At 68.2% G+C, this 229,902-nt stretch carries 208 protein-coding genes, 2 tRNA genes, 4 pseudogenes and 2 riboswitches (2 of these 216 only partly in view); of the genes and pseudogenes, 103 read left to right on the top strand and 111 right to left on the bottom strand.

Annotation, left to right across the window (positions count from 1 at the left end):
• The 6 genes from ACNUDN_RS04900 to ACNUDN_RS04875 form a co-directional block, all read right to left on the bottom strand.
• A protein-coding gene (locus ACNUDN_RS04900; protein WP_419120907.1) for an aminobutyraldehyde dehydrogenase crosses the window boundary here: on the bottom strand, window positions 1-660 show its beginning. It extends 777 nt beyond the left edge of the window; 660 of the gene's 1,437 nt are visible here — the first part of the coding sequence; the start codon lies at window positions 658-660; the stop codon falls past the left edge of the window.
• Between the two features lie 11 nt (window positions 661-671).
• Window positions 672-1,184 (bottom strand): TetR/AcrR family transcriptional regulator, encoded by a 513-nt coding sequence (locus tag ACNUDN_RS04895; RefSeq protein WP_419120906.1) that lies wholly within the window; start codon window positions 1,182-1,184, stop codon window positions 672-674.
• Window positions 1,185-1,332: 148 nt separating this feature from the next.
• Window positions 1,333-2,880 (bottom strand): APC family permease, encoded by a 1,548-nt coding sequence (locus tag ACNUDN_RS04890; RefSeq protein WP_419120905.1) that lies wholly within the window; start codon window positions 2,878-2,880, stop codon window positions 1,333-1,335.
• A gap of 62 nt (window positions 2,881-2,942) precedes the next feature.
• Window positions 2,943-3,947: a 4-hydroxy-2-oxovalerate aldolase gene (dmpG, locus tag ACNUDN_RS04885; protein WP_419120904.1), complete on the bottom strand. Its 1,005-nt coding sequence runs from the start codon at window positions 3,945-3,947 to the stop codon at window positions 2,943-2,945.
• Window positions 3,944-4,888 carry an acetaldehyde dehydrogenase (acetylating) gene (locus ACNUDN_RS04880; RefSeq protein ID WP_419120903.1) on the bottom strand — a complete coding sequence of 315 codons (945 nt, stop codon included), beginning with the start codon at window positions 4,886-4,888 and terminating at the stop codon, window positions 3,944-3,946. Before ACNUDN_RS04880 ends, dmpG begins: the two co-directional genes overlap by 4 nt.
• 14 nt (window positions 4,889-4,902) lie before the next feature.
• The gene (locus ACNUDN_RS04875; RefSeq protein WP_419120902.1) at window positions 4,903-5,865 is read right to left on the bottom strand and encodes a hypothetical protein; all 963 of its coding nucleotides are present in this window, start codon (window positions 5,863-5,865) and stop codon (window positions 4,903-4,905) included.
• Window positions 5,866-5,982: 117 nt separating this feature from the next.
• Here ACNUDN_RS04875 and ACNUDN_RS04870 point away from each other — a divergent pair, with 117 nt between their 5' ends.
• Both ACNUDN_RS04870 and ACNUDN_RS04865 read left to right on the top strand, forming a co-directional pair.
• Entirely contained in the window at window positions 5,983-6,756 is a 774-nt protein-coding gene (locus ACNUDN_RS04870) for an IclR family transcriptional regulator (protein ID WP_419120901.1), read from the top strand.
• A 122-nt stretch (window positions 6,757-6,878) separates the two neighbouring features.
• Window positions 6,879-7,976, top strand: coding sequence for an esterase family protein (locus ACNUDN_RS04865; RefSeq protein WP_419120900.1), 1,098 nt, complete (start codon window positions 6,879-6,881; stop codon window positions 7,974-7,976).
• 4 nt (window positions 7,977-7,980) lie between these two features.
• Here the strand turns inward: ACNUDN_RS04865 and ACNUDN_RS04860 are convergent, their stop codons facing one another.
• Window positions 7,981-8,397 (bottom strand): pyridoxamine 5'-phosphate oxidase family protein, encoded by a 417-nt coding sequence (locus ACNUDN_RS04860; protein ID WP_419120899.1) that lies wholly within the window; start codon window positions 8,395-8,397, stop codon window positions 7,981-7,983.
• A gap of 191 nt (window positions 8,398-8,588) precedes the next feature.
• Between ACNUDN_RS04860 and ACNUDN_RS04855 the strand changes: the two genes are divergently transcribed.
• Window positions 8,589-9,602: an acetamidase/formamidase family protein gene (locus ACNUDN_RS04855; protein WP_419120898.1), complete on the top strand. Its 1,014-nt coding sequence runs from the start codon at window positions 8,589-8,591 to the stop codon at window positions 9,600-9,602.
• A gap of 11 nt (window positions 9,603-9,613) precedes the next feature.
• Window positions 9,614-10,375, top strand: coding sequence for an SDR family NAD(P)-dependent oxidoreductase (locus ACNUDN_RS04850; protein WP_419120897.1), 762 nt, complete (start codon window positions 9,614-9,616; stop codon window positions 10,373-10,375).
• A gap of 5 nt (window positions 10,376-10,380) precedes the next feature.
• On the opposite strand, the gene ACNUDN_RS04845 is transcribed toward ACNUDN_RS04850, so the two are convergent.
• Window positions 10,381-11,451 carry a ketopantoate reductase family protein gene (locus ACNUDN_RS04845; RefSeq protein ID WP_419120896.1) on the bottom strand — a complete coding sequence of 357 codons (1,071 nt, stop codon included), beginning with the start codon at window positions 11,449-11,451 and terminating at the stop codon, window positions 10,381-10,383.
• Between the two features lie 85 nt (window positions 11,452-11,536).
• Window positions 11,537-12,136, bottom strand: coding sequence for a TetR/AcrR family transcriptional regulator C-terminal domain-containing protein (locus tag ACNUDN_RS04840; protein WP_419120895.1), 600 nt, complete (start codon window positions 12,134-12,136; stop codon window positions 11,537-11,539).
• 76 nt (window positions 12,137-12,212) lie between these two features.
• Here ACNUDN_RS04840 and ACNUDN_RS04835 point away from each other — a divergent pair, with 76 nt between their 5' ends.
• The 3 genes from ACNUDN_RS04835 to ACNUDN_RS04825 are packed head-to-tail and all read left to right on the top strand — an operon-like array spanning window position 12,213 to window position 16,187.
• Window positions 12,213-13,202, top strand: coding sequence for a nitrilase-related carbon-nitrogen hydrolase (locus ACNUDN_RS04835; RefSeq protein ID WP_419120894.1), 990 nt, complete (start codon window positions 12,213-12,215; stop codon window positions 13,200-13,202).
• Entirely contained in the window at window positions 13,199-14,827 is a 1,629-nt protein-coding gene (locus ACNUDN_RS04830; protein ID WP_419120893.1) for an amidohydrolase, read from the top strand. Before ACNUDN_RS04835 ends, ACNUDN_RS04830 begins: the two co-directional genes overlap by 4 nt.
• 10 nt (window positions 14,828-14,837) lie before the next feature.
• On the top strand, window positions 14,838-16,187 hold the full coding sequence (locus tag ACNUDN_RS04825) for an APC family permease (RefSeq protein WP_419120892.1): 1,350 nt from the start codon (window positions 14,838-14,840) through the stop codon (window positions 16,185-16,187).
• Window positions 16,188-16,210: 23 nt separating this feature from the next.
• Here ACNUDN_RS04825 and ACNUDN_RS04820 read toward each other — a convergent pair whose 3' ends face one another.
• Window positions 16,211-19,366: a helicase HerA domain-containing protein gene (locus ACNUDN_RS04820; protein ID WP_419120891.1), complete on the bottom strand. Its 3,156-nt coding sequence runs from the start codon at window positions 19,364-19,366 to the stop codon at window positions 16,211-16,213.
• On the bottom strand, window positions 19,366-20,025 hold the full coding sequence (locus tag ACNUDN_RS04815; RefSeq protein WP_419120890.1) for a hypothetical protein: 660 nt from the start codon (window positions 20,023-20,025) through the stop codon (window positions 19,366-19,368). The genes ACNUDN_RS04820 and ACNUDN_RS04815 overlap by 1 nt, the downstream gene beginning before the upstream one ends.
• Window positions 20,026-20,064: 39 nt before the next feature.
• Here ACNUDN_RS04815 and ACNUDN_RS04810 point away from each other — a divergent pair, with 39 nt between their 5' ends.
• Entirely contained in the window at window positions 20,065-20,778 is a 714-nt protein-coding gene (locus ACNUDN_RS04810) for a TVP38/TMEM64 family protein (protein ID WP_419120889.1), read from the top strand.
• A 1-nt stretch (window position 20,779) separates the two neighbouring features.
• Here ACNUDN_RS04810 and ACNUDN_RS04805 read toward each other — a convergent pair whose 3' ends face one another.
• Window positions 20,780-21,100 carry a DUF732 domain-containing protein gene (locus ACNUDN_RS04805; RefSeq protein WP_419120888.1) on the bottom strand — a complete coding sequence of 107 codons (321 nt, stop codon included), beginning with the start codon at window positions 21,098-21,100 and terminating at the stop codon, window positions 20,780-20,782.
• A gap of 32 nt (window positions 21,101-21,132) precedes the next feature.
• Here ACNUDN_RS04805 and ACNUDN_RS04800 point away from each other — a divergent pair, with 32 nt between their 5' ends.
• The 15 genes from ACNUDN_RS04800 to ACNUDN_RS04730 all read left to right on the top strand — a co-directional run bounded on the left by ACNUDN_RS04800 (window position 21,133) and on the right by ACNUDN_RS04730 (window position 38,258).
• Window positions 21,133-23,472 (top strand): AAA family ATPase, encoded by a 2,340-nt coding sequence (locus tag ACNUDN_RS04800; protein ID WP_419120887.1) that lies wholly within the window; start codon window positions 21,133-21,135, stop codon window positions 23,470-23,472.
• A gap of 35 nt (window positions 23,473-23,507) precedes the next feature.
• The gene (locus ACNUDN_RS04795; RefSeq protein WP_419125018.1) at window positions 23,508-24,542 is read left to right on the top strand and encodes a threonine aldolase family protein; all 1,035 of its coding nucleotides are present in this window, start codon (window positions 23,508-23,510) and stop codon (window positions 24,540-24,542) included.
• Between the two features lie 230 nt (window positions 24,543-24,772).
• Window positions 24,773-25,441: a cysteine hydrolase family protein gene (locus ACNUDN_RS04790; RefSeq protein ID WP_419120886.1), complete on the top strand. Its 669-nt coding sequence runs from the start codon at window positions 24,773-24,775 to the stop codon at window positions 25,439-25,441.
• Window positions 25,428-26,120 (top strand): GntR family transcriptional regulator, encoded by a 693-nt coding sequence (locus ACNUDN_RS04785; protein WP_419120885.1) that lies wholly within the window; start codon window positions 25,428-25,430, stop codon window positions 26,118-26,120. Before ACNUDN_RS04790 ends, ACNUDN_RS04785 begins: the two co-directional genes overlap by 14 nt.
• 99 nt (window positions 26,121-26,219) lie before the next feature.
• A complete protein-coding gene (locus ACNUDN_RS04780) occupies window positions 26,220-27,008 on the top strand; it encodes an ABC transporter ATP-binding protein (RefSeq protein WP_419120884.1) in 789 nt (262 codons plus the stop codon).
• Between the two features lie 35 nt (window positions 27,009-27,043).
• Window positions 27,044-27,856: an ABC transporter permease gene (locus ACNUDN_RS04775; RefSeq protein WP_419120883.1), complete on the top strand. Its 813-nt coding sequence runs from the start codon at window positions 27,044-27,046 to the stop codon at window positions 27,854-27,856.
• 26 nt (window positions 27,857-27,882) lie between these two features.
• Entirely contained in the window at window positions 27,883-28,878 is a 996-nt protein-coding gene (locus tag ACNUDN_RS04770) for an ABC transporter substrate-binding protein (protein WP_419120882.1), read from the top strand.
• On the top strand, window positions 28,875-30,410 hold the full coding sequence (locus ACNUDN_RS04765) for a gamma-glutamyltransferase family protein (RefSeq protein WP_419120881.1): 1,536 nt from the start codon (window positions 28,875-28,877) through the stop codon (window positions 30,408-30,410). The genes ACNUDN_RS04770 and ACNUDN_RS04765 overlap by 4 nt, the downstream gene beginning before the upstream one ends.
• A gap of 18 nt (window positions 30,411-30,428) precedes the next feature.
• Complete coding sequence (locus ACNUDN_RS04760; RefSeq protein WP_419120880.1) at window positions 30,429-31,436, top strand: LLM class flavin-dependent oxidoreductase; 1,008 nt, start codon at window positions 30,429-30,431, stop codon at window positions 31,434-31,436.
• Complete coding sequence (locus ACNUDN_RS04755) at window positions 31,436-32,557, top strand: M20 family metallopeptidase (RefSeq protein ID WP_419120879.1); 1,122 nt, start codon at window positions 31,436-31,438, stop codon at window positions 32,555-32,557. The genes ACNUDN_RS04760 and ACNUDN_RS04755 overlap by 1 nt, the downstream gene beginning before the upstream one ends.
• 3 nt (window positions 32,558-32,560) lie before the next feature.
• Window positions 32,561-33,328, top strand: a complete 768-nt coding sequence (locus ACNUDN_RS04750) for a sulfite exporter TauE/SafE family protein (protein WP_419120878.1) — start codon at window positions 32,561-32,563, stop codon at window positions 33,326-33,328.
• Window positions 33,329-33,461: 133 nt separating this feature from the next.
• The gene (locus tag ACNUDN_RS04745; RefSeq protein WP_419120877.1) at window positions 33,462-34,586 is read left to right on the top strand and encodes a baeRF11 domain-containing protein; all 1,125 of its coding nucleotides are present in this window, start codon (window positions 33,462-33,464) and stop codon (window positions 34,584-34,586) included.
• 56 nt (window positions 34,587-34,642) lie between these two features.
• Window positions 34,643-35,749 (top strand): serine hydrolase domain-containing protein, encoded by a 1,107-nt coding sequence (locus ACNUDN_RS04740; RefSeq protein WP_419120876.1) that lies wholly within the window; start codon window positions 34,643-34,645, stop codon window positions 35,747-35,749.
• A 124-nt stretch (window positions 35,750-35,873) separates the two neighbouring features.
• A complete protein-coding gene (locus tag ACNUDN_RS04735) occupies window positions 35,874-36,734 on the top strand; it encodes a CHAD domain-containing protein (protein WP_419120875.1) in 861 nt (286 codons plus the stop codon).
• Window positions 36,735-36,800: 66 nt separating this feature from the next.
• A complete protein-coding gene (locus ACNUDN_RS04730; protein WP_419120874.1) occupies window positions 36,801-38,258 on the top strand; it encodes an aldehyde dehydrogenase family protein in 1,458 nt (485 codons plus the stop codon).
• A gap of 115 nt (window positions 38,259-38,373) precedes the next feature.
• On the opposite strand, the gene ACNUDN_RS04725 is transcribed toward ACNUDN_RS04730, so the two are convergent.
• Entirely contained in the window at window positions 38,374-39,120 is a 747-nt protein-coding gene (locus ACNUDN_RS04725) for an alpha/beta fold hydrolase (protein ID WP_419120873.1), read from the bottom strand.
• A gap of 316 nt (window positions 39,121-39,436) precedes the next feature.
• Here ACNUDN_RS04725 and ACNUDN_RS04720 point away from each other — a divergent pair, with 316 nt between their 5' ends.
• From ACNUDN_RS04720 to ACNUDN_RS04700, 5 genes are all read left to right on the top strand, one after another.
• Window positions 39,437-40,948, top strand: a complete 1,512-nt coding sequence (locus ACNUDN_RS04720; RefSeq protein ID WP_419120872.1) for a DUF3375 domain-containing protein — start codon at window positions 39,437-39,439, stop codon at window positions 40,946-40,948.
• Window positions 40,945-41,646, top strand: a complete 702-nt coding sequence (locus tag ACNUDN_RS04715; RefSeq protein ID WP_419120871.1) for a DUF4194 domain-containing protein — start codon at window positions 40,945-40,947, stop codon at window positions 41,644-41,646. Before ACNUDN_RS04720 ends, ACNUDN_RS04715 begins: the two co-directional genes overlap by 4 nt.
• Window positions 41,639-45,238 carry an ATP-binding protein gene (locus ACNUDN_RS04710; RefSeq protein ID WP_419120870.1) on the top strand — a complete coding sequence of 1,200 codons (3,600 nt, stop codon included), beginning with the start codon at window positions 41,639-41,641 and terminating at the stop codon, window positions 45,236-45,238. Before ACNUDN_RS04715 ends, ACNUDN_RS04710 begins: the two co-directional genes overlap by 8 nt.
• 402 nt (window positions 45,239-45,640) lie before the next feature.
• Entirely contained in the window at window positions 45,641-46,261 is a 621-nt protein-coding gene (locus ACNUDN_RS04705; protein ID WP_419120869.1) for a TetR/AcrR family transcriptional regulator, read from the top strand.
• Window positions 46,262-46,369: 108 nt separating this feature from the next.
• Window positions 46,370-47,965, top strand: coding sequence for an MFS transporter (locus ACNUDN_RS04700; RefSeq protein WP_419120868.1), 1,596 nt, complete (start codon window positions 46,370-46,372; stop codon window positions 47,963-47,965).
• An 18-nt stretch (window positions 47,966-47,983) separates the two neighbouring features.
• Here ACNUDN_RS04700 and ACNUDN_RS04695 read toward each other — a convergent pair whose 3' ends face one another.
• The 5 genes from ACNUDN_RS04695 to fdh all read right to left on the bottom strand — a co-directional run bounded on the left by ACNUDN_RS04695 (window position 47,984) and on the right by fdh (window position 54,783).
• Entirely contained in the window at window positions 47,984-48,529 is a 546-nt protein-coding gene (locus ACNUDN_RS04695; protein WP_419120867.1) for a YceI family protein, read from the bottom strand.
• A gap of 18 nt (window positions 48,530-48,547) precedes the next feature.
• Window positions 48,548-49,480: an NAD(P)/FAD-dependent oxidoreductase gene (locus ACNUDN_RS04690; RefSeq protein WP_419120866.1), complete on the bottom strand. Its 933-nt coding sequence runs from the start codon at window positions 49,478-49,480 to the stop codon at window positions 48,548-48,550.
• 55 nt (window positions 49,481-49,535) lie between these two features.
• Window positions 49,536-50,504: an NrfD/PsrC family molybdoenzyme membrane anchor subunit gene (nrfD, locus tag ACNUDN_RS04685; RefSeq protein ID WP_419120865.1), complete on the bottom strand. Its 969-nt coding sequence runs from the start codon at window positions 50,502-50,504 to the stop codon at window positions 49,536-49,538.
• Entirely contained in the window at window positions 50,501-51,325 is an 825-nt protein-coding gene (locus ACNUDN_RS04680; protein WP_419125017.1) for a 4Fe-4S dicluster domain-containing protein, read from the bottom strand. The genes nrfD and ACNUDN_RS04680 overlap by 4 nt, the downstream gene beginning before the upstream one ends.
• Before the next feature lie 170 nt (window positions 51,326-51,495).
• Window positions 51,496-54,783, bottom strand: a complete 3,288-nt coding sequence (gene fdh / locus ACNUDN_RS04675; protein WP_419125016.1) for a formate dehydrogenase — start codon at window positions 54,781-54,783, stop codon at window positions 51,496-51,498.
• A gap of 235 nt (window positions 54,784-55,018) precedes the next feature.
• Here fdh and ACNUDN_RS04670 point away from each other — a divergent pair, with 235 nt between their 5' ends.
• The gene (locus ACNUDN_RS04670; protein ID WP_419120864.1) at window positions 55,019-56,029 is read left to right on the top strand and encodes a TerC family protein; all 1,011 of its coding nucleotides are present in this window, start codon (window positions 55,019-55,021) and stop codon (window positions 56,027-56,029) included.
• 9 nt (window positions 56,030-56,038) lie between these two features.
• Here the strand turns inward: ACNUDN_RS04670 and ACNUDN_RS04665 are convergent, their stop codons facing one another.
• From ACNUDN_RS04665 to ACNUDN_RS04655, 3 genes are all read right to left on the bottom strand, one after another.
• Window positions 56,039-57,727 (bottom strand): SelB domain-containing protein, encoded by a 1,689-nt coding sequence (locus tag ACNUDN_RS04665; RefSeq protein WP_419120863.1) that lies wholly within the window; start codon window positions 57,725-57,727, stop codon window positions 56,039-56,041.
• Window positions 57,718-59,028, bottom strand: coding sequence for an L-seryl-tRNA(Sec) selenium transferase (gene selA / locus ACNUDN_RS04660; protein WP_419120862.1), 1,311 nt, complete (start codon window positions 59,026-59,028; stop codon window positions 57,718-57,720). Before selA ends, ACNUDN_RS04665 begins: the two co-directional genes overlap by 10 nt.
• A gap of 62 nt (window positions 59,029-59,090) precedes the next feature.
• Window positions 59,091-59,185, bottom strand: a tRNA-Sec gene (locus tag ACNUDN_RS04655).
• Window positions 59,186-59,224: 39 nt separating this feature from the next.
• Between ACNUDN_RS04655 and selD the strand changes: the two genes are divergently transcribed.
• Together selD and ACNUDN_RS04645 are read left to right on the top strand one after the other, a co-directional pair.
• Entirely contained in the window at window positions 59,225-60,265 is a 1,041-nt protein-coding gene (gene selD, locus ACNUDN_RS04650) for a selenide, water dikinase SelD (protein ID WP_419120861.1), read from the top strand.
• A gap of 90 nt (window positions 60,266-60,355) precedes the next feature.
• Window positions 60,356-60,958, top strand: a complete 603-nt coding sequence (locus tag ACNUDN_RS04645; RefSeq protein ID WP_419120860.1) for a TetR-like C-terminal domain-containing protein — start codon at window positions 60,356-60,358, stop codon at window positions 60,956-60,958.
• On the opposite strand, the gene ACNUDN_RS04640 is transcribed toward ACNUDN_RS04645, so the two are convergent.
• Complete coding sequence (locus tag ACNUDN_RS04640; protein ID WP_419120859.1) at window positions 60,934-61,779, bottom strand: helix-turn-helix transcriptional regulator; 846 nt, start codon at window positions 61,777-61,779, stop codon at window positions 60,934-60,936. The two genes, ACNUDN_RS04645 and ACNUDN_RS04640, sit on opposite strands and share 25 nt — an antisense overlap.
• Before the next feature lie 87 nt (window positions 61,780-61,866).
• Between ACNUDN_RS04640 and ilvD the strand changes: the two genes are divergently transcribed.
• The 3 genes from ilvD (at window position 61,867) to ACNUDN_RS04625 (ending at window position 65,346) form a co-directional block, all read left to right on the top strand.
• Complete coding sequence (ilvD, locus tag ACNUDN_RS04635) at window positions 61,867-63,708, top strand: dihydroxy-acid dehydratase (RefSeq protein WP_419120858.1); 1,842 nt, start codon at window positions 61,867-61,869, stop codon at window positions 63,706-63,708.
• A gap of 384 nt (window positions 63,709-64,092) precedes the next feature.
• Window positions 64,093-64,671: a TetR family transcriptional regulator gene (locus tag ACNUDN_RS04630; RefSeq protein ID WP_419120857.1), complete on the top strand. Its 579-nt coding sequence runs from the start codon at window positions 64,093-64,095 to the stop codon at window positions 64,669-64,671.
• Between the two features lie 90 nt (window positions 64,672-64,761).
• Window positions 64,762-65,346: a TetR/AcrR family transcriptional regulator gene (locus ACNUDN_RS04625; protein ID WP_419120856.1), complete on the top strand. Its 585-nt coding sequence runs from the start codon at window positions 64,762-64,764 to the stop codon at window positions 65,344-65,346.
• 4 nt (window positions 65,347-65,350) lie between these two features.
• Here ACNUDN_RS04625 and ACNUDN_RS04620 read toward each other — a convergent pair whose 3' ends face one another.
• The 6 genes from ACNUDN_RS04620 to ACNUDN_RS04595 all read right to left on the bottom strand — a co-directional run bounded on the left by ACNUDN_RS04620 (window position 65,351) and on the right by ACNUDN_RS04595 (window position 74,908).
• Window positions 65,351-67,675 (bottom strand): esterase-like activity of phytase family protein, encoded by a 2,325-nt coding sequence (locus ACNUDN_RS04620; RefSeq protein ID WP_419120855.1) that lies wholly within the window; start codon window positions 67,673-67,675, stop codon window positions 65,351-65,353.
• Window positions 67,676-67,970: 295 nt separating this feature from the next.
• A complete protein-coding gene (locus ACNUDN_RS04615; RefSeq protein WP_419120854.1) occupies window positions 67,971-70,127 on the bottom strand; it encodes a molybdopterin-containing oxidoreductase family protein in 2,157 nt (718 codons plus the stop codon).
• A 124-nt stretch (window positions 70,128-70,251) separates the two neighbouring features.
• Window positions 70,252-71,751, bottom strand: coding sequence for a SulP family inorganic anion transporter (locus tag ACNUDN_RS04610; protein WP_419120853.1), 1,500 nt, complete (start codon window positions 71,749-71,751; stop codon window positions 70,252-70,254).
• A 23-nt stretch (window positions 71,752-71,774) separates the two neighbouring features.
• Window positions 71,775-72,530 carry an ABC transporter ATP-binding protein gene (locus tag ACNUDN_RS04605; protein ID WP_419120852.1) on the bottom strand — a complete coding sequence of 252 codons (756 nt, stop codon included), beginning with the start codon at window positions 72,528-72,530 and terminating at the stop codon, window positions 71,775-71,777.
• Window positions 72,527-73,408 carry an ABC transporter permease gene (locus tag ACNUDN_RS04600; RefSeq protein WP_419120851.1) on the bottom strand — a complete coding sequence of 294 codons (882 nt, stop codon included), beginning with the start codon at window positions 73,406-73,408 and terminating at the stop codon, window positions 72,527-72,529. Before ACNUDN_RS04600 ends, ACNUDN_RS04605 begins: the two co-directional genes overlap by 4 nt.
• 45 nt (window positions 73,409-73,453) lie before the next feature.
• A complete protein-coding gene (locus ACNUDN_RS04595) occupies window positions 73,454-74,908 on the bottom strand; it encodes an ABC transporter substrate-binding protein (protein ID WP_419120850.1) in 1,455 nt (484 codons plus the stop codon).
• A gap of 265 nt (window positions 74,909-75,173) precedes the next feature.
• On the opposite strand from ACNUDN_RS04595, the gene ACNUDN_RS04590 reads away from it, so the two are divergent.
• Window positions 75,174-75,539, top strand: a complete 366-nt coding sequence (locus tag ACNUDN_RS04590; RefSeq protein ID WP_419120849.1) for a YidH family protein — start codon at window positions 75,174-75,176, stop codon at window positions 75,537-75,539.
• Complete coding sequence (locus ACNUDN_RS04585) at window positions 75,536-75,874, top strand: DUF202 domain-containing protein (RefSeq protein WP_419120848.1); 339 nt, start codon at window positions 75,536-75,538, stop codon at window positions 75,872-75,874. Before ACNUDN_RS04590 ends, ACNUDN_RS04585 begins: the two co-directional genes overlap by 4 nt.
• Window positions 75,875-75,916: 42 nt before the next feature.
• Here ACNUDN_RS04585 and gyrB read toward each other — a convergent pair whose 3' ends face one another.
• The 5 genes from gyrB to ACNUDN_RS04560 form a co-directional block, all read right to left on the bottom strand.
• Window positions 75,917-77,839 carry a DNA topoisomerase (ATP-hydrolyzing) subunit B gene (gene gyrB, locus ACNUDN_RS04580; RefSeq protein ID WP_431959413.1) on the bottom strand — a complete coding sequence of 641 codons (1,923 nt, stop codon included), beginning with the start codon at window positions 77,837-77,839 and terminating at the stop codon, window positions 75,917-75,919.
• A 6-nt stretch (window positions 77,840-77,845) separates the two neighbouring features.
• A complete protein-coding gene (locus ACNUDN_RS04575) occupies window positions 77,846-79,201 on the bottom strand; it encodes an arylsulfatase (protein ID WP_419120846.1) in 1,356 nt (451 codons plus the stop codon).
• Between the two features lie 65 nt (window positions 79,202-79,266).
• Window positions 79,267-80,067 (bottom strand): GntR family transcriptional regulator, encoded by an 801-nt coding sequence (locus ACNUDN_RS04570; RefSeq protein ID WP_419120845.1) that lies wholly within the window; start codon window positions 80,065-80,067, stop codon window positions 79,267-79,269.
• A 201-nt stretch (window positions 80,068-80,268) separates the two neighbouring features.
• Entirely contained in the window at window positions 80,269-81,147 is an 879-nt protein-coding gene (locus ACNUDN_RS04565; protein ID WP_419120844.1) for a formylglycine-generating enzyme family protein, read from the bottom strand.
• A 77-nt stretch (window positions 81,148-81,224) separates the two neighbouring features.
• Window positions 81,225-83,336, bottom strand: coding sequence for an EAL domain-containing protein (locus ACNUDN_RS04560; RefSeq protein ID WP_419120843.1), 2,112 nt, complete (start codon window positions 83,334-83,336; stop codon window positions 81,225-81,227).
• A 341-nt stretch (window positions 83,337-83,677) separates the two neighbouring features.
• Between ACNUDN_RS04560 and ACNUDN_RS04555 the strand changes: the two genes are divergently transcribed.
• Genes ACNUDN_RS04555 through ACNUDN_RS04545 form a run of 3 tightly spaced genes read left to right on the top strand, consistent with a single transcriptional unit; the run spans window position 83,678 to window position 85,773 of the window.
• Window positions 83,678-85,174: an EspA/EspE family type VII secretion system effector gene (locus ACNUDN_RS04555; RefSeq protein ID WP_419120842.1), complete on the top strand. Its 1,497-nt coding sequence runs from the start codon at window positions 83,678-83,680 to the stop codon at window positions 85,172-85,174.
• Window positions 85,175-85,198: 24 nt separating this feature from the next.
• Window positions 85,199-85,510, top strand: coding sequence for a hypothetical protein (locus ACNUDN_RS04550; RefSeq protein ID WP_419120841.1), 312 nt, complete (start codon window positions 85,199-85,201; stop codon window positions 85,508-85,510).
• Window positions 85,507-85,773, top strand: a complete 267-nt coding sequence (locus tag ACNUDN_RS04545; protein ID WP_419120840.1) for a hypothetical protein — start codon at window positions 85,507-85,509, stop codon at window positions 85,771-85,773. The genes ACNUDN_RS04550 and ACNUDN_RS04545 overlap by 4 nt, the downstream gene beginning before the upstream one ends.
• A gap of 135 nt (window positions 85,774-85,908) precedes the next feature.
• Here the strand turns inward: ACNUDN_RS04545 and ACNUDN_RS04540 are convergent.
• A pseudogene (locus ACNUDN_RS04540) lies at window positions 85,909-86,292 on the bottom strand (amidohydrolase family protein); the annotation flags it as partial.
• Window positions 86,293-86,424: 132 nt separating this feature from the next.
• On the opposite strand from ACNUDN_RS04540, the gene ACNUDN_RS04535 reads away from it, so the two are divergent.
• The gene (locus ACNUDN_RS04535) at window positions 86,425-87,660 is read left to right on the top strand and encodes an IS256 family transposase (RefSeq protein WP_419120839.1); all 1,236 of its coding nucleotides are present in this window, start codon (window positions 86,425-86,427) and stop codon (window positions 87,658-87,660) included.
• Window positions 87,661-87,715: 55 nt separating this feature from the next.
• Here the strand turns inward: ACNUDN_RS04535 and ACNUDN_RS04530 are convergent.
• The 6 genes and pseudogenes from ACNUDN_RS04530 to ACNUDN_RS04505 all read right to left on the bottom strand — a co-directional run.
• Window positions 87,716-88,288: pseudogene (locus ACNUDN_RS04530) on the bottom strand (amidohydrolase family protein); the annotation flags it as partial.
• 85 nt (window positions 88,289-88,373) lie between these two features.
• The gene (locus tag ACNUDN_RS04525) at window positions 88,374-89,288 is read right to left on the bottom strand and encodes an alpha/beta hydrolase (protein WP_419120838.1); all 915 of its coding nucleotides are present in this window, start codon (window positions 89,286-89,288) and stop codon (window positions 88,374-88,376) included.
• Window positions 89,289-89,437: 149 nt separating this feature from the next.
• Window positions 89,438-90,676, bottom strand: coding sequence for a fatty acid desaturase family protein (locus ACNUDN_RS04520; protein ID WP_419120837.1), 1,239 nt, complete (start codon window positions 90,674-90,676; stop codon window positions 89,438-89,440).
• A gap of 519 nt (window positions 90,677-91,195) precedes the next feature.
• The gene (locus ACNUDN_RS04515) at window positions 91,196-92,851 is read right to left on the bottom strand and encodes an NERD domain-containing protein (RefSeq protein ID WP_419120836.1); all 1,656 of its coding nucleotides are present in this window, start codon (window positions 92,849-92,851) and stop codon (window positions 91,196-91,198) included.
• A 117-nt stretch (window positions 92,852-92,968) separates the two neighbouring features.
• Window positions 92,969-93,367, bottom strand: a complete 399-nt coding sequence (locus tag ACNUDN_RS04510) for a type II toxin-antitoxin system VapC family toxin (RefSeq protein ID WP_431959407.1) — start codon at window positions 93,365-93,367, stop codon at window positions 92,969-92,971.
• The gene (locus tag ACNUDN_RS04505) at window positions 93,364-93,624 is read right to left on the bottom strand and encodes a type II toxin-antitoxin system Phd/YefM family antitoxin (protein WP_419120835.1); all 261 of its coding nucleotides are present in this window, start codon (window positions 93,622-93,624) and stop codon (window positions 93,364-93,366) included. Before ACNUDN_RS04505 ends, ACNUDN_RS04510 begins: the two co-directional genes overlap by 4 nt.
• 127 nt (window positions 93,625-93,751) lie before the next feature.
• Between ACNUDN_RS04505 and ACNUDN_RS04500 the strand changes: the two genes are divergently transcribed.
• Window positions 93,752-94,672: a ribonuclease HI gene (locus ACNUDN_RS04500; RefSeq protein ID WP_419120834.1), complete on the top strand. Its 921-nt coding sequence runs from the start codon at window positions 93,752-93,754 to the stop codon at window positions 94,670-94,672.
• A 188-nt stretch (window positions 94,673-94,860) separates the two neighbouring features.
• Here ACNUDN_RS04500 and ACNUDN_RS04495 read toward each other — a convergent pair.
• The 4 genes and pseudogenes from ACNUDN_RS04495 to ACNUDN_RS04480 all read right to left on the bottom strand — a co-directional run.
• A pseudogene (locus ACNUDN_RS04495) lies at window positions 94,861-95,784 on the bottom strand (CaiB/BaiF CoA transferase family protein); the annotation flags it as partial.
• 31 nt (window positions 95,785-95,815) lie between these two features.
• A protein-coding gene (locus tag ACNUDN_RS04490; RefSeq protein ID WP_419120833.1) for an IS3 family transposase occupies window positions 95,816-97,044 on the bottom strand; the annotation gives its coding sequence in 2 pieces (ribosomal slippage) (window positions 95,816-96,732 and window positions 96,732-97,044; 1,230 coding nt in all).
• Window positions 97,045-97,116: 72 nt separating this feature from the next.
• Window positions 97,117-97,377: pseudogene (locus ACNUDN_RS04485) on the bottom strand (CoA transferase); the annotation flags it as partial.
• A 65-nt stretch (window positions 97,378-97,442) separates the two neighbouring features.
• Window positions 97,443-99,197: a VanW family protein gene (locus ACNUDN_RS04480; RefSeq protein WP_419120832.1), complete on the bottom strand. Its 1,755-nt coding sequence runs from the start codon at window positions 99,195-99,197 to the stop codon at window positions 97,443-97,445.
• A gap of 263 nt (window positions 99,198-99,460) precedes the next feature.
• Here ACNUDN_RS04480 and ACNUDN_RS04475 point away from each other — a divergent pair, with 263 nt between their 5' ends.
• Together ACNUDN_RS04475 and ACNUDN_RS04470 are read left to right on the top strand one after the other, a co-directional pair.
• Entirely contained in the window at window positions 99,461-99,625 is a 165-nt protein-coding gene (locus tag ACNUDN_RS04475) for a hypothetical protein (RefSeq protein ID WP_419120831.1), read from the top strand.
• Between the two features lie 86 nt (window positions 99,626-99,711).
• Complete coding sequence (locus tag ACNUDN_RS04470; protein WP_419120830.1) at window positions 99,712-100,275, top strand: hypothetical protein; 564 nt, start codon at window positions 99,712-99,714, stop codon at window positions 100,273-100,275.
• A 141-nt stretch (window positions 100,276-100,416) separates the two neighbouring features.
• Here the strand turns inward: ACNUDN_RS04470 and ACNUDN_RS04465 are convergent, their stop codons facing one another.
• Both ACNUDN_RS04465 and ACNUDN_RS04460 read right to left on the bottom strand, forming a co-directional pair.
• Window positions 100,417-100,782 (bottom strand): GyrI-like domain-containing protein, encoded by a 366-nt coding sequence (locus ACNUDN_RS04465; RefSeq protein WP_419120829.1) that lies wholly within the window; start codon window positions 100,780-100,782, stop codon window positions 100,417-100,419.
• Between the two features lie 44 nt (window positions 100,783-100,826).
• A complete protein-coding gene (locus ACNUDN_RS04460) occupies window positions 100,827-101,531 on the bottom strand; it encodes a GntR family transcriptional regulator (protein WP_419120828.1) in 705 nt (234 codons plus the stop codon).
• A gap of 146 nt (window positions 101,532-101,677) precedes the next feature.
• Here ACNUDN_RS04460 and ACNUDN_RS04455 point away from each other — a divergent pair, with 146 nt between their 5' ends.
• Both ACNUDN_RS04455 and ACNUDN_RS04450 read left to right on the top strand, forming a co-directional pair.
• Entirely contained in the window at window positions 101,678-102,916 is a 1,239-nt protein-coding gene (locus ACNUDN_RS04455; protein ID WP_419120827.1) for an NRAMP family divalent metal transporter, read from the top strand.
• Window positions 102,917-102,965: 49 nt separating this feature from the next.
• On the top strand, window positions 102,966-103,754 hold the full coding sequence (locus ACNUDN_RS04450) for a putative hydro-lyase (protein WP_419120826.1): 789 nt from the start codon (window positions 102,966-102,968) through the stop codon (window positions 103,752-103,754).
• Between the two features lie 8 nt (window positions 103,755-103,762).
• Here ACNUDN_RS04450 and ACNUDN_RS04445 read toward each other — a convergent pair whose 3' ends face one another.
• Complete coding sequence (locus ACNUDN_RS04445; protein ID WP_419120825.1) at window positions 103,763-105,127, bottom strand: hypothetical protein; 1,365 nt, start codon at window positions 105,125-105,127, stop codon at window positions 103,763-103,765.
• Window positions 105,128-105,468: 341 nt separating this feature from the next.
• On the opposite strand from ACNUDN_RS04445, the gene ACNUDN_RS04440 reads away from it, so the two are divergent.
• A complete protein-coding gene (locus tag ACNUDN_RS04440; RefSeq protein ID WP_419120824.1) occupies window positions 105,469-106,467 on the top strand; it encodes an alpha/beta fold hydrolase in 999 nt (332 codons plus the stop codon).
• 11 nt (window positions 106,468-106,478) lie between these two features.
• Here ACNUDN_RS04440 and ACNUDN_RS04435 read toward each other — a convergent pair whose 3' ends face one another.
• Both ACNUDN_RS04435 and ACNUDN_RS04430 read right to left on the bottom strand, forming a co-directional pair.
• Window positions 106,479-107,531: a polyprenyl synthetase family protein gene (locus ACNUDN_RS04435; RefSeq protein WP_419120823.1), complete on the bottom strand. Its 1,053-nt coding sequence runs from the start codon at window positions 107,529-107,531 to the stop codon at window positions 106,479-106,481.
• Window positions 107,528-108,163: a hypothetical protein gene (locus tag ACNUDN_RS04430; RefSeq protein WP_431959399.1), complete on the bottom strand. Its 636-nt coding sequence runs from the start codon at window positions 108,161-108,163 to the stop codon at window positions 107,528-107,530. The genes ACNUDN_RS04435 and ACNUDN_RS04430 overlap by 4 nt, the downstream gene beginning before the upstream one ends.
• A gap of 85 nt (window positions 108,164-108,248) precedes the next feature.
• Here ACNUDN_RS04430 and ACNUDN_RS04425 point away from each other — a divergent pair, with 85 nt between their 5' ends.
• From ACNUDN_RS04425 to ACNUDN_RS04410, 4 genes are read left to right on the top strand one after another with little or no spacing between them, the layout of a single operon-like run.
• Window positions 108,249-109,643, top strand: coding sequence for a hypothetical protein (locus ACNUDN_RS04425; protein WP_419120821.1), 1,395 nt, complete (start codon window positions 108,249-108,251; stop codon window positions 109,641-109,643).
• The gene (locus ACNUDN_RS04420) at window positions 109,640-110,194 is read left to right on the top strand and encodes a hypothetical protein (protein ID WP_419120820.1); all 555 of its coding nucleotides are present in this window, start codon (window positions 109,640-109,642) and stop codon (window positions 110,192-110,194) included. The genes ACNUDN_RS04425 and ACNUDN_RS04420 overlap by 4 nt, the downstream gene beginning before the upstream one ends.
• Window positions 110,191-113,397, top strand: a complete 3,207-nt coding sequence (locus tag ACNUDN_RS04415) for an ATP-binding protein (protein WP_419120819.1) — start codon at window positions 110,191-110,193, stop codon at window positions 113,395-113,397. Before ACNUDN_RS04420 ends, ACNUDN_RS04415 begins: the two co-directional genes overlap by 4 nt.
• The gene (locus tag ACNUDN_RS04410) at window positions 113,394-115,445 is read left to right on the top strand and encodes an FAD-dependent oxidoreductase (RefSeq protein WP_419120818.1); all 2,052 of its coding nucleotides are present in this window, start codon (window positions 113,394-113,396) and stop codon (window positions 115,443-115,445) included. The genes ACNUDN_RS04415 and ACNUDN_RS04410 overlap by 4 nt, the downstream gene beginning before the upstream one ends.
• Here ACNUDN_RS04410 and ACNUDN_RS04405 read toward each other — a convergent pair.
• Together ACNUDN_RS04405 and ACNUDN_RS04400 are read right to left on the bottom strand one after the other, a co-directional pair.
• Entirely contained in the window at window positions 115,433-116,137 is a 705-nt protein-coding gene (locus tag ACNUDN_RS04405) for a mycothiol-dependent nitroreductase Rv2466c family protein (protein WP_419120817.1), read from the bottom strand. The genes ACNUDN_RS04410 and ACNUDN_RS04405 overlap by 13 nt on opposite strands.
• Window positions 116,134-116,913: a maleylpyruvate isomerase family mycothiol-dependent enzyme gene (locus tag ACNUDN_RS04400; RefSeq protein ID WP_419120816.1), complete on the bottom strand. Its 780-nt coding sequence runs from the start codon at window positions 116,911-116,913 to the stop codon at window positions 116,134-116,136. Before ACNUDN_RS04400 ends, ACNUDN_RS04405 begins: the two co-directional genes overlap by 4 nt.
• 297 nt (window positions 116,914-117,210) lie before the next feature.
• Here ACNUDN_RS04400 and ACNUDN_RS04395 point away from each other — a divergent pair, with 297 nt between their 5' ends.
• The gene (locus tag ACNUDN_RS04395) at window positions 117,211-117,723 is read left to right on the top strand and encodes a TetR/AcrR family transcriptional regulator (protein ID WP_419120815.1); all 513 of its coding nucleotides are present in this window, start codon (window positions 117,211-117,213) and stop codon (window positions 117,721-117,723) included.
• A 738-nt stretch (window positions 117,724-118,461) separates the two neighbouring features.
• Window positions 118,462-120,186 carry a hypothetical protein gene (locus ACNUDN_RS04390; protein WP_419120814.1) on the top strand — a complete coding sequence of 575 codons (1,725 nt, stop codon included), beginning with the start codon at window positions 118,462-118,464 and terminating at the stop codon, window positions 120,184-120,186.
• A gap of 210 nt (window positions 120,187-120,396) precedes the next feature.
• Here ACNUDN_RS04390 and ACNUDN_RS04385 read toward each other — a convergent pair whose 3' ends face one another.
• From ACNUDN_RS04385 to ACNUDN_RS04370, 4 genes are all read right to left on the bottom strand, one after another.
• Entirely contained in the window at window positions 120,397-121,542 is a 1,146-nt protein-coding gene (locus ACNUDN_RS04385) for a serine hydrolase domain-containing protein (RefSeq protein ID WP_419120813.1), read from the bottom strand.
• 188 nt (window positions 121,543-121,730) lie between these two features.
• The gene (locus ACNUDN_RS04380; RefSeq protein WP_419120812.1) at window positions 121,731-122,540 is read right to left on the bottom strand and encodes a DUF1206 domain-containing protein; all 810 of its coding nucleotides are present in this window, start codon (window positions 122,538-122,540) and stop codon (window positions 121,731-121,733) included.
• Between the two features lie 229 nt (window positions 122,541-122,769).
• Window positions 122,770-124,266: a serine/threonine-protein kinase gene (locus ACNUDN_RS04375; RefSeq protein WP_419120811.1), complete on the bottom strand. Its 1,497-nt coding sequence runs from the start codon at window positions 124,264-124,266 to the stop codon at window positions 122,770-122,772.
• Window positions 124,267-124,341: 75 nt separating this feature from the next.
• Window positions 124,342-125,712: a WS/DGAT/MGAT family O-acyltransferase gene (locus ACNUDN_RS04370; protein ID WP_419120810.1), complete on the bottom strand. Its 1,371-nt coding sequence runs from the start codon at window positions 125,710-125,712 to the stop codon at window positions 124,342-124,344.
• Between the two features lie 108 nt (window positions 125,713-125,820).
• Window positions 125,821-125,894: riboswitch (Fluoride riboswitch) on the top strand.
• 117 nt (window positions 125,895-126,011) lie between these two features.
• Here ACNUDN_RS04370 and ACNUDN_RS04365 point away from each other — a divergent pair.
• The 4 genes from ACNUDN_RS04365 to ACNUDN_RS04350 all read left to right on the top strand — a co-directional run bounded on the left by ACNUDN_RS04365 (window position 126,012) and on the right by ACNUDN_RS04350 (window position 128,841).
• Complete coding sequence (locus ACNUDN_RS04365; RefSeq protein ID WP_419120809.1) at window positions 126,012-126,515, top strand: fluoride efflux transporter FluC; 504 nt, start codon at window positions 126,012-126,014, stop codon at window positions 126,513-126,515.
• The gene (crcB, locus tag ACNUDN_RS04360) at window positions 126,512-126,880 is read left to right on the top strand and encodes a fluoride efflux transporter CrcB (protein ID WP_419120808.1); all 369 of its coding nucleotides are present in this window, start codon (window positions 126,512-126,514) and stop codon (window positions 126,878-126,880) included. The genes ACNUDN_RS04365 and crcB overlap by 4 nt, the downstream gene beginning before the upstream one ends.
• Window positions 126,881-126,964: 84 nt before the next feature.
• Window positions 126,965-127,858, top strand: coding sequence for a helix-turn-helix transcriptional regulator (locus ACNUDN_RS04355; RefSeq protein ID WP_419120807.1), 894 nt, complete (start codon window positions 126,965-126,967; stop codon window positions 127,856-127,858).
• 29 nt (window positions 127,859-127,887) lie between these two features.
• A complete protein-coding gene (locus ACNUDN_RS04350) occupies window positions 127,888-128,841 on the top strand; it encodes an SDR family oxidoreductase (RefSeq protein WP_419120806.1) in 954 nt (317 codons plus the stop codon).
• 161 nt (window positions 128,842-129,002) lie between these two features.
• Here the strand turns inward: ACNUDN_RS04350 and ACNUDN_RS04345 are convergent, their stop codons facing one another.
• Window positions 129,003-129,683 carry a TetR/AcrR family transcriptional regulator gene (locus ACNUDN_RS04345; RefSeq protein ID WP_419120805.1) on the bottom strand — a complete coding sequence of 227 codons (681 nt, stop codon included), beginning with the start codon at window positions 129,681-129,683 and terminating at the stop codon, window positions 129,003-129,005.
• Window positions 129,684-130,311: 628 nt separating this feature from the next.
• On the opposite strand from ACNUDN_RS04345, the gene ACNUDN_RS04340 reads away from it, so the two are divergent.
• Both ACNUDN_RS04340 and ACNUDN_RS04335 read left to right on the top strand, forming a co-directional pair.
• Window positions 130,312-130,737 carry an MmpS family transport accessory protein gene (locus ACNUDN_RS04340; RefSeq protein WP_419120804.1) on the top strand — a complete coding sequence of 142 codons (426 nt, stop codon included), beginning with the start codon at window positions 130,312-130,314 and terminating at the stop codon, window positions 130,735-130,737.
• The gene (locus ACNUDN_RS04335; RefSeq protein WP_419120803.1) at window positions 130,734-133,613 is read left to right on the top strand and encodes an MMPL/RND family transporter; all 2,880 of its coding nucleotides are present in this window, start codon (window positions 130,734-130,736) and stop codon (window positions 133,611-133,613) included. The genes ACNUDN_RS04340 and ACNUDN_RS04335 overlap by 4 nt, the downstream gene beginning before the upstream one ends.
• A gap of 78 nt (window positions 133,614-133,691) precedes the next feature.
• Here ACNUDN_RS04335 and ACNUDN_RS04330 read toward each other — a convergent pair whose 3' ends face one another.
• Complete coding sequence (locus ACNUDN_RS04330; RefSeq protein WP_419120802.1) at window positions 133,692-136,244, bottom strand: S15 peptidase family protein; 2,553 nt, start codon at window positions 136,242-136,244, stop codon at window positions 133,692-133,694.
• Window positions 136,245-136,521: 277 nt separating this feature from the next.
• On the opposite strand from ACNUDN_RS04330, the gene ACNUDN_RS04325 reads away from it, so the two are divergent.
• Entirely contained in the window at window positions 136,522-138,156 is a 1,635-nt protein-coding gene (locus ACNUDN_RS04325; protein WP_419120801.1) for a fatty acyl-AMP ligase, read from the top strand.
• A 1-nt stretch (window position 138,157) separates the two neighbouring features.
• On the opposite strand, the gene ACNUDN_RS04320 is transcribed toward ACNUDN_RS04325, so the two are convergent.
• The 4 genes from ACNUDN_RS04320 to ACNUDN_RS04305 form a co-directional block, all read right to left on the bottom strand.
• Complete coding sequence (locus ACNUDN_RS04320; protein ID WP_419125015.1) at window positions 138,158-139,243, bottom strand: fatty acid desaturase family protein; 1,086 nt, start codon at window positions 139,241-139,243, stop codon at window positions 138,158-138,160.
• Window positions 139,244-139,388: 145 nt separating this feature from the next.
• Window positions 139,389-139,592, bottom strand: a complete 204-nt coding sequence (locus tag ACNUDN_RS04315) for a cold-shock protein (protein WP_419120800.1) — start codon at window positions 139,590-139,592, stop codon at window positions 139,389-139,391.
• Between the two features lie 197 nt (window positions 139,593-139,789).
• Window positions 139,790-140,278 (bottom strand): DUF5994 family protein, encoded by a 489-nt coding sequence (locus tag ACNUDN_RS04310; RefSeq protein ID WP_419120799.1) that lies wholly within the window; start codon window positions 140,276-140,278, stop codon window positions 139,790-139,792.
• 284 nt (window positions 140,279-140,562) lie between these two features.
• Window positions 140,563-141,906 (bottom strand): cytochrome P450, encoded by a 1,344-nt coding sequence (locus tag ACNUDN_RS04305; protein ID WP_419120797.1) that lies wholly within the window; start codon window positions 141,904-141,906, stop codon window positions 140,563-140,565.
• Window positions 141,907-142,052: 146 nt separating this feature from the next.
• Here ACNUDN_RS04305 and ACNUDN_RS04300 point away from each other — a divergent pair, with 146 nt between their 5' ends.
• Window positions 142,053-142,493 carry an ATP-binding protein gene (locus ACNUDN_RS04300; protein WP_419120796.1) on the top strand — a complete coding sequence of 147 codons (441 nt, stop codon included), beginning with the start codon at window positions 142,053-142,055 and terminating at the stop codon, window positions 142,491-142,493.
• On the opposite strand, the gene ACNUDN_RS04295 is transcribed toward ACNUDN_RS04300, so the two are convergent.
• From ACNUDN_RS04295 to stpK7, 4 genes are all read right to left on the bottom strand, one after another.
• Window positions 142,490-142,729, bottom strand: a complete 240-nt coding sequence (locus ACNUDN_RS04295) for a DUF6480 family protein (RefSeq protein WP_419120795.1) — start codon at window positions 142,727-142,729, stop codon at window positions 142,490-142,492. The genes ACNUDN_RS04300 and ACNUDN_RS04295 overlap by 4 nt on opposite strands.
• The gene (locus ACNUDN_RS04290; protein WP_419120794.1) at window positions 142,726-143,403 is read right to left on the bottom strand and encodes an IF2 family translation initiation factor; all 678 of its coding nucleotides are present in this window, start codon (window positions 143,401-143,403) and stop codon (window positions 142,726-142,728) included. Before ACNUDN_RS04290 ends, ACNUDN_RS04295 begins: the two co-directional genes overlap by 4 nt.
• Window positions 143,404-143,443: 40 nt before the next feature.
• The gene (locus ACNUDN_RS04285) at window positions 143,444-143,995 is read right to left on the bottom strand and encodes a CsbD family protein (protein ID WP_419120793.1); all 552 of its coding nucleotides are present in this window, start codon (window positions 143,993-143,995) and stop codon (window positions 143,444-143,446) included.
• A gap of 86 nt (window positions 143,996-144,081) precedes the next feature.
• Entirely contained in the window at window positions 144,082-145,836 is a 1,755-nt protein-coding gene (gene stpK7, locus ACNUDN_RS04280) for a serine/threonine protein kinase StpK7 (protein WP_419120792.1), read from the bottom strand.
• A gap of 227 nt (window positions 145,837-146,063) precedes the next feature.
• Here stpK7 and ACNUDN_RS04275 point away from each other — a divergent pair, with 227 nt between their 5' ends.
• Window positions 146,064-146,543: a hypothetical protein gene (locus ACNUDN_RS04275; RefSeq protein WP_419120791.1), complete on the top strand. Its 480-nt coding sequence runs from the start codon at window positions 146,064-146,066 to the stop codon at window positions 146,541-146,543.
• A 9-nt stretch (window positions 146,544-146,552) separates the two neighbouring features.
• Here the strand turns inward: ACNUDN_RS04275 and ACNUDN_RS04270 are convergent, their stop codons facing one another.
• The 4 genes from ACNUDN_RS04270 to ACNUDN_RS04255 form a co-directional block, all read right to left on the bottom strand.
• Window positions 146,553-148,088 (bottom strand): alkaline phosphatase D family protein, encoded by a 1,536-nt coding sequence (locus tag ACNUDN_RS04270; protein WP_419120790.1) that lies wholly within the window; start codon window positions 148,086-148,088, stop codon window positions 146,553-146,555.
• Window positions 148,089-148,398: 310 nt separating this feature from the next.
• Window positions 148,399-149,373 (bottom strand): 2-hydroxyacid dehydrogenase, encoded by a 975-nt coding sequence (locus ACNUDN_RS04265; protein WP_419120789.1) that lies wholly within the window; start codon window positions 149,371-149,373, stop codon window positions 148,399-148,401.
• Between the two features lie 127 nt (window positions 149,374-149,500).
• Window positions 149,501-150,688, bottom strand: coding sequence for a DUF7159 family protein (locus tag ACNUDN_RS04260; RefSeq protein WP_419120788.1), 1,188 nt, complete (start codon window positions 150,686-150,688; stop codon window positions 149,501-149,503).
• 383 nt (window positions 150,689-151,071) lie between these two features.
• Window positions 151,072-151,989 carry an AraC family transcriptional regulator gene (locus ACNUDN_RS04255; RefSeq protein ID WP_419120786.1) on the bottom strand — a complete coding sequence of 306 codons (918 nt, stop codon included), beginning with the start codon at window positions 151,987-151,989 and terminating at the stop codon, window positions 151,072-151,074.
• A 165-nt stretch (window positions 151,990-152,154) separates the two neighbouring features.
• Here ACNUDN_RS04255 and ACNUDN_RS04250 point away from each other — a divergent pair, with 165 nt between their 5' ends.
• Complete coding sequence (locus ACNUDN_RS04250) at window positions 152,155-152,379, top strand: hypothetical protein (RefSeq protein ID WP_419120785.1); 225 nt, start codon at window positions 152,155-152,157, stop codon at window positions 152,377-152,379.
• A gap of 41 nt (window positions 152,380-152,420) precedes the next feature.
• On the opposite strand, the gene ACNUDN_RS04245 is transcribed toward ACNUDN_RS04250, so the two are convergent.
• Window positions 152,421-153,176, bottom strand: a complete 756-nt coding sequence (locus tag ACNUDN_RS04245; protein ID WP_419120784.1) for an SDR family oxidoreductase — start codon at window positions 153,174-153,176, stop codon at window positions 152,421-152,423.
• Between the two features lie 76 nt (window positions 153,177-153,252).
• Entirely contained in the window at window positions 153,253-154,626 is a 1,374-nt protein-coding gene (locus ACNUDN_RS04240; RefSeq protein WP_419120783.1) for a PE-PPE domain-containing protein, read from the bottom strand.
• A gap of 357 nt (window positions 154,627-154,983) precedes the next feature.
• On the opposite strand from ACNUDN_RS04240, the gene ACNUDN_RS04235 reads away from it, so the two are divergent.
• Window positions 154,984-156,828 (top strand): PQQ-dependent sugar dehydrogenase, encoded by a 1,845-nt coding sequence (locus ACNUDN_RS04235; protein ID WP_419120782.1) that lies wholly within the window; start codon window positions 154,984-154,986, stop codon window positions 156,826-156,828.
• 6 nt (window positions 156,829-156,834) lie between these two features.
• Here the strand turns inward: ACNUDN_RS04235 and ACNUDN_RS04230 are convergent, their stop codons facing one another.
• Window positions 156,835-159,255 carry a cadherin-like domain-containing protein gene (locus tag ACNUDN_RS04230; RefSeq protein WP_419120781.1) on the bottom strand — a complete coding sequence of 807 codons (2,421 nt, stop codon included), beginning with the start codon at window positions 159,253-159,255 and terminating at the stop codon, window positions 156,835-156,837.
• A 194-nt stretch (window positions 159,256-159,449) separates the two neighbouring features.
• Between ACNUDN_RS04230 and ACNUDN_RS04225 the strand changes: the two genes are divergently transcribed.
• Window positions 159,450-160,232, top strand: a complete 783-nt coding sequence (locus ACNUDN_RS04225; protein ID WP_419120780.1) for an acyl-CoA thioesterase — start codon at window positions 159,450-159,452, stop codon at window positions 160,230-160,232.
• Here ACNUDN_RS04225 and ACNUDN_RS04220 read toward each other — a convergent pair whose 3' ends face one another.
• Window positions 160,233-160,655, bottom strand: coding sequence for a nitroreductase family deazaflavin-dependent oxidoreductase (locus ACNUDN_RS04220; RefSeq protein WP_419120779.1), 423 nt, complete (start codon window positions 160,653-160,655; stop codon window positions 160,233-160,235). It lies immediately after the preceding gene.
• A gap of 93 nt (window positions 160,656-160,748) precedes the next feature.
• A tRNA-Tyr gene (locus ACNUDN_RS04215) sits at window positions 160,749-160,831 on the bottom strand.
• Between the two features lie 168 nt (window positions 160,832-160,999).
• Here ACNUDN_RS04215 and ACNUDN_RS04210 point away from each other — a divergent pair.
• Window positions 161,000-161,491 (top strand): YajQ family cyclic di-GMP-binding protein, encoded by a 492-nt coding sequence (locus ACNUDN_RS04210; protein WP_419120778.1) that lies wholly within the window; start codon window positions 161,000-161,002, stop codon window positions 161,489-161,491.
• A 2-nt stretch (window positions 161,492-161,493) separates the two neighbouring features.
• Here ACNUDN_RS04210 and ACNUDN_RS04205 read toward each other — a convergent pair whose 3' ends face one another.
• On the bottom strand, window positions 161,494-161,934 hold the full coding sequence (locus tag ACNUDN_RS04205) for a hypothetical protein (protein ID WP_419120777.1): 441 nt from the start codon (window positions 161,932-161,934) through the stop codon (window positions 161,494-161,496).
• Window positions 161,935-162,106: 172 nt separating this feature from the next.
• Between ACNUDN_RS04205 and ACNUDN_RS04200 the strand changes: the two genes are divergently transcribed.
• Window positions 162,107-163,132: an NAD(P)H-dependent glycerol-3-phosphate dehydrogenase gene (locus ACNUDN_RS04200; protein ID WP_419120776.1), complete on the top strand. Its 1,026-nt coding sequence runs from the start codon at window positions 162,107-162,109 to the stop codon at window positions 163,130-163,132.
• Window positions 163,133-163,150: 18 nt separating this feature from the next.
• Here the strand turns inward: ACNUDN_RS04200 and ACNUDN_RS04195 are convergent, their stop codons facing one another.
• Window positions 163,151-163,624: an Lrp/AsnC family transcriptional regulator gene (locus ACNUDN_RS04195; RefSeq protein WP_419120775.1), complete on the bottom strand. Its 474-nt coding sequence runs from the start codon at window positions 163,622-163,624 to the stop codon at window positions 163,151-163,153.
• A gap of 170 nt (window positions 163,625-163,794) precedes the next feature.
• Here ACNUDN_RS04195 and ACNUDN_RS04190 point away from each other — a divergent pair, with 170 nt between their 5' ends.
• The 5 genes from ACNUDN_RS04190 to ACNUDN_RS04170 are packed head-to-tail and all read left to right on the top strand — an operon-like array spanning window position 163,795 to window position 169,429.
• Window positions 163,795-164,649 (top strand): ABC transporter permease, encoded by an 855-nt coding sequence (locus ACNUDN_RS04190; RefSeq protein ID WP_419120774.1) that lies wholly within the window; start codon window positions 163,795-163,797, stop codon window positions 164,647-164,649.
• On the top strand, window positions 164,646-165,479 hold the full coding sequence (locus tag ACNUDN_RS04185) for an ABC transporter permease (RefSeq protein ID WP_419120773.1): 834 nt from the start codon (window positions 164,646-164,648) through the stop codon (window positions 165,477-165,479). The genes ACNUDN_RS04190 and ACNUDN_RS04185 overlap by 4 nt, the downstream gene beginning before the upstream one ends.
• Window positions 165,472-166,584, top strand: a complete 1,113-nt coding sequence (locus tag ACNUDN_RS04180) for a polyamine ABC transporter substrate-binding protein (protein ID WP_419120772.1) — start codon at window positions 165,472-165,474, stop codon at window positions 166,582-166,584. Before ACNUDN_RS04185 ends, ACNUDN_RS04180 begins: the two co-directional genes overlap by 8 nt.
• Window positions 166,581-167,837, top strand: a complete 1,257-nt coding sequence (locus tag ACNUDN_RS04175; RefSeq protein ID WP_419120771.1) for a M24 family metallopeptidase — start codon at window positions 166,581-166,583, stop codon at window positions 167,835-167,837. The genes ACNUDN_RS04180 and ACNUDN_RS04175 overlap by 4 nt, the downstream gene beginning before the upstream one ends.
• Window positions 167,834-169,429, top strand: coding sequence for an amidohydrolase (locus ACNUDN_RS04170; protein ID WP_419120770.1), 1,596 nt, complete (start codon window positions 167,834-167,836; stop codon window positions 169,427-169,429). Before ACNUDN_RS04175 ends, ACNUDN_RS04170 begins: the two co-directional genes overlap by 4 nt.
• A 53-nt stretch (window positions 169,430-169,482) precedes the next feature.
• Here ACNUDN_RS04170 and ACNUDN_RS04165 read toward each other — a convergent pair whose 3' ends face one another.
• The 5 genes from ACNUDN_RS04165 to grcC1 all read right to left on the bottom strand — a co-directional run bounded on the left by ACNUDN_RS04165 (window position 169,483) and on the right by grcC1 (window position 174,331).
• The gene (locus ACNUDN_RS04165) at window positions 169,483-170,013 is read right to left on the bottom strand and encodes a hypothetical protein (RefSeq protein WP_419120769.1); all 531 of its coding nucleotides are present in this window, start codon (window positions 170,011-170,013) and stop codon (window positions 169,483-169,485) included.
• Between the two features lie 36 nt (window positions 170,014-170,049).
• Window positions 170,050-170,532, bottom strand: coding sequence for a hypothetical protein (locus ACNUDN_RS04160; protein ID WP_419120768.1), 483 nt, complete (start codon window positions 170,530-170,532; stop codon window positions 170,050-170,052).
• A gap of 62 nt (window positions 170,533-170,594) precedes the next feature.
• On the bottom strand, window positions 170,595-171,923 hold the full coding sequence (locus ACNUDN_RS04155; protein WP_419120767.1) for a family 16 glycosylhydrolase: 1,329 nt from the start codon (window positions 171,921-171,923) through the stop codon (window positions 170,595-170,597).
• A gap of 442 nt (window positions 171,924-172,365) precedes the next feature.
• The gene (gene htpX / locus ACNUDN_RS04150) at window positions 172,366-173,244 is read right to left on the bottom strand and encodes a zinc metalloprotease HtpX (RefSeq protein ID WP_419120766.1); all 879 of its coding nucleotides are present in this window, start codon (window positions 173,242-173,244) and stop codon (window positions 172,366-172,368) included.
• Between the two features lie 79 nt (window positions 173,245-173,323).
• On the bottom strand, window positions 173,324-174,331 hold the full coding sequence (grcC1, locus tag ACNUDN_RS04145; protein WP_419120765.1) for a nonaprenyl/(2E,6E)-farnesyl/geranylgeranyl diphosphat synthase: 1,008 nt from the start codon (window positions 174,329-174,331) through the stop codon (window positions 173,324-173,326).
• A 21-nt stretch (window positions 174,332-174,352) separates the two neighbouring features.
• Between grcC1 and menJ the strand changes: the two genes are divergently transcribed.
• Entirely contained in the window at window positions 174,353-175,603 is a 1,251-nt protein-coding gene (menJ, locus tag ACNUDN_RS04140; RefSeq protein WP_498450145.1) for a menaquinone reductase MenJ, read from the top strand.
• Window positions 175,604-175,796: 193 nt separating this feature from the next.
• A complete protein-coding gene (locus ACNUDN_RS04135; RefSeq protein ID WP_419125013.1) occupies window positions 175,797-176,192 on the top strand; it encodes a GAF domain-containing protein in 396 nt (131 codons plus the stop codon).
• A 10-nt stretch (window positions 176,193-176,202) separates the two neighbouring features.
• On the opposite strand, the gene ACNUDN_RS04130 is transcribed toward ACNUDN_RS04135, so the two are convergent.
• Genes ACNUDN_RS04130 through ACNUDN_RS04115 form a run of 4 tightly spaced genes read right to left on the bottom strand, consistent with a single transcriptional unit; the run spans window position 176,203 to window position 181,239 of the window.
• A complete protein-coding gene (locus ACNUDN_RS04130) occupies window positions 176,203-176,814 on the bottom strand; it encodes a carbonic anhydrase (protein ID WP_419120764.1) in 612 nt (203 codons plus the stop codon).
• Window positions 176,811-177,170 (bottom strand): P-II family nitrogen regulator, encoded by a 360-nt coding sequence (locus ACNUDN_RS04125; RefSeq protein ID WP_419120763.1) that lies wholly within the window; start codon window positions 177,168-177,170, stop codon window positions 176,811-176,813. The genes ACNUDN_RS04130 and ACNUDN_RS04125 overlap by 4 nt, the downstream gene beginning before the upstream one ends.
• Window positions 177,170-179,728, bottom strand: a complete 2,559-nt coding sequence (locus ACNUDN_RS04120; protein WP_419120762.1) for a DUF2309 domain-containing protein — start codon at window positions 179,726-179,728, stop codon at window positions 177,170-177,172. Before ACNUDN_RS04120 ends, ACNUDN_RS04125 begins: the two co-directional genes overlap by 1 nt.
• Window positions 179,725-181,239, bottom strand: a complete 1,515-nt coding sequence (locus tag ACNUDN_RS04115) for a proton-conducting transporter transmembrane domain-containing protein (protein ID WP_419120761.1) — start codon at window positions 181,237-181,239, stop codon at window positions 179,725-179,727. The genes ACNUDN_RS04120 and ACNUDN_RS04115 overlap by 4 nt, the downstream gene beginning before the upstream one ends.
• 138 nt (window positions 181,240-181,377) lie before the next feature.
• Between ACNUDN_RS04115 and ACNUDN_RS04110 the strand changes: the two genes are divergently transcribed.
• Both ACNUDN_RS04110 and ACNUDN_RS04105 read left to right on the top strand, forming a co-directional pair.
• Entirely contained in the window at window positions 181,378-182,370 is a 993-nt protein-coding gene (locus ACNUDN_RS04110) for a TerC family protein (RefSeq protein WP_419120760.1), read from the top strand.
• 64 nt (window positions 182,371-182,434) lie between these two features.
• Window positions 182,435-182,806 carry a helix-turn-helix transcriptional regulator gene (locus ACNUDN_RS04105; protein WP_419120759.1) on the top strand — a complete coding sequence of 124 codons (372 nt, stop codon included), beginning with the start codon at window positions 182,435-182,437 and terminating at the stop codon, window positions 182,804-182,806.
• A 16-nt stretch (window positions 182,807-182,822) separates the two neighbouring features.
• On the opposite strand, the gene ACNUDN_RS04100 is transcribed toward ACNUDN_RS04105, so the two are convergent.
• Together ACNUDN_RS04100 and ACNUDN_RS04095 are read right to left on the bottom strand one after the other, a co-directional pair.
• Window positions 182,823-183,881, bottom strand: a complete 1,059-nt coding sequence (locus tag ACNUDN_RS04100; RefSeq protein ID WP_419120758.1) for an alpha/beta hydrolase fold domain-containing protein — start codon at window positions 183,879-183,881, stop codon at window positions 182,823-182,825.
• A 204-nt stretch (window positions 183,882-184,085) separates the two neighbouring features.
• Complete coding sequence (locus tag ACNUDN_RS04095) at window positions 184,086-184,772, bottom strand: demethylmenaquinone methyltransferase (protein WP_419120757.1); 687 nt, start codon at window positions 184,770-184,772, stop codon at window positions 184,086-184,088.
• A 115-nt stretch (window positions 184,773-184,887) separates the two neighbouring features.
• Here ACNUDN_RS04095 and ACNUDN_RS04090 point away from each other — a divergent pair, with 115 nt between their 5' ends.
• Together ACNUDN_RS04090 and ACNUDN_RS04085 are read left to right on the top strand one after the other, a co-directional pair.
• A complete protein-coding gene (locus ACNUDN_RS04090) occupies window positions 184,888-185,712 on the top strand; it encodes an SDR family oxidoreductase (RefSeq protein ID WP_419120756.1) in 825 nt (274 codons plus the stop codon).
• Window positions 185,713-185,716: 4 nt separating this feature from the next.
• Window positions 185,717-185,929 (top strand): hypothetical protein, encoded by a 213-nt coding sequence (locus tag ACNUDN_RS04085; protein ID WP_419120755.1) that lies wholly within the window; start codon window positions 185,717-185,719, stop codon window positions 185,927-185,929.
• Here the strand turns inward: ACNUDN_RS04085 and ACNUDN_RS04080 are convergent.
• Complete coding sequence (locus ACNUDN_RS04080; RefSeq protein ID WP_419120754.1) at window positions 185,905-186,738, bottom strand: class I SAM-dependent methyltransferase; 834 nt, start codon at window positions 186,736-186,738, stop codon at window positions 185,905-185,907. The two genes, ACNUDN_RS04085 and ACNUDN_RS04080, sit on opposite strands and share 25 nt — an antisense overlap.
• A 46-nt stretch (window positions 186,739-186,784) precedes the next feature.
• Complete coding sequence (locus tag ACNUDN_RS04075) at window positions 186,785-187,912, bottom strand: glycosyltransferase family 4 protein (RefSeq protein WP_419120753.1); 1,128 nt, start codon at window positions 187,910-187,912, stop codon at window positions 186,785-186,787.
• Window positions 187,913-188,029: 117 nt separating this feature from the next.
• Here ACNUDN_RS04075 and ACNUDN_RS04070 point away from each other — a divergent pair, with 117 nt between their 5' ends.
• Window positions 188,030-188,716: a DsbA family protein gene (locus ACNUDN_RS04070; protein WP_419120752.1), complete on the top strand. Its 687-nt coding sequence runs from the start codon at window positions 188,030-188,032 to the stop codon at window positions 188,714-188,716.
• Here the strand turns inward: ACNUDN_RS04070 and ACNUDN_RS04065 are convergent.
• From ACNUDN_RS04065 to ACNUDN_RS04025, 9 genes are all read right to left on the bottom strand, one after another.
• Window positions 188,677-189,225 carry a DUF3592 domain-containing protein gene (locus tag ACNUDN_RS04065; RefSeq protein ID WP_419120751.1) on the bottom strand — a complete coding sequence of 183 codons (549 nt, stop codon included), beginning with the start codon at window positions 189,223-189,225 and terminating at the stop codon, window positions 188,677-188,679. The two genes, ACNUDN_RS04070 and ACNUDN_RS04065, sit on opposite strands and share 40 nt — an antisense overlap.
• Window positions 189,222-190,856 (bottom strand): 2-succinyl-5-enolpyruvyl-6-hydroxy-3-cyclohexene-1-carboxylic-acid synthase, encoded by a 1,635-nt coding sequence (gene menD, locus ACNUDN_RS04060; RefSeq protein WP_419120750.1) that lies wholly within the window; start codon window positions 190,854-190,856, stop codon window positions 189,222-189,224. Before menD ends, ACNUDN_RS04065 begins: the two co-directional genes overlap by 4 nt.
• A gap of 2 nt (window positions 190,857-190,858) precedes the next feature.
• The gene (locus ACNUDN_RS04055; protein ID WP_419120749.1) at window positions 190,859-191,641 is read right to left on the bottom strand and encodes an alpha/beta fold hydrolase; all 783 of its coding nucleotides are present in this window, start codon (window positions 191,639-191,641) and stop codon (window positions 190,859-190,861) included.
• Between the two features lie 73 nt (window positions 191,642-191,714).
• Entirely contained in the window at window positions 191,715-192,458 is a 744-nt protein-coding gene (locus ACNUDN_RS04050) for a DJ-1/PfpI family protein (RefSeq protein ID WP_419120748.1), read from the bottom strand.
• 28 nt (window positions 192,459-192,486) lie between these two features.
• Entirely contained in the window at window positions 192,487-193,446 is a 960-nt protein-coding gene (locus ACNUDN_RS04045; RefSeq protein WP_419125012.1) for a GlxA family transcriptional regulator, read from the bottom strand.
• Window positions 193,447-193,499: 53 nt separating this feature from the next.
• The gene (locus tag ACNUDN_RS04040) at window positions 193,500-194,456 is read right to left on the bottom strand and encodes an o-succinylbenzoate synthase (protein ID WP_419120747.1); all 957 of its coding nucleotides are present in this window, start codon (window positions 194,454-194,456) and stop codon (window positions 193,500-193,502) included.
• A 31-nt stretch (window positions 194,457-194,487) separates the two neighbouring features.
• Window positions 194,488-194,859 (bottom strand): DMT family transporter, encoded by a 372-nt coding sequence (locus tag ACNUDN_RS04035; protein ID WP_419120746.1) that lies wholly within the window; start codon window positions 194,857-194,859, stop codon window positions 194,488-194,490.
• A gap of 1 nt (window position 194,860) precedes the next feature.
• A complete protein-coding gene (locus ACNUDN_RS04030) occupies window positions 194,861-195,175 on the bottom strand; it encodes a DMT family transporter (RefSeq protein ID WP_419120745.1) in 315 nt (104 codons plus the stop codon).
• Between the two features lie 12 nt (window positions 195,176-195,187).
• Window positions 195,188-195,253: riboswitch (guanidine-III (ykkC-III) riboswitch) on the bottom strand.
• Window positions 195,254-195,391: 138 nt separating this feature from the next.
• Window positions 195,392-196,954: a long-chain-fatty-acid--CoA ligase gene (locus tag ACNUDN_RS04025; protein ID WP_419125011.1), complete on the bottom strand. Its 1,563-nt coding sequence runs from the start codon at window positions 196,952-196,954 to the stop codon at window positions 195,392-195,394.
• A 260-nt stretch (window positions 196,955-197,214) separates the two neighbouring features.
• Between ACNUDN_RS04025 and fadD8 the strand changes: the two genes are divergently transcribed.
• Window positions 197,215-198,822, top strand: a complete 1,608-nt coding sequence (gene fadD8 / locus ACNUDN_RS04020) for a fatty-acid--CoA ligase FadD8 (RefSeq protein WP_419120744.1) — start codon at window positions 197,215-197,217, stop codon at window positions 198,820-198,822.
• A gap of 99 nt (window positions 198,823-198,921) precedes the next feature.
• Here fadD8 and ACNUDN_RS04015 read toward each other — a convergent pair whose 3' ends face one another.
• Complete coding sequence (locus ACNUDN_RS04015; protein WP_419125010.1) at window positions 198,922-199,587, bottom strand: FadR/GntR family transcriptional regulator; 666 nt, start codon at window positions 199,585-199,587, stop codon at window positions 198,922-198,924.
• A gap of 47 nt (window positions 199,588-199,634) precedes the next feature.
• Here ACNUDN_RS04015 and ACNUDN_RS04010 point away from each other — a divergent pair, with 47 nt between their 5' ends.
• Window positions 199,635-200,852, top strand: coding sequence for a CynX/NimT family MFS transporter (locus ACNUDN_RS04010; RefSeq protein ID WP_419120743.1), 1,218 nt, complete (start codon window positions 199,635-199,637; stop codon window positions 200,850-200,852).
• A gap of 132 nt (window positions 200,853-200,984) precedes the next feature.
• On the opposite strand, the gene ACNUDN_RS04005 is transcribed toward ACNUDN_RS04010, so the two are convergent.
• Genes ACNUDN_RS04005 through ACNUDN_RS03990 form a run of 4 tightly spaced genes read right to left on the bottom strand, consistent with a single transcriptional unit; the run spans window position 200,985 to window position 204,056 of the window.
• The gene (locus ACNUDN_RS04005) at window positions 200,985-201,608 is read right to left on the bottom strand and encodes a class I SAM-dependent methyltransferase (RefSeq protein WP_419120742.1); all 624 of its coding nucleotides are present in this window, start codon (window positions 201,606-201,608) and stop codon (window positions 200,985-200,987) included.
• Entirely contained in the window at window positions 201,605-202,372 is a 768-nt protein-coding gene (locus ACNUDN_RS04000) for a PIG-L deacetylase family protein (protein ID WP_419120741.1), read from the bottom strand. Before ACNUDN_RS04000 ends, ACNUDN_RS04005 begins: the two co-directional genes overlap by 4 nt.
• On the bottom strand, window positions 202,369-203,310 hold the full coding sequence (locus ACNUDN_RS03995) for an acyl-CoA dehydrogenase family protein (protein ID WP_419120740.1): 942 nt from the start codon (window positions 203,308-203,310) through the stop codon (window positions 202,369-202,371). Before ACNUDN_RS03995 ends, ACNUDN_RS04000 begins: the two co-directional genes overlap by 4 nt.
• Window positions 203,307-204,056, bottom strand: a complete 750-nt coding sequence (locus ACNUDN_RS03990) for a glycosyltransferase family 2 protein (protein ID WP_419120739.1) — start codon at window positions 204,054-204,056, stop codon at window positions 203,307-203,309. The genes ACNUDN_RS03995 and ACNUDN_RS03990 overlap by 4 nt, the downstream gene beginning before the upstream one ends.
• Window positions 204,057-204,108: 52 nt before the next feature.
• Here ACNUDN_RS03990 and ACNUDN_RS03985 point away from each other — a divergent pair, with 52 nt between their 5' ends.
• The 15 genes from ACNUDN_RS03985 (at window position 204,109) to ACNUDN_RS03915 (ending at window position 217,025) form a co-directional block, all read left to right on the top strand.
• A complete protein-coding gene (locus ACNUDN_RS03985) occupies window positions 204,109-204,816 on the top strand; it encodes an HAD family hydrolase (protein WP_419120738.1) in 708 nt (235 codons plus the stop codon).
• 9 nt (window positions 204,817-204,825) lie between these two features.
• Window positions 204,826-205,275 carry a nitroreductase family deazaflavin-dependent oxidoreductase gene (locus ACNUDN_RS03980; RefSeq protein ID WP_419120737.1) on the top strand — a complete coding sequence of 150 codons (450 nt, stop codon included), beginning with the start codon at window positions 204,826-204,828 and terminating at the stop codon, window positions 205,273-205,275.
• A 3-nt stretch (window positions 205,276-205,278) separates the two neighbouring features.
• Entirely contained in the window at window positions 205,279-206,202 is a 924-nt protein-coding gene (locus ACNUDN_RS03975) for a 1,4-dihydroxy-2-naphthoyl-CoA synthase (protein WP_419120736.1), read from the top strand.
• A gap of 7 nt (window positions 206,203-206,209) precedes the next feature.
• Complete coding sequence (locus tag ACNUDN_RS03970; protein WP_419120735.1) at window positions 206,210-208,000, top strand: metallophosphoesterase family protein; 1,791 nt, start codon at window positions 206,210-206,212, stop codon at window positions 207,998-208,000.
• A gap of 111 nt (window positions 208,001-208,111) precedes the next feature.
• Window positions 208,112-209,014 carry a phosphate/phosphite/phosphonate ABC transporter substrate-binding protein gene (locus tag ACNUDN_RS03965; protein WP_419120734.1) on the top strand — a complete coding sequence of 301 codons (903 nt, stop codon included), beginning with the start codon at window positions 208,112-208,114 and terminating at the stop codon, window positions 209,012-209,014.
• Between the two features lies 1 nt (window position 209,015).
• A complete protein-coding gene (gene phnC / locus ACNUDN_RS03960) occupies window positions 209,016-209,819 on the top strand; it encodes a phosphonate ABC transporter ATP-binding protein (RefSeq protein WP_419125009.1) in 804 nt (267 codons plus the stop codon).
• Window positions 209,816-210,649 (top strand): phosphonate ABC transporter, permease protein PhnE, encoded by an 834-nt coding sequence (gene phnE / locus ACNUDN_RS03955; protein ID WP_419120733.1) that lies wholly within the window; start codon window positions 209,816-209,818, stop codon window positions 210,647-210,649. Before phnC ends, phnE begins: the two co-directional genes overlap by 4 nt.
• The gene (locus ACNUDN_RS03950; RefSeq protein ID WP_419120732.1) at window positions 210,646-211,386 is read left to right on the top strand and encodes a GntR family transcriptional regulator; all 741 of its coding nucleotides are present in this window, start codon (window positions 210,646-210,648) and stop codon (window positions 211,384-211,386) included. Before phnE ends, ACNUDN_RS03950 begins: the two co-directional genes overlap by 4 nt.
• Window positions 211,383-211,799: a phosphonate C-P lyase system protein PhnG gene (locus tag ACNUDN_RS03945; RefSeq protein ID WP_419120731.1), complete on the top strand. Its 417-nt coding sequence runs from the start codon at window positions 211,383-211,385 to the stop codon at window positions 211,797-211,799. Before ACNUDN_RS03950 ends, ACNUDN_RS03945 begins: the two co-directional genes overlap by 4 nt.
• A complete protein-coding gene (locus tag ACNUDN_RS03940) occupies window positions 211,796-212,359 on the top strand; it encodes a phosphonate C-P lyase system protein PhnH (protein ID WP_419120730.1) in 564 nt (187 codons plus the stop codon). Before ACNUDN_RS03945 ends, ACNUDN_RS03940 begins: the two co-directional genes overlap by 4 nt.
• Window positions 212,359-213,372 carry a carbon-phosphorus lyase complex subunit PhnI gene (locus ACNUDN_RS03935; protein ID WP_419120729.1) on the top strand — a complete coding sequence of 338 codons (1,014 nt, stop codon included), beginning with the start codon at window positions 212,359-212,361 and terminating at the stop codon, window positions 213,370-213,372. Before ACNUDN_RS03940 ends, ACNUDN_RS03935 begins: the two co-directional genes overlap by 1 nt.
• Window positions 213,369-214,250 (top strand): alpha-D-ribose 1-methylphosphonate 5-phosphate C-P-lyase PhnJ, encoded by an 882-nt coding sequence (locus ACNUDN_RS03930; protein WP_419120728.1) that lies wholly within the window; start codon window positions 213,369-213,371, stop codon window positions 214,248-214,250. Before ACNUDN_RS03935 ends, ACNUDN_RS03930 begins: the two co-directional genes overlap by 4 nt.
• Complete coding sequence (locus ACNUDN_RS03925) at window positions 214,247-215,122, top strand: ATP-binding cassette domain-containing protein (protein ID WP_419120727.1); 876 nt, start codon at window positions 214,247-214,249, stop codon at window positions 215,120-215,122. The genes ACNUDN_RS03930 and ACNUDN_RS03925 overlap by 4 nt, the downstream gene beginning before the upstream one ends.
• On the top strand, window positions 215,119-215,784 hold the full coding sequence (locus ACNUDN_RS03920; RefSeq protein WP_419120726.1) for an ATP-binding cassette domain-containing protein: 666 nt from the start codon (window positions 215,119-215,121) through the stop codon (window positions 215,782-215,784). The genes ACNUDN_RS03925 and ACNUDN_RS03920 overlap by 4 nt, the downstream gene beginning before the upstream one ends.
• Window positions 215,769-217,025, top strand: coding sequence for an alpha-D-ribose 1-methylphosphonate 5-triphosphate diphosphatase (locus ACNUDN_RS03915; protein WP_419120725.1), 1,257 nt, complete (start codon window positions 215,769-215,771; stop codon window positions 217,023-217,025). The genes ACNUDN_RS03920 and ACNUDN_RS03915 overlap by 16 nt, the downstream gene beginning before the upstream one ends.
• Here ACNUDN_RS03915 and ACNUDN_RS03910 read toward each other — a convergent pair.
• Window positions 216,916-217,893 (bottom strand): AraC family transcriptional regulator, encoded by a 978-nt coding sequence (locus ACNUDN_RS03910; RefSeq protein WP_419120724.1) that lies wholly within the window; start codon window positions 217,891-217,893, stop codon window positions 216,916-216,918. The two genes, ACNUDN_RS03915 and ACNUDN_RS03910, sit on opposite strands and share 110 nt — an antisense overlap.
• Window positions 217,894-217,966: 73 nt before the next feature.
• Between ACNUDN_RS03910 and ACNUDN_RS03905 the strand changes: the two genes are divergently transcribed.
• From ACNUDN_RS03905 to ACNUDN_RS03890, 4 genes are all read left to right on the top strand, one after another.
• On the top strand, window positions 217,967-218,953 hold the full coding sequence (locus ACNUDN_RS03905) for an SDR family NAD(P)-dependent oxidoreductase (RefSeq protein WP_419120723.1): 987 nt from the start codon (window positions 217,967-217,969) through the stop codon (window positions 218,951-218,953).
• Window positions 218,954-219,030: 77 nt separating this feature from the next.
• Window positions 219,031-219,915 carry an SDR family oxidoreductase gene (locus tag ACNUDN_RS03900; RefSeq protein WP_419120722.1) on the top strand — a complete coding sequence of 295 codons (885 nt, stop codon included), beginning with the start codon at window positions 219,031-219,033 and terminating at the stop codon, window positions 219,913-219,915.
• 6 nt (window positions 219,916-219,921) lie between these two features.
• Window positions 219,922-221,457, top strand: coding sequence for a long-chain-fatty-acid--CoA ligase (locus ACNUDN_RS03895; protein ID WP_419120721.1), 1,536 nt, complete (start codon window positions 219,922-219,924; stop codon window positions 221,455-221,457).
• 17 nt (window positions 221,458-221,474) lie between these two features.
• Window positions 221,475-221,861 carry a VOC family protein gene (locus ACNUDN_RS03890; protein ID WP_419120720.1) on the top strand — a complete coding sequence of 129 codons (387 nt, stop codon included), beginning with the start codon at window positions 221,475-221,477 and terminating at the stop codon, window positions 221,859-221,861.
• A 27-nt stretch (window positions 221,862-221,888) separates the two neighbouring features.
• Here ACNUDN_RS03890 and ACNUDN_RS03885 read toward each other — a convergent pair whose 3' ends face one another.
• From ACNUDN_RS03885 to ACNUDN_RS03875, 3 genes are read right to left on the bottom strand one after another with little or no spacing between them, the layout of a single operon-like run.
• Window positions 221,889-222,188, bottom strand: coding sequence for a DUF3349 domain-containing protein (locus tag ACNUDN_RS03885; RefSeq protein ID WP_419120719.1), 300 nt, complete (start codon window positions 222,186-222,188; stop codon window positions 221,889-221,891).
• Window positions 222,189-222,200: 12 nt separating this feature from the next.
• Complete coding sequence (locus tag ACNUDN_RS03880) at window positions 222,201-222,488, bottom strand: hypothetical protein (RefSeq protein WP_419120718.1); 288 nt, start codon at window positions 222,486-222,488, stop codon at window positions 222,201-222,203.
• Window positions 222,489-222,501: 13 nt separating this feature from the next.
• On the bottom strand, window positions 222,502-223,755 hold the full coding sequence (locus ACNUDN_RS03875; RefSeq protein ID WP_419120717.1) for an inorganic phosphate transporter: 1,254 nt from the start codon (window positions 223,753-223,755) through the stop codon (window positions 222,502-222,504).
• 219 nt (window positions 223,756-223,974) lie between these two features.
• Here ACNUDN_RS03875 and ACNUDN_RS03870 point away from each other — a divergent pair, with 219 nt between their 5' ends.
• The 4 genes from ACNUDN_RS03870 (at window position 223,975) to ACNUDN_RS03855 (ending at window position 227,582) form a co-directional block, all read left to right on the top strand.
• Window positions 223,975-224,298, top strand: coding sequence for a DUF3349 domain-containing protein (locus tag ACNUDN_RS03870; RefSeq protein WP_419125008.1), 324 nt, complete (start codon window positions 223,975-223,977; stop codon window positions 224,296-224,298).
• Window positions 224,299-224,303: 5 nt separating this feature from the next.
• A complete protein-coding gene (gene menE / locus ACNUDN_RS03865) occupies window positions 224,304-225,440 on the top strand; it encodes an o-succinylbenzoate--CoA ligase (protein ID WP_419125007.1) in 1,137 nt (378 codons plus the stop codon).
• 63 nt (window positions 225,441-225,503) lie between these two features.
• A complete protein-coding gene (locus ACNUDN_RS03860) occupies window positions 225,504-226,118 on the top strand; it encodes an MSMEG_1061 family FMN-dependent PPOX-type flavoprotein (protein WP_419120716.1) in 615 nt (204 codons plus the stop codon).
• A gap of 117 nt (window positions 226,119-226,235) precedes the next feature.
• Window positions 226,236-227,582: a hypothetical protein gene (locus ACNUDN_RS03855; RefSeq protein ID WP_431959360.1), complete on the top strand. Its 1,347-nt coding sequence runs from the start codon at window positions 226,236-226,238 to the stop codon at window positions 227,580-227,582.
• Here ACNUDN_RS03855 and ACNUDN_RS03850 read toward each other — a convergent pair.
• The 4 genes in view from ACNUDN_RS03850 to ACNUDN_RS03835 are tightly spaced (each overlapping or abutting the next) and all read right to left on the bottom strand, a layout consistent with a single transcriptional unit that may run on beyond the window.
• Window positions 227,508-227,975 carry a hypothetical protein gene (locus tag ACNUDN_RS03850; RefSeq protein WP_419120714.1) on the bottom strand — a complete coding sequence of 156 codons (468 nt, stop codon included), beginning with the start codon at window positions 227,973-227,975 and terminating at the stop codon, window positions 227,508-227,510. The two genes, ACNUDN_RS03855 and ACNUDN_RS03850, sit on opposite strands and share 75 nt — an antisense overlap.
• Window positions 227,972-229,078 carry a molybdopterin-dependent oxidoreductase gene (locus tag ACNUDN_RS03845; protein WP_419120713.1) on the bottom strand — a complete coding sequence of 369 codons (1,107 nt, stop codon included), beginning with the start codon at window positions 229,076-229,078 and terminating at the stop codon, window positions 227,972-227,974. The genes ACNUDN_RS03850 and ACNUDN_RS03845 overlap by 4 nt, the downstream gene beginning before the upstream one ends.
• Complete coding sequence (locus tag ACNUDN_RS03840) at window positions 229,078-229,704, bottom strand: methyltransferase domain-containing protein (protein ID WP_419120712.1); 627 nt, start codon at window positions 229,702-229,704, stop codon at window positions 229,078-229,080. Before ACNUDN_RS03840 ends, ACNUDN_RS03845 begins: the two co-directional genes overlap by 1 nt.
• Window positions 229,704-229,902 carry the final stretch of a TIGR04282 family arsenosugar biosynthesis glycosyltransferase gene (locus tag ACNUDN_RS03835; protein WP_419120711.1) on the bottom strand. It continues 476 nt past the right edge of the window, so 199 of the gene's 675 nt are visible here — the last part of the coding sequence; the start codon falls outside the window, past its right edge; the stop codon is at window positions 229,704-229,706. The genes ACNUDN_RS03840 and ACNUDN_RS03835 overlap by 1 nt, the downstream gene beginning before the upstream one ends.

Here is a 229,902-nt window from a genome sequence, read left to right as displayed (position 1 = left end):
CCGTACCGTCGGGTGCGACACCAGTCGGGCGCCGACGTCCTCGCCGTCACCGGTGACGACGTTGAACACACCGGCCGGGAACAGGTCCTGCGTCAGCTCGGCGAGCCGCAGCACGGAGAACGGGGTGTGCTCGGATGGTTTGAGCACCAGAGTGTTTCCGGTGAGCAACGCCGGTGAGATCTTCCAGATCGCCATCAGGAGCGGATAGTTCCAGGGTGCCACCGAACCCACCACACCGAGCGGGTCGCGGCGGATGATGCTGGTCTTGCCGCGGACGAACTCGGTGGCCGCGCGGCCCTCCATGGTGCGCGCTCCGCCGGCGAAGAACCGCAGATGGTCGGCGATCATCTCCATCTCCTCCAGCGCCAGCCCGATCGGCTTGCCGACGTTGCGGGATTCGATCTCCGCCAGAGTGCGCTGATCATCCTCGACCCGGTCGGCGAGCCGCAGGAATGTCCGCGCCCGTTCTCCCACCGGGGTTCTCGCCCACTCCGGGAACGCGGCGTGCGCGGCGGCCACCGCTCTGTCCACATCGGCCACCGTGCCGTGAGCGATCTCGGCGAAGGGCTCGCCGGTGGCTGGGGCGGGTACCTGGTCCACCGCGCCGCCGGCCGCGTCGGCCCAGGCACCGTCGATGAACATCTTGTGGTGGAAGGTCATGAGGGCTCCATTCAGGGGTTGAGGCCGGCGTTGGCGGCCGTGGTCAGGAGTGCGCGGACCGCATCCTTGGAAATCGGTTGTTGGGCAATGGACATGTGCACCATCAGGCCCTCGATCACGACGTCGAGCAGTCGTGCGGTGGTCCGGTCGAAGTGCTGGGCGAGGGCGTCCTCTGCGCGCTCCATCCATTCCTGGGTGAGGCGCTTGGTGTCGGCCCGGCGAACGGCGTCGCCGTAGAGCTCGTAGGTGATGGCCAGCTCGCTGGGATGCGCGGCGAGATCGTCGGTGATCGCGGCGACGATGCACTCGATGAGGTCATCGCCGGGTGCACAGGACGCCAACCGCTCCTCGAAGCGCGTCGCCAATGTGTCGACGTGCGTCTGGAAGGCGACCTTGACGATGTCGTCGAGCGTGGCGAAGTGGTAGGTGATCGAGCCGAGCGGGATGTCGGCGGCCTCACCGATCGCACGGTGGGTGAGGCCGGCAACGCCGTCGCGGGCGAGCACCGTCAGCGCCGACTCCACGATGCGCTCCTTCCTGTTCGGGTCATGGCGACGTGCACGTCGGGGAGCCGTTTTCATGATCATCCCGTCATTAGGTACGTTTGTACTTATCGATAAGTACAAACGTACCTAACGATCGTGCTGGGTGTGCGGTTTCAGCGACGTCGATCTACACCGCTTCGAGCGCCGGTTCGGACAGCTCCCGTTCGTTGAGCGCCCTGCCGACCAGCTCGAACTTCTCCGGCGAAAAGAAGCGCAGGTAGAGGCCGTATGCCATCCCTGCGAGCAGAGCGACGAACACCAGCGAGAGCATCACCACCGCCGTCGCCCCCTGCACACCGAGCAGGACGTCGAGGCTGTTGAGGGTCAGGACGAAGAAGGCACCCAGACCGGCAATGGCCAGCAGCGGAGCGATCACGGTGTTCCAGGGGCGCTTGTCGACCGCCGACCGCCGGAAGAACACGAAGATCGCGATGCCGGCCACCAGCTGTGAGAAGATCACGCCGATGGTGCCGATCCCGGTGGCCCAGGTGAACAACGTGGCGAACGGGTCCTGGCCGGCGATCGCGAACGCGATGATGACGACCCCGACCATCAGGCTCTGCACGATCGAGGCCACCCACGGCGTCTGGCGCTGCGGCAGCGTCCAGCCCAGCGGCCTCCACACCAACGTCTGCCGTCCCAGCGAGAACAGGTAGCGGGAAACGTTGTTGTGGAAGGTGACAATCGCGGCGAATGTAGCCGTCACGATGAGGATCTGGAACAGCAGTGAGATGTTGTGACCGATGAGGGTGTCGCTGGCGACGAAGATGAAGTTGCCGCCGCTGTCGGTGGCGATGCCGACCACCCTGTCGAGCCCGAGCGCGTTCATGATCAGCCAACCGGATACCGCGTAGAGGATGCCCATGAAGGCGATGGACAGATACGTCGCGCGCGGGATGGTCCGTTCGGGGTCACGTGCCTCCTCGCCGTAGATCGCCGAACCCTCGAAGCCGATGAACGAGGCGTGGGCGAACATCAACGCCACCCCGAGTGCGCCGCCAAGCACGGCGCTGGGTGCGAAGGGCTCCAGCGAGAACTCCGACACCGGGACGTCACCGCCGAACAGGCTGAACACGCTCAGGACGGTGATCATGACGACCTCGAGTGTCAGGCACACCCCGAGCACCTTGGCTCCGGAGTGCACGCCCTGGACGCCGAGCCCGAGACACAACAGCAGGCCCCCGAATGCATAGACCCACCAGGGGATCTCGACCCCGAGAGCCGGGTTGATCAACTCGCTGGCGTAGTAGCCGAACCCGCCGTACAGCCCGGCCTGGATGGCGTTGTAGGCGAAGATCGCCAGTGAGGCAGACCCCAGGCCGGGAATCCGGCCGAGCCCGAGGGTGACGTAGGCATAGAAGGCGCCGGCGTTGGTGACATGCCGGCTCATCGCCACGTAGCCGACCGCGAAGATCATCAGCACCACGGCGGCGATGACGAACGCACCGGGCATACCGACCCCGTTGCCGGCGCCGATGATGATCGGGAAGAGCGCGACGACGACGGTCAGCGGCGACGCGGCGGCGATGATGTAGAAGAAGATGCTCGGGACCCCGAGCGTGTTCTCCTTCAGGCCGTGGTTACGCCGCCCGCCGCGGGATACGCCGTCGGTGGGAGGTGAAGACGGCGGGGACACCGGCCGTCGCGGTGGGGAGGATTGGGTGATGTTGTCCATGATGGTTCATCTCTCGTGAATCGGGACGATAGCGGGCTGACGACGAGCGAAAAGGTGACCCGTCACCCCCTCATGTCGAGCGCGAGATCGGTCAGCAGGTCCTCTTGGCCGCCGACCATGGACCGGCGGCCGGCCTCGACGAGCAGCTCGCGCGGTGGCACGCCGACCTCGGCGGCGATGCGCTCCGCGTGCAGCAGGAAGCTGGAGTACACGCCGGCGTAGCCCAGGGTCAGCGTCTCGCGGTCGACCCGCACGGGACGCTGCTGAAGCGGACGAACGATGTCCTCGGCGGCATCCATCAGAGCGAACAGGTCGCACCCGTGGTTCCAGCCGTTGAGCTCGGCCACCGCGACGAACACTTCGAGCGGGCAGTTCCCCGCTCCCGCACCCAATCCGGTCAGCGAGGCGTCGACGCGGTGCGCACCCTCCTCCACCGCCGTGAGTGAATTGGCCACTCCCAGTGCGAGATTGTGATGGGCGTGCACGCCGATGGTGGTGCCGGGATCCAGGCGATCCCGGTACGCCCGGATGCGGTCGCGCACGCCGCTCATCGTGAGCCGGCCGCCGGAGTCGGTGACATAGACGCATTCGGCGCCGGCCTGCTCCATGATCGTGGCCTGGGCGGCGAGATGCTCTGGATCCGTCAGATGCGACATCATCAGGAAGCCGGCCACATCGAGGCCGAGATCACGGGCGGTCGCGATGTGCTGACGGGCGATGTCGGCCTCGGTGCAGTGGGTGGCGATCCGTACCGAGGTGATCCCGACGTCGACGGCCGCGCGCAGATCGTCGAGGGTTCCGATACCGGGGATCAGCAGGGTGGTCAGCCGCGCGTCGCCCACGACGTCGGCGACGGCGGCGATCCACTCGACGTCGCTGTGCGCGCCCGCGCCGTAGGTGAGGCTGCCGCCGGCGAGCCCGTCGCCGTGGGCCACCTCGATGGCCGCCACCCCGGCCCGGTCGAGGGCCCGGGCGATGCGGGCGACATCACCCACCCCAAGCGAATGACCGACCGCGTGCATACCGTCACGCAGGGTCACGTCCTGCACATAGACGTCGGTCGTCATGACGAGACCCCCGACAGCCGACCGGCCGGGACCGCTTGTTCGGCGACCCGGACCGCAGCGGCGGTCATGATGTCCAGGTTCCCGGCATAGTCGGGCAGATAGTCGCCCGCCCCGGTGACCTCCACAAACACCGTCACCTGGGTCAGGTCATCGGCGGTGCCGCCGGCGAGCCGCCGACGCGGATCGCCGGCGGAAACCGGCGAGATCCGGACATCCTGCCGGAGACGGTATCCCGGCACATACTGCGCGACGGCGACGACCATGTCGGCGACCGCGCGGGCGAGCACCGACTCGTCGGTGGTGGCGACGAGCGCTGTTACGGTGTCGCGCATGATCATCGGCGGCTCGGCCGGGTTGAGCACGATGATCGCCTTCCCCCGCGCGGCCCCGCCCACCGTTTCGATGGCGCGCGCCGTGGTCTCGGTGAACTCATCGATGTTGGCCCGCGTGCCCGGACCTGCCGAACGGGACGCGATCGAGGCGACGATCTCCGCGTAATGAACCCGGGTGACCGCCGACAGAGCCGCCACGATCGGGATGGTGGCCTGACCACCGCAGGTCACCATGTTCAGATTCCGCTGGCCGGACACCGCGGCCATGTTGACTGCAGGTACCACATAGGGTCCGATCGCTGCGGGGGTTAGGTCGATGACCAGCCGGCCGGTGGACTCGAGCCGGGCGTCGTTGACGTGGTGCGCCTCGGCGCTGGTGGCATCGAAGACGACCTTGATGTCGTCGAACACGCTCATCGCGATCAGGCCGTCGACACCCGCGGCCGTCACCGGCACGCCGAGCGACGACGCCCGGGCCAGGCCATCACTGGCCGGGTCGATGCCGGCCATCGCGGCCACGTCGAGCGTCGGCGATCGCCGGAGTTTGTACATCAGGTCGGTGCCGATGTTGCCGGAGCCGATGATGGCCGCCCGGGCCCGCGGTGTCACGAACTCGCCCGCCCTCAGTTGGCCAGCGCCGGACTGACGGCGCGGGGCCGCGGCGACACCGCGACGTCCGGGGCGCTGCTGCTGGCCAATTCGTTGAGGATGGCCGCATGGCGCACCTTGTGGCGGATCAGGTCCTCGTGGAACTCCGGCCGGACCCACCCGTTGTACATGACGGCCTCGGATTCCCCCGGCTCCACCTTGAAGTAGACCGGTCCGGCGACGCGGGCGATGTCGCCGGCCTCCCACAGCCGGTTCATGCCGCCGAAGGACTCGAAGGTCTCGGCCCACACGTCGAGCGGGATGTCGACCGCGCGCCGGATCGCGGCCAGCATCGGCCGGCTCAGATCGCCGACCGGATTGACGCTGTCCGCGCCCAGTTCCTGCAGGATCTTGATCGCCGCCGGGTTGGCATGACCGGCGTACACCGAGATCTTGAACTTGGCGTCGGCGGGGATGTGGCCCGCGTCGCGGGCCTTGTTCAGGATGTCGAGAACGCCTTCGTCCCAGACCAATACGCCACGGATGCCCGTCGAGAAGATCCGCAGGTAGTCGTCGAGCAGGTATCGGACGTTGTCCAGCCCCCGCACCCGGCGTCCGCCGGCCTGGCCCTCGGTGCTCAGCGCCTGACGCCCGAGATCCCAGCCGGTCCGCGGACCGGGGACCGCGATCAGCTCGATGTCGTTCTCGGCGGCCAGCACGGCGACATCGCGGAGCTCACCGGTGTTGAGCAGCGTCGTACCGCCGCCGAAGGCGATGATCCGGTGGATGAAGACGTCCTGTCGGGCCGCCTCGTCAAGCAGCGCCTCCAGTGTCGAAAGACGTTCCACGCCCGAGATTTCCAGCCGGTAGCTGCCGCCGTCGGCGAAGCTCTTCGTGGACGGGGCCAGGGTGTAGTCGTCGGCCGACAACAGGCCCTGCGAAGCCAGGATGCTGGCTCCGTCGACCTTCGACGAACGGCTGTCGGCTGCGGTGGACATGGCGTCTCCTCTTTCATGAAATTTTCACTGACTGAAATAGCTATTCGCTGAATGAAAACTTAAGGCACGGGTCGGCACCTGTCAACACATGCGCTGGGCACTGGTAACCTTCACTGGGTGAAAACCGAGACTCGTACCGACAAGGGCACGCCCCTGATCGGGGTCGAACGCACCGCGCGGATCCTCAATGCGGTCGCCGAGGCCGAGAACGGGAATCTGACCGAAATCTCAAGGCGCACAGAGCTGAACGAAGCGACCGTGTTGCGCTACCTGAACAGCCTGGCGGCCCTGGGCTATGTCGAGCGGTTCAACGCGACGCAATACCGCCTCGGCTGGGAGATCTTCCGGCTGGGTCAGCGAGCCTTCTCGGGTCAGGTGCCGTCCGAAGCCGTCGTGCCCACCATGGAGCGCCTCATGCACGAGTTCAACGAGACGGTGAACTTCGCGGTGCACAAGGAACGCAGCGTGGTCATCCTGGAGGTCGTCGAAGGTCGTCGCGCCGTCACCAAACTCAGCAACATCGGACAGACCGATCCCTGGCATGCCTCGGCACTGGGCAAGGCGCTGATGGCGAGCATGCCCGACAGCGTGTGGCACGACATCCTGGCCTCGGCCGGATTGCCGGCGCTCACCGTGCACACCATCACCTCGATGAAGAAGATGGCCGCCGAGATCAAGGAGATCCGTCGTCGGGGATTCGCGGTGGACCGCGAGGAGGCCGCCGAAGAACTCACCTGCGTCGCCGCCGCCGTACCCGCCGCCGGCGGCGGCCCGTCCCGATATGCGTTGAGCATCAGCTTCCTGACTCACCGCCTGGACCCGGAGACTCTCGAACACGCTGGGGCTCAGGTGATCTCAGCGTCCAGCGAGATCGCGCGGAAGCTGCCCTGAGCGCTGGTGACGACCGTATCCGCCGGCTTCGGTTCACCGGTGGAGCAACGGCTCGATAACAACCCGGTCACCGCCGGGCGCGCCCCGGGAATCTGGCGGGCCGCGCTTGTAACTTCGCGCGCGTGACGTCCCTCTCTCAGCGGATCCGCCGCGCCGGCACGTGCCTGGCCGTCGTGGTGCTGCTCGCCGCCGGATTGCTGATCAGCACCACTGAGCCGGCGGCACAGGCGTTCTCCCGCCCGGGGTTGCCGATCGAGCAGCTCGACGTGCCGTCGCCGTCGATGGGCCGCACCATCCGCGTCGAGTTCCAGGGCGGTGGACCGCATTCGGTGCTGCTGCTGGACGGTCTGCGGGCCCAGGACGACTTCAACGGCTGGGACATCAACACTGCCGCCTTCGAGTGGTTCTACGAGTCGGGCGTTTCGGTGATCATGCCCGTCGGTGGGCAGTCGAGCTTCTACGCCGACTGGTACCGGCCGGCCAAGAACCACAACGGCACGGTGACCTACAAGTGGGAGACCTTCCTGACCAACGAACTGCCGACCTGGCTGGCCGCCAACCGCGGTCAGGATCCGTTCGGCAACGCCGTCGTCGGGCTGTCGATGTCGGGCAGTGCAGCGCTGACGATGGCCGCCTACCATCCGCGCCAATACAAGTTCGCGGCGTCGCTGTCGGGTTATCTGTCGCCGTCGCAGAAGTTCTGGCCGCCGCTCATCGACATCGCCATGCAGGACGCGGGTGGGTTCGACTCCTTCGACATGTGGGGCAGGCCCGGGTCGCCGGCCTGGCTGCGGGCCGATCCGATGCTCAACATCAACCGGCTGGTCGCCAACCGCACCGCGCTGTGGATCTACTGCGGCAACGGGATCGCCTCGGATCTCGACACCGGCACCGATCTGGGCGTGAACATCAGCGCCGGTTCGCTGGAGACGATCACGATCGCCACCAACAAGGAGTTCCGTGACAAGTATCTGGCTGCCGGCGGACGCAACGCGATCTTCAACTTCCCACCCAACGGCACCCACAGCTGGGGCTACTGGGGCGCACAGCTGCAGGCGATGAAGCCCGACATCGTCCGGCTGCTGACCGCGCCGCCACCCCCACCGCCGCCTGCGCCGCTGCCACCGGGGACGCTGCCACCCGGGGCGCTGCCACCGGGGACGCTGCCCGCGCCGGGTATGCCGCCGCCGGCACCGGCTGCGACGCCACCGGCAGGCTGAGCGACTACTTCGAGTAATCGGTGCTCAGCCAGCGCCGCGGGCGCATCCTGATGATGACCGACGTCGGGGTCAGGTTCTGCTCGGCGAACTGCCCACCCTCCTGCTCACCGAGATAGCGCACCGCGATGGCCCGTACCTCGGCCTCCGCGGCGGCATCGATCGCGGTGACGTCACCTTCGGCGGTGACGTACTTGTAGGGCGGCTGTTCGTCCTGCACGGTGATGGCGAACCGCCCGGCGTCGCGGATCAGCCGGTGCTTGACCGACTCGGACTCGGTCCAGAGCAGTACTTCCCCGCCGGGCTGGTAGCCGTACCAGATCGGTACCGCCAGCGGCGCCCGATCCGGTCGCTCCACCGCGACCACGCCGACGTGCAGGCCGGCCAGATACTGCTCACGTTCGCCTTCGGTCATCTTCGCCATGTCCCATGCCAACCGGTGCGAGCCACGTCACATTCCCGGCATCTTCGCGGGTGACGTGGCGGCGTGCCCTCATCGTGGGTGGCGCTCATCTTTGGTGGCGCTGACATCACGGTGCTGAAATGACGGGTGCTCACATGACGGCGCCGTGCATTCGGCGCGCGCGCATCGATCGAGCGGACCAGGATGGCTGGATGGACCACGTCACCTTCATCCCGTCGCCCGATCAGTTCAGTTTCACCTTCGGGGGCGCGGAGCCGGTGCGACGGATCCGTCCGGGCACCGTGCTGACGCTGTGGACCGAGGACGCCTACGGCGGACGCATCACCAGCGCATCCGATGTCGCGACGACGGCGCTGGACACCGAGGACCTCAACCCGCAGACCGGGCCGTTCTGGATCGAGGGCGCCGAACCCGGTGACACGCTCGCGGTCCACCTGGTCGATGTGACCCCGGCCCGCAGCTGGGGAGCCTCGACGCTGATCCCGTTCTTCGGCGGCCTGACCAGCGTGCCGGTCAGCCCGACGCTGCAGGATGCGCTGTCCGAGCGCACCTGGATCTACGAGTATGACTCCACCGCCGAGACAGTGGCGTTCACCGCACACGGCAGCGACTTCAGCGTGGCGTTACCGGCCAACCCGATGCTGGGCACCGTGGGCGTGGCGCCCGCCCGCCGTGAGGTGCGGACGTCGCTGGTGCCCGACGTGTTCGGCGGCAACATGGACACCCCGGAGATGACCGCCGGCGCGACTTGCTACCTGCGGGTGAATGTCGACGGCGCGTTGTTCTCGCTCGGGGATGGGCATTACCGGCAGGGTGAGGGCGAATCCTGCGGCACCGCGGTGGAGGGCGCGATGCATGTGACCGCGATCGTCGAGCTGATCAAGGGTGGCGGGCCGGCGTGGCCGCGGCTGGAGACCGACACCCACCTGATGTGCGTGGGCTCGGGCCGGCCGCTGGAGGAGGCGTGGCGCGCCGGTCAGGTGGAGATGATCACCTGGCTCGGCGAGCTTTACGGGCTGGACCGCCTCGACGCCTACCAGCTGCTCACCCAGATCTCGCTGGCGCCGATCGCCAACGTGGTGGACACCAATTACAGCGCGGTGACCAAGATTGACAAACGGCTACTGCCCGCGGCAGCCGCTTACGGGCATATCCACCGCGAATTGCGTTCGGCAGCAGCCGCATTGGGCATCATCAACTACTGAGGAGGACGGAAATGGATCTCGGACTTTCCGGCAGACGCTTCGCGGTCACCGGCGGCACCCGCGGCATCGGCCGTGCGGTGGTCGAGGGCTTGATCGCCGAAGGCGCCACCGTGGCCTACTGCGCCCGCACCGCCGAGGCGGTCGCCGACACCCAGGCCGACCTGTCCGCCGACGGAGTCACCGCGGTGGGCACCGCGGTGGACGTGGGCGATGGGGCCGCACTGGCCGCGTGGGTGAACGCCACCACGGAAGCGTTCGGCGGGCTGGACGGCGTGGTGGCCAATGTCAGCGCGCTGGCCATCCCCGAGTCGGCGGACAACTGGCGCACCTCGTTCGAGGTCGACCTGATGGGCACGATCGGCCTCGTCGATGCGGCGCTGCCCGCTCTGCTGGACTCCGGCTCCGGATCGATCGTGACGATCTCCAGCGTCTCGGGTCGCGAGGTCGATTTCGCCGCCGGCCCCTACGGCACCATGAAAGCCGCGATCGTGCACTACACCCAGGGCCTGGCCTTCAAGCTGGCCGGGCAGGGGGTGCGCGCCAACACGGTGAGCCCGGGCAACACCTACTTCCCCGGCGGTGTCTGGCCCTCCATCGAGCAGAACGACCCGGACCTGTTCGCCGCGGCACTGGCCCTCAACCCGACCGGCCGGATGGCCACCCCGCAGGAGGTGGCCAACGCGGTGGTCTTCCTGTCGAGTTCGGCGGCGAGTTTCATCACCGGCACCAACCTGCTCGTCGACGGTGCGCTCACCCGCGGCGTGCAGCTGTGACGCGGTCAGTCGAAGTACTGGCGGTCGGCCGAGTCGTCCCCAGGCAGTCCCAGCAGCCGTGCGAGTTCGGCCTCGGAGAACTCGCCGGGACCACGGCCTGCGCGGGCCGCCTCGCGCGCGAGGCGGGCCAGCCCGGCGTTGAGGGGAGCGCCACCTCCGCACCGATGGGCGATCCGAACGATCTCACCGTTGAGGAAGTCGGTTTCGACGCTGCCGCTGTTCCGGGCCAGTGACTGCCAGGTTGAGTTCGAGATCACCTCACCGGTGCCCGGGACCGGTCGCTCTGTCGGGCCCGCGGCGCGCGCCGCGGTGGACTCGGCGAAGGGTACGTAGGCGATACCGGCCGCGGTGAGGATCTCCGCACCCTCATCGGTGACCGCCGAGGCGACGGCGCTACTTTCGGCTGACCCGGTCAACGCAATCACGGCGTTACTCAGATTGCTCAGCAGCTTGTTGTATTTCCACGGCGCGACGTCGGGCGGCAGCGTGACCACCACCCCCGCCGAGGTCCAGACGGCGGCGATGTCGTCGAGCAGTGTCCGGTCCTGCTCGGTGGTGAGGGCCGCTGGCCACCGCGCGATATGGAATTGCCCTGCGACCGGCCAGGATTCGACGATCACCTCGCCCGGTTTCACGTGGGCGGCGGGCATCCAGACGCACACCCCGAACACCCGGGCGAACAGCCGCAGCGCCTTCTCCTCGGCGACCACCCCGTTGAGGGCGGTCAGCACGGGCAGCAGCTCGCCGGCGGTGCCGACGGTGACGTCGCCGTCATACACGGGCCGGTCCGCCCAGTCACCGAGCGCGGAATCCAGCTGGTGGGTCTTGGTCGCGAAGACCAGGACGTCACGGCGGTTGAGCCGAACCTCGGCCGGATCGGCAGCCGATTCGACCGGGATCTCGAACACGCCGTCAGGCGTGCGCAGCACCAGGCCCCGCTCGGCGAGAACCCGCGCGTGGGCACCGCGGGCAACGAGCACCACCTCGGCGCCGCTGCGGGCCAGCGCACCGCCGACGGTGCCGCCGATGGCACCCGCCCCGATGACGATGTATCGGCGGGGTTCGGGCTGCGGCACGGCGTTCTGCTCCTCATGACGATGAACCGGATGCGACTCCACGGTAGCCGGGCCGCCCCCACTCAGGGATCCAAGCCGCCCCCCGTCAGGGATCCAGGCCGCGAAGTAGCACGGCGAGGCCGTACTCGAATGCGTCGTCGGCGCGTGCCGGTTTCGGGGCACCGGTGGCCAGTGCGGCCGCCAGCTCGGGGCCGACCTCGGGCCGATTGCGCCAGGGTTCGTCGGGTGCAGCGACATCCAGCGCCGATCCCAGCACGTAGTTGTCGATCAGCGTGATCACCCGCAGCGTGTCGGCCGCAGTGAAGCCCCCGCGGCGCAGCGTGACCGCCAACGCGTTGTACATCGTCATCGCCTGCGTGCTGTTGACCGCGTACTCGGTCAGCAGCGGAATGAGAGTTGGGTAGCGCGCGAAGCTGGACCGGTACGACCGCGCGATGTCGGCGACGACGTCACGCCACGGCACCTCCGGATCGTCGGCGGGCAACGTCACTCCCGACATGACCCGCTCGCGCAGCAGTTCGACGATCGCATCACGACCGGATACGTGGTTGTACAGCGACGACGGCTGCACCCGCAGCTTGCGGGCCACCCCTGGCATGGTGAACCCGCCTGTGGTGCGCACGAGATCGAGTGCCGCATCGGCGATCAGCTCGACGGACAGGATCGGTGTCGGTGGTCGTCCCATTCTCCGGTGCTCCTGCTCTTGCATTGGAGGGTGACTGAGTTCACAATAAACGAACCCCATTCGTTTTAGGAGCCGGATGATCGTTCTCACCGCACCTGCCGCACCGCCGCTGTCGCGGTCGACAGAGTCCCGGCGCCCACCTCTGCGGGTCGGCGTGGTCCAGCACCGCTGGCGCGACGACGCCGTGGAGTTGGCCAAGGCGCTGCGCGACGGCATCGACCGGGCCGCCGGTGCGGGCGCGACCGCGGTGTTCCTTCCGGAGATCACGCTGCTGCGGTATCCGGCCGATCAGCCGGCCGGCGCGAACGCCGGCCCGGCCGAGGACCTCAGCGAAGACCTGACCTCGGGGCCGACGTTCGCTCTGGCGGCCGAGGCGGCCACCGCCAACGGGATCTTCGTCCACGCCTCGCTCTATCAGCGTGCCCCGGCCGCGGACGGACTCGGTCTCAACACCGCGATACTGGTCTCTCCCGCAGGCGAATTGGTCGCCGCCACACACAAGCTGCACATCCCGATCTCGGCCGGATACTACGAGGACACCTACTTTCGTGCCGGTCCGGCCGACGACCCGTACCCGGTGTTCGCACCCGAGGGTCTGGGCGCCCGCGTCGGGCTGCCCACCTGCTGGGACGAGTGGTTCCCCGAAGTCGCGCGCAGCTATTCGCTCGGCGGCGCCGAGATCGTCGTCTACCCGACCGCGATCGGCTCCGAACCGGTGTTCCCCGACTTCGACACCCGCCCGCTGTGGCAGCAGGTGATCGTCGCCAACGGCATCAGCAGCGGGCTGTTCATGATCGTGCCCAACCGGGTCGGCGACGAGGGCACCGTGACCTTCTACGGTTCCTCGTTCATCTCAGATCCGTACGGACGCGTGCTGGTGCAGGCACCGCGTGACGAAGAGGCGGTGCTCGTCGCCGATCTCGACCTTGATCAGCGTCGCGACTGGCTTGAGCTGTTCCCGTTCCTGCTCACCCGCCGCCCCGACACCTACGGCGCGTTGACCCAACCCGTCGACCCGCAGCACCCGTACGGTGCCGGCCACCCCGCGACGGCGGTGGTCAAGTGAGCGCCACCCTCTACACCGGCGGAGTGATCTGGACCGGCCGGGAAGTCACCGACGCACTACTGGTCGCCGACGGTGTGGTGGTCGCGATCGGCGACGACGCGCGCGGGCACCACGCCCGGACCGTCGATCTGCGGGGCGGCTTCCTGATGCCATCGTTCGGCGACGGGCACGCTCATCCGCTCTACGGCGGACTGGAAGCGGTCGGCCCGGGGGTGCGCGGATGCGCCTCGGTGGACGAGATCGTCTCAGCAGTGAAGCGTTTCGCCGACGAGAACCCGGACCAGGAGTGGATCGTCGGCGCCTCCTATGACGGCAGCCTGGCCGAGGGTGGGTTGTTCGACGCACGCTGGCTCGACGCCGCCGTTCCAGACCGGCCGGTGGTGCTTCGCGCGTGGGATTACCACACTGTGTGGTGCAATTCGGTCGCGCTCGAGCGCGCGGGCATCACCGCCGACACCCCCGACCCGGAGTTGGGCGAGATCCCGCACCGTGCGGACGGATCGGTGCTCGGCACGCTGCGCGAATGGGGCGCGGTCGATCTGGTGATGAACGTGATGCCGCCCCGCGACGAGCAGCTGCGCATCGACGCGTTGGGCACCGCCGCCGACTACTATCTGGCCCGCGGGGTGACCTGGGTTCAGGATGCGTGGGTCGAACCCGCCGACGTCGCCACCTACGTCGAGGCCGCACGTCGCGACGTCCTCCGGATGCGGTTCAATCTCGCGCTCTACGCCGACCCGCGCCATTTCGACACGCAGATCACACAATTCGAAAGGCAGCGGCAACTCGTCGAGGATGCGGCCAATCCCCTGCTGACCGCGCAGACGGTGAAGTTCTTCGCCGACGGGGTGGTCGAGAACGAAACCGGCGCCCTCTTGGCGCCGTATTGCTCAGGGCTGCATAGTCATTCCGGTCCTGAGGCAGGTGACAACCTGGGCATGCGCAACTGGGAGGGCGACTCCCTGGCCGAGGCGGCGCGCCGCGTCGACGACCTGGGATTCCAGATCCACATCCACGCGATCGGCGACGCCGCGGTCCGCCAGGCCCTCGATGCGATCGAATACGTGGTGGCACACAATCCGCCACGTGACCGGCGCCCGGTGATCGCGCACTGTCAGTTGGTCGACGACGACGACCTCGCCCGGTTCGCCGCGCTCGGGGTCATCCCGAACATGCAGCCGTTATGGGCGCAGCTCGACGCGCTCATGACGGTGCTGACCATCCCGCGGCTCGGCGCCGAGCGCGCCGACAAGCAGTACCCGATCAACACGCTGGACACCTCGGGCGCACCACTGAGCTTCGGTTCGGACTGGCCGGTTTCGTCGGGCGCACCACTCGACGGCATCGCGGTAGCGACCTCCCGGCGGACCGCCGACGGCGATCCCGCCGCCGGCTGGACCCCACACGAGGTGCTGCCGATCGATCGGGCGCTGTCGGCCTACACCTCGGGTGTTGCCAAACAGGCTTTCGCCGAAAATATCTGGGGCGACCTGACACCGGGGGCCGGCGCCGACATGGTGTGGCTGCGACGGGATCCGCGCAGCACTGCACCGCTGGATCTACCCACGGTGGACGTCGTTGCGACGTATCTTCGCGGGATGCTCATGCACGGGGCCGAGGACTGAGAGGCTGACCATGAACCAAGCATTCATCGCCGACACCGACGAAGGCAGTCTCAAGCGAGCGTTGGGTTTGCCGTCGCTGGTCCTGTTCGGCCTGGTGTACATGGTGCCGTTGACGGTGTTCACCACCTACGGCATCGTCACCGAAACCTCCGGCGGCCGACTGCCGTTGGCCTACGTCGTCACACTCATCGCGATGGTGTTCACCGCGCTGTCCTACGCCCGGATGGCGGCCGCGATCCCGGTGGCCGGCTCGGCCTACACCTACACCCAGCGCACCTTCGGTGCACCGACCGGCTTCCTGGCCGGATGGTCCCTGATGCTGGATTACCTGTTCCTGCCGATGCTCAACTATCTGGTCATCGGCCTGTATCTCAACGCCGCGGTACCGGCACTGCCGGAATGGGTGATCGTCGTGGTCACCATCTCGATCGTGACGGTACTCAACATCATCGGCATCGTGTCGGTGGCGCGGGCCAACTTCCTGATCATCGGGATCCAGGCGGTCTTCATCGTCACCTTCCTGGTGCTGAGCATCGGCAGGATCACTGGCTACGGCAGCGTCGATCTGCTGGCGCCGTTCACCGGGGACGGTTCGGCGGGCGGCATGGGCCCGGTACTGGCCGGCGCGGCGATCCTGTGCCTGTCCTTCCTCGGTTTCGACGCGGTCTCCACGCTCTCCGAGGAAGCCAAAGATGCCCGACGCACGGTGCCGCGGGCGATCATCATCGCCACGCTGGTGTCAGGCATCGTCTTCATCCTGCTGTCCTATGTGTCGCAGCTGGTGTTCCCGTCCAACGAGTTCACCGATGTCGACTCCGGTTCGCTGGACGTGATGGTCGCCGCCGGCGGCGCGTTCCTCAACGCGCTCTTCACCGCCGCCTACGTCGCCGGTGCCACCGGTTCGGCGCTGACGTCGCAGGCCTCGGTGGCGCGCATCCTGTTCGCGATGGGACGCGACGGCATCCTGCCGCGCAAGGTTTTCGGCCACGTGTCGGTGAAGTACAGCACCCCGGTGTACGCGATCCTGGTGGTCAGTGTCATCTCGCTGCTGGCCATCGTGATCGACCTCGCCACCCTCGCCTCGCTGGTCAGTTTCGGCGCACTGGTCGCCTTCTCGGTGGTGAACCTGTCGGTGATCAAGCACTACTTCATCGACCTGAAGGACCGGGGCAACATCGTGCTGAACCTGATCGCCCCCGCGATCGGATTCCTGCTGACCGTGTGGCTGTGGACCAGCCTGTCGGGTATGACGTTGGTGCTCGGCCTGATCTGGCTGGCGATCGGGTTCGGCTGGCTGGCGGTGGTCACCCGCGGCTTCCGCCGTCCCACCCCGGTGCTCGACCTCGAAGAAGCGGTGTGAACCGCCCCGCCTGAGCTCACCGGCTAACGGGCGGCAGGCTCCTGGGCGAGCTGCAGGACTTCCTCGGCCGACGGCGGGCTCGCCGGATGGTGCGACAGGCACCAGGGTGCGACGACCCGGTGGAAGGACTCACCCTCGGTGGCGACGTAGAAGTTGCCCGCGCGCAGCCGGCTGATGTCGTCGACCAGACCGCCTTTGGCGCGGGCCATCTCGCGGGCCGCCTCGATCTGGGCCGGCGCGTTGAGCAGGCCGTAGAACTGTGTCGCGGCGTTACCCGGAATGTTCAGGTTGAGCCCCTTCGGCGCCTGGGTGGCGAAGATCAGACCCAGACCGTACTTGCGCGCCTGCGACGACAACGCCAGCGTGCTGCGCGTGCATGCGGTGAAACCCCTTGCCGGGGCGAAGTTCTGGGCCTCATCCATGACGAGCAGCCCACCGAGCGGCCGGTCCCCGGCCGGGTTGCGTTTGATCCAGGCGAACAGCGCCATCTGCAGTTGGTTGACGAAACTCTGCCGCTGCTCGTCCGACGGCAGGCCGATCATGCTGATCACCGACACCCGGGCGAGGTAACCCTGCGAAGGAGTCAGCAGCACCCCCGGATCCACCGGCGTCCCCGCACCGCCGAACAGCGGATCGTTGACCATCGCCGCCCGCAGATTCTGCGACAGGTCACCGGCGATGGCGTGCGCGCCCGCCAGATGGCTGACATCCTCGGGCAGGTCGGACAGCAGTCGGACCAGACCGCCCAATGTCGGCGACGGCGTTCTGCCATAGTGCTGCAGCGCTTCCCGCAACACGGCACGGGATCGGGTGGCCTTCTGAGTTTTCCCGGTGATCAGCGCCTGCGGCTCCAGCGCCGAGCACGCCGACTCCACCGCCTCGGTGAACTCGTCGTAATCGTCGACCACGCTTTCGAAGTCCGGCAGTGGCTGAAACGCCAGCGGCCGCCCATTGGTCCGCCGCGGCGTCCAGACCGTCACCTCGGTGTGGGCCAGGTAGTCCTGTGCACGGGCGTCGTCGGCACGCCGCCATCCTGCCGGCGGTTGCGGCCAGGCCGTCCCGAGTCGCGACAGATCGTTGTTCGGGTCCAGCACGATCGACGAGACGCCGCGCAGCGCGCACTCTTCGACCAGCCGGCGGATGAGCACCGTCTTGCCCGAGCCGGACCCGGCGAAGATGGCCACGTGTTTGCGCAGCGCCGAAAGCTGCACTGACACCGGCTCGTCGGTGTGCAGGTCCAACCCGAGCGGGAGCTCATCGTCGGGTACGCCGCTGTAAGGCCGTCCGTCGGGGACATCGCCGTCAGGTACGCCGTCGGCCGCGGGTTCTGAACCGGGTCCGGGCTGCTCCGGCTCGGCCTCGGCGTCGACGCGCGTATCGGTCCGGGCCTCCTCGCCACCGACCGCCTCGGCGAACAGCGTCAGACCATGGGCGGGCCGCCGCGCCCGAAGCCAACCGGGAAGCTCGGGATCATCGTCGTCGAACAGATCCCGCAGCGCCGTCATCGTGCGGATGTCGGCCTCGGTCAGCGGCAGGGTCCGTCCGCCCGCGGCGTGGAATTCGTCGATCTCCTCGGCGGTCTTCTTCCCGCTCGGCCACGGCGAGTTGCGCAGCAGGAACAGTTGCCGGCGTTCGGCCCCTGAGCTGAATCCGGCGGCGGTGACGGCTTTGCGGACCCGACTCAGCGCGGCACTGGCGTTGGTTGCCGAGACGGCCCGGAACGCCCAGTGTCGCTCGTCGTCGGTTGCGCTGTCCAGACTTTCGCGCAGCCGGGCGTGCAGCATGACGTGCGAGCCCGGCGGCGGGTCGCAGACGAAGGTCCCCTCCCCGTCGCGCTCGGCGATCCATGCCGTCAGGGCCGCCGACAACAGCTCGGGCACTGTGATGTCCTCACCGTCGTGGGCGAGCGCCGCCTCGGGCACCGCGCGCCGCCGGTATTCGGCGAAGCGGCGGTCCAGCGCCGCCGACACCGATCCACTTCCGTTGGTGGACGGTGTGTCCCACGTCGGCTGCGCCTCCGTGCCGAGACGCTCGAGCTCGACCACCTCGCCGTGCTTGAGGCATTCCCGCACATGGGTGTCGGCCCGGATCAGCAACTGGCGCGGTGTGTAGGACGGCGCGTCCTCGAACGCGGTGGGCGAGATCGGCCAGCTCGAATACGGCGGGGCGAATCCCGCAGCGGCGTAGCTGGCCGCGAACCGGCGCTCCAGGATCGCGCGGCCGATGTCGGCGCTGGGCACCGGTGTGAGCGCATCGGCCACCCGGAACCGGTCGGCGACGCTGCGTGTTGCCCGGTCGTGAATGTGCTCCCACACCGAGGGCAGGCACGCCACCACCGGCACCGTGCGGCGCATCGTCTGGCGCAAGGCCATCAACCCGTGTGACACCTGTTCGAGCACACCGTCACCGGCCGCCCCGGCCAGCGACTGGGCGAGCAACGTGTCGATCTGGTCGACGGCGAGCACCGCAGGGCCCGCGAGCGCGACCAACCGGGAGATGTCGCGAACACATTCCTGTGCGGACGCCGGGGCGGCGCGCAACCCCCACGGTCCGCGCTCCTCGACGCTGAACTCCTCGCTGCCCTGCAGGAAACCTTCGCCGATGTCGTGGGCGATGAAGTCGTTGGAGCCGAGCAGCACCAGTGCGCGCAACACCTGATGACTTTGCCGCACGGTCTCTTTCGCGACCATGGACAAGGCCTTGACGAAGCGGTACAGCGTCTCGGCGTCCAGGTCGTCGTCGCCGATGATCGCGCGGCGATCGGCCCGCGACACGTGCGCCAGGGAGGACAACTCCCACAGCAGATCCTTCAGTTGCGTTTCCCGCCGTGTTCCCGGACGGCCGAGGCTCTCCAGGATCCCGCTGCGTACCGATTCCCAGAAACTGGCGGCGTCGAGCAGTTCCACCACGAAGAAGTAGCCGCCGTCGGCTTGGGCACGTTCGCGGATCTGGCCGAGCAGGTGCGTTTTGCCCGATCCGGCGCGGCCCTGGATGACGACTCCGAGCGGGGTGGACGCCGGATCGCGCAGCGCGTCGCCGAATGCGTCCATGACGTCCTCGACGGCGTGCTCGTTGAGGCCGTCGACGTGGGTGGCGGCCTGTGGGCGCCACAGATCGTCGGACGTCGGCGCCCAGGTCAGCCGTAACGACGCGAGCGCATCGCGGTGCAGTGCGTCCATCACGCGTCGATCGCGATCAGGTGGTTGGGCTGGTCGGCGATCAGCACCGCTGCGGCGCGGTCCTCGGGCGTGAGCATCTTCTGGTCCTCCTGCGGGATGACGCTGACGCCCGGGGTGCGGTGCAGCGCAACCAGCGCGGCATCGACGTCGGTACGGGGTAGGTCGAGTGCGGTGCGCAGCCGCGCCAGCGGCACCCAGCCCCCGGGCCGCGGTGTGAGCCGGTGGTACGCCGACCGGATCAGGTCCTCGACACCGCCGCCCGCGGCTCGGGAAACACCGCCGCCCGCGGCTCCGGCGACACCGCCGCCCGCGGCTCCGAAGACGTCGGCCAGGCTGAGGTCGGAACGGTCCAGATGCCGGCCCAACGCCCCGAGCACGGTGTAGAGCGCTTTGGCCGGTCCGGTCGAACGGGGCGGCGGTGCCGCGTCGATGACGTCGCGGCACAATCGCCAGCCGCGGTCGGTGAGTTCGTGGACGAATCGGTTGCCGATGCGCTCGGACTCGATCAGCCCGAGCGTGTTGAGTTTGTCGCGGCCGGGTTTGTCCAGCGCGGGTCCCAGGGTGGCCAACTCGGGGTTGGGCACCGGTCTCGCCTGGGCCATCAGTACCAGCAGCACCGCCCGTTCGGTTCCGGTCAGATCCGTCGCGGTCACACTCACGCTGCCAACTTAACGGGCTACGGCAGGATTGCGTTCGACATGGTTGGCCCCACCGGTGTTCCCGAAACCTCCAAGCGGCGCGCAGCGGCGCGGCTTGCGCTGGTCGTGGCGGTCTTGGGAGTGCTGTTCTACCTGGCAACGATCGAGCGCGTCATCGATGTCGACGCGGTCCGCGGCGTCATCGAGTCCACCGGTCCGCTGGCACCGCTGACCTATGTGGTGGTGTCGGCTGCGCTCGGGGCGCTGCTGGTGCCCGGTCCGCTGCTGGCCGCGGGCAGCGGTTTCCTGTTCGGCCCCGTGCTCGGGACGTTCGTGACGTTGGGCGCGACCGTCGGCAGTGCGCTGATCTGCAGCTATGCGGGCCGGCGGGCTGGTCGGCAGAGTGCTCGTGCGCTGTTGGGGGCCCGCCGCTCGGATCGGCTCGACCGGCTCATCGAGCGCGGCGGCCTGTGGGCGGTGGTCGGGCAGCGGTTCGTACCCGGCGTCTCCGATGCGCTGTCGTCCTACACGTTCGGTGCGTTCGGTGTTCCGCTCTGGCAGATGGCGGCCGGTGCGTTCATCGGGTCGATGCCGCGGGCGTTCGTCTACACGGCGCTGGGGTCCTCGATCGGGGAGTTCTCCGCACCCTTGGCGTTCGCCGCGATCGCCGTGTGGTGTGTGACCGCGGTGGCCGGTGCGTTCGCGGTGCATCGCGGCGTCCGGTCGTGGCGCAGCACCCGGGCCCGCGACGGCGACGCCGAACCGGCCGAATGAGTCAGCCGCCGACGAGCGCGCGGTGCTGGTCGCAGTAGGCCGCGACGGAGGCGCCCACGACCATGCCGGACTGATCCAGGGTCAGGCCGTTGGCCGTGCCGATCGCATTGGCCACGGCCTCGACCGACTGCCCCTGATCGAGACCCGCACACACAGCGCGGCCCAGCGCCACCGCCGCGGACGGGTCCGCGACCGGAATCTCCATCATCTCGAGCACTTCCAGATAGGTCTCGTCGTCAGCGCCGGCGGGGGCGGCGGTGAGCACGGCCAGGGATCCGAGGGCGACGGCGATGCCGACCTTCAGCGAGTTCACAGTCGCCATCCTGCCATCGTCCGGCAGTAGCCTGGGCAGCCGTGGCAGGGATCGTTCTCACCGAGGAGTTCCGCACGGCGCTGGGGCTGCTGGCCGGCGGTGGGCACGTGTTCCTGACCGGAAAGGCCGGCACCGGCAAGTCGACGCTGATCCGGCGCTTCCTCGCCGATACCGACCGCAATGTGGTGGTGGTGGCGCCGACGGGCATCGCCGCGCTCAACGTCGACGGCTATACCGTCCACCGGCTGTTCGGCTTCCGGTCGACAACGACGCTGGAGGAGATCCGCACCGGGACCTACCGGCCCGGCCGGTTCACCAAGACGCTGGCTGCGCTGCAGACGCTGATCATCGACGAAGCGTCGATGGTGCGCGCCGATGTCTTCGACATGGTGGCCGCCGCCCTGGAACGGTTCGGTCCCACGCCGGGCACCCCCTTCGGCGGGGTACAGATGGTGCTGGTCGGCGATCTCTATCAGCTGCCACCGGTGGTCCGCGAGGATGAGGCCGGCTATTTCCAGACCACCTATCCGACGCCGTATTTCTTCTCTGCCCGCTCGTTCCGCCGTGAGGACTTCCCGACGGTGTCGCTGACGACGGTGTTCCGCCAGCTCGGCGATGACCGGATGACGGCTATTCTCAACGAGATTCGCGAGGGTGTGCTGCTCGGTCACGCACAGCAGCAGCTCAACGCGCGGGCCGACAAGGACTTCGTTCCCCCCGACGACGAATTCTGGCTGACGCTGGCGCCGACGAACCGGTTGGTGACGGCCCGTAACCGCCAGCAGCTGGAACGGTTGCCCGGCGATGAAATGGTGCACCACGCCACAGCGTCCGGAGATCTGGCGCTGTTCGACCCGCCTGTGGAGGAGGCACTGCGGTTCAAGGTCGGCGCACAGGTGATGCTGTTGAACAACGACCAGGGCAACCGCTGGGTCAACGGCACGGTGGGCCGCGTTGCCGGCGTCGGCTACGACCGCCACGGCGCCGTCGTCGAGGTCGAGTTCCCGGACGGCACCACCGCCGAGGTCACTCCGTTCACGTGGGAGGTGACCCGCCCGGTCATGTCGGGGCCGTCTTTGACCCGCGAGGTGGTCGGCTCGTACACCCAGCTGCCGTTCAAGCTGGCGTGGGCGATCACCATCCACAAGAGCCAGGGCCAGACCCTAGACCGTGTTGTCGTCGATCTGACCGGCGGCATGTTCTCCACCGGTCAGCTCTATGTGGCGCTGAGCCGCTGCACGTCGTTGGCCGGTCTGGTGCTGAAAAGGCCTGTGCTGCCCAAGGATATGAAGATCGACCGCCGGATCGCCCGGTTTCTCCGCACCTCGGTGGGTGGCCCCGGGTCGCGGCGCCGGTACTGCGCGATCGAAATGTTGACGGTCGGTGACGAGGGGCGAATGTCACGCCCGCGGCCGGTGGAGCTGGCCGTGGCCTTCGAGGACGGGACCGCGATCACCACACTGGTCAATCCGCAACGAGACCTGGCCGACGCCAGAACGCGCTACGGCATCACGGTCTCCGATGTGCTGATGGCCCCGACGCTGCGCGAGGCTTGGGGGGTGATCGCACCCATGCTGGCCGGGTGCACCCCGGTTGGCGCGGGGATCGACGAACAGCTCGGTTTGCTGGACTTCGAGCTCAAGCGGCTCGGTCATGTGACGCCGATGCCGTTGGGCGTCGAGCTGCGCGGGGCACGGGTGTCGGGCCATACCGCGCTGGAGCGGGCCACCGCGGCTCTTCGGGCGCACCGCGGCCTGGAGTCCGAGGACGGGTCGTCGGCGTTCGACGAGCCCGAAGCTGTCGAGATGTCAGGGCTGCTGGTCAGTCGGGACACCTCGGCGCCGACGCCGGCCGTCGATCATCTGCCGGGGCTGTCGGCGCTGCTGCGGATCAGCCGCGACGTGGGCGCGGTGCTGTTGGGCAGGCCGGTGACGGGCGGTCACGGTGAGACCGGCTGGGAGTCGGCAGCCCGGCAGACGGTGGCCGACCAGCTTCGGGCAGCCGCGACGCGGGTGCAGCTAACCGACGAGGTGATCGTCCGGCTTCGGCATGCCGAGGCGCTGCTCGGCACCGAGATCATTTCCGGTGCCGAGCTTTTCACGCGGCACGACATTTCGGCGGCACTGACCGCCGGCGCGCGCATCTGTTTCACCGGCACCGCGCAGGATCCGGCCGGCCGTATCGTCGAGCGCGAGGAGATCGAGCGGATGGCCGCCGCGGCCGGCCTGGTCCCGGTGCAGACGGTCACCAAGACCCGCTGCGACGTCCTGGTGACCGCAGAGGCGGGCACGCAGTCCGGGAAGGCCCGCAAGGCGCAGGAGTACGGCAAACCGGTGTTCAGCGCCGACGAGTTCTTCGCCTGGCTGGGCGACGCCGGATGAGCCGGGCGGGGCCCGGGTTTCCCGCCCGGCGCACAATGGGACGCGTGCCGTCTACCGCCTTCGCCTCCGACAACGCCGCACCCGCGCACCCGAAGGTCCTCGAAGCGCTGCACCGGGTCAACGACGGTCCCGCGCCGTCCTACGGCGACGACCCGGTCACCGCGGCGGCCACCGCGGCGCTGCGGGACACGTTCGACTCCCCGGATGCCGACGTCCTGTTCGCGTTCACCGGCACCGCGGCCAACGTCATCGCGCTGGCGTCGGCGGTCCGGCCCTGGCACGAGATCTTCTGCAGCGACGTCGCCCACGTCCTCGTCGACGAGGCGGGCGGGCCGGTGCGGCTCTCGGGCGCCCAGCTCACCCGGCTGCCCAGCGTGGACGGGGTGATCTCACCGGGCGATCTCGAGCGCAGGGTGCTCGGCCGCACCGAGGTGCACCACTCGCAGCCGCGCATCGTGTCGGTCACCCAGTCGACCGAGAACGGCCGGGTGTGGCCGGCCGCGGCCCTCGCCGAGTTCGTCGACCGCGCCCACGCGCTCGGCCTGCTGGTGCACATCGACGGTGCCCGCGTCGCCAACGCGGTGTCCGGGCTGGGCGTCGCGCCCGCGGAGGCGATCGCCGGCGCCGACATCGTCAGCGTCGGAGCGACCAAGAACGGGGCGTTGTTCGGCGACGCGATCCTGGTGCGGCGTCCCGAGCTCTTCGACGGAATCCGGTTCGTGCAGAAGCAGATCGGGCATCTCGCGAGCAAGCACCGGTTCATCGCCGCGCAGTTCGTGGCGCTGTTCGAGGACGACCTGTGGGTCCGTAATGCCGCGAACGCCAACGCGATGGCACGACGGCTGAGTACCGGCATGGAGGCGATGGGTCTGCGGCTGGCCTCCCCGGCCGAATCCAACGAGGTCTTCGTCCGGCTCGACGCCGACACCCACCGGCGACTGGCCGAACGCTATCTGGTGCATCAGCCCGATCCCGGAGAGCCGGTGGTGCGGTTCGTGTGCTCGTGGGCGACCACCGAGGCCGAGGTGGACGGCGCGCTCGACGCCCTGGGCGATCCTGTCGACGGGTAAGCACCGAAGTCCCGAAGACCGTCAGCCACGTCGACGGCAACTCGGTCTCGACGGCAACTCGGTCTCGACGGCAACCTCGCATCACACCCCGCGTGGCAGTGCGGGCCCTTTCCCGCGAATGGCATTGACGCTCGGCATGTCTGGCCGGGCGCGCCGGCAGCCTGTGCTCCCGATGCGGAGGACCTGCACCCCTGCTACCGTCGTGTATACAGTACACGCGAGAGGGGTACATGGTTCGGCTCTCGGAATCTGAGCGACACCTGCCAGGCCGCGCGGCACTGGTCGTGGTCGACGTCCAAAACGACTTCTGCAGTCCGCAGGGATCGCTGCCTGCCGGATATGGCTTCGACCTGGTGTTCGTCGAGGACATGGTGCCGCGGTTGCAGCGGCTGATCGACGCCGCACGGCGGGCCGGGGTGCCGGTGATCTTCGTGCGCACGGTGCACGATCCGTCCAACGACAGCCCGGCCTGGCTGGGCCGGCTCGGTGACGAGAACGGCAGCGAGCGCACCTCGGTGACGTGCCGCACGGGCACCTGGGGTGCCGAATTCTTCAGTGTGGCACCGCTACCCGGTGATCCGGTAATCACCAAGCACCGCTTCTCGGCGTTCGTCGGGACCAATCTCGCCATCACGCTGAGGTCGCTGAACGTGGCGTCGGCGCTGTTCACCGGAGTCGCCACCGAGGTCTGCGTGGAATCCAGCCTGCGCGACGGCCTGTTCCACGATTTCTACGTCACGCTGGTGCGAGACTGCGCCGCTTCGTACTCTGAGGAGGCGCACGACGCTTCGGTCCGAGTGGTGGACAAACACTTCGGCCTGGTGACAACCGCTGATGAGCTCATCTCTCGGTGGGACACGGCGCAACGGGGGGAGGACAGCCATCATGGCGCTCGATGACTCTGCTGCAGGGTCGATTCCGACGATTCATCAGGAGCCGGTGCTGCGCGAGCGGGTCTACGCCACGCTGGAGGACCTGATCGTGCGCCGCGTGCTGCAGCCCGGCGAGCGGCTGCTGGAAAACGAGCTGGCCGCACAGCTCGGCGTCAGCCGAAACCCGGTCCGGGAAGCCCTGACCATGCTGGCCCGCACCGGCTGGGTCGATATCCATCCGCGCACCGGCGCCTATGTGCACGCCCCCACGCCGGATGAGATCGACGACTTCTTCGACATGCGGACACTGCTGGAGTCCTACGCCGCCGAGCGGGCGGCCACCCGGGTGACCTCCGAGCAGCTCGATATTCTCGAAGGCATATGGTGCCAGGGGGTGGCCGCGGTCGAGTCCGCTGACGTGCAGGGCATCGTCTCGGCGAATTCGGCCTTTCACGACCGGATCAGCGAGTGGTCGGGGAACGGAATGCTGCACTCGACGCTGTCGGTGATGAAAAAGCGTGTCCGCTGGTACTTCTCCTCGGTCGCCGACATCCGGGGGATGGCTTCCTGGGATGAGCACCGGCGCATCATCGACGCACTGCGGGCCCGCGACGGTGCCCATGCGTCGACCCTGATGCGCGCTCACACGATCGCCACCGCCGACATGTACCGCAATCGCGCGGCGTCCGAGGCCGCCAGCGCCTGACGCCGGCGACATGGACGCACACAGTAAACCCTGAGGAAATACTCAGGAAACACATCAGTGGTCCACTTCTCTGTATACAACATACCGAGAGGAGCCGGCATGGCAGCGGCGGTCGTGAAGTCTTCCATCGCCACAGACGCCATCTCGATCGCAGACCTCACAAAGGTGTACGAGCGGATCAGCGGGCGTGAAATTGTTCGCACCTACGCGCTGAGCGGCGTCGACCTCACGGTTCGTCCCGAGGAGTTCGTATCCCTGGTCGGCCCTTCTGGGTGCGGTAAAACCACGGTACTCAAGGTGATTGCCGGGCTGTTGCCGCTCTCGGGCGGCCGCGTCGAAGTCAACGGCAGGACGGTCACCGGAACCGGCATCGACCGCGGTGTGGTGTTCCAGCAGCCGTCACTGCTTCCGTGGCGCACCGTGCGACAGAACATCATTGAATCCCTGCAGTTCGCCGGCATCCCACGCGCACAGCGCCGCCCACGGGCCGAGAAGTACCTCGAGTTGGTCGGCCTGGCAGGCTTTTTCGACCACTACCCGGGGGAACTGTCCGGGGGCATGCAACAACGCGTCGGCATCGCGCGGGCGCTGGCGCTCGAACCCGAGGTCCTGCTGATGGACGAGCCGTTCGGTGCGCTGGATGCGATCACCCGTCAGCACATGCAGACCGAGCTGATGCGTATCTGGAGCCAGGAGAAGCGTTCGGTGCTCTTCGTGACGCACTCGATCGAAGAGGCGATGCTGCTGTCCGACCGCGTCGTAGTGATGGCGGACGGAAAGGTGCGCGCGGACGTCGCCGTCCCGATCGACCGGCCGCGGTCACGCTCCGAACTGATCAACGATCCCGCGGCCCGCGACCTGCGTACCCGCCTCGAAGCACTCCTCTGACGAGGCCGCAACTACCGAACGGAGCCCGAAAAGCCATGCCCGCCGTCATCGAGCGCGAGCGCATCAGCACCGCAGACCTGGTGCGGCGCAAGCTGTTCAATTGGGAACGCCTGGTCCAGATCGTCCTGATCGCCACGCTGCTGGCAGTTTGGGAGATCGCCGGCCGGATCGTCGGCGACTTCTTCCTGGCTCCACCATCGAAGTTGCCGACAGCCTTCTGGGAGATGTGGGCGACCGGTGAATTGTGGCGCGCTGTGCTCGACAGCCTCAGTTCGCTGTTGGTGGGATTCGGCCTGGCCATCGTCGTGGGCATCGCCGTCGGCTTCTTCATGGGGTGGTACGGGCCGGCGGGCCGCACGCTCAACCCGTTCGTCTCAGCGCTCTACGTCGTGCCGACGGCGGCCCTGGTCCCGATGTTCATCATCTGGTTCGGTCTCGGTTTCACCGCGCGCACCGTCACCGTCTTTCTGTTCTGCGTATTCGAGATCCTGATCAGCACCTACACCGGTGTCCGCAATGTGGACCGCAACCTCGTCGACGCGGCACGCGCGTTCGGCGCCGGCCGCTGGCAGTTGTTCACCCGCGTCGTGTCGTATGCGTCGCTGCCCTACATCTTCGCCGGACTGCGGATGGGGATCTCACGCGCCGTCAAGGGGATGGTGGTCGCCGAGCTGCTCTTCGCCGTCACCGGCCTCGGCGGACTCATCAGCACCGCGGCCAACTACTACCGCACGGACAAGGTCTTCGTCGGCGTCATCGTGCTGGCCCTGATGGGCGTCACGCTGGCGGCCGCCGTGCAGGTCCTCGAACGCCGTCTCATGCCGTGGCACCGCGGTATCCACGCCTAACCAGTCAGTCGACCGAAGGGATGTTCATGAAGTTCACACGTATCGGATCGGTGATGGCCGCAGCCGCCGCCGCACTGGCACTGGCCGGTTGCTCGTCAAGCAGCCAGTCCGCAGACGGAGACACGGCCGCACCGCTGAAGGTCGCCTTCGCCTCCGACCTCGACCCAGCCGACATCGCCGACTACCTCGGCGCCGAGAAGGCGGGCGCGCAGATCACTTCCCTCAACGAGGACAGTGCCGTGATCGCCGGGCTCCAGAACGGCAACTTCGACATCGGCAACATGGACGGGGCCTCGGCGATCAAGGCGGCGCAAAGCGGCATCGACGTCAAGATCGTTTATGTCAGCCAGGTGATCCCGGAGTTCGTGCTCGTCGCACAGCCACAGTTCTCCGACGTCAGCGATCTTGCCGGCGCCCGGGTCGCCTACCATGGTCCCGGTTCTCCTACGGAGACCCTACCGCGTGAACTGGCGCGGCAAGCGGGCCCGGAACTGGAGAACCAGATCAACTGGAGCGTGCTCCCGGAGTCACCGAACCGGGCAGCTGCGATGCTGGGACAGCGGATCGACGCCACCGCACTGGAATTCGGTGATGTGCTGACCCTGCAGGATGAGGGCGAGTTCACCATCCTGGGCGACTGGAGTGACCTCGAAGGCGACAGCGCCAGCGCGTTCAACACCGTGTGGGTGACCTCGGGCCGGTTCCTGGAGGGTAATCGAGACCGTGTGGCTGCCTTTCTGACCGACGTTCAGAGCGCCTACGACGAGTTCTATCAGGACGAGGCCGCCTGGACGGCCGCGGTCAAAGAGCAGCTGCCCGACGTGCGGGACGACTTCCTCCCCCAGATCTACCAGTATTACAGCGAGGCATCGTTCTATCCCCAGGCCGGTACGGCACCGTTGACACCGGAGACCTGGGCGGACATGGACGCGTTCTTCCAGTCGCTCGGTGAGTACAACCAGACCGCCGATCCGTCGATGGTCGACTTCGACATGATCACCGAAGTCTCCGGCGCCAAATGAGCGCTGCCTCGGGCATGGTCGCGGCCAGCCATCCGTTGGCGGTTGAGGCCGCCGTCGCCGTCCTCGAACAGGGCGGCACGGCCGCCGACGCGGCGGTGGCCGCCGCGGCAATGCTCACCGTGGTCGACCCGCGATCCACCGGTATCGGGGGCGACCTGTTCGCGCTCTACTGGGAGCCGGGCGCCGACCGGCCCGTCGGCTTGGCCGCCGCCGGTGGCGCGCCGGCGGGAATGACAGTGCAAGCACTGCGTGAGCAGGGCTTCGATCAGATGCCGCCCGACGGCCCGTGGACGGTGACCGTGCCAGGCGCCACCTGGGGCTGGACGGCTCTGCTGGACCGCTACGGCCGGCTGGGCAGTGAGCGGATTCTGCGCCCGGCGATCGAGACGGCCCGCAACGGGTTCACCGTGGCTCCCGTCATCGCCGAGGAATGGCGGCTCGGGGTGGACAAGTTGCGTCGCCACCCGGACGCCGCCGCGGTGTTCCTGCCCGACGGTCACGTCCCCGAGGCCGGTGACACCTTCGTCAACCCGGGCCTGGCGGATGCGCTGGAATGCTTTGTCGCAGAGGGACACCAACCCTTCTACACCGGGACCCCGGCCACCGGCTTCGCCGACGCGGTCGGGCGACTCGGCGGTCCACTGCAGGTCTCCGACCTCAGTAATTGGGCCGGCCCGGAATGGAGCGCGCCGATCTCCAGACCATTTCGCGGTGTCGACGTCTACGAAATGCCACCTCCTGGACAGGGCCTCGTGGTGCTCGAAGGGGCCCGTCTGTACGAAGGGCTGAAGCCGGGACTGCCGGGGGAGGCAGACCATCAGCTCATCGAGTGCCTCAAGATCGCGTTCGCCGACGCCGCCGACCATGTCGCCGACCCGCGGTTCCACGACGTGCCGGTCGCGGACCTTCTCGACGAGGACCGGCTGTCCACATTGCGTGACCGCATTGGCTTCGAGGCCTCCGACGCGCGGGCGCCCGGGGTGCCTTCGGACACGGTGTACGTGTGCGTGGTGGACCCGCAGGGCGCCGCGTGTTCTCTGATCCAGAGCCTATACGAGAGCTTCGGTTCCGGGGTGATGGCACCGGGAAGCGGAGTACTGCTGCACAACCGTGGAAACGGTTTCACCCTGCGTTTCGCGCACCCGAATCGACCCGAGGGCGGTAAACGCCCGTATCACACCATCATTCCCGCGATGCTCGGCGACCGGAACGGGTTTCGCGGCTGTCTCGGCGTGGTCGGCGGGTTCATGCAACCTCAGGGGCAGCTGCAGATACTGCGTAACGTCCTCGACCGGGGTATGTCCGCCCAGCAGGCCGTCGACGCTCCCCGATTCCGGGTCGTACGGGGCCGGACCATCGGGCTGGAATCGGGCTACGACGATGCCGCCGCCGCCGAACTCGCCCGCCGCGGACACCATCTCACCGAGTTGCCACGCTTCGAATGCGGCGGTGCACAGATGATCCTGCGCACCGATTCCGGCCTGCAGGGCGGCTCCGACCGCCGGAAGGACGGACATGTCGGTGTGTGCTGACCACGAAGAAGGAGCACCATGAGGGGTATCGGCCTCAGCCTGCCCAATCGCGGAATTCTGTTCGGCGCAATCACCGTCGCCGAGATGCTCGACCTCGCCGAGTATGCGGACCGGGGCGAGTTCTTCGACTCGGTCTGGGTCGGGGACGGACTCATCGCCAAACCCCGGGTGGAGGCGGTCGCGAGTCTGGCGGCGATCAGCGCCCGCACCCAGCGGGTCAAGCTGGGGGTGTGCTGTCTGGCCACCTTTCCACTACGGCAGCCCGTAATCTTCGCTGCCCAATGGGCCAGCCTCGACGTGCTCTCGGGCGGGCGGGCCCTGCTCGCGGTCTGTCTAGGCGCCACCACCGAGCGCAGCGGGGGCAATGTCGCGGCCGAACTGGCTGCCGCGGGTATCACCGGACGCGAGCGGGTGCCGCGCCTGGAAAACGGCATCCGGCTGGTGCGCTCGCTCTGGAGTGGTCCTACGTCCTCGGACGGCCCGTTCTGGACGTTCCCGGAAGTGTCGCTGGAGCCCAGACCTGTGCAGGATCCGTGTCCGATCTGGATCGCGAGCAATCCGGATCCCGCGCGTATGCCCGACCACCGCTACCGGGCCGCGATCGAGCGGGTCGCCACATTGGCCGACGGTTGGCAGACCGCGGTGACCACCCCCGAAGAGTTCGGGCGCAAGTGGGACGAGATCCGGTCCGCCGCCGAGGCTGCCGGCCGTGACGCAACGGCGCTGACGTCATCGGCTCATCTGATGATCAACCTGGGCGTCGACCGGCACAGCGCACGGGCCGAGGGCAAGCGGTTCCTCGACACGTACTACTCGATGAACAGCAGCGACGAGATCCTGGACCGGTGGGGGGCTTTCGGTACGCCCGAGGAGGTTCTCACCCGCATCGACGAGTATCTCGACCGCGGACTGGACCTTCCGATCCTGCGGTTCGCATCGTTCGATCAACCGCGGCAGATGCAGCTCGCCGAGCAGACGCTGCTGCCCGAGCTGGCGCGCCGTCGGCGGAGAGTGCCTGCCTGTTGATGGCGAACTATCTGGAGAGCACGCTGCTGACCCTGGTCGGCACCGACACCTCGGTGCCCGCGGGCAGCACCGAGATCCTGCCGCAGGACCCGGCGCTGTACAAGACCGTGACCGCCACGGTGCTCCCGCTGATCGAGGCGCTCGGACCCGATGAGATCCGCCGGCATCCGTGCGGGGACATCGCGGCCCGCTTCGGACCCGACACCGCCGACGGGTTGCTGCTGCAGACCTACATCGTTTCCCAGCACGGCAATCTGATGTCCGATCCGCACGATGCCCGGATCGTCGACGGGTCCGCTCTGGGCCTCGACGGTCCGGCCGTGGTGGGGCAGGGCGCCAACCAGAACAAGGGACCGATGGCCGCAGCACTGGCCGCTGTGCGTCATCTGAGCGGTCTGCGGCGCGCCGTCTGGTTGACGGTGAACTGCGAGGGTCGCAGCAGCCACGACGGGTCGCAACGGATCTACCAGGACCTCGCGGTGACAGCCGCCCATTCCATCCTGGCCTTCGGCACGAATCTCGCGGTGTCACTGGGTAATCGGGGACGAGTCGACGTCCGGATCACCGTGCCGGGCGCCTCGTCGCATTCCAGTCAGCCCGAGCTGGGTCGCAACCCGATCCCACTGGCGGCCGCGGTGGTATGCAAACTGGACGAAACACCTTTGCCGCCACCACATCCTGAACTGGGACCGGCCACCGCGACGCCCTATCAGTTCCAGTGCGAGCCGATCGCACCCCACACACTGCCATCGACAGTGCGCGTGGTGGTGGACCGACGACTGTTGCCTGGCGAGAACCCGGACGAGGCAACCGAGGCCCTGCGGCGCCATCTTGACGGGCTGTCGCCGGAGCTGGACGTGATCGCGGCAGCCTCGATGCTTCCGGCCCTGGTGGATCGCCATGCACCGGTGGTGGAGGCTGTGCGCGCCTTCCCCACCATGTACAGCCGCAACGCATTCGACGCCGGCTACGGCTGCTCGCTCGGGGTGCCCACCGTGATGTTCGGCCCGGGTCGGCGCGACTTCGGCGCCGGCGTGGTCTCCGCCGAAGCAGTATCGCTGTCAGACTGCCGCACGGCAGCGTCGGCGCTGGGCGAGGCCGCGCGGACGCTGTGCGGCTGACCGGTGCCGGCGATACCGGAGGTGCTCGTCGTCGTGCTGGCGGGGGTGGCGGCGGGCGGCATCAACGCCGTGGTGGGGTCGGGCACGCTGGTCACGTTCCCGGTGCTGATCGCGCTGGGCTACCCACCGGTCGTCGCGACGATGAGCAATGCGATCGGGCTGGTGGCCGGTGGCGTGAGCGGTGCGTGGGGCTATCGTCGCGAGATCGCCGCTCAGAAGCGGCTCGTGTCGGCGTTGCTGCCCGCCTCGGCGCTCGGCGCGTTGACCGGCTCGATGCTGCTGCTCATGCTGCCCGACGACACGTTCGAGCTCGTGGTGCCGGCGCTGCTGGTGCTGGCGCTGGCCCTGGTGGTGGTCCAGCCCAGACTGCAGAAGCTGGTGGCCGCACGGCGCAGGGGCGCAGGCACCGCGGTGAGTCCGACGCTGGTGGCAGCAGTATTCTCGGTCGGCGTGTACGGCGGGTATTTCGCTGCGGCACAGGGAGTCCTGTTGATGGGGGTGCTGGGTGTGCTGCTGGCCCAGGACCTGCAGATGTCCAACGGTCTGAAGAATCTGCTGGTCGGCGCGGTCAATCTGCTCGCCGCGATCACGTTCACAGTCGTGGCTTTCGACCGCATCGCCTGGCCGGTGGCGGGAGCCATCGCTCTCGGCGCGCTGACGGGAGGCTGGTTGGGAGCCAGATACGGTCGCCTGCTGAGCCCGGCCTGGCTGCGGGCGGCCATCGTCGCGCTGGGAATGGCCGCGCTGCTCCGAATCGTCCTCACGGGCTGATCTGAGCGTTTCGCTCAGAGTGAACCACGCTGGCAGCATGATGTTCTGGGGGCGGTCACGGTCCTGGATTACGACGCCACTCACCGGGCATGCCTACCGTGGAAGGCATCCACCGGACACAAAGGAGTGAGTGGTGACGCGATACCAGCTGCCCGATACGACCGACCTGCGCCGGCTCGGTGAGCCACATGAGGTGGCCATCACGGTCTACGTCGAGACCGCACCGGCACCCGATCAGCGCAACAACAACGTGCTGACCGCCAAGAGCGCTGTCGACCGCATGTTGCGCGAGATCCGCGACCGCGGCGTGGCCTCGGCGGTGGAGCAACGACTGCGGGAGCGGTGGGATGAGATTGCCGGATCCGATATCTGGCTGAGGCTTTCGCGCTCCCTGGCCATCTTCATCGCCGACGACTTCCACGAGGTCTACGTATTGCCGAATGCTCTGGTCAATCAGTCGCAGCAGGGCGCCTACTTCGACATCGGGCAACTGGTGCGAGCCGTCACCACACCGCAGGAGGCCTACGCGCTGACCCTGTCGGCCGGCGGCTGGAACCTGTGGCGGGCCACCGCGACCTCGCGCGCCGAGGAGATGACACTGGTCAGCGAGCACCCCACCGATGTGGCGGAGGCGACCAACCGGGCGACCATCCGCGATCGCGATCACGTGGGCCGTCTGGTCGGCGACGAGGGCAAGAAGGTGCTGCTGGAGACCTACGCCAAGCGGGTCGCCGAAGCCGTTGCCGCCGAGTTGGGCCAGGTGGACCCCGCTGCGCAGCGTCCGTTGTTCGTCTTCGCCTCCGAACCGCTGCTCGGCATGTTCCGGGGCCTGGACAGCAAGCACGAGATCGTGGCGGTGCCGGGCGCGCCCGACACGCTGCGGCCCGACCAGATCGACGAGACGATCCGCGCGCAGTTGTCGTCGTTGAACGCACGACGCACCGACGCACTGGTCGAGGGTATCGGCGACGGGGTGGCCCGCGGCCTGGTCGCCACCGATCTCGCCGACATCAGCCGGGCCGCGGTCGCCGGCGCCGTCTCGACGCTGATCTACGACTTCACCGTCGACGTCATCGGTCGGTTCAACGACGCCAACGGCCGGGTCACGTACGGCGAGGGCGGTTATGACCTGTTGTCGCGTATCGCGATCACCGTGCTCGACAAGGGCGGCGAGGTGGTGGCTGTGCGGCCCGGCGAGGTCACCGCCGACATCTGGAACGGCACAGCGGTCGCCGCGCTGCGCTTCCCCCTGTCCTGATCAGGCCCTGTCCTGATCGGCGATGAGTTCCGGGTACCCGCGGTGTCGGTACCGGCATGACGGTCCGACAGGTTCTTGACGACGCGATTGCCGCGGGCGCGGTACCGGGGGTCATCGCGGCGGTGACGACGCTCGGCAACGATCCGCTGGTCTACGTCAAGGGTCACGACGGGTTCGGCGTTCCGCTGCGCCGCGACACCATCGTGCGGATCGCGTCGATCACCAAACCGATCGTCACGGTGGCTGCGCTGAGGCTCCTGGAACGTGGCGAGGCCGACATCACCGACCCGATCAGCCACTGGTTACCCGAACTCGCCGGTCGACCGGTGCTGTGCGCCGAGGACGCGGCACTTGACGACACCGTGCCCGCCGCGCGGGCGGTGACGATCGAGGATGTGCTGACCGGCCGCTGCGGTGACGGCATGCTGCCACGCTTCCCGATGGATGCCCCGATCCAGGTGGCCTACGCGGCGGCACGCCTGGGTAGTGACGGCCCGCCCGGCAGCTATCCGCTCCCGCCACCCGCCGAGTGGCTACGCCGGCTGGCGGCGCTGCCGCTGGCGGCGCAACCGGGTACCCGGTGGCTGTACCAGACGCCCAACGATGTGCTCGGTGTGCTGGTGTCCCGGATCGCCGGTGAACCGCTACCGGCAGTGCTTGCGCGGCAGGTCTTCGGTCCGGCAGGCATGGTGGACACCGATTTTCACGTGCCACCGGCGAAGCTGGACCGCTTCGTACCGCAACTGGCGCGCACCGCGGACGGTTTCGCGGTGTTCGACCCGGTCGCTGGACTGTGGGCGCGCGAGCCGCAGTTCCCCATGGGGTCTTCGGGGTTGGTCTCCACCCTCGACGATCTCATCGCATTCACCGGGGCCCTGCACGACGGCCGGCTGATCTCGGATCCGATGCTGACCGCGGCCACGACCGACCGGCTGACCGCCGCTCAGCGCGCCGATGCCGAGGTGTTTCTCGACGGCGCAGGCTGGGGTTACGGCCTCTGTGTCGAGTCCGACGGCCGTTACGGCTGGGACGGCGGGCTGGGCACCGGGTGGCGCACGGATCCGAACACGGGCAGAACGGATCTGCTGTTGACCCAGGTGTTGTGGGAGGACCCCGGCGGCCCGCAGCTGCTCGCCGAGTTCCGTGAGCGGGCACACGCCTGAGGACGGCAGTGCCGTGGTCAGCACACCGGCTCACAGGTGTACCGGATCGTGAGAAGGGTATGCATCTGCCAACGCATATTCGACCGAGATCCGACACCGAATTTCGAGACGGCAGGAGGCCGCGATGACCGCTCCCCCAATTCCGTACACCGCTCCCGACCAGGCGGTACAACCGAACGCGCTGCGCAGCTACCTGACCGACCAGATCGAACGCATCCTGGACGGGTTGGTGGGGTTGCGGGAGGGCTCCGACCCTATTCACGACACCCGGGTGGCCATTCGCCGGGTGCGCAGCACACTGCGGGTCTTCGGCGCCGAACTGGACCAGGACGCCGCAGCTGCGCTGGAGCGCGACCTCAAGTGGTTCGCCGCGGTCTTGGGCGATGTCCGAGACGCGCAGGTGCAGCGTCGGCGGCTGCAGGCCGCGCTCAACGAGTTGCCCGATGACGTGGTGCTGGGACCGGTGAGCGCCCGTATCAAGCGCGATCTGCGCGCCGACGAAGCCCCGGCCCGGACCCGGGTGGCCGAAGCGATGGACTCTCCTCGCTATCTGGACCTGGTCACCGAGCTGCAACGCTGGAGCGCAGACCCGCCGGTGCACGGCGATATCCACCGGAAGAGGCTGCGGCACAAGGCACGTAAGGCCGGTGACAAAGCAGACCGGCGACTCGCCGAGGCGCTGGACGCGGGTGACGACGCATTGCTGCACCGTGCCCGCAAGGCCGCCAAACGTGCCCGGTACGCCGCAGAACTGATCCAACACGATGGCCGGTCGTCGAAGTTCAAGCGAAACCAGAAGCACTACAAGCGCATTCAGAGCGTTCTGGGCGATCTGCAGGACACCGTGGTGGCCCGGTCGACGCTGCGGCAGATGGGGGCAGGCGCCGGCACCACACCCGGTGAGAACGGTTTCACGTTCGGCCTGCTCTACGCGCGCGAGGAGCAATTGGCGCGCCAGTGCCGGGCGGCCGCAGCCATGCTGTAGGCGCAGCGCAGGCCGCAAGGCCGCACGTCGACCTCCCCGCACGTCAACCTCTGAGGTGATGATCTGATGACGGCCTATCCGGACTTTGACTCGATGCCCATCGGGGAACGCTGGCGCTCCGGCGGATCAGGGCAGACCCGCGAAAGCACCGATCCCTACCGCGGGGACATGCTCGCCGAGCTGGTGCAGGCTGATGAAGACGATGTCAACCAGGCATACGCCACTGCTGTTGAGGCTCAACGGGACTGGGTGTCGGCGCCGCCCGGAGAGCGCGCGGCGGTGATGCGTGCTGCCGCCGACGTGATGACCGACCGTAAGGATGAGATCGTGCGCTGGCTGGTGCGCGAGACCGGTGGCACCCTGGCCAAGGCTGAGCTGGAATGGGGTCTGGTGCGCTCGGTGATGTGGGAGGCGGCCGCGATGCCGCACCATGTTTCGGGCCGCATCATGCCGTCAGACATCCCGGGTAAGGAGAACCGCGTCTACCGCGAGCCTGTCGGGGTGGTGGCGGTGATCTCACCGTGGAATTTCCCGATGCAGCTGTCCAACCGGTCCGTCGCACCGGCCCTGGCGGTCGGAAACGCCGTGGTGCTCAAGCCTGCCGGTGACACCCCGGTGACCGGCGGGCTGTTGCTGGCCCGGATCTTCGAGGAGGCCGGGCTGCCGCCCGGGCTGCTGTCGGTGCTGGTCGGATCCGGCTCCACCATCGGCGATGCCCTGGTCGCTCACCCCGCCCCGCGGGTGGTGTCGTTCACCGGTTCCACGCCGGTAGGCAAGGGTATCGCCGAGAAGGCGGGTCTGAAGAAGCTGGCCCTAGAGCTCGGTGGCAACGGCCCGCTGGTCGTCCTCGCCGACGCTGACCTCGATCTCGCCGTGGCGGCCTCGGTGTTCGGATCGTTCTTTCACCAGGGGCAGATCTGCATGATCGCCAACCGCATCGTCGTCGACACGACCGTGCACGACGAGTTCGTGCAGCGATTCGTCGGCGCCGTCAAGGCACTTCGGGTCGGTGACCCTAACGATCCGGAAAACCAACTCGGGCCGGTCATCAATTCCTCACAGCTGGAGGGCATTCAGGACAAGGTGACGCGCGCCCGGGACGAGGGTGCTCAGTTGCTGGTGGGCGGTGACCCGTTCGGCCCGACTGGGCTGTGCCTACCGCCGCATGTGCTCACCGGTTCCAATGACGTGGCCACCGCGCTGGAGGAGGTGTTCGGCCCGGTGATGACGGTGATCCGCGCCGACGGAGAGGACGACGCGTTGCGCCTGGCCAACGATACTGAGTACGGGTTGTCCTCGGCGGTGTTCAGTCGCGACGTCGACCGCGCGGTGCGGTTCGGGCGACGGATCGACGCCGGTATGACTCACATCAACGACGCCCCGGTCAACGATGACGCCAACACCGCCTTCGGTGGCGAAAAGGACTCCGGTATCGGGCGTTTCGGTGGGCAGTGGGCGGTCGAGGAGTTCACCACCGACCACTGGGTATCGGTGCAGCACCAGCCTCGGCGGTACGCGATCTAGATCTGCTCACAGCCCGGAGGCGATCAGATCGACGACCGAGGTCGCCAGCAGCCCGACCACGGCGCTGCCCCGCAGCCGGATGTCCGGACTGTGCAGAGTCGGTGACGCCATCCGGCTAATCGAGCGTCGCCCAGAACTCCGTCAGCGCCGCGGCGCCCCGCTGAGGGTCTTCCACCATCCACCAATGACCCAGTCCGTCAAGCACTTCCACACGGGCGCCGGCTCGCTCGGCAGCACGGCGCCGGTTTTCGTTCGGGCCGATGAACGGATCCGCCGTGGGCAGCAGCGCAAGGCCCGGCCGCGCCGCCGCCGTCTCCAGCGCCTTACCGGCCTCGGCCACCGCCGGTTGCGTCGCCGACCGGTACAACGCCAGGATCGCGATCCGCATGTCGTCGTTCTGCTGTTCGGCCAGTGCTGCCGCGATATCGGTCGGGATGCCGAAGGACATCATCAATTCGGTCCGCGCGGTCACCCCGCCCCCCATCATGGCGTCCAGCGATTCCTCGCCGGCCCCGGGTGTCTGCCACACCTGTGCCAGGTCGTGCCACACATAGTCGGTGTCGAACAGCCCGACCGCATCGCTGGCCCAGCTGCGCACCAGCTCGGGCCGATGCATCATCAGGTTCACCACGTGCCCGCCGCCCCAGTCGTGGCCGACCAGGTCGATCGGGCCGTCGATGCGTTCCAGCCGGTCTTCGAGCCAGTCGCGGTACTCGGTCATGGTTGCGCCGAATCCGTCCGGCAGCGGTGCGCCGAAACCGGGCGGTGACAGCAGTACCACGTCGTCGCGGCCGAGTACCGCGGTCAGCGGGCCCCAGATCGCGTCGGTCTCCGGGTTGCCGTGCACGAACACCAATGTCATATCGGCCATCCTGGCACGGCATCGATAACGGGGCGGTGAGAGAACCCGTCGCGACGAGTTCGACAGAGCTCTCGCGAAGGTGCAGCCACTGTCGTGATGTGCACCGCATGACGACCGTGAGAGCACCCTCGCGAAACCCCAGAACGCACTGCAATCCCGCTGGTCACATGCGTCACAGCAGCCCCGGAAAAGGCCGCGACACTCCCCCGCCCGAGACGAGCGATGTCCGCGCCGTGGCCTATGTTGGGGCGTCCGGCGTCGACATGCAGGTGACGCCACGGCACGAACCACACAACGCAACAGAGCGAGGGGGCACGTGGACGACAACGCGACACCGAACGCGACACAGTCCGCCGCTGACCTGCTCGAACTGAACCGCGACCTGCAGGCCTCCCGCGCCATCCGGTTGTTGGCCACCACCAACCTCAGCCTGTACGCGACGTTGATGGAGCGACACCTGGCCGACGGCGTGGTCCCGGAGACCGAGCTGGTGGTGCGGCTGGAACGCGACCTCGACGCGCTCGGCCCGGGCGCCGATGCCCCCTCCGGGCTGGCGATGATCAAGAACTGGGCCAGCCAGGGCTGGCTGCACCGCATCGTCGACGAACGAGGTCCCGCCGGCGGGCGCAACGTCTGCTACCTCACCCAGGACGCCCGCCGCGCGCTGGACTTCCTGCGCGGCATGCGCCGCCAGGACACCATCGCCACGGGGGGCTCGATCAACGGCATTGCGTCGCGGCTCAAACAAGTGGCCATCCGGGTCGGCGGCGACCCCGCCCGCATCCGCAAGAGCATCGAGGCCGAGATGGAGGTGCTGCGTCAGGAACTCGACGAACTGGACCGGGGCGAGCGGCCCCACTCCGATGCCGATCTGACCGACGCCTATGACGAGGCTCGCGCCATCGCTCTGCAGATGGAACGGCTGATCACCGACATCGGTCAGTACGGCGCGATGATCGAACAGGCCACTGCCGCCCTCGATGAACCCATCGACTCGAACGTCGCCTACCGCGACCGACAGCGCCGGATGTACGCCGGCTATCAGGCGGCGTGGGATTCCCAGGGCCGCGACAGCCACCGCGCATTCCTACGGATGATCAACGATCCGGATCAGCGCGCCGAGTTCGAGGCCGATGTGGCCGCGGTCGCCGACGCGTTACCCGGCCTCGACCCGGCGCTGCGCAAGGTGATGGCCGGGTTCTTCGAATTGGTCGGTCACCAGATCGACGAGGTCGAACGCATTCAGCAGCGGTGCGCGCAGCGGGTCAAGCGGTTCACCGCGTTCGGCACGCTGGAGCAGAGCCGCGGGGTGGCCCGGCAGCTCAGCGACGCCATCGGCGCGGCCCGCAACCTGCTCAGGACGAGCCTGATCGACTCGCGCCTGGACATCGAACTGCCGCTGGCCCGGCATGCGATCAGCTCCGTGGGAGCGCTGAGCTTCAAGATCGGCGACCTGTCCAACCCGAAACCGGCCGTCGCCGCCGAGGGCGAGGTCGACCTGACCAGCTTCGCCGCGCTGACCACCCAGGTCGACGCGCCCGCCATGTCCGAGACGCTCAACGCCGCGGTCAGCAAGGGTCCGGTGTCGCTGCAGGAGGCGATCGACCTGCTCGACCGGTCGGGACAGCGGGCCTACCTGGGTCACGTGATCGTGCTGTGGTCGTGGGCGCTCAAACAGCAGCAGCCCGACAGCGCCGGGTCCGGCGCTGGTGGCACGGAGTCGACCATGGTGCGGTTCCGTTCGCTGGACGGTCGGGACCGCGAAATCGCCGTGCCCCGTTTGATGTTCACCGAACCGATCACCACTCTCGTCGGAGCCGCGCAGTGACCACCGATCACGAAACCGACTTCGAGGCGTTCTCGCAGCTGCCGCAGGTCGACCAGAGCGCCCGCCCTCCGCACCAGCGCAGACCGCGCTTCGACGGCGACGTCTCCGAGCTGCCCGACCGCGCCTGCTGGGCGCTGCAGCACCTGCTGACCCGCCGCTACATCAGCGCCGAGACCGACAGCGACGTCTATGCCTGGGTGCTGGAGTACCGCAACCAACTGTCGGTCCGGCTCTCCGAACTCGACCTGCTGCTGCGCGTGGTGGAGGTGGGCCTTCAATCGGACGGCGTCGCGTTCGTCGAGCAGGCCCGCTACGAATCCGCCAAGGGCATCAAGCTGCTTCGCCGCGAGCCGCTCGGCACCTACGACTCCATCCTGGCGTTGCACCTGGCCCAGATGATGCGCGCCGCCGGTGGTCAGAGCGTGCTCATCTCCCGGGAGGAGATGCACGGCCTGTTCTCCGGCGTGCTCAACGACACCGACCGCGACGCCGTCACGTTCGCCGGCCGCATCGACGCGGCGATCGCGCGCCTGGCCGGTTTGGAGATCCTGCGCAAGAGCCGCGACGACGAAGACAGCTACACCATCAGCCCGGTGATCACCGCCGTGATGACAGCAAGCGTGATCACCGAGCTGCAGCAGCAGTTCGAGCTGCTGCAGAACGGCGCGACACCGGAAGTTGAGGTCGAACTTGACTGAGCAGTTCCACCTGTCCCGGCTACAGGTCATCAACTGGGGCGTGTTCGACGGCTATCACGACATCCCGTTCAGCCCCGGCGGCGCGCTGATCGCGGGGGCCTCCGGCAGCGGGAAATCTTCTCTGCTGGATGCCATCTCGCTCGGTTTCCTGCCGTTCAACCGGCGCAATTTCAACGCCTCGGGCGACAACACCGCGGCGGGTTCGAGTGCCGGCCGGCGCACCGTCGACAAGTATGTGCGCGGGGCGTGGGGGCAGCGCAGCGACGGCGGAACCAGCCGGGTGATGTATCTGCGCGGCGACGGCACGGCGTGGTCGGCGGTTGCGGTCACCTATTCCAGCGATTCCGGGCGCACCGTGACCGGGCTCGTGCTCAAGTGGTTGACCGGGGAGTCGCGCAACGATTCCTCGAGCCGTTTCGTGCTCGGTGACGGAGATCTCGACATCGAAGAGGTCTGCAACCGCTGGGCGGCGGGCCGGTTCGACACCGGGGTGTTCAAGGAGGACCGGGGCGAGCGCAGCGACGGGGGAAATCACCGGGGCGAGCGCAGCGACGGGGGAAATCACCGGGGCGAGCGCAGCGACGGGGGAAATCACCGGGGCGAGCGCAGCGACGGGGGGAATTACCGGGGCAAGCGCAGCGACGGGGGGAATTACCGGGGCGAGCGCAGCGACGGGAGGCACACCGGCTGGCGGTTCACCACCAAGGTGGAGTCGCAATACCTGGCACAGCTGTACGCGACGATCGGCATCCGGGCCTCCGACGCCGCCCAGCAGCTGCTCGGAAAGGCCAAGTCACTCAAGAGCGTCGGCGGCCTGGAGCAGTTCGTCCGCGAGTTCATGCTCGACGAACCGGAGAGCCTGGCTCGGCTGCCCGAGGCGCTCAAGCAGATCGATCCGCTGGTGGAGGCGCGTGAACTGCTCGCCGTGGCGCAGAAGAAGCGCAAGATCCTCGGCGACATCGAGAAGATCCAGCAGCGGTACGCCTCGGAGTCCACCGATCTCGGCATCATCGATCTGGTCGATCTGCCGATGGTGCGGGCCTACACCGACCAGGTCCGGTTGGCGCAGTGCCCGGCACAGATCGAGCAACTCGACAGTACCGTCGATCAGCTCGACAACGAGTACGAGGACGTCACCCGTTCATTGAATCTGGCCAAAGCCGAGGCGGATTCGCTCAACGCGCAGATCAGCGGATCCAGCGCGAGCATCGGCCCGCTGCAGTCGCAGGTGACCGCCGCCGAGACCGAGGCCGAGCAGGTGTCACGCCGGCGCGGCGCCTACGAGGACATGCTGGCCGCACAGCAGCTCGACGCCCCCGAAACCGCCGACGACTTCTGGAACCTGCGCGAAGAACTGCTCGCGCAGGCCACCGAACTGCTGGCCAAGGTAGAGCGTCACCGCGAAGCGTCCACCGACGCCGAGTACGCGCAGAAGGCCGCCCGGCTGACGCGCGACGAGGCCGCCAAGGAACTCAAGCGCGTCGAGCACGTGGGCTCGGCCCTGCCGGAATTCGCGCTCACCATGCGCGACCAGATCTGTGCAGCGGTCGGGGTGGACGCCGCCGCGCTGCCCTATATCGCCGAGCTGATGGACCTGCGCCCCGACCAGACCCGGTGGCGCACCGCGGTGGAGAAGGTGCTGCGCGGTGTCGGTCTGCGGCTGATGGTTCCCGACCAGCACTGGACCAAGGTCCTGCAGTTCGTCAACGAGACCAACATGCGGGGACGGCTGCAACTGCACCACGTGCGGGCCAAGCTTCTGGGCGCCGAACCGGTCGAACCCGAACCGAACACGCTGGCCGGCAAGCTGTTTGCGGTCGACCCGAGCCATCCGTGTGCCGCCGAGGCGGTCGATGTCGTCACCGCCGCCGGCGACCACATCTGCGTCGACACCCCCGATGTGTTCGCGCGGTTCCGCCGCGCGGTCACCGACACCGGCCTGTACAAGGACTCCGACCGGCTGGCGATCAAGGACGACCGTCGCCCGCTCAAACAATCCGAGTATCTCTATCAGGGGGACGTGTCGGCGAAGATCAACGCCCTGACCGTCGATCTGGCTGCAGCCGAGGAGACCTACCAGAAGGCGCGCCGGGTCGCCGACGACATCGCCGCCCAGCGGCAGCAGTGGCGGGACCGGGCAGCGGCGTGCAAGGCGATCTGCGAACAGTTCCCGCAATGGAGCCAGATCGACACCGAGACCGCCGACGGGCACGCCGACCGGCTCCGCGAACAGTACGAGCTGCTGTTGGCCGACCACCCCGATATCGAAGCCCTCAACGCCCGCGCCGACGAATGCTGGTCGCAGATCCAGAAGCTGATGACGCGCCGCGGCGCGATCCAGACCCGCCGCGACGACCTCGACTCTCGGCGCACCCGGCTCCTCGAGCTGGCTGAGCGGCTGCAGCCGGCGCCCGACGAGCGCTCGCGCGAGGAGCGACGGCCCGATGGGCGTCGATTCGTGTCCGAGCCGTTGACCGAGTTGTTGGACCGCTATGCCGGTCAGGTTCCGGTCGCTCTGGAGCTGCTCGATCCGGAGCCGCACCGGGATGCGCTGTTCACCGCGATCAAGAAGGAGCGCGAGCAGCTGCGGGAGAGCCGGCGTCGCTCCTACGACGAATTGGCCCGCATCCTCAACACTTTCGACACCTCGTTCCCCGACGCCATCCCCAATGACAGCGACAATTTCGATGAGCGCGTGCACGACTACGTCGCGCTGTGCCGCCACATCGACGAGCGCGAACTGCCAGAGGCCTACGAGCGCATGATGCGCCTGGTGACCGAGCAGGCACCGGATGCGATCCTGACGCTGCACCGGGTGGCCGAGCAGGAGGCCCGCCGTATCAGCGACCAAATCGACCGTGTCAACACCGGTTTGGGTGCGGTGGAGTTCAATCGCGGAACCCGGCTCACGCTGCGGGCCACCCCGCGCAGCCTGACCGCGGTGTCGGAACTGACCGAGATCGTGCGCGCCATCTCGCGGCGCATCGCCGAGGTCGGGCTGGGTGACAAGCAGGCGATCCTGGATCAGTACGCCGACATTCTGCGGCTGCGCAACCGGTTGGCTTCCGCTGCGCCGGAGGACAAGGCGTGGACGCGGGACGCCCTGGATGTGCGTAACCGGTTCACGTTCGACTGTGCCGAATGGGATGTCGCCACCGAGGAACTGATCCGCACCCACAGCAACGCCGGTGACAATTCCGGTGGCGAGCAGGAGAAGCTGATGGCTTTCTGCCTGGCGGGCGCGCTCAGCTTCAATCTCGCGGCACCCGGTGACGCCGGGACCGAGGAAGCCAACAGACCGGTTTTCGCGCAGTTGATGCTCGACGAGGCCTTCTCCAAGTCGGATCCGCAGTTCGCCCAGCAGGCGCTGCAGGCGTTCCGCAAGTTCGGCTTCCAGCTCGTCATCGTCGCGACGGTGCAGAATGCGACGACCATCCAGCCCTACATCGACAGCGTGGTGATGGTGTCGAAGACCGAGGCCACCGGCCGCAACGCCCGCCCGGTGGCCACCGTGGTGACGCGGACGATTTCGGAGTTCGACGAGCTGCGTCGCGAGATGCGGGCCGGCACGAAGGTCCCGGCCGGGGTCTGACCACCCCGCGCGGGCGGGTGCGGCCCGTCCGGCGACGGGTGTTCCGGCGTGTCGGCTGCGGTGACGCCACTCCCCCAATGCGGTGACACCACAGCCGACGCGCCCTGGAAAAGGCTCCGCTCAACCCCTCGCTGCGCGTGCCCCGCCTGGTTCTGGCGAGATAGACCACAGCGATCGTACATAAACGGCGGCGTTTTCGAGAAACGAACGAGTTCTTGATATCGAAACCAGTTTCAGGTGGTCAGAGCGCCGTGGGCCGCACCGTCCGATCCGCTCGGACGGCGGCTCGGAGGACCCCTTCGGCGACGCGTCCGATCGCGGCTCGACGCCCCTATACTGCTCGGCACAACGGCATCCGGCCACCGGCGTGCCGACCGGTGCAAGGTGCAGAGGAGACGCCGAATGGCCGAACGGCTGGCATCCGGCCGTCATCACCTCTCCCGCGAACAGGTGGCCGCCAATCAGCGACAGCGACTGTTCAAAGCACTTGCGGTGGTCATGGCAGACCGGGGTTACAGCAATACCACCGTGGACGATCTGATCAAACAGGCCGGGGTCTCCAAGGCGACGTTCTACCAACATTTCACCTCGAAGCAGGACTGCTTCCTGTCGGCCTACGCCCACATGCAACAGCACCTCATGGGCGCCGTCGGCGCGGTACCGGCAACCGGCACCCCGATCGAGCATTTCGGTGCGGTGCTGGACCGGTACCTGAGCTTCATCGCCCTGGACCCGTCGACCGCACGGTTGTTCCTGGTCGAGGTGTATGCCGCAGGCCCGGCCGCCATCCGCCGGCGCGTCGAACTGCAGCAGGAGTTCGTGACGGGTGTGGCGGAGGTGTTCAAGGCGCGCAGTGAGGCCGATCGGTTTGCCTGCCAGGCACTGGTCGCGGCGATCTCGACGCTGGTCGTCAACACCTTGACCGAGGCCGACGGGGACGCCGTCCGGGCGCTCAAAGAGCCGATCCTGGGCTATGCCGAACGGGTCATGGCAGAGTCGCCGCAGCGCCCCACCGCCGGGTAGGGCGCTCGGCCGCTCCACCGGCGACACAGCACAGCCTCGCCGGTCACGATCGGATCCGACCGCCCGCCTACAGTGACCTGATACCGGGCGGATGAGGCGGGGGTGGCGATGACGACCGTGGCAGCGTCGAGTTCGACGTGGGCGCCGCTGCGGTCACCGGTCTTCCGTGCGCTGTGGATCGCGCAATTCGTGTCCAACCTGGGCACCTGGATGCAGACCGTCGGTGCGCAGTGGATGCTCGTCGACGATCCCCGCGCCGCGGTGCTGGTACCGCTGGTGCAGACCGCCACCACGTTGCCGGTGATGCTGCTGGCCCTGCCGTCGGGGGTGCTCGCCGATCTGGTCGACCGCCGGCGCCTACTGATCGCCACGCAGGGCGCGATGGCCGCCGGTGTCGGGCTGCTTGCGACGCTGACCGGCGCCGGGCTGACCACCCCGACAGTGTTGCTGATGCTGTTGTTCGTCATCGGTTGCGGACAGGCGCTCACCGCGCCCGCCTGGCAGGCTATCCAGCCCGACCTTGTTCCCGCCCAACAGATTCCGGCGGCCGCGGCGTTGGGAAGCATGAGCATGAACGGCGCCAGGGCGATCGGTCCCGCGATCGCCGGTGCGCTGGTGTCGTTGACCGGACCGACGCTGGTGTTCGCGCTGAACGCGGTGTCGTTCGTCGGGATCGTGCTGGTGCTGATCTGGTGGCGGCGACCGGCTCTGCAGCGGGACTACCCGCCGGAGCGGGCCCTGGCGGCGCTGACCGCCGGCGGCAGGTTCATCCGCAGCTCACCGATCGTGCGGCGCATTCTGCTGCGGACCGTGCTGTTCATCGCCCCCGCCAGCGCGCTGTGGGGTCTGCTGCCGGTGATCGCGGCCAACCAATTGGGTTTGGGGTCAGCCGGATACGGGGTGCTGCTCGGCGCGCTCGGGGTCGGCGCGGTGCTCGGGGCCTTCGTACTGTCCCGGCTGCGGGCCCGATTCGGCCAGAACACGTTGTTGACCGTCGGAGCGGCTGGTTTCGCGGCGGCCACCGCGGTGCTGGCCCTGGTGCACAACTTCGCCGCGGTGCTGGCCGCGTTGGTGGTGGGTGGCTCCGCCTGGTTGCTGTCCCTGTCGACACTCAACGCCTCGATGCAGTTGAGCCTGCCTGCGTGGGTCCGGGCGCGCGGATTGTCGGTGTACCAGCTGATCTTCATGGGTGGGCAGGCCGTCGGGTCACTGCTGTGGGGGTTGCTCGCCGGCGCCACCACCAGCGTCACCAGCCTGCTGGTCAGCACGGGCCTGCTGCTGGTGTGCGGGCTGTCGTCGCTGTGGTGGCCCCTGCACGCCGGCACCGGCAACCTCGACCTGACCCCGTCGTCGCACTGGCCGGAGCCGACGCTGGTCTTCGAACCCGAGCCGCTGGACGGTCCGGTCTTGGTGCTGACGTCCTATCGCGTGGCGCCTGAGAACGAGGAGCCGTTCCTGGCAGCGATGGCGGTGCTCGGGCGGTCTCGCCAGCGCACCGGGGCGGCGCAGTGGCGGCTCTTCCGCAGCGTCGAAGAGGAGGCGACGTTCGTGGAGACGTTCGTCGTGCGGTCCTGGGGCGAGCATATGCACCAGCACTACACCCGCCTGACCGGACAGGACCTGCTGATCGAGCAGGCGGTTGAGAGATACACCGACGGGTCGCCGGTCAGCAGGCACTACCTCGCGGTGCGCGACCCGGGGTGAGCCGGCTCGGGTCTTTCCTCACCCCGACTTCGCCCGCTGCGCGCTGAACGCGACGGTCACCTCGTCGGCGACCTTCATGGCGCCCATCATCATCGAGTAGGGCTTCACCCCGAAGTCGCTCTGGCGCACCACGGCCTCGGTCGACATCCCCCAGCGGTCGCCCAGATCCTCCACCGCCAGATCCACCACGCGGTCCCGGGTCCTGCCGTTGATCTCCAGCGTGCCCTCCAACCGATACCCGTTCGCGCTCTTGGTGATCCGGTCGGACCGGAACACGACGTGCGGATACCGGTCGGCCTTGAGGGTCTTGAGCGCATTCGACCGGGCCAGCGCCTTCTCCGGACTCGACAGCGGCGTCACGCCGCCCTCACCGCGTAGCACCTCGAGGCTGCCGACATCGACGGTCAGTTCCATCGACGACGGCTCGTCGGCCCACCGCACGCTGGCCTGCCACGGCATCGCCAGGGTCAACCGGTGGCCCATCTTGGCCGCTGGACCGGCCACGCCCGTCGTCACCGACAGCGCACCGTCGGAGGAACTCAACGTCCAGACCGTGTCCGCCATCGGCCGAATGTAACCGGCTCAGCCGCCCGGCGGAAAGGGCAGACCGAACTCATCGGACAGCAGACTCTGGACGATGATCATCGCCGCCTGCGAACCGGAGGCGACGGCACCGGCGAGATGCGGCATCTCGGTGCAGACGTCGCCGGCCGCGTAGACCCCGCCAACGGTCGTGAGGTGCATCTTGTCGACGGTGAGCGGCTCGGTCCCCAGCGGGCCCGGACGAATCGTCGCCCCCAACTGGTCGGCCAGCGCAGACCGCTGCCGCACCGGCGCCTCGACCAGCAGCGCGTCCCGCGCGAGTCTCGATCCGTCGGCGAACGCGATGTACTCCAGCTTTCCCTCTGCACCGAACAGTTCGACGATGCGCCGATCGTCGACGGCGACACCGGCGCGGTGCAACAACCGCCGGTCGTCGGGGCCGAGTTCCGAGCGACCGTTGGTCAAGAGCACCACATCCTCGCTCCACCCGCGCAGCATCAACGCGGTGTGCAGACCCTGCTCACCGGACGCCAGCGCGGCCAACCTGGTGTCGCGGACCTCCCACCCGTGGCAGAACGGGCACTGGAACACCGAGCTACCCCATAACCGGGCCAGCCCGGGTATCCGCGGCGGGCTGTAGGTCATACCCGGCGCGAGCAGTACGCGACGGGCCCGGATCTCGGTGCCGTCGTCCACGTCGAGGATGAATCCGCTGTCGACGCGTCGCCCTGCGCGCACTTCACCGCGGCGCAACTGCACGCTCGGGTACTGCGCGAGTTCGTCACGGCCGGCGGCGTAAAGCTCATCGGGTGGTCGCTGGTCGAACCCCAGCAGCCCACCGATCGACGGCGCCGCCCGGTTGCTCGGGTCGTCGGCGTCGATGACGATCGTCCGGCGTCGGGCCCGGCCCAGCACGAGGGCCGCGCTCAGGCCCGCGGCACCGGCGCCGACGACGGCACATTCCCAGTCCATCGTCCGTCTGTTCCCGCAATACGGCGGGTTAGACGTCGGATCCGGAGGTCAGTGGTCAGCGCGCGTCGAGGCGTTCGCGCTGGGGCACCACCACGTACTTCGGGTCCTTGGTCGAGGCCACCCCGGCCTCGAACACCCCGAACCGCTGCAGGGCACTGCCGGCGAGCAACGCCGCACCGGAGGCCGCCACCGCCCAGCGGCGCCGGCCCGACACCACTGCGCCGACCACGCCCGCGACGGTCAGGACCTCCGCGGCCTGCCGCAACCGGTGCGGTCGACCCGTGCTGTATGCCTCCCCCACCAGCCCCAGCCGTCGTTCCATCGTCCGCGACGCCGCCACCTCCAGCGCAGCACCGGTGACCGCCATCCGGCGCGCCGGCCCGCTCTCCGACACCGGGGCCAGCAGCATGCCCAGCCCGGCGCCGCTGGCCGCGGCCGAACCGGTGAAGATGAACGGTAGATAGGGATGCGCTTCGCGCCAGGCCGGAACTGCGGTGTGCGACAACAGCACCGCGGTGTAGGAGGCGACCCCGGGCGCCACCGCCGCGGCTTCCAGACCGGCCGGTCGCGCCGCCCAGGCGATGACGCGCCCGAGCCTGGTGCGCCGGAACCGGCGCGGCAGCAGTTCCGCGAGCGCCGCGGCGCCCGCCCCGGGCCCGTACCCGCCGAGCAGCCAGGTCCCCATGCTCATCGGTGAGCTGGGCTTGGCCACCCGCAACATGTGGTGGAAACGCTCGGGCCGACCCAGGTCGCCGATCAGTAAATACATGCTGGCCAGCAGGCCGGTCAGGGCACCGAGCCGGGACACCTTGCGCAGCTGCGGGCGGCCGGTCAGGTCGGCGCCGGCGGCCAGCAGCGCAGAACCTGCCGACAGTCCGCCGCTGAACAGGTACGCCGCGATCATCCAGTTCCACACCGGGGTCTTGAGGATCTGTCGGCCGTAGTAGGACCGGAACTCCGCGGGCGGCACCGCGGTGTCGTCCCTGCCGCCGCGGCGCGGCGGGGTCTGGGCGCCGCTACTCATCTCTTACCCGCGAACGCCGACACCGCTACACCCACCAATGCCGACGCAGCGATACCGGCGTAGCGCCACATCGCACCGGCGTCGCGGGTGGGCACCACCGGGTCCGGCGGCAGCCCGTACACCTCGGGCTCGTCGAGCAGCAGGAAGAAGGCGCCGTCGCCGCCTACCCCGTCGTCGGGGTCGTGGCCGTACAGTCGAGCTTCGGTCACACCGCGCCGGTGCAGCTCGTCGACCCGCAGCGCGGCCCGCTCACGCAGTTCGTCGAGCACACCGAACTGGATCGAATCGGTCGGGCAGGCCTTCGCACACGCCGGCTCCAATCCGTCGCGCAACCGGTCGTAGCACAGCGTGCACTTCCACGCCCGCCCGTCGCCTTCCCGGCGTTCGATCACCCCGTACGGACAACCCGACACGCAGTAACCGCAACCGTTGCAGATGTCCTGTTGCACAACGACAGTGGAGAACTCGGTGCGGAACAGGGCGCCGGTCGGGCATACATCGAGACAGCCGGCGTGGGTGCAGTGTTTACACACATCCGAGGCCATCAGCCAGCGGAAGTCCTGCCGGGTCTCGGCCCCGGATGCGTCGCCGGGACGTTGGAATCCCGGCATCCCCAGTTCGACCGGCTCGGGCCCGGGGTCCGGCGCGGGCTGCTCGATGAACGCGACGTGCCGCCACGAGTTGGCACCCAGGTTGCCAGTGTTGTCGAACGACATCCCCAACAGGTTGAACCCGTCGTCGGGGACGTCGTTCCACTCCTTGCACGCCACCTCACAGGCCTTACAGCCGATGCACACCGACGTGTCGGTGAAGAACCCCACGCGGGGCGGGGGTTCGTCGTAGCCCGCATCTGCTGCGACATCGTCGAGCCGGCCGTAGAAACTGTTGGACCCGCTGCGCGATCCGCTGTGCTTCTCGCTGGACCCGATGCGCGATCCGCTGCGCTTCTCGCTGGACTCGATGCGCGATCCGCTGCGCTTCTCGCTGGCGCTCATGGCATCTCCTCGGTGTGGTCGCGCGACGGTTCGGTGGTGTCGAGATCGGTTCCGGTCTGCGGGGTGATCCGCGCACGGTCCCGGTAGCCCTGCAGGTACTCCAGCAGGCCCGGACCCCGCGGCCGGCGCCCAGGCTGGATGTCGCAGGTCGCGACCTTGCTCTCCTGGATGAACACGTTCGGGTCGACGACCACTCCCAGCAGGTCGTTGACGATGTCACCGTCGATCAGCCCGGCGTTGCCCCAGTGGTAGGGCATCCAGATCTGGTGCACCACACGGTCTTCCACCCGCAGCGGCCGCATCCGGTCGGTCACGAACACGCGTGCGTCGACCGCCGCCCGGCTAGTGACGACATGCGCCCAGTCCATGTGCGCGAGCCCACGGATCCGGGCGAGTTGCGGGGACACCTCGACGAACAATGCCGGTTGCAGTTCGGCCAGGTACGGCAGCTGCCTGCTCATTCCGCCCGCGGTGTGGTGCTCGGTGAGCCGGGCCGCGGTGAACACGAACGGGAACACCTCCCCGTGCGCGTCCGGCCACGACGGGTTCGACGGATTGTCCTCTCGCCCATACACTTTGCGCGCCGGATTGCCCTGCTGCCGGTAGAGCGGGTTGCGCACCGGCGATTCGTGGGGTTCGTAGTGGGTGGGCAGCGGACCGTCGACCACACCGTTAGGGGCGAACAGCCAGGCCTTGCCGTCGGCCTGCATCACGAACGGATCGTCGCCGCGCAACGCCTCGACGCCGACCGCGCCGGGCGCAGGCCGGTACTCCGGCGGCTTGGTCGTCTCGAAATCGGGGACGTCGTATCCGGTCCACTCGCCGGCGGCTCCCTGGTCCGGGTCCCACCACACCAGCTTCTTGCGCTCGCTCCACGGCCGGCCCTGCGGATCGGCCGATGCCCGGTTGTAGAGCACCCGCCGATTCAGCGGCCAGGTCCAGCCCCACTCGTTGTCGTACGGACCCTCCCCCGATTGCGGGCTCCGCTCGTGGTGTCGGGTGTCCGGTGTGCGCCGCGCCGCCTGGTTGACCTCGTCGGCGTACACGCCGCTGTAGATCCAGCAACCGCACGCGGTCGAGCCGTCGGCCTTGAGATCCAGATAGCCGTTGACGGCGCGCCCGGTGGTCAGGTCGACACCGTTGATGCGGCGCAGCACGTCCGCCCCTGAGGGTTCGTCGCCGTCGAGTTCGTAGTCCCACCACAGCTCCAACAACGGCCTGTCACGCGGATCCGTTGAGCCGGAAAGCTTTTCCCGCAGGATGCGGCCCAGATGGTAGAAGAACCAGAGTTCGCTGCGCGCGTCGCCGGGCGGTTCGACCGCCTGTTCGCGCCACTGCAGCATGCGTTGGGTCTGGGTGAACGTGCCGGACTTCTCGACGTGCGAGGCGGCCGGGAACAGGAACACCTCGGTGCGGCACGTCTGCGGCGTGATCTCCCCGGTCTCGACCTCCGGGCCGTCCCGCCAGAACGTGGCGCTCTCGATCTCGACGAGGTCGCGCACCACCAGCCAGTCCAGGTTGGCCATGCCGAGCCGCTGCAGCTTGCCGTGCGCCGACCCGACCGCCGGGTTCTGGCCGAGCAGGAAATAGCCGAACACCGTGCCGTCGACCATGTCCATCACCGTGCGATAGGTGCCGTGGTCGCCGTTGATGCGGGGCAGGTAGTCGAAGCAGAAATCGTTGTCGACGCTCGCCGCATCGCCCCAGTACTCCTTGAGCAGCGACACCATGTAGGTGTCGGCGTTGTGCCAGAAGCCCTTCTGGTGACGGCTCGTGATGTCGTCGAGGTACTCGGCCAGCGTCTCCTGCCCGGCGTGCGGCATCGCCAGGTAGCCCGGCAGCAGGTTGAACAGCGTCGGCACATCGGTCGACCCCTGGATGCTGGCGTGCCCGCGCAGCGCGAACACCCCGCCGCCGGGGCGGCCGATGTTGCCCAGCAGCAGCTGGATGATGGATCCGGCGCGGATGAACTGCGCTCCCAAGGTGTGCTGGGTCCAGCCGACGCTGTACACCAGCGCGGCGGTCCGGTCCCGTCCGGAATTCTGCGCCCACTTGCGGGCCACGTCGAGAAACACCTCGGCGGGCACACCGCACACCCGCTCGACCATCTCCGGGGTGTAGCGGGCGTAGTGACGTTTGAGGATCTGGTAAACGCAGCGCGGATGCTGCAGCGTCGGATCGTTGGGGATATCGCCCGCGCCGCCCTCGATCGGCGGACCGCCGGACCCCGACTCGTAGGCAGCGCTCTGCTCCTTGGCATCGGCGCCACCGCCGTCGGCCGAGGTGCTCTCGTACTGCCAAGTCGACGGGTCGTAGGAAGCGGTGGCGTCGTCGTAGCCGGAGAACAGGCCGTCGAGATCCTCGGCGTCGGCGAAGCGTTCGTCGACGAGGAACGAGGCGTTGGTGTAGGCGGTGACGTACTCCCGGAAGTCGAGCTCGTTGCTCAGGATGTAGTTGATGACGCCGCCGAGGAACGCGATGTCACTACCGGCGCGCAGGGCGACGTGCCGGTCGGCCAGCGCGCTGGTGCGGGTGAACCGGGGATCGATGTGCACCACGCCGGTGCCGCGCGTCTTGGCCTCCATCACCCACTGGAAACCGACCGGATGGGCTTCGGCCATGTTCGAACCCATGATGACGATGAAGTCGGAGTTGACGAGGTCCTGCTGGTAGTCCGTCGCCCCGCCGCGACCGAAGGAGGCTCCCAGACCGGGAACCGTGGCGCTGTGTCAAATACGCGCCTGGTTCTCGATCTGCAGAGCGCCCAGCGCGGTGAACAATTTCTTGATCAGATAGTTTTCTTCGTTGTCCAGGGTGGCACCGCCGAGACTGGCGATACCCATGGTGCGGCGCAGCGTGTTGCGGTCCTTGTCGAATTGCTGCCAGCCCTTTTCCCGCGCGTCGAGCACCCGGTCGGCCACCATGTCCATCGCAGTTTCAAGGTCGAGGTCCTGCCACTCGGTCGCGTAGGGGGCACGGTAGCGGACGGTGGTGAGACGCTGCGGCCCGGTGACCAGCTGCTTGCTGGCCGACCCTTTGGGGCACAACCGGCCCCGGGAGATCGGACTGTCCGGATTGCCCTCGATCTGGACGACTTTGTCGTCCTTGACATACACCTTCTGTGCGCACCCGACAGCGCAGAACGGGCACACCGAATGGGCGATGTGATCGGCGTCGGCGGTGCGCGGGGTCAACGTCAGGCTGCGCCGGGATTGGGCGGCCTTGCCGCGGCCGAGCGGGTCGTCACCGGTGAGCTGCCGGTAGACCGGCCAGGATTCGAACAGCCCCCTGAGCCCCTCGAAATTCCTGAAGCCCTTGAAGTGCACGAGGTCCCCCTACCCTGAGCCCACCGGATCCAAACCCTCCGATGATCACCATTGTGCCCGTGTGCGCGACACCCGGATGAACCTGCCGCCCAGCGTTGCGGCGTTGCCGCGATGTGCCGCGACGGTCGGCACCGTCACCGCCTGGTAATACCTGCTGGTCGATCGCCTACAGGCGCTCGGGTACAAATGGACCATGCTTGACATCAGCCTGTTGACCTGGGGTCTCACCGTCGGTCTGATCGTCGGGCTGCTCGCGGTGGACCTGATACTCGCGGCGATGCGCCCGCACAAGGTCGGGTTCCGGGAGGCGACAGCCTGGTCGGTGTTCTACATCGCGGTCGCCATCGGCTTCGGTCTGTGGTTCATGTGGGCATACGGCAGCACCGCGGGCACCGAGTACTTCGCCGGCTACATCGTCGAGAAGAGTCTGTCGGTCGACAACCTGTTCGTCTTCGTGATCATCATCGCGACCTTCGCGGTGCCCGAGGAACATCAGCACAAAGTGCTGACCTTCGGCATCATCCTGGCGCTGATCATGCGGGCGATCTTCATCGCGCTGGGTGCGACGCTGATCGCGCTGTTCTCGTTCATGTTCCTGCTGTTCGGCATCCTGCTGATCTGGACCGGCATTCAGCTGTTCCGGCACCGCGACCAGGACCCCGACATCGAGAGCAACATCATGATCAGGGCGACCCGGCGGTTCATCCCGATCAGCAACGAGTACGACGGCGGAAAGCTGTTCACCCGCGCCAATGGGCGAAAGGTGGCGACCCCGCTGCTGGCGGTGCTGATCGCGATCGGCAGCGTCGATCTGCTGTTCGCCTTGGATTCGATCCCCGCGGTGTTCGGCATCACCCGCGAGCCCTACATCGTCTTCGCGGCCAACGCGTTCGCACTGCTCGGTCTGCGTGCGCTGTTCTTCTTGGTCAAGGGTCTGCTGGACCGGCTGGTGTACCTGTCGACGGGTCTGTCGATCATCCTGGTGTTCATCGGGGTCAAGCTGGTGCTGCATTGGGCGCACGTCGACATCAATCCGGACATCCCGGAGATCGACACCTACGTCAGCCTGGTGGTGATCGTGGTGATCCTGACCATCGTCACCGTGGCCAGCCTGATCAAGACCCGACGCGATCCCTCCGCCAAGGCCCACCCGGGCTCGCTACGCGCCTCCCGTCCGCTCAAGGACCGCTCGGACGAGAACTAGCCGCGAAAACTAGCCTCCGCCGACGACGACGCGAGTCCCGTCATCGTCTCGGCGGGTGACACGTTGTGCATCAAGGTTTTCCAGTAACGGCACGGCGACGCGGCGGGTGGTGTTCAATGCCCGCTTGGCCTCGGCGACGGTGAAGGGTTGCTCCAGAGCGGTGAGAACACCGACGGCGCGGTCGTAGACGTCGGGTCCGAGAACGACACCGTCGGCGATTCTGGTGAGCCGACGGGCGCGGACCGCCGCGCCGAGTTCCTTGGGGCCCAGCTCCAGTTCGGCGAGTTCGTCGGTCGCAGGCGCCCGGAACGGTTCGGCGGCCAGTCGCCGCTCAATCACCCGCACCGCCTTGTCGACCCGTTCGGGCAACTCGACCCCGGGCCGGCGCACCCGGCCGTCGCTCAGCTCCAGACCGGTACCCACGACCAACGGCGCCACCAGCTCCGACGACGGCAGATCCAGTTCGCGGCGCAGCTCCTCCATCGGCATCCCAGCGGCGATGTCATGTCCAGCCGACCACCCGGCCACCGCCGCCGGTACCAGCGCACGCTGTTCGGCCCACCAACGTTCGTCGACGACCCACTCCCCGACCTGTCGGCCGTGCATGCCGAAACCCATGGCAAGCAGTTCTTTCCAGCGCGCACACACCGGCGGCGGCACCTGTCCGGCGGCGAGTTCGGCGGCCCGGACGCGGGCGTCACCGCGGCGGCGCAGCGCCGGGGGTCGCACATCGAGCACCTCGACACCCGCGGCGATGCGGTGCTCGCCGGGGTCACGGAGCACGCCAATGTCCCCGATGCGCAGCGGCAGCGGGCGGGTCAACCGCAGCCGTGCGCCGGTGTCGCCGAGCGGACGCACATGCACCGGGACCGCGGCCGAACCGATGTGCAATACCAGCTGCTCGTGCAGCTTTCCCGCGGCCCGCAGTCCGACGTCGATCTCGGCGGTGTCCAACCACGCCCCAGGGGTGCGGAGGGAGTCGCCGCGGCCGATGTGGCGGCGGTCCAGGCCGCGCAGATTGACCGCGACCCGCGCCACCGCCGTCACAGCGGTCTGATCGCGTTCCAGCGACTGCAGTCCCCGTACGGTGAGCCGGCGGCCGCCATGCTCGAGCTCGTCGCCGACGTGCACCGTGCCTGCGGTCAGCGTGCCGGTGACCACCGTGCCCGCCCCGCGCACGCTGAACGCGCGATCCACCCACAGCCGCACGTCGGCGTCGCGGTCGGGTGCAGGCAGCCCGTCGACCAGCGCGGTGATTGCGACGCGCACCTGATCGAGGTCGGTGCCCAGCACCACCGGGGCTGCGGGCAGCCGCCGCCGCACCTGCGCGATCGCCGGGCCGGGGTCGGCGAGATCGGCCTTGCTGATGACGACCACCACATGCTGGACGTCGAGCGCCTGCAGTGCGGCGAAATGCTCCTCGGTTTGCGGCATCCAGCCTTCGGTCGCGGCAACCACGATGACGACCGCCGGCACCGATCCGACCCCCGCGAGCATGTTGGCGACGAACCGCTCGTGGCCGGGTACGTCGACGAACGCGATGTCGCGGCCGGCGATGGAGGTCCAGGCGAAGCCGAGGTCGATGGTCAGTCCGCGCCGCCGCTCCTCGTCGAGCCGGTCCGGCCACATTCCGGTAAGCCGTTGGACGAGCGTGGATTTCCCGTGGTCGACGTGACCCGCGGTAGCCACTACATACACGCCCGAACCGCCTCCAGCAGGCGTCCGTCGTCGTGAGGTGCCACGGTGCGCAGGTCGAGCAGACAGCGTCCGTTCTCCAGCCTGCCGACCACGGCGGGCTCACCTGCACGCAACGCCGTGGCGTACCGCTCGGGCAGCGCGACCGCGAAGCTGGGCAGCTCGACACCGGGCGCCCCGCCCCCACCCACCGCAGCGCTGCACGCGACGGCTTCGGCGTCGGGCAGCACGGCGGCCAGGTGCTGGGCCCGGATACGCAGCTCGTCGACGTCGGCGTCGAGCGCCTGGGCGACCGGGGTGGGCGGCCCGACCAGGGTGGCCTCCAGCGCGGCCAGCGTCAGTTTGTCCACCCGCAGCGCGCGCGCCGCGGGATGGCGGCGCAGCCGCTCGATCAGCTCGCCGGTCCCGAACAGCAGCCCGGCTTGCGGGCCACCGAGTAGTTTGTCGCCGCTGGCGGTGACCAGGTCGGCGCCATCGCGCAACACGGTGGTGGCATCGGGTTCGTCGGGCAGCAGCGGGTGCGGCGTCAGCAGGCCGGACCCGATGTCGACGACGAGCGGCACCGCGGTCCGGCCGTTCCCGCGCTCGCCGCGGCACAGTCCGGCGAGTTCAGCCACACCCACCCCCGAGGTGAATCCGCTGACCAGGTAATTCGACGGGTGCACCTTCAGGATGAAACCGGTGTCGGGTCCGATTGCGTCGGCATAGTCGCGCAGATGGGTGCGGTTGGTGGTGCCCACCTCGCGAATGCGGGCACCGGTGGACTCCATCAGGGCCGGCAGCCGGAAGCCGTCGCCGATCTCGATGAGCTCGCCGCGGCTGACGATCATCTCCCGGCCAGGCGCCAGCGCCATCGCGGCCAGCAGCAGCGCGGCGGCGTTGTTGTTGACGACGTGTACGCCCTGCGCGGCCGGCACCGCGGCGGCCAGTGCAGCGAGGGCACCCCGCCCTCGGCGGGCGCGCCGACCGGTCTGCAGGTCGAACTCGACGTCGGTGGCGCCCGCGGCGGTGACCATGGCGTCGAGCGCGGCCGCTGACAGCGCAGCGCGGCCGAGGTTGGTGTGCACCACCACGCCGGTGGCGTTGACGACCGCGCGCAGACTCGTCGCCCCGGCGGGCAAAGCCGCCACGGCGTGGTCGGCGACCTGTTCGGGGGTGATCTCCCCGGCCCGGGCCCGCCGCTGCGCGTCGGCGATCACGCTCTTGACCAGCGTGCGACCCAGTCGCCGTTCGGCCTCGGCCAGCCGGGGGTCGGCGAGCAGCGTGTCGGTTCGCGGCACCCGCCGACGAGGGTCACCATCCATGGCGAGTTCGGTGCGCCGAGGCACCCTGGACGTCGCGTACCGTGCCCGATCCGCAGGCAGGATGGCGGAGGCGGACGGGAATCGAACCCGCCAGCGACAGCAACTGCCGCTCAGCGATTTTGAAGATCGCGCCGGTCACCAGACCGGATACGCCTCCCTGACCCATCTGCCCATCATGGCAGGGCACCATGAAGGCATGGCTTCTGTACCGGCTTCCGCACCGCCTCCCGCACCGACGCCCCCGGCCGGGGTGCGCCTGACCCAGTTCGCCCACGGCGGCGGATGCGCCTGCAAGATCCCGCCCGGCGAGCTGGAAGACGTGGTCCGCGGACTCACCGCAGCCAATCCGGTCGACCCGGTGGGTGAGCTGCTCGTCGGTCTGGACGACGGCGACGACGCCGCCGCGGTGCGCGTCGAGGGCGGCCTGGCGCTGATCGCGACGACGGACTTCTTCACCCCCGTGGTCGACGACGCCTACGACTGGGGTCGCATCGCGGCGGCCAACGCGCTCTCCGACGTGTACGCGATGGGCGGACGGCCGGTGGTCGCGGTGAACCTGCTCGGCTGGCCGCGCGACACGCTGCCCTTCGAGCTGGCCGCCGAGACGCTGCGCGGCGGGCTCGATGTGTGCAATGCAGCGGGCTGCCATCTGGCCGGCGGGCACAGCGTCGATGATCCCGAACCCAAGTACGGGCTTGCCGTCACCGGTATCGCCGATCCGAATCGACTGCTGCGCAACGACTCCGGCAAGGCCGGTGTTCCGCTGTCGTTGACCAAGCCGCTCGGGATCGGCGTGCTCAACAGCCGGCACAAGACCACCGGTGAACGGTTCGCCGCGGCGATCGACGCGATGACCACGCTCAACGCCGAGGCATCCCGGGCCGCGCTGCAGGCCGGCGTCCAATGTGCCACCGACGTCACGGGATTCGGCTTACTCGGCCACCTGCACAAACTGGCCCGGGCCAGCGGTGTCACGGCGGTGGTCGACTCGGCAGCGGTGCCCTACCTCGACGGTGCCCGCGAGGCACTGCGCGACGGTTATGTCAGCGGTGGTACCCGGCGCAATCTGGCCTGGGTCGCTCCGCACGTAGATTTGACGGCCGTCGACGAGGACGAGGCGCTGCTGCTGGCCGACGCCCAGACCTCCGGCGGGCTGTTGATCGCCGGCGAGATCCCCGGCGCGCCGGTCATCGGTGAGCTGACCGTGGCCGGGGAGCACACGATCGTGGTGCGCTGATGTCATCGGCATTCGGTCACCTTTCGGTGCGCCGGCCTGTCCCGCGCGTGTGGCATCGTTGACAGGGGAAGAGATGGGGGAGGCTGCCAGGTGACCGACGACCGTTCACACGACCAGCGTTCGCACGAGGCGCAGTTGCGTGACGGCGATGCCGACGATCGGGTGTTCGCCGCGGTGCGCGACGAACTCGGCCGGTGGGGTATCGACCGGTTCGATGCCGGGGCGATGGCCCACCGGCACGGGCTGGATCTCGCTGCGATCAAGCGGCGCTGGCCCGATTCCGACACGTTGATCCTCGAGGCGCTGGCACGGCGGTCCGGTGACGACCCGCCGTCGCCGCCGGACAGCGGGTCGTTGCGTACCGATCTGTTCCACCTGGCCGCCGGGATGGCGGCGATGGTGGCCTCGGAGGCGGGACGAAAACTGCACGGCGGCCACCTCATCGGCGATGTGCACGTCGCCAGCGTCGAGATCCGGCGATCGGCGTGGCGGTCGCGGGCCGCTGAGCTCGGTGTGGTGTTCGACCGGGCCCGCCGGCGCGGCGAGATGGGCGACGGCATCGACCACTTCATCGCGCTGGAGCTGCTGCTCGCACCGATCAACATGCGCGCCCTGTACACCGGCGAGCCGGTGGACGACGACTACTGCCGGACGATCGCCGACATGGTCTACCGCGCCGTGTCGCCGACCTGAGCGACGAGCCGCCGGAGCCGGTCGCCGGCATCGGTACTCGGCACCGGCAGGTAGGCGACGATCTGGACGTCCGGCACGTCGACGGGTGCAACCTGGTGGTGCTCAAGGCGCAGCTCTCCCGCGATCGGATGGTGGAACAGCCGTTCGCGGGAGGTGAACCGTTCGATCGCGGTGGCCTGCCAGGCTGCCGCGAAATGTGCACTGCTGTCGGTCAACCGTGACACCAGCGCCGTGTACGACGGCTCCCCGACCCGGGTTCCGGCGTCGGCCCGGAACTCGGCGAGGAAGCGTCGGCTGTCGGTGTCCCAGTCCGGCAACAACTTACGGATGTAGGGATCCATGAACACCAGCCAGAGCAGGTTGCGATCGCTCGGTGCCACCTGCTCGATGGGCGGATAGAGGGCGGTGTACCCGTCGTTCCAGGCGGCGATATCCCAGTCCGGCGTCAGCGCGAACGCCGGATAGTCGGCCATCGCGTCGAGAAACCTCTGGATGTGGGCCGGCAGCGGGCCGTCGAGGGCGGCCGGGTCGACCGTGTAGCCACCCAGTGCCAGCACGTACTCGTGTTCGGCCGGCGACATCCGCAGGGTGCGGGCGAGGGCATCGAGCACCTGCTTGGACGGATTGATGTCGCGGCCCTGCTCCAGCCAGGTGTACCAGGTGACGCTCACCCCGGCCTGCACGGCGATCTCTTCGCGGCGCAGCCCGCCGGTGCGGGACCGGGGCAGCTCGGGAAGGCCGAGTTCGGCGCGCACCAACGCGGTTCGACGCGCCCGCAGAAACTCTCCGAGCGCGAGCCGCTGCTGTGCACGTCTGTCCACGGCACCACAGTAGGCGAGGGTGGTGGTGGCGCTACCGGTATCGGCGCCGCCTTCCCGGGCACCCACTGTCGCGGCAGCGTGAACGGTATGGAGCTGCGATCACGAACGGTCACCCACGGGCGCAACATGGTGGGTGCGCGCGCATTGCTGCGCGCCGCGGGCGTCGACGGTGCCGATATCGGCAAACCCATAGTCGCGGTGGCCAACAGTTTCACCGAATTCGTGCCCGGTCACACGCATCTGCAACCGGTGGGACGCATCGTCTCGGACGCGATCACCGCCGCCGGTGGAGTGCCGCGCGAGTTCAACACCATCGCCGTCGACGACGGTATCGCGATGGGTCACGGCGGCATGTTGTACTCGTTGCCGAGCCGGGATCTGATCGCCGACTCGGTGGAGTACATGGTCAATGCGCACTGTGCGGATGCGCTGGTGTGTATCTCCAACTGCGACAAGATCACTCCCGGCATGTTGATGGCCGCGCTGCGGCTGGACATCCCGACCGTCTTCGTCTCCGGCGGCCCGATGGAGGGCGGCACCGCGGTCCTCGTCGACGGCACCGTGCGCACCCGGCTGAACCTGATCACCACGATCGCCGATGCCGCCGACAGCGGGGTCTCCGATGCCGATCTGAGCCGCATCGAGGCGGCGGCATGCCCGACCTGCGGATCCTGCTCGGGCATGTTCACCGCGAACTCGATGAACTGCCTGACCGAGGCGCTGGGCCTGGCGTTGCCGGGGAACGGCTCGCTGCTGGCCACCCACACCGCCCGCCGCGCGCTCTATGAGGACGCCGGCACCACGGTGATGGAACTGTGTCGCCGCTACTACGACGGCGACGACGTGAGCGTGCTGCCGCGCGCCATCGCCGGACGAGACGCGTTCGACAACGCGATGGCGATGGACATTGCCATGGGCGGCTCAACCAACACCGTCCTGCACCTGCTGGCCGCAGCGCGCGAGGCCGAACTGGACTACACGCTGGAGGACATCGAGAAGCGCAGCCGGGCGATCCCGTGCCTGTGCAAGGTGGCGCCCAATGGCCATTACCTGATGGAAGACGTTCACCGTGCCGGCGGGATCCCCGCGATTCTCGGTGAGTTGTGGCGAGCGGGGCATCTGCACGAGAGCGTGCACTCGGTGCACTCCGGGTCGCTGGCCGAGTGGCTGCGGCGCTGGGACATCCGCGGTGGATCCGCGTCCCCGCAGGCCGTCGAGCTGTTCCACGCAGCGCCCGGCTGCGTGCGATCGGCGACGGCGTTCTCGCAATCGCAGCGGTGGGAGACGCTGGACACCGACGCCGTCGAGGGGTGCATTCGCGGCCCGCACCATGCGTATTCACAGGACGGCGGCCTGGCGGTGCTGCGCGGAAATCTAGCGGTGGACGGTTGCATCGTCAAAACCGCCGGGGTGGACGAGTCGATCCTGACGTTCACCGGGCCGGCCGTCGTGGTGGAATCGCAGGAGGACGCGGTCGAGGCGATCCTGGGCGGCCGGGTGTGCGCCGGTGACGTCCTGGTGGTCCGCTATGAGGGCCCCAAGGGTGGACCGGGTATGCAGGAGATGCTGTACCCGACCTCTTTCCTGAAGGGCCGGGGGCTGGCGACGGTGTGTGCGTTGATCACCGATGGGAGATTCTCGGGCGGGTCGTCGGGGCTTTCCGTCGGCCACGTCTCCCCCGAAGCCGCCGCCGGGGGCGTCATCGCGCTGGTCGCAGACGGGGACCGGATCACCATCGACATCCCGCGTCGCACCATCGCCGTGCAGGTGCCCGACGACGAACTGGACCGTCGCCGCGCCGAGCTGGAGGCCTCGGGCGGGTACCGGCCGCGCCATCGGCAGCGCACGGTGTCGGCCGCGCTGAGGGCGTATGCCGCGCTGGCGCTGTCGGCGGACAAGGGAGCGGTGCGCGACGTGGCCACCTTGTGATCGGACCCGGTGTGATCGGACCCGGTGTGATCGGACCCGTTGTGCTCGGACCGCTGTGATCGGACCGGTGCGCTGCGGTGGCGTTCTGCCCGCCGCCGCGGTCCGCGCCGGCAGACTTGACACCTGTAAGGCCATGAACTGGCAGTTTGCTCGACCAGTCATTTGTATTGGGGCGTTCCAGCACATGTACCAGTCATTTGTATGGCAAGTCGACGGCGCCCTCGCTTTATGGACTGCACTGTGGGCGCAATGTGGACAATGGCTGATTCACCGGCAGCCGCCGGGCCGGTATTCGCCGAAGGTCTCGGCCCGCCGCCGGACCGACCGGCAAAATACCGGTCGCGAATGTTGGTCGAATGAAGCGCCATAGGGGAAACTTGCCTGGTGTCGGCCCCCGGTGAGTCCAGCAGTCTGCGCGAGCGAAAGAAAACGCAGACCCGTCTCGCGATACGTCGCGCGGCCTTCCGACTGTTCGAGGAACAAGGTTATGCGAATACGACCATCGACCAGATCGCCGAAGCGGCCGATGTTTCATCGCGCACTTTCTACCGCTATTTTCGGATTAAAGAAGCGCTGCTGATTTCTGACGACCACAGTTCGCCAATGGTTGCCGCGTTTGCCAACGCACCCAAGGAGCTGTCGGTCGCGGCCGCCTACCGGCATGCCGTGGAAGAGGTGTTCGGCGGGTTGTCCCGCGAGGAACGCGACGATGCGGTCGAGGGGCAGCGACTGCTCTATCAGGTGCCGGAGGCGCGAGGCCTGATCTATGGCGAGTACACCCGTTTGATCGACGCGCTCGCCGAAGCCTTGAACGAGCGCCTCGAACGGGAGACCGGAGAACTGGAACGCCGGGTGATCGCCGGTGCGGTCGTCGGCGTCCTCATCGCCATCTCACACAACAGGCCCTTGCCCCAGGAGGAGCTGACGAAGGCGCTGACCATCCTGGACGCACGCATGTCCTGACCACCCGGTGGATCGGGCTCACGGCGGGCCGCCGCCCGAGATGACGGATTCGGATTTCGGCTTCGGGAAGAAGTCGCGACAGGAGACACTATGCCGGTGTTGGCGCTCGAACCCGCGCCCGGGCTGCGGGAACGCAAGAAGGCCCGGACGCGCCTGGCGATCCGGCGCGCGGCGTCGCGGCTGTTCGCCGAGCAGGGCTATGCCGACACCACCGTCGAGCAGATCGCGCAGGCGGCCGACGTCTCGCCCCGCACCTTCTACCGCTACTTCGGCGCCAAGGAGGCGTTGCTGGTCTCCGACGAGAAGATGTCACCGACCGTGCAGGCGTTCATCGAGGCCCCCCGCGACCTGTCCGTCGTCGCCGCGTACCGGCATGCCGTCGCCTCGGTTCTCGGCGCGCTCTCGCAGGAGGAACGGGACGACCTGATCGACGGTGAGCGGCTGATGTACACGATCCCGGAGGCCCGCGGCCTGATGTACGCCGCGTACATCGAACTGCTCGAACTCGTCACCGAGGCGTTGGCGGTGCGTCTCGGCGACGACGTCGACGAGGCGGAGCGCCGGGTGATCTCCGGGGCGATCGTCGGGGTGCTGATGGCGGCATCGCACGACAACCCGTTTCCCGAGGAGGCCGTGCTGAGGTCGCTGGCGATTCTGGACCGACGACTGTCCTGACCGGCTACCCGCCCAACGCCTCCCCGGCCGGGCCCAGATCGAGGAACACCGTCTCGCCGTTGGCGTCGTCGAGGCCGTCGTTGTCGGTGACGACGTAGAGGTTGCCGTTGCCGGCCACCGCGAAGCCTTCGACCTTCTCCTGGGTGAACCCCCGATTTGCCTGCAGGTCGGGAAGTAAGTTGCGCGCCAATGTCTTCGGCAGCACCGGGGGCGCTTCGGCTCCGGTGGCCCCGGCGTCGGGGATGGCGACCCGGTAGACGGCCTTCACGCGGGCGTCGGGTCCGTTGAGTTTGTCGCGTTCCAGGATCAGCAGCGAGCCGTCATACACCTGAATCTCGGACAGCCCGATCCAGTCACCGTCGATGTCGGTGGACTCCAACTGGTAGCCGAACCACTGCCAGGTCTCGTCGGCGGGTAGGTAGCGACCCAGCCGGACCGTGCCTTCGGGATCGGTCTTCACCTCGCGCTGCAGTGCCACCCAGACCGCGTCGCCGTCGACCGCGACTCCTTCGAGACCCTGACCGCCCAGTCCGGACGCGATGTCCGAGGGCAGCGACACCGTGTTCTCGATCGCGCCATCGGCGCCGACGAACACCAGCTGATTATCGGGGCCTTCCTCACCTTCGACGGCCAGAACGAAGCCGCCGTCAGGCTTGGCAGCGACACCCTCCACGTCCAGGGTCACCGCGTCACCGTTGTCGGTGACCGGCAGCGCGGTGTCGATCAGCGCCGGGGTCTTGGTGAGGTCGATACCGAGGATGCGTGCGGGGCCGTAAGCGTTGTCGGTGGCGGTGTAGAGCCGGTTCTCGTCCTGCGGGTCGGCCGACAGCGCCCCCAGTGCACCCCACCCGATCGGAACACCGTCGACGTCGCCGGACACGATGGACGGGAACGGCGGTGTGGCGCCGGCGAATTCGGAGCCAAACCCGTAGACGCCGACCGAGGCGCGGACGCGGGCCTCGGCATCATCGGCCTCTGAGGAGATGACGAGCAGGTCCCGCGACGGGACCGGCAGGATCCCCTCGGGGCCGGGGGTGGTCGGAAGGATCTGACGGAACTCGGGCGCGGTGACGTCGCTGACGTCGTAGACCGCGACGAAGTTGCTGCGCTCGGAGGCCACAAGCGCTGTCGGCGTGCCCCCGATGTCGGTGATCGCCAGCCCTTCGGGCTCGGGCCCCTTGGACTCCGACCGGCTTTCGATGTGCATACCGGTGCGCACCGCGAGCTGCTCGACGGTGTTGCCGGCATCCCACACCACCTCACCGGTCGCGGCGTCGAAGATGGTCCAGCCGCGGGTGCCGCCTTTCCAGTCACCTTCGTTGGCGGTGGCGACATGGTCGTCGCCGATCCAGCCGATCGCGTCGGGCTCGCGCGGGGTGTCGGTGATCGACCCGGTCTGGTCGATGGCGCCGTCCTCGGCGGTGTCGATACCGGCGACGGAGGCGGTGCCGGCGCTGAAGATCTTCTGCACCTGTCCGGTGCGACCGTCGACCACGGCGATGCCGTTGTTCTCCTGCAGCGTGACCGCGACCTGGCCCCGGGAATTGATGCTGACGTATTCGGGCTCCAGGTCTTCCGGGGTGTCCAGACCTGCGGCGCGGGCAGCCTCGACGTCGAAGTCGACTCGGCGCGGCGTCCAGCCGGTGGGTGCTCCGGCGAGATCGATCAGCTGCAGGAACCCGGTCGGCGGTTGCGGCAGGTCACCTTCCTCGGCTCCGGGCGGGGTGAACTCCTCGTCGCGCTGGTTCTCCATCGCGATGGCGGCGAAGGAACCGTCTCCGGCGATCGCGATGGAATCCGGCTGGCCACCGAGGTCGATGCTGTGCACGCGGGTGCGATCGGCGACCCGCACCACATCGACCCGCCCGGACGGTCTGGTGAATTCACCGCCGGTGGTGTCCACGACCACGAGGACGACGTCGCCGAACGCCGCCACCGAGGTGGGCTGGTCGTCGGAATCGCCGAGTTCGACCAGTGAAAGCGTGCCCAGTCCAACGGGTTCGGCCGGGTTGCGGATGTCCAGGAAGCCGATGCGCTTGGCGGCGGCGTCGGTGTAGATGACGGTGTTGCCGTCGGGGGTGACCGTCGAGATCTCCGCGACGGTCTCGGCGGCAGGATCCTCGCCGGCGGGTTGGTTCAGATACACCGGGTAGGTGGCGGTGCGGTGGTAGCGCTGCGCGTCCGGCAGGTTGAAGTCCAGGGCCGGGGTGGCCCACGGGGTGTCGGGGCGGGACGGCTCCGGCGCCTCGTCCTGGGATCCGCTCGAGCAGGCCGCGAGCAGCAGTACCGGGATCGTCGCGGTCGCCGCCGCGCGGATCAGGCGCGTCATCCGTCACCCTCTTCAGTTGTGCCGATGGGACGGTTGAGCTTGTCGCGGGCAGATGAGGGCATCAAGATCAGAAGATGAACGCCCGGTGACGGGTTGGTGGCCGGCACTCAGCGGCACAAGGCATCGAGACTGCACCTATGGCGACAAAAGGCGTCGAGACTGCGCCTACGGCGACAAAGTCCGAGAAGACCTGGCCCTCAACGCAGACTCAACCCAGACCGTAGCCCTAAGCACCCAGCCCTAAGCACCCAGCCCCGGACGTCCCGCAGATGACGAGCCCCACCACCGCCGGGGGTCAGCTGGCGACGGCCTGCTCTTCGACCTTCTCGACCTCGACGAGGTTATCGCCGTAGACCCCAGCATTGCCCAGCGAGCAGTGCCGGTCGGCGGTGATCGCGTTGACCGTGGTGCCCGACGTCTTGCCCTGCCAGTGCCCGACATTGGCCATCACCAGGCCGGGCATCAGACCGGCCTCATAGGCGGCCGGCCCCTGGAATGAGCCGCGGTCGTTGAAGACCCGCACCAGGTCGCCTTCGGCGATGTCACGCTCGGCGGCGTCGACGGGGTGGATGAACACCCGCTGCCCGCCCTGCACCTGCTGCTTGTCCGCGGCGTTGCCGTACTGGCTGTTGAGGAAGGCATGCGGCTTCGGCGAGATGATGGACAGCGGATACCGTTGCGCCAGTTCAGGATTGGACTGCGGCGATTCAAAAGGCGGCACATAGTCGGGCACCGGGTCGACGTAGCCTCCGGGTTGCATCGCGTCGTACATCGAACGCCAGACCGGGACGACGAAGTTTCCGCCCTCGGCGAGACTGGATTTGAACTCGCACTTGCCCGACGGGGTCGGGAAGTTCCCCTCCGCGTGCGGGGCCCGGGTGTCGGGTGTGCCGACGGCCAGGCGCATCCAGCCGACCTCTTCGAGCTTCTCGTAGGTGATGCCGGCCAGCGCGGGGGCGTCCCAGTCGTGGAAGTCGATGAGCATCTGCCGGTCGGTGCGGTTCCAGTACGCCATGGACGCCTCGTCGAACTCCATGGTCTTGGCCAGCCGCCGGAACAGCTCCACGTTGGGCACGCACTCCCCCGGCGGCTCGATCGCGGGCTGGTTCAGCGAGATGTAGAGGTGTCCCCACGTCACCATGATGTCGAGCTGCTCGGCCTGCATGGTGGCCGGCAGTAGCAGGTCGGCGAATTTCGCTGTGTCGGTGACGAAGTGCTCACTGACGACGGTGAACAGGTCGTCGCGCAACAGCCCCCGCATCGTCTTCTCCTGCGCGGGCCCCTGCGACACCGGGTTCGAGTTGTAGACGAACAGCGATTTGATGGGCGGATCGAGTTCCATCTCCCCGGTCAGCGCCATCCCGAGGTCGAGTTCGTTGACCACCCGGGTGCCCTCGGGGATCCACGCGGGCATGCAGATCGCGTCGAACTTGGTGGGGAACTCCCAGATCGGCATCTCCATGGTGCCGCCACCGACATGCCGCCACGCGCCCACCAGCGCGGGCAGGCAGGTGATGGCCCGGATCGCCTGGCCACCGCCGCGACTGCGTTCCAGCGCCACGCCCTGGCGGATCGCCGCGGGTGCCGTGGTCGCGTACTCGCGCGCCAGCGTCCGGACGTCCTCGGCGGGTATGCCGGTGATCTCCTCCACGCGTTCGGGCGGGTAGTTGGCGGCACGCGCGGCGAGTTCGTCGTATCCGACGGTGTATCGCTGGATGTAGTCGTCGTCGGTCAACCCCTGGGCGATGATCTCGTGGATCATGCCCATCGCCAGTGCGCCGTCGGTGCCGGGCCGGATCGGGATATGCCAGTCCGCTTGCCGGGCAGTGCGATTGCGCATCGGGTCGATGACGACGATCTTGGCGCCGTTGTTCTTTCGCGCTTCCAGCAGGAACGGCCAGCCGTGCAGATTCGTGCTGGTCATGTTCATGCCCCAGACGATGATGTACTTCGAGTGCGCCATCGACTCGACGTCCAGGCCGCCGGACCCGCCGACGGTCATGTGCCACGCGGTCGAGGACCCGGACTCGCAGTAGGTCTTCTCCGCGACGGTCGAGCCCAGCCGGTTGAAGAAGGCGTCGCCGGAGGTCAGCCCGTTGAGCACACCCTGGTGGCCGAGGTAGGCGTGCGGCATGATCGCCTGGCTGCCGTACTCGTCGATGATCGAGGTCCACCGGGCTTTGATCTCGGCGAGCGCCTCCTCCCAGGTGATGCGCTCGAACTCGCCGGCGCCCTTGGGGCCCACCCGACGCATCGGGTAGAGCAGCCGGTCGGACTGGTAGTGGTGTTCGTGAAAGTTCTTGACCTTCACGCACAGTCCGCCGCGGGTCATCGGATGTTCCGGATCTCCCTTGACGTCAACAAGTTTGCCGTCTTCGACGTGGTAGAGCATCGCGCAGGTGTCGGGGCAGTCGTGGGGGCAGGCACCCCGCACGATCGTCAGTTCTTTCATCGCGGGTCCTTGTGAGTCGGCTGTGCGTACCAGTCAAGGACATGGGTGTGCCAACGCGATGTCACCCACATTAAAGGGATGTGACCTCGCTGGGCGCCGGCCCACACAGCATCGGCAATTCCGTTCAGACACCGAGCCGGCCCGACAGTCTGGTCAGCCGGTCCAGGCTTGCGCCGTCGAGCCCGATCAGCGTCACCGTCTTTCCGCGTGCCTGGTACTTCTGCCGGATCGCGTCGAGGGTCGCCACCGACGACGCGTCCCAGACATCGGTGCCCGACAGGTCGATCACCACATCGTCGGGATCCTCGGCATAGCCGAACTGGTGGATCAGGTCGTTGCTGGACGCGAAGAACAGCTCACCGCGCACCCGGTAGGTCCGCCTACCCGGTGCGTCGTCGCATTCGACAGTGGTCAGATGCGCGACCCGGCGGGCAAAGCCGACCATCGCGGCCAGTACGCCCAGCGCCACCCCGATCGCCAGGTTGCCGGTGGCGACGGTGCCGATGACGGTCACCAACATCACCGCGGTTTCGCTGCGCGGCATCATCTTCAGGGTGCGTGGCGCGATGCTGTGCCAGTCGAGGGTGGCCACCGACACCACGATCATCACGGCCACCAGCGCCGCCATCGGGATCATCCCGACGACGGGTCCGAGAGCGACGACGAGCACCAGGATGAACACCCCGGACAGAAAGGTGGAGAGCCGGGTGCGCGCCCGGGCCACCTTGACGTTCATCATCGTCTGGCCGACCACCGCGCAGCCGCCCATGCCGCCGAACATCGCGGTGACGATGTTGGCGGTGCCCTGCCCCCACGCCTCCCGGGTCTTGTTCGACGGTGTCTCGGTGATGTCGTCGACGAGCTTGGCCGTCATCAGCGACTCCAGCAGTCCCACCGCTGCCGCACCGAGCGCGTAGGGGGCGATGATGCGTAACGTCTCCCAGGTCAGCGGCACGTGTGGAATGCCGGGCACCGGAAGCGAATCCGGCAGCGCGCCCTGGTCGCCGACGTCGGGCACCTGCCAGCCGAACAGCGCCACCAGCGCCGTCAACACCAGCACGACCACCAGCGGTGCGGGTACCGCCGTGGTCACCTTCGGCAGCAGCACCATCACCAGCAGGCCGACCGCGGTCAGCGGGTACACCAGCCACGGCACCCCAAGCAGGTGCGGCACCTGGGAGGCGAACACCAGGATGGCCAGCGCGTTGACGAAGCCGATCATCACGCTGCGCGGGATGAACCGCATCAGCTTCGCCACTCCGCCGACCGCCAGCAGCACCTGGATCACCCCGGCCAGCGCGATGGTGGCCACCAGGTAGCCCACCCCGTGCTCACGGGCCACCGGTGCCACCACCAAAGCCACCGCCGCGGTCGCCGCCGAGATCATGGCGGGTCGGCCGCCGGTGATGGCGATGGTGATCGCCATGGTCACCGACGAGAACAAGCCGACACGGGGATCGACCCCGGCGATCACCGAGAACGCAATCGCCTCGGGGATGAGCGCCAGCGCCACCACCAGCCCGGCGAGCACCTCGGTGCGCAGCAGCGTCGGTGACCGAAGTGCCTGCAGCACAGACGGTGTCACCGGGCTCTGGTCCCGGGCGACGGGCACGCTGACGCTCACAAGGTTCTCCTGGTGGTGACGGTTCAGGCGCTCTGCGCCGGGCTGTGGCCGAGGAAGTCGAGGATGCTGCGGCGCAGCTGCTGATAGTCCTCGTGGAACTGCGCCTCGGGTGAGCGCGGGTTGTCGATGGTGATGATGTCGGCGACGGTGGCCGGCCGGTGGCTGAGCAGCACCACGCGGTCGGCCAGCAGCAGCGCCTCGTCGACGTCGTGGGTGACGAACAGGATCGTCATCTGCTGGGCCTCCCACACCGACATCAGGAGCCGCTGCATATCCATCCGCGTCTGGGCGTCGAGCGCCCCGAACGGCTCGTCCATCAGCATCACCTGCGGCTCACAGGCCAGGGTGCGGGCGAGCTGCACCCGTTGACGCATACCCCCCGACAGCTGGCTGGGCAGGTGGTCGAGGTAGGCGCCCAGGCCCACCTGCTCCAGCCGTGCGGTGGCCGCGCGTTTGAGTTCCCGGCCGCGCACGCCGCGCAGCCGGATCGGATACTGCACGTTCTTGAGCGCACTGCGCCACGGGAACAGCGCATCCTCCTGGAAGACCATGGCGCACTGGGCGGCGTTGCCCGTGACGGCTGCGCCGTCGACCGTGGCGGTGCCACCCATCGGGGTGAGCAGCCCGGCCATGGCGCGCAGGATCGTCGACTTGCCGCAGCCGGACGGGCCGAGGAAGACGATGACCTCACCGGGGTCGACGGTCAGGGTGATGTCGGCGGCGAGGACACCGTTGAATCCCAGCTTCAGCTTGTCGAGGGTGACGGCTCCGGTGCTCATCGGCTCGCCCTCGGCAGCCAGTGGTTCACCCGGCGTCCGACGTACTCGACGAGCCACGCGGTGGCCAGCCCGAGCGCGCCGATCGAGAGCATGCCGACGACGACACCGGCGTAGTCCAGCAGCCCGTAGGACTGCCAGGTGTAGTAGCCGATGCCGAACTGGCCGGAGATCATCTCCGCGCTGACCACGCAGATCCATGCGACACCCATCGCCACCGAAAGCCCGGCGAAGATTCCGGGCAGCGCGCCCGGCAGGATCACCTGGAACAGCAGCGACACCCGGCCCGCGCCCATCGTCTGGGCGGCTTCCTCCCACACCTTGGGCAGCGAGTCCATCGCATGGATGGTGCTGACCACGACCGGGAAGAACGCGGCGAAGAAGGTGATGAACACGATGCCCTGCTCGCTGGACGGGAACAGCAGGATCGTCAGCGGCACCAGTGCGATCGCCGGGATCGGCCGGATGATCTCGATGAAGGGCCGCAACGTCATCCGCGCCACCTCGGAGCGGCCGACCAGGATGCCCAGCGCTATGCCGATGACGGCGGCCAGCCCGAAGCCGAGCAGGATCCGCTGCAGGCTGGCGAGCAGATCGTCGTAGTAGGAGCCGGAGCCGACGCGCGCGACGAACGCGTCGAGTACGGCGGCCGGGGTGGGCATCCGGTTGAACCGCAGCCACGCGACCACACCGTAGGTGGTCAGCAGATGCCACAGCACCAGGAAGCCGGCGATCGGGATCAACGGCAGCACGAACGCGGCGGTGCGGGTGCGCAGCCGGCCCGACAGCGCGTTGGCGAGGGTCTCGTGCAGGTGTGGCCGGGGTGGGGCGGCCGGTGCCCGGGTGGGCACCGTCCCCACGTCGTTCACGGTGAGCGTCATCTCGTGTCTCCTTCGTCCTTCGTCGGGGTTTGGGGGTGGGGTGGCTCAGCCGGACGATCTCGACTGTGAGACCGCGGCCTGGTAGCCGACCGGCGTCGCCTGCGGATGGTCGGCGCGGTAGGTGTCGGCGCCGGCGTCGGTGGCGAACGGCTTGTACCGCTGCAGCGGTGGCGCGTCCGGGTCGTGCAGCCACACCGCGTGATCGGCGAACAACCGGATCCCGGTGAGGGTGTCGGGGACGTAGGCGGCGCGCACCTGCTCGGTGGCGGCCACCCGGCGCAGCAGGCAGGTGGGCGTGGCCGCGACCATGGTGTCGTCGGCGCCGGACGCCCACACCTCGGACGCCTGCGCCGGATCGTCGACGGGCAACCGGCACAGGTCGTCGGTCCCGCTCAACGCCGCCGGGTTGGTGACGTCCTCGCGGCGCCGCTCGTAGTCGGGTCCGAACAGTGCGCGCAGATGGCTGTCGTCGACGAATCCGGGGACGTCGAAGTCGGGCGTGACCGAGCCGCGCTGCACCAGGAACTGCTTGACCTGATCGAACGCGGCGGCGAACTGCGGTTTCACGGTCATGTCGAACGAGACCAGACCATTAGGCCCGTTGTAGAGGTACACCACCTCGGGTTCGATGCCGGTGAGCGCGCTGACCCGCTGAGCGGCCCGGAGCGGGTCGGCGACGATGGCGTCGGTGGTGGTTTTGACCGCCGCCATGAACGCCGACATCACGTCGGGGTTGTCGGCGGCGAAATGCTTGCGCACGACGACGCCGTGGAAGGTCGGGACCTCGTTGTCGCCGCCGTCGTAGAGCAGCCGCCCCTGGTCGCGGAAGATCACCAGCTGCGGCCAGGGCACGAACTGCGCGAGCGCGTCCACCTGTCCACCTTCGATGGCGGCAGCGCCGACCGCCGGGTCCTGGTTGACCACGTGCACGGCGTCCCGGTCGATATCGTTGCGCTGCAACGCTGTCGAGAACATGCCGTCGCCGGCCGACCCGAGGCTGGTCGAGACCCGCTGTCCGGTCAGGTCGGCCAAGCTGCGCGCTGACGAGTTGGCCGGAACCACCACCTGATTGAGTGACCCGCGCAGGCTGTAACCGGTGGTCGCGATCATCTCGGTCTCGGCGTCGGCGTACCGGCGGGTTTTGGACCCGTTGGTCAGCAGCGGGTAATCGCCCATCGATCCGATGTCGACGTGGGTGGCCATCATCTGCGCGGTCAGCGGCGCACCGGACGAGAAGTCCTGCCACACCACGCGGTATCTGCGGCCGGTCTCGGCGCCGAGCCGGTCGAGGGCCTCCTCGAACGCCCGACTGTCGCGCAGCAGGGTGCCGGCGTTGACGGTGTTGATGGTTTTGGATTGGTAGCCGACGTTCACGGTCACCGTCGGATCGGTCAGCAGTCCGCACCCGGTCAGCGCCTGGGCGCCCACCGTGGCCAGGGCCGCCAGCACGGCGGCAGCGCGGCGGCGCCGGGGCGCAGAGGTCTGTGTTCGGTCGGTCACGCAACCCAGAGTCGAGGTCTTCTGTTACCTCGCCGTCACTGGACGTTGCACGGCAGTTACGCCATCGGTGCCGTTCATCCGCCGAGGTCGACGCGTCACCGGTGCCGATTCTGCGTGATTCCGCCGGGCGGCTACGCGTCGAGATCGACGCCGCGGTCGTCCGACGATGCTCGACCACGACCGTGTCGTCGGTCTGGGTGAAGTCTGGGTTACGCCACCGCGACGATTCTGGCGGGCGGCGCCAACCCGCCGGGACACTGGGACGGTGCCCACCGAACATGTTGCTGCCGAACAGGACTCGGATCTGATCGAGCCGGACTACCGGTTCACCCTGGCCAACGAGCGCACCTTCCTGGCATGGCAGCGCACGGCGCTGGGGCTGCTGGCCGCGGCGGTCGCGGTGGTGCAGTTCTTGCCCGAGCTCGGTGTGCCCGGTCTGCGGCACGCACTCGGCGGGGCCGTCGGCGTGCTCGCCATGTTGACGGCCGGTGCGGGTCTGCATCGGTGGTATCAGGTGGACCACGCGATGCGGCGGGACCGAGCACTGCCCCGCCCGCGGACGCCGATCTACCTCACAGTCGGTCTGCTCGTGGTCGGGCTGACCACGGTGGGTCTGACGGTCACCGCGTGACCCGCGACGCACTGGCCCAGGATCGTGGTCTCCAGCCGGAGCGCACCGACCTGGCCTGGACCCGCACCTCCCTGGCCGCGCTGGTCGCCGGAGGACTGATCCTGGCCAAGGACCACAGCTTCGAGAGCTTCGAGGGGTTCGAGCAGCCCACGCGGTTTGCGGTGGGCGCCGCGGCCGGCGTCGTGACGGGTGCGGTGTTCCTGATCGGGGTCCGGCGCCGCCGAAGCCTCACCGCGCACCCGCGGACCGCCCGGCGCGAGGTGCTGGGTGCCGGGGCGGCGGTGCTGACGTTGTCGGCGCTGGTGGTCGCCTATCTGATCCTGCCGATGGTGTGACGCACACCCTGAGCGATCATCCTCAGATGTCCCCAGATGTCCTCAGATGTCGAGGAAGCGGATGTCTTTGGCGTTGCGGGTGATGAAGCTGCGGCGGGCGTCGACATCATCGCCCATCAGGATGGAGAACAGCTCGTCGGCCGCGGCGGCATCGTCGAGGGTGACCTGGCGCAGCACCCGCACCGAGGGATCCATCGTGGTCTCCCACAACTCCTTGGCATCCATCTCACCCAGACCCTTGTACCGCTGGATGCCGTCATCGACGTTGATCCGCTTACCCGCAGCACGCCCGGCCTCCAGCAGACCGTCACGCTCCCGATCCGAATACGCGAACTCCGGATCAGCGCGCTGCCACTTCAACTTGTACAGCGGAGGCTGAGCCAAGAAGATGTGCCCGTTTTCCACCAACGGCTTCATGAACCGGAACAACAACGTCAGCAGCAACGTCGAGATGTGCTGGCCATCGACATCGGCGTCGGCCATCAACACGATCTTGTGATACCGCAGCTTCTCGATGTCGAACTCGTCGTGGATCCCGGTGCCCAACGCGGTGATGATCGCCTGCACCTCGGTGTTCTTGAGCACCCGGTCGATACGGGCCTTCTCCACGTTGATGATCTTGCCCCGCAACGGCAGGATCGCCTGAAACATCGAATCCCGGCCGCTCTTGGCCGAACCACCGGCCGAATCACCCTCCACCACATACAGTTCCGACTTCGTCGGATCCGTGGACCGGCAATCGGCCAACTTACCGGGCAACCCACCGATATCGGTGGCACTCTTGCGCCGCACCAGGTCGCGGGCTTTGCGGGCGGCCAGCCGCGCGTGCGCCGAGGACGTGACCTTGGTGATGACGGTCTTCGCCTCGGCCGGATTGGCCTCGAACCAGTGCGTCAACCGTTCGTGGCACACCTTCTGCACACAGGAGCGCACCTCGGCGTTGCCCAGCCGGGTTTTGGTCTGCCCTTCGAATTGCGGTTCGGCGATCTTGACCGCGATCACCGCGGCCAAACCCTCGCGGATGTCGTCGCCGGTGAGGTTCGGGTCCTTGTCCTTGAGCAACTTCTTGTCCCGGGCGTACTTGTTCACCACCGACGTCAGCGCCGCCCGGAACCCCTCCTCATGGGTGCCGCCCTCATGGGTGTTGATGGTATTGGCGAAAGTGTGCACCGACTCGGTGTAGCCGGCGTTCCACTGCATCGCCACCTCGACCTCGATGCCGGTTGCGGCGCCGGTGAACCCGACGATCGACGGCTGAATGGGCTCCCGGGTCCGGTTCAGGTGCGTCACGAAGTCGACCAGGCCGTCGGCGTAGTGGAAGGTGCGCGGGCCGGCGTCGGCGTCGCGTCGGTCGTCGAGGGTGAGCGTCAGGCCCCGGTTCAGAAACGCCATCTCCTGCAGTCGCCGGGCGACCTTCTCGACGCTGTAGGTGACGGTCTCGAAGATGTCCGGGTCGGCCCAGAACCTCACCGTGGTACCGGTGTCCGGGGTACGTGGCCCTCGGGTCAGGACGCCGGGCAGGGAGCGGTCGTAGCTCTGCGACCAGACGTACCCGTCGCGGCGGATCTCGACCTCGACGCGGGTGGACAGCGCGTTGACCACCGAGACGCCGACACCGTGCAGCCCACCGGAGACACTGTAGGAATCGGAGTCGAACTTGCCGCCGGCATGGAGCTGGGTCATCACCACGTCGATGGTGGGGATCCCGGTGACGTGCTGCGCCACCGGGATCCCGCGGCCGTCGTCGACGACCTCCACGCCGCCGTCGGCCAGCAGGGTCACCTCGACCCGGCTGGCGTGCCCGGCCATCGCCTCGTCGACCCCGTTGTCGACGACCTCCCAGATCATGTGGTGCAGGCCGCGCTCACCGGTGGACCCGATGTACATCCCGGGCCGCTTGCGGACGACGTCCAGACCTTCCAGGATCGTGATGGATTCGGCGCCATAGCTGTTCGACGACGTCATCGCCGACTACCGGTCGCGCGCCGGCACGAAGTCGAGGGGCGCCCCGGCCGGGATCAGCTCCTCGGTCTTGACGCTCTCGTCGAACTCCTGGATGAAGCGGTAGGCGTGCTGCATCACCCACCACCGCACCCAGGTCTGGTTGACGGCCTCACGCTCTTTCGGGTCCTCCAGCAGGTTGGTGATGCGGGCGAAGCCCAGCGGGATCTCGGGGTCGTGAAAGTGCTGCTGGCGCTTGAAGTTGATCTTGAACTGTGACCATTTCACCGCGTGCAGTTCTTCGTTGAGCCACACCATGCAGCCGTCACGCTTGGATTCCTCGGCCGCACCGGCGAAGAAGTCGCGCTGGTCGATGCCGTCGATGATGCGGTCGTCCGGGATGTCGGCGCCCGCCCAGCGCAGCAGGGTCGGGAACATGTCGGTGACGTGCACCATGTCGTTGCTCTCCCGCGGCGCCACCTTGCCGGGCCAGCGGATCAGGCAGGGTGTGCGGATGCCGCCCTCGGCCGAGCTGAAGTAGGAGCCGTCGAAGAAGCCCGCGGTGCCGCGGCCGGCCAGGTGGTCCTCGGCGCCGTTGTCGCCGGCGAACACCACGATGGTGTTGTCCTCGATGCCGAGTTCGGTGAGGGCATCGAGGATGCTGCCGAAGTCGTGGTCGAGCATCAGCAGCGAGTCGCCCCAGGCGCCGTTGGTGCTCTTGCCCTTGAACTCCTCGCGCACCTCCATCGGGAAGTGCATCAGCGAGTGGTTGTGGTACAGGTAGAACGGCTTGCCGGCCTCCACGCTGCGCTTCATGAAGTCCTTTGCGCGGCGGTCGTATTCGCCGTCCATCTGGCCTTTGAGCTGTACCGTCAGCTGTTGGTCGGTGGTGGTGACGCCGTCGGCCCTGGTGCCCTCGTACATGTAGGAGTAGCCGTCGCGCTCCCCGTCGTACCACGGGTCGTCGGGCCACAGGCACTCGTCGTAGGTGCGGGCGGGGCCGTACCACTCGTCGAAACCGTGATCGGTGGGCCAGCGACCGTCCTCGGCCCCGATGTGCCACTTTCCGAAACACGCGGTGGCATAACCGGCTTCGGAGAGGATGTCACCCATCGTGCGCTCCCACGCCACGATACCGCCGCCGTTTCCGCCGAGTGCGATGGTGTGGTTGCCGGACCGGATCGGGTACCGGCCGGTCATCAGGGCCGACCGCGTCGGGGTGCACTGCGGTTCGACGACGAAGTGGGAGAGCTTGAGCGACTCGGCGGCGAAGGCGTCTGCACGGGCGGTGTCGGCGCCGCGCAGGATGCCGCCGCCGTAGCAGCCGAGTTCTCCCATACCGAGGTTGTCGACGTGGAAATAGACGATGTTGGGCTGTTCGGGCATGACGAAATAGACCTCTCTACTTGTGCGGTGGGTTCCCTGTCGGGCGTGACGTGTCGGTGCTCGGGTCAGGGCGGTGGGGTGGTGCCGCGGGCAGCGGTGGTCACCAGTGAGCACCTGTCGCCGCGGTACCGGACGGTCTCGAGGTCGAACGGGGTGCCGTCCTCGAGATGGGTGAGCCGGTGGAGCAGCAACAGTGGCGCACCGGGCCGGATTTTGAGCAGTTCAGCGGTTTTGGCGTCGGCGGCCACGGATTCGACGGTGATCTCCGCCCAGCCGAGCCGCACCCCGAGTTCCTGTTCGATCAGCGCGAAGACGTCCTGCTGACTCAGTTCGGCGTCGGCGGGGATGGCGCCGATCCGCAGCGAAGTGGTGTCCAGTGACAGCGGCAGCCCACCGACCGAGCGCCGCCGTTCGATGAACAGGATCGGTGCGTTCTCCGGGAGCTGCAACTTGGCGGCGACGAACGGGGTGGCGGTGGACTCGCGCACCGAGAGCACCTCGTTGTCGACCGGGAGTTGGTGCCCGGCAAGGGATTCCGCCAGCCCTTCCAACCGGTCCAGGTGCTGACGCAGTTTCGCACCGGTGACGAATGTTCCCGAACCCTGCACTCGGGTGATCAGCCCTTCGCCGCGCAGCAGTTCCAACGCCTCGCGGATCGCGTTGCGGCTCACACCGAGTTCGGCGGCGAGCTCGGATTCCGACGGTAGTGCGGGGCGGGCCGCCGCCAGTCCACCGAACGCGCCTTCGAGGATCTGACTGCGCAGCACGTCGCGCACCCAGCGGGCGGCGTCGGCCCGGGTGCCCGCGTACTCGCGCACCGAGGGACGGGGAAAGTCCTTCGGCGGGATCTTCGGGCGTCGGGGCATGCCCTCACTGTGCCAGCTGGCGGCCGTGGTGGCGGATTACCGAATGTTACGCCACCAAGCCGGCCGGAGAATGCGGAGGCCAGCGGCTTCGCGGCGGCGGAATCGGTGCGGTTTCGCCACCCGGGCGGGCCGGCCACCCGGGCGGGCCGGCCACCCGGGCTGTTCGCGCCGGGTCTCGCCCGGAACGTCATGTCCAGCGCATCAGGCGATGCAGCGGAACCCGATGTGGGTGGTGGCGCTGTCCTGGGACTGCGACGAGCGCGCGGCCGGGCGGTAGCGGTGGCAGTACTCCGGTGCGCACAGGTGCGACCCGCCCTTGAGCGTCTGGTGCACCGTCGGATCTCCGGCCGGTGGCGGCGCCGGGCAGCACCCCGATGCGGGCTGATCGAGGACGTGGTGGCGGGTGTAGCGGGTGGTGGTCCATTCCCAGACGTTGCCGATCATGTCGAGCAGCCCGAACCCGTTGGGCGCGAAGGTGCCGACCGGTGACGTCCCGGTCCAGCCCAGCGCGCCGTCGTTGCGGTACGGAAACGCTCCCTGCCAGGTGTTGGCCATCAGCTGTCCGCCGGGGCGCACGTCGTCGCCCCACGCGTATGTCGTGGTCGCGCCCGCGCGGGCGGCGTATTCCCACTGCGCCTCGGTGGGCAGTCGGCGCCCGGCCCAGCGCGAGTAGGCGTCCGCATCAGGATAGGCGACCTGAACCACCGGGTGGTCGAGCCGATCGTCGATCGACGATTCCGGCCCGAACGGGTGCCGCCAGCAGGCGCCCGGCACCCAGGTCCACCACTGACGCCAGTCGCGCAGATTCACCGGGCCGGCGGTCGGCTGGAACACCAGAGCACCCGGTATCAGATCGGCCGGCGGCACACCGGGGAAGTCGGCGGGGTCGAGCTCGCGCTCGGCGACGGTGACATATCCGGTCGCGGCGACGAATTCGGCGAACTGCGCGTTGGTGACGGGATGCCGTTCGATGGCGAACGGGGCGACCGACACGGCGTGCACCGGGGCTTCCTCGGGATAGAAGTCGACCGAACCCATGCGGAAGGAGCCGCCGGGGAGATCCACCGTTTCAGTAAGCACCCCGCCAGGCTAGGCTCTTCCAGCATCCGGTGGCGGCCGTCTCCCCGGGGAAGGTGACGCACCGGCCACTGCGGTCACTATGCGCTGCGGCGGTTGCGCCGCTGCTCGTACCTGGCCCGCTCGGCGAGCTCGAGTACGGCATCGATGCCCAGGCCGTCGCCCGGCCGGTGCGCCGCATAGCCGATGGTGATCGCTATCGGAACCTCGTGGCCTCCGAGGCGCGGGACCGGTGCGCGGCCGACGTACTCGGCGACCCGGTCGGCAAGCACCTTCAGACCATGGTCGTCGCAGAGATCGGTGACGACCAGGAACTCGTCCCCGCCCCATCGCGCCACCAGGTCGTCGTCGCTCACAGCGGCCAGCAGACGCGCTGACACCTCGGCCAGCAGGTGATCACCGGCATGCCGGCCAGTCCGACCGACGACCGCGTCGAATTGCTCGATATCGCAGAGCATCACGCCGAAGCCGGTGCCGCCGGCCTCGAGTCGTTCGAGCCGGCCCCACGCGGTGGACCGATTGGCGATCGCAGTGAGCGAGTCGGTGGCCGTCCGCCGGGCCAGCTCCGCCTCCCGGAGACGGTCGGCGGTCACGTCGACCACTTGTGAGAAGAAGCACCGGGGACGGTCGTGCGGAGCCGCGATGACGACGACGGTCAGCGCGCACCATACGACGCGTCCGTCGGCGGCCAGGTAGCGCTTGTCGATATGGTATGTGCGCCTTCGCCCTTCGAGGCATTCGGCAAGGAGTGCGAGATCGTCCTCGAGGTCATCGGGATGGGTGATCTGCTGAAAGGTGAGTTTTGCGAACTCACTTCGGCTGTAGCCGAGCATCGTGCGCAGCGCGCGATTGGTGCGCATGAAGGTGCCGTCGAGTCCGACGACGGCCATCCCGATGGGCGAGTGGGCCAGCGCGAGGTCAAAGGGCCGACCGCTTAATGGATCGACCGTTGCCGGCAACCGATCCGAAGCGGCTGCGGTCACGTCGGCGGTAGGGAATCCGTGACCGTGCGGTTTGGGTCGGCTGAGGTGATAGCCCTGGGCCCAGGTGATACCGGCGGCGGCGATGGCATCGAGTTCGCCTTGGCTTTCCACACCTTCGGCGATCACGGTCACGCCGATCTGACCGGTGAAGTCGGCGATGGCCCGTGCGAGCCGGTGCCGGGCGCCGTCGACGTCGATGTTGCGGGTGATGGACTGGTCGATCTTGACGAAGTCGGGCCCCAGCTCGAGCACGTGGGAGAACGAGGCGAAACCGGCACCGACGTCATCGATCGCGATGCGCATGCCCCGCGCGCGGCAGGCCTGCAGGGCGTCGCCGAGGGCGCCGTAATTGGGGACGGCAGCATGTTCGGTGATCTCCAGGACGATGCGCGACGGGTCGACGTCGACGAGCAGCTTCGACCACGGAACGGCCAGCGCCGCCGCCGGCGAGATGTTGATCGCCACGAACACGTCGTCGGGGAGCTCCGGCACCTTGTCCAGGACCCGGGTGATCACCGCCCTCTCCAGCTCGAGATCCAGACCCAACCGGGCGGCTTGTTCGAAGAAGGCGTCGGGGCGATACGGGGCGCAGGGAAACCGGGCAAGCGCCTCGACTCCCATCACCTTGCCGGTGGTGGCTTCGTGCACCGCCTGGAAAACCACCTCGAATCGTTGTTCGGCCACCACCCGACGGATGGCCTTGCGCTGAGCGGAGGACGGGTCCGGCCCGCGAACCGGCGATTCGATCAGGCTGCCGACCAGGTCGGCGGCCTGGTGAACGATGTGCAGGTCCTCCTCGGCGAGGTTTGGCTTGGTCTCTCGGCTCGCGAGGCAGACCATGCCCACATAGGCGTCCCCCCTGGCACGCACCGGGACACCGACGTAGGCGGCGATCCCTGTCTCGTGCGTGATCGGCATCGCCGCGGTGATCTGGTTGGCCGACGTGTCGGGGATGACCGCAGGCAGTCGCCCGTCGATGACGCGTACGCAGTACGACTCCGACAGGCTGGACCGATGACCGGTGGATATGCCGAGCGCGGTGGCGTCACCATCGAGCACCTCGACTGTCTGCGCTCGGTCGTCGAACACGGTCAGCCAGGCGGCCTCCATCCCGAGACGCTGCCGGAGGGTGCCCAGCAGGGTACGAACCAGTTCGACAGGAACCTCAAGGAGCTCAGCGGTGGGATGCCCAAGCATCCGGGTGGCCATGGCAAATAATGATAAGCCCGACAATTAATCTTTCGCGCGACAGACGGCTCCTCGCGAAGTTGCGGTTGGATTTCACTACGACCACGATTCAACTGCGCAAACAGCTAACCAACGGGAGCCGATGCGTCAGCCTGCAGGCCAGATCAGCTGGCGATTTCAACAATCGACTCCAACCCTGGCAACATTTGAGGGAAAGCGGGCCCAGCTGCGGGGTCACGACAGACCCGAAGATCGTCCCCGACGACAGCAACCAGAGGCCCCGGGCAGGGGCAGCCAAATTGGCGTCTCGGGGGTCGCCGGAGCCGGGCGACAATGAGACCCATGGCCGGGGTGGCAGCGGGGTGAGTGCGGTCGAAGCGTTTCTGGCGACGTGGTCGAAGGCACGGAACACGTTCGGTGCGGGCACCCCGCAGTCGGGTTCAGATTATGACCGCAGCACGACTCTGACCCGCCTGACCGACGACCTGGACCGCGCGGCTCCGTCATCCTGGGCGGGTGGCGCAGCGGCGGCGTACGGCGGGGCCAACACCGATCATCAGCGCGTCGTGGGCGCGCTCGGGGCACTCGATCAGCGCCTGGCCGCGCAGATCGACCTGTCCGCGCGGATCGTGTCCGCGGGCCGCGGCGATCTGGAAGCGATCCGCGACTGGGTGATCGCGGCCGCGGCGAACGTGCCGAGGAACCGGGCCGGTGAGCACATGCTGGTGCCGATCGTGGCGCACGGTCTGGCGCGGCTCACCGAGATCCTCAGCCAGGCCAACTCCGCCCTGAACGCCGTGGGCGGTGAGATCGCCACGATCGGTGGTGAGTTCGAGGCTCTGGGCTTCGGCCAGAGGTTCGGTGGGCCGCCGCAGTCTCCGGTACTCGACGGCGACGGAGTCGACGAACGCGACGGCGACGGAGTCGACGAACGCGACGAATCGGAGCGCACCCGCAACCGGATCGAGGCGTTCCGGGACGTCTTCGGCCGCGACCCGGTCAGCGGCAGCGACTGGTGGACCGCCTCGGCGCTCGATCCGCACAGCTACGACCCGAAAAATCAGGGCGTGCAGGCCAATGTGGTGGTCGCGCGGATCGACCCGGTGCCGGGGCAGGGGGTCGTCCGGACGAACCTGTTCATCCCGAGTGAGGACGTCTGGGCTCCGACCTTGGGCTGGCCACCGTATGACAACAATCTCGGTGACAACCGCGGCTTCTCCCCCACTGCCGGGCCGGAATCAGCGCGGGTGGCGATCTACACCGACTTCGACAACGGCATCGTGGTGGCACGGCAGAACCCGTCGATCAATGCCGACACCGGCCAGGTGCGCACCGGGACGCCGTCGATCGGTGCGGTGCAGACCTCCGGCGGCGGGGTGCTGATCCAGTACAACGCCGCCGATCCGTTCTCCCCCGGCGGTGAGAGCCTGGCCAAAGGGTCCGGCATCAGCGTGAACGGGACGCTGGGTATCGTGCCGTCGGACACCGGACCCCGCGTCGGCGGGGCCGACGTGACGACGTTCCCGGCGCTGGAGGTCTACAGCGACCGCGGCGGAGCGACGACGACGGTGCTGCAGGAGTGGCCGACGTTCTTCGACAACGCCGCCGGCCCGCTGGCCGGACTGCCGTTCGACAAAGACGTCGGCGACCCGACCGTGATATCGAGCTTCAACAACGTTGTTCCGCAGGTGCTTCCATCGACTGTCCCCGGTGGGGGTGAGCCGGCGCCGGTTCCGGTGGCGCCGCCGATGTCGATCGTGCCGCCGGGGAACTTCACTGCCTTCGGTCCGGCGGGTGATGCGCCGACGGTGCGGGTGTACACGCCGATGCAGGGCACCGAGTCTGTCCGGGGTCGGTGACGGGTGTGTACCTACAATCCACAGATGCGGGAGGGTGTTGATGTGGTGATCGACTGGACGCGAGCGGCGGTGACCGGTGCGCTCGTGGGTGCGGTGTTCTGGGCGGTGACGGTGTATGCGCTGATCGCGTCGGAGAGTGCGGTCGCGGCGTGGGTGGCCACCGGTGTGGTCGCGGTGGCGCTGCTGGTGGCCGGGACAGTGCTCTATCGGAGTGCAGGTTCGTCGGAAAGACGTTGTTACGGAGCGGGACTGGTGCTGGCTCCGCTCACCGGACTGGTGCCGGCGGTGGTGTTCGTCGCCACCGGACTGGTGGCGCATCTGGGAGCGGCGCTATGACCAGCGCGGAGACGGTGCGGCAGCAGCGGCCGGGGGTGCTGTTGGCGGGTTTCTTCGTCGGGTTCGCGTCGGTATGCCTGACGATGGGGGTGTTCTGGCCGTTCGCGCCGTTGTTCCCGGCCTTGGTCGCCGGGGTCGCCGCGCTGATCCCGGCCAGGGGTCACTTCGAGTTCGCCAAGGGCGCGCTCATCGCGGTGCTGGGGGTGGTGGCGTTCGAAATCCTGTTCGTGGTACTGATGTTCGTCGGCGCCGGGCTGCGTTGAGCCCGGTCGCAGGGCCCCGGGCTGCCGGTTGGACGGACCAACCCCTCTGTTCGGCGTACGAGCCAGCCGCCCGTAGAACGGCTCTCAATCGCCGTAGACACATCGACATCACCGCGCGAGCTGTGGCAGAGGAAACTACTCGATTGGCGCACCGATGCGCGGGAACAAGGACACCGCGGTGGTCTCGTGGATGGCAGCGAGGCTGGCAGCGTCGATGTCAGCATACGTGTCCAGGCTGGTCGAGAACCACTTCGCCGTGTCCGCGGGTGCGAAAGGCCAATCCGACCCGAAGGTGATGTGAGCCGGCTGGGCGAAAGCCAGCAGGGACGGAAGCGCCGCCGGGCTGGACGACAGTGCCGTGTCAAAGTAGAAGGTCGCGAACTCGTCGAGGATGCCGGCGACGCTGCGTCCGGTGTCGGCGGAAATCGCAAGCGACATTCGGTGCGACGCATAGGGTACGAATCCTCCAGAGTGGCTGAGGATGAATCGGATATTCGGATAGGTATGGCGAATTCCGGGTTGCGTCCAGCAGAGTGGTGTACGAGTCGGGCCTGATCAGGGTTACCGGCGTGTCGTAGCCGAATGATTGAAGGTCATCGCGTGATTCTTCGAGAGACCGACCAAAGTCACTCGAGCAAAGGAATCGACGCGATGACCACCGCCCACAATATCGACCTGCCCGCCGTGCTGGCCGAACGACTCACCACCGCCCATCCCGACGTGCTGCGCGAGCTGCTGGCCACGTTCATCCACACCCTGATGGGCGCCGAGGCCGATGCCCTGTGCGGCGCCGGGTACGGCGAACGAACGTCTGAGCGCACCAACTCGCGCAACGGGTATCGGCATCGCCAGTTCGACACCCGCGCCGGTTCGTTGGATCTGGCGATCCCCAAGCTGCGCCACGGCTCGTACTTCCCGGACTGGCTGCTGGAACGCCGTAAACGCGCCGAGCGGGCGCTGACCACGGTGGTCGCGACGTGCTATCTGCTCGGGGTGTCCACGCGGCGGATGGACAAACTCGTCGAGACCCTCGGCATCACCAGCCTGTCGAAGTCGCAGGTCAGCGTGATGGCCAAAGAACTCGACGCCGCGGTCGAGGCGTTTCGCACCCGGCCGCTGGACGCCGGCCCATACACATTCATGGCCGCTGACGCCCTGGTCCTCAAGGCCCGTGAAGGTGGCCGCGTGGTCAACGTGCACGCCCTGATCGCGGTCGGGGTCAACGCCGACGGGTATCGGGAGATCCTGGGCGTCGAGGTCAGTACCGCCGAAGACGGGGCCGGCTGGTTGACGTTTATGCGGTCGCTGACCGCGCGTGGGCTGTCCGGGGTCAAGCTGGTCACCAGCGACGCGCACGCCGGGCTGGTCGCCGCGATCGGCGCCACTCTGCCTGGCGCGGCCTGGCAGCGCTGCCGAACCCACTACACGACCAACTTGATGGCCGTCACCCCGAAGGCGTCCTGGCCGTGGGTCAAGACGCTACTGCACTCGGTGTTCGACCAACCTGACTCTGAATCCGTTGCAGCCCAATATGACCGGATCATCGACGCCCTCGCCGACAAACTGCCCAAGACCACTGAACACCTCGAAGCGGCGCGGCCGGACCTGCTGGCCTTCACCGCGTTCCCCAAACAGATCTGGCGCCAAATCTGGTCCAACAATCCCCAGGAGCGTCTCAACAAGGAGATCCGCCGGCGCACCGACGTCGTCGGGATCTTCCCCGACCGCGACGCGCTGATCCGCCTCGTGGGCGCCGTCCTGGCCGAACAACACGACGAATGGGCCGAGTCGCGGCGCTACCTGGGACTTGACGTCCTGAGCAAATCACGCACCGTCAACGGCACCCCAACCGAACAGGAGGACACCCCCGCGGCACTAACCGCCTGAACCATCACGACGAAGAATCACACGACGACGTCGTACACCACGTCCCTGGACTTGACCGAATTCCGTTGCGCACAAGTAAGTACGCCGCGCGTGTGGTATCGAGCAGGAAGTCTGCGGCGAACGGCGGCAGATGTTGAACTGCCGGCCCGGGCAGGTTGCACGGATGTATGAACACCCGTGCCGATCGCGCGTCGAGGGCGGCGAACAGTTCGTCGTGACCTTCCTCGCCTAGGTAGACGCCGGCGCTGTTCGCCAGCAGCACCACGCCGTCGGCGCGAAGGTCGTCGAGCGCCCGTATCGACTCCGTGACCGCGGCAGCACTGTGCGGCATGGGAACTGTGGCGAAGAACCCAAAACTCTGATTCCACTTCGTCACCAGATCGGCCGTGTAGTCGTTGAGGTCACGCGCCAGTGCGGCGGCATCGGCACGGTGCGCCAGAAAGGTGGTGCCAGGAGCCGAAACCGAGAGGATCGCAGCCCTGACACCCAGCAATTCCATCGCCTCGAGCGACGCTTCCGCGCTCCAATCAGGCAACGCTCGCCCACCCGCCTCAACGATCCCCGCCTTGCGGAGCGCGGCCCGATAGAACGGTGGCACCAAATGGTGGTGGGTGTCGATTCGCGCCATGAGTGCACGTCCTGTCAGCTGTAATCAGTGTGGTTGGGGGTGAGCACGCAGAACCTTCAGGGCAGCGGCATCGTGCCGCGGTGTCCTATGAGGCGGGTCGATGCGGACGTGGACTGAACGCGGAGGTGACGGCGGCGAGTCGGCATTCTTCAGCGAAGGCAAGCTCGTGAAGGTAGAAGGCGCGAGCAGCGTAGTTTGCGTTCAGCTGATGGCCTGCGAAGCGTTGCTGACGGACCTCAATCAGCGCGGCAGAGGTGAAGAGGTTGCGTAATTCCTGGAGGGCTGATGGGGTCGATGCCCAGCGGTCGTCGTATTCTGCGATCGCGACTCGTACTGGAACCGTGATCGATCCTGCTATCCGGCCTAGTCGTTGGGGCCATTGAAGCGCGTCATGGAGCTCCCGTACCGGGGCGGGCGCGGAGTTGTCTAGCAACGACTGGGCAGTCTGCCGAGGCCACGTCCAGTCGGGCCCGAAAACGTCCATGCTCCGCCCGCGGGGATCGATATGGGTCGACGCTTCGTGGTCGATACGGTGTTGGAGTTCCGTAGCGAAGCCGCGAGTCCAGCTATAGCCTGCGCTGTGCGCGCTCACTCCGAGCACCGGGAAGTCGCTGGTGCCCGCCGCAAGGCATAGTGCCAGCATTCCGCCGATCGAATTTCCTGTTAGCACAACGCCGGCGCTTTCGGCGCCGACACGGACCCACAGGTCTGCGATGGCACTTCGTAAGATGGCGATCTGTTCGTCGAAGCAGGTCCTGTCTGGGCTGATTCCGGAACTTGCTCCGTATCCTGGGCGATCGAGTGCGATCGCCGCGAAGCCCAGTTGCGCGGCCAAATCCAAGTACGAGACATCACCTGGGATGTGCTGGTCGTAGATGCGAGACGTTACAGAGCCACCGTGCAGCGCAATTATCAGTGCACGCGGCCGATTCTCAGGTTTGGCGTAGACTCCGGATAGCTCGACGTCATCGACCACGACCGAGAGTGGATCTGCCTTCATCTTTTCCCTTCGCTCTCCGTTAGACAGCAGCAATACGCTGCTTCGTTGGCGCCGAAAGCACTCGTCGCGGCCGGAACTGACTCCCGTCTACCAGACACCCTGTGCTGGCGCCGCTTTTCCTTTGCATCAGCTGCTCTTTGGTGCGCAGATCAGCGAAAGTCAGCGCCCATTTTGGGGCGCCACCCGCTCGATCGGCGCACCGCCGCGATGGCCGACTTCAAACCACGCCGCTGGGACGGCTCCAGCCCGTCGAACATCCGCTCGCTGCGCGTCTCCGGGGCGTCGTCGGCGGTGTCGATCAAAAACCGGTCCGGCAGCGACAGTTTCGCGATGGTGCGCCAGGACTTGCCGTACTGCACCAGGAAGTTTCCGGTGGTGTAGGGCAGGTCGTACTTGTCGCAGATCTCCCGGACCCGTATCGAGATCTCGTAATACCGGTTGCTGGGCAGATCCGGGAACAGATGATGCTCGATCTGATGGCACAGGTTGCCACTCATGAACCGCAGCAGCGGGCCGCCCTCGAAGTTGGCGCTGCCCAGCATCTGCCGCAGGTACCACTGGCCCCGCGACTCGCCGACCATGTCGGTCTTGGTGAATTTCTCCGCCCCGTCGGGGAAGTGGCCGCAGAAGATCACGGCGTTGGCCCACACGTTGCGGATCACGTTGGCGACGGCGTTGGCGGTCAGCGTCGACTTGAAGGTCGCCCCCGGGGACAGGGAGGTGATCGCCGGGGCGGCGACGTAGTCCTTGACCACCTGGTGGCCGGCTTTGATGCCGAACTCCTTGACGCGGCCCATCGTCTCATTGCGGTCGTCGCGGCCCTTGAAGATCTTGCCCAACTCCAGATGCTGCAGCCCGACGCCCCACTCGAAACCGACCGCCAGCATCGTGTTGAAGAACAGATTGGCCAGGTTCATCGGCCGCCAGCGCTGATCGCGCGTGACGCGGATGACGCCGAAGCCCACGTCGTCGTCCATGCCCAGGATGTTCGTGTACTTGTGATGCATGAAGTTGTGGGTGAAGCGCCAGTGCTTGGAGGCGCCACTCATGTCCCATTCCCACGACGAGGAGTGGATCTCCGGATCGTTCATCCAGTCCCACTGACCGTGCATGACGTTGTGGCCGATCTCCATGTTCTCGATGATCTTGGCCACGCCCAGGGTCGCGGTGCCGGCCCACCAGTACTTGCGTTTCGCGCTGCCGGCGAGCATCACCCGGCCGGCCACCTCGAGCGCGCGCTGGGCGGCGATGGTGCGGCGGATGTAGCGCGCGTCGCGCGCGCCGCGGGAATCCTCGATGTCCTGGCGAACCGCGTCGAGCTCACGTCCCAGGCTCTCCACGTCCGCGTCGGTTAAGTGCGCGAATTCGGGTACGTCTGTGATTGCCATATGTGTCAACCCTTTGCCCAGGTGGATAATTGCCGAAGTTGCTTGCGGCTGAAGGAATTTCGGCATCATTGCCGACCGTCGCAGCCGATCGTGGCGTGCTGCCACGATTCGGGTGAGTAGTCAGGGATTCCTCAACCTCGGCGTTGAGATGCTGGATTCGCAAGGATCGAATCCGGAATCTGAGGCCCGCCGATCACCTCGTCGCCGTACTCCACCCAACGCCATCCTCGACCACTGAACCCCGTTGTGTAACGATCACTACGCTACCGTAGCGATCACTACAATAGGGTCTTGCCTGAGCCGCGTCAACGCCCCGACCGAGAGGGAGCGCAGAATGCCAACTGAGCAAGCGCAACAGCCAAGCGCTCGGCGGCGCAGTCTCGACGGAGCTGCGCACATGAGCGAATTATTGCCGCCTCTATGGGGATTGCCTCCGTTCATTGGCGAGAACGCTCGATAACGAACAGCGGTCACACGTCCACGCGCGGATGACGGCGTTCTCTGCGCAAGCCGGCGTTATCAGCCCGGGATTTTGAGCCGCCGGGCCAGATCCGGTCCGCCGACCTCCCGCAGAAAGTCCGGATCGCCGCAGACCACGAGTTGATCGCGGGCTCTGGACAATCCGACATACAGCCGTTCACGGGAGCGCTCGAACGCCGACTCCTCGTTGACGACCAGCACCACCGCTCGGCGCTCCAGACCTTTGAAACCGAGGACGTGACCGTAGAACACCTGCTCGGCGTCCCAGAAGCTGTCCCAGTAGGCGGTGCTGCCCCCGGCCTGGCGTTCCCGCTGCTCCGGGTGGCGGGTCCCGGTGGTCAGCAGCGCGACGTCCTCGGGGCGCCAGCCCTCGTCGAGCAGCAGGTCGACCTCGTCGTCGCCGACACCCATCGCGTCGGCCCGGGAGCAGGACACGTATTTCACGGCCGGGCCTTCCCCGCCGAGGAAGCGCATCGGATGATCCACCAGCGGCTGAAACGCGTTGGCGATCTGGCGGGTGTTGCGCAGATTGTGATCGAGCACCAGCGGAACCAGCGGAACCGGCGGCGAACCGTGCCGATGGAACACCCGCTGGCCTTCGTCGGTGAACACGTAAAGCCCGCCGCTCTCTTCGTCTTTCAGCGCCGCCAGCAGCGGGTCCCACCAGGCGTCGGCGAAGTCTTGCGCCTCGTCGACGACGATCGTGTCGAACCGGTCCCCTTCCTCCAGCTGGGTGGCCAGTTCGGTCATCTGCGCCGGTAGTTCCCGTTCCCAGAACCGGACGGTCTCGTCGGTGCGCAGGGATTCGTCGGGGCCTTCGGGTGCGCCCCAGCGCTTGCCCAGGTCGTGAAACTCGCCGACGTAGGCGGGCTGCTGGCGTCGGTTCCAGGTGGCGGTGATGCGTTCCAGATACGACGCCAGGCCGTGCGAGTAGCACACCAGCGCGACCCGCTGCCCGTCCCGGGCCAGCCTGCGGGCCTGCTCCATCGCCAGGAACGTCTTGCCGCTTCCGGCGCCCCCGCGGATCTCGACGCGGTTGAGCAGCCGGACCGCGTCGAGGATGACGGACTGGTGCTCGGTGAGAATGTCTGCGGCGTCCTCGTTTTCCAGCGCACGGGCGACCACGTTGCGTTGCGGCAGACCGCGCCCGCTCAGCGATTCACCCAGCTGCGCGATGCCGTCACGGGTCAGCAGCGGCCGGTCGAGTTCCTGGCTGTGCAGAACGTGGCGCAGTCTGGCGGCAATGTCGGAGAGGTCGGTGCGGTCGATGACCTTCCAGCGCGGGCACTCCGGCAGCGCGAAGTCCTCGGCGAGGTCGGTGTTGGGCAACACCACGATGTGATCCCAGCGCAGCCGGCCCTGGGTCCAGCGCTGGTCGCTCTCGATGAAGCTCCGCAGCGCGTAGCACGCTTCGCGGGCCTGCCGGACAGGGTCGATCTCCACTTCCCTGCCGCGGCGCTTCTGACGCCAGGCGTCCCCGTCGTGCCAGACCTCCCCGCCCTTGACCTCGAGGCAGATAATGCCGGCGCCCTCTATCGCGACGAAGAAGTCGATCTCGTGGTCTTTGAGGTGGTCGGTAACCCGCTTGCCCGGGATGACGAGGTCACCGGGTTCGAGTTGGTCGATCAGGGCCTGCCAGACCTTGCGTTCGGCCCCGTTGGCCAGCCGCGGTGTCTCGGCGACGGTGATGGTCACAGTTGACGTCCCCCTTCGTCGCGGCTGATGTTAGCGAGCGGGCGGCAGGCATTTCAGACTGCGTTGAGGGTGTCCTTCTCTCGCACTCGTGCACCGTGGCCGCAGTCTGAACACAACTCAGACGCGTAGGACGCTCAATCCGGCGACGCCGTCGAGCGGGTCGAAGTCACCATCCTGAGTAACCACCGGCAGGTCACGCGATGCGGCAACGGCTGCAATCCACAGGTCGTTGATGCGCACCCGGCGACCCGTCTCGGCAAGATGAACACGCATCCGTGCCCACATCTGGGCAGCAGCCACATCCACCGGCAATGCCGCCAGATCGGCGACAGCGTCGAGAGTGGCCAGTCGCTGCGCTCTCGCCTCGGCGTTGGTGGCAGCCAGTACCCCGGCGTTCAGCTCCGCCACGGTGATGACAGTCGTTGCGACCTGGTCCGGGATATGGGCAACATTCAGCGGCCGACCGCTTTCCCCCGCAATGAACACCGACGTGTCGAGTACGCCCGCGGCGGTCACCGGAGGGGCCCGAGATCATCGGTGGTCTCGCCTGCCAGGACGGCCAGGTCGTCGCGCATGCCAGGGTCTGCCTGGGCCCGGCTGATTCGGCCCACCAGTTCGTCTCTGGTGAGCCATCGACGACGGGAAGGTTCGAAGGGCACCAGGCGGGCCACCGGACGTCCGTTGAGCGTGACGGTGATGTCCTCCCCCGCCTGGACCCGACGGAGCAGGCCAGCCGTCTCGTTGCGCAGTTCGCGGGAGGCCACTTCGGTCATGCGACAAACGTAGCACAAATGTAGCACTACCCTGAGTTGCATGAGGTTTCGAGCGGCACGTCCAGCGTCGATGTCAGACCCCCTCAATACAGTGCGTCACACCTGTTCACCTGGGGAGGAGACGGAGATGGCACCCAAGCCCGTGGCCACTGCGCGCCCGATTGGCATCACGGCGGCGCGGCCGCGTCCGACCACATCGGTCGCGATCGCGCTTGCCCGACGCGGCGAGTCGACGTACCGGTACTCGGCACGCTCGTGTGAGCGCGGCTGGACCGGAACCGTGGAGGCAGAGTCCGCCGACTCGGCAACGCTCGACGTCATCCGCCGTATCCGCGAAGCCGCCGACGTAGAGCGGATCCGGTTCGTGGTTCAGGTGCCGGCCCGCAGCACGCTGTGGGCACTGCGCGACGAGATCGCGTTGCTGATGCCCGGGGTGTGGATCGAACGACCGCGGCTATCGGACGAGACGCTGGTGCGCCAGGCGTGCGCAGGACTGCGCCAGGTGGGGCCGGCCGATCCGGTCCGGGTCGCCACCGACGGCTCGGTGCGGGGCAGGGTCACCGGGTACGGCTGGCTCGCATCCTCCGGCGAGTACGGGTTGCAGGGCGTACGGCATTCGACGAAGCTCATCGGTCCGGAGGTGGTGCTGGTCGCCGAGCTGCGTGCGATCGGGGCGGCGGTGCAGAAGCTGCGTGGATGCGATATCACGGTGCTCAGCGACAGCCGGCGCGCGATCGCGATGGTGCAGCGGTGGATGGCCGGTGACGATGTGTTGCCGGAGGGCTACGCCACCTACCGGGAGAGCGGTAAGACCCCGGGATTGGTACGCGCACAACGGATGATCTTCGAGGACCGGGACCGGATCACCGCGGTCTGGGTCAAGGGCCACGCGGGCGAACCGCTCAACGAGGGCGCCGATGCGCTGGCCCGGCTGGCGTCACGACACGCGCTGGGCGACAGCGGGCTCGACGGCGACCAGTATCACCGGCGCGCAAAGGATCTCGCGGAGACGTTCTCGCGGGAGTTCAGTCGCGCGCGGACGGCGTGACTCGCGTCGGCCCGTCCATCGGTCGAGGCGCGCAGCATTCCACTGCAGACGTATCGCGTTGAGAGTTTCTGAGGAGCGCCATGTCCGATACCGGGTGATCATCGAGATTGCGTCCAGGGTCGTGAAACCGGCGGCACAACGACCCTCAGCGCACTCTCAGCGCGCGACGCGGATTCCGCTTCGCCACCTCACTCCACAGTGAGCGCCGTGGCCTGATCCGGCGGCGCGATCCCGACCTCCGCGAGCACTTCGGCGGTGTGCTCGCCCAGTCGTGGCGCACCACCGCGCACCATCCCGGGCGTACGCGAAAATCCGGTCGGCACACCGGGAAACTGCACCGGGCCGTATTCGGTCTGCACGGTCTCGAAGAAGCCGACCGCCTCCAGATGCGCGTCGGTGAACAGCTCGTCGGTGGTGCGCACCGGGGAGGCCGGGATGCCGAGTTTGTCGAACAAGGCCAGCCAGTCCGCGGTGGTCCGCTCGCGCAGCGTGTCGCCCACCAGGCCGTAGACCGTGTCGATGTCGGCGGCACGGCCGGCCATCGTCGCGTACTGGTCGCCGGCCCAGGCCGGCTTGACGGCGTCGACGAACGCCTGCCACTGCTTGTCGTTGTAGATCAGCACCGCGATGTGTCCGTCGAGCGTCGGGTACGGGCGACGGTTGCGTGCCACGGTGCGCGGATACAGCGCGGGTCCCAGCGGGGGGTCGAACATCGCGCCGTTGGCGTGCTCGACCAACATGAACGCCGCCATCGTCTCGAACATCGGCACTTCGACTTCCTGGCCCTCGCCCGTGCGTGCCCGGTGCAACAGCGCCATCGTCGTCGCGTTGAGTGCGGCGAGCCCGCACACCTTGTCGGCCATGATCGAGCCGACGTAACCGGCTGTGCCCGTGAGCTCTTCCTGCACCGCGACCAGTCCGCACTCGGCCTGGATGGTGTCGTCGTAGGCGGGCCGGGACGCGTAGGGCCCGGTGCGGCCGTAGCCGTAGCAGTTCGTGTAGACGATCGACGGGTTGAGCGAGGCCACTGTCTGATAGTCGAAACCGAGTTTGGCGATCGCGGCGGCACGCATCGAGTGGATGAAGACGTCCGCCCGACCGACGAGGGGCCTTGCCCCCGTGTAGTGGACACGGGATTTGTGGTTACGCGGCTTGTGGCAGCGTAGTGGATGTGTGGGTGTTTTCGTAGCTGGCCGGGCTGGAATAGGCGCAGCGGGAGTGCCTCCGTTTCAGGTTGTAGCGGACCAGCCAGCAGAACACTTCGCGGCGGCAGGTGGGCGCGTCGGGCCAGTTGCTGCGGTCCTGCAGGATCTCGCGTTTGAGGGAGGCGTTGAACGACTCAGCGAGTGCGTTGTCGGCACTTGACCCCACCCCGCCCATAGACTGGACGACGCCCAGATCTGCGCAGAGTTCGGCGAAATCGGTTGAGGTGTACTGACTTCCGTGATCGGAATGGAACACTGCACCGGCCAGCGAGCCGCGCAGCGCCTCGGCGGCTTTGAGTGCATCTTCGACCAGTTCGGTGCGCATATGCTCAGCGATCGCCCACCCGGCGACTCGGCCGGAGAAGCAGTCGATCACCGTCGCCAGATACAGATTCGACCCGGTCGCCAACGGTAGGTAGGTGATGTCTCCGACATACTTTTCATTCGGTGTCGCTGCGGTGAAATCCCGGCCGAGCAGGTCCGGAACCTTCTGGTTCGCCGGATCCGGCGTCGTGGTCTTCACCCGTCGTCGGCGGCGGTAGCCGGCAATCCCGGCGGTGCGCATCACCCGTGCCACCCGCTTGTGGTTGACCCGCTCCTGGTCGGGGACACCGTCGTTGAGCTCAGCGGTGATCCGCGGCGCACCATAGGTGCTATCCGCATCGTGCACAGTGCGGATACGCGCCTCGAGTGCCTCGTCCGCGGCCTGACGCGCAGCACGGCCGCCAGCGCCGGCCAACCAGGCATAAAACGAGGAACGCGCGACCTCGACGACCGCGCACAGCCACTTCACCGGATAGGCGTCGAGGTGGTCGGCGACGAACTGAAAGCGGCTCACCAGTTCGTCTCCCCGGCGAAATATTTGGCCGCCGACCGCAGAATGTCACGCTCGGTCGACAACCGAGTCTGTGTGGCACGCAGCTGCTGCACCTCGGCTCGGAGCCGGGCCAGCTCCTGATCAGGGGTTTCCGCACCCGGCGCCGGCTGTCCTGCCGGAGTCAGGTTGCGGTGCCGGATCGGCACCCCGGCCGCTTTGCACCACGCCGATAACGTCACCCCACTGATACCGAGCTCGGCGGCAATCTCGGTGACCGTCGCGCCCTCGGTATCCCGGTACAGCGCTACCGCGTCTCGTTTGAACTCTTCGGGATAATTTTTCCTTGCCATCGGTGTCGATCATCTCGCTTCCCCCGCCAATCTTGCGGGATTCAGCGTGTCCAACACCTGGGGTCAGGGCCCGAGTGCGCGCAGGGCCCGCTTGCCCTCGTCAGTCTGCAGGTCGAGGACGACGCTGCGCTTGCCGCGGTTGACGTTGATGAACACCCCGCTCAGCCCCGGCTCGGGGCCGACCGAGACGTACCGGGCGTTATCGCCCTGCGGCGGCTCGACTTTGATGACGTCGGCCCCCATGTCGGCCATCATCTGGGTGCAGTACGGCCCCGCGACCACGGCGGTCAGGTCGACAACGTTGATCCCGGACAGCGGCCCTGCAGAAGACATGGCGGGAACTTTACGCCAGGCCATCTCGGCCAACGGCCGACGGCGGAGGGCCCGTCAGCCGGCCGTCAGCCCCCGCACACCACCGTGGGTATCGGGTCGTAACGCACGGTATGGGACTCGGTCCGGGTATCGCCGGTGGCGATGTCGCGCAGGGTGCGGGTGTCGGTGATGGTGAACCCCGGTGCGCCGCCGCTGGCACTGCAGGACTCCCCCTCCGGGATGGTGATCGTGTTCGGGCTGGTCGGGGCGGAACGCGGACTCTGCGCCGACGACACCTCGTAGCGCTTGATCCCCACCAGTCGGACGGTGATCGACGAGGACGTCCACACCGTCTGGATCTGCACCGGGGTCGGTCCGTCGTTGCGGAACTTGACGTCGATGTCGTTGCCGGACACTGTGGCCTCCCGGCCCGCCGGATAGCGGCTGATGTAGTAGCTGTGCTCTTGATGCTCGACGAGTTCCATGCCCGCGAAGTACGCGGCGTTGAACAGCGTGGTGGCCACCTGGGAGACGCCGCCGCCGACGCCCCGGTCGGGTCTGCCGTGCAGGATGATACCGGCCTCGACGTAGCCGTTGGCGGTGTTGCGTGGGTTGGTGGCGCCGTTGAGGCTGAACGTCTCCCCGGGGGCGACGACGATGCCGTCGATGGCGGCCGCGGCGCGTCTGATGTTCACCCCGGAGTCACCGGAGAAACCCGAGGTCTGGAACTCGCCGATGACCTGCACGGGACCAAGTGCGTCGATGTCGGCGGTGGTGAAGGTGGCCGGCTCGTCCACATAGACCGCCGAGACCTCGTGGTCGCCGGTCTCGTTCAGGACGTCCATCAGGTCGGCGAGGGTCTGTTCGTAGTCGATACGGCGGCCATCCTGTGACGGCACCTTGACCGCAGGGGACGTGGCGAAGTCGATGGTCGCGTCGCGCCGCGGGACCTCCGAATCGGCCAGCTGGGGTCGGGCCGCGTCGGCGATGGCGTTCTCGTCGACGGTGGCCGCGATCTCGCCGTCGTCGACGTCGAATGTCAGGGCGGTGGCGATGACGTTCTCGGAGATGACGGCGCGGGCATCGTCGTCGCCGGTGATGACCAGCGGCCCGGACACCGCGGGTGCGGCGATGTCGGTGACGGCCGCCTCGACGTCGGACGATGTTGTGCTGGGTGCGATTTCGATGATCGGCAGATCGACAGCGGTCCCGCTCACCCAGTCGCGCTTGAGCAGCTCCGTTGCAGCATCGACGTCGAGTCGGCGGCCCGCTTCCGGGTCGACCGCGACCGGGTCTCGGCCGTCGAAGCGCACCGTGCCCTCGACCGGATCCTGGGCGACGGCCTCGCCCAGCTGTTCCAGGGCGGCCGTCAGCGCCGTGTCGTCGGCGGTGGAGACGACGCCGATCTCGCGGGTGCCGAACAGTGCCGTGAGGCGGGTGATCGGGTTCAGTGGTTCGGCGCCGGCCTGCTCGACGGTGGCGGTCCAGTCGACCTCGAGGCCCGCGGACGCGGGGTCGATCTCGCCGCTCTCGTCGCCGAAGGTGACGCGGACAGGCTGCGTCGTGCGTGGCGTGAGGTCGGTGCGCAGCCGGTCCTGCGCGTCATCCAGGGACAGTCCGCCGATCGGGACGCCTGCCGCGGTGACGCCCCGGGGCACCTTGTTCCAGCTGTAGAGAAGGTCACCGAGATATGCGCTCACGAGCAGCGCGAAGGGCACCGCGACGGCGGCCAGCAGGAGCCTGCGGCGGGCCCGCGCAGGAGGGGCGGCGGGGGTTACGGAGGTCGCCTTGGGCTCTGTGGTGGCGTCTGACGTCTCCGCAGGACACCTTTCGACCGGCATGGACTTCGTTCCTCACAGTTCGCACGCGCCGCTCATAACCACGTCGGCAACCCCCGCGAGCCTATCGACTTCCGGCTGGTCGCGCCGTCGCGCTCGTTCGGACGCCGCCGATGTCAGACCCTCGCCATACAGTGACGTCCCCCTGGGAGGAGACGGATATGGCACCGAAACCGCAGTTCATGCCTCGACCGGCCGACATCATGGCGGCGCGTTCACGCCCGATGACAACGGTCCGGCTCGCGGTGCGCGGCCGCGGCCGATAGGTGTTCGCGCACTCAGCGAGCTCCGACGCGCAGCGCTGGTCGGGCATCGTGGACGCGGCGTCAGCCGACGCGGCGACGCTGGACGCCACCCGCCGCATCCGAGAGACGTCCGGCGCGGAGCGCATCCGATTCCTGGTGCAGGTGCCCGCGCGGAGCACGCTGTGAGCGCTGCGCGAGGAGGTGGCGCTGCTGATGCCGGGTGTCTGGATCGAGTGGGCCCCGCTTTCGGACGAGGAGCTGGTGCGTCGGGCATGGGCGGGGCTGAGGGCGGTGACGGCGCCGGCGCCGGTGTGCGTGACCACGGACGGTTCGGTGCGGGGCAAGTTCACTGGCTATGGGTGTTCGCCTCGTCGGGTGAGTACGGCCTGAAGGGGTTGCGAGCATTCGACGACGTTGATCGGCCCACAGGTGGTGTTGGTCGCCGAGCTGCGGGCGACCGATGTCGCCGTGCACAAGCTGCGCGGACGCTACATCACGGCGCTGAGGACAGCACGCTCGCCGTGGAGATGGCGCAGCGGTGGCGCGACGGCGACAACGTGCTGCCCGAGGGGTATGCGACCTACCGCGAGAGCGGCAAAACCCCGGAACTGGCGCGGGCCCGGCAGATCGTCCGCGAGGACCGCGATCGGATCACCTCAGTGTGGGTAAAGGGTCAAGGGGGGGCGACGCTCAACGAGGGCGCTGACGCGCTGGCGCTGCTGGCGTCACGATATGCGTTGGGCGACAGCATGCTTGACGAGGTCGAGTATCACCGCCGGGCCGGCGAGCTGGTGGCGACGTTCTCCCGGGAGTTCACCCGGCAGCGCATCGTATAAGGGTCAGTCGGCCAGCTTGAAGGCCAGCGTCGTCACCCGGTTGGCCGGGTCGGGTTCGGCCGAAGGGTCGGTCTCGTAGATCTCAACCCGGCCCGCCCACACCTCACAGTCGTCCGACACTGCCGAATCCCACTGCAGGACTTACTCTTCGGCCCAGCCCAGCAATCTTTCCGTGGCGTCCGCCGGGCCGTCGAAGTGGCCGCGGTGGCCGGCCACGGCGTAGCGCCCGCCGGGCAGCGTGTCGATCGTGACCGCATCACCTGCCGACATCGGGGCATCGACGGGGACGCAGGCCTCGATCTGGAGTTCGCGGTCCATGTCGGTTGCGCGGTACCGCAGAAGGTGCGCACCGCTGGGCGCACGTCCGTGCCGCACGACGGCGTCGAACACCTCGGGAAACCTGTCGGCGATCGCACTGACCTGGTCCATCGTGACGATGCCGCCGATCGAGGCGTAGCGCTGGGGCTCGCGGTGCACGATTTCCGGTAGACGGTTCGTCATGACCATGACGGCCCTCCCGACTCCCGGAATTCATCGCGGCCGCTGCCGAGTCAGCCCTGCTCGGCCTGGGGGTACGCAGACAGCAGGTGTTGGGAGGCGGTCACCAGATAGCGGTCCAGCAGCTTGGCGGCCGCCCGCCCCCTGCCGTCGGCCAGGGCGGCGGCGATCTCCTCGTGGCGTTCCACGTAGGGGCCGTGAAGATCCTCAGCGGGGCCGGCGTGGAAGAACCCCAGCCGCATCTCCGCGAGCAGGCGGCTCATCTCCATGTCCAGACGCGCGCTGCCGGCCAGCGCGACCACCGACCGGTGGAACCGCTGATCCGCCAAGGCGACCGCGTCACCGTCGCCGGCATCGAGGGCGGCGCGGCCACTGGCGACCGCTGCAGCGACATCGGAGATGTCGGCGTCGGCAGGCAGAAGACGCAGGCAACCGGGCTCGATGACGCGGCGGGCCCGGCAGATGTCACGCAGGTCGGCGACCGACGGGGTGCGGACGAAGACACCGCGGTTCGGGATTCGGTCGAGCAGCCGTTCGACGATGAGCTGGCTCAGCGCTTCCCGCAGGGTGTTGCGGGAGATGCCAAGCGATTCAGCGATCGGCTCCTCGGGTAACCGGGCACCGGGACGGAACAGCCCGGCGGCGACGTGTTCGCGGATCACGTCGGCGGCGCGGTCGGACGACGACGACAGCACGACCCGCGGCCTGGAGTTCTCCAGCGCGCGTAATGCTTCGTCGAAACCGTGGACAGGGCCCATCGCCCCAGATTAGGGTACGTGTGAATATGGGGATTGTTGAACAATCAGTATTGCGGGCGTAACTGCGGCGCAATGCCGGCGGTAGACAATCGGAAGGACGTAACAAGCGGGAAAGTCCCGTTCCAGCCACGGTGAGGATGCGACTCATGGCCACTCCCGAAAAGCCACTCAACCCGTCCGTCGACACTGCCCCGAAACCGTCGGAGCCCGCCAAGACCGCGCTGCTGGGCGCGATGTTCTTGATGGCAACCAGTGCGGTCGGGCCGGGGTTCATCACCCAGACCACCGAATTCACCATCGAACTGGGGGCGGCATTCGCGTTCGCGATCCTCGCGTCTATCGTCATCGACTTCGCCGTCCAGATGAATGTGTGGCGGGTGATCGGGGTGGCCGGGATGCGCGCCCACGAACTCGGTAACAAGGTCCTACCCGGCGTCGGCTACGCCTTGGCTGTCCTGGTGGTCGTTGGTGGCCTGGTGTTCAACATCGGCAACACCAGTGGCGCGGGGCTGGGCACCGACGCCATGTTCGGGCTCGACCCGCGCATCGGAGGCGCGGTGTCGGCGGTCATCGCCATCGCCATCTTTCTGAGCAAGCGGGCCGGGGTCGCCCTCGACCGGATCGTCGTGGTTCTCGGCGTCGCGATGATCGCCATGACCGCCTACACCGCGATCGTGTCGCGCCCACCGCTGGGCGAGGCGCTGCGCAACGCCGTGCTGCCCGAGCAGATCAGCTTCCTCGCGATCACCACGATCGTCGGTGGCACTGTGGGCGGCTACATCACCTACGCCGGGGCGCATCGCCTGCTCGACACCGGCATCACCGGGCCGCAGAACGTCGGCCGCATCACCGCGGGATCGACGTACGCCATCATCGTCACCGGCGTCATGCGGGCACTGCTGTTCCTGGCGATCCTCGGCGTCACCGCCGGCGGCGCCATCCTCGCCAGCGATAACCCCACCGCATCGGCGTTCGAGTACGCCCTCGGCACCGCCGGCGGGGTCATCTTCGGCCTCATCCTGTGGGCGGCCGCCATTACGTCGGTGATCGGCGCCGCCTACACCTCGGTCTCGTTCCTCACCTCATCGAAAACCTCACGCCGGCGCCAGAACCTGCTGACGGTCGGATTCATTGCGCTCAGCGCTGTCCTGTTCGTGGTCCTCGGGGCGGCGCCGGTGACGCTGCTGGTATTCGCGGGCGCGTTCAACGGACTGATCCTGCCGATCGGGTTCACCGTGGTGGTGTGGGTAGCGTGGATGCGACGCGATCTCATGGGCGGGTACCGCTATCCGCTGTGGCTGAAGATCATTGGTCTGGCGGTCTGGTTGCTGACGCTCTATCTGGGCTGGATGTCGCTGAGCGGGCTCGCGGAATTGTGGAGCTGAGCCGTCGCCGGACTCGGGGCGACGTCGGCATGACACCGGAGGGGCGACGATGACGCTCGACGTGGCGACGGTGACACCGGTGCAGGCGCGGCAACGCTTCCGCGACGGTCTGGTGACACCGACGGCCGGATGGTCGGCCGGGTACGCGCAGGCGAATCTGATTGCGGTGCCGCGGGACTACGCGTTCGACCTGATGCTGTTCGCGCAGCGTAACCCGAAGCCGTGCCCGGTGCTCGACGTGCTGGAGCCGGCCCAGTACGCGGGTCCGCTGCTGGTCGACGGTGACGTGCGCACCGACATCCCGGCCTACCGCATCTACGTCGACGGCGAGCTCGTCACCGAGACGACGGACGCCACCGAGTACTGGACCGACGATCTGGTGGCGTTCCTGATCGGCTGCAGCTTCAGTTTCGACGCGGCACTGCTCGATTTGGGAGTGCCGGTGCGGCACATCGACGAGGGCGTGAACGTGCCGATGTACCGGACCGACCGGCCGTGCCGCTCGGCGGGGCGGATGTCGGGTCCGTTGGTGGTGTCGATGCGGCCCCTGCCGCCCGATCAGGTGGCCGACGCCGTGCGCATCACGGCGCGCTACCCGTCGGTGCACGGCACCCCGGTGCATGTCGGTGACCCCGCGGCGCTGGGCATCGCCGATTTGTCCGCACCGGACTACGGGGACGCGGTAACCGTCCGCCCCGGGGAGATCCCGGTGTTCTGGGGGTGCGGAGTCACGCCGCAGGCCGCGGTGATGAAGTCCCGTCCGCCGCTGGCCATCGGGCATGCGCCGGGCCACATGCTGATCACGGATCTGCGGGACAGTGACCTGGTGGTGCCGTAAGGCCGCATTCAGGCGTGTCTGTCTTCCCAGTCGCTGTAATCGGCATCGCGCAGCACGTCCCGTCGGTATCCCATCGCCATCTCGTCGATGACCGCAAGCGCGTCGGCCGTCAACCCGTCGCGAATCCCACTTCGATTGTGCGCGAAAGGGATGAATGCCCTCATGAGGTCGGGGACGTCCAGGCGGATCGCCAGGGGCGCGTGGACGCCCCATCCCGACGTTCCGAGCACCTGGTCGACGCGAGCCGCACTCCAGCGCAGCGGGTCCTCCGTCCCGGAGTCCATGATTTCGCGCAAGAGATCTCCGTGGTCGCGAGCGGCAAACGGTGCGCCTTTCTCGGAGGCGAAGAACTCGTCGCACAGCTTCGCAGTTTCTTCCCACGTCCACAACGGCGATTGATGACCGGTACCGCCCGCTGGTAGGCGATGGGTCAGCCACGTCAGCAAGGGTCGGCAGTCTGGCCACGTCGCGGTGTCGTGGAGGACGAAGTCGCGTTTCAACCCGTCCTCGATCCAAGCCCGGGCGTCGGCGAGGCTCATGTCGACGACGGTGCAGTCGGGATAGGCGGCGAACGTCTCCAGCCCGGTGCCATTCGAATCGCCAGAGAAGAAAGCGTCCTTGATCTCGGAGTCCCTGAGATGGTCGATCAGGACCACGAAGGTCGCCTCTCGGCCATCCCCGAATCGGACGCCGATACGGACCTGATCGATATCATCGAGCACGTGGGTGACGCGTATCGCCTTGTAGGCGCGGGCGCTCGGCAGCTCCACCGCCCATCTCGGTAGCAGCTCTTTGTGTTCTGCCACAGCGTGCTGATAACGGAGTTTCAATTCCGCATCGTCGAGGATTTCCGAGAACAGGGCCACGAAGATGGCCACCTCTGGTGTGGGCTCGCTGCGAAACCGGTTGATTAGGTAGTCGAAATCCATCGTTTCGCGTTGGCGCGTACGATAATTCGCGAGCGGATCGGGCGTCAGAGCTTCGACCTGAATGCTCGCAAACATCAGGAGATTCAGCGGGTCGTCAAAGCCCGGCGGGGCCTCCGGAGGCTCGGCAACTTCGTGCGTGCGCTTGGCGGTCCGCCGAGCAGCCCGCCCCGCCTGCTTGGCTCTGCGCCTTCTGCGTCCACCGGTCATGACGCGGACGCTACTCAGGAGCTGTGACATCAAAGCGCAGCCCGGAGCACCGGCTGACCCGGGCCGACGAACGTGTCGGTTGCGGCTCGTATCGCCCTCCCATGGCAGCGCGGCGACGGTCTCAACCAGCGACGGATCGGTCTTGGTCACGATCTTCGCGCTGTTGTTCGTCGTCGGCATGGTGATCACATACATCTGGTGGTTCGTCGGGGCGGCCGCTCTGGCGGTGTCGGACATATCCTCCCGGGACGAAAAAACGCGTACCGACGGCTTTGCCGTCGATACGGCGCAAAGCCGAGGTCTGCTCACCGACAGATGCTGCCAGATTGGGCGCAACAATTTGCTAGACGAACACTCTGTCGGCCGACCGGACGACCTTGGTCTCAGCAGAGTGTTGGTGGGTTTGGGCTGGCTCCTGCCGTGGCGGGTCACTCCTTGGCCCCACGGGGTCCACTGACTTTCCTGCCGTAGCACCGGACACGGCCAGCCCGGGCTTTGTGTCGGGAACCCCCTTCGACCCCGACATCAAGGCCCTTCGCCTCTAGGGGCCAGACCCGCCGCCGAGAACCGTGTCACCTATGAGGGGACCGGGGGGAACCAGACCGTTCCGCACGGCGGCCGGCGACGTCGTCCCGCAGAGCGTCGCCGAGGTGGGCTACTGCCGGCTCGGCGGTGTCGACCAGTGGGTGCTGATCCGCGGCCGCGACCTGGCCAACCCACCGCTGATCCACCTGCACGGCGGACCGGGCTTCAGCGAGACCCGCCTGCTGCGGCACTTCAACGCCGACCTGGAGGACCGGTTCACCGTCGTGTACTGGGACCAGCGCGGCGCCGGGAAGTCCTACCACCGCGGCATTCCGCGATCGTCGATGACCGTCGCGCAGCTCCTGGCCGACCTCGACGACCTGGTCGAGATGGTGTGCGCCCGCGTCGGCCAGCAGCAGGTTGTGCTGCACGGCCATTCGTGGGGATCGCTGCTCGGCGTGCTGTACGCCGACCGGCACCCGGAGCGGGTCGTGGCCTATCTCGGCACCGCCCAGATCGGCGACGCGGCCGCCGCCGAGTCCGCCTCCTACGCCTACGCGCTCGCCGCCGCCGAACGGCGCGGCCACCGCCGAGCATTGCACGCGCTGCGCGCCATCGGCCCACCGCCGTACCCGGCGGCCGGGGTGTTCTCCGAGCGCACCTGGCTGCAGCGCCTCGACGGCCAACTGTCACCGAGAGCGTTGTGGAAGCTGCGCGGGGCGTTGTTCGGCGGCCGCCCGGAATCCTCGCCGCTGGACCTGGTCAGCCAGATCCGCGGCTTCCGGTTTTCGATGGACGCGATGTGGCGCGACGTCTCCGCGCTCAACCTCGTCACCGCCGTGCCCGCGCTGCGGATGCCCGCCGTCTTCGTCGTCGGGCGTCGCGACCACTGGGTGCCGCCGGAGACCACCGTCGCCTACGTCGACACACTGGAAGCCCCGTCCAAGCAGCTGCTCTGGTTCGACCGGTCCGGTCACGAACCGTTCGTCGACGAACCGGCCGCGTTCAACCGCGCGGTCATCGACCGGGTGGGAGCGCTCGTTGCGCCGTGAACCGTCGAAAGCTACCGCCACCTGGCCCACACGTAGGGCACCAGCGCTCGCAGGAAGTCCAGATCCTGGCCGGGCCGGGCACCGGCGAACGCCTGCTCGAAGTACTCCTGCGCCACGAGCAGGATGCCCTCGGCGTATTCACCGGTGAACGCGATGCTGCCGTACTCGTCCATCAGCGCCCTGACCCGTGTCACGACCTCCCGCGACCGTTCGGGCCGCTGCAGCGTCAGATAGCGGCGAACGAACTCTCGGTCTTCGCCCTGCGCAACGGACAGCAGGTGCATCAGCGTCAGCGTCCGCTTGCCCTCGTAGAGATCGCCGAGAATCTCCTTGCCGTAGAGGCGTTCGTCCCCGATGAGGTTCAGCAGGTCGTCGCGGATCTGGAAGGCCGCACCGAAGTGGAAACCGAACCGCACCAGCGGGGCCAGGTCGGCTGTGCCCCCGGATCCGATGATCGCGCCGACGCGCAACGGGTGGATGACGGTGTACCAGCACGTCTTGTGCATGATCAGCTCGAGATAGTCCGACGGTCCCAGATCCTCGACGTGATCGGCCTGCCAACCCACTTCGAGCGCTTGCCCCTCGAGCGTGCGCAGTGCCATCGTGTCGAACTCCGCCCACACCAGGTCGGCGAGGTCACGGTCGAGCCGGCGGGTGGCGCGCCGCAGCACCTGCCCCGCCACGACGGCCAAGCCGTCGCCGGCGTTGAGCGCCGCCGCCATCCCGTAGCCCGCCGCCAAGGTCGGCCTGCCCCGGCGCATCTCGCTACCGTCGGCGATATCGTCGTGGACCAGAAACGCGTTGTGCAGCAACTCGATCGCGACCGCGGCCCCGAGCGCGTCATCGGATCCGCCGCCGAACACCCGGCTCGCCGCCAGACACAACGCCGGGCGCAGCGCCTTTCCCGGACGGGACGGATACTCGCGCATGGGCGCGTAGAGCCACCGGCTCGGTTCCCCGTCCGGCAACGCGTCGAGCATCGAACGCCGCACCGCGCGCGCCACCTCACGCAACCTCGCATCCACCGACGACACCGGATCCGCCCGGTCGGCCGTGTTCGTCAAGAGGTCGGCGCCCGCAGGGTGATCGCCACCGGCAGCCACAATCGGTCATCGCCGTCGATGACCACGATTCCGCGGTACACGCCGGGGCGCGCTGCCGAGGTGACCTCAAGTCCGACAGCGATTCCCCGACTGCACCGCGGGAAGATCTCGACAGTTTCGGGGTCGAGAACCACGCTCCGGGATCCGATCACCGAACCGTCGCCCGCCAGAAGATCGCTGCATCGCAATCGGATTCGGCCGAAACTCTTGTCGGTGCGGTTGTGCAGCCACACCACCGTCTCGGCACCACCCGGTATCGGCAATTCCATCGCCACCCCCCGCTGGCCTTCCGGACTGCACAGGTCGAGTTCGGTTGCACGCGAACGGCCTCCGTCGAGAAGTAACTGACCGGCCAGCGACCACCAGGTGCGGACGAGCTCCTCGAGATAGGGCAGCCCGGGAGCCGGGTCGGCCGTCGTCGCGGCGTCGCCGTCGGGCTGGGACAGGCGCGCGAACCGGTCGACGATCTGGCTGGCCGCGCGGAACCCCTCGGCCTGGATGGCACTGAGGGCGCGGGCGTTGGCCGCCGGGTCGAACACCGAAGCCCAGGGCAGGTCGTTGAGGCTCCCCCCTCCAGCAAACTCGCCGGTCATCGGCACTTTTCCTCCCCATTGATTACCCCGCTGTCACGGGCACCCCACGGTATGCTAAGGCCACTCACGGGGGCAGGAGGCGCGAATGGCGACCCTTCACTCATTGGTGGCGCTCTACGGTGCGCTCGACGATGCCGTGGTCGCCGTCGACGACGATTACGTCACCAACACCGTCGAAGCGTTCCTGCCCGGCTCCACCGCGCCCGGCCGCCGCGGCTGGTTCACCGAGATCCGCAGCCTGGTCCGCCGCCTCTCCATCGACCCGGAGCAAACCGAATTCCCGACCCGCACAGCGGCGTTGCGTGAGTTCGCCGAACTCCGCGGCCGTCGTGACGACGACATCGGCATGGGTCCGGTCGAGATGAGCCGACTGCTCTACGCGATAGGCGCCCACTGGCAACTGGCGTCCCAACCCGACGACGAGCGAGCGCTGTTCGGCGACGCGCTGTCGATTGCCCCGCCCGGCGACACCGACGTCCCGGCCGCGATCCGAGGCCAGGAGTTGCTGGACCTGTTCAGCGAATTCTTCCGCAGCGCAAACACCTTCGCCGATGTCATCACGGCCGCTCACGGTCAAGGCCTGGTCAGCGAGGACGTCCTGCTGTCCGTGCTCAATTCGTCACTGAAAACCGACATTCGTCGCGACGCTTGCGGTGAATACGCCGTTCTGGAGGCCGAGTACTTCCGAGATGGTTTGCCGCTGAACAACGTCAAGGCGGTGATCGATCCGCTGAACTGGCCCGACTGCTGCCCGTTCTTCTGCGAGATGAAGCCCATCCCGACGACTCCGGACAGCTACGGATGGAGCCGCCACCTGGAAACTGTGAGCACGCTGTGCGGGCTGGTCCCCGGCTACCGGCTGCGCACGGCCCTCAAGTTCTGGAAGGGCGAGAAGCCGCGCGGAGGTTTCATCAACTACGACAACGACGACGACCGGGTGAACACCCCCGACGACGGATTCATCGTGCTCGACCGCGGCTACCTCAGCTTCGACGAAGAGAACACCGGCGTTCGCATCCGCACCCTCAAGGAGGTGAAGTTCGCCGGTATCTCCGCGTTCGCGACACTGATGTTCGCTCACGTCTGCGGATACGCCGCCATCGGCGAGAACATGCTGGTGGGCTGTGCGCTGAACCCGAAGAGCTCTCATCAGCCCTGGCAGAACTCCGTCGCCACCGGCAAACCGGCCACTGCTTTCGACCCCACCGTGTGCGCATCCGCGGCCCGCGCTCCCGCCCCGTGCGGATGCAGCGACTCCCTGCATCCGGCGATGGTCGAGGCGATGCAGATGTGGACCGACTGCGTCACCGAGGTCTCCACGGAATACTCCGGCCTGGTGAACCGTTGGGCCAAAACCGGATTCGACGCGAACGAGATGGTCGAGTTCGGCAGCAAGGTGTCCGCGCGCATGGCCACCGACCCGTTCCGATTCTGGAGCCTGCTGCTGCGCTCCGGCCCGCAACCCAAGGGGCACCCATGAACTGCACCCACTGCACCGGCACCGCCGGCCAGCCCATCGACGTCGGCGAACCCCATCCGCAGCAGCCGCATGACTGCACCGCCATGGTCAGTCAGCTCGTCGATGCCGCGATCCGCACCGGTCAGGCCGTCACCACCGCCGTGCTGCAGTGCTGCGCGGCACCCCGAGGCTGTGGCTGCGGCTGCGGCTGCGGGTCCACCGCGGCAACCGGGTCGGCGGACGCGAGCGGTTCCACGGCCGCCGTGGTACACAGGGCCGTGCGGTCGAAGCAGTTCTCGACGCCGGCGAACACCCGCGACCGCCGCATCGCCCTGAAGACCCCGCTGGCCAACGGCTACCTGGCCATCCCCCACGAGCGGATCACGCTGCACCCCTCCGACGGCCGCGACCCGCAGTCGAAGCCACTCGGAGCGCTGAAGCCCAACCAGATGACATTTCACGTCGAGGTCGAAGCCGGCGGCCTGCCCGGGGCCGTCTACTTCGGCACCGCGCGCGTCAGCGCTCTCGACGGGTCTTCCGACGAGCTGATCCCGGTGTTCATCGAGCTGTGACCGGAAGCGATCGCCGGCGAGCCATCGACGAACTCCTCGACCGCGCAGTGCTCGCCGTCAACCGCGGCGACCGGGCCATGGCGACCTCGCTGGCCCACCAGGTGCTCGCCGTCGACCACGGGAACCCCGACGCCGAAGACCTGCTGGCCACGCCGTCGACGGGCGGCGAACTGCGTCGGCTCACGCTGCTGTTCTGCGACCTCGTCGACTCGACCGTGCTCTCCACCCGGATCGAGCCCGAGGCATACCGCATCATCGTCGGCACCTACCGCGAGCAGGTGCAGCGCGCCGTCGACCGCTACGAGGGCCACATCGGTTCGACGAACGGTGACGGCCTGCTGGCGGTCTTCGGCTACCCGCACGCCCACGAGAACGACGTCCGCCGCGCGGTACAGTCCGGGCTGGACATCACCCGCGACGTCGCCCGGCTCAGCGCGAAAGCCCGGCAGCGCTTCGGCGTCGAGGTCAGCGTCCGCGTCGGCGTCCACCGGGGCCTGGTGTACCTCGACACCAGCCACCTCGACGTCTACGGATTCGCCGCCAACCTCACCGCTCGGGTGTCCAGCCTCGCCCCGCCCGGCACCGTCGTGGTCAGCGACGCCGTCGAGCCGTTGATCCGCGACGCCTTCGACATCGCGACGCTGCCGGCCCAGCCGGTGAAGGGTGTCGACGACCCGGTGAGCCACCACCAGGTGCTCGGCGAGCGCACGCTGGCCCACCGTTCGCCGTCGGGACCGTTGGTGGGACGCACCGAGGAAGTGTCCTACCTCAGGGAACAGTGGGAGCGCGCGCAGACGGGAAGCCTCGACGTGAGCGCCGTCGCGTTCCTCGGGGAAGCCGGAATCGGCAAAAGCCGCCTGGCCCAGGTCGCCGTCGACCTCGCCGAGCAGTCCGGCGCCCACGTGATCGCCGTGCTGGGCTCGCCGTTCCACACCGCGGCGGGACTGCAGCCGATCCGCGACCTGCTGGAGCGGCGCTGCGGCATCACCCGGGACACCGAACAGAGCGAGCGGCTGCGTCTGCTCGACGCGGAGATCGCCGGGCTCGCCGGGCTCGCCGGGCTCGGAAAGGATCCGGCTACGGTGCTGCCCCTGCTCGCTCCCGTGCTCGGCATCGCCGCCGAGGTCGGCTACCACCCCGCCGAAGCAGAAGGCGGCAAGCTCTACGAGGACATCGCCGAGGCCGTCCACGATTACCTGCTGGCCTGTCTCGAGCCGGGCCCCGGCCTGCTGCTGGTCGAGGACCTGCACTGGTTCGATCCGTCCACCGTGGACGTCGTCGACAGGATCCTCGGCGACCGACTCGACCGGGTTCTCGTCGTCATCACCGCACGCGACACCACCAAACTGAGCCACGTCGGCAACATCACCCTGTTCGACGTGAAACCCTTGAGCGACAACGACACCGACGCCCTGATCACCGCGCTCGCCCCGGACACCACCCCCGAGGTCCGGGCCTCGGTGCGTGAGCGCTGCGACGGTGTGCCGCTGTACGTCGAGGAGGTGGTGACCGCGATGCGACAGGCGGCGCTGCCCGCACAACCCGTCGGGCACGTCCCCGATGCGCTCTACGAGTCGCTGCTGTCGAGGCTGCACGCCACCCGCAACACCGTGCCGGTGGTCGAGGCGGCGGCGACCATCGGGCGGCAGTTCGACCGGCAGCTGCTGCTGTCGGCGACGGAGGTCCCCGACGCCGACGTCGACGACGTCCTCGGGGCCCTTGCCGACGCCCGGGTGATCGAACGGACCGGCCCGGACACCTTCCGGTTCCGCCACGAACTGCTCCGCGAACTTGCCTACGAGCTGTCTCCACCGAGCGTTCGGCGGACCCTGCACGGCCGGATCGCGGCTGCCCTCGACGCCGGCGCCGCCGACGGAAGGCCTGATTGGCGCCTCGTTGCACGACATTACGACGAAGCGCAGCGGTTCGGCGATGCGGCCACCGCATACCAGCAGGCCGCCTCCGACGCCCGCCGCCGCGGCGCACTCGACGAATCGCTCGGCTTCCTCAACGAGGCCATCGCGCGGGTCGAGCGCCTGGCTCCGGGCGGTCACCGCGACACACGGGAAGTCGAGATCCGGCTCCGCCGCGGCTTTCTCGCCTCGGCGGTCGAGGGCACGTCGAGCGCTCAGGCCGCCGTCGACTTCGAACGGTGCCTGGAGCTGGTGGGCACCGAACTCACCGAAGAGTTCCTGACCACCATGACCGCGCTGTACGGGTACTACGCCACCCGCGCCGACCTGCACCGCGCCGAACAGGTGCTCACCGCGGTCCGCGCCGGCCAGACCGAAAACCTCGCGTGGTTTCTGGTGAACAACGATGCCGGCTTCGCCATGCTGGCCTGGTACCGCGGCCAATTCTCCTCTGCCCTGCAGAATCTCGACGCAGTCGCGGACCGCACCCAGATCAGTTCCGGCGAGGACGAGGCGCACTGGTTCATCCCCAACGAACCGCTGGCGTCGATCTACACCCACCTGGCCGCCGCCCGCCTGGTGGTCGGCGACTACGCCGGCGCGCAGGAGGAGTTCGACCGCGCCGCCCGTCGCGTCGAGCACCTCGGATTCCCGCAGGGCCCGTACAGCGCCGCCTACGCGCACAGCTACCAAGCCTGGATGTACATCGAAGCCGGTGACCTCGACCGCGCGGGACAGATCGTCGCCGGGATGGCCGCCGACGCCGAACGGTACGGATTCGACGCCTGGGCACTGATCGCCGCGACCCAGCAGTGCACCGTCGACGGGTTACGCGCGTTGGCAACCGAATCCGCCGCGGCGCTGGAGACCCACATCGGCACCATGACGATGCTCGTCGAAGCCTGGCGCGCGGCCGAGGTGCGAATGTTCCTGACCTTCTACGACAGTGTGGTGGCGAGGCTGCTCATCGCTTCGGGCAGGACCGAGGAGGCCCGGGCCCGGCTCGACACGGCGCTGCTCCTCGCCGCCGACACCGATGTGCACTTCTACGACGCCGAGCTGCTCCGGCTCCGGGCACACACCGAAGCCGAGGCCGACGACCGCGACCGCTGCCTGCGCGACGCCGCCGCGCTGGCGCGCCGACAAGGCGCAGCGATCTTCGAATTGCGCTCCGCTGCAGACCTTTACCAACTGCGGGGCGCGCGCGACGGGCTCGCCGACGCCGTCGAACGGTTCCCGCCCGACAGCAGCTGGCCCGAGCTGGCCCGGGCACGAGCGCTGCTGGCGTGAAACGGCCCGGCGGCAAGGTCGCCATCCTCGGGGGCGGCATGGCCGGACTCAGTGCCGCCTGGAGACTCAGCGAGCCGGGCTGGCAGGAGCGGTTCGAGTCCATCACCGTCTACCAACGCGGTTGGCGACTCGGCGGTAAAGCCGCCTCCAGCCGCGGCCCGCACGGCCGCATCGAAGAGCACGGCCTGCACATCTGGCTGGGCTCCTACGAGAACGCATTCGGTCTGCTCCGGGAGTGCTACACCGAACTCGACAGGGCGACAACCGATACCGCCGCCCCGATCCACACCTGGGACCAGGCGCTGATACCCGCCGACAACCTGGGCCTGGCCGACCGATGGGGCGACGACTGGCTGACCTGGCTGGGCACGTTCACCCGCAACGACGAACTGCCGGGTGAACCGGGCTCGCTCGGACGCGAGATCACCGCGGTCGGGTTCCTGCGGCGAGCCGCACAGCTGCTCGTCGACTTCACCCGATCGCTTCGCGACACCGAACCGGCCGGACTGATGCTCACCACCTCCCCGCACCCACCCACCGACGACACCGTCCTCGACGTGGTGCAGCGCGCGGCGCTCGCCGCACTGGCCGCGGTGCTGCAGCCTCAGCCGGCGACGCAGTCCCTCGACGCCGCGGTCACCGCGATCGGCGACGCCCTCGACCGCGAGCATCGGCCCGACCACCGACGGACCTGGCTGCTGATCTCGCTCGTGGTGGCGGTGGTCCGCGGACTGATCGCCGACAATCTGGTGACCGATCCGCGCGGGTTCCGGGCCATCAACGACGAGGACTTCGGCCAGTGGATCGTCCGACACGGCGCCCATACCGACGTCCTGGACTTTCCGCTGATCCGTGGACTCTACGATCTGGTCTTCGGGTACGCCGACGGGAACCCCGAACGCCCGGCATTCGCGGCGGGTCTCGCCGTATTCCTCACCGGACTGGTGCTTTTCGAGTACAAGGGCGCGATCTTCTGGAAGATGACCGCGGGGATGGGCGAGATCGTGATCGCACCCCTCTACCAGGTGCTGCGCCGGCGCGGTGTCCGGTTCGAGTTCTTCCACCGCGTCGACAGCCTCCATCTGGACCCGCAGCGCCGACGCATCGAGGGCATCAGCGTGGGCCGCCAACTCGCGCTGCGTGACGGCGTCGACGAGTACCAGCCCCTCACCCGGGTCGGTGGTCTGCCCGTCTTTCCCGCCGAAGCACTCCGCGACCAGGTCCAGAGCCAGCCCGGAATGCGGTCGCTGGAATCGCATTTCGGCGACCGCGACGACGTCGAGACGCGAATGTTACGGCGCGGAACCGATTTCGATCATGCCGTGCTCGCGATGTCCCTGGGCATGGTGGAACTGGTGGCCGCAGAACTCATCGCCGACCAGCCCGAGTGGCGAACCATGACCGAGCACGTGCGCACCGTCGCCACCCAGGCGTTCCAGATCTGGCTGCGCCCCGACGAGCCGGCACTGGGCTGGCCGCGACCCGGCGTGACCACCAGCGCCTACCTTCCGCCCTTCGATACCTGGGCGTCGATGCCGCAGACCCTGTGGGCCGAAGACTGGCCGGCCGACGATCGGCCGGGCACCGTCGCCTATTTCTGCGGCGCCTTCGACGCGCCGTGGCCGACTCGCGAGCCGCACGACGCATACGTGCGCCGCAGCCGCGCCGCGGTGCACGCCGCGGCTCTCCGGTATCTCGAACGCCACGTCGGGCTGTATCTGCCGGGCGCGATGACGGTCGACGGCTTCGCCTGGCACCTGCTCTGCGGAGCGGACGGGCACCGCGGCGCCGATGCGCTGGCCACCCAGCACGTCAGCGTCAACATCGACCCCTCGGACCGCTATGTCCAATCGGTGCCGGGCTCGGACAAGTACCGGTTGCGCCCCGACGAGGGTGGCTACGACAATCTCGTACTGGCCGGCGACTGGACCGACTGCGGGATGAACGCCGGTTGTATCGAGGCCGCGGTGATGTCCGGCCTGCAGGCCGCCAACGCGCTGCTCGGCCGGGGACGCTTCTACCGGATCCGCGGCTTCTACTTACCCTGAGGCGGGTCGAAGGGCACCACCTTGCCCCGGTTGATCGACACCCAGTCCCTGGCCTGCAGGTACGGGCGCAGCGTCTCGACGATCGCCTGCTGGTCCGCCGGGGTCTTGGGCCGCTGCAACTCGTAGAGATGCGGGAACTCCGTCCACGCGATGACGGCGTCCCACAACCGCACCGCCGCCGCACCGCTCGGTGGATCGATGAGCACCGGGCCGAACAGGCACTGCCCGTCGGGGAAGAACAGCGTCGGCACCCCGTAGCCACCGGCATCGACGACGCGCTGATGATCGGCCATCACCTCGTCGCCGGTGGTCGGATCGGCGATGGCCGCATCGACCAGCCCCGGGTCGAAGCCGAGTTCCTCCAGAAGCGCTCGGGCGACGGCCTTTTCGTGCGGCTTGTGTCCGTCGACGTGCAGCGCCCGGGCCGAGCGCTCGTACCACGCGTCGACGTCGGCCATCGACTGGCGGCGCAGCAGTGCCCCGATGCGCATCATCGACCAGCCGTAGGACCACTCCCGCTCCCACGGATGCTTCTTGCCGTCCTGACGGTTGACCTCCTCGAGGCTGAAGAACCGCCAGTTCACCTCCAGCCCGGTCTGCTCGCGCACGGCGCGGATCCATCGCGACGTCTGATATGCGAACGGGCACATGACGTCGAAGTGGAAATCGACGGACGTCGGATGCTCGGTCACATCGTGAACCTCAGGTTGCGCGCGGCGCGATCACCGAGTTCGTCGTCGCCGCGCCAGCTGATCGCGCCCGAGTCGATCTGGGCCTGCGGATCGATACGCCCACAGGCGAGTTGGATGAACGTTGTCGAGTCGGTCGTCACCGTCACATCGGGGCGGTCCAGGTGGTCGACCCGCGCGGCCCGACCGTCGACCTTGACGTGGAGCTGACGCGTGATCGGCCCGGTGAGATCGAACGTGAGGCTCTTGCCCTCGGGCAGACCGACCTTCTTGCCGACGATGTAGCCGATCGAACTCTCCACCTGGGCCAGCGCCATCTCCGCCGCGACGCCGGTGTCGTCGGTCGTGCGCCCGAGCGGGGTGGTGATGTCGCGTTCATGCACCCAGATGTCGAAGACGCGGATCTGCAAGAACCGCCCGTAGGTGCCCGGACCGACGGGCATCCAGGACGGGCGGTCGAGGTCCGCGGCGGACAGCGCGGCCAGATCGCGGCGGCGCTGGTCGAACACCGCCCGCATCTTCTCCAGATACGGGGTTTCGTCGTTGACGAATTCGGTGGCGCGCTCGAAGGAGGGCAACGTCGTCGCGTCGTCGGGCAGCCAGCCCGCCATGACGGCCTCGATGCTGACGACGTGGTCGAACACGCCGCGCACCGTCCAGTCCGGGCAGAGCGACTGCGCCTGCCATTCGTCGTCGCGCAGGTCAGCGGCCAGCGCTTCCATCGAGGCGTAACAGCCCTCCAGGGCGCCGCGGATCTCGTCAAGGCTTCGGGTCGTCACGTCTCTTCTCTAGTCCTGTGGCCCGCCGCGCCGCGGCCAAACGGGTGAAATGACAGCTCAGGCCGACGCGAGTTCGGCATGGACCGCATTTCGGGGGTGAGGATGACCGGCGAATGGGGCCTCGGCGGCCCCGCGGACACCGCCTCTTCCTGAAACGGTGACTGCGGGCAGAATGGATTCCTGCCCGCAGTTAACGGGTGACGACTGACGCGCGATCGGAGGGGTATGGCGCACCTCGTCTCAAGGCATCGACTCGGGCCGCATCGCGATCCCCAGGTCGACGAGAAGGTCCTCGCGGTGACACGGCAGCTGCTGGTCCAGCGCGGCTACCGAGGTACGTCGATCGACGCGATCGCCCGGGAGTCGGGTGTCAGCAGGACTGCGGTCTACCGCCGCTGGCCGAGTAAGACCCATGTCGTATACGAAGCGGTATTCCCGAACGCACTCGGCGAATCCACCGCGATGCGCGACAATCCCCGCGACGAGGTCGCGCACGCGGTCCGCAGGGTCGTGGCCTTCCTAGGCCAGCCCGCCGCGCGACACGCGATGCCCGGCCTGCTGTCCGACCTCAACCCCCTCATCGAGTCGCAGTCCGCATTGGCCGAATCCGACTGGGTACAGATGAGCGCTGGGCTTTCGGCGTTGATCGACCTGCACCCCGCGCTATTCCGGCGGGTGGACGCCGAGACTCTGCTCGACACCATCGTCGGGGCCGCCTTCCATGCCTGCTGCGTACGCGGAGTGGACGATCTCGACAGCTACTCGCAGTCGCTGACCGACCTCCTCTTCAATGGGCTTCTTCGGCACTGACACCCCGCCCGAACGGCGGCTCCACTTTTCGAAACCATCCGTCGCGCATTTCTACATTCTCGCCCACCCCCGCCGTGCAGTCGATACACTTTGTCGCGACACTCTGTAGCGGCAATGTTCCCGAGTGGTCCGCGGCCGCCCGGGCCGCACCCGGTATCGAGTGAAGGGAGCCCTCCAGTGGGGCGAGAAATCCAGACGGTCAGAAGGCCGGGCAGTTCAGACAATGCTCGTTTCATCGGCCGAGTGGGTGCGCTGGCGCTTTTCCTCGGCGTCGGCGCGGCGGTGGCGATTCCCGGAGTTGCGTCCGCCGACACCGACGGCGGAGAGCGGAGTTCATCGACGGGCTCAGGATCATCGTCGGTCGGTGCGGCATCCGACAGCAATCGGACCCCTGACCGAAAGGCAGGCGCATCGGATCGGAAGAGGACGCCAGCGACGTCCTCCGCCGAAGAGCCCTCCTCCAACAAAACAGGAGCCGATGAGCCGGCACGAGAATTCCGCCTCAGCATTCACCGGTCGGGCGGCGTAGGCCCAGCCGCCACAGAGGGGTCGGCGAGCGGTTCCGACGCAAGTGATGTGGACGCCGACGCAGACCCGGATCCGGACGCCGACACTGTGGACGACACCGATGACCCGGATCCGGACGCCGACTCGGTCGACGACACCGATGACTCGGATCCGGACGCCGACTCGGTCGACGACACCGATGACTCGGATCCGGACGCCGACACTGTGGACGTGGAAGACAACGTGACCGATCCCGATGTCGCGACAGTCGCCGTTGCTGACCTGCAACCTGCCGAACCCTCGGACCCAACGGCTATCGTCGCACCGCTGGGCTTGATCGCATCGGCGCGCCGCGATGACGACGTCTCGACAGCTTCCGAGGTCACCACGCCTGTCCCGATCTCAGACAGCGAGGTCATCGTAGACACCATCTCAACCCCCGCGAGCGAGCATGCCGTCACCGAAACCCTGACGACAGCGATGAACTCGCAAGCTGACAATGTGCTGGATCGCTTCATTCGCAGGTCTGACACTGGACCGTTGCAATACACCTTCGCTGCTATCGGCGACGTCATCACCGCGATGATCCACAATCCGGTTCGGATGCTGTTTCAGCCCATCAGATCGACGATCTACATCGTGGACACGATCGCCCGGGGCATCCTTACCGATCTTGGAGTGATCAAACCAAATCCGATGGCGTCAGCGGAGATCATCGCCGTCCGGCGAGCCGCGGCTGCATTGGTCAAGACCCCCGAGGTGAAGGCTGCGATCGAGTCCGCCATCGCCTATCTGGCTTCGACACCGTCGGCGACGACTTCGGCCGGAGCGCTGCAGAACCGAGCTATCCTCGATCAGGTCGTGGCCGAGTTCGCCTACGCCATGGCGATCCAGGTTGTCGGCCAGAACGCTGGGCTCGTCCTATCCGACACCGCGTTCATGGGGTCGCGGTACGGCTTGGACAACCCCGACACCTTCTACCGGGGCTTCAACCTCGACCCGAACGCGACCTACGTGATCCGCGGCGATATGAACAGTTCCCCATACGTCGTCTTCCAGATCACCAACGGCTTCTACGGCGAGAATGGCCAGACCCCGCAGTCACTCGCAGTGCTGGACACCACTCAGATGCAAGTGAACTCGGATGGCACGTTCGAGCTGTGGCTCGGGCCCGATGCCGCCGGGGAACAGCCGAACTACATTCAGTTGGACCCAACAGCAGTGCAATTCATCATTCGAGACACCCTCAACAACTGGGTTCAGAAACCGTCGATCCTGAGCGTGGAGGTCGTGTCGGGAAATCCACAGGGGACCGGCCTGACGTTCGAGCAGATGGCGGCCAAGACAGCTGCCGACATCGTCGCGGGCGCCCCCTACTGGTACGGATTTGCAAGCTACTACCGGATGTTGCCGCCCAATTTCCTGGCTCCAGCGAGCACTACCGCAGGTGGATTGACCAGCCAAAGCTCTTCGGTGGGTAACTTCTCGCTGACGAAGGATCAGGCACTAGTGATCACGGTGCATCAGTTCGACGCCGAGTACCTCGGATTTGAGGTCGGAACCGACTGGTATACCTCGATCAACTACGCAAACCATACGTCGAGCCTGTCCGCTGAACAGGCACACGCCAACGCCGACGGGTCGTTCACCTACGTGCTGTCGCTCAAGGATCCCGGAGTCGCCAACTGGATCGACCCAGCCGGCCACCCCACGGGACTGCTCCAAATCCGATGGCAGGGTTTGCCTGCGGCTATCCCCGCCGGTTACATGCCAACCGTGCAATTGGTCAACTTTGCCGATCTTGCCGCTGCACTGCCAGTGGAAACCGTCAGGGTCAACGCTTTTCAGCGTGCTCGCCAGATCAGCCAACGGCAGAGCCAGGTCCGCTCAAGGTTGGCCGGAATTCCAGCAGCGCTCATCCGTTTCGATCCCTACGATTTCGAACCCCTCTTCTGAGTCGTGTATGAGGGCCCGGGCGACCCTGTGTCGACCGGGCCCTGCGCTCGGCAACGGCTGAGCAGCTCACCTGGTTCGGACTCCAAACGGCCGGCCCATGTCCCACGTCTCGTCGACCAACTGCGGGCAGCAGGCAGAGGTGAGGCCGACGTTCAGTCCCGAGTCGCGGAAAGACCGGACCACGGTCAACGTCGACAGCAATGTGCCAGCTCAGGCCGAGGCGAGTTCGGCGTAGACCGCGGCCTCGAAGCGCAGGATCGTCTCGACCATCTTGTCGTCGAAGAACGGCAACAACTGCGTGGCGATCACGGCGCCGATCCCGGCCTTGCGGTCGATCCAGAAGAAGCTGTTGAACAGCCCCGACCAGTCGGCCGAACCGGCGCTGCGCATGCCGGGCAGGTCCACCAGGTACAGGTGGAATCCCAGGCCCCAGCCCTGCGGCACGTCGAGCAGCTCGACCGGTTTGGCCAGCTCGGGGATGGTGGGCTCCATCCCCTTGGGCAGCGGCGCCCCGTCGAGGTGGTCGCGCAGCGCCAGCTCCACCGTCTCCTGCTTGAGGATGCGCGTGCCGTCGAGCTCGCCGCCGCGAAGCCAGGCCCGCACGAAACGCCCGTAGTCGGCGATCGTCCCGTATGAGCCGTGGCCGGCGGCGTCCCACTCCGGCTCAGGCGGCAGGTCCAGCTCCGTCGCCGTCAGGCTCCCGTCCGGCGCGCGGAAGCGGACGGGCAACAACCGCGCGCGCTGCTCGTCGGTCGGGTCGAACGTCGACTCCGTCATGCGCAGCGGGCCGTAGATGTGCTCGGCGAGGTACTCACCCAGCGTCTGGCCGCTGATGGCCTCGACGACCATGCCGAGCCAGTCGGTGCTGACGCCGTACTCCCAGACCGTGCCGGGATCGTGGACCAGCGGCGCGCTGAGGCTCTTCTTGATGCCCTCGAGCGGGTTGGGGAAGTTCTTCTCGGCGCAGTAGGCGAAGAGCTTCTCGTTGAGGAAGTGGTAGCCGCACCCGGCGGTGTGGTTCATCAGATTCCGGACGGTCGCCTGGGTCTTGGGCTCCCGCAGGACCAGCTCACCGCCCTCGGAGTGGTCGAGTACCTGCAGCTCGCCGAACGCCGGCACGATCGACGCGACCGACGCGTCCAGGTCGACGCGCCCCTGCTCGACGAGCTGCAGCGCCGCGGTGGTGGCGACGGCCTTGGTCATCGATGCGTTGCGGAACATCGTGTCGGGCTTCGCATCTCCGGCAGCGCCTGCGTAGAGGACGCCGTCGCGGCCGACCACTGTCGCGGCGACACCGTGCAGCGACCCGTCGGCGGTCACCTCGTTCAGCAGCTCGTCGATGTGCTCAAACCCCATGTCCAGCTCCTTTGCTTTCGCGGGATACGCGAGCCATCATCGCACGCGGCGACAGGCCTCCCGGGCCGAGACGCTGATCGGCGCCGGTGACCGACATTGCGTCCAGGGTCGTGTCGAGTCGACTGGCCACGACCCTGGGCGCAATCTCGCGGCCTAAGTGTCGACCCAGGCCCCCGCGAGGGCACGCGCTACATCCGCGAGTACCGCGTCAACGCGATGCTGTACAACCCGTAGGCGGCGAAACCCGTTGCGGCGACCAGCAGGATCGCCTGCCCGAACTCCCCCCGACCGAAAGCCTCGACCGCGGCGTCCAAACCTCTCGCCCGCCTCGGATCCTGCAGGAAGGACGCGCCGATTACCGACACCCCCGCCGCGAACAACACCACGCCTTCCCCGACGTGACCGAACACCCCGAGCACCGTGATCAGTCGGCCGCCGGGCACCGTCAGGTCCCCGAGGAACTTCCGCGACGCGCCCTTGTAGACGAAGTAGCTGCCGAACGCCGCAATCGCCACGCCCACGGCGACCAGGACAGCCGTACCCCCGCCGGACTGCATCAGCCGCGCGCTCAGACCTTCGGCGCGGTCGCCGCCCTGCCGGCCCACCCCGAGCGCGAACTGCACGGCCGCAAAGGCGAGCGCGAGATAGACCACCGCCAGCCCGAACGCCTTGAGCCGGTTGATGAGCGGCGACTCCCGCATATGAGCGTCGGTGTGTTCGCCAGGGTGCAGCCCGAGCACGGTTTCGGCCAGCCGCCACATCGCCAGCGCCACCAGCCCGAGCGCGACGATCCACAACGAGAGGGCGCCGCCGCGCTGTTCGGCCAGGGTCGCCAGTGCCCCGGTCTGGTCGGCTTCGCCGCCGAACCCGAATGCGATCCGCACGATGATGTAGGCGATCAGCAGATGCAGCACTGCGCTGACGGGGTAGCCGGCGCGCGCGATCCATTCCACGGTGCGGCTTCCGGTGGCCCGGTTCACCGCGCCCTTGAAGCTCATTCTTCGGTGACCATGCCCTGCCGCAACACCGGCATCGGCTACCCAGCGGGTCTGCCACTGAAACTGCCCCGACGCTCCCGCCGTCCCACGCGTCGTCCTACGCGTCGAGATTGCGTTGAGGGCCGTCGATTGCCCGCCGACACGGCCCTGGCGCCAATCTCGGCGCCTAACAGCGACCGGCTCGGCGCCTAACAGCGACCGCTCGGCGCCTAACAGCGACCCCGCTGGCTCAGTCGGCCGAACCGTACTCCAGAGCCGGTTCCGACGAGTCCACCCTGCCGTTACTGGAGATGGTCAACCGATCCGGCTGCACGTCGTAACGCGCACCGTCGGATCCGGTGACGACGAATCCGTTCCCGGACCGCTGTGCACCCTGGATCTCCCGGTTGGCGCCGTCGCGCAGCCGCTCCCCGCGGTAGTAGTAGCCGCCGTCGCCGCTCTCGCAGATCACCGCCAGCGACTGTGCCGTCCGAATCAGCGCGGCCGGCGCACTGCCCGAAGCGCATCGCGCCGAATGCCCCACGAAGCCTTGGGAATCCGTGCCCGATACGCCGGATGTCGGCTGCGGCGATGTGGTCTCCTCGGCCGGTGCGCTCGTCTCCGGTGACGGCGACGGTGCCGCGATCCTCGGTTGCGTCGACCCGGTCTCCCCGCCGGTGAACACCAGCACCGCGGCGAGTACCACCGCCGCGGTGAACATCACGATGGTCCCGATCACCAGCGCCACCTGCCCGGTGCCGAACTTGCGTTTGGCCGGCATCGGCCGCGGCGGCGGGGTCGGGTGCACCGCCGAGTACTGCCGCGTCGACGGCGGCTGCGCAGGCGCGGGCGCGAACAGCGCCGAACTCGGCGATACCGGGGCTGGACTCGCAGGAGCGGACACGCTCGGTGCGCTCACCGCCGCGTCGGCAGCGCGTGCCAGCTCGCCCGCCGACGGGTACCGGTCCTGCGGCTGTTTGGCCATACCGCGCGCGACGACGTCGTCGAACGCGCGGCCGACTCCGCGGCGCATGATGCTCGGGCGCGGCGGCGGCGCGAACATGTGCGCGCTCCACACCTGGCGCACGTCGGCGGCCTCGAACGGCGCCCGCCCGGTCAGCGCTTCGTAGAGCAGACACGCCAGCGAATACACATCGGAGGCCGGCCCGCCCCGCTCCCCGCCGAACCGCTCCGGCGCCATGTACGCACTGGACCCGACCACCAGACCCGTCGACGTCACCGACGCCTCGCCACCGCCGTGCGCGATGCCGAAGTCCACCAGGTAGGCGAAGTCATCCGGGGTCAGCAACACATTCTCCGGCTTGATGTCCCGGTGCACCAGACCGTTGGCGTGCGCGGCGTCCAGCGCCGCCGCCACCTGGCGCACAATGGCCACCGCGCGCGCCGGCGGCAGCGCCCCCTGCGTGCGCAGTACCTCCTTGAGGCTGGCGCCCTCGACCAGGCGCATGTCGATATAGAGCACACCGTCGATCTCGCCGAAATCGTGCACCGGGATCACATGCGGCTCCTGCAGCCGGGCCGCGACGCGCGACTCCCGGCGGAACCGGTCCTGGAAGCTGCGATCGGCGGCCATCTCCGGGCGCAGCAGCTTGATCGCCACCATGCGCTCACGCGCGGTGTCGTAGGCGCGGTACACCTCGCCCATTCCCCCGACCCCGATCACCGACTGCAGCTCATAGGGCCCGAACCGGGTGCCCAGCCGAGCGCCGCCCTTCGGGGTGCTCACATGCAATCCTTCCGTCGTCGACCGGCAGCGACGACTAGGTTTCCCGAATCGCCCGCGGTCCTAACCGCACGACGGTCAGCAGCGGCTGAGCAGCTCCTTCAGCTCGCTGTCGAAGCGATGCGCCAGGTCCCAGAGGTCGTCGACCAGGTGCGGGCACGAGATGATGCCGATGTTGAGTGTGTCACCCAGCGACATCACCGTGATGTTGAGCCCTGAGCCGTGGAAGATCGGACCCAGCGGGAAGAGCGCGGTGACCTCCGCGCCGCAGCTGTACAGCTTTGTCGGCGGCCCGGCCACGTTGGAGATGATCACGTTGTGGATCGCGGTGTGGGTCAACGGGGTGTGCGAGGCAAGACCCATCAGCCAGGTGAACGCGCCACGCGAGAGGCTCTGCGCCAGATCCACCAGCAGCGTCGGGCCAAGAGACGCGCTGTGCTCCTTGGCCCGCACATCGGATTCGGCGATCAGATGCAGCCGCTCCCACGAATCGGCGACGTCGGTGTGCAGATTGCAGAACATGCCGGAGAGCTGGTTGCGGCCCGGGCGGTCGGACTGGCCGTGCACCGAGGCCGGAACCACCGCGATCAGCGGCTTGTCCGGCAGCTCGTCGCGGTCGGACAGGTAGCCGCGCAGCGCGCCGGCACACAGCGCCATCACCACGTCGTTGACCTTGACGTCGCAGTGGTTCTTGACCTTCTTGACGTCGTCGAGATCCAGCTGCATCAACGCGACGGCCCGCTCGGAGGTCAGCTCGGCGTTGAACCGGGTCGCCGGCGCCGAGAACGGCGCCGCCATCGCGGTGCCGGTGACCGCGCGACCCACGGTCTTGGCCAGCATCACGGCCGTTTCCGGGATCACCTTGGTCAGCTGCCAGGGCCGGGTGACGAACCGAAAGAACCCGTCGGCGGAGATCGCCCATGCTGACGCGTCCCCGGGCCCGTCCACCGGATCGGGCGGCGGCGCGTCCGGTTCGACGTCGCACAGCTGGTTGAGCAGGTTCGCCGCCGACACGCCGTCGACCGCGGCGTGGTGCACCTTGATCATCAACGCCAGGTTGTCGGGCTTGGCGCAGCCCTCGATCACCCACATCTCCCACAGCGGCTTGCTGCGGTCCAACGGGACGGAGGCGATATGGCCGCACACCTGACCCAGTTCGTCGGGCCCGCCCGGGGAGGGCAACGCGATCCGGTTTAGATGCCGCGACAGGTCAAAGTCCTTGTCCTCCACCCACACCGGATGGTCCAGGTTCAGCTGGCTGTCGGCGATCTTCGCCCGGAACTCCGGCAGCGCCGGGATCCGGGTGGCCAGTTCGTCGCGGAACCGCTCGAAGGTGTAGCCACCGGGAACCGTCGAGGTGTCGAGTTCGACGATCGAGCAGACATGCATCGGCACCGTCGCCGACTCGCTGTACAACAGACCCGCGTCCAGGCCACTGAGCCGTTCCATCACCCCGAGGTACCCACAGTGTGATCTGGATCAAACCGCGGGTACCTCGGGTGACGGCCCGGGTCCGAGAGCGTCGCGCTTGCGGCATCTCGGTTGCCCGGTAACGTGCTGCGTGACGGTGATGGATCTCGCCGGAGCGACGACGCTCGAACCGCCCACGGGCTGATGGTTCCTACCAATCGAGACGTTGGCTGGGAGCTGCCCGTGTACTTTGTACCGCGATCTGCTGGATCGTCCGGCACCGCTGAGCCGGCGGTGGCAGCGACTACTTCCCACCGTCGTCGTCGAGGGGTGCGTTCATGAGTGCGCAGGCGGCCGAACCGGACGATCGGCCCTCAGACCCGTACTCGGAACTGCCCACCGATCCCGACGTCACCGACACCAGGCCGCTGCATCGACGGCCGGCCGCCCTGCTGTGGGTCTTCGGTGGCGGCATCGTCGGCACCGCGCTCCGGTACTGGGTGGAGGAGCTGTTGCCGCACGACCCGACCCAGTGGCCGTGGGGGACGTTTCTGGTCAACCTTGTCGGCGCGTTCCTGTTGGGCACGCTGCTGGAGGGGTTGGCCCGCGCGGGCGACGACGCGGGCTGGCGCCGGCGGGCCCGGCTTTTCGCCGGCACCGGCGGCTGCGGAGCCTTCACCACCTACAGCACCTTGTCGCTGGAGATCTCGATGCTGGGGACGCACGCCGACGTCACCGTGGCGGCCGCCTACGGTCTGGCCAGCGTGATCGCCGGAGCGGTGCTGGCCTGGCTGGGAATCGTGGTCGCGTCGGGGGCCCACGCCCGGAGGGCGCCGGCATGATCGTCGCGCTCACCCTGGTCTGCGGGGCACTCGGCGCGGTGACCCGGTTCGTCATCGATGCCGCGGTCAAACGCCGGTGGTCCTCGCCGTTTCCCTGGGCCACGTTCGGCATCAACGTTTCCGGGTCGTTCCTGCTGGGTGTGCTGGCTGCCCTGGTGCTGTTTCACGGGCAGCCCACGGCCTGGCAGACCGTCCTCGGCACCGGCTTCTGCGGGGGTTACACGACGTTCAGCACCGCGAGCTTCGAAACGGTGCGATTGGTGCAGCAGAAGCAGCGACTGCGCGCGCTGTCGAACGCGCTGGGTTCGCTGGTCGCCTCGGTGCTCGCCTGCGCCGCCGGGCTGGGTCTGGTGTGGGCGCTGTAAGCGAAGCGGCTCCGTCCCGGCGCCGGAGTTGAGGGGGTTTGCCGATCCCTGGCACACCTCGCCGGCTGCGGGAAGACTGAGCCGATGGACCAACGACAGTTGGCCGACTTCCTGCGCACCCGGCGCGAAGCGCTGACCCCCGCGGACGTCGGCCTGCCCAACGGCCAGCGCCGCCGTGCCGCGGGACTCCGGCGTGAGGAGGTCGCCGCACTGGCGATGATCTCGACCGACTACTACAGCCGGATGGAGCAGCGGCGTGGGCCGCAGCCGTCGACGGATGTGCTCGCCTCGCTGGCGCGTGCGCTGCGTCTGACACTGGACGAGCGTGACCACCTGTTCCTGCTGGCCGGCCACAACGCACCCGCGCGCACCGCCGTCGGTGAACACGTCAGCACCGCCACGATGCGTATCCTCGAGCGGCTCGCCGACACGCCGGCGCAGGTGATGTCGGCACTCGGCGAAACGCTGGTGCAGACCTCCGCGGCCCGGGCCCTGCTCGGCGACCAGACCGTCCACCGGGGGCTGGCGCGCAGCGTCCTGTACCGCTGGTTCACCGACCCCACCTCGCGCGCGATATATCCGGCGGAGGACCACGCCGCGATCGGACGCAACTACGTCGCCGCGGCCCGGATGGGCTACACCCGGGACGGGGCCGGCTCGCGAGCGGCCCAGATCGTCGACGACCTGCTCAGCCGCAGCGACGAGTTCACCGACCTGTGGAAACAGCACCTGGTGGGCGCGGCGCACGAACTCGACAAGCGTCTGGTGCATCCGGCGCTCGGAGTGCTCGAGGTGCAGTGCCAGATCCTGCACGACCCCACCCAGCTGCACACGCTGCTGGTGTTCACCGCCGAACCCGGGACACCGAGTCACGCGAAGCTCGCCGCCCTGGGCGCGGACCCGCAGTCCTATCTGCGCGACGGCCCGCAGGGCGTTTCGGTCGGCTCCGCGATCAACGGATCGACAGTCCCTGAATAACGTTCCGGGACTTCGCCACAGTGGACGACATGACACGTAAAGCCACAGTGGACGTACCCGATCTGCACGGCAAATCGGCCGTGATCACCGGCGGCAGCGACGGAATCGGCTTCGGACTGGCCGGCCGGCTGGCGGCCGCGGGCGCCGAGGTGATCCTGCCGGTGCGCAACGCCGACAAAGGCAGGCGCGCCGCCGAGAGCATCCGCGCCGCGACACCCGGAGCCCGGGTCGACACCCGCCGGATGGACCTGTCGTCGCTACAGTCGGTCGCCGAGTTCGCCGACGAGCTGCTCACCGAGGGCCGGCCCATCCACCTGCTGATCAACAACGCCGGGGTGATGAACCCGCCCCGGCGCCAGAGCACCGCCGATGGTTTCGAACTACAGTGGGGCACCAATCATCTCGGACACTTCGCGCTGACCGCGCGGCTGTTTCCGCTGCTGAGAGCCGGTGGTGCGCGGGTGACGACGCAGTCGAGCATCTCGGCGGCGCGCAACGCGATCAACTGGGAGGACCTCAACTTCGAGAAGTCCTACGCGGTGGCCAAGGCCTACAGCCAGTCCAAGATCGCGAACCTGATGTTCGGGCTGGAACTGGACCGCCGCAGCAGGCAGGCGGGCTGGGGCATCAGCAGCAACGTCTCGCATCCCGGCGTGACGGCCACCAATCTGCTTGCAGCCCAGCCACATATGGGTCGCACCGGAGATACGCTCAGCGTCCGGCTGATCCGCCGCCTCGCCGGGCTCGGGATCCTCACCCAGACCGTCGATCAGGGTCTGCTGCCCGCGCTGTTCGCCGCCACCCACCCTGACGCCGAGGGCGGTAAATTCTACGGGCCCAGCGGTTTCCAGCATCTCAGCGGAGCCCCCGCCGAGCAGCAGGTGTATCGCCCGGCGCGCGACGCGGCCGATGCCGCCCGGCTCTGGTCGGTGTCCGAGCGGCTCGTCGGGGTGCAGTTCGCGCTACCGCGCGCCGAGGCTTAGGCCGGGGCCTTAGCCTTAGCCGCCGAGGCTTTAGCCGCCGAGATTGCGGCCAGGGTCGTGATCTGCCAGGCCACACGACCGTGGACGCAATTTCGGCAGCTAAGCGGACCGAGCGGCTCGCCAGCCAAGCGGACCGAGCGAGCAGCCAAGCGGACGAGCGACTAGGGGGCGTCCGACTCCACAGCACCGGTGGGGGCCCAGCAGTTCATCGCGGACTCCAGCCCGTCTTGGCTGAGCGCGTTGACCGGCAGGCGCTCCTGGCCCGGTCGACAGCGCATCCCCTGCAACAGGATCGCGACATAGCGCCGCCACAGGTCGGCCGACACGTCGCCGGCGTACTCGCTGACCGTCCCCGCCATCAGACCCAACAGCGGCATATCGGTCGCCGACACCTCGGGCCGTAGATAACCGTCGCGCTTGGCCCGGTCGACGAGCTTGGCGATGCGCGGATGCAGCCGCGTCCGGCCGACGTCCACCCGGCGCCCGCAGTAGGCCTTGCTGAAGGCGACCTCACGCAGACCGCGGTCCGTCGCCGTCACCTCACAGAGCTGCCACACCAACCAGGCGAAACCCTCCCACGAGTCCTCGGCCTCCAGCGCGGTGTCGGCGAGCGCGACGAGCTGATCGATCCCGTTCTCGAAGATGGCCTCGAACAAGGCGTCCTTGGTCGGGAAGCGCCGGTACACCGTGCCGACTCCCAGGTTGGCATGGTGGGCCACCTCGTTCAACGTGGCCTCCAGCCCGCGGGTGGCGCAGAGTTCGCGGGCGGCTTCGATGATCTTCCGTCGATTGCGCTCGGCATCCTTGCGCAGGCCCGCCGCCTCGGGATCCCCAGCACTCATGTCGCCGAGTGTACGGAGGGCTGCCGAGCGGATAGCCGCCTCAGCTCAGGATCTCGCCGACGGCGCCGGCCAGCAGCCCGATGACCCGCGGAGGACCACCCCGCGAAGGACCACGGGCGCGATGTCCGGGCGCAGGCATCCGTCACGCCGCGCTCGTTCCCACCAGCTTCATCAGCAGGACCAGCCGCGCGCGGACGCGCTTCCCACAGTTGCCGCCGTCGGTCTTGCTGTAGACCGTAAAGCCCCCGGCCGGTTCCGGTGAGACACTGGTGCTCGACGAGCCGAACGAACCCCTCCCACGAATCCTCCTGTCGCACAGCTGCTTCCGACAGACAGGCCACCTCGCCCGCAGCGGTGAGCACGCGCCGCTGATGCGCCCGGCATCCGTGATCAGACCACGGCAGAGTTTGTCAACCACGAAACCCAATTTCGTGATGTGCCTTACCATAACGCTATAACCGGATTGACGCTATCCGGTTGTGCGCATAGATTGCCTAACAGATCGCATGCCTGCTGGCGGCTTGCGGAGTCCCTCGTCGAAAGGCATGACTTTGCCTGCAGCTTTCGCGCGCAGAGATTTTCCCAGAATGCCGTTGCCCGGCTGTGCCGATCGCACCCGGCGCGCGCGGTGATCACCGTTGTCAAGCGGGTCTGGCTGCCCGTGCTGGTGATCGCCGCGGTGGCACTCGGTGCCGTGACGGTGGCGAATCTGCGGTCGGTGTTCGGCTCGGACAAGGCCATCGTCACGCCGGTGGACGCCGACACCGCCGAGAACTTCAACCCCAAGGTCGTCACGTACGAGATCTTCGGCACCGGCTCCACCGCGACCATCAACTACGCCGACCTGGACGGAAAACCACAGCGCACCGGCGAGGTGAGTCTGCCCTGGTCACTGACCCTGGAGACGACGTTGCCGTCGGTGATGCCGAACATCATGGCTCAGGGCGACGGTCAATCCATCACCTGCCGGGTCACCGTCGATGACGAGGTGAAGGACGAGAGGACGGCCGAGGGCTTGAACGCCGCCACCTACTGCCTGGTGAAGGCAGCATGACCACGTTCACCGACGCCCTCCCGCCGGCGCGGCACGCGGCCCCCGCCCGCCCGAAGCTGCCGCGCTTCATCCGCACATTCGCCGTGCCTATCGTGCTGGCCTGGATCGCCATCGTCGCGCTGCTCAACACCGTCGTGCCGCAGCTCGAGGAGGTCGGCAAGCTGCGCGCGGTGTCGATGAGCCCCAACGATGCGCCCGCGCTGATCGCGACCAAGCACGTCGGCGAGAAGTTCGAGGAGTACGACACCTCCAGCTCGGTGATGATCGTCGTCGAAGGCGAGGAGCCCCTCGGTCCGGACGCGCACGCGTTCTACGACGAGGTGGTTCGCCAGCTCAACGCCGACACCGAGCATGTGCAGCACGTGCAGGACTTCTGGGGTGACACCCTGACCGCGGCCGGCGCGCAGAGCATCGACGGCAAGGCTGCCTACGTGCAGGTCTACATCGCCGGTGACCAGGGTGAGACCCTGGCCAACGAATCGGTGCACGCCGTGCGGGCCATCGTCGACCGCAACCAGGCGCCCGCTGGGGTCAGCGCCTATGTCACCGGCCCGGCGGCGCTGACCACCGATCAGAACATCGTCGGCGACGCCAGTATGAGGACGATCGAGTCGGTGACGATCGGCATCATCATCGTGATGCTGCTGATCATCTACCGATCGGTCGTCACGACGGTCGTCACCATGGCGATGGTCTTCGTCGGCCTGTTGTCGGCCCGCGGCATCGTCTCTTTCCTCGGGTACTACCAGGTTTTCGGGCTCACCACCTTCGCCACCAGCATGGTGGTGACTCTGGCCATCGCCGCCGCCACCGATTACGCGATCTTTCTGATCGGGCGATACCAAGGGGCCCGACGATCGGGGATGGACCGAGAGTCGGCCTACTACGACATGTTTCACGGCACCACCCACGTGGTGCTGGCTTCGGGACTGACGATCGCCGGTGCGACCGCCTGCCTGCACTTCACCCGGCTGCCGTACTTCCAGAGCATGGGTTTCCCGCTGGCCATCGGCATGATCATCGTGGTGGCCGCGGCGCTGACCCTGGGTCCGGCGCTGATCTCGATCGTGACGCGGTTCGGCAACGTGCTGGAGCCCAAGGGAAATGGGCGGGCACGAGGCTGGCGCAAACTCGGGTCGGCGACCGTCCGCTGGCCCGGCGCGGTGCTGGTGATGGCCACCGTGCTGTGCCTGGTCGGCCTGCTGGCCCTGCCCGGTTACCACACCAATTACAACGACCGCATCTATCTGCCCGACGGGGTGCCCGCCAACGTGGGTTACGCCGCGGCCGACCGGCACTTCTCCGACGCCAAGATGAATCCCGATCTGGTGATGGTCGAATCGGATCACGATATGCGCAACCCGGCGGACTTCCTGGTGATCGAGAAGATCGCCAAGGCGTTGACCCGGGTGCACGGAATCGCTTCGGTCACCACGATCACCCGCCCGGACGGGAAGCCGATCAAGCACGCGTCGCTGGCGTACACCATCAGCCAGAGCGGCAACGGGCAGATCATGAACAACGATTTCCAGCAGACCGTGTTGGAGAACACCTTGCAGCAGGCCAATGAGATGCAGGTGACCATCGACTCGATGGAGGAGATGCAGCGGATCACCCTGGAGCTGTCTGAGGTCACCCGCGAGATGGCCGACAAGATGAAGGACACGTCGGCGAACCTCAACGAAGTCCGGGACCACCTGGCGGATTTCGACGATCAGTTCCGGCCGTTGCGCAACTACTTCTATTGGGAACCGCACTGCTACAACATCCCGATGTGCTGGGCGCTGCGTTCGGTGTTCGACAGCCTCGACGGCATCAGCACGATGTCCGACGATTTCGCCGAGCTGGTACCCAGTATCGAGCGGATGGCGCAACTGACGCCGCAGATGGCGGCCCTTATGCCCGCGATGATCCAGACGATGAAGAACCAGAAGCAGATCATGCTGAATCAATACCAGGCGCAGAAGATGCAGCAGGATCAGAACATCGCCATGCAGGAGGACACCACGGCGATGGGCGAGGCGTTCGACACCGCCCGCAACGACGACACGTTCTACCTTCCGCCGGAGGCGTTCCAGACCGCCGACTTCCAGCGGGGCATCAAACTGTTCATGTCCCCGGACGGGAAAGCAGTGCGCTTCACCGTGTTCCATCAAGGTGACCCGTTGACCGAAGCAGGCACCGCCCGCATCGATCCGCTGCGCGTCGCGGCGGCCGATGCCATCAAAGGCACGCCGCTGGAGGGCTCCACGGTCTATGTCGGGGGCAGCGCCGCGATGTACAAAGACATGCAGCAGGGTGCCGACTACGACCTGCTGATCGCCGCCGTGGCATCGCTGATCCTGATCTTCCTGATCATGGTGATCCTCACCCGGGCCGTCGCGGCTGCCGCCGTCATCGTCGGCACCGTGGTGTTGAGCCTGGGCACGTCGTTCGGTCTGTCAGTTCTTCTGTGGCAGCACATCATCGGGATCCCGCTGGGCTGGATGGTGTTGCCCATGTCGGTGATCGTGCTACTTGCCGTCGGCGCGGATTACAACCTACTGCTGGTGTCGCGCATGAAGGAGGAGCTGCACGCCGGAGTGAACACCGGAATCATCCGGTCCATGGCCGGCACCGGATCTGTGGTCACCGCAGCGGGATTCGTGTTCGCCTTCACGATGATCGGCATGATCGTCAGCGACATGATCGTCATCGGCCAGGTGGGCACCACCATCGGACTCGGGCTGCTCTTCGACACGCTGGTCGTACGCTCGCTGATGACACCGTCCATCGCGGCTCTGATGGGCAAATGGTTCTGGTGGCCGATGCATGTGCGGCAACGACCGAAGCCTCAACCCTGGCCGCGCGGCGTCGCCGCAGCGATGAGGACGTGACCGGGCACAACGTCCGATCGGTGATGCGGGCCGTGCTGATGACCCTCACGGCGGCGACCGTGTCCGCCGGATTCAGAACTAGGCCGCGAGAGTCACCTCGGCCGCCGCCGAAGCTGCGTGGACCGTCGGCAGCTTGACCGACATACCCTCGACCGTCACGCTGCCCCACGAGTAGAAGTTCAGGAACGAGAACGTCGAGGTCACGATCTGCACCGTCACCGACTGCCCCGGCTTGAGGGTGTGCGCCACCTGCTCCATCGAGAAGGTCACCGTGCGGGTCTCGCCGTCCAGCTCGACAGGGATCGGAGTGGCCTGATTGCCGAGCACCAGACCCGTTGCGTCGTCGACGATCTGGGCGTACACATGCTTGGCCGTCCCGGTTCCCGAGTACGTCAGTGTCAGCTCCGGCGCCCCGACGATGTGGGTGTCGACGGCAACATCGGGCACCCGCAGGTTCACCGCGTTGACCGCAGGCGCCGCCGACGGCAACCCGAGCAACGTCGCGATCAGGCCCCGCGTGATGATGAGCGGATTCGGTCCCGACCCGCCGACGAACGGGACATACAGCAGCGTCTTGCGCTGACTGCGAATCGCCTCGATGACACCGGCCGAACCCTGGGCCGGGTACTCCTTGGACGCGTACCACTGGCCGTTCTGGTCCACCCATTCGAACTGTGCCCCGGTGTCGACGCTTTCGTCACCCTTGACGTAGCGGTCCAGCCACCCCAGGGTGCGGTCGATGACCACCGAGCCGTCGTTGCGGTCGCTCAGACACGCCCCGTGCCCGCCGCAGTACCACACCACCTTGGTGGTGGTTCCCGCCTCGATCAGACCCACCGCGTTGGCGTGCGCCTGACTCAACGTGAACAACGTGTCGACGGTCCCCTGAATCAACAGTGTGGGTGCGGTGATGTCCTGGATCTGATCGGCGTAGCTGAAGCTTTCCACCAGGTCGATGTCGGACTGCTGCGCGATTCCGAACAGCACACCCATGATCGCCACCGGGAAGATCCGGGGGTGCTCACGGGCCAGTGTCAGCGCCAGCACGGTCGGAAGGATCGTCCCCCAACCGCTGTTCACCGCTCCGCGCGGAAACAGCACATCGACGAGGTTGTTCCACGAGATGGTCGGCACGATGGCGTCGATCCGGTGATCGATTGCGGCGGTGGCCAATTGGATACCGCCGCCGTATGACGCACCGGTCATCCCGATCTTCGGGTCGTTGACGGCGTCCAGCGCAACCTCGGGCAGCGTCGCCAGATAGCTGATGATGTGCGACATGTCGCGTCCCTCGAGGTCCGGGGAGTTGAGGTGCATCACGCCCTCGGACCGCCACTCTCCGCGCGGATCCCAGGTCACCACGTTGTAGCCGGCCGCCCGCAGCGCGCCGATGCCGATCACGTCATTGGGCAGAAAACCGTCCTTGGTCAGGTTCAGCGTGGTGGCGCCCGGCAGACCCAGACCCGGCCCGTTGAGCACGGTCGGCGCCGCTTCACCGGCCTTCAGGCCTTTTGCGGGCATGAAGTTGACGAAGATGCGGGTTCCGTCGAACGACGTCACCCGGAAGCTGCGCGCCAGCGGAGTGCCCTCCGGTGCCCAGTGGTCGATCGGGAACCCGATCAGCGGGTGCAGAAAGTCGCCCACAAAGGGGATTGCGTGGATCACGCCGACGACCGGCGTCCACAGCAGCGGCCCCAGCACCGGGATCCGCTGCAGCCACTCCAAGGGCGGCGTCCACTCCTCGACCACCACATCGGTGGGGATCGGATAGGAGGCGGCGGCCAGGCTGGCGGCCACCTGATCGCCCACCGACTGCGGGGTCTCGTTGGTCGCCTCACGTCCGGCGGCCAACACCGACATCATCAGCGATGCGAGCGCCGGAAGGGTGGGCGCCCCGGTGTCGGAGGACTGTTCGGGCAACGTTGCATCCGAGAGCTCTCTGGTCTCGGTGTCAGCGGGCACCACCGAGGCCGGCTCACCCTCGCTGGGCACGTCGAGGACCGGCTCGGTGACCGTCGCGGGTGCCGCCTCGTCGGTGGACTCGTCGACGGCGGTTGCCTGATCCTCGACCGGCAGCTCAACGACTACCGGCTTGTCGACCGCGGCGACCGGCGACCCATCGCCGGAGACGACCTCGTCCCCGACAGTGAACTCCGGTTCGCTGTCGTCGACGGCCGACTCGGTGCCCGACGACGGGCGGTCCTCGACCGGCCCCGGGGCGGATTCGTCCCCGTCTGTGTCCGCGTCGACGTCGACCCCATCCTGGTCGGACTCCTCGTCGGTGTCGACGTCCCCGTCGGTGTCCGCGTCGGCGTCGGCGTCGGCGTTCCCGTCTTCGTCCTCGTCGGCGTCGGCGTCCGCGTCTTCGTCGGCATCCTCGGCTGAGTCGTTCTCGCCGCCCGGATCGCCATCCTCGGATGCGGTTGTCCCATCGCTTTTCTCGGTATCACCCGTGGTTGCCGACGATGCGGCCGCCCCGGCTGACTGCGATGACTGCGCCTTGGACTCCGAGGCCGAAGGGCCAGAATTTTCGTCCGCGTAAGCGGTGCCCGCGCCGGCGACCACCGCCGCGCCGATCCCCAATGCGACTGCCAACCCACCGACTCGACCCACGTATGACCCCGCACCCATGAGCACTGTGTCTACCCTGCCCCGCCAGCCTCCGGCAGGACTTTCGGCAATTTCTTACTCCCGAGTCAGTTACTGGCGGCGAGGCCGGGGCTCTCTTGTGACGCTGCGGCGCGTTTACCGCCGAGACGTCCGGCCACCTGTACATTGAAGCCACTGCAACCCTCGAACCGCCCGGCCCGAGGCCCATCTGGGGTGAACCCGAGGAGGCCACACTCTTCCCGCAGTGTCGAACTCCAGCGGCTGCCATCCTGCACAGACTTCAGTCATAGGGGTCGTCATGAGCAGATTCACCGAGACGATGTACGACAACGCCCGGCGCAGCGCCCGGCCCTTTGTCACCGGGGAGCCCGACGCTCCGGTGCGGCAGTCCTGGGCCGAGGTGCACCACCGTGCCGGCCGGGTGGCCGGCGGTCTGTCCCGCGCCGGCGTCGGTCCCGGTGACGCCGTCGCGGTGCTCGCCGGTGCCCCCGTCGAGATCGCCCCGACCGCCCAGGGAATCTGGATGCGCGGCGCCAGCGCCACCCTGCTGCACCAGCCCACACCCCGAACCGACCTGCTGCGCTGGGCCGCCGAAACCGCGGCGGTCATCGACATGCTCGCGGCCACGGTGGTGGTGATCTCCGATCCGTTCCTGACCGCCGCCCCGGTGCTGGCCGAACGCGGGATGACCGTGCTGACCGTGGCCGAACTACTCGGCCACGAACCCGTCGGCCCCGTCGACAGCAACGACGATGACATCGCGCTGATGCAATTGACCTCCGGCTCCACCGGATCACCCAAGGCTGTGCAGATCACCCACGCCAACATCGTCGCCAACGCCGAGGCGATGACCGCCGGTTGCGAATTCGACATCGCCACCGACGTGATCGTGAGCTGGCTCCCCTGTTTTCACGACATGGGGATGACCGGTTATCTGACCGTACCCATGTACTACGGCGCCGCTCTGGTGAAGGTCACCCCGATGGACTTTCTTCGCGATATCTTGTTGTGGCCCAGGCTGATCGACAAGTATCGGGGCACCATGACCGCGGCGCCGAACTTCGCCTACAACCTGCTGGCCAAACGGCTACGGCGGCAGGCCGAGCCCGGGGAGTTCGACCTGTCCTCGCTACGCTGGGCCCTGTCGGGCGCCGAGCAGGTCGACCCGCTCGACGTCGAGGACCTGTGCGACGCCGGTGCGCGTTTCGGCCTGCACCCCGAGGCGATCATCCCCGCCTACGGCATGGCCGAGACCACCGTCGCGGTGTCCTTCTCCCCCTGCGGCGCGGGGATGATCGTCGACGAGGTGGACGCAGACATGCTCGCCGCGCTGCACCGGGCGATCCCGGCGCACAAGGGGCACACCCGACGCCTGGTGGCGTTGGGTCGACCGCTGGACGGCCTGGAGTTGCGGGTCGTCGACGCCGACGGCGCCGAGCTTCCGGCCCGCGGGGTCGGCGTGCTGGAGGTCCGGGGCGATGCGGTGACCTCCGGCTACACCACCGTCGCCGGCTTCATCGGCGCGCAGGACGCTCGCGGCTGGTACGACACCGGCGATCTCGGGTATGTCACCGAGGGTGGCGAGGTCGTCGTCTGCGGCCGGGTCAAGGACGTCATCATCATGGCCGGCCGCAACATCTACCCGACCGACATCGAACGCGCTGCCGGCCGCGTCGCCGGCGTCCGGCCGGGGTGCGCGGTGGCGGTGCGCCTCGACGCCGGACACTCCCGCGAGACCTTCGCGGTCGCGGTGGAGTGCAAGGACTTCGACGACGTCGCCGAGGTGCGCCGCGTCCAGCGTGAGGTCACCCACCAGGTCTTCGCCGAGGTCGACGCCCGCCCCCGCAGTGTCGTGGTGCTCGCCCCCGGCATGATCCCGAAGACACCGTCGGGCAAACTGCGCCGCGGACACGCGCTGACGTTGGTGAGCTGACTCAGCTCTGCCGGTCCGGAAGAGCAAGCCGGTTGATCGTGCACCACACCTGAAAGTACTGGCGCGCAAGCGGTCCCGTGGTGTAAGGCAGACGGTACCTGGCACACACCTCCCGCACCTGTTCGGCGATCTGCGCGTAGCGGTTACTCGGCAGGTCGGGGAACAGATGGTGCTCGATCTGGTAGCACAGGTTGCCGCTGGCAAATGCCAGCGCCGGGCCCGCGTTGAAGTTCGCCGAGCCCAGGATCTGGCGCAGATACCACTGCCCGCGGGTCTCCGTCTCCAGCACGTCTTCGGTGAACTTCTCGGCGCCGTCCGGGAAATGACCGCAGAAGATCACCACATAGGCCCACAGATTGCGCAACAAATTGGCCGTGATGTTGGCGAGCAGGGTTCGGCGCCAACGGGTCAGGCTCAAGGCGGGCAGGACGACGTAATCCTTCAACGCCTGTCGGCCGATCTTGCGCACGAAGGCCATCCGGGCCGCGGTCACCTTGACGGGGTCCGCCACCAGCCGGTCCCGTTCGGAATGCACCCCGTGCAGACCGATCCCCCATTCGAAGATCACCGCCAACAGGATGTTGCGGAACGGCTGGGCCAGGTGTTCGGGCTTCCACGGCACATCCCGGGTCACCCGCATGATGCCGAAGCCGAGGTCGTCGTCGACCCCGACGATGTTGTTGAACACGTGGTGTCGGTAGTTGTGCGAGTACCGCCACTGTGAGGACACCCCGACCATGTCCCATTCCCATGTGGCCGAATGGATTTCGGGATCGTTCATCCAGTCCCACTGGCCGTGGCCGACGTTGTGGCCGATCTCCATGTTCTCGACGCTCTTGGCGAACGCCAGCATCGCCGTCCCCACAACCCAGCCGGTCCGGCGTCTGCTCGTCGCGATCACCAGTCGGGCGAGTACGTCGAGAGTCCGCTGGAAACGGATCGTGCGGCGGATGTATGCGGCGTCCGCCTCGCCGAGGGAGTTCTCCACCCGGCGGCGGATCTCGTCGAGTTCACGGCCCAGTTCGTCGACCTGCGCATCGGTCAGGTGCGAGAAGACCGCGACATCGCTGATGGCCGAGGTGGTCAGTTCGCCCCCAGCTGGCGTGTGACCTCGCTCGACGGCGTCGAGGAGGTGGTCTGTGAATCGCTCATGACAGCCTTCCTGGCTGAAGAAAAGAGTGTGGGCTGGCAGGGATGCCCTGCCAGCCCACACTACGGATTTCGAAGTCTGTTTAGACCGCGGTCACCCGGACCGCTTGCGGCCCCTTGGAACCTTGCTCCACCTCAAACTCGACGCGCTGATTCTCGTCGAGCGAGCGGTATCCGTTACCGCTGATTTCCGAGTAGTGGACGAACACATCAGGTGCGCCGCCATCCGGAGCGATGAAGCCGAAGCCCTTATCGCCGTTGAACCATTTCACAGTTCCCTGTGCCATACTTTTTCTTCTCTCACTTTGCACGAATGTCAGACCGACATCCTCGATCAGGCTATCACGCCGGACCGCAGAATCCGCCCCTCGCGCACCAATCTGGTCGAAGTTCTTACACCGCAGAGGTTTTCACACGTGTGTGGTTTTGGAGATCGCTACACCCGCAGGCCGGTGTTCCGCGTCTCCCATCGGGCCCCGCAGTTTCAGACACGGTCTGCCAATTCGCCCCAGCTCTTGCTCTCGGCCTCGGCCAGCTGCATCACCACGCACGCGGTCTGAAAGAGACGGCCGTCGCCGGACCCGCCGGAGGTGGGCAGCCGGGCCGCGGTGCGCAGCACCATGGCGCCCAACGCCTGCGAGGTCATGCTCGGCACCACCAGAAGTTTCGCGCATGCGGTACGCCCGTCGACATTCATCAGCCTCGGCCGGCGGTGGTGCTCACCCGGACGCGCCAGATGTGCCGCGTGGGCGATCGTCTCAAGGTCGAGCTGACCTTCGGTGGCCGACCAGTTGACCCGGATACCGACGATCTCCCCGAGTTGGGCGTGCAGTGCCCCGACCAGATCCGGCAATTCCATGGCCATCGCCGCCGAATGCGGCCACCAGGCGCCGTCGATTCCGGTGCCGAGTTCCTTGGCCAACGTGACACGAATGGGCTTCGCCGCTCGCCGAGCGAGCGGAATCCCGTTCACCGAGAGCGCTTTTCGGAGTATCCATTCTGCGGTAGATCAGAGAAGACGGGGTTCTGCACCTGCTCGTCGGACGTGTTGCGCACCGGTTCGGCGGGCGAGGTCTGTCGATGGGAGAACAATTCAGAGGAGTCCATACAAAAAGGTCCTTGGGTGGTACGAGGCGAACCCCGCACAATGGGCGAGCGAAGAAGATCGCGTCGCGGGTCGAGTACGTTCCTGTCACGTCGTGGCGGCGGAACAACTGTCCGCGAACTCAACCTGAACTCGACGATACACCCCACCCGTCACGCGGGCCCGCTGATCGGGCACTTCGGCGCCGCGACCGGGCCCGGCGCGTCGACCACCCGCCGGGCCCTGACCTGGATCTGCGCACCCCGATGGGGCACGAAGATCACGTGCTTGAGCCGCCTGCGCTCGTCGCGCGCCGTGGTGGTCTGCAGCTCGACGCGGCGCAGGATCTCGCGCAGCACCACCGTGAACTCGACCATCGCGAACGTCGCCCCCAGGCAGCGTCGGTTACCGCCCCCGAACGGTAGATACGACGACGGACTCAGCGTCGCGCCGAGCATCCGGTCCGGGTCGAACCGCTCGGGACCGGGATAGATCCGAGGATCGGCGTGCACCACCACCAGCCCGGGGATCACCATGACGCCGGCGGGCAGCCGGTGACCGGCCAACTCGACCGGGCGGGTGAGCACCCGGCCGACGTCGAACACCACCGGCCGGGCGCGCAGCGTCTCCCTGGCCACCGCGTCCAGGTAGTCGTCGTCGCCCTCGTGGGCCGCCCGCACGGCCTTGGCCAGCACTTCCGGGTGCCGGATCAGCCGTTCCAGCGCCCACGACAAGCCGGTCGCCGTCGTATCGTGCCCGGCCACCAGCAGGGTCATCAGCTGATCCCGCAGCTCACGGTCGGACATCTCGCCGGCACGCACCAGCATCGCCAACGCGTCGGTGCGGGCGGCCAGATCCGGGTCGCTGCGCCGGTCGGCGATCTCGGCGTAGAGCAGGCGGTCTGCTTCGGCCATGGCTGCGCGGACCGTGCGCCACGGTCGACGACGCAGCAGATCGCGGTTGGCGATCGCGAGCGTCTCCCACGGCCCGACGCTGAGCACCCTCGGCATCACCTCGCGCAGTGCGGCCAGCCGGGCCGGGTCGCCGGCGCCGATCACCGTCCGCAGAATCACCTCCAGGGTGATCTGCGACATCTTCGGGGCGGCCGGAAAAATCCTGCCGACCGGCCAACCGGCGATGTTGTCGGCGGCGATCCGCGCGATGACGGGGGTCTGCGCGGCCACCGCGTCCCGGGCGAACGGCGCGAGCATCAGCCGCCGGCGGCGGCGGTGCCGCTCGCCGTCGACCACCAGCACCGAGGTGTCCCCGAGCAGGCCCTTGAGCATCGAGTTCGCTTCCCCGGCGTGATAGACGTCCGGATCGCCGGCGAAGACGGTTTTGATGTCGGCGGGGTCGGTCAGGTAGACCAGCGTGCCCATCGAGGCCACGCGCAGCGTGAACGCAGGCCCGTACCGGCGTCGGCACGCGGCGACGAAGCGGGGACCGCAGCCCAACATCAGCCCGGCCTGCAACGCCGCAGGCAACGGCGGGCCGGGCGGCAACGACGTCGTCGTCATCACCCCAGCCTAGGAGGCGCCGCCATGGCCGTCGGCGGGTTTCTCGACGCAGTCCGGTAGCAGCCCGGTAGCAGACCGATAGCAATGTCCTGAAACCCACGAAATCCGTTGACTGATCTTGCGCACGGCTGGGTAGCCCGAAAAGTATGACTGTTATCGCAGCACCGCAGACGTCAGCCACATCCCAACAGCTGACGGTCAGCGGCGCGGCGACGGCCACCGAGGCCGCGCACCTGCGCCGGCGGATCGGCGAATGGCTGAGCGACCGCGGGGTGCCCGATGTGCAACGCAACGACATCCTGATGGCCGTCAACGAAGCGCTGGCCAACTGCGTCGACCACGCCTACACCGATCACCCCGCAGCGGGGCCGATGACTGTCCGCGCCGATTTCGAGCCGGCCACCCAGTCCCTGAGCGTGTGCGTCACCGACCACGGCAGCTGGCGTCCGCCGAGCGCGCCGCGACCCAACGACCCGCGAGGCCGCGGGGTGGCGTTGATGCACGCGCTCACCGACCACTGCACCATCAGCGGACGTCGCGACGGCACCACGGTGTGCCTGGACTATCGCTGCGGCGCGGGGATCTAGCCGAGAATGTCGACGATCAGATAGATCGCCGTCGCGGCGAACAACGCCACGAAGATCGCCACCGCGACAAAGGTGATGACGGCCCGCGGCGTCAGATTGCGGCCCGCGGCCGGATCTGGGTTGGCCGTGGCGCTGGTCTGGGCCGAGTCCGGCGGCGTCTCACCGGGCGGAACACCCCCGGACGGCTCCTGGCCGGGGGTGTTCGCCGGATCCGGGTCAGGCGGAAGTGCGGTCACAGTCCGTCCTGACGGGCAGCTCGGCGCTGATCTTTCTCGGCGGCGCTGAGGTCCTCCAGCCGGTCGGCATGAGCCCGCGCACCCGTCGCGGCGCTGCGCTTGGCCGCCGCGTCCTGCAGCTCCCGATCGGCGGCCGACGTCACCACCTTCTCCGCCGCCCGGCTGCGGTCCTGTGCGTTGCGTTTGGCCTTCTCGGCGGCCTGCACCTTCTGACCGGCCGCCTCGTCGACGTCCTGCTTGGCCTGCGCGGTCCGGTTGGCGACGCTCTGTGCGACGTCCTGCGTGCGCTTGTCCGCCTTCTCCTGCGCGTTCTGCACCCGACGGCGGGCTTCCTGACCGGCCTGCTGCGGCGCGGTCGCGGCCTCTTCACGTTTGCGCCGCAACTCGTCGGCGGCCTGGTGCTGCTGCTGCTCGGCGACCTCGTCGAGGCGGGCGGCCTCGACGAGCGCGGCGGCCTTCTCGAGGCGGGTGATGCCCCGCTCCTCCAGGTCGCTGTCACGCAGCAAGCCTCCGGCGGTGGCGTCGACAGCGCCGATGGTGCGTTCGTAGAACAGCCGGGCCGGCGCCTCGCTGTCGACCGGGCCCATCACCCGGTCCTCGAACAGCTGCAACGGCACACGAGCCAGCCGGTACTGGAATCGCAGCACGGCGAACGGGATGTCGGTGATCCTCATCGTCAACTCCTCTGGATGTCTGCTGGGGGGTCATCTGCGCTCAGGGCCGGCCGGGGTCGTCGCTGCCCTCGGCGCGGCGGCGGAGCCGTTCGGCCTGGGCCTTGGTCTGCACGGCTTCCTCGGCGGCCTGCTGATAGCCGGCAGCGGCCTCGTGGTACTCCTCGGCAGCCTCGGCGACCTGTTCGCGTCGGTCTTCGGTCGCGCGCTGCACCTCGCGTTCGACCTCGGACTCGAACGCGGTGCGGGCCTCGGCCACATCACGCTGACCGGCCTGCTCGACGGTCTGCCGCTGGGCGGCCTGCTCGCCGCGCACCGCGCTTTCCGCGGTGGCCGCGCGCACCTCGGCCGCGGCCCGCTGCTGCGCACCTTCGAGTTCGGCCTCCCGGGCCTGTTCACGGGCCTGCGCCGCCGTGGCGTCGGCCTCGGCCTCGACCCGGCTGGCCTCGCGGCGCTTCTTGGCCTCGGTCTGCTCCAGCTGCCCCTCGGCGGTCAGCGAATCGTTGCCGGTGACGGCGCCGGCCAGCTCTTTGGCCTTGCCCTTCACCGTCTCCGCGAAGCTCTTTCGAGTCTGGGCGGCTTTGTCGTCGCTCATCGGCGTCTCCTCAGGAATCGTCGTGAACTGCCGACGTACCCGCCCGGGAGACGTTTACACGGGGGTGTCGCGCATCACGTCGCGCATCACTTGGTGGCGCCGTTGACGACCGGTTTGTCGATCATCCCGCGCTCGACACCCCACATCGTGGCGATGGCCCGGTACTCACCGGACTCCATCAGGTGCTCCAATGCCAGCCGCAGCGACTCCGCCAACCCCGACCCCTTCGCGACCGGCCATCCGTACGGCGCCGAGTCGAACACATCCCCGGCAGGGACCAGATCCCCCCGGCTGAGTTTGATCGCGAAGCCCGTCACCGGGGAATCGGCGGACATCGCGTCCACCTCACCTTTGATCAGCGCGGTGGTGACCTCGTCCTGGTTCTTGAACACCACCATCTCGATCGGAGCCATTCCCGCCGCCGTGCACTGGTCGCTTTTGGCGGGCAGCTCCTTGGTCTCCTGCAGAGTTCCTTCTGCCACACCGACTTTGAGCCCGCAAGCGGCTGCCGGGCCGAGCGCGGTGCCGGGGCGGCGGGCCCACTGCGTACCGGCCTGCAGATAGGTCACGAAGTCGACGAGCTCTTCGCGCTCCTTGGTGTCGGTGACCGCCGACATCCCGACGTCGAAGGTGCCGTCGACCACCGCGGGCAGGATTTCGTCGAAAGCGGTGTCGCGGTAGTCGGGCACCAGGCCCAGTACCCGCGAGACCGCGCTCATCAGTTCGATGTCGAACCCGACGAGTTGACCGTCGGCATTCTTGAACTCCATCGGTGCATAGGGGACGTTCACGCCGATGACGAGGCGGCCGGTGTCCCGGATGTCGGCGGGCACGGTCGCCGCGATGGCGTCGACAGCCCCCTCGGGCAGTCCCGGCCCGCGGTCCCGCCACGGCGCCCACACCCAGATCCCGACCAGAACCAGCGCGGCGACCAGCACCCCGGCGCCGGCCACGATCAGCCCCTTGCGCGGCGTGGCACGTTCGGGCCGGGCAGCGTGGCGTGAGCTGCTGCCGGTGCGGCGGGCCGGGGCGTTGAGCGCCCGCTTGGCGGCCTGGGCGAGTTCACCGGCCGACTGGTAACGCTGGGCGGGCTTCTTCGCCATGCCCTTGGCGATGACCTCGTCGAAGGCCGCCAGTCGCGGATCCACGTCGGAGGGACGCGGAATCGGCGACACCATATGCCCGGCGATCTGCTGCTCCAGGCTCTCCGCCGGGTAAGGCCTTGCGCCGGTGAGACATTCATAGAGCACACAGGTCAGCGCGTAGATGTCGGAGCGGGCGTCGACCTCACCGCCCTCGAAGCGCTCCGGCGCCATGTAGGCCAGCGTGCCCAAAGTGCTGCCGGCGGTGGTCAGGCCCTTCTCGCCTGCGGTGCGGGCCAGTCCGAAATCGATCAGGTAGACGAAGTCCCGTCCGGTGATCAGGATGTTGGACGGTTTGATGTCGCGGTGGATCAGACCGAGCCGGTGCGCGCTGTCCAGTCCGTTGGCGACCTGCTCGACGACCGTGACGGCGAACGCCGCCCCGAGCGGTTTCTCCGTCTCCTGCAGCATGGTGCCGAGGTTGCGCCCCTCGATCAGGCGCATGTCCAGGTAGAGACGGCCGTCGATCTCGCCGTAGCCGTGGATGGGCACGACGTGGGGATCGTTGATGCCGGCGGCGGCCTGGGACTCGCGCCGGAACCGGGCCTGGAAGGTCTCATCGGTAGCCATGCTGTGCGGCAGGACCTTCAGTGCGACGACACGGTCGGTCTTGGTGTCGTAGGCCTGGTAGACCTCGCCCATCCCGCCCCGGCCGATCAGCTTTTGAAGCCGATAGTGCCCGAATGGTGTCGCATTCACCGGTGCTCTCCTCGGCTGCGGCCAATCGGTATCGCGATAGAAGCTACCTCATGTTTGCCGGGGCCGCCCGGACGCTCGTCAATTGCGTTGAGGCCGGTTTGCCCGTTTCGGGCGGTCCGGTTCAGACGACGCGACGGCGTACTTCGCAGGGTGCAGCATTCTTACCACGTCGCGTCGATTCCGACATGTTCAGCGGCGCTGCTCGTCCCGCCGAATACCGTGGTGGCATGACTGATCAGCCGTTCGTCGATGCCGCTCATCCCCCGGACACTCTGCTGCGCGTGGTCAACCCGACGTTGCGCGCCGCGCTGCGGACCCCGCTGGGCCGATTCCTCGGCGATTTCATGCTCGTCGGCTTCACCGGGCGAAAGTCCGGTAAGCAGTACTCCACGCCGGTCAGCGCGCACCGGCTCGAGGGTGAGCTGTACGTGGTGCTCGAAGCCCCGTGGAAGCACAATTTCGCGGGTGGCGCCGACGCGCAGGTCTCCCACCTGGGCAGCACCCGCACCATGCGAGGCGAACTGATCACCGACCGGGCGGCCGTCGCCCACATCTGTGAGCGGGTCGCCACCTCCTACGGTCCGAAGAAAGGTCAGCGACAGCTGGGTCTGCGATTCCGGGACGGCCGGCTGCCCACTCTCCCGGAATGGGAGGACGCGGTGGACCGGCTCGGGATCGCCGCCATCAAGCTGACGGCGAGCACCTGACGCCGACGCTCACAGCAGACGGGGCAGACCGTCGGGAACGGTGAACGACGCACCCGTCTGCACCGGCGCGCCCGGGCGGGTGACGAACGGGACCGTCCGGAAGTCGGCGCGCATCTCCGCGGCGGAGATCCGAGTGCGCACGTAGCCACGGCGATTGCTGAAGTACCGGACGGCGGGGTTCTCCGGGAGAACGGCCTCGACGTCGGCGCGGGTGTCCGAGCCGTCCCCTCCCGACGAGATCGACGTGGTCACCAATTCCGTTGCCACCCTGCGGGACAGCGGGTCGCCGGCGCGCTCGTAGACCTCGGCGGCCCAATGCGCGTGCACGTCACCGGTCAGCACCACCGCGTTGCGCACCGGCGAGTTCACCATCCCCGCGGTGATCCGGTCGCGGCTGGCGACGTAGCCGTCCCATGCGTCGGGGTTGAATCCGCGTTCCGGGCCCGGCGTGAGGTCGAGCTGACTGAAGAACACCTGTTGGCCGAGTAGATCCCACCGGGCTCTCGACTGCCGAAAACCGTTGAGCAGCCATTGTTCCTGCGCGGGGCCGGTCAATGTGCGCAGCGGGTCGTGGCGCTGCGGGCAGTCGCTGCGGTACGTGTCGCCGCAGGCCTGATCGGATCGGTACTGGCGGGTGTCGAGCATGTGGAACGTCGCCAGCGCGCCCCATTGGATGCGCCGATACAGCTGCATGTCGATGCCGCGGGGCCGGGCCGACGAGCGCAGCGGCATGTTCTCGTAGTAGGCCTGCAGAGCGGCCGCGCGCCGGGCCGGAAAGTCGGGCTGGGGCTCCTCCGGCACCTCACCGGCCCAGTTGTTGTCCAGTTCATGGTCGTCGAACACCACCAGCCAGGGCGCCGCGGCATGCGCAGCCTGCAGATCCGCGTCGGTCTTGTATTGCGCGTAGCGCTGCCGGTAGCCGGCCAGGCTCACCGTCTCGGGGCCGATGTGGGTGCGCACCGCGCCGGCACGGGCCGCGTACTCGTATTGGTAATCACCAAGGTGCAGAACAAGATCCGGTTGCTCCTCGGCGAGCCGCCGGTAGGCGGTGAACCAGCCCTGCTCGAAGTTCGAGCACGAGGCGAAACACATCGTCAGCGGCGACGCCAGCGCGTCGGTTGCCGGCGCGGTCCGGGTCCGGCCCGCAGGCGAGAGATAGCCCTCGGCCCGGAACCGATAGAAGTACTCGCCGCCGGGCCGCAACCCGGCGACTTCGACGTGCACGCTGTGCGCCGACTCGGGTATCGCCGTGACCACCCCTCGCCGAGCGATCCGGGTGAAGGTCTCGTCGTCGGCGATCTCCCACTCCACGTCCACGACGCGCGCCGGCATGCCGCCCAGTCCGTCATCGGCCAGCGGCCGCGGTGCCAACCGGGTCCAGATCACCACCCCGTCGGGGCTCGGCTCCCCGGAGGCCACCCCGAGGGTGAACGGATCGGTGGCGACGACGCCACGTCGAGGTTCGGCGGTGAACCCGAGCAGCGGGACGGTGGCGAGGCCGACCGCACCCTTGAGGACGGCGCGACGGCTGAGGTTCGGCGACACGGCGAAGTGTCGGAAAGCGATCTGTCGAGCCGGTGACGCGCGGGCGTCGGGTGTCCCGACACAGTCATGCCGTCACGAGAACTCGTCATGAACGACCGAGATCGCAAATCCCGAACGCGGTGGTCGTCAACGGCCTAGCCTCGACATATTCGGAAAGGAGCATGTGATGGGCAAGGACGACCATGAGATCTCCGAGAAGCTGAAGAACCAGGGTTGCCGGTGCCACTGTGGCACCTGCGGCGGCAGTGGCGGTGGGCACTGCCACAACGTTGCAGCTGGATGCAACGTGCGGCGTTGAGTCGGTTCGGACCTAGTTCGCCGCCGCAGGCAGCGGCACCGGCGTCACCAGTTCGCCCGTTGCCAGGAACTCGTCAAGGTTGCGTAGCGTCAGAGCTGCCATCGCCGCGCGGGTCTGCACCGTGCCGCTTCCCACGTGCGGCAGCAGCACCACGGTGTCGAGCGCGAACAGCGCCGGGGGCACCTGTGGCTCGTCGGCGAAGACGTCCAGACCGGCACCGGCGAGCCGACCCTGGACCAGCGCCGAGACCAATGCGTCCTGGTCGACGACACTGCCGCGGGCGATGTTGATCAGGTAGCCGTGCGGGCCCAGTGCGTCGAGCACCTCGCGGCTCACCAACCCGCGAGTGCTGTCGCCGCCGGCTGCGGCCACCACGAGCACGTCCACCGAAGCGGCCAGCTGCACCGGGGACGCCGCGTAGGTGTAGGGCGTATCCGGCACCTGGTGGCGGTTGTGGTAGCTGATTGTGCATCCGAATGCTTTGAGCCGCAGAGCGATTGCGGAACCAATCCGGCCCAGGCCGATGATGCCGACGTTCGAGTTGCTGACCTGTCGGGTCAGCGGGTACATGCCGTCGACCGGCCAGCGTCCGGCGCGCACATAGCGGTCGGCGGCCGAGAATTGCCGCAGCGTGTCGATCACCAACCCCACGGCCGTATCGGCCACGCAATCGGTCAGCACGTCCGGGGTGTTGCTCACCGCGACGCCCCGCTCCGTCGCGGCGGCCACATCGATGTTGTCGTAGCCGACGCCGAAGTTGACCACCGCGCCCAGATTGGGCAGCGCGTCCATCAACGCCGCATCGACATCGGTGCGCCCCGACGTCACCGCCGCGGTGATGTGTGCGCCGTGCTCGGCCAAAAATGCGGTGCGGTCGGCGGATTCGGTGGGTAGCTGCCAGGCCGCATAGTCGTCGGCCAGGGTGCGCGACAGCGACGGCATCAGCGGGCCGACCTGCAGGACGGAGCGATTCGCCTCGGGGCTCATACCGTCCCACCGTACGGCGAACCACAGATCCCGCCACCGCCGGACCGCACCCCGCCTCGGCCCGTGGCACGACTCGCCGCGCGTGGGACGCGATGCCGACGCCGACTACCTCCGGCGGGGATTCAGATCAGGGATATTGCGGTTCGTGGAAGCGGTTGATGATCGGGATGCGCTCGATGATCCGATCGCGCAGCCGCGGCTGTTGCGCCGGTGGCACCTGCGGCACCATCGCGGGCACCTGTGCGGGCGGGGCGGCGGGCGGGGGCACATAGGCGGGGGCGGCCGGGGCGGGCGGCAGATAGTTGTCCGGTGGCGGCGGCGGCACATAGGCCGGCGCGGGTGGGATGACAGGTGGCGCCGCGACCGGCTCGTCGTACACCGGCGGCGGGGCCTGCGGCGGGGCGGGTGCTGCCGGGACCGGAAGCTCGACGGCGACCGGCTCGGCGACCGGCGGCGCCGGTGGCGGCGGTGCGGGCACGGCTTCGGGCTCCGGCGGAGCTGCCTTGACCGGTGCCGGTGTGCTGGCCGGTGCCTCGGCAGGTTCGGCGACCGGCTCGGTCACCGCGCGCGCCATCTGCGGCGCCGGGTCGTCGGGCGTCAGGCTCATGCCCAGCGCGGCCGACAGCGACACGACGAACGTCACGACCGCGGCACCGAGTACCGACGCCAGCGTCGCCGTGGGCGACGGTCTGCGCCGGGCCGGGGACGCCGCAGCGTCCAGCAGCGACACCGCCGATGCCGAGGCCAGCGCCGCCCCCCTGGCCACGGCGAGCTCGGCCTCGTCGGCGGAGACGACCGGCACCTGGAGGTGTTGCTTCAGCTCGGACACCACCCCGGCGACGTCCCCCGAGCCGAGCACGAAGACGGCGTCGGGGTCCAGACCGTCGACGTCGGTGAGCGCCGCCGGATCGACGCGGTCGGCGGTCACCCCGTCGGGAGTGACGGCAGCGATCACCGACGTGCCGGGCTCGGCCACGCCTACGACCACTCGCTCGCAACCGGCCAGATCGGCGATCCCGCAGGCCAGGGCCTCGGCGGCCTCCACGTCGGACACTGCGATCACATTCTCGACGGCCCGGTCGGTCAGCGCCTGCCAGACCGCGCTGGCGGTGCTTTCCGCCTCGGTGGTCCAGGTCAGCCCGATCGCGTGCACAGGTCGGCTCAACAGCCGGTCCAGCAGGCTCTCGGTGGTGAACGCGGCGTCGACGGACACGGTGCCGCGGTCGATGGTGCGGCTGTCTTCGCTGGTCACGCCGTCGACAAGTACCCAGCGGATCGATGACGCGGTCATCGACAAACCGAGTACGACGTCCATGTATTGCTACCAATCTCCCTGCGACTGGTCCTCGACATTACCGCGAGGGCCGTGCCCCGCACAGTCGGCCGCCGAGCGGTTCAGGGCAGCTCATCGAGCAGCCGGCGACGCCACGCCATGGCCGCGTGCGCACTCAGCTGGTGAAACGTCAGCCACGACAGATTGGCGTCCCCGACACATCGGTGCGGTTCACCGAGCCAGGACGGCCGCTCGGCACCGCAGCTGCGGCATTGCGTCATGACGGGCCTTTCGTCGCTGGGTGTCTCGTTCCGACGATCCCACCGCTGCGCTCTGAGCGCTGCAGGACGTAACGCAGGCCACAGTCGCGAAGCGACTCATGCACCCAGTCGCGAAGCGACTCATGCACCCAGTCGCGAAGCGACTCAGCTCACTGGGGCGCGCGCGAACTCGGTGGGCGAGCATCCCACCACCCGGGTGAATGCGGTCGTGAAAGCCGTCGGCGACTGGTAGCCCACGCACCGGGCCACGTGGGCGATCGAGTGTCGTTCGGCGCGCAGCAGGCCCTTGGCCAGCGCCACCCGCCACTCCAGCAGGTATTGCATCGGCGGCATGCCGACCGTGCGGGTGAATCTCTGGGCGAACACCGCCCGCGAGACCGCCGCTGTCCGGGCCAGCTGCTCGACGGTCCAACCCCGGGTGACATCGGCGTGCAGCTCACGCAGGGCGGGTGCGAGGACGGGATCGGCCAGCCCGGCGATCAGGCCGCGCTGCGCGCCGCCGAGAGCCGGACCGGTGTGAACGCGCACGGCTTCGATCAGCAGCACTTCGACCAGTCGTTGCAGGATCGGCTCGCGGCAGGCGCCGTCGGCGTCGGCTTCCTCGGCGATCAACTCGACCAGACGGTGCAGTCGCGAGGCACCGGCGGCGTCGGCACGCACCAGGATCAGCGGCGGCAGCAGTGTGACCAGCAGCGCTGCATGGGCCGGGTCGAAGCGGAAATAGCCGCCGAGCATGCGCATGGTGACCGGCTCGGATGCGCCGCCATGGCGGGTGCGGCGGGAATGGTCGAGCGCGCTGAACACCGGCGGCAGGTCCCGGTCGGCGCCCAGGGTGAACTCCGGGGTTTGAGGGAGCAGCAGGAAGTCGCCGCGGTGCAGCACCACGGCGTCGAGCCCGTCGGCGTCGAGGACGCAGGAGCCCTCCAGCATCAGGCAGAAGGCCGGATCTCCGTAGCGAGGCTTCCGCACGCTCCACTGTCCGCCGCCGGTGATCACCTTCGACAGCACCGCTTCGGGCCGCAGCAGCGACATCAGCACTTCCATCGGATCGACGTCGCCCACCCGCACACGCTAGCGCGGGGTCCACCGATCGGGGGACACACGATTCCACCCCCGCATCCGCCGGCCGACGGACAGACGCGCGACCGGAGAACCGGCATTCTTGTCTCATCGCCGGAACACACCGGACCACACGATCAAAAGCACACTGCTACAGGAGTTTTCGAGATGAACAAGATCACCCGAATCATCGCCCTGCCCCTGGTCTCGGCCGGCATCCTGGGCGGCGCGCTCGGACTGGGCCTGGCCGGCGCCGCCGGCGCGGCGGTCAGCAGCACGACCACCAACGGCAGCCACGCCATCGTCGCCACACCCGACAAACAGAGCCACAACCCGGTCATGCACACCTGGCACCAGCGCCACCGCCACCACAACAACTTCTGGCGGCACTGATCGTCGGCACTCAGAGCTCAGCCGACAGCGTGGGCCCGGACTCAGAGCATCTGGGTCCGGGCCTGCGCCAGCGCCACGGCGTCGGCCCCGGCGGGATATCGGAGACGGTCGGTCACATCGGTGGCGGCCCGATAGACCACGTCGGCGACGTCGTCCGGCGTGGTCACCGCCGCGGGCGATGCGAAGGACTCCATGATCGGCGCGGCGAACGCCTGGTACTCGGCGGGAATCACTTCGGTCATGCGGTGAGATCCGTTGCTGGCGAATTGCGTCGACGGGCCGTAGCCGGGCTCGACGAGCTTGGCCCGGACTCCGAAGAAGCCCAGCTCCAATGCCAGCGACCCGGTGAAGCCCTCGATCGCCGCCTTGCTGGCGGTGTACGCCGCCGCCAACGGCATCGACGCCAGGGTGACGCTGGACGTGACGTTGACGATGACACCGGACTTGCGCATCCGCATCTGCGGCACGACGGCCTGGGTCAGCGCCATCACACCGAAGGTGTTGGTGTCGAACAACTCCCGGACAGTCTGCATCGGGGTGGCTTCGAAGGCGCCGACCGCACCGATGCCGGCGTTGTTGACCAGCACATCGATCGGGCCGGCGGCCTGCACCGCGGCCGCGATGCTGTCCGCCCGGGTCACATCGAGGGCGAGAACCCGCAACCGGTCCGATCGGGGTAGCACGTCGGGACGCGGAGTTCGCATGGTGGCCAGCACATTCCAGCCTTCGTCGAGGAAGCGTCGAGCGGTGGCCAGGCCGTAGCCGGACGAGCAGCCCGTGATGAGCACTGAGGTCATGTTCGAAAGCTAAGACCGACGCCCGCCGTGGATCAACACCGCGGCGTCCGGAACTCCTTCGCGATCGTCTTGACCGTCAGGCCGCGGTAGAGGCGGCGCCCCTGCCCGCCGCGGATTCCTCGGCGGTGCTGTCGGGCGTCCCGGCGGTGTCGCCCGCGGAGTCTCCGGCGGTGTCCCCGGCCTGACTGCAGTCATCGTCGCCGGCGGCGGCTGCCTCTGCCTCTGCCTCGGTGGCTTCCTCGGTAGTTTTCTCGATGGCTTCCTCCACCGATTCGCCCTCGTCCGCGACGAATTCGCCGCCGACCGCAGCACCGGAGTCGATATCGTCGTCGGCGACCGCGGTGCCCTCGACCGCATCCAGGGCGGCCGCCTCGCCTGCGCTGCCGTGGTGGTCGGGCCCGCTCCGGGCGTCCTCGGACTGGTAATCGGTGTCCGACGCGTCGGCAACGAGCTGGGACGGACCGGGGGCAAGCTCGGCCATGGTGCTGGGTTCGCGTGGCGTGAGTGGCCCGAAGAACTTCGCACGGGTGGGCACGCTGTAATCGCTTCGGTCGTAGGCGAGTTCGATGAAGCGACGCAATGGCGCGTCTAGCGCGGCGATGATCGCGTCGGGCAACAGCGCATCCAGTGGCATCAACAGCGGCACCGGGTAGGTCTTGATCACGTAGTAGTGGGTCTTGGAGCCCGCATCGAACTGGTAGTAGTCCGGATCGCCCGAGTTCTTCGCAGCGTCCAAGTCGGCAGCGGTCAGTTCCAGCTGAGTGTTTCCGTGTACCAGCAGGATTCCCATGAATGCGTTGGCGACGGCGATCGGATTCCACAGGTAGGTCGGGAAGTCCGACCATCCGTCGTACTGGCGCACGATGTCGTAGGTCGGGTCACCGTTGTTCGGGGTGGCTCCGTTGAAGGTGAAGTCGAGTATGGGGATCTTGATTCCGTTGAACCGCTGCATGATTCCACCGTTGGCGCGGTTCGGGTTGGCGACCAACAGGTAGGTGTTACCGGTGTGGTCCGCCTTGTACAGCGAGGCCGCGACCGCTCCCTGGGAGTAGCCGAAGATCAGGTCGGAACCGGCGGGCTGCTCGGCCTGCAGCGACTGCATCCCTTGACGGACGGAGTTGTCGAAGGTCAGATCCTTGAATCCGCCCCGGGACACCGGCCAGAAGCCGGCGTTGTACCCGACCTGCTCGTATGGCGCGTCCGGCGGCTCGACCCCGGTGCCGTCGACCACCGCGTCGATGAAGCGGTGGAACTCCTGTTCGCTGGGCCGATAACCGATGTTGGTGCCCCGCAGATAGTGCAGTGAGGCCGTCAGCGCCGGGGCAGCCGTCATACCGGGTGCGACGCCGATCGTGACGGCGCCTGCGACTGCCATCGCCGCCGTGCCCACCGCCGCCGCGGCGTCCTTCACTGCCCGCCGTCGTTGCACCGTGTCGCGATGCCTGCCCATGGCGTCCCCCTTCGCCCGCGCGGGGCGCCCCTACGCTCCCGCATCGTTGGGAGTGTAAGCCCCACCGTTTGCTGAAACCACCCATTGAGCCTATTGGTGCTGTTGTGGCAACCGGCGGCGCGCGCCGGTCGGGTGCCGAATCCTCAGATGCCGGGTCCGACCGACCACCGTCCCCCGGGTCGGCGCGTACCGGTCGACCTTCGCCGCTTCGGCGTTCACGCCCAGCTCATGGCGAAAAGATGACGTCACGGCGATAACGCAGTGTTCAGCAAACGCATCGGATTACCGTTCGACAATCGGGGGCATTGCGGCACCGTCGGCTGCACATTCGCGATGCACCGCGGCTGAGGAGGCGTCATGGGGGAATCGGCACGGTGCACAGGACGACGTCCGGCTTCTGACGGCTACGCCCGCTATGTCGGGCGCGTCGGCGGGCTGGCATTTGCTCTGGGGGCCGGGGCCGCAGTGCTGACCGGCGCGGCCGTGGCATCGGCCGAGACCGCGGATTCGGCCCCGTCGTCACGTTCGTCGGCGACCGCGGAAACGCCGGACGCCGGCCCCGACAGGGACGAAGCGCCGGCGGACGGGGATGACGAAGGCCCCGGCGCGGACGAGACCGCCGACGATGACGAGGCAGAAGATGCCGGCGCCGGGACCGAGGGCTCCGACGATTCAACCGAGGGCGACGAATCAACGGAGGACGAGGAAGCCCCGGAGGCCGACGCCACCGTGCCGGAGCGCGACCTCGAAGGTTCGGCACCCGCAGACACCGGCACCGAACCCAGCCGCACCGACTCGGCCACCGACTCGGCCGACCGTGACCAGGAGGCGTCCTCGTCACCGACCCAGGCCGCGGCAACCGCCGCCGAAGCCGAGGAGCCCGGCTTCTTCGAGCGACTCTTCGACAACAAGACCCCGACGCTGAATCACCAGCCCGCCGAGAACGCTGTCGTCGACGGCCGTGTGGTGGGTAGTCTGCACGCCGAGGACGCCGACTCCAGTCGGTTGACCTACACAGCGACCCGGCCGGCGCACGGGTCGGTCGTCGTCAACGCCGATGGCACGTTCCTCTACACCCCGGGGGCGACCTACACCGGTCAGGACAGCTTCGAGGTGACCGTCAGCGATGCGCGCAGCGGCTTCCACATCCACGGTGCGGCAGGTCTGCTCAACCTGTTCACCTTCGGACTGCTCGGCAGCAGCGGGCACCGCCACACTCAGACGGTGTTCATCGGCTACGAACGCGCCACCGTGGTCGAGGGCCTGAGATCCCCGGTGGACTTCCGGTTCCTGCCCGACGGCCGCATCCTGGTCGCCGAGAAGGCCGGCGCCATTCGGGTTGTCGAGAACGGCGTCCTGCGCGACGACCCGCTCATCACCCTCGCGGTGCGCACCGAAGTGGAGCGCGGAATCGGCGGGCTCGCCGTCGATCCCGATTTCGCCACCAACGGTCGCATCTACGTGGCCTACGTCGCCGCGGACACCACACGAAACACGTTGTCGCGCCTCATCGTCGACGGCAACAGTGCCACAATCGACCGGCTGCTGATCGAATCGTCGCTGAGCGCGGCGCCGAACCACCACGGCGGCGCGCTGGGCTTCGGGCCCGACGGCACGCTGTACTGGGGAGTCGGGGACAACGCCACCGGCGCGAACGCGCAGAACCTCGGCAACATCCACGGCAAGATCCTGCGGTTGAACACCGACGGCGGTGTACCGGTGGACAATCCGCTGATCGACGGGAGCCGGACGCACATCTACGCGTACGGGCTGCGCAACCCGTTCCGGCTCACCTTCACCCCGACCGGCCGGCTGCTGGTCGCCGACGTCGGCGCCTCGGCGTTCGAGGAGGTCAATCGGGTCACCGCGGGCGGCAACTACGGATGGCCGAGTTCGGAGGGCGTGTGCACCAGCGCCTGCGCGGGTAAGACCGACCCGATCTTCACCTATCCGCGGGGCGGCGGCGCGGCGATCACGTCGGTGGCCGTGTATCAGGGCCGGGTGTTCATCGCCGACACCGTCCAGGGCTGGATCAGGACACTGACGTGCACACCGGACTACACGGCGTGCGGCGAGGTGCGGACCTTCGACCCCGCCGCCGGCGCGACCGTCGTCCTGGCCGAGGGTCCCGACGGCAGGCTGTACCAGCTGAGGTATCAGCCGGGCGCGCTCGCCGCGATCCGGCTCGCTGAATCGGTGTGATTCAGCTCATCCGATCCGCCAGCCGACCGTGGGATCGGCGGCCAGTCCCGTCACATCGACCGCCTCGAACCAGTGCAGCGGCACAGTGTTCAACTCGCGCTGCATGTCCCGCAATCGGTCACTGTCCCAACCGTTGCTGATCCCCGCGAGCTTCAGGCCGTCCTCACCGGGAGCAGCCGAGTCGTAGATGACCGCGCCGTGCACCTGGAGGGCGCGCAGCACCGCCTGAGTCGATTCGGCGTACCCGCGCAGGTCTACGTCCTCGCGCAGCCGGAACACCATCCCCATCGGGACGCCGTCGGCCCCACTGCCGTCGCCGGCTCGTGCCGGCCAGACATATCCCGCGCCACGGTCTTTGGCGATGGTGAGGCCCAGCATGTGGTCGACGTAGCCGCGTTCGATCTCGTCGGGACGCAACATCAGCGGCACCTGTGGAAGATGAGATGCGTTGGCGAATCCGATGGCTGGATACAAGGCCGAATTCATGTCGTACTGGACTCCGCCCTGGGCGATCCACGTCGAACCCCAGATCGACCGGTACACAGCGTTGCCCAGGATGTCGAGGATTCCCGCGCCGGGGAGTTCGACGCCGTTGGCGACATTGATCAGTTCCTGGGAGATGCAGGTGCCTTCCTGGAACACGAACAGGTGCCGGTCCCAGGCGGGATAGGACGGCATTCCCTCCACCAGTGGACGATCCGGAATCGCATACGGCCGGTCGTCGATACCCGGCCCCGACGTCGAATAGCCACGGTTGAAGATGACCGTCTCCCTCGGGTGATCGGCACCGACAACGTTGACCGGGATTCCCGCGGTGCTACCCATCCATTCGGAGCCGCCCCATCGGGCTTGCAGGGTGGCACCGCGGTCGCTGCCGAGCAGCTGGAGCCATGTGGCCGATTCGGCGAGTGCGGGCAGTCCGCGAATGTCGGCGTGGAAGACGGTGTCCGCGGGCATCAATGTGCAGCCACAGAACGTCGACGGGGGCACCGCGGCCGGAGACTCGGTGTCGGGCGCGATGGTGACGGTGACGCTCACCACGGTGTTCCCGCCATGGCCGTCGCTGACCGTGACCCCGAAAGTGTCGGAGCGCAACGCCGGCGTGGAGTACATCGATGCCGCGATCTGGCGGGCAAACGCGTTGGGCACGTAGGTGATACCACCGTCCGCGGAAACCACGACCGTACCCCTGGCGGTGGCGGACGGCCCGCTGTAGCTCAGGGCGTCGCCATCGGCGTCGGTGCCGATCACCGTCGCGACCACGACACCGCTTGTCGCGTCCGGGTCCTGCACACGAGCGGTGCCGGTGGGCGCGGCGTTGGCCGGACTGATCTGCACCGTGACCGGAATCTCGGTGACGGCACCGAAGACGTCGCTGACGGTGATCCGGAAGGTGTCGGTGCGCTCCGCCGTCGAGGCGGCGACGGCCGCGGCCCGATGGCGGGCCGTCGCGGTGGGGGTATAGACGAAGGTGCCGTTGCCGTTCACGGTGACGCGGCCCTTGCCGGTGTCGAACGTCGATGCCGCGAACGTGACGCGGTCCCAGTTCGGGTCGGTGGCGTTGGCCTTTCCGGTCACCACGCCGGTCGCCGGCACGGGCGCAGCGACGGTCGTGGCGCGCGCTCTCGGCGCGCTGTTGAGCGGCACTATGGTCAGCGCGACGATCGACACGGTGACGCCACCCCGCCCGTCGCTGACGGTCACCGATACGCGATCCGACCGGACGAAGGGGACGAACCGCGCCAGCAGTCGCGAGAACGACGTTGGAGTGTAGGTGAACTCGCCGCTGCCGTCGCCGACCACCCGGCCGAAGGTCGGTCTGGACGCGCTGTAACGCAAGTCGTCACCGTCGGGATCGTGGCCTGCGGCAGTGATCTTCGTGACACCGGTGAGTGGATCGGGATCATCGACCGACGTCGCCACCGTGGGAGCGGTGTTCGCTATGTCGGCACCGTTCGGTGCCTGGGCCGACGCGGAGCGAGGAACCCTGGTCTCAACGTCTCCGACGCCGCTGCTTTCGGCGTACTTGTGGGCAGCGCCGTGGTCGTCCTCCGACTTTTCATCCACAGCGGCGCCCCCGCCGGCCTCGTCCTCCTCGGGGTCGACCTCGACCTCATCGGTTTCGGTGTCGTCCTCGGTTTCGGTGTCGGTCTCGGTTTCGGTGTCGTCCTCGGTCTCGGTGTCGTCCTCGGGTGCGGCGTGTGCGAAGCGGTTCTGCCCGTCCTGCTCGGCGACACCGTCGTCGGAGTTCCGCGGATGGCTGCGCCGCTCCGATGCGGTCGCCGCGTCTGCGGTGGAGCTTTCCGTACTGGACGGAGACGAGGTTTGATCTGCGGCCGCCGTGCCCGCTCCGAACAGCGCCAGGGCGCCGATCCCTGCGGACACCGCCGCGGCGGCGACCCACCCGCTGCGTTGCTGTGGCGACACGGGAACCCCCTCCCACTAGAGGCTGAGGGTAACCCCGCGGTTAGCCGGACATTGCCGAATCAACGAATCCCGTCCCGTCGCGACGCCGACGCGGCGAGCAACCGCACCGGGGGAACCCTCTACCATGTGTCGATCACCCCGACCGCCGCCGCGCTTGCGGCGGTGCGCCGTCGCCCCGCCACCGATGGAGGATCATGCCGAGCTGGATCGCGGACCTGGTGCGGCTCGACGGCGATGGTGAGACCTTCCGCAGCACAGCGGCTTTCGGCGCCGGCGGCCGGCTGTTCGGCGGGCTGATCGCCGCGCAGGCGCTCGCCGCGGCGGGGTCGACCGTGCCATCCGAGAGGCTGCCGCAGTCCCTGCATGCCTATTTCATCAAGGGCGGGCGCGTCGGCATCGACGTCGAGTACGTCGTCGAGCGCACCCGCGACGGCAAGTCGTTCAACACGCGGCGGGTGACGGCGAACCAGGAGGGGGTCGCCATCTTCGAGATGCTGGCCTCGTTTCACCGCCCGGAGCAGACCACCGACTGGCAACGCCCGGGCGCGCCGACCCTCGCCCGGTCCGAAGCGTTGATCCCGACCGGGATGCCCGAGCGCTGGGCCGACCACTTCGACCTGCTCACCATCCGCCGTGGCATCGACGACTGGCCGGTGCAGCCGATGTGGTTCCGCAGCAGGCAGGCTGTCGAGGACGACGCGCTGCTACGGGCGTGCGCGTTGACCTTCATCTCCGATGTGGGCCTGGTCGCGGTGGCCCGCCCGCCCGGGGACGCGCAACGCCCGGGACCCGGTGGCGCTGCCAGCCTCGATCACGCGGTGTGGTTTCACCGCCCCGTCGACCCGCACCGGTGGCACATCTACGAGGCGGAGGCCATCAGCCACAGCGACGCTCGCGGTCTGGCGCGCGGATCCATCCTCAGCGAGGACGGAATCCTGGTGGCCAGTGTGGCGCAGGAGTCGCTCTGGCGGCTCTGATCAGCCCTTGCGGACCAGTTCGACGACGGGGATGACCCGTGTGGTGTTGCGCTGGTATTCGCCGAACTGCGGCTCGATGGCCACCTGCCGGGCGTAGACCTCGTCCCGCTCGGCGCCTTGGAGGGGCCGCGCGGTGGCATCGAATGTCTCGGTGCCCAGTTCGACCGTGATCTCCGGGTGTGCCACCAGGTTGTGGTACCAGTCCGGATGGGTGTCGGCGCCACCCTTGCTGGCGAAGATGTAGATGCGGTCACCTTCGAGCAAGGGCACCAGGGGCGCGATGCGCTCGGTGCCCGACCTCGCGCCTATGTGGTGCACCAGCACCAGCGGCTTGCCCTCGAAGATGCCGCCGGCCTTGCCGCCGGTGGCGCGGAACTCCTCGATCACGGGGCGGTTCATCTCGTCGAACGCTGCTTTATCCATGTCCCTATTGGACACCGGCACGTGCGGCCGATATTCCCGCACAGGCATGTCCGTAATGAAATCAGGCCCCCTCGAAAGGGGGCCTGACCAGCGTGGCAGGTACAGGATTCGAACCTGTGTAGGCGTTAGCCGACGGATTTACAGTCCGCTCCCATTGGCCGCTCGGGCAACCTGCCGGGTGCTGCATGTGCGCTGCAAGCGCGCACAGCAGGATATAACGAGGACCGTGCCCGGGTACAAATCGCCGGGTGGGGGGCGGTGTCGGGCAGGTCGCGGCCGGCGGCCAAGATGGACCCAAGTACCGACAACCCAAGTACCGACAACACGAGGGAGGGACGAGTCCAATGGCGGATTCATCGTTCGACGTCGTCAGCAAGGTCGACCGCCAGGAGGTCGACAACGCGCTCAACCAGGCCGCCAAGGAGCTGTCCACCCGGTTCGACTTCCGCGGCACCGACACCACGATCGCCTGGAAGGGTGAGGAGGCCATCGAGATCGTCTCCTCCACCGAAGAACGGGTGAAGGCCGCCGTCGACGTGTTCAAGGAGAAGCTGGTCCGCCGGGACATCTCGATGAAGGCGTTCGACGCCGGCGACCCGCAGGCCAGCGGTAAGACCTACAAGGTCAGCGGCACCCTCAAGCAGGGCATCTCCAGCGAGGACGCCAAGAAGATCACCAAGATCATCCGCGACGAGGGACCCAAGGGTGTCAAGGCCCAGATCCAGGGCGAGGAGATCCGCGTCAGCTCGAAGAAGCGCGACGACCTGCAGGCCGTCATCTCCCTGCTCAAGGGCGCCGACCTCGACGTCGCCCTGCAGTTCGTCAACTACCGCTGAGTTCAGCTCAGCGCGCCGCCGATACCTGCCGCGGTGCCGGCGTCGATCTCGTCGAACAGCCGCAGCAGCTGTCTGAGCACCGCGGTGAATCCCGGCTCGAACCGCACGAGCACCGCCGGAAACCGAGGGGCGATCGCATGCCCGGCGTCGGTGACCGTCCAGCCCGACGCCCGCAGTGACTCCACCAGTCCGGTCAGCCCGTCCCGAACAACCGACAGGCGGTCACCGCCGTCGCGCAGTGAACGGCGCACCGCGACCAGTCTGTCCCGCACATGCACCTGCGCGGCCAGAGTCTGTTCGGCCTGCCTGACCATCCCGTCCCCGGCGGCGCCGCGCGCCGCCCCGCGCAACCGCTGCACCGATTGCCGCTGCTCGGCGATCAGCGCGTCGAGCTCACCGATCTTGGCGCCGAGCTCCGTCGCCGCGGCCGTCAGAGCCCGCACGTTCGCTGCTTCGACCGTCGATACCGTGAACGGCAACCGCGACCCCCTTCGCAATGTCGGCTCTCATTATCGCCGCCACGGCGACAGGGTCGGTGCGGCGATTTATCCGGGCCAGGGTCGGGCATGCCAAACCAGCCCTCGCACCGACGTCCCCGCCCTAATGTGATCTTCCATGGCACCAGCGCAACGTGAACCCAAAGTCGTCGTTCTCGGAGGCGGATCGTGGGGGACCACGGTCGCCTCCATCTGCGCCAGGCGCGGGCCGACGCTGCAGTGGGTGCGTTCGGAGGAGACCGCGGCCGACATCAACGACAACCACCGCAACTCGAAATACCTTGGTGACGAGGTGGAGTTGGCGCACAGCCTGCGTGCCACCACCGATTTCTCCGAGGCTGCCGAGTGCGCCGATGTGATCGTGATGGGGGTGCCGTCACACGGCTTCCGCGGGGTGCTGACCGAGCTGGCCGCGCAGCTGCGGCCCTGGGTGCCGGTGGTGTCGCTGGTCAAGGGTCTCGAACAGGGCACCAACTACCGGATGAGTCAGATCGTCGACGAGGTCCTGCCCGGGCACCCCGCCGGAATCCTGGCCGGCCCCAACATCGCCCGCGAGGTGGCCGATGGTTATGCGGCGGCGGCGGTGCTGGCGATGCCCGATCAGCACCTGGCCGCCAACCTCGGACAGTTGTTCCGCACCAAGCGGTTCCGTACCTACACCACCGACGACGTCATCGGGGTGGAGATGGCCGGTGCCCTCAAGAACGTGTACGCGATCGCGGTCGGCATGGGCTACTCGCTGGGCATCGGGGAGAACACCCGGGCCATGGTGATGGCGCGGGCCGTCGCCGAGATGTCCAAACTCGGTGTCGCGCTGGGCGGCAACCGCGACACCTTCGCCGGGCTGGCCGGGATGGGCGATCTGATCGTCACGTGTACATCGAAGCGCAGTCGCAATCGGCACGTGGGTGAACAACTCGGGCAGGGCAAGACGGTCGAGGAGATCATCGCGGCGATGAATCAGGTCGCCGAGGGTGTGAAGGCCTCCAGCGTGATCATGGAGTTCGCCGAGAAGTGCGGTATCTCGATGCCCATCGCGCGCGAGGTCGACGGCGTGGTCAACCACGGGGCGACCGTGGAACAGGCCTATCACGGGCTCATGCTGGAAAAACCCGGTCACGAGGTGCACGGCTCCGGGTTCTGAGCGGCGCGACTCGCTGGCTCAGCTCGTGGTGGGCCAGACTCCGGACTGATAGCTCAGCTTGAGCAGCTTGAGATAGATCAGGGTCTGCACCTCGGTGACGGCATCGATGGTGCGGATCGAGCCGTCGATGACCCCCAGCAGATGCGCACCGTCGCGGGAGGTCACCTCGACCAGGACGTCGTAGGCACCCGCAGTGGCGACCGCGAAGGTCACCTCGGGAATCTCGCGCAGGGCAGCAGCGACCGCATCGGAATTACCGGTGGTCTTGACCAGCAACATCGACGTGAACCGACCGGGCCCCACCGGGTTGGTGACGGCGACGATCTGCATGTGCCCCTGCTCGATCAGCTTCTGCAGGCGCTGCCGGACGGTGGCCTCGGAAACTCCGACCTCCTTGGCGATGGCCGCGTAGGACTTGCGCCCGTCGGGCCGCAGCGAGTCCACGATCGCGGCCGACACCTTGTCCAATGGCCGCTCGGCATCGTCGGTCACAACCACCCCCGGTCAGTTCCTGCCTCATGGATTCCACCAACAATAGCCAAACATCTTCACTGATTCCGTGATCTTCTTGGCTATTTCTTTTGTTTTCCGCGACGAAACATGCGGAAAACAAACTAGGGTCATCGTTGTCGGAGTCTGTTCGACAACACAGGGGATCGCCGATGACCACACGAGCCGGTTGGGTGCGCGCGCTGCTGCCCGGCACGATGTGGCTGACCTGCTTCTATCTCATTCCGCTGGCGCTGATCCTGGCCGCCGCGGTCGCCACCCCCGATATGATCGGCCGCCCCGTCTACGGGTTCAGCACCGACAATTTCGCGCTGGTCTTCGACGCCACCTACCTGCCGGTGGTGACCCGCACCTTCGCCTACGCCGTGCTCGCGACCCTCGCGTGCGTGCTGATCGGATACCCCTGCGCCTACGCGATCTCCCGCTACGGTGGCCGGGCCAAACCCGCGCTGCTGCTGGCGGTCCTGGTGCCGTGGCTGGCGGACTACCTCATCCGCATCTACGCCTGGGTGCAACTGCTGGGCCGCGACGGGCCGGTGAACTCGATTCTGACCCGGCTCGGAATCGGGCCGGTCAACCTGATCGGCAACCCGTACGCGCTCAACCTCGGCCTGGTCTACAGCTTCCTGCCGTTCATGATCCTGGCGGTGTTCCTCGCGGTCGAACGCGTCGACTGGCGCCTCGTCGAGGCCGCCCACGACCTGAATGCCACTCCGTGGCGGGCGTTTCGGACGGTGATCGTCCCCCTCACCGCCGGGGGCATCGCCGCGGGCTGCCAGCTCGTCTTCCTACTCAGCCTCGGTGATTTCGCCATCGCGCAGTTCCTCGGCGGATCGACCTATCTGATGGGCAACCTGATCCGAGACCAGCTCGCCACAGCCGGGTCGCTGCCGTTCGGCGCGGCGCTGACGGCCACGCTGCTGGCCGGCATGGTCACGTTCATCGCGCTGACATATCTCGCCGTCGCGGCAGGCCGGACGCTACGCCGGACGCGGGTGACGCCGTGACCAGACGACGGATGCCCATCGGTCTGGCCGTATTAGTCTGCGCCACACTGGTTTTTCTCGACCTGCCGCTGCTGGTGATCGTGCTGTTCTCGTTCAACTCCTCGGCGTCGCTGTCGGAGTTCGAGGGTTTCAGCACCCGTTGGTACCGACAGGCCGCCGACAACCCGGACATCCTCGCCGCGCTCGGATTGAGCGTCACCGTCGCCGCGGCGGCCACCGTGATCGCCGTGGTCCTGGGCTGTCTGTTGGCCTACGGGTTCGTCCACGGACGCCGCCGGGTGACCCGCCCGGTCGAGGCGGTCGCGATGTCGACGCTGGTCACTCCGGAACTGGCGACGGCGGTCGGGCTGATGACGCTGTTCACCACCGCACAGGTACCACTGTCGACGCTCACACTGATCATCGGGCACGCCACCTTCGTCCTGATCTATGTCACCGTGCTGGTGGGTAACCGGCTGCGCACCCTGGATCCCCGCCTGGAGGAGGCGGCCGCCGACCTCGGCGCCGGCCGGTTGCGCGCGTTCGGCACCGTGATCCTGCCCCAGCTGCGTTCGGCCATCGCCGGGGCCGCCGCGCTTTCGTTCGTGCTGTCATTCGGCGACTTCGTCACCTCGGTCTTTCTGTCCGGCACCGAGATTGCACCGCTTCCGGTCCGCATCTACGGAATGCTGCGGTTCGGCCTGTCCCCCGAGATCAATGCGATCGGCACCGCGATGATCGTCATCACCGTGCTGCTCGGCGTGTTCGGACTGTGGCTGCAACGCGCCAGACGATCAACCGGTGCCCCGAAATCCCCGACCCCACAACACATGAGGAACGTTCATGGCTAGAACGACACGACGCGACTTCCTGTTCGTGACCGGCGCGGGGGCCGCCGCCCTGTGGCTGGCCGGATGCTCGGGAGAGTCGGGGAACCAGGCGGCGACGCTGGAACCTCCGAAAGCCGAGATCGACGGCGATCTGGCATATTACGCGCCCACCGGCTACGTCCCCGACGACGTCATCGCCGGCTTCGAGAGCGAGTACGGCGTCACGGTCAACCAGACCTATTTCTCCACTGTCGACGAGATGATCCAGAAGCTGGGCGCCGGCGCCTCCTACGACATCACCTTCCTGCCGTCGAACTTCTTCGCCCGGGCCACCGCGGCCGATCTGCTGCTGCCCATCGACCACAGCGTGATGAGCAACTGGCCGGAGGTCACCGAGCTGTTCCAGGACCCGCCGTTCGAACCCAAGTCCGAACACCTCGCCGGGCCCTACGCCATGGGCGGTATCGGACTGGCCTACCGCAAGAGCAGGGTCGAGGGACTCACCGGCTCGTGGAACGACCTGTGGGACCTCGCGCCCCGACTCGACCGGCGCACCTTCATCTTCGACGATGTCACGGTATCGATGACGATGGCATTGGCCCGACTGGGATTACCCACCGACACCAGCGACAGCGGTGAGTTGAACCAGGCCGCCGACTCGCTGATCGAACTCCGCAAGAGCCTGGGCGGATTCGGCAGCTCAGCCGGGGAGAAGCTGGCCAACGGTGAGGCCGATCTGCTGATGAACTACACCGGCGCGACATTCTCCACCCTCAAGGAGGCCTCGTTCGCCGACGATATCGATTTCCAATTCTGCCGTGAGACTTTGGCGTTCAACTCCGACTGTATGGTCATCCCGTCCGCGGCCAAACATCCCGGCACCGGCCTGATGTTCGCCGACTACCTGCTGCGCCCCGACAACATGACCAAGATCGTCGATTTCGTCGGCTACCCGATCGCCACCCGGGCGGGCATGGCCGCCTACGACAAACTGGTTGCCCAGTACCCGTTCCTCACCTACGACCAGGCGGTCCTGTCCAATCCTGATGTGTGGCTGGCCGCACTGCAGGATCAGCAGCTCACCGCCTGGAATCAGGCGTGGACCCGAGTCAAAGCCTCCGCGTGACACACATCGCCCGCTCACACGTCGACGCAGCCCGCCTCCAGCAACTGGTCGCCGCGGCCTACGTCGACGTGGAAGCCGACCCCGCCAGCCACGCGTTCTCCACCGAGGAGTACGACCGACGACGGCTGGCGCTGCGGGACCGTGCCCGAGCGGCCGGCCTGGACCTGATTCTGGTCAGCTCCCCCGATGCGATGTGCTGGCTGCACGGCTACCAATCCCGTTGGTACCGGGCCCAATCGTCCACCCGCTGGCCGCCGTTGCAGTGCACTGTGCTGCACGTCGACTCCGGTGACTATGCCGTCTATGACGTCGCTCATCATCGCCACCTGCTACACCGTACGTCGGTGGCAACCGATGTGGTGCTCTCCCGCGGCGACGACGGCGACGCGGTGCTGCGGCTCATCATCGACGATCTGACCGCCCGGGGTTGGCTCGGCGGAATCGTCGGCATGGAGTTCCACAGTCATGTGCCCAACCGCGCCACCAGCGAGGTCGTCGAGGCCGCGCTGACAGCGGCCGGCTGCCGGGTCGTCGACGCCAGCGCGGTGACCCGCTCGGTGCGTCTGGTCAAATCCCCCGCCGAGATCGCCATGATCGAGCGCGCCGCCGCCGTCTGCGATACCGGCCTGCGGGCGCTGCAGGCCGAGGTCAGGGCCGGCATGACCGAGAAACAGGCCTGGGGCATCATGGTTTCGGCGATGGCGGCCGCCGGCGGGGAACCGGCGGCCCTGCACGAGTCGGTGGTGGTGGGACCGATCGAACTGGGCCATGCCTACGCCTCGGACCGGGTGATCCGGCGCGGCGACGTGCTCTGCGCCGATCCCTGCGGTGTGGTGCACCGCTACCATGCCAACATCGAACGCTGGTTCGTCGTCGGGCAGGATCCGACCGACGAGCTCTACCGCCTCGCCGAGATCGAGGCGGCCGCGTTCGCCATCCTGCGCGGCCGCGCCGCGGCCGGCGTCCGGGTCGACGACGTGACCTCGGAGATCGAACAACTGTTGCAGGACAACGGTTTATGGGGTTTACACAATTGGAACGGAGGCTATGAGCTGGGGTTGTCCTTCCCGCCGGACTGGGTGGGCGAGTGGACGTTCACCGTCGGCGAGCCGAGCGACGACGTCTTCCGCAGCGGCGTGGTCACCAACTACGAGAGCATCGTGCTCTACCCGATGATCGACACCGTGATCTTCGGCGAGCACGGAGCCAGGACGCTTTCGTCGCTACCCCTCGACGTTCTGCGGGCCGGATGATCGCCGACACGGTCTTCGTGGGCCGAGTGTTCACCGCCGACCCGACCCGACGCTTCGCCGAAGCCGTCGCCGTCGCCGACGGCATCATCATCGCCGTCGGTGACCGCTCAGATGTGTTGTCCCACTACCGGTCCGGGAGCACCGAGATGGTGCACGCGACCGGGCTGATCTGCCCCGGGTTCCACGACGCCCATATCCACCTGCTGGAAGGCTCGCTGTTCGACCTCTGGGTCAATCTGCACGACACCGACTCCGACGGCTACCTGGCGGTCATCGAGCAGGCGGCCCGCGCACTGCCCGACGGCGCCTGGGTGCGTGGGGGTGGATGGACGATGTCGGCGTTCCCGCAAGGCAATCCGGATGCGACGGCCCTCGACGCGGTGACGGGCGCCCGACCCGCGTACCTGACCGCCCGGGACGGACACAGCGCCTGGGTGAACTCTGCCGCGTTGCGCCTGGCCGGCATCGACGCCCGCACTGCCGATCCGCCCGGGGGCCGGATCGAACGCGACCAGCGCGGCGAACCGACCGGCGCCCTGCACGAGACCGCGATGCGGCTGGTCAGCTCTCGGATGCCCGAGATCACCGCCGACGAGTGGGCCGCCGCTTTGGCCTCGGGCCAGCGGTACCTGCATTCCCTGGGCATCGTCGGGTGGCAGGATGCGCGGCTGTCCGCGCCGATGCTGGATGCCTACCTGGACGCCGAGCGTGACGGCAGCCTGCGGGCTCATGTGACCGCCGCACTGCACTGGGACCCCGGGCTGGGGACGGACCAGATCACGACGTTGTGCGAGCTGCGCGACAGCGCCGACGGCCCGCTGGTCGGCGCCAGCATGGTGAAGATCTTCGTCGACGGTGTCGTGGAGAACCTGACCGCCTCGCTGCACGAGCCGTACCAGTGCAGCCATTCCGTTGGCACGCCGCTGTTCGACCCTGCGCAGCTGCGCGACGCGATCACCACCTGCGTCCAGGCCGGCTTCTCGGTGCACGTGCACAGCATCGGCGACGCGGCCACCACCTCGGCGCTGGACGCTTTCGCACATTGCCACGACCCGGCGCCGGGTCCGCGCCACCAGATCTGCCACCTGCAGGTGGTGCGCAGCGCCGATATCCCCCGGTTCGCCGAACTCGGCGTGATTGCCAATGTCCAGGCGCTGTGGGCGTGCCGCGACGAGCAGAACGTGACGTTGTGCCGGCCCGCCCTCGGACCGGACAGGTTCGAGGCGCAGTACCCGTTCGGCGACCTCGTCCGCGCCGGAACCACGTTGGCGTTCGGCAGCGACTGGCGGGTCAGCACCCCGAACCCGCTGCCCCAGATCGAGGTGGCGGTCACGCGACGTCCACCCGGAGACGTCGACACCGCGCCTTTGGGAGCCACTCAGTCCCTCGACCTGACCACCTGCCTGCTCGGGTTCACCCGCAATGCGGCCTTCGCGGCCGGCGTCGACGACCGCACCGGGTCGCTGACCGTGGGCCGCGACGCCGACATCGTGGTCCTCGACACCGACCCGTACACCGTCGAGGACCACGAACTGGGCCGGGTCGGCGTGGCCGCCACCTATTTCCGCGGCGACGAGGTGCACATCGGCTGAGGGGGCCTGGTCGGAAGGCCCGGCCGAATCGGGCCTGGGAGGGAGGACGCGGACTAGTTGAAGTACGGGTTGGTGCCCTCAGGCCGGGCGAGCAGCGGATTGACCTGGTTGACGATCCACGAGCCGCCGGGGCTGACGACGAATCCGGACTGATTGCGGCTGTCGACACAGGCGGTCAGGGCGCCGTCACCGCCGCAGCTGACCGTGCCGAAGCTCAGCCGGGTGTTGGGGGGCAGTTCGTTGACCGGGCCGCCGAAGATCGGCGCCGGCGCCGACGCCCAGCCCGGTACCCCGCCGGACACTCCGCTGACCAGGTTCGCACCCTCGGGTGCGCCGGGCAACGCCCCGTTGCAGCCGTAACCGCCCGAACGCTGCAGCATGCAGGTCAACCCATTGGAGCTGAACGCGTACGCGGTGCCTTCCAGGACGGCGAAGTCCTTGGGGTTGGCCGGCGGGTAGGCGTTGACGTTGGGTGCCGGCGGAGGCGGGGGCGGTGCCGGCTGCGCCGCCGCCAGGCCGGACGCGTTGAGGACACCAGCCGCGGCAACACCCACGGCACCGACGACGATTCTGCTGCGCACCATCACAGCCTAGATGTCGCCCCAGAGGTCAGCAGTGTTTCAGAACGCGTAGGTCCCGGTCGGGCTGATCACGAATCCCGACTGGTTGAGCGTGTTGATGCACGACGTCGCGAACCCGTCGTTGCCGCAGCTCACGGTACGGAAACTGAGCCGGCTGTGCGGCGGCAGCGCCGGCGCGTTCTCGACGATCCCGTACATCGGCGCCGCCGAACTGGCGAAGCCCACGCCCCCGCCGACGTTGCCGGTCACCAGGTTGGCGCCGTTGGGTGCCGCCGGCAGCGGACCGCTGCACCCGTAACTGCCCGACCCTCGATCCAGGACACACGTGACGTCGTCGAGAGCGCTGAACACGTACCAGGCACCGTCGTTGGCGGCGTAGTCCTTCGGATTCGCCGGTGGCATCGCGTTCACATCGGGTTGGGCCCCCGCCACGCCTGGCGCGGCAAGCACCGCCACCCCCGGCACGGCGAGCACCGCCGCCAGCGCCGCACCCACCACACCGACCGCGTATCTGCTGAGCACGCACACACAGTAGACGCGCGGCACCGGCCGTGCCCGTCGCGAATGAAAGTCTGACGGGGGCGTCAGGTGATCGCGCTCAGCGGGTACTGGCGCGCCCACGCGACCATCATCTGGGCACCACCGGACAGAGTGATCGGCCGCTTCTCCGACGCGTCGAGCTGCAGCGCCAGGTGCATGGGCCCGGGCGGGAATCGCTCGGCGTTCGTCGTCGTCCACGCCGGTGTGCCGTCCACGTAGACGGTGATGGCCTGCGGGGTCCAACTCACCGCGTAGTTGTGCCACTGGGTGGCGTCCACCTTCGACACCGCGGACTCGGTGCGGTTCTGCGCGGAGTAGTGCAGAAAGTGCGAGATGTTCTGCCGGGTGGAATCCCCGAGGATCTCGACGAAGTCGATCTCCCCGCCGACGGGCCAGTTTTCGGCGTCGGGCCACAGCAGCGCGACTGCGTGGTAGTCCGCGGCACCTCGGGGCACTCGCAGACGGACCTCCCACGCCCCGTACTTCTGACCGCCGTTCCACGCCAGTCCACCGGTGTTGCCGGCGGCGTCACCGGTGATCACCATCACGCCGTCGACGAACGACAGCGCGGCAGGGGTGCGCCGCCCGTATCCGTTGTGGCCGACCGAGTTGTAGACCCCCCACCCGGACAGCGCGGCCGCGTCGGTGAACCGGGTTTCCCGCGGGGTGCCCCAGCCGTAGCGACCGGCCGCCGTCGAGGGATCGGGAACCGGCCGGACGATCGGGCCCACGTCGATCGTCCTCGACGCGGTGGACCCCCAGCCGGGCACCAGCAGACCGAGCAGTCCGTGGACGTGCCAACCGTTTTCGGGAGCTCTGTCGCTGACCGTGACGCGGAAAAGTTCTCCGCCGATGTCGGCCACCCCGGCGGGCGGCGTGTAGCGGAACGTCCCGTCGGTGCCGATGGTCACGGTGCCGCCGCGGCCGCTCAGCGGTCTTGCACGGTAGGTGAGGACGTCACCGTCGGCATCGGCCGCCATCACCTTTCCGGTGACGCTGCCGTCGGACCCGACCATGACACCGCCCGCGGTGGACGAAACTGTCGGGGTTCGGTTGAAGAACGTCCGTTGGACCCACTCGAACAGATTCGGGATCTCCGGGTCGGCCGTCGCCCGCGCGAGTGCGGCGAACGCGGTCGGTTCCGTGTCGGCCGTCGCGGCGTCCGAGTTGGCACCGTCGTTCTCGGCACCGTCGTCGGTCGCGGCTGCGCGGGTCCGGGAACTCGTTGCCGAAACATCCGGGGTGTCGCGCTCCGCGGCGTCGCCTGGCGTGGTTGACGCGTCCCCGACGGTGACCTCATCGTCGGCGCCGTCGATCTCGTCGACGTCATCACGATCGTCTGTTTCCTGGCTCGCGCTTCCGGTCTGGGACACGGAAGCGTCAATGTCGCGGAACGCGGTGTTGCTCTTTACCGCCGAATTCGGGTCTTTTCCGGCTTTTCTCCGGGTATCACCTATTTCATCTTCTTTGCCTGGCGATGTCGCTGATTCCAATTTCGACCCACCGGACTTATCAGATGCCCCGTTTGCCGTGGGCCCGCTCACCGCATTCGTCTCGGAATCGGCGCGAGAACCGGGTTCGCTGTCTGCCGAGGCCTGCGCCGATGCCCCCGCGAACAGCAGACACACTGCTGCACCGCCGGTGAACGCCGCGGCACCGGCGGCATGCCGGATCGCATCGACATGGAAGGGCGAAGACGCACTCATGACCATGCGGAGACGATAATCGAACGCACCGATAATTGTTCGTTATATGGCCTGCAACATTACCGATCATGCATTTATTCTTCCGAATTGCATGACGCGGAATTTGCGATCAATAATTCTCGGGACCGCGGCCGGCCATCGCCTCCAGCCGCGCGATCCGATCTGCCATCGGGGGGTGCGTCGCGAACAGCTTGCCGATCTTCTCGCCGGCCCGGAACGGGTTGGCAATCATCAGATGGGCCTGATCGGCCAACTGCGGCTCGGGCGGCAACGGCGCCCGCTCGACGCCGGCGCTGATCTTGCGTAGCGCGCTGGCCAGCGCCAGCGGGTCGCCGGTCAGCTCGGCACCGGACTGATCGGCCTGGTACTCCCGCGACCTCGACACCGCCAGCCGGATGACCGTCGCCGCGATCGGACCGAGCAGCGAAACCAGCAGAATCGCAAAAGGATTCGTGCCGCCGCCGCGGTTACCGCCGAACATACTGGCGAAGAACGCCAGGTTGGCCAGCGCGGTGATGACCGAGGCCATCGCACCGGCGACACACGAGATCAGGATGTCGCGGTTGTAGACGTGGGACAGCTCGTGCCCCAGCACGGCGCGCAGTTCCCGCTCGTTGAGGATTCCGAGGATGCCGGTCGTACAGCACACGGCGGCATTGCGCGGATTACGGCCGGTGGCGAACGCGTTGGGTGCCGCGGTGTCGCTGATGTAGAGCCGCGGCATCGGCTGGCGCGCGGTGGTGGCGAGCTCGCGCACGATCTTGTACATCGCCGGCGCCTGCATCTCGTTGACCGGCTGGGCGTGCATGGCCCGCAGCGCGAGCTTGTCGCTGTTGAAGTACACGTAGGCGTTCATGCCGACGGCGAACAGCACCGCCAGGAACATGATGTTGCGGCCGAACAGGGCGCCGACACCGACGATCAGACCTGAGAACAGCACCAGCAACAGGAACGTCTTGGCCCTGTTGGCGTGCGGATGCCAAGTCATTTCGGGAGTCCTCCTCAACACACCTGGATGAGTCTTCGCCACCACAACGACCGACGGCCCCGCAAGGGTTCCACGACCGTCAACCGTGACGGTTCATGGTGTACTGCACCAACGTGGCCAGGGCCTGCCGACCAGGCACATCGGGCAGCTGATCGAGTTCCTGCTCGGCATCGCGCACATACGCGGCCACCGTCTCCTTGGCTTTCGTGATGCCGTCGGACGCGCGCAGCAGATGCAGCGCCTCAGCCAGGTCCCCGTCGTCGGTGACCGGCCTGGCCAGCAATTCCCGCAACCGGTCGGCGTCCGGACCGGTATCGCGCAAGGCGTACAACACCGGGAGGGTGTGCACGCCCTCCCGCAGGTCGGTGCCGGGTACCTTGCCCGACTCGTCGGGGTCGCTGTCGATGTCGATGATGTCGTCGGAGATCTGGAAGACGGTGCCGACGATGCCGCCCAGGCGGCTCAACCGCTCGATCTGCTCGTCGTCGGCACCGGAGAAGGTCGCCCCGAACCGGCCGGACGCCGAGATTAGGCAGGCCGTCTTCTCATAGACCACCTTCAGATAGTGCTCGACCGAGTCGACCTGATCGGCCGCGCCGCGCGTCTCCCGCATCTGGCCGGTGACCAGCAACGCGAACGTGTCGGCGATGATCCGCACGGCCTCGGGGCCCAGCCGGGACACCAGCCGCGACGCGGTGGCGAACAGATAATCCCCGGCCAGGATCGCGATGTTGTTCCCCCAGCGGGCGTTGGCGCTGGGCGCCCCGCGCCGGACGGCCGCCTCGTCCATGACGTCGTCGTGGTAGAGCGTCGCCAGGTGCACCAGTTCGATGACGGCGCCGGCCACGGTGACCTGCCAGGAGTCCGGCTCGGGCCCCAGGTGCGCCGAGAGCACCGTGAACAACGGGCGGAACCGCTTGCCGCCGGCCTGGAACAGGTGCTGCACCGCCTCGGACATCAGCACGTCGGCCTTGCCGAGCTCTTCGGACATCAGGGCCTCGATACGGGCAACTCCGTCGCGGACGTCCTGGGCGAATTCCGCATCGCCGAAGTCCACGCCCGCCACCACGTTCGCCGGTGTCCTCACACAGCCAACATACTGTGAGCTATGGACTCTTCGGCGGGCGGAGCGATGCGGGAATCGTCACGCGCCGACGTGGTGGTCGTGGGCGCCGGACCCGCAGGCTCGTCGGCGGCGGCCTGGGCCGCCCGCTCGGGGCGCGACGTTCTCGTCATCGACTCGGCGCAGTTCCCCCGCGACAAGGCGTGTGGTGACGGGCTGACGCCGCGGGCAGTGGTCGAGCTGCGCCGACTGGGCCTGCAACCGTGGCTCGACGGCCGTATCGCACACCACGGGCTGCGGATGTCGGGCTTCGGCGCCGACGTCGAAGTGGCGTGGCCGGGCCCGTCGTTCCCGTCGCACAGCAGCGCGGTACCGCGCACCGAACTGGACGAGCGGATCCGGCTGGTCGCCGTCGACGACGGCGCGAAGATGAAGCTCGGCGCGAAGGCCGTCTCGGCGCAGCACGATTCCGCGGGACGGGTGACGGGCGTGGTGCTGGACTCCGGTGAGGTGGTGCGCTGCACGGATCTGATCGTGGCCGACGGGGCGCGCTCCACCCTGGGCCGCGTGCTGGGGCGGCAGTGGCACAAGGAGACCGTCTACGGGGTGGCGATCCGCGGGTACATCGGGACGCCGCGCAGCGCCGAACCGTGGATCACCTCGCATCTGGAGTTGCGCTCCCCCACCGGTCAGGTGCTCCCCGGATACGGCTGGATCTTCCCGCTCGGCAACGGCGAGGTGAACATCGGCGTCGGCGCGTTGGCCACCTCCAAGCGACCCGCCGACGCCGCGCTGCGACCGCTGATGAACTACTACACCGGGTTACGGCGCGACGAGTGGGGCTTCGACGGGGATCCCCGCGCCGGGCTGTCGGCGCTGCTGCCGATGGGCGGTGCCGTCTCGGGTGTGGCCGGGCCGAACTGGATGCTGATCGGCGATGCGGCGGCGTGTGTGAACCCGCTCAACGGCGAGGGCATCGACTACGGCCTGGAGACGGGGCGGTTGGCGGCGTCGCTGCTGGGCACCGGCCCGTACTCGGCGGCCTGGCCCGCGGTGCTGCACGAGCATTACGCGCGGGGTTTCTCGATCGCCCGGCGGCTGGCACTGCTGTTGACGTTCCCGCGTTTTCTGCCCGTCGCCGGCCCGGCTGCGATGCGGTCGGCTACGTTGATGACGATCGCAGTCCGCGTGATGGGCAATTTCGTCACCGACGAGGATGAGGATCTGGTGGCGCGGGCCTGGCGCGGCGCGGGCGTGCTGTCGCGGCGGATCGACGCCCGCCCCCCGTTCCGATGACTTCGCCGTGTCCGATGCCTTCGCCGTGTCCGATGCCTTCGCCGTGTCCGCGAGCGTGCGTGTCTGCGGCGGACTCGCCGCAGAAATGCACGAGAACACGCACGCTCGTCGGGTGTCGGACGTGACATCGGACGACTCGGCGGTCGACTCGGCGGTCGACTCGGCGATCGACCGGGCGGTCTACCGGGCCCCGATGCGCTCACGCCGCGACGACATCGATCCGCAGTCGACGCTCGACCGGGCACTTGCCCTGGGGCTCTGCGGGTTCGGCCGGCACGGCCACGGCGACCGGATCGACCGGCGGGTCGAGCGGTTCGCCGAGGTCGCGGCCGGCTCCCTGGTGTGGACCCGGGATGAGGACGGGCTTTATCGGCTCGGCCGCATCGTTGGGCCGTACCTCTACGATGCCGCCGGTGGGGATGTCGACCTGGTCCACGTCCGGGCGTGCCGCTGGCTGGCAGCACCGATCACCGAATCCCGCTGTCCGCCGGCTGTTCTGCAGGCATTCAGCCGCGGAGGGCGCAACTTCCAGCAGATCCACGACGCACGGGTGGGCGCTCAATCGCTCCAGCTGTGGGAGTCGGGCTGACCGCGCCGGCTCACACGCACTCGGCGAGCTCCTCGTGACGCTCACCGGCCGGACCGATCGTGGCGTGCGTGCGCAGACGACCGTCGCGGATCCCGACGCTGGCGCACACCACCGCGCAGGTGCGTGCATCCACCTGCTGCGCGATGACCGGGGAACGCTGGACGATGCCCAGGCCGGTCTCGATGACATGCGCGGCGGCGACGGCATCCACCGAGCCGGCGGGCACATGCCGGCGCGCGATCGACCACAACACCTGCTCGACGACGCAGCGGGTGGCCCCGTCGGGCAACTCGGCCAACTCCCAAGCTCGCTGGGCGGTACGCATCGCCGTGCAGTCGTGATGCCCCAGCACCACGATGAGTGGCACCCGCAGCGTCTGCACCGCGAATTCGAGGGTGGCCAGCACACCGGTGTCGATGACGTGGCCGAAGGTGCTGACGTCGAGCAGGCTGCCACCGTCGAGACCGAACACCGCGTCACTCGGTACGGCCGAATCGGCGCACCTGAACACCGCCGCCGCGACGGCGCCGGGGACGAGTTCACCCGTGTTGCCCAACGGATTCGGGTTCGTCTCATTGCCGTGCCGCAGACGCTGCCAGGCGGTCGTCGGATCGATCCTCATCGGTTTTCCTCTCTCGGGGTGGATGCCGGGCTGAAGTAGTCCGGGCGGCTGACGTAGGTCTCGGTCACGAACATCACCCCGGGGGTGGCGTCCAGGAGCGGCCGAAGGCCGGCGAGCAGCGCCCTGACCCGGACATCGGGAACGACGGTGATGATCAGTTGCAGTGCGGCCTGCTGGTTGAACAGCAGACGGCCCTGGTGATAACCGTGGTGGCCCAGCCCGGACACCCCCGACAGGCTGGTGTAGCCGGTGGCGCCGATGCTGCGGATGAGGTCGCACACCGCCGGCGCGTCCTGCCCGGGGACGACGACCTCGACTTTCATCATCTTGGTCAGGGGTATCTGATCGGACGTCATCACAGCATCTCCTTCTCGAGAACTCGGTCACAGCGATCGGTCTCCACCCACGGTCGCCAACCGCCGTGGGTCCAGCGCTGCCATCGCGACCCGGCGTCCTCACGGGCGGCGACAGCGATCCAGTCATTTCCGAACAGTCTCTGCAGCAACGAGTTACGGTCGACGATGGCGTCGATCCGGCCCAGCGGTGCCTGAATCACCGCGAGCAGCCGTTGCGGTTCGTGCACCAGTCGGCCGCCCTCGGCGACCGACTGCCACGGCAAGCCGAGCCGCAGATCCCCGACGTGCCCGGAAAGCACTCCCGCCGTCCCCACGACGTTGTGGATCGCCTTGGTTCCGGCTCCGAATGCCTCCGGCGCCACCGCCGAGAAGTAGTACTGGCAGTTGATCCACTGCGCGACCACCAGCGGGGCGGTCAGAATCGTCTCCAGCGCGGCGCCGTCGGGGTCGACATCAGGGTCATACGAGTGCAGGAAAGCCCTGCGCTGCAGATCAATCCCACGAGTGATCGACCGCGGTCCGACGATGAATGCGGCGTTTCCGGCCAGCCCCCACTCGGGATAGACCTGTGCCCAGTCCGACGACCGGGCGACCACGTGTCGGGCTGCGCGTTTCGGGGACAGCCGCGGCCGTGCGCCGGGCAGCGCAGCGCATCGTTCGGTCGCCAGCGCTGCACCGGCGACCGCGAGATCGCCGCGCAGACGGACGAGTTCGCCGTGGTGGCTCGGTGGCACAAGGTGTGCGTCGAGCAGCTCGACCCGATCGGTGGCGGTGTCATGCTGGGCGGCGACGAAGACCGTGCCGTCCGGTATGTCGATGCCGTGCCCGCGCAGCGCATCGCGCACCTCACGCTGATTGAGGATCGATGCGGCGGCACGGGCGTTGGGGCCTCCCGGCTGGCCACCACAGGCGCCACAGTCCACCGCCGCCTGGTACGGGTTGTTCTCGGTGGTGCTGCCGTGTGCGCACAATGCGACTAGGACGCCGAAGTCCCGGGTCAAACCCATCGTGGTCAGTGCCGCCTGGGCGAACAGCACACGTTCGTCGAGCGGGATGGCGTCGACTGTCAACACCGTGGGGGCCGCCGGCGCGAACAGCTCGCGGAGCCGTCGGCGCGACGTGGCGCCGGCCGCCGGGGCGAGGGTTTTGACGGCGGCCCACGGTGCCGCGACCCAGCCTACGGCCTCCGCCAACGTGAACGGTGCCGCCATCGAATCCTTGGCGGCGTGGAACGCAGTTTCGAACCCGGCGAGATGGGAAGTCCCCGCGGTGCGGCGTGCCGCCGCAGCGGATGCTCCCGGCAGGGGTGTCTCCGCAACCTCGCAGGACGGCGACATCAGCACCGGGCAGAGGTCGGACGGCTGACCCCCGAGCAGGTCGGTGAAGCGCATCGCCACCGCGAAGAAGCCCGCGAACCCGAAAGTCTGGTATCCGTCCCGCATCTCGAGATGGCGGCGTAGCCCCTCCGAGCGGGTGTCGATACAGGTGATCACCTGGATCTTGGGGCGCGGAGTGTCGCGCCGCGGCGCCGTCTGCAACGCGGTCAACAGTCCGTCGCGATAGTGCCCTTCGAATGCGTTTTGCCACAGCGATTCTCGTGCAGCGACGGGGAGAATCGCCAGGATTCGGGCAGCGGTCGCCAGTTGCGCCTCGCTCACCCCGCCCAGTTGCCACCGTGTGACGAGATGGGTGGCCCGCTCGCGGGCCGTCGGGAGTACCTGGGGCGTCACCGTCCCGGCGACGGCGCCGTCTCGATGGGCCATCAGCGCAGACTCGAAGGCCAGCCGGACAGCGACGTACTGCGTCAGGTCGATACCGGGATGCCGGCCGGTGCACCAGTGGATGTGGGCGGCCCAGCCCGGCAGGCGGGTCAGATGGGCCTGCAGGTAGGCGATCCGCGTCTGGTCTGTGACAGCGGCATCGGCGAGCGCTGCCAGAATCGCGTCCTCGGGGACCAGCGGCGCCTTCTGCAACGTCGCCCGTACCCTGCGAGGCACTCGCCGATCGCGATGCGCGAGTTGACGCCACGCCGGATAGAACCCTTCCTCGCGTCCCGGCATGGGCCAGGCCGCAGCGCCGAAGAATGCCGCGCACCACTTGGCGGTGTGGGCGTCGACCGCGTCCGCCAGTTCGGGCGCGTACTGCTCGGCAGGTGTCATGTTGCGCCGTACCGGCTGCGCAACCGGCACCCCATACAGCAGGTCTGCACGCAGCAGACCGGTCGCGCTCAGGACGCACTCGCCGAGTCTCAGCTCGGCTTCGTCCAGCAGATTCGGGAAGCGTCGAATCAACGCCCGATCGATGTCACTGTCTGTGATCCGGCCCTGGTTGTGGAGACTGCGGAAGCGGTCTTCGGTCAGCGTCCCTCGGACGCCGAACAGATCGCCGGCCCGACGGACGGCCTGCTCGAAAGGCATGGCCTCCAGTCCGGCCAGCGGATTGACCGCGATGAACGTCGAAAGCGGGTAGTGCGTGGGCAATATCTTTGCCGCCAAGCCGATCTCGGTGCGCACCTGCGCCCGATCCGAGGCGGTGGTGGAGTCATACGAGGTGGTCACAGGCGAGCTCCCATCGGTTGCGGGTCGAGATATCCGGCACCAAGCGCGCGGGCGTAGAATCCGCGGTGCAGTTCCGTCCACCGCGGCGACCACCGAATCGCGGCGACACCGGCGAGCATGATCAGCGCAGTGGCGGCGGTCAGCGCGACCGCCCGGGCCGACAGCGGCTCCGGTGGGAGCGCGGCGGCGAGGTATGCGGTGACCGCGCCGATCACCGCGAGGTACCCGAGGGCCGCCGGGACGAGCAGGGCGGCCGCGACCAACACCGCCCGCAGCCCAGCGTTGCGCCGCAACCAACTCCAGGTCACGGTCGCCCCCGTCACCCAGGCGAACACGAGCAGCGCCAACCCGGAGCCGTGTTTGTTGACGCCGGGCGCCAGCAGCGCCGCAGCGGTCAGGGCCACTGCGGGTAACAGCGCCGCAGTCAGCAGCATCGCGGCGCGCCGGTGACCGGTCGGGGGCGATACCGTCGGGATCGCGGCCATGCGCCGATGATGGGCGATCGCCGATCCCGACGACAGGAACAAGGTGGCCTTGTAGCAGCCGTGGGCCACCAGGTGGATCAGCGCTGCGGCCCACAGTCCCAGACCGATGGTGAACATCATGAAACCCATCTGCGCCATGGTCGAATATGTAAGCGCACCTTTGATATCCGGCTTTGTCAGCGCGAGGACGGAGCCGTAGAGCATGCCGGCGACGCCTACCGCAAGGAGAACTGCAACTGCGACGCCCGCGGTGCTGAGCGGACTGAGCCTGAGTAGGAGAATCCCGCCCCCGTTGACCACGCCTGCATGGAGCAGCGCCGACACCGGCGTGGGTGCGGCCAGTGTTGCGGGCAGCCAACTGTGAAAGGGAATTTGCGCCGAACGTGACAGCGCGGCGATGACGACGAGCATGGCCACCACCGCCGCGGACCAGCCGCCGTCCTCTCCGATGTCGCCGAGTTCGACCGGGCCCGATCGCGCGGTGACCACGCCGACCGCGATCCACAGCGCAGCGTCCCCGATCGCGAACGCGGTCGCGGCGCGACGAACCCCGTCCCGAGCGGCGCTCAGATGCCAGTACGTCCCCAGCAGCAGGCACAGTGCCAGCCCGGCTGCAGTCCAGGCGGCTGCCACCGCGACCAGGGTGTTCGCGGTGGCCAGACCCACGGAAGCCGCGGTGAGCAGGTTGGCACCCGCGAAGAACCACCCGGCACGGGTGTCGGCGGCCAGATACCGTCTCGCGAATTGCTGCACCACAGCACTGATTCCGAAGACCAGCAGCAGCAGAACGGTCGAGACGGGGTCGACCGTCAGGGCCGGCATTCCGCCGCCGACCGGTGCGACGTCACCACCGTTGGCGATGCGCACGGTGAACCAGACCGCTGCCAGGAATCCGGCGGACGAGGTCAGCACACCCAGCCGACCGATCAGACCGTCCGCGCGTCCGCGCAGCATCAGTGCGCTGGTACCCAACGCCGTCGGCGAGGCGATGAGCGCGAACAGGATTGGCCCGTCCAGGTTCCACATACGAAGCAGATTACGTGCATTTCATTACGCGAGTCAATAGACGTATGAAGAGTGATTCGTGTGTTATTTTTAGCGAAACTTAGATCGGCAGGCGGGCGCGATCGCGGATTCGCCCCCGGGAAGAGCAGGAGACGACGCATGGCCGACACCGTGACCGTTCCGCTGTGGGGCTGGGTTGCTCTGATGACGGCGATCGCCGTCATGCTGGCCGTGGACCTGTTCCTGCATCGGGACAACCACGTGATCGAGTTCAGGGAGGCGGCCGTCTGGTCGACGATCTGGGTCACCGCCGGGCTGGGTTTCGGCGTGTTGCTCTGGTGGTGGTACGGCGGCGAGGTCGCCGGCACCTACTTCGCGGGGTACCTGATCGAGAAGGCATTGTCGGTCGACAATGTCTTCGTCTTCGCCCTGATCTTCACCTACTTCGCCGTTCCCGACCGCTACCAGCACAAGGTGTTGTTCTGGGGCGTCGTGGGTGCGCTGCTGATGCGACTGGTGTTCATCTTCGTCGGCGCCGAACTGTTGAAGACCTTCTTCTGGACCGCGTACCTGTTCGGCGCGTTTCTGCTCTACACCGCCTACAAGATGGCGTTCCGGCGCGACGACGAGATGCACCCGGAACGCAACCTGCTGGTCCGCCTGATACGGCGGGTCATCCCGGTCGATCCCCGCTACCACGGCGATCGACTGTTCGTCCGAATCAACGGAAAGCGGGTGGCCACCCTGCTGTTCGTGGTGCTGATCTCGGTCGAGGCCAGCGATCTCATCTTCGCCATCGACTCAGTGGCCGCCGTCCTGGCGATCACCACCAGCACCTTCATTGTGTGGACCGCGAACGCCTTCGCGGTACTGGGGCTGCGCAGCCTGTACTTCTGCCTGGCCGGGCTGCTCCGGCGTTTCGTACACCTGCACTTCGGGCTTGCGTTTCTGCTGGCTTTCGCGGGGGTCAAACTGGTGCTGTCCGAAACCCCGGTGGGCAAGCTCCCGATACCGTTGACCCTTTCGGTGATCGTCGTGACGCTGGCGGTCTCGATCATCAGCAGCATTGTCGCCACGCGGGACAACCCGGCCTCGCGGGACGATGCGGCGGACTCCGCTGCCGGATCGAACCGCCGCGTCGAGGACGAGTAACGATCCCGCTTCGGCGCACAACCGAAGAACTACACGTGAATCGCAAAGTATGATCGGTGCCGCTATGGTTGCGGCGAAGCAGAGGGACACGCAGAAGCGTTCGACGGCCAGTCGTGCACGCACCACCAAAGCGGCACCGCCGGATGCGACGCCACCCGGCGCGCCCGCGCGCACGTGGACCTTCCTGACCAACCACGCCCACGCGTTGTTCTGTCTGGCACAGGGCGAGTCGCTGACCGCCCGCGAGCTGAGCCTGCGCATCGGAATCACGGAGCGGTCCGTCCAGGCCGTCCTGGCGGACCTGATCGCCGACGGCTATCTGGAGAAGTCCAAAGTGGGTCGCCGCAACCGCTACACCGTCAATCGCGAAGGTCGCCTCCGTCATCCGCTGGAGGCGGCGCACACCGTCGGCGACCTGATCGACGCTTTGACCTGACCGTTGCAGCCGCAGGTCAGCCCACCGAGTGCGCGAATCCGCTCACGTCGCGGACACTGGCGGCGAACACCTCCGGCATCGCCGCGCCGAACAGCAGATCCCCGCCGTGGCAGGTGCCCGCGACCACCCGTCCGACCGCGGGTACACCGGCACGCAGCAGCCTGCGGTAATACTGCAGCCCCTCGTCCCGCAACGGATCCAGTTCGTTCACCGAAATCACGTGCGGCGGTAGCCCTTTGAGGTCATCATCGGTGGCGTTCGACGCCCAGCAGGTGGCTTCCCCGGCGTGCGCACCTTCGGGGTCATAGAGCGATCCGAGCAGCGAGAGCTGTTCACAGCTGACGAAGTAGCCGTCGTTCTCGAGCAGCGACGGCAGGTCCTCACAGGTCTGCGACCACCGGTTGGAGATGTACGGGCACTGCGCGTAGAAGCCTGCGATGGCACCGATCCACCCTTCGCGTTTGGCCTTGTGCGCCAGCGTCAGTGTCAGGTTGCCCCCACCGGATTCACCGGATACCACGACGTGACTGATGCCGAGGTCGCCGCGGTTGTCGCTGACCCATCGAGCGGCCGTCGCGCAGTCGTTGAGGCCCGCCGGGTACGGATGCGGACCCAATTTGCCCCCGGAGTTCCGGAATTCGACGCCTACGATGACGACACCGGTGGCGGCCAGGTGCTCGCGCAACCGGATGTAAGCCAGGTCGGCGGCACTGGCGATCGCCATGCCGCCGCCGTGCAGGTGCACGATGCCGGGCAACGGTCCTGGCGCCGTCACCGGACGACTGAGGTGGACGGTGATGTCGTTGCCGTCTCCGCCGGCGATCACCGACGTCGTGGTCGACACCCCGACCGGGGCGGCCAGCTCCGCAGCGAGCACGTCGAAAACCGCGCCCATCCCGTCTTCGCTCATGGCTGCGTAGGCGCGGCGCTCCTCGAGCGGCGAGTCCACCGACAGACCGCTGGAGGGAAGCCGCCCCTCCAGGCCGAACCGGGCGAAGGCGGCAACCATCCGCGGATCCGAGCGCGGATCGGTGCCGAGCGTGGCGTCGGGATCTGCGTGACGTCCGAGCAACATGGCGATCACGCTAGTGCCGGGGCAGGCAAGGCACTGCGACTTTCGCGGTCCGCGAACGTGCGTGCGAGCGTGCGAGCGTGCGAGCGTGCGATAAATCGCGTCGCGGGGCGGCGTGTCGCCTGCAGACACGCACGCTCGCGCACAAGGGAGCTCGCGCACAAGGGAGCTCGCGCACGAGGGAGCTCGCGCTCGAGGGTGAGGGTGTCAGGGTTTGATGGCGGCGTGCAGGGCGACGATACCTCCGGTGAGGTTGCGCCAGCGCACCTGCGACCAGCCGGCCGCGGTGATCCGGTGTGCGAGATCGGCCTGATCCGGCCAGGCCCGGATCGACTCGGCCAAATACACGTACGCGTCCGGATTGGACGACACCGCCGAGGCCATCGCCGGCAGCGCCTTCATCAAATACTCCTTGTACACCGTCGCGAACAGCGCGTTCGTCGGCGTGGAGAACTCACACACCACCAGCCGCCCACCCGTCCGCGTCACCCGCGCCATCTCGCGCAAGCCCGCTGCGTGGTCGACGACATTGCGCAACCCGAAGCTGATCGTCACCGCATCGAACACCCCGTCGGCGAACGGCAGCCGGGTCGCATCACCGGCCACCTTCGGAACATCGCGTGACGCGCCGGCGGCCAACATCCCCACCGAGAAGTCCGCCGCCACACACCAGGCCCCCGAGGCCGCCAGCTCCACAGTGGACACCGCGGTGCCGGCCGCCAGGTCGAGCACCTTGTCCGACGGACCCAGCTGCAGCGCCTCCCGGGTGGCGCGCCGCCAGAACCGGTCCTGGCCCAGCGAGAGCACGGTGTTGGTCAGGTCGTAGCGCCGGGCGACGCCGTCGAACATCGACGCCACTTCATGGGGATCCTTGTCCAGCGAGGCGCGGTTCACGCAGCCGAACGTATCAGTCGAGCACGGGGCGTACCGGTGCGCCGCCAGCCGTCGGCAACGGCCCGTCGGGAGCAGCAGGGAATGGAAAGCGACGCGGCAGGCATTTAACCGGGATGTGAGCGAAAAAATCTGGTTCATCACGGGGGCGTCGCGCGGTTTCGGCCGGGAGTGGACGATCGCCGCGCTGGACCGGGGCGACAGGGTCGCCGCCACGGCACGCGACCTGTCCACTCTCGACGATCTGGTCGCCCGCTACGGCGAAGCCCTGCTGCCCCTGCCACTGGACGTCACCGACCGCGACGCCGACTTCGCCGCGGTCCGGCAGGCACACGACCGCTTCGGCCGGCTCGACATCGTCGTCAACAACGCCGGCTACGGTCAGTTCGGATTCATCGAGGAGCTCACCGAGCCGGAGGCCCGGGCGCAGATCGAGACCAACGTGTTCGGCGCGCTGTGGATCACCCAGGCCGCACTTCCCTACCTGCGCGAACAGCGCGGCGGCCACATCGTCCAGGTGTCCTCCATCGGCGGCATCGTGGCGTTCCCCAATCTCGGGATGTACCACGCCTCGAAGTGGGCGCTGGAGGGCTTCTCCCAAGCGCTGGCGCAGGAGGTCGCGGCGTTCGGCGTGCACGTCACGCTCATCGAGCCCGGCGGGTTCTCCACCGACTGGTCCGGGCCGTCGGCCAGACACGCCACGCCGCTTCCGGCCTACGCCGATGCGCACGCCGCCACCGAACGGACGCGGGCGTCGCGGGTCGCCCGGCCGGGTGACCCACAGGCATCGGCCCGCGCGCTGCTCACCATCGTCGACTCCCCCGAGCCCCCGTTACGGGTGTTTTTCGGCGAGCTGCCGCTGGCCCTGGCCAAGGCCGACTACCAGAACCGGCTGGCCACCTGGGAGCAGTGGCAGCCGATCGCGATCGAAGCCCAGGGCTGAACGCGTGGCGCGCGGCGACCATCCCGAACGCACCCCGTTCTACGGGGCGGCCCTGTCGGCGGCCGCCTTGCTGTCGTGCTGGGCCGCCTCGCTGATCACCACCACCTGGCTGGCGGCGTCGATCTTCGTCCTCGCGGCCACTGCGGCCGGCGTCGGCGTCGCCATGACGACGCGGACCAGTGCTCGCGAACCTCAGCCGAACTCCAGCAGCGTGTAGGCCCCGCGCAGGTTCTTGGTCAGCTTGAGCCGCCAGAACGCGGGAAACACCCGCTCGAACAGGAACCCGCGCCCGCGCGGCATCGGCAGATCGTGCACCGCGGTGACTCCCGGCACGGTGTGCACCAGAGCTGCCAGCTGCGCGGCCGACAGGCTGAACGGCATCGGCGGAATCCGGTACCGCCTCGACGCACGCATCCCGTTCGGGGCGAACTTCTTCACCAACACCGGCGGCAGGTCGAAGATCATCTGACCACCCGGAAACCGTCGCGCACACGCGGCGATCAGGTCCATCGCCTCCGCCGGCTGCAGATACATCAACAGCCCCTCGGCGGTGATGAAGACCCCGTGGGTGGTGTCGACGGCGTCCATCCAGCTGTGGTCCAGCGCCGACTGCGCCAGGCTGGTGATGCGTGGCGAGGTCGGCAGCAGTCGCTCCCGGATCTCGATGATCGGCGCCAGATCCACGCTCAGCCAACGAAACTCAGGTTCTGTCAGCATCTCTTCCAGACGCCAGAAGCTGGTCTGCAGGCCCTCGGCGAGCGCGACCACCGTGGCCGCCGGGTGCCGCGACAGGTAGGCCATGGTCGCGCGGTCGAACGCCAGCGAGCGCAGCGCCATCTCCTGCCCCTTGCGGCGGCCGAACTTGTCGAAATCGAAATCGATGGAGTCGACCAACCGGATCGCCATCGGGTCGTCGATGATGGCGTCACGATGCCGGGCCTGGTGCGCGCGACCGTTCAGCGTCAACAGCGCCGTCTCCGACACCCCGGCCAGCGCGCCCGCGTCGAATCTCCGGTCCGAACCCACGTCACGACGGTACTCCCGCCGGCAGGCCCCGCTCGCCGGACAGCGGTCAGGCGGCGCGCAGGCGGCGGGCGCCCAGCACCGCCTCGTAGTGGCCGACGAGTTCCTCGCAGATCACCGGCCAGGTGCGGCCCAGCACGCTTCTGCGGGCCGCCGTCGAGTAGCGGCGGCGTTCGGCGATCAGGTGATCGACCGACTCGCACAACCGGGCCTCGAACTCGGCGACCGGTAACAGCAGCCCGGTCCGGTACGGTGCCACCAGATCGCGGGGACCGCCGGCATCTGGTGCGACGACCGGCAGACCGGAGGCCATCGCCTCCTGCACCGCCTGGCAGAACGTCTCATGCTCACCGGGGTGCACGAACACGTCCATGCTCGCGTAGGCCGCGGCCAGCTCCGGCCCGTACAGCGCTCCGGTGAAAATCGCTCGGGGCAGACAGGTTTCGAGCTTGGCGCGGTCCACCCCGTCACCGACGACGACGACCTGCAGATCGTCGCGGGCGTGCAGAGCGGCCAACCGCTCGACGTGCTTCTCGGGCGCCAGCCGACCGACGAACCCGACGATCGGCTTACCCTCGGCAGACCAGGACCGACGCAGCCGCTCATCACGCGCCGACGGGGCGAACCCCGTCACATCGACCCCGCGCGCCCAGCGATGGACACGTGGAACGCCGTGGGCAGCAAGATTTTCCATGGCCGAGGTGGACGGAGCCAAGGTCCGGTCGGCCTTGCTGTGCAGACGACGGGTCCAGGTCCAGGACGCCTGCGAGAGCATGCCGATCCCGTAGCTCTGCGCGAAGCCGGCCACGTCGGTCTGGAACACCGCCACCGTCGGGATGCCGAGGTGACGGGCGGCATGCACCCCACCCCATCCCAGCAGCGCCGGCGACGCCAGGTGCACCACGTCGGGGTCGAACCCGCGCAGGACCCCGACCATCCGCGGACGCGGAACCCCCAGCGGCAGCGAGGTGATCTTGGGGACCATCATCGACGGCACCCGGTGGACACGGACACCGTCGTACACCCTGTCGGCCGCCGGCTCACCGCGCGGGGTGTCCGGGGCGATGACGAGGACCTCGTGACCGGTACGGCGCAGATGCTCGATAGCCCGGAGCACCGAGTTGGTGACGCCGTTGACATTCGGCAGGAATGATTCGGCGACGATTGCAACGCGCACACCGTGACGGTGACATCACCAGCTGTCGGCGAGGTTGCGACCAGGGATATGTCACACGAATTGCCGGTGCGGCGGCAAAAGCGTGCCATCGGCCGTCCGTGCCACCAGGATGGACCCATGCACTGGATCCGCCCCCTGGCCGCACTGTCGGCGGCCGGGCTGCTGCTGATCGTCGTCGGATGCGCCAGGGACATCACCGGTAATGCTCAGGTGGATGCCGCCACGGCGCCACTGGCCGTCAGCGAGGACGGATTCGGCATCGTGGCAGGCTTCGACGACGCCCCCGCCAAAATCGAGATCTACACCGAACCGCAGTGCACCCACTGCCGCGATCTGCAGGACGAGTTCGGTGACCTGCTGGCCTATCACATCACCGTCGGCACCCTGCAGGTCACCTACCGGCCGCTGGTGTTCATGGACGCCGACTACGACGGCTATTCGTCCACGGTGGCCAACGCCCTGTTCCTGGCCACCGACGTCGTCGGTGACGCCGCGGGAACAGGAACCCAGTTGCAACGCTTCGTGCACGAGCTGTGGGCCAACCAGGACCCCGGTGGAGCGGCCTTCACCGGCCAGGAACTGCGCGACATGGCAGTCGGTGCCGGTCTGCCCGACGCCGTCGCCGACCACGTCGCCGACGGCGGCCAAGCCGTCGACGTCGCGGCGATGGACGACACCAACTTCGTGCTGCTGTTCGACATCGACAGCACCGACACCGGAACCCCGACGGTGTTCGACCTCGGCACCGGTCAGAAGATCGACATCTACGACGACGACTGGCTCAGCGACCTCGTCGACTCCTGATCGGTCACCGATCCCCGGCCGCGGCGTTCGACGAGCGCAGTGCCCGCCAGCGCGACACCGGCGATCAACCAGCCGACCACCGCGATCGACCCCGCCGGGATGATCGCCAGCGAGGCATTGCGGTGTTGTACGCGAACCAGATTCGGGTCGTTGACGTCGTACTCGACGTAGATGCGCATACCGTTCTCCAGCTCCGACGGGTAGAGCACGCCGAGTTCGGGACGGTAGGTCACGCGGTCGGGGGTCACGAACTCGATCGTCGAACGGCGCGGACCGGCGTCGAGCACGGTGGCCTCGGCCACCCCGAGATGACGTTCGATCTGCCGATCGTTGCGCCACGCGCCGAGCACCAACAGCACCGACTGCAGGGTCACCAGACATGCCACCACCACGATGCCGATGCGGACCCGCCGCAGGATCCGCGCGCCGCGCGGTTCTCCCGGTTCACCGTGCAGATGCGGAACCACGATCTGCCACAGCGCGGTGAGTCGACCCCGAAGCTCATTCACAGGCTTGCCCTGATCGACGCGTGCAACGCCCGCAGCGACGATCTGTCGGCCTTGACCTCCAGTACCCGCATGCCGTCGAAGTCCTCGTCGAGCACCTCGGCGAGCTGGCCGGTCTCGATCTGGCGGCTCTCGACGTGGTAGGCGCGGCACAGAGCACCGACATCGACATCGTGCGGGGTGCCGAAGATGCGCGAGGACACGTCCGAGAACCTCGGATCACCCTGTTCGAGCAGCTCGAAGATGCCGCCGCCGTTGTCGTTGGAGACCACGATCGTCAGCTTGCGCGGGCTGGGCTCCGTCGGCCCGATCAGCAGACCCGAGCTGTCGTGCACGAACGTCAGATCCCCGATCAGCGCGACCGTGCGTCCGTCACCGCGCTCGTGGGCGAGCGCCGCCCCGATCGCCGTCGACACCGTGCCGTCGATACCGGCCACGCCGCGGTTGGAGCGCACCTTCACCCCGGCGGTGTTGAACCCGACCAGGGCGATGTCACGCACCGGGTTCGACGCGCCGAGCACCAGCTGATCGCCCGGCCGCACCGCGTCGGCGACCGCGGCGGCCACGTGCAACCCCGTGGTGAGCGGGTGCTCGGCGAGTTGGGAACGCACCGCCTCGACCGCATGCCGGTCGGCCTCGGCGCACCGGCGCAACCAGCCCGGCGCCGGTTCACCGGAGGTGATGGCGCGGGTGCCGGTGGCCTGCGAGTTGCCCGACACGTCGGGCCAGCGCGGTCCGGTGGTCAGCGCGAAGACCGGCACCGCAGGATCGGCCAGCAGCGTGGAGACCGGCCGGTGCAGGGTGGGGCGACCGAGCATGATGACCTGCTTGGGCCGAATCAGCCGCAGCGCCAACGGATGCAACGGGGTCTGGGCGTACGGCGCTGTCGGTTCGGCCACGGTGGGCAGATGCGCCAGGTTCGGATGGGTACCCGCCCCATGCCCGGCGATGACCACGGTGTCCGGGCTCAGGTCGATGTCCAGCGGCTGATCGAAGGTGACCGGGGGGGTGAACGTCCACGCCCTGCCGGCCGGGCGGCCTGCGGGCGCATAGGGCACCGCCGGCTCCTCGGCATCGGGGACCAGCGGCTCGCGCAGCGGGATGTCGAACTGCACCGGCCCTGCGTTGGCGGAACGAGAACCCTTGGCAGCCACCAGGACTCGACACGTTGCCGAGCGCCATTGGGCGTTGAGCGATTCCATGTCCGCCGAATCGGCAGCGAGCCCGAGGCTGATGTTGGCGCGCATCTGGGTGCCGAAGTAGCCGAGCTGCTCGAAGGTCTGATTGGCGCCGGTGCCGAGCAACTCGTAGGGCCGGTTCGCCGACAGCACGACCAACGGCACCCGGGCGTAGTTGGCCTCCACCACCGCCGGGCCCAGGTTCGCCACCGCGGTACCCGACGTCATCGCCACACAGACCGGAGCCTGCTCGGCCACCGCCAGTCCGATCGCGAGGAAACCTGCGGTGCGTTCGTCGATACGGACATGGAGCCGCAGCCGACCGGCGCGGTCGGCGTCGTGCAACGCGAAGGCCAGCGGCGCGTTGCGCGACCCCGGGCACAGCACGACATCGCGGACGCCGCCGCGGATCAGTTCGTCGACGACCACCCGGGCCTGCGCCGTCGAGGGGTTCACCACTACAGCGTATCGGCGAAGAAGTTGAGGATCGCGGTGTTGACGACCTGCGGTTTCTCGATGAAGCCCAGGTGACCGGTGCCCGGGATCTCCAGGAACTGCCCGTTGGGCAGCGCGTTGGCGACCTCGCGGCCCAGGTAGGACGGCAACACCACATCGTCGGCGAACCCGATCACCAGCGCCGGGGTGGTGACGTTCTGGTAGGCCGACAACCGGCTGCCCTGCGGTGCGATATCGAGCTGCGTGCGCATGCCCGGCGTGGGCTTCTGCGGCCACATGGTGAACATCTCGATCCAGTCCCGCACCGCGTTGTCATCGTTCAGCGTCTTTGGCGAGAAGCTCTCCAGCAGACGGACTTTGGCCTCGAACTCGACCGGGAGCTCGGTACCGGATTCGGCGAGCGCACGTTCGCCCTGCCAGAAGAAGTCCCGGGTGCGATCATGGCGGCCGCGGGTGGCCATCAGCACCGCCGACCGGACCAGATCGGGGCGGGCGACCATCAGTTCCTGGGCGATGTAGGAGCCCATCGACAGCGCGACGATACGCACCGGGGCCAGGTCCAGCTTCTCGATCAACGCCGCGGTGTCGCCGACCATGGTCTCGGTGGTGAAGCCCGAGGCGTTCTCGGTGGCACCGATTCCGCGGTTGTCGAACGTCACACACCGGTAACCGGCACGGGCGAACACCGGCACCTGATGGAGATGCCAGGTGCGGCCGGCGCCGCCTCGACCTGCGATGAACAGCACCGGCTCCCCCGCGCCGCGATCGTCGTAAGCCAAATTCACCCGGATGACGGTACTGGAAGACCGGGTCGCACCGAGATCGCGCCCGCGGTCGCTCCACCTCGGGCGGCAACGATCAGCTGCGCAATTTCGACGACTCCGGCCGGGAGCGCCGCGCCCGGATCCGCCCCAGCGCGGCATCCCACAGCAGCCCGGTCGAAGCGGCCAGCGCGGCCGGCCGGGCCAACTCCTTGCCCATCATCGCGGTCGCCAGCGCCTTCGTCGACGCCGACGCCTTCGACATGTGCCCGGAGTCGAACGGCGGGCGCGGGTCGTATTCCATCGACAGCTGGATGGCCTTGGCCTTGGCCTCCCCGCCGATACGGCCGGCCAGCCACAGCCCCAGGTCGATACCCGCCGACACCCCGGCTGCGGTGACGGTCTTGTCGTCGGCGATCACCACCCGCTCGTCGCCGACCGGCTGCACACCGAACGTCCTGAGCACCGGCAGCGCCGCCCAGTGCGAGGTGGCGCGCTTCCCGTCCAGCACGCCGGCGGCGGCCAGGATCACCGAACCCGAGCACACCGACGTGGTCCAGGTCGAGGTCCGGTGTGCCCGCCGAACCCAGTCGAGTACGGTCTCGTCGCGGGCGTGCTCCATGGTGGCGAACCCGCCGGGGATCAGCACGATGTCCGGTGACGGCGTCTCGGCGAAGCTGTGGGTGGCGCCGACCAACAGCACCTGGGAGTCGGCGGCGATCGGACCCGGCTCATGCCAGACGAACCGCACCTGCGCGTCCGGGAGCCATCGCAGGCTCTCGTAGGGTCCGATGAAGTCCAGGGCGGTGAAACCCGGGTACAACATGATCGCGATCTGCACGGCGTCTCCTTCTCGGGGTCAGAACGGGTCAGGCGAATGTTCTGCGGTACTGGTCGGGCGATACGCCGAGCCTGCGCACGAAGTTGCGGCGCAGAGTTTCTGCGGTTCCGAACCCGCAGCGGGCGGCGATCACGGTGACGGTGTCGTCGGTCTCTTCGAGTTGTCGGCGCGCCGCTTCGGTGCGCACCCGTTCCACATAGGCACCGGGGGCCTCGCCCACCTCGTCGGTGAACACGCGGGTGAAGTGCCGGGGGCTCATGGCGGCGCGGCGCGCCAGCTCGGCGATGCTGTGCGCGCCGCCGGGTTCGGCCTCGACGGCCTGCACGTCACGGATCGGGGTGCGCCGAGCGCGCGGCATCCACACCGGCGCGGCGAACTGCGTCTGCCCGCCCGGTCTGCGCAGGTACATCACCAGGTGGCGGGCGACGGTCTGCGCGGTCTCGGTTCCGTGATCGTCCTCGACCAGCGCCAACGCCAGGTCGATGCCGGCGGTGACCCCCGCCGCGGTCCACACCTTCTCCGAACTGCGCACGAAAATCGGATCGGGATCAACTGTCACCGAAGGGAATTCGGCAGCGAGTCGCGCGGCATAGGCCCAGTGCGTGGTGGCGACGCAGCCATCGAGCAGTCCGGCCTGCGCGGCCAACACGGCGCCGTTGCACACGCTGACCACTCGCCGGGCCCGTGGCGCGACGGCCTCGATCCAGTCGATCAGGGCGCGGTCCGCGCGGGCCTGTTCGGCACCCCACCCTCCGGGCAGCACCACAGTGTCCACCGGCGCATCCGGTCCGGGCAGGGCATCGGCCATCAAGGTCAGACCGGTGCCGGTACCCACCGGCGTCGCCCCGACGGACACCACCCGCACCGCGTACCCGTCCTCGCCTTGTGCGCTCACCACCAGCGAGGCCCCGGTGAACACCTCGAACGGGCCCACCACATCGAGGGCCTGCACGCCGGTGAAGCCGACGATGAGCACCGTGCGCACCATGGACTCAGTGTTGGCCAGCGCCGCGATGGCGTCCAGGCCATGGAGCCCACAGATCAGGACACCAGTGGAAAACACTCCCGGACCCGCTCGATCCACCACTGCCGCCGGTCCGGCGGGGCGGCCAGGGCCGCGATCCGGTCCGGGTCGGGGGTGACGGCAGTGGCGGGCAGGTATCCGTCGACGGGGACGACGGGAGCGACGACGTCCTCGACGAACAGGCCGCCGGTACCGAGGCCGCAGGCGTGCTCGAGCGCGGGCAGCGCCCCGGCCGCCACCAGACCGACACCGATGCCGACCGCCGAGTCCAGCGCGCTGGAGACCACGATCGGGATGTCGATCTGGGCGGCCACGTCGAGCATCGCCTGCACGCCCCCGAGCGGGGCGACCTTGAGCACCGCGATGTCGGCGGCACCACTGCGCACCACGTGCAGCGGATCGTCGGCCTTGCGGATGCTCTCATCGGCAGCAACGGGGATGTCGACGCGGCGTCGCACCTGCGCCAGCTCGGCCACCGTGGCACAGGGCTGTTCGAGGTATTCGAGCGGACCGTCGGCGCTCAGCGCCCGCGCGGCCACCACGGCCTGGTCGACGGTCCATCCGCCGTTGGCGTCCACCCGGACCGTCGGCACCGCGGCGCGCACCGCGTTGACGCGGGCGACGTCGTCGTCGAGGGACTGACCGGGTTCGGCGACCTTCACCTTGGCGGTGCGCGCACCGGGGAAACGGGCCAGCACCGCAGGGACGTCCGCCGCGGTCACCGCCGGCACGGTCGCGTTGATCGGAATCCGGGTGCGCCGCACCTCGGGGAGCGGGCGGTAGGCCGCCTCGATGCCTGCCGCCAGCCAGTGCGCGGCCTCCGGGGCCCGGTATTCGGCGAATGCGCCGAACTCACCCCAGCCGGCCGGCCCATCGATCAGCGCCAGCTCGCGGGTGGTGATGCCGCGGAACCGGACCCGCATCGGCAGCGCCACCACGTGCAGCCGGTCGAGGACGTCGGCGAGTTCGGACACCGCTTCATCGTGCCTCAGCGTTCATCGTGCCTCAGCGCCCGACACGCACCCGCGCGGGCCGCTCGACCTCGGCGGGCCGGTCCGCGTCGGCGGGCAACATCTTGAGGCCGACGACGGCAACGATGATCCCGGTCAGGAACAACAGCTTGGCCGTCGAGATCGCCTCGTCGCCACTGGCCATCGCATAGCCGACGGTCAGTGCCGCCCCCAGCCCGGTCCATACCGCGTAGGCCGAGCCGATCGGAATGTGTTTGGCAGCCCAGCCGAGCCCGCCGATGCTGCCGATCAGCGCCGCCACGAACACCGATGTGGCTACCGGCGCTGTGAAGCCGTCGGTTTTGCCGAGCGCGGTGGCCCACACCGCCTCCAGCACCGCGCTCAGGATCAGGATCGCCCAGGGCATGTCAGCTCACCGCCTTCAGGCCCATCACGCTGCCGACCAGCATGCCGAGCAACAGCAGCCGCGCCGTGGACGCGGCCTCCCGTTTGGTCACGATGGCCCACAGCACCGTCAGCGTCGCACCGATGCCGACCCAGACCGCGTACGCCGTTCCGGTGGGCAGCGAGGTCATCGCATACCCGAGTCCGATCAGGCTGACGGGCATCGCGATGACGACGACGAGTGTCGGCCGCCGTCGCCGGAAGTTGTCGGACATCCCCAGGGCGGTCGCCCAGACAGCCTCGAAGAGACCGCTGACGACGAGTACCAGCCAGGCCACAAGACCCTCCTCGGCGAGTCAGTCTTGTCGCTGCGGGTACTGCTCCCTCGTCCGCCGGCAACCCGGATCGGGTACCGCACCAGCCACGTTACCCAACGGTTTCGGGCCGGTCATGTCCTGGAAACACATGGTGACCGATCTCTCCGGCACGTCGAACCTCCGCGACCCGGGTCCGGTGCGTCAGGGGGGGCGGAACGTCGGCGGATCAGCGGTGCCCTAGACGGTGGCGCGGTCGCGGCCTTCCCAATGGGGTTTGCGCAGCTCCTTTTTCAAGATCTTGCCGGTGGGGTTACGCGGCAGCTCCTCGGCGATGTCGACGGACTTCGGGCACTTGTAGGCCGCCAGCCGTTCCCGGGCGAACGAGATGAGTTCGGTCTCGGACACCTCGCCCTCGATGACGACGACGGCCTTGACCACCTCACCCCATTTGTCGTCCGGCACCCCGATGACCGCGACCTCGACGACGGCCTCGTGTTCGGCCAGCACCCGCTCGACCTCGATGGAGTAGATGTTCTCCCCGCCGGAGATGATCATGTCCTTGAGCCGGTCCTCGACGAAGATGTAGCCACCGTCGTCGACGCGGCCCACGTCGCCGGTGCGGAACCAGCCGTCCTCGGTGATCGCCTCGGCGGTCGCTTCGGGTTTGTTGTGGTAGCCCTTCATCAATTGCGGTGAGCGGAACCACAATTCGCCCTGCTGACCGGTCGGGACGTCTTCGAGCGTGTCCGGGTCGACGACGCGCACCTCGGCGTTGGGCACCAACGTGCCGGCGCTGGAGAGCCGCTCTTCGCGGCCCGGATCGCGGTGCGCCTCCGGCAGCAGGTGGCTGATCACGCCGCACAGCTCGGTCAACCCGTAGGCCTGCATGAAATCGGTGTTCGGCCAGGCCTGCAACGCCTGCCGAAGCAGCGGCAGCGGCATCGGGGACGCCCCGTAGGCGAACGTCTTCAGTGAGCCGAACAGCTTGACCGCGTCCTCGCCGGCGTCGAGCACCTTGGCCAGCACCGCAGGCACCAGGAACGTCCGGTTGGCGCCCTTGAGAATGGCCCCGGCCAGCGTCATCCCGTCGACGTCGCGCGTCATGACACTCGGGAAGCCGTCGTGAATCCCGAACTGCACGTAGGACGATCCGCCCACGTGGAACAGCGGCATCGACACCATGTTCTTGTCGCCCTCGTCGAACTCGAAGCCTTCGTGGGCGTTGACGGTGTGCGCGATCATGTTGGCCTGGGTCAGCTCGACACCCTTGGGCCGGCCGGTGGTCCCCGACGAATACATGATGATGCAGACGTCGTCGGGCTCGACGTCGGCGGAACGCTCCACGGGAGTCGACGCTTCCAGCATCGCCTCGTACTCGTCGCCGCCCTCGGGTTTGACCGTGACGACGTGTTCGATGTTGACCAGCTTGTCGCGGATCCGGTCGATCGAGGCTTTGAACTCCTCCCCGACGAGGAGCAGCTTGGCCCCCGAGTCGTTGAGTACGTAGTCGAGCTCATCGGCCGCCAGCCGGAAGTTGATGATCGCGTTCGCCGCACCCAACGAGGCGGCGGCAAAGGTCAGCTCGACGCATGCGGGGTGGTTCTTGTCCAGGAAGGCCACCACGTCGCCGCGGCCGATGCCGCGTTCCTTGAGCGCACCGGCCAGGCGGCGTACCCGGTCGTTCCACTGCGACCAGGTCCATGACCGGTCCAGGTAGTCCATGGCTTCGCCGTCGGGCTTGCTGGCGGCCCAGTGAGCGAGACGTTCGTCGAGAAATCGAGGTTCGGGCAGATCGGCCATGGTCAGAAGAGTGCCACGGAGCTGCGCGGCGCTGACCGGATTCGCCCAATCGTCGACCACGGATTCACAGCTTCACGCTGAAAGCGGTTTGAACAGCCGGTTTGCGCCATCGGGCGCACATGAGCGCCCAGGCGACCGGCCGATGGGCGTGATCTCGGCGGCCGTGGATCCACACCCACAAGTTGGCCGAACAACCACGTCGGGCGCATTTTCACGGGGACCGCCTGACTCAAATTGGAACACGTTCTAGTCTGGTCGGCATGAGTGATCAGCTGCGCCATTTCGTCCACTCCGGCCATCTCACCGTCGGCGCACTCAAGCGCCACAAGGACCGTCCCGTGCTGTTCCTCGGGGACACCACACTGACCGGCGGTGAGCTCGCCGACCGGATCAGCCAATACATCCAGGCTTTCGAGGCGCTCGGCGCCGGCACCGGCGCGGCCGTCGGCCTGCTGTCACTCAACCGTCCCGAGGTGCTGATGATCATCGGCGCCGGCCAGACCCAGGGCTACCGCCGCACCGCGCTGCACCCACTCGGTTCACTCGACGACCACGCCTACGTGCTCTCCGACGCCGAGGTGACCTCACTGATCATCGATCCGAACCCGATGTTCGTCGAGCGTGCGCTGGGCCTGGTGGAGAAGGTGCCGAGCCTCAAGCAGGTACTCACCATCGGGCCGGTGCCCGACGAGCTCGCCAAAGCGGGCGTCACCGCCGTCGACCTGAATGCCGAGGCCGCCAAGTACTCCCCACGACCGCTGGTCGCCGCCGACCTGCCGGCCGACCACATCGGCGGCCTCACCTACACCGGCGGCACCACCGGTAAGCCCAAGGGCGTCATGGGCACGACGCAGTCGATCACCACCATGACCACCGTGCAGCTCGCCGAATGGGAGTGGCCGGAGAATCCGCGCTTCCTGATGTGCACACCGCTGTCGCACGCCGGCGCCGCGTTCTTCACCCCGGTGATCGTCAAGGGCGGCGAGCTCATCGTGCTGACCAAATTCGATCCCGCCGAGGTGCTGCGCGTCATCGAAGAGCAGAAGATCACCGCCACCATGCTGGTGCCGTCCATGATCTACGCGCTGATGGACCATCCGGATTCGCACACCCGCGATCTGTCGTCGCTGGAGACGGTCTACTACGGCGCGTCGGCAATGAACCCGGTGCGGCTCAAAGAGGCGATCCGCCGGTTCGGACCGATCTTCGCGCAGTACTACGGCCAGTCCGAGGCCCCGATGGTGATCACCTACCTGTCCAAGAAGGAGCACGACGACAAGCGCCTGACCTCCTGCGGACGTCCTACGTTGTTCGCCCGGGTGGCACTGCTGGGCGAGGACGGCAAGCCCGTACCCCAGGGCGAGGTGGGCGAGATCTGCGTGGCGGGTCCGCTGCTGTCGGGCGGCTACTGGAATCTGCCTGACGAGACATCGCGAACTTTTCATGACGGCTGGATGCACACCGGCGATCTCGCCCGCGAGGACGAGGACGGGTTCTACTTCATCGTCGACCGCACCAAGGACATGATCGTCACCGGCGGGTTCAACGTGTTCCCGCGTGAGGTGGAAGACGTTGTGGCAGAGCACCCGTCGATCGCGCAGGTGTGTGTGATCGGCACCCCCGACGAGAAGTGGGGCGAGGCGGTGACCGCCGTGGTGGTGCTGCGGCCCGATGCCGACGGTTCGGAAGACGCCGTGGCGACGATGATCGCCGAGATCCAGGCGTCGGTGAAGGAACGCAAAGGCTCGGTGCATGTGCCCAAGCAGATCGTCGTCACCGACTCGGTGCCGATCACCGCGCTGGGCAAGCCGGACAAGAAGGCGGTACGGGCGCAGTTCTGGCAAGGCGCCGGACGTTCCGTCGGCTGACGTCGGGCCCGGCCCGGGCGGACCCGGGCCGGCGTGTCGACGTCCTCGGGCGCGCGGTCTGGTCGGAGTGTGCCCGCGTCCAGCGCGCGTGGGCTCCGGTCAGGCCCCGAGTTCGGCCAGGATGCCGTCGATCAACTCGCCGGCGACTCGGGCGGCCCGTTCGACGTCACCGGCGGCGATGCGGTCCACCAGCATCCGGTGATCGGCGACCTCGAAAGGCTCCTGGTGAATCGTCGCGACGCTGGCGGTGACCGCCTCGAGGAGCCCGCGGTACAACTCGGTGAGGGTCTGGTTTCCTGAACTACGCACCACCGCCAGGTGAAATTCGGCGTCGGTGCGGGCGAATCCGTCGGTATCGGCGGCGCGCGCGCAGACATCCCGGCGCGCCAGGAGCGCGCGCATCTCGTCGACGTCGGCCGGCGTCGCGTGGGCGGCGGCCAGCCGGGCGCCCTCCACCTCCAGCGCCCTGCGCACATGCAGCACGTCACGCAACTCGGCGCCACAGAGTCGGCGTAACGCCCCGGACATTTCGCTGGTCGCCCGCACGTAGGTGCCGTCGCCCTGGCGCACCTCGAGGATTCCGGCATGGGCGAGCGCGCGGACCGCTTCGCGCACGGTGTTACGACCCACCCCGAGCGACTCGACCAACACCGATTCGTTGGGTATCCGCTCGTCCACCGGCCATTCCCCGCTGGCGACGGCCCAGCGCAGCTGCTCGATGACCTGATCGACCAGTCCTGTCCGTCGCGCAGTGTTCAATGGCACAGTCACGCCCTTTCAACCAATGATGGGATGTATGGCACGGTAGCAAGATGCGCATCGAACAGCAGGACGTCGCCGGGCGGACCGACGCGACCGACCGCGTCGGCACGACGGCCGGCGGGGTACTGCTGGGACTTGCCGTCGTACTGACCGCGCTGAACCTGCGCCCGGCCGTCACCAGCGTCGCCACGGTCCTGGGCGACATGCGCGCCGAATTGGGGGTGTCGGCGACCTGGGCCGGGCTGTTGACCACGCTGCCCGCCCTCTGTTTCGCCGGGGCAGGATTGGCCGCCCCGATGCTGGCAGCGCGGATCGGCCTCGGCCGCACGATCTCGGCCGCGATGATCGCACTGACCGCCGGGCTCGCGTTGCGGGTCGTGGGCGGTCCCCACGTCGTCCTGGGCGCCACTCTGGTCGCCTGCGCCGGCATCGCATTGGCCAACGTCTTGATCCCCGTCGTGATCAAGGGCTCCTTCCCGGCACGGATCGGATTGATGACCGGGGTCTACACCGCCGCACTGCAGGGCGGCGGAGCACTCGGGTCGGCGGCCACCCCGGGTCTGGAGGTACCGCTGGGCGGCTGGCGCGAGGCGCTGGCGGCGTGGGCGGTGCTGTCGTTCGTGGCGCTCGCGCTATGGATACCGGCGACCCGACGCCACCGTGACGCCTGGGCAGCCCACACCCGCCCCACAGCCGACCGGCGCTCGATGCTCGGCAATTCGCTGGCCTGGACGGTCACCGTGTTCTTCGGCAGTCAGGCCTTCATGGCCTACATCGTGATGGGTTGGCTCCCCGAAGTTTTCATCGACAACGGGGTCGACAAAGTGCATGCCGGTCTGTTGGTCGGGCTGACCTCCCTGATCGGTGTTCCGTTGTCGCTCATCGTCGCTCCGTTGGCCGCGCGGCGGCCCAGCCAGAGCGGCTGGATCGTCGGCGTCGGGGTGTTCGGCTTCGCCGGTGCGGTAGGCCTGATGGTCGCCCCGGGTGCGCAGCCACTGCTGTGGAGCGTTTTGATCGGTATCGGCATGAGTGCGTTCTCGATGGCGCTGGCGGTGCTCGGCCTGCGTGCCCGCACAACCGAGGAGACTGCGCAATTATCGGGAATGGCGCAAGGTTTCGGTTATCTCATCGCAGGTACCGGACCCTTCCTGTTCGGCCTGCTGCACGACGTCTCACACGGGTGGACGGTGCCGTGGATGATGTTCCTGGTGGTCTACGCGGTGCAGATCGTGGCCGGCGCGATGGCGGGGCGGGCACGCTTCGTCTGAGCGAGCCGACAGGCAGCTGCGCCGTGCGGCGAGCGTGCGTGAAGTGTGCGGCGAGCGTGCGTGAACTTCGGGAATTGCGCGGCGTGTCGCCTGCAGACACGCACGCTCGGCGCGTGGCGGGCGGTCAGGCGGTCAGGCGCCGGGGATTGCGGTGCGCGCCGCGACCGACGTCGCGCCGGCGTTGTCGAACACGTCGATCACCACATCGGCATCGCGATAGCCGCCCAGGTGAGCCAGACCTTCGGTGGCGCCGATGAGTTCGTTGGCGCGGTCCCCGTTCATCGGATAGTCCTCGACATCGTGGCGCCAGTGGGCGGCGAGCACCGTCGCATTCGGCAGCAGTCGCGGCACCTCCCGATCCAGCACCTCCCGCAACGCCGCCGGCGGCAGGTAGTAGCAGATCTCCGACAGCACCACCAGGTCGAAAGGCCCGCGCGGCCAGGGTTGATCGACCGATCCGCGCAGCAAGGTGGCCCGCCGGCGCAGTCCCGCGGCCGTCAACCGCCGGTGCGTGGCATCGAGGGCCGCGACGCTGACATCGGTGCTGACGATGTGGTCGCAGCGACCGGCCAATCTCTCGGTGAGCACCCCGACCGAGCAACCCGGTTCGAACGCGCATCGGTACCGGGAGAACGGCAGCAGCGCGGTGGTGATGTCGTACTTGCGGCGCTCATACCATCGGGTGTCCAACGCCCACGGGTCGGGCACCGCCGCATACATCGCGTCGAAGTAACCGTCGGGCAGTCGGGAGGTCACCGGAACGCCACCTCACCCACCGCCAGGAGCCGCGGCAGGACATACGACGGCAGCACCGGGTCACCGCCGGCTGCCGGGATCCCGAACTGGCTCGCAAAGCCCCCGGCGGCGGCCGTTTTCCGCTCCACCGCGGCCGGCGGGCAGCGCAGCGCGTGGGCGCGTTCCCACGGCACCGCATCGTCACCGGGCACTGCCCAGTGCCACATCCACACCGGGTACTCCACCAGGACGGCTCCGGTGCGGCGCGCCGCCTGCGCAGCCGCCCGGCCCACCGCCTCGTGATCGGGATGCCCGTCGCCGCGCCATGTCGCCGCGCACCAGGTGCCCGCCGGCCTGGGCGCCAGGATCTCGGTCAGCAGATCGGCGAGCCGCTGCTCGTGCTGGGCCAGCTGACCGTCCGGGAGACCCAGACAGATCGGTGGGCACACACCCAGAAGCGTTGCCGCGCTGAACAGTTCGGCACGCCGAATGCGCTCGAGCCGATACCGCTGCAGCAGCGGCGCGCCCGGGAACGCGGCGCCACCGTCGCTGGCGGACACGATCTGCACCGGCACACCGGATTGTGCCAACGTCGCGGCCGCGGCGCCGAATCCCAGCGTCTCGTCGTCGGGGTGTGCCCCGACCACCACCATCTCCCGACAGTCGGTGAGGTCCAGCGAAGGTAGACGCAAACCTGCTCTCGCCCATACTGTTTCGTCAGTGCCACCGCCAGTGAGCGGACGGGCCGCCAGTCGTGCGGTATTGTCCAGCTGCGCGATGGTCACGCTGCCTCGCCCGCAACCAGACCCAGACGTTCGAGGTCCCGCTCGGCGTGACTCTGCCGCACATAGATGCTCAGGTCAGCCACCCGCTTGGCGTGCACCGGGTCTGCGCACAGCGGTGCGGGGCCGAGCGCGCGGGCGGTGCGGCTGAGCGTCTCGTCGACCGCCGTTTCCACCACAGCGCGAGCCCGCCGTGCCACCAGTTCGGCACGGCCACCGAGGTCGGAAGGATCGGCGTCGACGTCGACCGCCGCCGCCGCCAGCGTCGCCGCCGCTGCGGTCAGCGCGGCGTCCACAGCGCCCAGATGGGCCGCGATGTGCGCATCGACCTGCCCGTGCCGCACCCGCTCGTACAACGTCGCGGCCACCGCCCGGGCGCCGCCGAGCCAGCACGCCGCCACCCCGACGGCACCGTGCCAGAAGCCCGGCCGGCTCAGATACCGGCCGGGGGCTCCGACCGCGACAGCCGGTGCGGAGTCGAATCGCACTGCCCGCGTGTCGGATTCAGACATTCCAGTGTTGGTCCACGCACTGGGGAGCGGCTGCACACCCGGGTCGGCGAGATCGACCGCGTACAGCCCCCGCTGCCCGGACGGCAGCATTGCGGTGACCAGAGCGTGCGAGCACACACCGGCACCGGAGCACCATGGTTTCGTGCCGTCGAGTACGGCCCGGCCGCCACTGTCGTCGGCGTGCAGCTCGAACTGCCCCGATTCCGCGGCCCAGACACCCCACAGCTGCCCGGCCCCGGGAGCCGGCCCGCCGAGTTCGGCGAGGATGGCGACGGCGTCGGTGTGGGCCTCGGCCAGGCGGCCGGCCACGATGTCGGCTTCGGTGAACCCGCTCAGCCGCTCCCAACGCTGCGCCGTGCGCCCGCGGCCCGGCAGGGGCAGGTCGAGATCGCCGTCCGCCAGCCAACTCTGGAGGACGTCGACGCTCACGTGCCGACGCCTGTCGGGCGGGTGTCGGCCGGGCCGGACAGGTCGCTGAGGTGCTGACCGAATCCCCCCGGGGCGCGGCTGTCCCGCCGGTCCGAGGTCGCCACCGACAGGCCCCGGTCCCGGTGAACGGTCAGGCCCGCGCGTTCGAAGGACTCGACCAGGTCGACGTCCTCACCGCTGGGCAATGCCCGGAACCCCCCGACCCGCCAGTAGGCCGACGCCCGAAAACCCATGTTGGCGCCGTGGACGTGACCGTGCTCCAGACCCCGCGAACGTTTGGTGCGATATGCCCGCAGATAGCGGCGTGCGACCGCCGGCGAGAAATGTCGCCACACCGGGACGTGCACGACACCGAGCACCATGTCCGCCTCGGCGTGCAGATCCGGGTCGGTCATGCGCACCAGCCAGTCGGCGTCGACGGCGCTGTCGGCGTCGGTGGTCGCATACCACGCGTCCCGGGTCTCCTCGTCGGTCAACACCGTGCGGGCGTACCGGAAGCCGGCGGCCCGCGCAGCGCCGACGTTGCCTGCGTCGACGGTGACGAAATGCACGTCGGGACCGAACTCGCCGGCCAGCGCGTCGCTGCCGTCATCGCTGTTGTCCAGGACGACGACCGTGACGACCGGGTTCGGCACGCGCAGCGCCGCCGTCGTCAAGGCACGTAGGCAGGCGGGCAGGTGGTCGGCCTCGTTGTGGGCCGGGACCACCACGACGATGCGTGGCAGCGGGTCGTGCGACGAAATCATGGCCCGCTGATTATCCGATGTGCGAACTTTTCACACCTGGCACGATGGTGGGGTGAGTGACCTGGCTGCGGTGCTGTTCGATTTCTCCGGCACGCTGTTCCGACTTGAGGAGGACGAGAGCTGGTTCGCCGGCATGGAGCTCGCCCACCCGTTGGGCCCGAGCGAGAGCCGTGAGGTCGACGGCCACGTGCAGGCCGAGCTGATGCGCCGACTCACCGCCCCGACCGGTCGGTCGGTGTCGATGACCCCCGAGGCGCTGCAAGCGTGGATGAACCGCGATCTGGCCCCGCACCTGCACCGCGAGGCGTATCTGCACGTCCTGCGCGAATCCGGACTGGCCGACCATCACGCCCAATCGCTGTACGGCAAGGTCATCGACCCGGCCTGCTGGACCGCCTACCCCGACACCGCGACCGTGTTGGAGGGTTTGCACCGCCGCGGCATCAAGACCGCGGTGGTGTCCAACATCGCATTCGATGTGCGCCCGGCGTTCTCCGCGATCGGGGCGGACGCTCACGTCGACGAGTTCGTGCTGTCCTATGAGGTCGGGGCGGTCAAACCGGATCCGGCGATCTTCCAGACCGCGCTGGACCGTGTCGGGGTGGGCGCTGAGCGCGCCCTGATGGTCGGGGACAGCGACGAGGCCGACGGCGGCGCCCGCGCGCTCGGCTGCGCGTTCGCCCTCGTCGACCCGCTGCCCACTCGCGAACGCAAGGACGGTCTCGTCGCCGCGCTGTGGGCGCAGGGCATCCGGTTGTAGTTTCGGGTCATGCCGAACAGCGAGCGCATCCGACCGCCGTGGTGGCTCAAGTACGTCAACACGGTGATGATCGCCGTCAACCGGACCGGGTTGCTCAAAGACGGGCCGGCGGTGCTGACGGTGACGGGCCGCAAGACCGGCAGAACCCGGTCCACCCCGGTCACCCCGTTCGAAGTGGACGGTCGGCGCTACGTCGTCGGCGGACTGCCCGGATCGGACTGGGTGCGCAACGCACAAGCCAACCCGGAGGCGGTGCTGACCCGTGGCGGCAAGCGTGAAGCCGTGCGGATGGTCGAGTTACCCCCCGGCGAGGCCCGACCGCTGCTGCGACAGTTCCCGGTACTGGTACCCACCGGTGTCGGCTTCATGAAGAACGCCGGACTGGTCACCGGACCCCACCCCGACGAGTTCGAAGCGCTGGCGGGGCGCTGCCCGGTATTTCGCTTCGATACCCTCTGAGGCGTGGCCGCCCTTTCGAGCAACCCGTTCGACGCCAGCCTCTGGGAGCCGGTAGCCGGCTTCGAGGACCTGACCGACATCACCTACCACCGCCACGTCGCCGACGGCTCGCGCCGGCCGACGGTGCGGGTGGCCTTCGACCGCCCCGACGTGCGCAACGCGTTCCGGCCGCACACCGTCGACGAGCTCTACCGCGTGCTCGACCACGCCCGGATGTCCTCCGACGTCGGGGTGGTACTGCTCACCGGGAACGGGCCGTCGGCCAAGGACGGTGGCTGGGCATTCTGCTCCGGGGGCGACCAACGCATCCGCGGCCGCAGCGGCTACCAATACGCGGCGGGCGAGACGGCCGAGACGGTGGATCCGGCGCGGGCCGGGCGACTGCACATCCTGGAAGTGCAACGCCTGATCCGGTTCATGCCCAAGCCGGTGATCTGTCTTGTCAACGGCTGGGCGGCCGGCGGCGGGCATTCGCTGCACGTGGTGTGCGACCTGACGCTGGCCAGCCGCGAGCATGCCCGATTCAAGCAGACCGACGCCGACGTCGGGTCGTTCGACGGCGGGTACGGGTCGGCGTACCTGGCCCGCCAGACCGGGCAGAAGTTCGCCCGGGAGATCTTCTTCCTGGGGCGCGCCTACACCGCCGACCAGATGTACGCGATGGGCGCGGTGAACGAGGTCGTCGACCATGCGGATCTGGAAACTGTTGGGCTGCAGTGGGCTTCAGAGATCAACGGCAAGTCGCCGCAGGCCGTCCGGATGCTCAAATACGCGTTCAACCTGCTCGACGACGGGCTGGTCGGCCAGCAGCTGTTCGCCGGTGAGGCCACCCGGCTGGCCTATATGACCGATGAGGCCGTCGAAGGCCGGGATGCGTTCCTGGAGAAGCGCGATCCGGATTGGACGCCGTTTCCCCGCTACTTCTAGCTGTGGCTTGAGTGTGGCGGACAGCCGGGCAGTGCACCCAGGCGAGCACCCACCCGCGCTGCTCACCGACCCGTTCCTCCAACGCCCCGAACCCGGCTCCGTCGAGGTGGCCTGGTTCACCGAGTTTCGCGGCGACGAACACCACGTCCTGATCGGCGACGGCGTCGGCGCGATGACCGATACAGAGGTCGCCGCCGCGGTCACCGCAGGCGCGGCCCCCGGCGTGCGGGTGGTCGCCGCCCAGACCGTGCGGCTGTCGCGGGTCGCCGAGGACCCCGACTCGCACCTGCCTGCCGACCGCAAGCCGGCGGCGGGCATCGCCGCACGTGAGGTCTACCGACACCATGCCGCGGTCACCGTCCCTGCCGGCGGTCGGGAGCCCTACCGCGTCGTCAGCGTGACGGGCGACCAGTACGTGGTCTCCGAAACCTTCACCGTCGGTGGAGCTCTCAGACCAGGTCGGCCCGCGGTGATCATGCTGACCTCCGACCACCAGCTGCTGGTGAACACCGCAGCGAACATCGAGTTCGCCGCCCGGACCATCACCGCACAGCTCGGCCCGATCGACGCGGTGTTCATGGCCGGTGATCTGGTCAACGTCCCGGACCGGGCATCGGAGTGGTTCGACGACGCGCGTGGTTCGGGATTCTTCGCGGTGATGCAGGGCCGTGGCGGGCGGGTGGCCTCGGACGGCAGGGCCTACCGGGGCGCACAGATCCTCCAGCACGCACCCCTGTATCCCGCCATCGGCAACCATGAGGTGCAGGGCCGTCGCGCCGGACACACGTCCCTCGACCATTCCCAGCGCAACGCAGTTCCCCGCGCCGTCGCCGAACAGGCATATGACAGGGTCGCGAACAGCGTCAACCCGACAGCGAATCCCGCGGTGAAAGAGCAATGGGTCGAGGATAATTCGTTCTCGGTGACGACGTACGAGGAGATCTTCTCACCGCCCCGATCCGGGCCCGGCGGTAAGCGGTACTACGCCACCACGGTCGGTGACGTTCGGCTGATCACGCTGTTTGCCACCAGAGTCTGGCGGTCCGACCGCGCCGACCCGGATCCGGCCGCCCGGACCACCACGACCCGGTTTCAGGAGTCCCGCGAGCACCTGACCGACCCGCTGGTCCAGGGGCACGGCGAGTTCATCTTCGACGACCTCACGGTCGGCTCGCAACAGTACGAGTGGCTGCGGCGCGAGCTGGGATCTCCGGCGTTCCGGGACGCGAAGTTCACCGTCGTGATGCTCCACGAAAGCCCGCACAGCCTGGGGGAGAACGTGGTTCCGGCCTTCACTGCTCCACGCCGGATCGAGGAGCTCGACGACCGCGGCGCGCCGATCGGGATCAGGTACGAGTACCCGGCAGCCGACAACGTCCTGGCGCGCGACGTCCTGCCGCTGATCGAGGACGCGGGGGTCGACCTGGTCTACAACGGGCACAACCACCTCTGGAACCGTTTCACCTCACCGGCAGGCGTGCACCATCTCGAGGGATCCAACACCGGCAACAGCTTCGGCGCCTTCCTCGACGCCTCGGGTCGTCACCGACCGGTACCGCCACCGCCCTGGAACAGTGAAGACACAGTGGCACAGGGCAATCCGGGCGGTCTGAGGCCAACGTTGCCGACCATCGAAACCCGGCGTGACGACGGCGGGCGGCCGCTGCCCTACATCGCAGACAACGACACCGTCGTATTCCAGGCGTTACACACCGGCACCGGGACCGTCACCAGCTGGTACGTCGACATGGCGGACACCGCAGCCGGCGCCGTCGCGTTCGACGAGTTCCGACTGTAAAAGAGCCGGTTCTGCCGGCCGCATGACGTTGCGCCGACCGTCGACCGGCGTTAACCCCCAGTTCGCCCCGGTTATCTAGACATGTAGACAGCAACTGCCGGAGAGCAACAGATGGGAAATCAGATGTCCGGACGCAGGATCGTCACAGGTGCTGTTGCGTTACTGTCTGCGGCGACTGTCGCCGTAGGCTGTAGCAACCAGCCCTCCCAGGAAGAACAGGCAGGCACCGTGCGGTTGGCGGTCACCGACCTGCAGGGTCTGGAGGAACTGCAGCGCGAATACGGGGCGTTTGAAACGGTATTCGAGGAAACCTCGGGCCTCGACGTGGAGTTCTTCGCCGTCAACGACCGCACTGCCGCCGCAGCGGCCATGCAAGCCGACCGGGTCGACGTCGTGTTCACCGGTCCGGCCGAGTACGTGGTCATCCACGAGCGGACCGGCGCCGAACCCATCGTGGCAATCGAGCGCGACGGCTACCGCTCCTGCATCTACACCCGCGCCGACAGCGGGATCAACAGCCTGGACCAGCTGCGCGGAAAGAAGATCGCGATGTCGGACGTCGGCTCGACCAGTGGCCATCTCGGGCCCTCCCAGATGCTCAAAGACGCAGGTATGGAGCCGACGACCGACCTCCAGGTGCTGACCGTCGGCGATGCGGTGCACGAGGCACTCAAGCGCGGTGACGTCGAGGCCGTCGGCATCGGCTGCCACGACTACGAGGAGTTCATGGCGGCCGACGACGCCGGTCAGTACCTGCTGATCGAAGAAGGCCCCATCCTCCCGCCGGACCTGCTGGTCGGCCGGGAAGGCCTTGACCCGCAGACGGTCTCGACCATCCAGACCGCCTTCGGGGAGCATTTCGACGAGCTGCTCACCGCCATGCTCGAAGGCAAGGACAACGCGAAGTATGCGAACGCCAAACTGGTGGAGGTGACCGACCGGGATTACGACAGGGTCCGGTCGATGTACCAGGCCATCGGCGTCAACGACTTCTCCCAGTTCCTCGGTGACTGACATGGTGGTGCCCGAACAACTGGCCGGCCCGTCACCGAGCCGCACCGATCGTCTCGCGGCGATCCAGGTGGACGACCTCCGACTCCGTTATCGCGGCGGATCGACGAATGTCCTCGCCGGGGTGAACCTGCGGGTGGAGCACGGTGAGACGGTGGCCCTGATCGGGACCAACGGGGCCGGCAAGTCGACTCTGCTGCGCTGTCTGGTGCGGTTGGCAGAACCCACCAGCGGCACGGTGACCCTGGCCGGAACCGACGTCACGGCGGCACCTCGGCGCGCACTGCGGGGAATCCGCCGGGACATCGGTTTCGTGTTCCAGAGATTTCATCTGATCCCCCGACTCAGCGTTCTCCACAACGTGATCCACGGAGCGATGGGTCGTTACGGCACCCGCTGCGCCTGGCCGCTGACCAGCCCCGCCGAGGTCCGCCAGGAAGCGATGGCGAGCCTGGACCGGGTCGGGCTGGCGGGACTCGCCGAGCGCCGGGTGGACACGTTGTCCGGCGGCCAGCAGCAGCGGGTGGCCATCGGCCGCATGCTGATGCAGCGGCCGACAATCATCCTCGCCGACGAGCCGGTTGCCAGCCTCGATCCCGCATCCGCGACCGCGGTCATGGAACTGTTGTCCGGCATCGCCGCCGAACGACGGGTCACCGTGGTCATGGCACTGCACCAGATGGATCTGGCATTGGGCTATGCCGACCGTGTCGTCGGACTCAGAGGTGGCACAGTCGACTTCGACAAACCTACCGCTGAATGTGATGCGGCGCAGCTCAAACCGATCTTCGCGGAGGGGGTCTCGTGAACCGGACCCATACGCCCTCGCCGACGGGCACTGTCGCAACACCGCCGCGGTTTCGCCGGCCCAGCCTGCTCACGCTCGTCATCGTCCTCGTGGTGGGCGGGTTGCTGGCACACGGGTGGACCCAAGGCGCTGCCGTGCGCCCCGACTCGCTGGCCACTGGGGCGTTCCGGCTGGGCGAGTTCCTTTCCGATGCGGTGCCGCCGGACACCCACCGGCTCGGGCCGATCCTCAAGGCGTTACTCGTCACCGTCGAGATGGCGCTGCTCGGAACGATTATCGGCGTGATCCTGAGCGTGCCGCTGGCCGTCCTGGCCGCACGCAACACCTCGCCGCACTGGTCGCTGTACGGCATCAGCCGCGGAATCATCACGATCAGCAGAACGATTCCCGACCTGGTCTGGGGCCTGATCTTCGTCATCGCGGTCGGTCTCGGTCCCGAGGCCGGGGTGCTGGCCATCGCCGTGGACGTGATGGGCTTCTGCGGGCGGTTCTTCGCCGAGAGCATCGAAGACATCGACCCGGGGCGCATCGAAGGCTTGCAGGCACTCGGCGCCCCGCGCTTCGGCGTGCTGGCCGGTGGCGTGCTGCCGGCGTGCATGCCGTCGTTCGTCACGACGTCGATGTTTGCGCTGGAATCCTCGGCGCGATCGTCGGTGGTCCTCGGTCTGGTGGGGGCCGGTGGCATCGGCATCGAGCTGGCCACCTCGATGACATTGCTGCGCTACGACGAAGCGGCGACGATCATTCTGGCGATCCTCGTGGTGGTCGTGGCCTTCGAGCGGGTGTCGGCGGCGATCCGTCGTCGCGTCCTGGGAAGTGGCGGTCGATGACGAACCACCACCATCTGGAGATGATCAACAGGTACGCCGGCCAGCCGCTGTACCGGCAACTCAGCGACGTCCTGGAGACGCGGCTGACCCAGCGGGCCAAACCCGGCGACAAGCTGCCCAGCGAAGCCGAGCTGTCGCAGGAGTTCGAGGTCAACCGGTTGACCGTGCGGCGGGCACTCGACGAACTCAACCAGCGCGGGCTGATCGAGACCGTGCGCGGTAAAGGCTCGTTCGTCGCGACCCCGCGGATGCGCTACGACATCTCGGCCGGTCGGGACGCCAGCTTCACCCGAACCATGCTCGAACTCGGACATCGCGTCAGCATCACCGTGCTGTCGTCGGAGATCACCGAGTCATCGGAACTGGCAGCGCAATTACACACGAGCGGTGCGCTGTTCGTCTGCACCACGCTGCGGCTCGTCGACGACGAGCCCTGGTCGGTGACGGTGACCTCGATTCCCACCGCACGGTTCCCGCGCCTGGCTCAGCAGTGGACAGGGCAAACCTCGCTGTTCGACTACCTGCTCGACAACCACGGAGTGCGCATGCAACGGGCGTCCCGCACGTTTGCCGCCAGCCTGGCCGAACCCGCTGAGGCCGAACACCTTCGACTCAGGGTGGGCGCCGCGATTCTGGAGATGAGGGGACTGAACATCGACGAGGACGGCGTTCCGGTGGCTGCGGTGCGACACCGATTCCGTGGCGACCATGTGCAATTCACGGTGGACCTCACGTGAGGCCCGAATTGCGGTTCGAGGCGTTGTGCGAGGCCGACGCCACAGCGCTGGAACGACTGGCCGACGAGATCCTGGCCACTGCGGCGCCGGTGTCGGTCACCGCCGGACCGGAATCGGTCAGCGCCCCGGTCCGGGTGCCGGTGCCGGGAACGGGTGACACCACGGTGGTCCTCGGCCACGTGGCTCTCACCCGGTGCACCGTCGAGCTGGCAGGCGCCCGCGGGGACGGTGTGCGCGCGGGTTACGACCCCACCGGCGCGGTCGGCGCGGCGATCTGCGACGCCGAGTGCGAGCGCGGTGGACCGCACGCCCCGCGGGTGGAGGAGCTGTGCCGGGCCGCGCTCGATGCGCGCGCCGAACGCGGGCGGGCCCGTGCCGAACTCGTGGCGACGACGCGATTGGAGCAATCATGAGATGGGATGCGGTGCACGACAGCAGGACCACGTTCCTGGCCTGTATGCGGGCGCTGTGTTCACCGGGAACGCCCATCGAGTTGTCCGGCACACCGCAGATCTGCGAACACGCCGAGCTGGACCGCGCTGCTGCGGTGCTGCTCGCGCTGCTCGACCGCGGCCTGGGCCTGGGGACTTACGGCGGTGACGCCGTACACCGGGTGGCGGACACGGTGTGCGCCCGGACCGGGGCCGACGCTGCCGAGGTCGAAGCAGCCGACTGGGTTCTGGTGCACGGACCGGCTGCCACGCCGGTCTCTCAAGCCCGGCGGGGCACCCGCCGCACGCCGGAAACCGGTGCGACGGTGGTGATCGCCACCGCAGGCGAGGCACGACCCCTACTGCTCTCGGGTCCCGGTCTACCGGAGCCGACCACGGCTTTCGTCCCGCTCGACGCCCTGGCACTGCACGCGTTGTCGGCGGCGAACGCGAGCCCGCCGGCCGGGGTGGACCTGCTGATCGTCACGCCCGAGTGTCTGATCGGGCTGCCCCGCAGCGTGGCGATCCAGGCGGTGTCCTGATGTACGCCAGCATGCACGAAAACGAGGCACTGGACGCCGCCCGGGCGATCGCTCAGTCGGCGCGCCGCGGAAATGACATCAGCACCGCCGTTCTCGAAGAACAGATCTGCGCCGAAGCCGGATTGTGGGAACCCGTCGCCGCCCGCCGTGCCCTGGATCAGTCGCACGGTGATCCGGCTCATGCCGTGTCGATCCTGCGGGTGTGGGCGGCCACCCAGCCGCACCTGGACGCGTTGACCGTGCAACCGGAGGATGTGGTGCTGACGCGACGGCTGTCATCGGCCTACCCGCAGGTCCCCGGCGGCCAATGGCTCGGTTTCGCACCGGAACTGATTGCCCGCCAGCTGGTTTGGTCGCCACCGTGCGAGCCGGGCGGCCACCCTTCGGAACGCGCGGAGCAGCGTACCCCGACGGCGGACGCCCCACGGAGGGCGGACACCCTGCGGGTGCGCGATCTCATCCAGGGCGCCCCGACCGTGACCCCGCCCGCCGACGGTGCCGGTGACGACCCCGCCCGCGCGGTGCTGGTGCCGCCGCACAGCAGGTCCAATCGACTGGCCCTGCTCACCCGCGGGGAGACCGGCGCCCTGGTGGCGCTCGCTGCGATGATCCTGGGCCGACGACAGGAGGCGGTGCTGGTCGAACTGAGCGTCGCGGTGGCCAGCGTGCGAATCCACCATCCGCGCAGCGGTATTCCGGTGGCAGTCACCGAACTGCCGATTACCGAGGTCGAAGTCGTCCTGGACGCCGATGTGGCGGGACGCCCTGGGCTCGCGCTGGGCTGGGGTGCGACGTTGGGCACCGTCGAGCGGCGCGCGATCGCCCTGGCGCTCCTGGATGCGGCGATCCTGGCCGACGGTGACCTGGCCGAGCCGTTGATGCTGGATGAGCAGACCATCATCGCGGCCACCGACGGCCCGGCCACCAACGGCTTCGTCGAGCACCTCCGCCTGCCGCACTACGCAGGATTCACGGCCTACCTCGCGCAAGCCGCTAGTAAGGAGCAACGATGACGGCGGAACCGCCCACCACGGTGGCTGCACTGGCCGCCGCGCACGGACGGCGCGAGGCCTACGCCTACCTCGACGAGGACACCAAACGCAATGTGCGACGAGCGATCCTGAAGGCGCTCGCCATTCCCGGATGGCAGGTGCCCTTCGCCTCCCGGGAGATGCCCGTCGCGCGCGGATGGGGCAGCGGCGGTCTGCAGGTGACACTGTCGCTGGTCGGACCCGCCGACACCGTCAAGGTGATCGACCAGGGTGACGACCTGTCGGTCAACGCCGCCGGCATGCGCAAACTCATCAGCACATCGGCCCGGTGCGAATCCACCACGAGCACCGCCGCAGCCACCATCATCCAGAGCCGCCACCGCATACCGGAGATCGATCTGCGCCCCGACCAACTCCTCGTGCTTCAGGTACCCCACCCCGAACCGCTGCGACGCGTCGTACCCGACGACATCGCGGCCTTGGCCGCCCATGCTGAACGCGACTACACCGCGGCCTGGCTGGATCTCTACGATGCCCAGGCCCGCCTCGGTGGGCCACGCACCGGGGCGGACCACCCGGTGCTGGTCGCCGGCGCGCGCCTGATGAGCCCCAGCCCCATCCCGCGCTACGACGTTCTACGACTCGACCGGCGACCCCACCCCATCCTGCTCGGCGCCGGACGTCGGGCCCGGGTCACCGCGCTGCCGCCCTACACCTCGGTGCAGCCGTTGGCATTCGACGACATCGCGCTGGAGCCGGAAGACGCGCAAGCTCCGTGCCGACGATGCGGCAGCACGGCCTCCTACCGGGTGCCCACCGACGGACCCTCGTCAACTCAGGTGTGGTGCTGCAGTGACGTCGACGCGTGCCGCAGCCGCCGTGAGGAGACCGCGCCGTGACCGCCGATGCCCTCCCCGACCGCACCGCCGGGCCCGCCCTGCACCCGCCGCCGCCGGTGGTGTCCGTGACCGGGGTGTCCCACCGCTTCGGTCCCGGCTGCGACCGGTGTGTCGAACTCACCGGCGAAGCGGCAGGCACCAATCGCTGCCGCGAGTGCGGAACGGTGGTCGCCGTGCACCAGGCGTCGTTCGAGATCGGCCCGCACGAGGTGCTCGGTGTGGTCGGTGAATCCGGATCCGGCAAGACCACACTGCTGCGCTGTCTGCATCTCGATCTGGTGCCCGACTCGGGCTCCATGCTCGTCGAAGGACACGGCGACCTGTTCCGGCACACCGGCCACACGTCCGAACTCAAGCGGTCGACCGTGGTGATGGTGCACCAGAACGCGCTGGCAGCCGGGCTCTACCCCCGGTTGGGCGCGGCCTCCAACGTCGCCGAACGCTTGCTCGGTGGAGGAGCACGCCGCTTCGCCGACATCGACGCCAGGGCCGGCGAACTCCTCGACGAACTGGGGCTGCGACCGGAACGACACAACGATGCGCTGATGACGTTCTCCGGCGGGATGCAGCAACGAGTACAACTCGCCCGTGCCCTCGTCGATCCGCCGCAACTGCTGCTGCTCGACGAGCCGACCACCGGGCTCGACCCGTCGGTGCAGGCTGATCTTCTCGAAGTTGTTGCCCGAGTAGCGAAATCGCTGGGGTCGGCGACCGTCGTGGTGTCCCATGACCTGGCCGCGGTCCGGATCCTGGCGTCCCGTGTCGTGGTGCTGCACCACGGCCGCATCGTCGAGCAGGGGATCACCGAGCAGATTCTCGAGGATCCCCAGCATCCCTACACCCAACTGCTGGTGTCTTCGAGGCTGACATGACATCCACCATCGCGACCATCACCACCACGCGGCTCTCCAAACGGTTCGCCGATGGGGTCGACGTGCTCGACGGCGCACAAGTGACGACGAGCGGCGGGCGGCTCACGCTGATCCGCGGGGAACCCGGCTCCGGGCGCACCACCCTCACCCGATGCCTGACCGGGGTGTACCGGCCCGACACCGGTGAGGTGACGCTGCGGCTCGGCCGCGGGACTGTCGACCTCACCACCGCAGACCCGCGGACGGTGGCGTGGGTGCGCGCCCATCACATCGCGGCCTTCGACGGTCCGCTGGCGGCTGCGCCGATACTGACCGCCCAGGCCGCGGTCGCGCGCGCCGCCGGCTGCACCCGGGCCGGCGCGCTCGCCGGACTGACCAGGCTCGGTGTCGCCGACGCCGCACACACCCAATTGGGACGTCTGCGCGCCGCGCAACGGCACACGGTCGCGCTGGCCGCCACGCTGTTGGCCGAACGCCCCGTCATCGTGCTCGACGGCCCCGACGAGTACGCACCGCTACCGGCACTCACCAGCTGGCTGACCGAGGCGGTCGCGGCCGGTGCCGCGGTGGTTGTCACCGCAGCGGCGCACGGTCCGCTCGAATCGATCGCAACCGCGGTCGGCGAACTGCGAAAGGGAAAAATCGCATGGCACACAGTGTGATCGAGGGAGTCACAGTCATTCCGGGCGACGGTCGCGACGCGATCCGCGACGCCGTGGTCACCCTCGACGAGCAGGGCCGGGTCGAAGACATCACCCCGGACGCGGCGCCCGCGCACGACCGATTCCTGGTTCCGGGCGCGGTGGACCTGCACCTGGACAACATGCAGCAGCGGCGCCGGCCCCGCGCCACGGTCTCCCTCGACCACGCCGCCGTCATCTCGGTGCTCGACGCCGAGTGTGCGGCCGCCGGCATCTCCACGGTCTGTATCGCTGCGCGCTGCGAGGACTCGCCGCGCAAAGGCATCGCGATCGGTGATGCCGCCGTCCTGGCGGGTGTCCTGGAAGAGTTGGCGCCGATGCTGTGCTGCGACTGGCGAATCCATGCCCGCGTGGAACTCACCGACGAAGGCGCCGTCGATGCGCTGGACGCCGTACTGGCCGTCTCGTCGCGGGTTGCGTTGATCTCCATGATGGAGACCTCGATTCAGCGGAGCAGATTCTCCTCGCTGGCCGAGACTCAGGCCTTCTACGCCCAGGATTGGGGAGTGTCGGAGGCGGAGGTCGAAGACATCTTCACGGTCGACGCCCAGCAACTCGGCCGGATCGCCGATCGCCGAAAGTCCGTCGCAGCACTGGCATTGGGCCGCGGTATCGTGCTGGCCACCCACGACGACCGGACCGAGGAGCACATCGAGGAGGCGTTCGAATACGGGGCCAGGGTTGCCGAGTTCCCACTGTCGATGACGGCCGCACAACGCGCGCACGCACTCGGGATGACGGTGGTGCTGGGCGCCCCCAACGCGCTGCGCGGCAGGTCCACCTCGTCGGGCAACGTGCTGGCTGCCGACGCTGTCACTGCCGGCGTGTGCGACGTGCTGTGCTCGGACTACCTCCCGTCGGCCCTGCACTCCGCACCGCACGCGCTGGCGCGTGCGCACCACGTGGCGCTGACGGACGCGGTCGATCTGGTGTCGACCAACCCCGCCGCCGCTCTCGACTTACCGCCGGTGACGATCGACGTCGGTCAGCCGCTGACGGCCTCGCTGCGCAGCGTGCAGCAGTTCAGCACCGCTGCCGCGGAGCGTGGTGCGCACGTCGGAATGGCTCTGTGGCGCACTGGGCGCCTTGTGTTCAGCCGGAACCCGTCGGGGGCAAGCGTGCCGGCGCACGAGGATTGGGTGAACGCTCGGCGTCGAGGCTCGCGCGGTAGCGCAGTGGGGACATACCGACCTCACGCTTGAACGCGTTGCTGAACGCGCTCTCCGAGTTGTAGCCCAGTGCGAACGCCAACGGGCCCACCCTGGTGTCTTTGTTGCGCAACGCCTGCCGAGCCAACTGCATGCGCCAGCTGATCAGGTAGGCCAGTGGCGGCACCCCGGCGACAGCGCGGAAACGTTCGGCGAACGTGGTCCGCGACATCGCCGCGGCACGTGCGAGTTCGTCCAGGCGCCAGGGCTTTCCGGGCCCTTCGTGCATCGATGCGACAGCCGGCCGCAGCGCCTCGTCGGTGAGCAGACGCAGCCATCCCGGCGGCAGGTGCTGCGCCTGCGCGAGGTAGGCGCGCAACACCTCCAGGAGTAGCAGCTGTCCCTGCTGTGCCACGGCGAACGCCGACCCGATCCGATTGCCGGTCACTTCGTCGAGCACCCGGTTGAGGATCGCGTGCAGGTTGGTGGCCTCGGCCGCTGCGGCCCGCACCACTCCGACGGGCGGCAATGCCTGCGCCAGCAGTGCCTCGCCGATCGGGTTCACATCGACGTGTCCGCCGATGATCACATCGGCCTCCGTACACGTGACGGCTCCGTCGACCCGCACGAAGGCGTGTTCGGAACTCTCGACATCCAGGGGTACCGGGGCCTCCAGCCCTGGACCGCCTTCGAGCACCGCGTGGGCGCACCCGCTGAGGATCGCGACATCACCAGGGGCCAGCTCGACCGGCGGATGCCCGTCCGCGGTCAACGTGAGCCGTCCGCACACCACGGCGAGCATCTTGATCGGATCCTCGATATCGAACGAACAGATCCAATCGCCACGCACCGCGAACCCGCCGGACAGCAATCCGCGCACCTCGATGAGTTCGAGGACGTCCGACAGCTGATCACGGAGCACACCCGTACTATCGCGCAAGTTTTTCGGACTTTCAACCATTCAAAGTACGGTCCTTCGCTTGCACAGTGGAGTCATGACCCACCAACAACACCCTCTCGGCTCCGGTTTCACCGCCGCATCGACCACCGAGGACGTCCTGGCCGGAATCGACCTGACCGGTCGCAACGCCATCGTCACCGCCGGCCACGTCGGACTCGGCCTGGAGACCACCCGCGCCCTCGCCGCTGCGGGTGCCAACGTCGTGGTCGCCAGCCGTAATCCCGGGACGGCGTCGGCGGCGCTGGCCGGCATCGACCGCGTGCGGATCGAACCTCTCGACCTGCTCGACCCGGCCTCGATCGACCGGTTCGTCGCCGGTTACGGACAGACCCCCCTGCACATGTTGATCAACAACGCCGGCATCATGGGCGGCGATCTGGTCCGGGATGCCCGGGGCTATGAGGCCCAGTTCGCGACCAACCATCTCGGTCACTTCCAGCTGACGAACGGGCTGCTGCCCGCCCTGCGCGCCGCCGAGGGCGCGCGCGTCGTCGAGGTCTCGTCCTGGGGTCACCACCTCAGCGACATCCGTTGGGAAGATCCGCATTTCGAGACCGGCTATGACGGCATGGTCGCCTACGGGCAGTCCAAGACCGCCAACGTGCTGTTCGCCGTGGAACTGGATCGGCGCTATCGCGGAGACGGGATCCGCGGCTACTCCCTGCACCCCGGCGCCATTGTGACCACCAACCTCGGACCGTCGTTCTCCCGCGACGACTGGCGGGCCATGGGGCTGCTCGACGACAACGACCAGCCCATCATCGACCCGGAGCAGGACATGAAGACCCCGCAGCAGGGCGCCTCCACTCAGGTGTTCGCCGCGACCAGCCCGCTGCTGGCGGACATCGGCGGGGTGTACCTGCTCGACAACGACATCGCCCCGCTGGCGCCCGATGCCACCCCGGTCAGCCTCACCATGGGCGCGGACCCGTTGCGGACCACCCCGGACGTCACCGGTTACGCCGTGGATCCCGCGTCGGCCGAGCGATTGTGGGAGCTCAGCGAGAAGCTACTCGCCTGAACCCCGGATTCCGGCAGGAGTCCACCGTGACGTCCTGCCGGAATGCCGCCTCGGCGTGGGAAATAGACTCGCCAACCGTGAGTAGCAGGAATCCGTTGCGACGGCTGGCCGAGCAGGTCGTGCTGACCAGCATGCGACCCCCGATCCTTCCCACGCTGCTGAACCGGCCGACGCGGGAGACCGTCGAGCTCAGCGGCAAACGCGTCCTGCTGACCGGCGCTTCGTCGGGCATCGGCGCGGCCGCCGCCGAACAACTGGCTCGCCGCGGGGCCACCGTGATCGCCGTGGCGCGGCGCCAGGAGCTTCTCGCCGACGTCGTCTCCCGCATCACCGACGCCGGCGGGCGGGCGCAGGCGCACGCCTGCGACCTGTCCGATCTCGACGCTGTCGACGCCCTCGTCGGGACGGTGGAGGCCGAGCTCGGCGGCATCGACATCTTGGTCAACAACGCCGGGCGCTCCATCCGGCGACCGCTGGAGGAGTCGCTGGAGCGCTGGCACGATGTCGAACGGACCATGACGCTGAACTACTACGGCCCATTGCGGTTGATCCGCGGCCTCGCCCCGGGCATGTTGGAACGCCGCGACGGGCACATCATCAATGTGTCCACCTGGGGGGTGAAAACCGAATCCCCGCCGCTGTTCGGCGTCTACAACGCGTCCAAGGCGGCGCTGTCGTCGATCAGCCGCATCATCGAGACCGAGTGGGGCGGTCGCGGGGTGCACTCCACGGCGCTGTACTACCCGCTGGTGAAGACCCCGATGATCGCCCCCACTCGCGCCTATGACGGCCTACCCGGACTGTCGGCCGACGAGGCTGCGGGCTGGATCGTCACCGCCGCACGGCACCGCCCGGTGAGCATCGCGCCCCGCATCGCGGTCACCGCGCACGCGATCAACAGCATCGCCCCGGCCGCGGTGGATTCGATCATGAGACGCCAGCGTATGCAGCCCAGGGACTGACAGACGGTGTTCGGCAATCTCGCCGAGATCATCCGCGGCCATGCCCGCGGGCGTCCCGACGCCCCGGCGCTGATCGTCGGCGACACCACCCTCAGCTACGCCGAACTCGACGAGCGTTCCAGCCGGGTCGCGCAGGCGTTCACGGGCGCCGGCATCGGGTTCGGGGACCGGGTCGCGTTCGTCGACCGCAACGGCGCCGAATTCTTCGACGTCACCTTCGGTTTGGCCAAGATCGGGGCGGTCGGTGTCCCGGTGAACTGGCGGCTCGCCGCCCCCGAGATGCGCCACATCATCGTCGACTCCGGGGCGAGGATGGTGGTGATCGGGCAAGAGTTCACCGCCAACCTGGAGACCATCACCGCCGGCCTCGACGTCGACATCGTGGTCATCGGCGGGCACCCGCAGTGGCCTGCGTTCGACCGGTGGGTGGCGGCCCACCCGGCCGTCGATCCCGGTGTCGTCACCGGCCCCGATGACCTGGTACTGCTCATGTACACCTCGGGCACCACGGGGACGCCCAAGGGGGTGATGCTGCGCAACGGCAATTACACCTGCAAGACCGCCGGGGTGGCCGGGCCCTGGCGGTTGGACGCCGATGCCGTCAGCCTCGCGGTGATGCCGCTGTTCCACATGGCCGGCTCGGGATGGGCGCTGGCCGGGTTGTGGTACGGCGCCACCACGGTCGTACTGCGCGATGTCGACGCCGCCGCGATCCTCGACGCGGTCACCGGCCACCGCGTGACGAATCTGCTGCTGGTTCCCACCGTCATCCAATCCCTGCTCGACACGCCGGGTATCGAGTCGGCCGACCTGTCGAGTCTGCGGATCGTCGTCTACGGTGCCGCACCGATCAGCGACGACGTCCTGACCCGCGGGATCGCCCGGTTCGGCAGCGTGTTCGCCCAGGTCTACGGCATGACCGAAACCACAGGTTCGATCACCCAACTCGACAGCGGCGACCACGTCCCCGGGCTGCTGCGGTCCTGCGGCAAACCGTACCCGTGGGTGCAGCTTCGGGTGGTCGCAGACGACGGCGTCGAGGTCGGGCCGGGCCGCGTCGGCGAGGTCTGGACCCGCTCGGACCAGAACATGTTGGGCTACTGGCGAAACCCCGATGCGACAGCAGGCGCGGTGACCGCCGACGGATGGCTCAAGACCGGCGACGCCGGATTCGTCGATGCGGACGGCTACCTGTTCCTGCACGATCGGATCAAGGACATGATCGTTTCCGGCGGGGAGAACGTCTACCCGGCCGAGGTCGAGAATGCGCTGATGACCCATCCCGATGTCGCCGACGTCGCCGTGTTCGGGGTGCCCGATCCGCGGTGGGGCGAGGCGGTCAAGGCCGTCGTCGTGGCGGCTCCGGGCACCCGGCCCAGCGCAGCCGACCTGATCGCATTCGCCCGGGACCGTCTGGCCGGCTACAAGCTGCCCAAGACCGTCGACCTCGTCTCGGCACTGCCCCGCAACCCGAGCGGCAAGCTTCTCAAACACGTACTGCGCGAACCGTATTGGTCGGGCACAGACCGCCACATCGGCTGAGGTGGTAGACACACATCATGGAGATCCTGGCCAGCCGTCTGCTGTTGCGCCCCGCGGACTACGAGCGGTCGGTGGCGTTCTACCGCGACGGGATCGGTCTGGCGATCGCCCGGGAGTACACCGGCGGCACTGTGTTCTACGCCGGGCAGTCGCTGCTCGAACTCGCCGGGCACGGCGCGCCCCCCGAGGGTTCTCCGCCGTTCCCGGGCGCGCTGTGGTTGCAGGTCCGAGACCTCGCGTCAGCGCAGCAGCAACTGCGCGCACGCGGCGTCGCGATTGCCCGGGAAGCCCGGCACGAGCCCTGGGGGCTGCACGAGATGCACGTCGTGGATCCCGACGGCGTCGCCCTGATCTTCGTCGAGGTGCCCGAGGATCATCCGTTGCGCCGAGACACCCGCGGCTGACCCGGCACCGGACGGTCCGTCCGGCGGCTACGCAGTCGGGGTCGCCAGCGGCCAGCCCACCGACGCCAGCCGCGCCGCCACCTGGTGCATCTCCTCGGGGTTGGGTTCCTTGTCGGTGACCAGATGAATGGCAGCCCGGATCTCCCCCGGCGTCACCGTATCGGAATCACTACCCTTCAACACGGTTTGGGCGACCTTGACGACTTCGTCCTCGGTCAGAGTGCGTGCCAGCAGCGCCAGCAGCGCGAAATAGTCCGTCTGCGGGACGCCGTGCGGGTAACCCTGGTGCAACCAGCCCAGGATAGTGGTCAATGTGTTTTCTGCCATGACGGTTTCAGCTCACTTCTTGGGGAGGAACGGGAACAGGTCGATGCCGGTGTGATGGATGATCGTCGCCCGCGTGATCCACAGGACGGCGGTCAGGATCACCCAGCCCACGAACACGAAAAGCAGCATCCCGACGTACTTCAAAGTCGGGTTCGGCGCTACGGCTGCGGCTCCGTCGGAGCCGTCGGAACCGGCCCCGCGAGAGAACGCCACCAGGCCCAGCGCGAACACCGCGGGCAGACCGGCACCGAGCACCAGGCCGATCACGAGGACCTTGAAAATGCTTTCCACATAGGTCATTTCAGACGCCCCCTCAGACGGTCGCGGCGGGATTGGGCTTGGATTCGGGGCCGGCGTCGCGCAACTCGGCGGGCACCACGGAATTGGTCGTGTGGTCCCAGTCGGCGTTGACGTTGCTGTGGTCGACCTTCTGCTGCTGAGCACGCCACCACAGGTAGTAGGACAGTGCACACAGCAACAGGAAGATCAGGCCGTCACCGGCCAGCGACGACCCGGTCATCGCTTCGACGCCGTGGGAGAGCCAGAACGACAACGCGCCGACCAGACCGGCGGCCGGCAGCGTGATCAGCCAGGCGACGGCCATCCGGCCGGCGACCGCCCATCGGACTTCCGCCCCCGGCTTGCCGACGCCGCTGCCCAGGATCGAGCCGGTGGCGACGTGGGTGGTCGACAGCGCCATCCCGGCCGCGCTGGAGCTGAGGATGATCGCCGCCGAGGAAGCCTCGGCGGCCAGGCCCTGCGGGGATTCGATCTCGACGAGGCCCTTGCCGAGGGTTCGGATGACGCGCCAGCCACCCAGATAGGTCCCCAGGCCGATGGCCAGCGCGCAGGAGGCGATGATCCAGAACGGCAGACCCTGCTCCTTGACGTCCCCGGTCAGGTGACCGGTGGTGATAAGCGCCAGCGCGATCACACCCATGGTCTTCTGCGCGTCGTTGGTGCCGTGCGACAGCGCAACCAGGGATGCGGTGGCGATCTGGCCCCAGCGGAAACCCTGCTCGCGGCGCCGCTTCGCCACGTTGCGGGTGATGCGGTAGACCAGCCAGGTGCCGCACCCGGCGACCAGGCAGGCGATCACCGGCGCGGCCACCGCAGGGATCAGGACCTTCTGCGTCACGCCCGACCAGTTCACCCCGGCCAGCCCGATGGCGGCGAGGCCGGCCCCGATGAGACCGCCGAACAGCGCGTGCGATGAACTCGACGGGATACCGAATAGCCAAGTGAGCAGATTCCACAGGATGCCGCCGATCAGACCGGCGAAGATGATCGTCAGCCCCGTCGACGCGTCGATCGACGGGATGAGTTGGCCGGTGGCACCGTCCTGGATGTTGAGCACCGACGTGGTCACGGTGAGGGCGACCTCGACGGAGAGGAACGCGCCGACCAGGTTGAGCACACCGGCGAGAATCACCGCGGTCTTGGGTTTGAGCGCACCGGTCGCGATCGACGTCGCCATCGCGTTCCCGGTGTCGTGGAAGCCGTTGGTGAAGTCGAATGCCAACGCGGTGGCGATCAACAGCACCAAGATGATCAGCTCTGCGCTCATGGCGTCATTCTGCGACCGCGCATCCGGTTCCGCTCACCGGAAATCGTCCCGAACCGCGGGCCATAAGGCACTTTTCCGAAATCCGGGAAGGTGTTCACCCGAGGTTCATCCGGAGGTCCGAAGCCATTGGAGGGTCGACGATCCGGAACCGGGACGGGTCTACTATCGGGCTTGCCGAGGTGCACCGCCGTAGGGGAGATCGAGACATTGGCCGAGTTCCTGACCACGTTCCTGGCCAGGATCGTGTCGTGGATCGTGGCCGGGTACCCCGAAGGAGTGCCGGGGCCCGACCGGGTTCCGCTGCTGGCGCTGCTGCGGCGCCGGCTCACCGACGACGAGGTGCGCGCCGTGGTGGCCGAACTGATCGCCCGGGCCGAGTTCGGCGCGCAGGGCTCCACCGACATCGATCCGATCGACATCGGGGTGCTGATCACCGCGATCACCGACGACCTGCCCAGCCCCGACGATGTGGAACGGGTCCGGGCCCGGCTGGCCATGCAGGGTTGGCCGCTCGACGAGCCACGCGAGGAGGAGGACCGATAGCCATCCTGCGCGCGGTCGCATTCGCCCCGGGCGACGGATCGGCAGCCGCGCTTGCCGTCGTCGACGACATCCTCAACGGACGCGGCAGCATCCTGCCGGTACCGGCCCACGACCGTGCCGAGTCCGACGCGTTGTCGAGCGCGCTGCGCGTCGGTGAGCCCATCGACGACCGTGTCGCGGTGGTGCTGTCCACCTCGGGCAGCACCGGCAGACCCAAGGGCGCGATGCTGCCGGTGACGGCGCTGACCGCCAGCGCCGAGGCGACGCACGCACGCCTGGGCGGGCCGGGACGCTGGCTGCTCGCCCTGCCCACCTACCACGTGGCTGGTTTCCAGGTGCTCGTGCGCAGCGTGCTCGCCGGGGCCTCGCCAGCAACCGTCACCCCCTCCTTCGACCCGGCCGAGCTGGCCGCGGCGATCGACTCCATGGGCTCCGGACGGCGCTACGCCTCGCTGGTGGCGGCTCAGCTGGACAAGGCGTTGCGCGACCCGCACGCCACCCGGGCGCTGGCCGGGCTGGACGCGGTGTTGATCGGCGGCGGACCGATGCCCGACCGCATACGGGAAAAGGCCTCGGCGGCAAAGATTCCCGTCGTTCGCACCTACGGGATGAGCGAAACCGCGGGCGGCTGCGTCTACGACGGGACACCGCTCGACGGGGTCAGCGTGCACGTGCCCGACGACGGCCGGATCCATCTCGGCGGCCCCACCGTCGCCGTCGGCTACCGCAACCCGGTGACCCCCGATCCGTTCGCCGAACCCGGTTGGTTCCGCACCGATGATCTCGGCGTGGTCGACGGCACCGGTGTGTTGCGGGTGCTGGGCCGGGCCGACGACGCGATCAGCACCGGCGGTCTCACGGTGTTGCCCGGCCCGGTGGAGGCCGCGCTGTCGCGTCATCCCGCCGTCGCCGAGTGCGCGGTGTTCGGGGTGCCCGATGACCGGCTGGGCCAGCGTGTGGCGGCGGTGGTGGTGGTCACGCCGGGCGCGTCGGTCACGCTGGCCCAACTGCGGTCCCAGGTGGTCGAGACGTTGCCGGCGACGGCCGCGCCGCGCGAACTGCACATCGTCGACGAACTTCCGCGCCACGGTATCGGCAAGGTGGACCGGCGGGAGCTGGCCCGCCGGTTCGCCGCCCGGTAGAACACCTCCCCCGTCGACCGGGGTAGGTCCCACCATTGGCCGCTCACCGCGCATCATGGAGCCATGAGCCGTGAAGTGACCTCCGTCGACGAGCTGCGCGCCATCGTGGGCCACCCCGCCGCCGCCATCGCCGACAAGGTGCACGATCGCCTGTTGCCGGTGGAGCAGCACTGGCTGTCGCATTCACCGCTGGGTTTCGTGGCGACCATGGATGCCCAGGGCCGCCTCGACGTGTCGCCGAAGGGTGATCCGGCCGGATTCGTGCAGATTCTCGACGAACGGACCATCGCGATCCCCGAGCGTCCCGGTAACAAGCGCGTCGACGGTTACCTCAACGTCCTGGAGCGGCCGCGGGTCGGCACCCTGTTCGTGATCCCCGGTCGCGGTGACACGCTGCGGATCAACGGTAGCGCCCGGATCATGGCCGACGCCGACTATTTCGACGCGATGGCGGTGCACGGCAAACGACCCATCCTGGCCTTGGAGATCGCGGTCGAGGAGGTGTTCTTCCACTGCGCCAAGGCGTTCCTGCGCTCGGATGCGTGGCAGCCGCAGACCTGGAACCCCACCGCGGTGCCCAGCGCCGCCCAGCTGGCCAAGGCGATATGGGCCGACGCCGACCTCGACCAGATGCGCAGGAGCCTCGATGAGGACAACATGCGCAAGGTTCTCTACTGACCGCCGTGCGATTGACCGCCGCGAGCGTGCGCATCCTCGCTGAATAGCGCGGCGTGTCTGCCGCAGACACGCACTCTCGCGCCATGTGGGGGTGCAGGTGGTGGGCACTATGGGGGGATGCGCAAAGAGTCAGTGGCCGTCGGAGTCGGCGTCGTTCTGGTCGTCGCGGCGTTCGTCGTCCCCCATCTCGACCTCGGTATCGTCACCCCGCTGATCAATGCCGGCCCGGACCGTATCCGCGACTTCGCCCAGACCGCGCCGCTGTTCGGCTGGTGGAACGCCCACGTCGGGCCCGGCACCGTCCCCGCGATCGCGATCGCGCTCGCCGCCGTGCTGTGGGGGCCGACCGTGGCCCAGCGGCTGCCATGGCGGTGGGTGCCGTGGACGGCGTGGGCGGTGTCCTGCGCATGGGCGTTCAGCCTCGCCATGATCGACGGCTGGCAGCGCGGCTTCGCCGGCCGGCTCACCGCCACCCACGAGTACCTGCGGCAGGTGCCGACCGTCACCGACATCCCGGAGGCGGTGCGCACTTTCGCCGACCGGATCCTCGACTACCAACCGGATTCCTGGATCACCCATGTCTCGGGCCACCCACCGGGCGCCTTGCTCACGTTCGTCTGGCTGGACCGTATCGGCCTCGGCGGCGGGGCCTGGGCCGGCACCCTGTGCCTGGTTGCCGGTTCCAGCGTCGCCGCCGCGATCGTGGTGACACTGCGCGCGCTCGCCGACGAGGACACCGCCAGGCGCGCGGCGCCGTTTCTGGCGGTGGCGCCGACGGCGATCTGGATCGCGGTATCGGCCGACGGGTATTTCGCCGGGGTGGCGGCCTGGGGGGTCGCGCTGCTGGCGCTGGCCGTCCGTGCAACGGTCCGGCTGCCGGCGGCGGCCGCCATCGGGTCCGGTCTGCTGCTGGGGTGGGCCGTCTTCTTGAACTACGGCCTGGTGCTGATGGCATTCCCAGTGCTGGCGGTGCTGCTCGGCGCCGCCACGTGGCGGGCCGCGCTGCGGGCCTTCGCCCCGGCGGTGGCCGCCGCCCTGGTCGTCGTCGCGGTGTTCGTCGCGGCCGGCTTCTGGTGGTTCGACGGTTACCTGCTGGTCCAGGAACGCTACTGGCAGGGGATCGCCAACGACCGCCCGTTCCAGTACTGGGGCTGGGCGAACTTCGCATCGGTGGTGTGCGCGATCGGCCTCGGCAGCGTCGCCGGTATCGGCCGGGCCTTCGACATCGCCGCCATCAAACGGCGCTCCGCGCTGCATCTGCTGGTGATCGGAGCACTGCTGTCGATCACTGCCGCCGACCTGTCCCGGCTGAGCAAGGCCGAGACGGAGCGCATCTGGTTGCCGTTCACGGTGTGGCTGGTGGCGGCCGCGGCACTGCTGCCGTGGCGCTCAGTGCGCTGGTGGCTGGCCCTCAATGTCGTCGGTGCGCTCGCGATCAACCACCTCATCTTGACCAACTGGTAGCCGCCGCGCCGCCAGGGCATACAGCGGTACACCCACCCACACGACGGCGAGCGCCAGCCACAGCCCCAGCACGTAGTCGCGATCCAGCACCGTCGGATTATCAGGGCGCAGACCGGGTTTGGTGTACACCGGGACAGCCAATGCCACCAACACCACACTGCACAACGCCGCCACCGCGGCCGGGGAGCGCCAGCGCACCGGCAGCAGTGTCCGGCCCGCCACACCGACCGCGGCGCACAGCGGCGCGAACACCAGGTCGTGGACCACGACACCGGCCAGGGCCCAGCCGCCGATCCGCCCCAGCGCCGGGGTCGGTATTCCCCACAGCAGCACCGCGCCGTACCCGGCGAGGATGACACCCGCCGACACCAGCAGCACCCGCAGCGCGGTCACGTCGCCATCACCTCGATGCGGGACAACCATTTCGTCTGCAGCACACCGGGTCTGGAGGGCGCGATCAACCGGCACGGGTATCCGTGGTCCAGGTCGAGCGTTTCACCGTTGAGCATCAGGGCGACCAGGGTCATGCCGTCCGCGGCGTGGCGGGCCGGCAGCACGGTGCGCGAGTACGGTCCCGGCGGCTCCAGGGAGATCATCCGGACCTCGGAGTCAGGTCGGGCGCCGACCAGCGCGATGAGGTCGGCCAGCACCACGCCCGTCCAGTCGGCGTCGGCGCTCCATCCCTCCACGCAGGCGATCGGCAGACGGTGCGTGCGCTGCGGCATCGAGCGCAGATCGTCCACGGTGAGCACCGCGGTGCGGTCGCCATTGGCCACGGTCAGGCGGTAATCGGGGGACCGTGCCGAATCGAGCACACCGGCCGCCACCGCCGAACGGTTCACCGGAACACCCTGCGGGCCTTCACCGGAACGCGGAGCCAGTACCGCAACCCGACGCAATGCGGGGACGGTGTGACCGACCGTCACCAGGGTCGCCACCGCGACGGCAAGCCAGGTGCCGCGCAACACCATGCGGCGCGAGGGACCCGGCGGTGCGTCATCCGGTGCCTCGTCGAGTGACTCGCCGAGGGCACGCCGGATGACGGGCAGCTTCACGCCGATGTGCACGACGACCGCACCCGTCGCGACATAGGCCGCCGCGTAGTGCGCAGTCGGGAAGAAGAACCCGAAGACGTACCACTGCGCGATGTTGAGCAGTCCGGTACTGAGCTCGAACAGGATCGCGGCGACGAGAACCAGGATCGACACCCGTTCCAGCGCGCGGACCGGGCCGCCGATCACCGGTCGCTGGAACAACTTCGGCCAGACCGACCACAGTTTGACCAAGACCAGCGGGATCGCCGCGATACCCGACGCAATGTGCAGCCCCTGGGTGAACCGGTAGAGCCACACCGGTCTTGTCGGCCAGTCGAACCACGGCTGCGGGTGCTGGATGAGATGACTGATCAGCCCGGTGACGAAACACACGGCGATCGCCACCCCGAGCGCGACCCCGACCCGGGCGGTCACCGCGGTGCCGCGCGCCGACGCGGCCATCAGGCCACCAGGTTCGCGACCACTCTGCTGCCGATCCGGTGCACACCGGCCACCGCGAGACCGGCCTCGGCCGCCAGTGCGGGCACCGAGTCGATACCGACCGACGCCCATCGGAACCACGGCCCGACCGTGCGCGAAGACTCCAGCCGGACCCATCCGACGTCGATCCCGGACGTGGTCGCGTCGAACTCGGCCAGACACTGTCCGCCCCGGCGCAGCAGTTCGGCGGCCCGGGTCAGAATGCGGCGCGGATCCCCACCTAGCCCCACGTTGCCGTCGGCGAGCAGCACCGTGTGCCAGCGCCCGGCACCCGGCAGCGGCCCGAAGACGTCACGACGCAGGGCCGGAGCACCGTTGTCCCTGGCCAACCGCACCGCCGTCGCCGACAGATCCACACCGAGGGCCGGCAATCCCCGCTCCACCAGGGACGCGACCAAACGGCCCGGTCCGCAACCCAGATCGAGTGTGGGCCCAATACACATGGCGACCAGCGCGCTGTCGAATTCGGCGTCGGCACCGCGTCCGCCCAGCCAGCTGCGCACCGGCAGCCGGTTCACCCGCCCGTCGCTGCGACGAACCCAACATCGTTCACCGTTGAGCGCACGATCGTAGAGTTGTCCGAGCATTACCTCTCCCCCAACTGGACCGATGCGGTGACCCGGCGGAACCTGGAGGTCCGCGCGCAGACCCGACGCACCGTGTCGATGTCGTCGACGGTGTCCACGTCGACCATTTCCTCGGCAAGGCCGACACGTAAACCGTTGCGGCGCAGAGCTTCCAACGTGAGAGCACCGGTATCCGGCGACGACATCGGCACCTGGCGC

This window comes from Mycobacterium sp. smrl_JER01 (assembly GCF_048513595.2).
In the GTDB taxonomy this organism is placed as follows: domain Bacteria; phylum Actinomycetota; class Actinomycetes; order Mycobacteriales; family Mycobacteriaceae; genus Mycobacterium.
The sequence above is the reverse complement of the archived record's forward strand: the minus strand, read 5'-3'. Positions and strand labels throughout refer to the sequence as shown.

What these genes read in the sequence shown, in the direction of transcription:
- ACNUDN_RS04890 (WP_419120905.1), bottom strand. Translation starts at nt 2,880, where the DNA reads ATGGACAACATCACCCAATCCTCCCCACCGCGACGGCCGGTGTCCCCG.
- dmpG (WP_419120904.1), bottom strand. Translation starts at nt 3,947, where the DNA reads ATGACGACCGACGTCTATGTGCAGGACGTGACCCTGCGTGACGGTATG.
- ACNUDN_RS04875 (WP_419120902.1), bottom strand. Translation starts at nt 5,865, where the DNA reads ATGTCCACCGCAGCCGACAGCCGTTCGTCGAAGGTCGACGGAGCCAGC.
- ACNUDN_RS04860 (WP_419120899.1), bottom strand. Translation starts at nt 8,397, where the DNA reads ATGGCGAAGATGACCGAAGGCGAACGTGAGCAGTATCTGGCCGGCCTG.
- ACNUDN_RS04855 (WP_419120898.1), top strand. Translation starts at nt 8,589, where the DNA reads ATGGACCACGTCACCTTCATCCCGTCGCCCGATCAGTTCAGTTTCACC.
- ACNUDN_RS04850 (WP_419120897.1), top strand. Translation starts at nt 9,614, where the DNA reads ATGGATCTCGGACTTTCCGGCAGACGCTTCGCGGTCACCGGCGGCACC.
- ACNUDN_RS04840 (WP_419120895.1), bottom strand. Translation starts at nt 12,136, where the DNA reads ATGGGACGACCACCGACACCGATCCTGTCCGTCGAGCTGATCGCCGAT.
- ACNUDN_RS04835 (WP_419120894.1), top strand. Translation starts at nt 12,213, where the DNA reads ATGATCGTTCTCACCGCACCTGCCGCACCGCCGCTGTCGCGGTCGACA.
- ACNUDN_RS04825 (WP_419120892.1), top strand. Translation starts at nt 14,838, where the DNA reads ATGAACCAAGCATTCATCGCCGACACCGACGAAGGCAGTCTCAAGCGA.
- ACNUDN_RS04820 (WP_419120891.1), bottom strand. Translation starts at nt 19,366, where the DNA reads ATGGACGCACTGCACCGCGATGCGCTCGCGTCGTTACGGCTGACCTGG.
- ACNUDN_RS04810 (WP_419120889.1), top strand. Translation starts at nt 20,065, where the DNA reads ATGGTTGGCCCCACCGGTGTTCCCGAAACCTCCAAGCGGCGCGCAGCG.
- ACNUDN_RS04805 (WP_419120888.1), bottom strand. Translation starts at nt 21,100, where the DNA reads ATGGCGACTGTGAACTCGCTGAAGGTCGGCATCGCCGTCGCCCTCGGA.
- ACNUDN_RS04795 (WP_419125018.1), top strand. Translation starts at nt 23,508, where the DNA reads ATGGGACGCGTGCCGTCTACCGCCTTCGCCTCCGACAACGCCGCACCC.
- ACNUDN_RS04790 (WP_419120886.1), top strand. Translation starts at nt 24,773, where the DNA reads ATGGTTCGGCTCTCGGAATCTGAGCGACACCTGCCAGGCCGCGCGGCA.
- ACNUDN_RS04785 (WP_419120885.1), top strand. Translation starts at nt 25,428, where the DNA reads ATGGCGCTCGATGACTCTGCTGCAGGGTCGATTCCGACGATTCATCAG.
- ACNUDN_RS04780 (WP_419120884.1), top strand. Translation starts at nt 26,220, where the DNA reads ATGGCAGCGGCGGTCGTGAAGTCTTCCATCGCCACAGACGCCATCTCG.
- ACNUDN_RS04775 (WP_419120883.1), top strand. Translation starts at nt 27,044, where the DNA reads ATGCCCGCCGTCATCGAGCGCGAGCGCATCAGCACCGCAGACCTGGTG.
- ACNUDN_RS04770 (WP_419120882.1), top strand. Translation starts at nt 27,883, where the DNA reads ATGAAGTTCACACGTATCGGATCGGTGATGGCCGCAGCCGCCGCCGCA.
- ACNUDN_RS04765 (WP_419120881.1), top strand. Translation starts at nt 28,875, where the DNA reads ATGAGCGCTGCCTCGGGCATGGTCGCGGCCAGCCATCCGTTGGCGGTT.
- ACNUDN_RS04760 (WP_419120880.1), top strand. Translation starts at nt 30,429, where the DNA reads ATGAGGGGTATCGGCCTCAGCCTGCCCAATCGCGGAATTCTGTTCGGC.
- ACNUDN_RS04755 (WP_419120879.1), top strand. Translation starts at nt 31,436, where the DNA reads ATGGCGAACTATCTGGAGAGCACGCTGCTGACCCTGGTCGGCACCGAC.
- ACNUDN_RS04740 (WP_419120876.1), top strand. Translation starts at nt 34,643, where the DNA reads ATGACGGTCCGACAGGTTCTTGACGACGCGATTGCCGCGGGCGCGGTA.
- ACNUDN_RS04735 (WP_419120875.1), top strand. Translation starts at nt 35,874, where the DNA reads ATGACCGCTCCCCCAATTCCGTACACCGCTCCCGACCAGGCGGTACAA.
- ACNUDN_RS04730 (WP_419120874.1), top strand. Translation starts at nt 36,801, where the DNA reads ATGACGGCCTATCCGGACTTTGACTCGATGCCCATCGGGGAACGCTGG.
- ACNUDN_RS04725 (WP_419120873.1), bottom strand. Translation starts at nt 39,120, where the DNA reads ATGACATTGGTGTTCGTGCACGGCAACCCGGAGACCGACGCGATCTGG.
- ACNUDN_RS04705 (WP_419120869.1), top strand. Translation starts at nt 45,641, where the DNA reads ATGGCCGAACGGCTGGCATCCGGCCGTCATCACCTCTCCCGCGAACAG.
- ACNUDN_RS04700 (WP_419120868.1), top strand. Translation starts at nt 46,370, where the DNA reads ATGACGACCGTGGCAGCGTCGAGTTCGACGTGGGCGCCGCTGCGGTCA.
- ACNUDN_RS04695 (WP_419120867.1), bottom strand. Translation starts at nt 48,529, where the DNA reads ATGGCGGACACGGTCTGGACGTTGAGTTCCTCCGACGGTGCGCTGTCG.
- ACNUDN_RS04690 (WP_419120866.1), bottom strand. Translation starts at nt 49,480, where the DNA reads ATGGACTGGGAATGTGCCGTCGTCGGCGCCGGTGCCGCGGGCCTGAGC.
- nrfD (WP_419120865.1), bottom strand. Translation starts at nt 50,504, where the DNA reads ATGAGTAGCGGCGCCCAGACCCCGCCGCGCCGCGGCGGCAGGGACGAC.
- ACNUDN_RS04670 (WP_419120864.1), top strand. Translation starts at nt 55,019, where the DNA reads ATGCTTGACATCAGCCTGTTGACCTGGGGTCTCACCGTCGGTCTGATC.
- selA (WP_419120862.1), bottom strand. Translation starts at nt 59,028, where the DNA reads ATGGATGGTGACCCTCGTCGGCGGGTGCCGCGAACCGACACGCTGCTC.
- selD (WP_419120861.1), top strand. Translation starts at nt 59,225, where the DNA reads ATGGCTTCTGTACCGGCTTCCGCACCGCCTCCCGCACCGACGCCCCCG.
- ilvD (WP_419120858.1), top strand. Translation starts at nt 61,867, where the DNA reads ATGGAGCTGCGATCACGAACGGTCACCCACGGGCGCAACATGGTGGGT.
- ACNUDN_RS04625 (WP_419120856.1), top strand. Translation starts at nt 64,762, where the DNA reads ATGCCGGTGTTGGCGCTCGAACCCGCGCCCGGGCTGCGGGAACGCAAG.
- ACNUDN_RS04620 (WP_419120855.1), bottom strand. Translation starts at nt 67,675, where the DNA reads ATGACGCGCCTGATCCGCGCGGCGGCGACCGCGACGATCCCGGTACTG.
- ACNUDN_RS04615 (WP_419120854.1), bottom strand. Translation starts at nt 70,127, where the DNA reads ATGAAAGAACTGACGATCGTGCGGGGTGCCTGCCCCCACGACTGCCCC.
- ACNUDN_RS04605 (WP_419120852.1), bottom strand. Translation starts at nt 72,530, where the DNA reads ATGAGCACCGGAGCCGTCACCCTCGACAAGCTGAAGCTGGGATTCAAC.
- ACNUDN_RS04600 (WP_419120851.1), bottom strand. Translation starts at nt 73,408, where the DNA reads ATGACGCTCACCGTGAACGACGTGGGGACGGTGCCCACCCGGGCACCG.
- gyrB (WP_431959413.1), bottom strand. Translation starts at nt 77,839, where the DNA reads ATGACGTCGTCGAACAGCTATGGCGCCGAATCCATCACGATCCTGGAA.
- ACNUDN_RS04575 (WP_419120846.1), bottom strand. Translation starts at nt 79,201, where the DNA reads ATGCCCGAACAGCCCAACATCGTCTATTTCCACGTCGACAACCTCGGT.
- ACNUDN_RS04570 (WP_419120845.1), bottom strand. Translation starts at nt 80,067, where the DNA reads ATGCCCCGACGCCCGAAGATCCCGCCGAAGGACTTTCCCCGTCCCTCG.
- ACNUDN_RS04560 (WP_419120843.1), bottom strand. Translation starts at nt 83,336, where the DNA reads ATGGCCACCCGGATGCTTGGGCATCCCACCGCTGAGCTCCTTGAGGTT.
- ACNUDN_RS04550 (WP_419120841.1), top strand. Translation starts at nt 85,199, where the DNA reads ATGCGGGAGGGTGTTGATGTGGTGATCGACTGGACGCGAGCGGCGGTG.
- ACNUDN_RS04545 (WP_419120840.1), top strand. Translation starts at nt 85,507, where the DNA reads ATGACCAGCGCGGAGACGGTGCGGCAGCAGCGGCCGGGGGTGCTGTTG.
- ACNUDN_RS04535 (WP_419120839.1), top strand. Translation starts at nt 86,425, where the DNA reads ATGACCACCGCCCACAATATCGACCTGCCCGCCGTGCTGGCCGAACGA.
- ACNUDN_RS04525 (WP_419120838.1), bottom strand. Translation starts at nt 89,288, where the DNA reads ATGAAGGCAGATCCACTCTCGGTCGTGGTCGATGACGTCGAGCTATCC.
- ACNUDN_RS04520 (WP_419120837.1), bottom strand. Translation starts at nt 90,676, where the DNA reads ATGGCAATCACAGACGTACCCGAATTCGCGCACTTAACCGACGCGGAC.
- ACNUDN_RS04505 (WP_419120835.1), bottom strand. Translation starts at nt 93,624, where the DNA reads ATGACCGAAGTGGCCTCCCGCGAACTGCGCAACGAGACGGCTGGCCTG.
- ACNUDN_RS04500 (WP_419120834.1), top strand. Translation starts at nt 93,752, where the DNA reads ATGGCACCCAAGCCCGTGGCCACTGCGCGCCCGATTGGCATCACGGCG.
- ACNUDN_RS04480 (WP_419120832.1), bottom strand. Translation starts at nt 99,197, where the DNA reads ATGCCGGTCGAAAGGTGTCCTGCGGAGACGTCAGACGCCACCACAGAG.
- ACNUDN_RS04470 (WP_419120830.1), top strand. Translation starts at nt 99,712, where the DNA reads ATGGGCGGGGCTGAGGGCGGTGACGGCGCCGGCGCCGGTGTGCGTGAC.
- ACNUDN_RS04465 (WP_419120829.1), bottom strand. Translation starts at nt 100,782, where the DNA reads ATGGTCATGACGAACCGTCTACCGGAAATCGTGCACCGCGAGCCCCAG.
- ACNUDN_RS04460 (WP_419120828.1), bottom strand. Translation starts at nt 101,531, where the DNA reads ATGGGCCCTGTCCACGGTTTCGACGAAGCATTACGCGCGCTGGAGAAC.
- ACNUDN_RS04455 (WP_419120827.1), top strand. Translation starts at nt 101,678, where the DNA reads ATGGCCACTCCCGAAAAGCCACTCAACCCGTCCGTCGACACTGCCCCG.
- ACNUDN_RS04450 (WP_419120826.1), top strand. Translation starts at nt 102,966, where the DNA reads ATGACGCTCGACGTGGCGACGGTGACACCGGTGCAGGCGCGGCAACGC.
- ACNUDN_RS04445 (WP_419120825.1), bottom strand. Translation starts at nt 105,127, where the DNA reads ATGTCCGACACCGCCAGAGCGGCCGCCCCGACGAACCACCAGATGTAT.
- ACNUDN_RS04440 (WP_419120824.1), top strand. Translation starts at nt 105,469, where the DNA reads ATGAGGGGACCGGGGGGAACCAGACCGTTCCGCACGGCGGCCGGCGAC.
- ACNUDN_RS04430 (WP_431959399.1), bottom strand. Translation starts at nt 108,163, where the DNA reads ATGACCGGCGAGTTTGCTGGAGGGGGGAGCCTCAACGACCTGCCCTGG.
- ACNUDN_RS04425 (WP_419120821.1), top strand. Translation starts at nt 108,249, where the DNA reads ATGGCGACCCTTCACTCATTGGTGGCGCTCTACGGTGCGCTCGACGAT.
- ACNUDN_RS04420 (WP_419120820.1), top strand. Translation starts at nt 109,640, where the DNA reads ATGAACTGCACCCACTGCACCGGCACCGCCGGCCAGCCCATCGACGTC.
- ACNUDN_RS04385 (WP_419120813.1), bottom strand. Translation starts at nt 121,542, where the DNA reads ATGGGGTTTGAGCACATCGACGAGCTGCTGAACGAGGTGACCGCCGAC.
- ACNUDN_RS04380 (WP_419120812.1), bottom strand. Translation starts at nt 122,540, where the DNA reads ATGAGCTTCAAGGGCGCGGTGAACCGGGCCACCGGAAGCCGCACCGTG.
- ACNUDN_RS04370 (WP_419120810.1), bottom strand. Translation starts at nt 125,712, where the DNA reads ATGGAACGGCTCAGTGGCCTGGACGCGGGTCTGTTGTACAGCGAGTCG.
- ACNUDN_RS04365 (WP_419120809.1), top strand. Translation starts at nt 126,012, where the DNA reads ATGAGTGCGCAGGCGGCCGAACCGGACGATCGGCCCTCAGACCCGTAC.
- crcB (WP_419120808.1), top strand. Translation starts at nt 126,512, where the DNA reads ATGATCGTCGCGCTCACCCTGGTCTGCGGGGCACTCGGCGCGGTGACC.
- ACNUDN_RS04355 (WP_419120807.1), top strand. Translation starts at nt 126,965, where the DNA reads ATGGACCAACGACAGTTGGCCGACTTCCTGCGCACCCGGCGCGAAGCG.
- ACNUDN_RS04350 (WP_419120806.1), top strand. Translation starts at nt 127,888, where the DNA reads ATGACACGTAAAGCCACAGTGGACGTACCCGATCTGCACGGCAAATCG.
- ACNUDN_RS04345 (WP_419120805.1), bottom strand. Translation starts at nt 129,683, where the DNA reads ATGAGTGCTGGGGATCCCGAGGCGGCGGGCCTGCGCAAGGATGCCGAG.
- ACNUDN_RS04335 (WP_419120803.1), top strand. Translation starts at nt 130,734, where the DNA reads ATGACCACGTTCACCGACGCCCTCCCGCCGGCGCGGCACGCGGCCCCC.
- ACNUDN_RS04330 (WP_419120802.1), bottom strand. Translation starts at nt 136,244, where the DNA reads ATGGGTGCGGGGTCATACGTGGGTCGAGTCGGTGGGTTGGCAGTCGCA.
- ACNUDN_RS04325 (WP_419120801.1), top strand. Translation starts at nt 136,522, where the DNA reads ATGAGCAGATTCACCGAGACGATGTACGACAACGCCCGGCGCAGCGCC.
- ACNUDN_RS04315 (WP_419120800.1), bottom strand. Translation starts at nt 139,592, where the DNA reads ATGGCACAGGGAACTGTGAAATGGTTCAACGGCGATAAGGGCTTCGGC.
- ACNUDN_RS04305 (WP_419120797.1), bottom strand. Translation starts at nt 141,906, where the DNA reads ATGACGACGACGTCGTTGCCGCCCGGCCCGCCGTTGCCTGCGGCGTTG.
- ACNUDN_RS04300 (WP_419120796.1), top strand. Translation starts at nt 142,053, where the DNA reads ATGACTGTTATCGCAGCACCGCAGACGTCAGCCACATCCCAACAGCTG.
- ACNUDN_RS04290 (WP_419120794.1), bottom strand. Translation starts at nt 143,403, where the DNA reads ATGAGGATCACCGACATCCCGTTCGCCGTGCTGCGATTCCAGTACCGG.
- ACNUDN_RS04285 (WP_419120793.1), bottom strand. Translation starts at nt 143,995, where the DNA reads ATGAGCGACGACAAAGCCGCCCAGACTCGAAAGAGCTTCGCGGAGACG.
- ACNUDN_RS04275 (WP_419120791.1), top strand. Translation starts at nt 146,064, where the DNA reads ATGACTGATCAGCCGTTCGTCGATGCCGCTCATCCCCCGGACACTCTG.
- ACNUDN_RS04265 (WP_419120789.1), bottom strand. Translation starts at nt 149,373, where the DNA reads ATGAGCCCCGAGGCGAATCGCTCCGTCCTGCAGGTCGGCCCGCTGATG.
- ACNUDN_RS04260 (WP_419120788.1), bottom strand. Translation starts at nt 150,688, where the DNA reads ATGGACGTCGTACTCGGTTTGTCGATGACCGCGTCATCGATCCGCTGG.
- ACNUDN_RS04250 (WP_419120785.1), top strand. Translation starts at nt 152,155, where the DNA reads ATGAACAAGATCACCCGAATCATCGCCCTGCCCCTGGTCTCGGCCGGC.
- ACNUDN_RS04245 (WP_419120784.1), bottom strand. Translation starts at nt 153,176, where the DNA reads ATGACCTCAGTGCTCATCACGGGCTGCTCGTCCGGCTACGGCCTGGCC.
- ACNUDN_RS04240 (WP_419120783.1), bottom strand. Translation starts at nt 154,626, where the DNA reads ATGGGCAGGCATCGCGACACGGTGCAACGACGGCGGGCAGTGAAGGAC.
- ACNUDN_RS04235 (WP_419120782.1), top strand. Translation starts at nt 154,984, where the DNA reads ATGGGGGAATCGGCACGGTGCACAGGACGACGTCCGGCTTCTGACGGC.
- ACNUDN_RS04225 (WP_419120780.1), top strand. Translation starts at nt 159,450, where the DNA reads ATGCCGAGCTGGATCGCGGACCTGGTGCGGCTCGACGGCGATGGTGAG.
- ACNUDN_RS04220 (WP_419120779.1), bottom strand. Translation starts at nt 160,655, where the DNA reads ATGGATAAAGCAGCGTTCGACGAGATGAACCGCCCCGTGATCGAGGAG.
- ACNUDN_RS04210 (WP_419120778.1), top strand. Translation starts at nt 161,000, where the DNA reads ATGGCGGATTCATCGTTCGACGTCGTCAGCAAGGTCGACCGCCAGGAG.
- ACNUDN_RS04200 (WP_419120776.1), top strand. Translation starts at nt 162,107, where the DNA reads ATGGCACCAGCGCAACGTGAACCCAAAGTCGTCGTTCTCGGAGGCGGA.
- ACNUDN_RS04190 (WP_419120774.1), top strand. Translation starts at nt 163,795, where the DNA reads ATGACCACACGAGCCGGTTGGGTGCGCGCGCTGCTGCCCGGCACGATG.
- ACNUDN_RS04180 (WP_419120772.1), top strand. Translation starts at nt 165,472, where the DNA reads ATGGCTAGAACGACACGACGCGACTTCCTGTTCGTGACCGGCGCGGGG.
- ACNUDN_RS04170 (WP_419120770.1), top strand. Translation starts at nt 167,834, where the DNA reads ATGATCGCCGACACGGTCTTCGTGGGCCGAGTGTTCACCGCCGACCCG.
- ACNUDN_RS04165 (WP_419120769.1), bottom strand. Translation starts at nt 170,013, where the DNA reads ATGGTGCGCAGCAGAATCGTCGTCGGTGCCGTGGGTGTTGCCGCGGCT.
- htpX (WP_419120766.1), bottom strand. Translation starts at nt 173,244, where the DNA reads ATGACTTGGCATCCGCACGCCAACAGGGCCAAGACGTTCCTGTTGCTG.
- menJ (WP_498450145.1), top strand. Translation starts at nt 174,353, where the DNA reads ATGGACTCTTCGGCGGGCGGAGCGATGCGGGAATCGTCACGCGCCGAC.
- ACNUDN_RS04135 (WP_419125013.1), top strand. Translation starts at nt 175,797, where the DNA reads ATGCGCTCACGCCGCGACGACATCGATCCGCAGTCGACGCTCGACCGG.
- ACNUDN_RS04130 (WP_419120764.1), bottom strand. Translation starts at nt 176,814, where the DNA reads ATGAGGATCGATCCGACGACCGCCTGGCAGCGTCTGCGGCACGGCAAT.
- ACNUDN_RS04125 (WP_419120763.1), bottom strand. Translation starts at nt 177,170, where the DNA reads ATGACGTCCGATCAGATACCCCTGACCAAGATGATGAAAGTCGAGGTC.
- ACNUDN_RS04115 (WP_419120761.1), bottom strand. Translation starts at nt 181,239, where the DNA reads ATGTGGAACCTGGACGGGCCAATCCTGTTCGCGCTCATCGCCTCGCCG.
- ACNUDN_RS04110 (WP_419120760.1), top strand. Translation starts at nt 181,378, where the DNA reads ATGGCCGACACCGTGACCGTTCCGCTGTGGGGCTGGGTTGCTCTGATG.
- ACNUDN_RS04105 (WP_419120759.1), top strand. Translation starts at nt 182,435, where the DNA reads ATGGTTGCGGCGAAGCAGAGGGACACGCAGAAGCGTTCGACGGCCAGT.
- ACNUDN_RS04100 (WP_419120758.1), bottom strand. Translation starts at nt 183,881, where the DNA reads ATGTTGCTCGGACGTCACGCAGATCCCGACGCCACGCTCGGCACCGAT.
- ACNUDN_RS04070 (WP_419120752.1), top strand. Translation starts at nt 188,030, where the DNA reads ATGCACTGGATCCGCCCCCTGGCCGCACTGTCGGCGGCCGGGCTGCTG.
- ACNUDN_RS04045 (WP_419125012.1), bottom strand. Translation starts at nt 193,446, where the DNA reads ATGGTGCGCACGGTGCTCATCGTCGGCTTCACCGGCGTGCAGGCCCTC.
- ACNUDN_RS04035 (WP_419120746.1), bottom strand. Translation starts at nt 194,859, where the DNA reads ATGCCCTGGGCGATCCTGATCCTGAGCGCGGTGCTGGAGGCGGTGTGG.
- ACNUDN_RS04025 (WP_419125011.1), bottom strand. Translation starts at nt 196,954, where the DNA reads ATGGCCGATCTGCCCGAACCTCGATTTCTCGACGAACGTCTCGCTCAC.
- fadD8 (WP_419120744.1), top strand. Translation starts at nt 197,215, where the DNA reads ATGAGTGATCAGCTGCGCCATTTCGTCCACTCCGGCCATCTCACCGTC.
- ACNUDN_RS04010 (WP_419120743.1), top strand. Translation starts at nt 199,635, where the DNA reads ATGCGCATCGAACAGCAGGACGTCGCCGGGCGGACCGACGCGACCGAC.
- ACNUDN_RS03990 (WP_419120739.1), bottom strand. Translation starts at nt 204,056, where the DNA reads ATGATTTCGTCGCACGACCCGCTGCCACGCATCGTCGTGGTGGTCCCG.
- ACNUDN_RS03980 (WP_419120737.1), top strand. Translation starts at nt 204,826, where the DNA reads ATGCCGAACAGCGAGCGCATCCGACCGCCGTGGTGGCTCAAGTACGTC.
- ACNUDN_RS03965 (WP_419120734.1), top strand. Translation starts at nt 208,112, where the DNA reads ATGGGAAATCAGATGTCCGGACGCAGGATCGTCACAGGTGCTGTTGCG.
- phnC (WP_419125009.1), top strand. Translation starts at nt 209,016, where the DNA reads ATGGTGGTGCCCGAACAACTGGCCGGCCCGTCACCGAGCCGCACCGAT.
- ACNUDN_RS03950 (WP_419120732.1), top strand. Translation starts at nt 210,646, where the DNA reads ATGACGAACCACCACCATCTGGAGATGATCAACAGGTACGCCGGCCAG.
- ACNUDN_RS03940 (WP_419120730.1), top strand. Translation starts at nt 211,796, where the DNA reads ATGAGATGGGATGCGGTGCACGACAGCAGGACCACGTTCCTGGCCTGT.
- ACNUDN_RS03935 (WP_419120729.1), top strand. Translation starts at nt 212,359, where the DNA reads ATGTACGCCAGCATGCACGAAAACGAGGCACTGGACGCCGCCCGGGCG.
- ACNUDN_RS03930 (WP_419120728.1), top strand. Translation starts at nt 213,369, where the DNA reads ATGACGGCGGAACCGCCCACCACGGTGGCTGCACTGGCCGCCGCGCAC.
- ACNUDN_RS03920 (WP_419120726.1), top strand. Translation starts at nt 215,119, where the DNA reads ATGACATCCACCATCGCGACCATCACCACCACGCGGCTCTCCAAACGG.
- ACNUDN_RS03915 (WP_419120725.1), top strand. Translation starts at nt 215,769, where the DNA reads ATGGCACACAGTGTGATCGAGGGAGTCACAGTCATTCCGGGCGACGGT.
- ACNUDN_RS03905 (WP_419120723.1), top strand. Translation starts at nt 217,967, where the DNA reads ATGACCCACCAACAACACCCTCTCGGCTCCGGTTTCACCGCCGCATCG.
- ACNUDN_RS03890 (WP_419120720.1), top strand. Translation starts at nt 221,475, where the DNA reads ATGGAGATCCTGGCCAGCCGTCTGCTGTTGCGCCCCGCGGACTACGAG.
- ACNUDN_RS03885 (WP_419120719.1), bottom strand. Translation starts at nt 222,188, where the DNA reads ATGGCAGAAAACACATTGACCACTATCCTGGGCTGGTTGCACCAGGGT.
- ACNUDN_RS03880 (WP_419120718.1), bottom strand. Translation starts at nt 222,488, where the DNA reads ATGACCTATGTGGAAAGCATTTTCAAGGTCCTCGTGATCGGCCTGGTG.
- ACNUDN_RS03875 (WP_419120717.1), bottom strand. Translation starts at nt 223,755, where the DNA reads ATGAGCGCAGAGCTGATCATCTTGGTGCTGTTGATCGCCACCGCGTTG.
- ACNUDN_RS03860 (WP_419120716.1), top strand. Translation starts at nt 225,504, where the DNA reads ATGAGCCGTGAAGTGACCTCCGTCGACGAGCTGCGCGCCATCGTGGGC.
- ACNUDN_RS03855 (WP_431959360.1), top strand. Translation starts at nt 226,236, where the DNA reads ATGCGCAAAGAGTCAGTGGCCGTCGGAGTCGGCGTCGTTCTGGTCGTC.
- ACNUDN_RS03845 (WP_419120713.1), bottom strand. Translation starts at nt 229,078, where the DNA reads ATGGCCGCGTCGGCGCGCGGCACCGCGGTGACCGCCCGGGTCGGGGTC.
- ACNUDN_RS03840 (WP_419120712.1), bottom strand. Translation starts at nt 229,704, where the DNA reads ATGCTCGGACAACTCTACGATCGTGCGCTCAACGGTGAACGATGTTGG.